The organism is Pseudomonas sp. IT-P74 (assembly GCF_949768175.1).
Lineage (GTDB): Bacteria > Pseudomonadota > Gammaproteobacteria > Pseudomonadales > Pseudomonadaceae > Aquipseudomonas.
In genome coordinates this window covers 172,289-401,152 of record NZ_CATKQD010000022.1, presented here as the reverse complement: position 1 = coordinate 401,152, position 228,864 = coordinate 172,289, and the positions used below count along the sequence as shown (strand labels likewise).

The 228,864-nt window shown below is 60.9% G+C and carries 201 protein-coding genes, 1 tRNA gene and 8 pseudogenes (2 of these 210 only partly in view); 98 read left to right on the top strand and 112 right to left on the bottom strand.

Annotated elements, in window-relative coordinates; all coding sequences use genetic code 11:
• The 3 genes from glcE to ACM6J5_RS15720 all read right to left on the bottom strand — a co-directional run.
• Window positions 1-343, bottom strand: partial view of a glycolate oxidase subunit GlcE gene (glcE, locus tag ACM6J5_RS15730; protein ID WP_414928903.1) — the 5' end (the start) only. It extends 722 nt beyond the left edge of the window; the window shows 343 of its 1,065 coding nt (coding positions 1-343); it begins with the start codon at window positions 341-343; the stop codon falls past the left edge of the window.
• Complete coding sequence (gene glcD, locus ACM6J5_RS15725; RefSeq protein ID WP_414928902.1) at window positions 343-1,842, bottom strand: glycolate oxidase subunit GlcD; 1,500 nt, start codon at window positions 1,840-1,842, stop codon at window positions 343-345. The genes glcE and glcD overlap by 1 nt, the downstream gene beginning before the upstream one ends.
• A 246-nt stretch (window positions 1,843-2,088) precedes the next feature.
• A complete protein-coding gene (locus ACM6J5_RS15720) occupies window positions 2,089-3,852 on the bottom strand; it encodes an L-lactate permease (RefSeq protein WP_095944700.1) in 1,764 nt (587 codons plus the stop codon).
• A gap of 181 nt (window positions 3,853-4,033) precedes the next feature.
• Between ACM6J5_RS15720 and ACM6J5_RS15715 the strand changes: the two genes are divergently transcribed.
• A complete protein-coding gene (locus ACM6J5_RS15715) occupies window positions 4,034-4,270 on the top strand; it encodes a hypothetical protein (protein WP_095944710.1) in 237 nt (78 codons plus the stop codon).
• Between the two features lie 23 nt (window positions 4,271-4,293).
• Here the strand turns inward: ACM6J5_RS15715 and ACM6J5_RS15710 are convergent, their stop codons facing one another.
• Window positions 4,294-4,554: a hypothetical protein gene (locus ACM6J5_RS15710; RefSeq protein WP_095944701.1), complete on the bottom strand. Its 261-nt coding sequence runs from the start codon at window positions 4,552-4,554 to the stop codon at window positions 4,294-4,296.
• 383 nt (window positions 4,555-4,937) lie between these two features.
• Between ACM6J5_RS15710 and ACM6J5_RS15705 the strand changes: the two genes are divergently transcribed.
• Both ACM6J5_RS15705 and ACM6J5_RS15700 read left to right on the top strand, forming a co-directional pair.
• Window positions 4,938-6,002 (top strand): hypothetical protein, encoded by a 1,065-nt coding sequence (locus tag ACM6J5_RS15705; protein WP_095944702.1) that lies wholly within the window; start codon window positions 4,938-4,940, stop codon window positions 6,000-6,002.
• Window positions 6,003-6,019: 17 nt separating this feature from the next.
• On the top strand, window positions 6,020-6,373 hold the full coding sequence (locus tag ACM6J5_RS15700) for a DUF1428 domain-containing protein (RefSeq protein ID WP_095944703.1): 354 nt from the start codon (window positions 6,020-6,022) through the stop codon (window positions 6,371-6,373).
• Between the two features lie 14 nt (window positions 6,374-6,387).
• Here the strand turns inward: ACM6J5_RS15700 and ACM6J5_RS15695 are convergent, their stop codons facing one another.
• On the bottom strand, window positions 6,388-6,582 hold the full coding sequence (locus tag ACM6J5_RS15695) for a hypothetical protein (RefSeq protein ID WP_056727280.1): 195 nt from the start codon (window positions 6,580-6,582) through the stop codon (window positions 6,388-6,390).
• Between the two features lie 176 nt (window positions 6,583-6,758).
• On the opposite strand from ACM6J5_RS15695, the gene thpR reads away from it, so the two are divergent.
• Complete coding sequence (gene thpR / locus ACM6J5_RS15690; RefSeq protein ID WP_095946163.1) at window positions 6,759-7,307, top strand: RNA 2',3'-cyclic phosphodiesterase; 549 nt, start codon at window positions 6,759-6,761, stop codon at window positions 7,305-7,307.
• 251 nt (window positions 7,308-7,558) lie between these two features.
• Here the strand turns inward: thpR and ACM6J5_RS15685 are convergent, their stop codons facing one another.
• From ACM6J5_RS15685 to ACM6J5_RS15665, 5 genes are all read right to left on the bottom strand, one after another.
• The gene (locus ACM6J5_RS15685; RefSeq protein WP_095946162.1) at window positions 7,559-8,656 is read right to left on the bottom strand and encodes a polyamine ABC transporter substrate-binding protein; all 1,098 of its coding nucleotides are present in this window, start codon (window positions 8,654-8,656) and stop codon (window positions 7,559-7,561) included.
• A gap of 176 nt (window positions 8,657-8,832) precedes the next feature.
• Window positions 8,833-9,717, bottom strand: coding sequence for an ABC transporter permease subunit (locus ACM6J5_RS15680; protein ID WP_095946161.1), 885 nt, complete (start codon window positions 9,715-9,717; stop codon window positions 8,833-8,835).
• A complete protein-coding gene (locus tag ACM6J5_RS15675) occupies window positions 9,714-10,628 on the bottom strand; it encodes an ABC transporter permease subunit (protein ID WP_150673293.1) in 915 nt (304 codons plus the stop codon). The genes ACM6J5_RS15680 and ACM6J5_RS15675 overlap by 4 nt, the downstream gene beginning before the upstream one ends.
• Window positions 10,625-11,767: a polyamine ABC transporter ATP-binding protein gene (potA, locus tag ACM6J5_RS15670; protein ID WP_414928901.1), complete on the bottom strand. Its 1,143-nt coding sequence runs from the start codon at window positions 11,765-11,767 to the stop codon at window positions 10,625-10,627. The genes ACM6J5_RS15675 and potA overlap by 4 nt, the downstream gene beginning before the upstream one ends.
• 351 nt (window positions 11,768-12,118) lie before the next feature.
• The gene (locus tag ACM6J5_RS15665; protein ID WP_414928900.1) at window positions 12,119-12,880 is read right to left on the bottom strand and encodes a gamma-glutamyl-gamma-aminobutyrate hydrolase family protein; all 762 of its coding nucleotides are present in this window, start codon (window positions 12,878-12,880) and stop codon (window positions 12,119-12,121) included.
• Between the two features lie 283 nt (window positions 12,881-13,163).
• Here ACM6J5_RS15665 and ACM6J5_RS15660 point away from each other — a divergent pair, with 283 nt between their 5' ends.
• The 4 genes from ACM6J5_RS15660 to ACM6J5_RS15645 all read left to right on the top strand — a co-directional run bounded on the left by ACM6J5_RS15660 (window position 13,164) and on the right by ACM6J5_RS15645 (window position 18,514).
• The gene (locus ACM6J5_RS15660; protein ID WP_095946157.1) at window positions 13,164-14,540 is read left to right on the top strand and encodes a glutamine synthetase family protein; all 1,377 of its coding nucleotides are present in this window, start codon (window positions 13,164-13,166) and stop codon (window positions 14,538-14,540) included.
• 182 nt (window positions 14,541-14,722) lie between these two features.
• The gene (locus ACM6J5_RS15655) at window positions 14,723-16,213 is read left to right on the top strand and encodes an aldehyde dehydrogenase (protein WP_095946156.1); all 1,491 of its coding nucleotides are present in this window, start codon (window positions 14,723-14,725) and stop codon (window positions 16,211-16,213) included.
• Window positions 16,214-16,264: 51 nt separating this feature from the next.
• Complete coding sequence (locus ACM6J5_RS15650; protein WP_414928899.1) at window positions 16,265-17,563, top strand: NAD(P)/FAD-dependent oxidoreductase; 1,299 nt, start codon at window positions 16,265-16,267, stop codon at window positions 17,561-17,563.
• 402 nt (window positions 17,564-17,965) lie between these two features.
• Window positions 17,966-18,514: a cupin domain-containing protein gene (locus ACM6J5_RS15645; RefSeq protein WP_046042404.1), complete on the top strand. Its 549-nt coding sequence runs from the start codon at window positions 17,966-17,968 to the stop codon at window positions 18,512-18,514.
• A gap of 95 nt (window positions 18,515-18,609) precedes the next feature.
• On the opposite strand, the gene ACM6J5_RS15640 is transcribed toward ACM6J5_RS15645, so the two are convergent.
• Complete coding sequence (locus ACM6J5_RS15640) at window positions 18,610-19,317, bottom strand: CatB-related O-acetyltransferase (RefSeq protein ID WP_414928898.1); 708 nt, start codon at window positions 19,315-19,317, stop codon at window positions 18,610-18,612.
• A gap of 456 nt (window positions 19,318-19,773) precedes the next feature.
• Between ACM6J5_RS15640 and ACM6J5_RS15635 the strand changes: the two genes are divergently transcribed.
• Together ACM6J5_RS15635 and ACM6J5_RS15630 are read left to right on the top strand one after the other, a co-directional pair.
• On the top strand, window positions 19,774-20,256 hold the full coding sequence (locus ACM6J5_RS15635; protein WP_414928897.1) for a hypothetical protein: 483 nt from the start codon (window positions 19,774-19,776) through the stop codon (window positions 20,254-20,256).
• Window positions 20,257-20,696: 440 nt separating this feature from the next.
• Window positions 20,697-21,500, top strand: coding sequence for a hypothetical protein (locus ACM6J5_RS15630; protein WP_150673288.1), 804 nt, complete (start codon window positions 20,697-20,699; stop codon window positions 21,498-21,500).
• Between the two features lie 33 nt (window positions 21,501-21,533).
• Here the strand turns inward: ACM6J5_RS15630 and ACM6J5_RS15625 are convergent, their stop codons facing one another.
• Entirely contained in the window at window positions 21,534-22,271 is a 738-nt protein-coding gene (locus ACM6J5_RS15625; protein WP_095946149.1) for a hypothetical protein, read from the bottom strand.
• A 297-nt stretch (window positions 22,272-22,568) separates the two neighbouring features.
• Between ACM6J5_RS15625 and ACM6J5_RS15620 the strand changes: the two genes are divergently transcribed.
• On the top strand, window positions 22,569-23,063 hold the full coding sequence (locus ACM6J5_RS15620) for an anti-virulence regulator CigR family protein (protein WP_095946148.1): 495 nt from the start codon (window positions 22,569-22,571) through the stop codon (window positions 23,061-23,063).
• Window positions 23,064-23,214: 151 nt separating this feature from the next.
• A complete protein-coding gene (locus ACM6J5_RS15615) occupies window positions 23,215-23,712 on the top strand; it encodes a hypothetical protein (RefSeq protein WP_414928896.1) in 498 nt (165 codons plus the stop codon).
• A 62-nt stretch (window positions 23,713-23,774) separates the two neighbouring features.
• Here ACM6J5_RS15615 and ACM6J5_RS15610 read toward each other — a convergent pair.
• Both ACM6J5_RS15610 and ACM6J5_RS15605 read right to left on the bottom strand, forming a co-directional pair.
• Window positions 23,775-23,921: pseudogene (locus ACM6J5_RS15610) on the bottom strand (IS4 family transposase); the annotation flags it as partial.
• A 193-nt stretch (window positions 23,922-24,114) separates the two neighbouring features.
• Entirely contained in the window at window positions 24,115-24,483 is a 369-nt protein-coding gene (locus ACM6J5_RS15605; RefSeq protein WP_414928895.1) for a hypothetical protein, read from the bottom strand.
• A 382-nt stretch (window positions 24,484-24,865) separates the two neighbouring features.
• Here ACM6J5_RS15605 and ACM6J5_RS15600 point away from each other — a divergent pair, with 382 nt between their 5' ends.
• The gene (locus tag ACM6J5_RS15600; RefSeq protein ID WP_414928894.1) at window positions 24,866-26,785 is read left to right on the top strand and encodes a tyrosine-protein phosphatase; all 1,920 of its coding nucleotides are present in this window, start codon (window positions 24,866-24,868) and stop codon (window positions 26,783-26,785) included.
• A gap of 126 nt (window positions 26,786-26,911) precedes the next feature.
• Here the strand turns inward: ACM6J5_RS15600 and ACM6J5_RS15595 are convergent, their stop codons facing one another.
• Window positions 26,912-27,886 carry a helix-turn-helix transcriptional regulator gene (locus ACM6J5_RS15595; RefSeq protein WP_414928893.1) on the bottom strand — a complete coding sequence of 325 codons (975 nt, stop codon included), beginning with the start codon at window positions 27,884-27,886 and terminating at the stop codon, window positions 26,912-26,914.
• 268 nt (window positions 27,887-28,154) lie between these two features.
• A complete protein-coding gene (locus ACM6J5_RS15590; RefSeq protein WP_095945721.1) occupies window positions 28,155-28,607 on the bottom strand; it encodes a hypothetical protein in 453 nt (150 codons plus the stop codon).
• A gap of 322 nt (window positions 28,608-28,929) precedes the next feature.
• Here ACM6J5_RS15590 and ACM6J5_RS15585 point away from each other — a divergent pair, with 322 nt between their 5' ends.
• Window positions 28,930-30,651, top strand: a complete 1,722-nt coding sequence (locus ACM6J5_RS15585) for a SulP family inorganic anion transporter (RefSeq protein ID WP_095945720.1) — start codon at window positions 28,930-28,932, stop codon at window positions 30,649-30,651.
• A gap of 58 nt (window positions 30,652-30,709) precedes the next feature.
• Entirely contained in the window at window positions 30,710-31,528 is an 819-nt protein-coding gene (gene ppk2 / locus ACM6J5_RS15580) for a polyphosphate kinase 2 (RefSeq protein WP_095945719.1), read from the top strand.
• Between the two features lie 50 nt (window positions 31,529-31,578).
• Here ppk2 and speF read toward each other — a convergent pair whose 3' ends face one another.
• Window positions 31,579-33,762, bottom strand: coding sequence for an ornithine decarboxylase SpeF (gene speF, locus ACM6J5_RS15575; protein ID WP_095945718.1), 2,184 nt, complete (start codon window positions 33,760-33,762; stop codon window positions 31,579-31,581).
• 350 nt (window positions 33,763-34,112) lie between these two features.
• On the opposite strand from speF, the pseudogene ACM6J5_RS15570 reads away from it, so the two are divergent.
• Window positions 34,113-34,244, top strand: a pseudogene (locus ACM6J5_RS15570) (DeoR/GlpR transcriptional regulator); the annotation flags it as partial.
• A 305-nt stretch (window positions 34,245-34,549) separates the two neighbouring features.
• Here ACM6J5_RS15570 and ACM6J5_RS15565 read toward each other — a convergent pair.
• The 6 genes and pseudogenes from ACM6J5_RS15565 to ACM6J5_RS15540 form a co-directional block, all read right to left on the bottom strand.
• Window positions 34,550-35,833: an NAD(P)/FAD-dependent oxidoreductase gene (locus ACM6J5_RS15565; RefSeq protein WP_095945717.1), complete on the bottom strand. Its 1,284-nt coding sequence runs from the start codon at window positions 35,831-35,833 to the stop codon at window positions 34,550-34,552.
• A gap of 363 nt (window positions 35,834-36,196) precedes the next feature.
• Window positions 36,197-37,555, bottom strand: a complete 1,359-nt coding sequence (gene chrA / locus ACM6J5_RS15560; protein WP_414928892.1) for a chromate efflux transporter — start codon at window positions 37,553-37,555, stop codon at window positions 36,197-36,199.
• Window positions 37,556-37,668: 113 nt separating this feature from the next.
• Window positions 37,669-37,794: pseudogene (locus ACM6J5_RS15555) on the bottom strand (bestrophin); the annotation flags it as partial.
• 69 nt (window positions 37,795-37,863) lie between these two features.
• Window positions 37,864-38,862 (bottom strand): GTP 3',8-cyclase MoaA, encoded by a 999-nt coding sequence (moaA, locus tag ACM6J5_RS15550; protein WP_414928891.1) that lies wholly within the window; start codon window positions 38,860-38,862, stop codon window positions 37,864-37,866.
• A gap of 260 nt (window positions 38,863-39,122) precedes the next feature.
• The gene (locus ACM6J5_RS15545) at window positions 39,123-39,272 is read right to left on the bottom strand and encodes a hypothetical protein (protein ID WP_414928890.1); all 150 of its coding nucleotides are present in this window, start codon (window positions 39,270-39,272) and stop codon (window positions 39,123-39,125) included.
• 31 nt (window positions 39,273-39,303) lie between these two features.
• Window positions 39,304-40,155, bottom strand: a complete 852-nt coding sequence (locus ACM6J5_RS15540) for a CAP domain-containing protein (RefSeq protein ID WP_095945713.1) — start codon at window positions 40,153-40,155, stop codon at window positions 39,304-39,306.
• Between the two features lie 141 nt (window positions 40,156-40,296).
• On the opposite strand from ACM6J5_RS15540, the gene ACM6J5_RS15535 reads away from it, so the two are divergent.
• From ACM6J5_RS15535 to ACM6J5_RS15515, 5 genes are all read left to right on the top strand, one after another.
• Window positions 40,297-40,917 (top strand): cell wall hydrolase, encoded by a 621-nt coding sequence (locus tag ACM6J5_RS15535; protein WP_095945712.1) that lies wholly within the window; start codon window positions 40,297-40,299, stop codon window positions 40,915-40,917.
• A gap of 198 nt (window positions 40,918-41,115) precedes the next feature.
• Window positions 41,116-42,093, top strand: a complete 978-nt coding sequence (locus ACM6J5_RS15530) for an NAD-dependent epimerase (protein ID WP_414928889.1) — start codon at window positions 41,116-41,118, stop codon at window positions 42,091-42,093.
• A 49-nt stretch (window positions 42,094-42,142) separates the two neighbouring features.
• On the top strand, window positions 42,143-42,883 hold the full coding sequence (locus ACM6J5_RS15525; RefSeq protein WP_095945710.1) for a glycosyltransferase family 2 protein: 741 nt from the start codon (window positions 42,143-42,145) through the stop codon (window positions 42,881-42,883).
• Window positions 42,880-43,158: a lipid-A-disaccharide synthase N-terminal domain-containing protein gene (locus ACM6J5_RS15520; protein WP_095945709.1), complete on the top strand. Its 279-nt coding sequence runs from the start codon at window positions 42,880-42,882 to the stop codon at window positions 43,156-43,158. The genes ACM6J5_RS15525 and ACM6J5_RS15520 overlap by 4 nt, the downstream gene beginning before the upstream one ends.
• Window positions 43,159-43,161: 3 nt before the next feature.
• On the top strand, window positions 43,162-44,712 hold the full coding sequence (locus tag ACM6J5_RS15515; protein ID WP_414928888.1) for an ArnT family glycosyltransferase: 1,551 nt from the start codon (window positions 43,162-43,164) through the stop codon (window positions 44,710-44,712).
• 167 nt (window positions 44,713-44,879) lie between these two features.
• On the opposite strand, the gene ahr is transcribed toward ACM6J5_RS15515, so the two are convergent.
• From ahr to ACM6J5_RS15470, 9 genes are all read right to left on the bottom strand, one after another.
• Window positions 44,880-45,911 (bottom strand): NADPH-dependent aldehyde reductase Ahr, encoded by a 1,032-nt coding sequence (gene ahr / locus ACM6J5_RS15510; protein ID WP_414928887.1) that lies wholly within the window; start codon window positions 45,909-45,911, stop codon window positions 44,880-44,882.
• A gap of 127 nt (window positions 45,912-46,038) precedes the next feature.
• Window positions 46,039-46,806 carry a metallophosphoesterase gene (locus tag ACM6J5_RS15505; protein ID WP_414928886.1) on the bottom strand — a complete coding sequence of 256 codons (768 nt, stop codon included), beginning with the start codon at window positions 46,804-46,806 and terminating at the stop codon, window positions 46,039-46,041.
• A gap of 225 nt (window positions 46,807-47,031) precedes the next feature.
• Window positions 47,032-48,504 carry an aldehyde dehydrogenase family protein gene (locus ACM6J5_RS15500; protein ID WP_414928885.1) on the bottom strand — a complete coding sequence of 491 codons (1,473 nt, stop codon included), beginning with the start codon at window positions 48,502-48,504 and terminating at the stop codon, window positions 47,032-47,034.
• A complete protein-coding gene (locus tag ACM6J5_RS15495; RefSeq protein WP_015095519.1) occupies window positions 48,497-49,324 on the bottom strand; it encodes an ABC transporter permease in 828 nt (275 codons plus the stop codon). The genes ACM6J5_RS15500 and ACM6J5_RS15495 overlap by 8 nt, the downstream gene beginning before the upstream one ends.
• 1 nt (window position 49,325) lies before the next feature.
• On the bottom strand, window positions 49,326-50,243 hold the full coding sequence (locus ACM6J5_RS15490) for an ABC transporter permease (protein ID WP_414928884.1): 918 nt from the start codon (window positions 50,241-50,243) through the stop codon (window positions 49,326-49,328).
• A gap of 31 nt (window positions 50,244-50,274) precedes the next feature.
• Window positions 50,275-51,417 (bottom strand): ABC transporter substrate-binding protein, encoded by a 1,143-nt coding sequence (locus ACM6J5_RS15485; RefSeq protein ID WP_414928883.1) that lies wholly within the window; start codon window positions 51,415-51,417, stop codon window positions 50,275-50,277.
• A gap of 39 nt (window positions 51,418-51,456) precedes the next feature.
• Entirely contained in the window at window positions 51,457-52,572 is a 1,116-nt protein-coding gene (locus ACM6J5_RS15480) for an ABC transporter ATP-binding protein (protein WP_414928882.1), read from the bottom strand.
• A 187-nt stretch (window positions 52,573-52,759) separates the two neighbouring features.
• Window positions 52,760-53,248, bottom strand: coding sequence for an RES family NAD+ phosphorylase (locus tag ACM6J5_RS15475; protein ID WP_095945699.1), 489 nt, complete (start codon window positions 53,246-53,248; stop codon window positions 52,760-52,762).
• On the bottom strand, window positions 53,245-53,721 hold the full coding sequence (locus ACM6J5_RS15470; protein ID WP_095945723.1) for an antitoxin Xre/MbcA/ParS toxin-binding domain-containing protein: 477 nt from the start codon (window positions 53,719-53,721) through the stop codon (window positions 53,245-53,247). The genes ACM6J5_RS15475 and ACM6J5_RS15470 overlap by 4 nt, the downstream gene beginning before the upstream one ends.
• Window positions 53,722-54,342: 621 nt before the next feature.
• On the opposite strand from ACM6J5_RS15470, the gene ACM6J5_RS15465 reads away from it, so the two are divergent.
• On the top strand, window positions 54,343-54,657 hold the full coding sequence (locus ACM6J5_RS15465) for a DUF6124 family protein (protein WP_414928881.1): 315 nt from the start codon (window positions 54,343-54,345) through the stop codon (window positions 54,655-54,657).
• A gap of 141 nt (window positions 54,658-54,798) precedes the next feature.
• On the opposite strand, the gene ACM6J5_RS15460 is transcribed toward ACM6J5_RS15465, so the two are convergent.
• From ACM6J5_RS15460 to ACM6J5_RS15450, 3 genes are all read right to left on the bottom strand, one after another.
• A complete protein-coding gene (locus ACM6J5_RS15460) occupies window positions 54,799-55,623 on the bottom strand; it encodes a response regulator transcription factor (protein ID WP_414928880.1) in 825 nt (274 codons plus the stop codon).
• A 161-nt stretch (window positions 55,624-55,784) separates the two neighbouring features.
• Entirely contained in the window at window positions 55,785-56,180 is a 396-nt protein-coding gene (locus ACM6J5_RS15455; protein ID WP_095945696.1) for a VOC family protein, read from the bottom strand.
• Window positions 56,181-56,202: 22 nt separating this feature from the next.
• Window positions 56,203-57,432 (bottom strand): MFS transporter, encoded by a 1,230-nt coding sequence (locus tag ACM6J5_RS15450; protein WP_095945695.1) that lies wholly within the window; start codon window positions 57,430-57,432, stop codon window positions 56,203-56,205.
• A gap of 123 nt (window positions 57,433-57,555) precedes the next feature.
• On the opposite strand from ACM6J5_RS15450, the gene ACM6J5_RS15445 reads away from it, so the two are divergent.
• Window positions 57,556-58,329, top strand: coding sequence for an AraC family transcriptional regulator (locus tag ACM6J5_RS15445; RefSeq protein ID WP_414928879.1), 774 nt, complete (start codon window positions 57,556-57,558; stop codon window positions 58,327-58,329).
• 41 nt (window positions 58,330-58,370) lie between these two features.
• Here the strand turns inward: ACM6J5_RS15445 and phnX are convergent, their stop codons facing one another.
• From phnX to psrA, 4 genes are all read right to left on the bottom strand, one after another.
• Complete coding sequence (phnX, locus tag ACM6J5_RS15440; RefSeq protein WP_414928878.1) at window positions 58,371-59,198, bottom strand: phosphonoacetaldehyde hydrolase; 828 nt, start codon at window positions 59,196-59,198, stop codon at window positions 58,371-58,373.
• An 86-nt stretch (window positions 59,199-59,284) separates the two neighbouring features.
• Window positions 59,285-60,157, bottom strand: a complete 873-nt coding sequence (locus tag ACM6J5_RS15435) for a LysR substrate-binding domain-containing protein (protein ID WP_150673268.1) — start codon at window positions 60,155-60,157, stop codon at window positions 59,285-59,287.
• Window positions 60,158-60,211: 54 nt separating this feature from the next.
• Complete coding sequence (locus ACM6J5_RS15430) at window positions 60,212-61,507, bottom strand: MFS transporter (RefSeq protein WP_414928877.1); 1,296 nt, start codon at window positions 61,505-61,507, stop codon at window positions 60,212-60,214.
• Between the two features lie 130 nt (window positions 61,508-61,637).
• On the bottom strand, window positions 61,638-62,729 hold the full coding sequence (gene psrA, locus ACM6J5_RS15425; RefSeq protein WP_414928876.1) for an iron-containing alcohol dehydrogenase PsrA: 1,092 nt from the start codon (window positions 62,727-62,729) through the stop codon (window positions 61,638-61,640).
• A 123-nt stretch (window positions 62,730-62,852) separates the two neighbouring features.
• Here psrA and ACM6J5_RS15420 point away from each other — a divergent pair.
• From ACM6J5_RS15420 to ACM6J5_RS15405, 4 genes and pseudogenes are all read left to right on the top strand, one after another.
• Window positions 62,853-63,062: pseudogene (locus tag ACM6J5_RS15420) on the top strand (NIPSNAP family protein); the annotation flags it as partial.
• Window positions 63,063-63,271: 209 nt separating this feature from the next.
• On the top strand, window positions 63,272-63,652 hold the full coding sequence (locus tag ACM6J5_RS15415) for a RidA family protein (RefSeq protein ID WP_095945690.1): 381 nt from the start codon (window positions 63,272-63,274) through the stop codon (window positions 63,650-63,652).
• 66 nt (window positions 63,653-63,718) lie between these two features.
• Window positions 63,719-63,883: a hypothetical protein gene (locus ACM6J5_RS15410; RefSeq protein WP_414928875.1), complete on the top strand. Its 165-nt coding sequence runs from the start codon at window positions 63,719-63,721 to the stop codon at window positions 63,881-63,883.
• 7 nt (window positions 63,884-63,890) lie between these two features.
• Complete coding sequence (locus tag ACM6J5_RS15405; RefSeq protein ID WP_414928874.1) at window positions 63,891-65,879, top strand: peptidase U32 family protein; 1,989 nt, start codon at window positions 63,891-63,893, stop codon at window positions 65,877-65,879.
• Between the two features lie 105 nt (window positions 65,880-65,984).
• On the opposite strand, the gene ACM6J5_RS15400 is transcribed toward ACM6J5_RS15405, so the two are convergent.
• The gene (locus ACM6J5_RS15400) at window positions 65,985-66,413 is read right to left on the bottom strand and encodes a hypothetical protein (protein WP_095945687.1); all 429 of its coding nucleotides are present in this window, start codon (window positions 66,411-66,413) and stop codon (window positions 65,985-65,987) included.
• A 321-nt stretch (window positions 66,414-66,734) separates the two neighbouring features.
• Between ACM6J5_RS15400 and ACM6J5_RS15395 the strand changes: the two genes are divergently transcribed.
• Window positions 66,735-66,809: transfer RNA gene (locus ACM6J5_RS15395), tRNA-Gln, on the top strand.
• A gap of 91 nt (window positions 66,810-66,900) precedes the next feature.
• Here the strand turns inward: ACM6J5_RS15395 and ACM6J5_RS15390 are convergent.
• The 3 genes from ACM6J5_RS15390 to ACM6J5_RS15380 all read right to left on the bottom strand — a co-directional run bounded on the left by ACM6J5_RS15390 (window position 66,901) and on the right by ACM6J5_RS15380 (window position 72,903).
• A complete protein-coding gene (locus ACM6J5_RS15390) occupies window positions 66,901-67,563 on the bottom strand; it encodes a glutathione S-transferase family protein (RefSeq protein WP_414928873.1) in 663 nt (220 codons plus the stop codon).
• A gap of 207 nt (window positions 67,564-67,770) precedes the next feature.
• Window positions 67,771-72,144, bottom strand: a complete 4,374-nt coding sequence (locus ACM6J5_RS15385; protein ID WP_414928872.1) for an RCC1 domain-containing protein — start codon at window positions 72,142-72,144, stop codon at window positions 67,771-67,773.
• Between the two features lie 252 nt (window positions 72,145-72,396).
• Window positions 72,397-72,903, bottom strand: a complete 507-nt coding sequence (locus ACM6J5_RS15380; protein ID WP_414928871.1) for a DoxX family protein — start codon at window positions 72,901-72,903, stop codon at window positions 72,397-72,399.
• A 356-nt stretch (window positions 72,904-73,259) separates the two neighbouring features.
• Here ACM6J5_RS15380 and ACM6J5_RS15375 point away from each other — a divergent pair, with 356 nt between their 5' ends.
• Complete coding sequence (locus ACM6J5_RS15375) at window positions 73,260-74,762, top strand: aldehyde dehydrogenase family protein (protein WP_414928870.1); 1,503 nt, start codon at window positions 73,260-73,262, stop codon at window positions 74,760-74,762.
• 244 nt (window positions 74,763-75,006) lie between these two features.
• On the opposite strand, the gene ACM6J5_RS15370 is transcribed toward ACM6J5_RS15375, so the two are convergent.
• The 3 genes from ACM6J5_RS15370 to ACM6J5_RS15360 form a co-directional block, all read right to left on the bottom strand.
• On the bottom strand, window positions 75,007-75,336 hold the full coding sequence (locus ACM6J5_RS15370; RefSeq protein WP_032829393.1) for a hypothetical protein: 330 nt from the start codon (window positions 75,334-75,336) through the stop codon (window positions 75,007-75,009).
• A gap of 522 nt (window positions 75,337-75,858) precedes the next feature.
• On the bottom strand, window positions 75,859-76,362 hold the full coding sequence (locus ACM6J5_RS15365; protein WP_095944095.1) for a GNAT family N-acetyltransferase: 504 nt from the start codon (window positions 76,360-76,362) through the stop codon (window positions 75,859-75,861).
• A gap of 72 nt (window positions 76,363-76,434) precedes the next feature.
• Window positions 76,435-78,381, bottom strand: a complete 1,947-nt coding sequence (locus tag ACM6J5_RS15360; protein ID WP_414928869.1) for a DNA topoisomerase III — start codon at window positions 78,379-78,381, stop codon at window positions 76,435-76,437.
• Window positions 78,382-78,639: 258 nt separating this feature from the next.
• Between ACM6J5_RS15360 and ACM6J5_RS15355 the strand changes: the two genes are divergently transcribed.
• Window positions 78,640-79,008 (top strand): DUF427 domain-containing protein, encoded by a 369-nt coding sequence (locus tag ACM6J5_RS15355; protein ID WP_095944097.1) that lies wholly within the window; start codon window positions 78,640-78,642, stop codon window positions 79,006-79,008.
• A gap of 53 nt (window positions 79,009-79,061) precedes the next feature.
• Here ACM6J5_RS15355 and ACM6J5_RS15350 read toward each other — a convergent pair whose 3' ends face one another.
• Both ACM6J5_RS15350 and ACM6J5_RS15345 read right to left on the bottom strand, forming a co-directional pair.
• A complete protein-coding gene (locus ACM6J5_RS15350) occupies window positions 79,062-80,684 on the bottom strand; it encodes an MFS transporter (RefSeq protein WP_414928868.1) in 1,623 nt (540 codons plus the stop codon).
• Window positions 80,685-80,839: 155 nt separating this feature from the next.
• Window positions 80,840-82,489, bottom strand: coding sequence for a GMC family oxidoreductase (locus ACM6J5_RS15345; protein WP_414928867.1), 1,650 nt, complete (start codon window positions 82,487-82,489; stop codon window positions 80,840-80,842).
• 132 nt (window positions 82,490-82,621) lie between these two features.
• On the opposite strand from ACM6J5_RS15345, the gene ACM6J5_RS15340 reads away from it, so the two are divergent.
• Entirely contained in the window at window positions 82,622-83,512 is an 891-nt protein-coding gene (locus tag ACM6J5_RS15340; protein WP_095944100.1) for a LysR family transcriptional regulator, read from the top strand.
• 105 nt (window positions 83,513-83,617) lie between these two features.
• Here the strand turns inward: ACM6J5_RS15340 and ACM6J5_RS15335 are convergent, their stop codons facing one another.
• The 3 genes from ACM6J5_RS15335 to ACM6J5_RS15325 all read right to left on the bottom strand — a co-directional run bounded on the left by ACM6J5_RS15335 (window position 83,618) and on the right by ACM6J5_RS15325 (window position 87,961).
• Entirely contained in the window at window positions 83,618-84,715 is a 1,098-nt protein-coding gene (locus ACM6J5_RS15335) for a DNA alkylation repair protein (RefSeq protein WP_414928866.1), read from the bottom strand.
• Window positions 84,716-84,858: 143 nt separating this feature from the next.
• Window positions 84,859-86,667, bottom strand: coding sequence for a monovalent cation:proton antiporter-2 (CPA2) family protein (locus ACM6J5_RS15330; protein WP_095944102.1), 1,809 nt, complete (start codon window positions 86,665-86,667; stop codon window positions 84,859-84,861).
• Window positions 86,668-86,887: 220 nt separating this feature from the next.
• Window positions 86,888-87,961 (bottom strand): diguanylate cyclase domain-containing protein, encoded by a 1,074-nt coding sequence (locus tag ACM6J5_RS15325; protein WP_414928865.1) that lies wholly within the window; start codon window positions 87,959-87,961, stop codon window positions 86,888-86,890.
• A 173-nt stretch (window positions 87,962-88,134) separates the two neighbouring features.
• Here ACM6J5_RS15325 and ACM6J5_RS15320 point away from each other — a divergent pair, with 173 nt between their 5' ends.
• Window positions 88,135-88,473 carry an FKBP-type peptidyl-prolyl cis-trans isomerase gene (locus ACM6J5_RS15320; protein ID WP_095944104.1) on the top strand — a complete coding sequence of 113 codons (339 nt, stop codon included), beginning with the start codon at window positions 88,135-88,137 and terminating at the stop codon, window positions 88,471-88,473.
• Between the two features lie 17 nt (window positions 88,474-88,490).
• Here ACM6J5_RS15320 and ACM6J5_RS15315 read toward each other — a convergent pair whose 3' ends face one another.
• From ACM6J5_RS15315 to ACM6J5_RS15305, 3 genes are all read right to left on the bottom strand, one after another.
• On the bottom strand, window positions 88,491-88,814 hold the full coding sequence (locus tag ACM6J5_RS15315; RefSeq protein WP_414928864.1) for a protealysin inhibitor emfourin: 324 nt from the start codon (window positions 88,812-88,814) through the stop codon (window positions 88,491-88,493).
• A complete protein-coding gene (locus tag ACM6J5_RS15310; RefSeq protein ID WP_414928863.1) occupies window positions 88,811-89,872 on the bottom strand; it encodes a M4 family metallopeptidase in 1,062 nt (353 codons plus the stop codon). The genes ACM6J5_RS15315 and ACM6J5_RS15310 overlap by 4 nt, the downstream gene beginning before the upstream one ends.
• A 112-nt stretch (window positions 89,873-89,984) precedes the next feature.
• Window positions 89,985-91,112 carry a cytochrome P450 gene (locus ACM6J5_RS15305; RefSeq protein WP_414928862.1) on the bottom strand — a complete coding sequence of 376 codons (1,128 nt, stop codon included), beginning with the start codon at window positions 91,110-91,112 and terminating at the stop codon, window positions 89,985-89,987.
• 78 nt (window positions 91,113-91,190) lie between these two features.
• On the opposite strand from ACM6J5_RS15305, the gene ACM6J5_RS15300 reads away from it, so the two are divergent.
• Window positions 91,191-91,955 (top strand): ArsR/SmtB family transcription factor, encoded by a 765-nt coding sequence (locus tag ACM6J5_RS15300; RefSeq protein WP_414928861.1) that lies wholly within the window; start codon window positions 91,191-91,193, stop codon window positions 91,953-91,955.
• Between the two features lie 162 nt (window positions 91,956-92,117).
• Here ACM6J5_RS15300 and ACM6J5_RS15295 read toward each other — a convergent pair whose 3' ends face one another.
• The 5 genes from ACM6J5_RS15295 to ACM6J5_RS15275 all read right to left on the bottom strand — a co-directional run bounded on the left by ACM6J5_RS15295 (window position 92,118) and on the right by ACM6J5_RS15275 (window position 98,323).
• Window positions 92,118-93,137: a branched-chain amino acid aminotransferase gene (locus tag ACM6J5_RS15295; RefSeq protein ID WP_095944109.1), complete on the bottom strand. Its 1,020-nt coding sequence runs from the start codon at window positions 93,135-93,137 to the stop codon at window positions 92,118-92,120.
• A 232-nt stretch (window positions 93,138-93,369) separates the two neighbouring features.
• Window positions 93,370-94,752: a dihydrolipoyl dehydrogenase gene (gene lpdA, locus ACM6J5_RS15290; RefSeq protein ID WP_414928860.1), complete on the bottom strand. Its 1,383-nt coding sequence runs from the start codon at window positions 94,750-94,752 to the stop codon at window positions 93,370-93,372.
• Window positions 94,753-94,755: 3 nt separating this feature from the next.
• Window positions 94,756-96,027, bottom strand: a complete 1,272-nt coding sequence (locus ACM6J5_RS15285; RefSeq protein ID WP_095944111.1) for a dihydrolipoamide acetyltransferase family protein — start codon at window positions 96,025-96,027, stop codon at window positions 94,756-94,758.
• On the bottom strand, window positions 96,028-97,086 hold the full coding sequence (locus ACM6J5_RS15280) for an alpha-ketoacid dehydrogenase subunit beta (protein ID WP_095944112.1): 1,059 nt from the start codon (window positions 97,084-97,086) through the stop codon (window positions 96,028-96,030). It abuts the gene before it with no gap.
• Window position 97,087: 1 nt separating this feature from the next.
• Entirely contained in the window at window positions 97,088-98,323 is a 1,236-nt protein-coding gene (locus tag ACM6J5_RS15275; protein WP_150673250.1) for a 3-methyl-2-oxobutanoate dehydrogenase (2-methylpropanoyl-transferring) subunit alpha, read from the bottom strand.
• 185 nt (window positions 98,324-98,508) lie between these two features.
• Here ACM6J5_RS15275 and bkdR point away from each other — a divergent pair, with 185 nt between their 5' ends.
• Window positions 98,509-98,994, top strand: coding sequence for a Bkd operon transcriptional regulator BkdR (bkdR, locus tag ACM6J5_RS15270; protein WP_095944115.1), 486 nt, complete (start codon window positions 98,509-98,511; stop codon window positions 98,992-98,994).
• Here bkdR and ACM6J5_RS15265 read toward each other — a convergent pair.
• Together ACM6J5_RS15265 and ACM6J5_RS15260 are read right to left on the bottom strand one after the other, a co-directional pair.
• Window positions 98,990-99,076, bottom strand: a pseudogene (locus ACM6J5_RS15265) (outer membrane lipoprotein carrier protein LolA); the annotation flags it as partial. The gene bkdR and the pseudogene ACM6J5_RS15265 overlap by 5 nt on opposite strands.
• Window positions 99,077-99,091: 15 nt before the next feature.
• Window positions 99,092-99,955, bottom strand: a complete 864-nt coding sequence (locus tag ACM6J5_RS15260) for an MBL fold metallo-hydrolase (RefSeq protein ID WP_150673249.1) — start codon at window positions 99,953-99,955, stop codon at window positions 99,092-99,094.
• A 103-nt stretch (window positions 99,956-100,058) separates the two neighbouring features.
• Between ACM6J5_RS15260 and ACM6J5_RS15255 the strand changes: the two genes are divergently transcribed.
• The 6 genes and pseudogenes from ACM6J5_RS15255 to nahK all read left to right on the top strand — a co-directional run bounded on the left by ACM6J5_RS15255 (window position 100,059) and on the right by nahK (window position 106,779).
• The gene (locus ACM6J5_RS15255) at window positions 100,059-100,400 is read left to right on the top strand and encodes an ArsR/SmtB family transcription factor (RefSeq protein WP_008052731.1); all 342 of its coding nucleotides are present in this window, start codon (window positions 100,059-100,061) and stop codon (window positions 100,398-100,400) included.
• A 142-nt stretch (window positions 100,401-100,542) separates the two neighbouring features.
• Window positions 100,543-100,692, top strand: a pseudogene (locus tag ACM6J5_RS15250) (pyridine nucleotide-disulfide oxidoreductase); the annotation flags it as partial.
• Window positions 100,693-100,704: 12 nt separating this feature from the next.
• On the top strand, window positions 100,705-101,511 hold the full coding sequence (locus ACM6J5_RS15245) for a sulfite exporter TauE/SafE family protein (protein WP_095944117.1): 807 nt from the start codon (window positions 100,705-100,707) through the stop codon (window positions 101,509-101,511).
• A gap of 208 nt (window positions 101,512-101,719) precedes the next feature.
• Window positions 101,720-102,904 (top strand): porin, encoded by a 1,185-nt coding sequence (locus ACM6J5_RS15240; protein ID WP_095944118.1) that lies wholly within the window; start codon window positions 101,720-101,722, stop codon window positions 102,902-102,904.
• A 154-nt stretch (window positions 102,905-103,058) separates the two neighbouring features.
• On the top strand, window positions 103,059-104,216 hold the full coding sequence (gene nosP / locus ACM6J5_RS15235) for a nitric oxide-sensing protein NosP (RefSeq protein ID WP_150673247.1): 1,158 nt from the start codon (window positions 103,059-103,061) through the stop codon (window positions 104,214-104,216).
• Complete coding sequence (nahK, locus tag ACM6J5_RS15230) at window positions 104,146-106,779, top strand: hybrid sensor histidine kinase/response regulator NahK/ErcS' (RefSeq protein ID WP_095944120.1); 2,634 nt, start codon at window positions 104,146-104,148, stop codon at window positions 106,777-106,779. Before nosP ends, nahK begins: the two co-directional genes overlap by 71 nt.
• Before the next feature lie 110 nt (window positions 106,780-106,889).
• Here the strand turns inward: nahK and ACM6J5_RS15225 are convergent, their stop codons facing one another.
• From ACM6J5_RS15225 to ACM6J5_RS15200, 6 genes are all read right to left on the bottom strand, one after another.
• On the bottom strand, window positions 106,890-107,555 hold the full coding sequence (locus ACM6J5_RS15225) for a response regulator transcription factor (RefSeq protein ID WP_095944121.1): 666 nt from the start codon (window positions 107,553-107,555) through the stop codon (window positions 106,890-106,892).
• A 56-nt stretch (window positions 107,556-107,611) separates the two neighbouring features.
• Complete coding sequence (locus tag ACM6J5_RS15220; RefSeq protein WP_095944122.1) at window positions 107,612-108,169, bottom strand: PQQ-dependent catabolism-associated CXXCW motif protein; 558 nt, start codon at window positions 108,167-108,169, stop codon at window positions 107,612-107,614.
• Window positions 108,170-108,391: 222 nt separating this feature from the next.
• Window positions 108,392-109,183 (bottom strand): ABC transporter permease, encoded by a 792-nt coding sequence (locus ACM6J5_RS15215; protein WP_414928859.1) that lies wholly within the window; start codon window positions 109,181-109,183, stop codon window positions 108,392-108,394.
• Entirely contained in the window at window positions 109,180-109,911 is a 732-nt protein-coding gene (locus ACM6J5_RS15210) for an ABC transporter ATP-binding protein (protein WP_414928858.1), read from the bottom strand. The genes ACM6J5_RS15215 and ACM6J5_RS15210 overlap by 4 nt, the downstream gene beginning before the upstream one ends.
• Window positions 109,908-110,867, bottom strand: coding sequence for a YVTN family beta-propeller repeat protein (locus tag ACM6J5_RS15205; protein WP_414928857.1), 960 nt, complete (start codon window positions 110,865-110,867; stop codon window positions 109,908-109,910). Before ACM6J5_RS15205 ends, ACM6J5_RS15210 begins: the two co-directional genes overlap by 4 nt.
• Window positions 110,868-110,897: 30 nt before the next feature.
• A complete protein-coding gene (locus ACM6J5_RS15200) occupies window positions 110,898-112,082 on the bottom strand; it encodes an ABC transporter substrate-binding protein (protein ID WP_414928856.1) in 1,185 nt (394 codons plus the stop codon).
• Between the two features lie 210 nt (window positions 112,083-112,292).
• Here ACM6J5_RS15200 and pedF point away from each other — a divergent pair, with 210 nt between their 5' ends.
• The 13 genes from pedF (at window position 112,293) to ACM6J5_RS15135 (ending at window position 125,862) form a co-directional block, all read left to right on the top strand.
• A complete protein-coding gene (gene pedF / locus ACM6J5_RS15195; protein WP_414928855.1) occupies window positions 112,293-112,754 on the top strand; it encodes a cytochrome c-550 PedF in 462 nt (153 codons plus the stop codon).
• A 3-nt stretch (window positions 112,755-112,757) separates the two neighbouring features.
• Window positions 112,758-113,633, top strand: coding sequence for a substrate-binding periplasmic protein (locus ACM6J5_RS15190; RefSeq protein WP_414928854.1), 876 nt, complete (start codon window positions 112,758-112,760; stop codon window positions 113,631-113,633).
• A gap of 10 nt (window positions 113,634-113,643) precedes the next feature.
• Entirely contained in the window at window positions 113,644-114,405 is a 762-nt protein-coding gene (locus ACM6J5_RS15185; protein WP_414928853.1) for a quinoprotein dehydrogenase-associated SoxYZ-like carrier, read from the top strand.
• Between the two features lie 31 nt (window positions 114,406-114,436).
• Window positions 114,437-115,375: a quinoprotein relay system zinc metallohydrolase 1 gene (locus ACM6J5_RS15180; protein ID WP_414928852.1), complete on the top strand. Its 939-nt coding sequence runs from the start codon at window positions 114,437-114,439 to the stop codon at window positions 115,373-115,375.
• A gap of 278 nt (window positions 115,376-115,653) precedes the next feature.
• On the top strand, window positions 115,654-117,429 hold the full coding sequence (locus tag ACM6J5_RS15175) for a PQQ-dependent methanol/ethanol family dehydrogenase (RefSeq protein ID WP_414928851.1): 1,776 nt from the start codon (window positions 115,654-115,656) through the stop codon (window positions 117,427-117,429).
• Window positions 117,430-117,688: 259 nt separating this feature from the next.
• A complete protein-coding gene (locus tag ACM6J5_RS15170) occupies window positions 117,689-119,209 on the top strand; it encodes an aldehyde dehydrogenase family protein (protein WP_046037291.1) in 1,521 nt (506 codons plus the stop codon).
• Window positions 119,210-119,467: 258 nt separating this feature from the next.
• Window positions 119,468-119,539 carry a pyrroloquinoline quinone precursor peptide PqqA gene (gene pqqA, locus ACM6J5_RS15165; RefSeq protein ID WP_003253598.1) on the top strand — a complete coding sequence of 24 codons (72 nt, stop codon included), beginning with the start codon at window positions 119,468-119,470 and terminating at the stop codon, window positions 119,537-119,539.
• A gap of 55 nt (window positions 119,540-119,594) precedes the next feature.
• Window positions 119,595-120,509: a pyrroloquinoline quinone biosynthesis protein PqqB gene (pqqB, locus tag ACM6J5_RS15160; RefSeq protein WP_150673237.1), complete on the top strand. Its 915-nt coding sequence runs from the start codon at window positions 119,595-119,597 to the stop codon at window positions 120,507-120,509.
• A 125-nt stretch (window positions 120,510-120,634) separates the two neighbouring features.
• Window positions 120,635-121,387, top strand: a complete 753-nt coding sequence (gene pqqC / locus ACM6J5_RS15155; protein WP_095944133.1) for a pyrroloquinoline-quinone synthase PqqC — start codon at window positions 120,635-120,637, stop codon at window positions 121,385-121,387.
• The gene (gene pqqD / locus ACM6J5_RS15150; protein WP_103393708.1) at window positions 121,384-121,656 is read left to right on the top strand and encodes a pyrroloquinoline quinone biosynthesis peptide chaperone PqqD; all 273 of its coding nucleotides are present in this window, start codon (window positions 121,384-121,386) and stop codon (window positions 121,654-121,656) included. The genes pqqC and pqqD overlap by 4 nt, the downstream gene beginning before the upstream one ends.
• A complete protein-coding gene (gene pqqE, locus ACM6J5_RS15145; protein WP_414928850.1) occupies window positions 121,634-122,776 on the top strand; it encodes a pyrroloquinoline quinone biosynthesis protein PqqE in 1,143 nt (380 codons plus the stop codon). The genes pqqD and pqqE overlap by 23 nt, the downstream gene beginning before the upstream one ends.
• A gap of 202 nt (window positions 122,777-122,978) precedes the next feature.
• On the top strand, window positions 122,979-124,142 hold the full coding sequence (ercA, locus tag ACM6J5_RS15140) for an alcohol dehydrogenase-like regulatory protein ErcA (RefSeq protein WP_057715188.1): 1,164 nt from the start codon (window positions 122,979-122,981) through the stop codon (window positions 124,140-124,142).
• Window positions 124,126-125,862: a NahK/ErcS family hybrid sensor histidine kinase/response regulator gene (locus ACM6J5_RS15135; protein WP_095944136.1), complete on the top strand. Its 1,737-nt coding sequence runs from the start codon at window positions 124,126-124,128 to the stop codon at window positions 125,860-125,862. Before ercA ends, ACM6J5_RS15135 begins: the two co-directional genes overlap by 17 nt.
• Here the strand turns inward: ACM6J5_RS15135 and ACM6J5_RS15130 are convergent.
• From ACM6J5_RS15130 to ACM6J5_RS15100, 7 genes are all read right to left on the bottom strand, one after another.
• A complete protein-coding gene (locus ACM6J5_RS15130) occupies window positions 125,838-126,728 on the bottom strand; it encodes an aldose 1-epimerase (protein ID WP_414928849.1) in 891 nt (296 codons plus the stop codon). The two genes, ACM6J5_RS15135 and ACM6J5_RS15130, sit on opposite strands and share 25 nt — an antisense overlap.
• Before the next feature lie 59 nt (window positions 126,729-126,787).
• Window positions 126,788-128,068: a TRAP transporter large permease gene (locus ACM6J5_RS15125; protein WP_095944137.1), complete on the bottom strand. Its 1,281-nt coding sequence runs from the start codon at window positions 128,066-128,068 to the stop codon at window positions 126,788-126,790.
• Window positions 128,069-128,596: a TRAP transporter small permease gene (locus ACM6J5_RS15120; RefSeq protein WP_095944138.1), complete on the bottom strand. Its 528-nt coding sequence runs from the start codon at window positions 128,594-128,596 to the stop codon at window positions 128,069-128,071. It lies immediately after the preceding gene.
• A gap of 78 nt (window positions 128,597-128,674) precedes the next feature.
• Window positions 128,675-129,646: a TRAP transporter substrate-binding protein gene (locus ACM6J5_RS15115; RefSeq protein ID WP_150673233.1), complete on the bottom strand. Its 972-nt coding sequence runs from the start codon at window positions 129,644-129,646 to the stop codon at window positions 128,675-128,677.
• A 76-nt stretch (window positions 129,647-129,722) separates the two neighbouring features.
• Complete coding sequence (locus ACM6J5_RS15110; RefSeq protein ID WP_095944140.1) at window positions 129,723-130,610, bottom strand: SMP-30/gluconolactonase/LRE family protein; 888 nt, start codon at window positions 130,608-130,610, stop codon at window positions 129,723-129,725.
• Between the two features lie 52 nt (window positions 130,611-130,662).
• Window positions 130,663-131,487 (bottom strand): NAD-dependent epimerase/dehydratase family protein, encoded by an 825-nt coding sequence (locus tag ACM6J5_RS15105; RefSeq protein ID WP_414928848.1) that lies wholly within the window; start codon window positions 131,485-131,487, stop codon window positions 130,663-130,665.
• 264 nt (window positions 131,488-131,751) lie between these two features.
• The gene (locus ACM6J5_RS15100) at window positions 131,752-133,047 is read right to left on the bottom strand and encodes an OprD family porin (RefSeq protein ID WP_414928847.1); all 1,296 of its coding nucleotides are present in this window, start codon (window positions 133,045-133,047) and stop codon (window positions 131,752-131,754) included.
• A gap of 212 nt (window positions 133,048-133,259) precedes the next feature.
• On the opposite strand from ACM6J5_RS15100, the gene ACM6J5_RS15095 reads away from it, so the two are divergent.
• Window positions 133,260-133,880 (top strand): TetR/AcrR family transcriptional regulator, encoded by a 621-nt coding sequence (locus tag ACM6J5_RS15095; protein ID WP_414928846.1) that lies wholly within the window; start codon window positions 133,260-133,262, stop codon window positions 133,878-133,880.
• Between the two features lie 134 nt (window positions 133,881-134,014).
• Here ACM6J5_RS15095 and preA read toward each other — a convergent pair whose 3' ends face one another.
• The 3 genes from preA to hydA all read right to left on the bottom strand — a co-directional run bounded on the left by preA (window position 134,015) and on the right by hydA (window position 138,252).
• Window positions 134,015-135,289, bottom strand: coding sequence for an NAD-dependent dihydropyrimidine dehydrogenase subunit PreA (gene preA, locus ACM6J5_RS15090; RefSeq protein WP_095944143.1), 1,275 nt, complete (start codon window positions 135,287-135,289; stop codon window positions 134,015-134,017).
• Window positions 135,290-136,657 carry an NAD(P)-dependent oxidoreductase gene (locus ACM6J5_RS15085; RefSeq protein ID WP_414928845.1) on the bottom strand — a complete coding sequence of 456 codons (1,368 nt, stop codon included), beginning with the start codon at window positions 136,655-136,657 and terminating at the stop codon, window positions 135,290-135,292.
• A gap of 155 nt (window positions 136,658-136,812) precedes the next feature.
• Window positions 136,813-138,252, bottom strand: a complete 1,440-nt coding sequence (gene hydA, locus ACM6J5_RS15080) for a dihydropyrimidinase (protein ID WP_095944145.1) — start codon at window positions 138,250-138,252, stop codon at window positions 136,813-136,815.
• Window positions 138,253-138,792: 540 nt separating this feature from the next.
• Between hydA and ACM6J5_RS15075 the strand changes: the two genes are divergently transcribed.
• The 5 genes and pseudogenes from ACM6J5_RS15075 (at window position 138,793) to ACM6J5_RS15055 (ending at window position 142,925) form a co-directional block, all read left to right on the top strand.
• Window positions 138,793-140,277, top strand: coding sequence for an NCS1 family nucleobase:cation symporter-1 (locus ACM6J5_RS15075; RefSeq protein WP_095944146.1), 1,485 nt, complete (start codon window positions 138,793-138,795; stop codon window positions 140,275-140,277).
• 141 nt (window positions 140,278-140,418) lie between these two features.
• Window positions 140,419-141,702, top strand: a complete 1,284-nt coding sequence (locus ACM6J5_RS15070) for a Zn-dependent hydrolase (protein WP_095944147.1) — start codon at window positions 140,419-140,421, stop codon at window positions 141,700-141,702.
• A gap of 139 nt (window positions 141,703-141,841) precedes the next feature.
• Window positions 141,842-142,243 (top strand): annotated as a pseudogene (locus ACM6J5_RS15065) (PAS domain-containing protein); the annotation flags it as partial.
• 21 nt (window positions 142,244-142,264) lie between these two features.
• A pseudogene (locus ACM6J5_RS15060) lies at window positions 142,265-142,483 on the top strand (response regulator transcription factor); the annotation flags it as partial.
• Between the two features lie 220 nt (window positions 142,484-142,703).
• The gene (locus ACM6J5_RS15055) at window positions 142,704-142,925 is read left to right on the top strand and encodes a hypothetical protein (RefSeq protein ID WP_414928844.1); all 222 of its coding nucleotides are present in this window, start codon (window positions 142,704-142,706) and stop codon (window positions 142,923-142,925) included.
• Between the two features lie 128 nt (window positions 142,926-143,053).
• Here the strand turns inward: ACM6J5_RS15055 and ACM6J5_RS15050 are convergent, their stop codons facing one another.
• From ACM6J5_RS15050 to ACM6J5_RS15030, 5 genes are all read right to left on the bottom strand, one after another.
• A complete protein-coding gene (locus tag ACM6J5_RS15050) occupies window positions 143,054-143,821 on the bottom strand; it encodes an SDR family oxidoreductase (RefSeq protein WP_007976320.1) in 768 nt (255 codons plus the stop codon).
• A gap of 37 nt (window positions 143,822-143,858) precedes the next feature.
• The gene (locus tag ACM6J5_RS15045) at window positions 143,859-144,926 is read right to left on the bottom strand and encodes a phosphotransferase family protein (RefSeq protein ID WP_095944149.1); all 1,068 of its coding nucleotides are present in this window, start codon (window positions 144,924-144,926) and stop codon (window positions 143,859-143,861) included.
• Between the two features lie 145 nt (window positions 144,927-145,071).
• On the bottom strand, window positions 145,072-146,037 hold the full coding sequence (locus ACM6J5_RS15040) for a 2-hydroxyacid dehydrogenase (protein WP_095944150.1): 966 nt from the start codon (window positions 146,035-146,037) through the stop codon (window positions 145,072-145,074).
• Window positions 146,028-146,669, bottom strand: a complete 642-nt coding sequence (locus tag ACM6J5_RS15035) for a TetR/AcrR family transcriptional regulator (protein ID WP_414928843.1) — start codon at window positions 146,667-146,669, stop codon at window positions 146,028-146,030. Before ACM6J5_RS15035 ends, ACM6J5_RS15040 begins: the two co-directional genes overlap by 10 nt.
• A 28-nt stretch (window positions 146,670-146,697) precedes the next feature.
• Window positions 146,698-147,081, bottom strand: coding sequence for a tautomerase family protein (locus ACM6J5_RS15030; protein ID WP_414928842.1), 384 nt, complete (start codon window positions 147,079-147,081; stop codon window positions 146,698-146,700).
• A 375-nt stretch (window positions 147,082-147,456) separates the two neighbouring features.
• On the opposite strand from ACM6J5_RS15030, the gene ACM6J5_RS15025 reads away from it, so the two are divergent.
• The 5 genes from ACM6J5_RS15025 to ACM6J5_RS15005 all read left to right on the top strand — a co-directional run bounded on the left by ACM6J5_RS15025 (window position 147,457) and on the right by ACM6J5_RS15005 (window position 154,603).
• A complete protein-coding gene (locus ACM6J5_RS15025; RefSeq protein WP_095944153.1) occupies window positions 147,457-148,737 on the top strand; it encodes a serine/threonine transporter in 1,281 nt (426 codons plus the stop codon).
• Between the two features lie 356 nt (window positions 148,738-149,093).
• Entirely contained in the window at window positions 149,094-149,885 is a 792-nt protein-coding gene (locus ACM6J5_RS15020) for an HpcH/HpaI aldolase family protein (protein WP_414928841.1), read from the top strand.
• A gap of 68 nt (window positions 149,886-149,953) precedes the next feature.
• Window positions 149,954-150,874, top strand: coding sequence for a branched-chain amino acid transaminase (locus ACM6J5_RS15015; protein WP_414928840.1), 921 nt, complete (start codon window positions 149,954-149,956; stop codon window positions 150,872-150,874).
• 128 nt (window positions 150,875-151,002) lie between these two features.
• Window positions 151,003-153,711: an alpha-ketoglutarate dehydrogenase gene (mdeB, locus tag ACM6J5_RS15010; protein ID WP_414928839.1), complete on the top strand. Its 2,709-nt coding sequence runs from the start codon at window positions 151,003-151,005 to the stop codon at window positions 153,709-153,711.
• A gap of 418 nt (window positions 153,712-154,129) precedes the next feature.
• Complete coding sequence (locus ACM6J5_RS15005; protein WP_414928838.1) at window positions 154,130-154,603, top strand: Lrp/AsnC family transcriptional regulator; 474 nt, start codon at window positions 154,130-154,132, stop codon at window positions 154,601-154,603.
• A 137-nt stretch (window positions 154,604-154,740) separates the two neighbouring features.
• On the opposite strand, the gene acnB is transcribed toward ACM6J5_RS15005, so the two are convergent.
• Complete coding sequence (acnB, locus tag ACM6J5_RS15000; RefSeq protein WP_095944158.1) at window positions 154,741-157,341, bottom strand: bifunctional aconitate hydratase 2/2-methylisocitrate dehydratase; 2,601 nt, start codon at window positions 157,339-157,341, stop codon at window positions 154,741-154,743.
• Between the two features lie 458 nt (window positions 157,342-157,799).
• Between acnB and ACM6J5_RS14995 the strand changes: the two genes are divergently transcribed.
• A complete protein-coding gene (locus tag ACM6J5_RS14995; RefSeq protein ID WP_007937731.1) occupies window positions 157,800-158,270 on the top strand; it encodes a DUF1289 domain-containing protein in 471 nt (156 codons plus the stop codon).
• Between the two features lie 103 nt (window positions 158,271-158,373).
• Here the strand turns inward: ACM6J5_RS14995 and ACM6J5_RS14990 are convergent, their stop codons facing one another.
• Window positions 158,374-159,237, bottom strand: a complete 864-nt coding sequence (locus ACM6J5_RS14990) for a universal stress protein (protein ID WP_095944159.1) — start codon at window positions 159,235-159,237, stop codon at window positions 158,374-158,376.
• A 162-nt stretch (window positions 159,238-159,399) separates the two neighbouring features.
• Between ACM6J5_RS14990 and ACM6J5_RS14985 the strand changes: the two genes are divergently transcribed.
• Window positions 159,400-160,008 carry a tRNA-(ms[2]io[6]A)-hydroxylase gene (locus tag ACM6J5_RS14985; RefSeq protein WP_007986374.1) on the top strand — a complete coding sequence of 203 codons (609 nt, stop codon included), beginning with the start codon at window positions 159,400-159,402 and terminating at the stop codon, window positions 160,006-160,008.
• A gap of 66 nt (window positions 160,009-160,074) precedes the next feature.
• Here ACM6J5_RS14985 and ACM6J5_RS14980 read toward each other — a convergent pair whose 3' ends face one another.
• The 7 genes from ACM6J5_RS14980 to ACM6J5_RS14950 form a co-directional block, all read right to left on the bottom strand.
• A complete protein-coding gene (locus ACM6J5_RS14980; protein ID WP_414928837.1) occupies window positions 160,075-160,563 on the bottom strand; it encodes a GFA family protein in 489 nt (162 codons plus the stop codon).
• Window positions 160,564-160,608: 45 nt separating this feature from the next.
• Window positions 160,609-161,013 carry a PaaI family thioesterase gene (locus tag ACM6J5_RS14975; RefSeq protein ID WP_095944161.1) on the bottom strand — a complete coding sequence of 135 codons (405 nt, stop codon included), beginning with the start codon at window positions 161,011-161,013 and terminating at the stop codon, window positions 160,609-160,611.
• 189 nt (window positions 161,014-161,202) lie between these two features.
• Complete coding sequence (locus ACM6J5_RS14970) at window positions 161,203-161,820, bottom strand: DNA-3-methyladenine glycosylase family protein (RefSeq protein ID WP_095946055.1); 618 nt, start codon at window positions 161,818-161,820, stop codon at window positions 161,203-161,205.
• A gap of 4 nt (window positions 161,821-161,824) precedes the next feature.
• Window positions 161,825-162,637, bottom strand: coding sequence for an isocitrate lyase/PEP mutase family protein (locus ACM6J5_RS14965; protein ID WP_095946056.1), 813 nt, complete (start codon window positions 162,635-162,637; stop codon window positions 161,825-161,827).
• A gap of 35 nt (window positions 162,638-162,672) precedes the next feature.
• Window positions 162,673-163,755: a bifunctional transcriptional activator/DNA repair enzyme AdaA gene (locus ACM6J5_RS14960; protein ID WP_095946057.1), complete on the bottom strand. Its 1,083-nt coding sequence runs from the start codon at window positions 163,753-163,755 to the stop codon at window positions 162,673-162,675.
• A 182-nt stretch (window positions 163,756-163,937) separates the two neighbouring features.
• Window positions 163,938-164,558 carry a LysE family translocator gene (locus tag ACM6J5_RS14955; RefSeq protein ID WP_095946058.1) on the bottom strand — a complete coding sequence of 207 codons (621 nt, stop codon included), beginning with the start codon at window positions 164,556-164,558 and terminating at the stop codon, window positions 163,938-163,940.
• A 91-nt stretch (window positions 164,559-164,649) separates the two neighbouring features.
• A complete protein-coding gene (locus tag ACM6J5_RS14950; protein ID WP_095946059.1) occupies window positions 164,650-165,546 on the bottom strand; it encodes a DMT family transporter in 897 nt (298 codons plus the stop codon).
• A gap of 89 nt (window positions 165,547-165,635) precedes the next feature.
• On the opposite strand from ACM6J5_RS14950, the gene ACM6J5_RS14945 reads away from it, so the two are divergent.
• Entirely contained in the window at window positions 165,636-166,967 is a 1,332-nt protein-coding gene (locus tag ACM6J5_RS14945; RefSeq protein ID WP_150672963.1) for a PLP-dependent aminotransferase family protein, read from the top strand.
• 86 nt (window positions 166,968-167,053) lie between these two features.
• Window positions 167,054-167,641, top strand: a complete 588-nt coding sequence (locus ACM6J5_RS14940; protein WP_095946061.1) for a LysE family translocator — start codon at window positions 167,054-167,056, stop codon at window positions 167,639-167,641.
• 17 nt (window positions 167,642-167,658) lie between these two features.
• On the opposite strand, the gene ACM6J5_RS14935 is transcribed toward ACM6J5_RS14940, so the two are convergent.
• Window positions 167,659-168,492 (bottom strand): AraC family transcriptional regulator, encoded by an 834-nt coding sequence (locus tag ACM6J5_RS14935; protein WP_095946062.1) that lies wholly within the window; start codon window positions 168,490-168,492, stop codon window positions 167,659-167,661.
• A 33-nt stretch (window positions 168,493-168,525) separates the two neighbouring features.
• Window positions 168,526-169,029: a VOC family protein gene (locus ACM6J5_RS14930; RefSeq protein ID WP_095946063.1), complete on the bottom strand. Its 504-nt coding sequence runs from the start codon at window positions 169,027-169,029 to the stop codon at window positions 168,526-168,528.
• Window positions 169,030-169,385: 356 nt separating this feature from the next.
• Here ACM6J5_RS14930 and ACM6J5_RS14925 point away from each other — a divergent pair, with 356 nt between their 5' ends.
• The 6 genes from ACM6J5_RS14925 (at window position 169,386) to ACM6J5_RS14900 (ending at window position 176,049) form a co-directional block, all read left to right on the top strand.
• Entirely contained in the window at window positions 169,386-170,540 is a 1,155-nt protein-coding gene (locus ACM6J5_RS14925; RefSeq protein WP_414928836.1) for an NnrS family protein, read from the top strand.
• 172 nt (window positions 170,541-170,712) lie between these two features.
• Entirely contained in the window at window positions 170,713-171,168 is a 456-nt protein-coding gene (locus tag ACM6J5_RS14920) for a (2Fe-2S)-binding protein (protein WP_057715045.1), read from the top strand.
• Window positions 171,169-171,175: 7 nt separating this feature from the next.
• Complete coding sequence (locus ACM6J5_RS14915; RefSeq protein WP_414928835.1) at window positions 171,176-173,344, top strand: molybdopterin cofactor-binding domain-containing protein; 2,169 nt, start codon at window positions 171,176-171,178, stop codon at window positions 173,342-173,344.
• A gap of 1 nt (window position 173,345) precedes the next feature.
• On the top strand, window positions 173,346-173,927 hold the full coding sequence (locus tag ACM6J5_RS14910) for a hypothetical protein (protein WP_414928834.1): 582 nt from the start codon (window positions 173,346-173,348) through the stop codon (window positions 173,925-173,927).
• Window positions 173,928-174,000: 73 nt separating this feature from the next.
• A complete protein-coding gene (locus ACM6J5_RS14905; RefSeq protein ID WP_150672959.1) occupies window positions 174,001-174,582 on the top strand; it encodes a GGDEF domain-containing protein in 582 nt (193 codons plus the stop codon).
• A 225-nt stretch (window positions 174,583-174,807) separates the two neighbouring features.
• Window positions 174,808-176,049, top strand: coding sequence for a hypothetical protein (locus ACM6J5_RS14900; RefSeq protein WP_414928833.1), 1,242 nt, complete (start codon window positions 174,808-174,810; stop codon window positions 176,047-176,049).
• Between the two features lie 208 nt (window positions 176,050-176,257).
• On the opposite strand, the gene ACM6J5_RS14895 is transcribed toward ACM6J5_RS14900, so the two are convergent.
• The gene (locus ACM6J5_RS14895) at window positions 176,258-176,683 is read right to left on the bottom strand and encodes a VOC family protein (protein ID WP_414928832.1); all 426 of its coding nucleotides are present in this window, start codon (window positions 176,681-176,683) and stop codon (window positions 176,258-176,260) included.
• 113 nt (window positions 176,684-176,796) lie between these two features.
• Here ACM6J5_RS14895 and ACM6J5_RS14890 point away from each other — a divergent pair, with 113 nt between their 5' ends.
• A complete protein-coding gene (locus ACM6J5_RS14890; RefSeq protein WP_414928831.1) occupies window positions 176,797-177,657 on the top strand; it encodes a LysR family transcriptional regulator in 861 nt (286 codons plus the stop codon).
• Window positions 177,658-177,837: 180 nt separating this feature from the next.
• Here the strand turns inward: ACM6J5_RS14890 and fabI are convergent, their stop codons facing one another.
• From fabI to gloB, 8 genes are all read right to left on the bottom strand, one after another.
• Window positions 177,838-178,632, bottom strand: coding sequence for an enoyl-ACP reductase FabI (gene fabI / locus ACM6J5_RS14885; RefSeq protein WP_095146575.1), 795 nt, complete (start codon window positions 178,630-178,632; stop codon window positions 177,838-177,840).
• A 19-nt stretch (window positions 178,633-178,651) separates the two neighbouring features.
• On the bottom strand, window positions 178,652-180,262 hold the full coding sequence (locus ACM6J5_RS14880; RefSeq protein WP_414928830.1) for an ABC transporter ATP-binding protein: 1,611 nt from the start codon (window positions 180,260-180,262) through the stop codon (window positions 178,652-178,654).
• 1 nt (window position 180,263) lies between these two features.
• The gene (locus ACM6J5_RS14875; RefSeq protein ID WP_095946071.1) at window positions 180,264-181,283 is read right to left on the bottom strand and encodes an ABC transporter permease; all 1,020 of its coding nucleotides are present in this window, start codon (window positions 181,281-181,283) and stop codon (window positions 180,264-180,266) included.
• Between the two features lies 1 nt (window position 181,284).
• Window positions 181,285-182,358: a microcin C ABC transporter permease YejB gene (locus ACM6J5_RS14870; RefSeq protein WP_414928829.1), complete on the bottom strand. Its 1,074-nt coding sequence runs from the start codon at window positions 182,356-182,358 to the stop codon at window positions 181,285-181,287.
• A gap of 4 nt (window positions 182,359-182,362) precedes the next feature.
• A complete protein-coding gene (locus ACM6J5_RS14865) occupies window positions 182,363-184,204 on the bottom strand; it encodes an extracellular solute-binding protein (RefSeq protein WP_095946073.1) in 1,842 nt (613 codons plus the stop codon).
• Entirely contained in the window at window positions 184,201-186,021 is a 1,821-nt protein-coding gene (locus ACM6J5_RS14860) for an extracellular solute-binding protein (RefSeq protein ID WP_414928946.1), read from the bottom strand. Before ACM6J5_RS14860 ends, ACM6J5_RS14865 begins: the two co-directional genes overlap by 4 nt.
• Before the next feature lie 190 nt (window positions 186,022-186,211).
• Window positions 186,212-187,645: a transglycosylase SLT domain-containing protein gene (locus ACM6J5_RS14855; RefSeq protein WP_095946201.1), complete on the bottom strand. Its 1,434-nt coding sequence runs from the start codon at window positions 187,643-187,645 to the stop codon at window positions 186,212-186,214.
• A gap of 99 nt (window positions 187,646-187,744) precedes the next feature.
• The gene (gloB, locus tag ACM6J5_RS14850) at window positions 187,745-188,512 is read right to left on the bottom strand and encodes a hydroxyacylglutathione hydrolase (protein WP_414928945.1); all 768 of its coding nucleotides are present in this window, start codon (window positions 188,510-188,512) and stop codon (window positions 187,745-187,747) included.
• A gap of 65 nt (window positions 188,513-188,577) precedes the next feature.
• Between gloB and ACM6J5_RS14845 the strand changes: the two genes are divergently transcribed.
• The 5 genes from ACM6J5_RS14845 to ACM6J5_RS14825 all read left to right on the top strand — a co-directional run bounded on the left by ACM6J5_RS14845 (window position 188,578) and on the right by ACM6J5_RS14825 (window position 193,844).
• Complete coding sequence (locus tag ACM6J5_RS14845) at window positions 188,578-189,336, top strand: class I SAM-dependent methyltransferase (protein ID WP_095946203.1); 759 nt, start codon at window positions 188,578-188,580, stop codon at window positions 189,334-189,336.
• A gap of 92 nt (window positions 189,337-189,428) precedes the next feature.
• A complete protein-coding gene (gene rnhA / locus ACM6J5_RS14840; RefSeq protein WP_007979123.1) occupies window positions 189,429-189,881 on the top strand; it encodes a ribonuclease HI in 453 nt (150 codons plus the stop codon).
• A 195-nt stretch (window positions 189,882-190,076) separates the two neighbouring features.
• Window positions 190,077-190,835, top strand: coding sequence for a DNA polymerase III subunit epsilon (gene dnaQ / locus ACM6J5_RS14835; RefSeq protein ID WP_046037200.1), 759 nt, complete (start codon window positions 190,077-190,079; stop codon window positions 190,833-190,835).
• Window positions 190,836-190,959: 124 nt separating this feature from the next.
• Window positions 190,960-193,215 carry an Orn/Lys/Arg decarboxylase N-terminal domain-containing protein gene (locus ACM6J5_RS14830; protein ID WP_414928828.1) on the top strand — a complete coding sequence of 752 codons (2,256 nt, stop codon included), beginning with the start codon at window positions 190,960-190,962 and terminating at the stop codon, window positions 193,213-193,215.
• A 14-nt stretch (window positions 193,216-193,229) separates the two neighbouring features.
• A complete protein-coding gene (locus ACM6J5_RS14825) occupies window positions 193,230-193,844 on the top strand; it encodes a GNAT family N-acetyltransferase (protein WP_095946206.1) in 615 nt (204 codons plus the stop codon).
• Here the strand turns inward: ACM6J5_RS14825 and ACM6J5_RS14820 are convergent.
• Together ACM6J5_RS14820 and ACM6J5_RS14815 are read right to left on the bottom strand one after the other, a co-directional pair.
• Window positions 193,810-194,703: a LysR substrate-binding domain-containing protein gene (locus ACM6J5_RS14820; protein WP_414928827.1), complete on the bottom strand. Its 894-nt coding sequence runs from the start codon at window positions 194,701-194,703 to the stop codon at window positions 193,810-193,812. The genes ACM6J5_RS14825 and ACM6J5_RS14820 overlap by 35 nt on opposite strands.
• An 88-nt stretch (window positions 194,704-194,791) precedes the next feature.
• Complete coding sequence (locus ACM6J5_RS14815; RefSeq protein WP_095946208.1) at window positions 194,792-195,019, bottom strand: hypothetical protein; 228 nt, start codon at window positions 195,017-195,019, stop codon at window positions 194,792-194,794.
• A gap of 175 nt (window positions 195,020-195,194) precedes the next feature.
• Between ACM6J5_RS14815 and ACM6J5_RS14810 the strand changes: the two genes are divergently transcribed.
• Window positions 195,195-195,755 (top strand): NADPH-dependent FMN reductase, encoded by a 561-nt coding sequence (locus tag ACM6J5_RS14810; RefSeq protein ID WP_095946209.1) that lies wholly within the window; start codon window positions 195,195-195,197, stop codon window positions 195,753-195,755.
• 184 nt (window positions 195,756-195,939) lie between these two features.
• Here the strand turns inward: ACM6J5_RS14810 and ACM6J5_RS14805 are convergent, their stop codons facing one another.
• Window positions 195,940-196,890, bottom strand: a complete 951-nt coding sequence (locus tag ACM6J5_RS14805; protein WP_414928826.1) for a DUF1853 family protein — start codon at window positions 196,888-196,890, stop codon at window positions 195,940-195,942.
• 117 nt (window positions 196,891-197,007) lie between these two features.
• Between ACM6J5_RS14805 and ACM6J5_RS14800 the strand changes: the two genes are divergently transcribed.
• The 8 genes from ACM6J5_RS14800 to ACM6J5_RS14765 all read left to right on the top strand — a co-directional run bounded on the left by ACM6J5_RS14800 (window position 197,008) and on the right by ACM6J5_RS14765 (window position 208,289).
• Window positions 197,008-197,898, top strand: a complete 891-nt coding sequence (locus tag ACM6J5_RS14800) for an NAD(+) kinase (RefSeq protein ID WP_057398469.1) — start codon at window positions 197,008-197,010, stop codon at window positions 197,896-197,898.
• Entirely contained in the window at window positions 197,898-198,869 is a 972-nt protein-coding gene (locus tag ACM6J5_RS14795) for a metallophosphoesterase (RefSeq protein WP_095946211.1), read from the top strand. The genes ACM6J5_RS14800 and ACM6J5_RS14795 overlap by 1 nt, the downstream gene beginning before the upstream one ends.
• Entirely contained in the window at window positions 198,866-199,735 is an 870-nt protein-coding gene (locus ACM6J5_RS14790; protein WP_095946212.1) for a rhomboid family intramembrane serine protease, read from the top strand. The genes ACM6J5_RS14795 and ACM6J5_RS14790 overlap by 4 nt, the downstream gene beginning before the upstream one ends.
• A 33-nt stretch (window positions 199,736-199,768) precedes the next feature.
• Window positions 199,769-200,029: a YeaC family protein gene (locus tag ACM6J5_RS14785; RefSeq protein ID WP_056727623.1), complete on the top strand. Its 261-nt coding sequence runs from the start codon at window positions 199,769-199,771 to the stop codon at window positions 200,027-200,029.
• Entirely contained in the window at window positions 200,026-200,856 is an 831-nt protein-coding gene (locus tag ACM6J5_RS14780; protein WP_414928825.1) for a DUF2797 domain-containing protein, read from the top strand. Before ACM6J5_RS14785 ends, ACM6J5_RS14780 begins: the two co-directional genes overlap by 4 nt.
• Window positions 200,857-200,866: 10 nt before the next feature.
• Window positions 200,867-203,524 (top strand): aminopeptidase N, encoded by a 2,658-nt coding sequence (pepN, locus tag ACM6J5_RS14775; RefSeq protein WP_414928824.1) that lies wholly within the window; start codon window positions 200,867-200,869, stop codon window positions 203,522-203,524.
• 1,299 nt (window positions 203,525-204,823) lie between these two features.
• Window positions 204,824-205,876, top strand: coding sequence for a WD40/YVTN/BNR-like repeat-containing protein (locus ACM6J5_RS14770; RefSeq protein WP_095944817.1), 1,053 nt, complete (start codon window positions 204,824-204,826; stop codon window positions 205,874-205,876).
• 28 nt (window positions 205,877-205,904) lie between these two features.
• The gene (locus tag ACM6J5_RS14765) at window positions 205,905-208,289 is read left to right on the top strand and encodes an efflux RND transporter permease subunit (protein ID WP_095944816.1); all 2,385 of its coding nucleotides are present in this window, start codon (window positions 205,905-205,907) and stop codon (window positions 208,287-208,289) included.
• 66 nt (window positions 208,290-208,355) lie between these two features.
• Here the strand turns inward: ACM6J5_RS14765 and ACM6J5_RS14760 are convergent, their stop codons facing one another.
• The 3 genes from ACM6J5_RS14760 to ACM6J5_RS14750 form a co-directional block, all read right to left on the bottom strand.
• Window positions 208,356-213,248, bottom strand: a complete 4,893-nt coding sequence (locus ACM6J5_RS14760) for a dermonecrotic toxin domain-containing protein (protein WP_414928823.1) — start codon at window positions 213,246-213,248, stop codon at window positions 208,356-208,358.
• Window positions 213,249-213,393: 145 nt separating this feature from the next.
• Window positions 213,394-214,113 carry a FadR/GntR family transcriptional regulator gene (locus tag ACM6J5_RS14755; protein ID WP_172435374.1) on the bottom strand — a complete coding sequence of 240 codons (720 nt, stop codon included), beginning with the start codon at window positions 214,111-214,113 and terminating at the stop codon, window positions 213,394-213,396.
• A gap of 188 nt (window positions 214,114-214,301) precedes the next feature.
• Window positions 214,302-216,038 (bottom strand): IlvD/Edd family dehydratase, encoded by a 1,737-nt coding sequence (locus ACM6J5_RS14750; RefSeq protein ID WP_150672946.1) that lies wholly within the window; start codon window positions 216,036-216,038, stop codon window positions 214,302-214,304.
• Between the two features lie 194 nt (window positions 216,039-216,232).
• On the opposite strand from ACM6J5_RS14750, the gene ACM6J5_RS14745 reads away from it, so the two are divergent.
• From ACM6J5_RS14745 to ACM6J5_RS14705, 9 genes are all read left to right on the top strand, one after another.
• The gene (locus ACM6J5_RS14745; RefSeq protein WP_414928822.1) at window positions 216,233-217,540 is read left to right on the top strand and encodes an MFS transporter; all 1,308 of its coding nucleotides are present in this window, start codon (window positions 216,233-216,235) and stop codon (window positions 217,538-217,540) included.
• Between the two features lie 133 nt (window positions 217,541-217,673).
• A complete protein-coding gene (gene araD1, locus ACM6J5_RS14740) occupies window positions 217,674-218,666 on the top strand; it encodes an AraD1 family protein (RefSeq protein WP_414928821.1) in 993 nt (330 codons plus the stop codon).
• Window positions 218,667-218,676: 10 nt separating this feature from the next.
• Window positions 218,677-220,257 carry an aldehyde dehydrogenase (NADP(+)) gene (locus ACM6J5_RS14735; protein ID WP_095944810.1) on the top strand — a complete coding sequence of 527 codons (1,581 nt, stop codon included), beginning with the start codon at window positions 218,677-218,679 and terminating at the stop codon, window positions 220,255-220,257.
• 120 nt (window positions 220,258-220,377) lie between these two features.
• A complete protein-coding gene (locus ACM6J5_RS14730) occupies window positions 220,378-220,716 on the top strand; it encodes a DUF5629 family protein (protein ID WP_095944809.1) in 339 nt (112 codons plus the stop codon).
• Window positions 220,709-221,878, top strand: a complete 1,170-nt coding sequence (locus tag ACM6J5_RS14725; protein WP_095944819.1) for a lactonase family protein — start codon at window positions 220,709-220,711, stop codon at window positions 221,876-221,878. The genes ACM6J5_RS14730 and ACM6J5_RS14725 overlap by 8 nt, the downstream gene beginning before the upstream one ends.
• Window positions 221,879-222,034: 156 nt before the next feature.
• Entirely contained in the window at window positions 222,035-222,214 is a 180-nt protein-coding gene (locus ACM6J5_RS14720; RefSeq protein WP_007979950.1) for a hypothetical protein, read from the top strand.
• A 217-nt stretch (window positions 222,215-222,431) separates the two neighbouring features.
• Complete coding sequence (locus ACM6J5_RS14715) at window positions 222,432-222,557, top strand: hypothetical protein (protein WP_256589114.1); 126 nt, start codon at window positions 222,432-222,434, stop codon at window positions 222,555-222,557.
• A gap of 115 nt (window positions 222,558-222,672) precedes the next feature.
• The gene (locus ACM6J5_RS14710) at window positions 222,673-222,885 is read left to right on the top strand and encodes a hypothetical protein (protein WP_414928820.1); all 213 of its coding nucleotides are present in this window, start codon (window positions 222,673-222,675) and stop codon (window positions 222,883-222,885) included.
• Window positions 222,882-223,139, top strand: a complete 258-nt coding sequence (locus ACM6J5_RS14705; RefSeq protein ID WP_150724057.1) for a hypothetical protein — start codon at window positions 222,882-222,884, stop codon at window positions 223,137-223,139. The genes ACM6J5_RS14710 and ACM6J5_RS14705 overlap by 4 nt, the downstream gene beginning before the upstream one ends.
• A 9-nt stretch (window positions 223,140-223,148) precedes the next feature.
• Here ACM6J5_RS14705 and ACM6J5_RS14700 read toward each other — a convergent pair whose 3' ends face one another.
• The 4 genes in view from ACM6J5_RS14700 to ACM6J5_RS14685 are tightly spaced (at most 54 nt apart) and all read right to left on the bottom strand, a layout consistent with a single transcriptional unit that may run on beyond the window.
• On the bottom strand, window positions 223,149-223,745 hold the full coding sequence (locus ACM6J5_RS14700; protein ID WP_414928819.1) for a glutathione S-transferase: 597 nt from the start codon (window positions 223,743-223,745) through the stop codon (window positions 223,149-223,151).
• Window positions 223,742-227,383, bottom strand: a complete 3,642-nt coding sequence (locus tag ACM6J5_RS14695) for an AAA family ATPase (protein WP_414928818.1) — start codon at window positions 227,381-227,383, stop codon at window positions 223,742-223,744. The genes ACM6J5_RS14700 and ACM6J5_RS14695 overlap by 4 nt, the downstream gene beginning before the upstream one ends.
• Window positions 227,380-228,624 (bottom strand): exonuclease SbcCD subunit D C-terminal domain-containing protein, encoded by a 1,245-nt coding sequence (locus ACM6J5_RS14690; RefSeq protein ID WP_414928817.1) that lies wholly within the window; start codon window positions 228,622-228,624, stop codon window positions 227,380-227,382. The genes ACM6J5_RS14695 and ACM6J5_RS14690 overlap by 4 nt, the downstream gene beginning before the upstream one ends.
• A gap of 54 nt (window positions 228,625-228,678) precedes the next feature.
• A protein-coding gene (locus ACM6J5_RS14685) for a BatD family protein (protein ID WP_414928816.1) crosses the window boundary here: on the bottom strand, window positions 228,679-228,864 show its final stretch. It continues 1,464 nt past the right edge of the window; the window shows 186 of its 1,650 coding nt (coding positions 1,465-1,650); the start codon falls outside the window, past its right edge — the gene reads right to left on this strand; it ends in the stop codon at window positions 228,679-228,681.

Sequence of the window (228,864 nt, the reverse complement as noted above, 5' to 3'; positions counted from 1 at the left end):
ACGGGCGCCGTGGCCCGGACAGTCCGCAGGCGATCATGCCGCCGACGGTGGCGCCGTCGCCGAAGGACGGTGGCTCGCAGGGCAGCATCTGTTGTGCGGCGTCCAGCACCCGCGCCAGTTGCGACAATGGCGTGCCGCAACGGGCGGTGATCACCAGTTCAGTCGGGTCGTAGCTGACGATGCCCCGGTGCGACCGGGTATCGAGAATTTCCCCGGCTGTGGTGCGGCCCAGAAAGGCTTTGCTGTTGGAACCCTGGATGCGCAACGGCGTGGTGTTTTCCAGCGCCCGATTGACCTGCTCCAGCAGTGACTGGCTGTCATCGAAATCTTCAGGGCCGTGCATCAGAAACGCTCCAGCTCAGGGAAGGGCAATTGACCGCCGTGTATGTGCATGGCACCGAATTCGGCGCAGCGGTGCAGGGTCGGAATGTTCTTGCCGGGGTTGAGCAGGCCGCCGGGGTCGAAGGCGGCCTTGACGGCATGGAACAGGGTCAACTCATCGCTGTTGAACTGCGCGCACATCTGGTTGATCTTCTCGCGGCCCACGCCGTGTTCACCGGTGATGCTGCCGCCGACTTTCACGCATAGCTCCAGAATCCTGCCGCCCAAGGCTTCGGCTCGATCGAGTTCACCGGGTTGATTGGCGTCGAACAGGATCAACGGATGCATGTTGCCGTCGCCGGCATGGAACACGTTGGCCACCCGCAGGCCGTATTCGTTAGAGAGCTCGGCGATGGCGTGCAACACACCGGGCAGTTCGCGGCGGGGGATGGTGCCGTCCATGCAGTAGTAGTCCGGGGAGAGGCGGCCCACCGCCGGGAAGGCATTCTTGCGCCCGGCCCAGAAGCGCACGCGCTCGGCTTCGTCTTTGGCCTGGCGCAATTCAGTTGCGCCGGCCTGTTGCAACACCTGGCGCACCCGGGCGCAATCATCAGAGACATCGGCTTCAACACCATCGAGCTCGCACAGCAGAATGGCCTGGGCATCCACCGGATAACCGGCGTGGATGAAGTCCTCGGCGGCGCGGATCGCCAGGTTGTCCATCATTTCCAGGCCACCGGGGATGATGCCGGCGGCAATGATGTCGCCGACCGCGCGCCCGGCTTTTTCCACGGAATCGAACGCCGCCAGCAGCACTTTGGCGGTCTGCGGTTTGGGCAGCAGCTTGACCGTGACCTCGGTGATCACCCCGAGCAGGCCTTCGGAGCCGGTGAACAGCGCCAGCAGGTCGAAACCGGGGGCGTCGAGGGCGTTGGAGCCCAGGCTCAGGTGCTCGCCATCGACGGTGAGGATGTCGACCTTGAGCACGTTGTGCACGGTCAGGCCGTACTTGAGGCAGTGCACGCCACCGGCATTTTCCGCGACGTTGCCGCCGATGGAGCAGGCAATTTGCGAGGACGGATCCGGCGCGTAATACAGGCCAAAGGGCGCCGCCGCCTGGGAGATCGCCAGATTGCGCACGCCGGGCTGAACCCGCGCGGTACGGGCGGCAGGATCGATGTGCAGGATGTTGTTGAAGCGCGCCATCACCAGCAGCACGCCTTTCTCCAGGGGCAGTGCACCACCGGACAAACCGGTGCCGGCGCCACGGGCCACGACGGGGACGCGCAGCTCATGGCAGACCCGCAGCACCCCCTGGACTTCGTCGATGGATCGGGGCAGCACTACCAGCATCGGCGTGGTGCGATAGGCCGACAGCCCGTCGCACTCGTAGGGCTTGAGTTCCTCCCGATGATGCAAGACTTCCAGCTTCGGCAAGCGGGTTTGCAGGGCCTGCAACAGCGCCTGTTTGTCGACGTCGGGCAGGGCGCCGTCAACGCGTTCATCGTAGAGAATGTTCATTGGTTCATGACTCCCGCTGGAGGCCACTGATGTACATCATTGGCCTGAGACGGCCGGCTGTCCATGGGATCTTTGTCTGCTCGACGGACGATTCATTCCATAAACCACCGTCCACCAATGTGGGAGCGAGCTTGCTCGCGATAGCGGTGGCACAGTCGACATCTCTGTCGAATGTGACACGGTCATCGCGAACAAGCTCGCTCCCACAATGGATCAGTTTTAAGCAGAATTACGCGTGTATTCGATTCAATGCCCGCCCACCACCATATGGCTGAACGGCGCGACATAGGCCTGCAATGTCACCAGCCCGCCGACCAGGATCGCCAGCACAATCGAGTGGAAGAACACGTAGCGCAGGATTTCCCCTTCATGGCCGTACCAGCGGGTGGCGGTGGAGGCGACCACGATCGACTGGGCGTCGACCATCTTGCCCATGACCCCGCCGGAACTGTTGGCGGCGGCCATCAACACCGGGCTGATGCCCAGTTGCTCGGACGTCACCCGTTGCAAGCCGCCGAACAGCACGTTGGACGCGGTGTCCGAGCCGGTCAATGCCACGCCGAGCCAGCCGAGCAGGGTGCCGAACATCGGGTAGAAAATGCCCGTCGCGGCGAAGGCCAGGCCCATGGTCGCGTCCAGTCCCGAGTAGCGCGTGAGGAAGCCCAGCGCGAGCATCGCCGCAATGGTGATCAGCGAGTAACGCACCACCCACAGGGTGCGCAGGTACTGGTGTATCAGTTGCGGGATCGAGTACCCCATCAGCAAACCGCCGACAATCGCCGCCAGCAGAATGCCGCTGCCGGTGGCGGTGAACCAGGTGAACTTGTACACCGCTTCTTCGGTTTTCGGCGCGGCCACCACGGGCGGGACTTTCTCGACCTGCAAGTGCAGGGTGGTGAAGGTCACGACCGGCGCAAACACCGGGTTCGCCTCACGCATCGGCTTGCCCTGGGGATCGAGCTTGGCGGCACTGGTTTGCGGGTCGATGGCGGGGCGGGTGTCGAAGGTGTTCTTGAAGCCCTGGGTGCCCCAGATGAACACGAAGACCGTGAGGATCAGCCACGGCATCCACGCCCGCATCACGGCCGGTTTTGCCTCGTTGGCAAAGGTTGCAGTGGGTACAGGTTTTTCGTCGTGCTCGGCGTCGATCTTCGAGTCGTCGACACGGCCGGACAGCGCAGCGGAAGTGTGCACGGTGGCGGGTTTCCACACCTTGAGGAAGCCGGTCAGGCAGGCCATGGAAATCAGCGCGGCGATTACGTCCACCAGCATTGGCCCGTGGTAGTTGGACACCAGGAACTGCGGCACGGCAAAACTGACCCCGGCCACCAGGATCGCCGGCCAGATTTCCACCATCTTGCGCCAGCCGGCAAAAGCCCAGATCAGCCAGAACGGCACCAACACCGAGAAGAAGGGCAACTGCCGGCCGACCATCATCGACAGTTCCATTTCATCCAGCCCGGTGACCTTGGCCAGGGTGATGATCGGCGTACCGAGGGCGCCGAACGCCACGGGGGCGGTGTTGGCGATCAGCGCCAGCCCCGAGGCGGCGAGTGGCGAGAAGCCCAGCCCGATCAGGATCGCTCCGGTCACCGCCACCGGCGTACCGAAACCGGCGGCGCCTTCGAAAAACGCGCCGAAGCAGAAGGCGATCAGCAGCAATTGCAGGCGTCGGTCATCGGTGATGCGCGCCAGGGAGTCTTGCAACACCTTGAACGAGCCGTTCTCGGTGGTCAGGCGGTGCAGGAAGATGATGTTCAACACGATCCAGCCAATTGGCAGCAGGCCGTTGGCCGCACCGAACAACGCCGCCGAACCTGCCATGCCCGCCGGCATGCCGAAGGCGAAGATCGAGATCAGCAAGGCCGAGGCCAGGGCGAGCAACGCCGCCAGGTGCGCCTTGACATGAAAAAACGCGAGGGACGCCAGCATCACCACCACCGGCACAGCCGCCATGAGCGTTGAAAGCACCGGGTTACCGAACGGATCGTAGACTTGCTGCCAGACCATGTTCCACCTCTGCTTTTTATTGTTGAACGTGCAGATCCCCCTGGGGGGAGGTGGTTTTCAGTATAGGTGGCATTGCGCCGCTGTCAGGGCAGGCCCTCCGGTCCAGCGGGTCGGCGCAGTTCCGGGGGCTGAGCTAGCATGGCCAGTAGGGTTTGAATTCAGTCAGGGGAGCAATGCAGTCATGACCGAGCGCCATGTGGAGCACAAGGAAACGCTATCGAACGGATGCAGCATCAAGGTCAAGGCCGAGATATTGAAGGACGGTTCGTTGAGCATGTTCATCGGTGTCTATCGGCCGGACGGCACGGCCATCAATGAAAACCACGACCCACGGCCGCACATGCTGGACATGGAAGCAGCGATGGATTGGGGGATCGATATTGCCAAGGGGATCGGTAATAGCCAGCGATCGTTGTGAGCCCGGACGACCGGCGGTCGCTGTCAGAACCCGAACGAACGGGCCGAGCCTTTTGCCAATTCGACATCCAGCAGATGCTCGACCAGCACATCATTCAAAAAGCGGAACTGATCATTGAGCCCGACCACTTCGTTGCTGAAGTGATGATCGGCTGCCGGCATCAGCAACGCCTCGAACTTCTCGTCGAAGAGCAGAGTCAACTCTTTACATGACTCGAATTCCTGAGCGTAGAAATTGTTGCCGAACACCGGGAAACGTACGGCGAGGGTGACCGTGTGAATCATGACGTTTGCTCCTCGCTCAGGACGTACCAGGCAAACACACTCAATGTGAACGCCGTCAGGGTCAGGCAGGTCAGCAGATGGATCAGCATGAGGTTTCCCTCCGATTCGGGGTTTCGAGTTGGCTTGGGATCGATCCTACGCTGACGGCGTTCAAGCGGAAGGCAATCGCGGCGATGGTGAATATCGACGCCAGTGATGGTGGTTTTTGCGCTGTTGATGCGGGCCCCATCGCGAGCAAGCTCGCTCCCACCCTGATTGGCGGTGAACCTGTGGGAGCGAGCCTGCTCGCGAAGGCGGCCTCACGGACACCGCCACCTATACTTAAACCGAGGGTTTTGGGTGTCGGGCATTCTGCCCGGTGCACACTGCAGGAAGTCGCGATCTTGAGCCTGCGTTCACTGATCATTGCCGTACTGGTGGTGTTGGCAGGGTGCGCCACACCGCCGCGTGCGCCGGTGGAAGTGGCGCCGGTCATCGTTTCAGCGAGCACCTGGCAACAAGTGGACCGGGAAATCGTCGCCGCGTCGCAGTCGGCCACCGAGCAGACCCGAATCTACTCCCGCGGTGCGATGGATTACTGGCGCACCCGGGTCTATGAATTGACCGAACAGAATTTCATTCCGTGGTTCAGCAGTTACTGGACCCAGGAATGGCTGTCGATGAAGGTCAGTTGGTACACCCTCAGCGCCAAGGGCGAGCAGGACGCATCGGAAAAACGTCTGGCGGCCTACCTGCTCGAAGCCTATCAGGAGAAGGTGCTGGCCCCCGTGGCACAGGAAGTCGATCCCGATTCGATTCTCGGCCTGTCAGTGGCGTTCTACGTTGACATCCTCAAGGAGGAACTGCAGAAGATATCCACCCGCCACGGCGTGCCGATGGCCCAGCTCAATGGGCGTATCCAGAAAATCCCGGCCATCGCCCTCGGACCGCCGCCGACGCGGAACGCCTCGTTGTACCAGATCGTGCGCACCGAACCGCTGAACACTCTGCCGGCCTACGCCGCGCTGATCGATAAAGTCCACAAGGCCGGTGGCGACAGGGGCGTGGGTTCAACAGACACCGCGATGGCGCCGGTGGCCAGGCGCGCCAGCCGGCGGATGGAAGCCGAGATGGCCCCGCGCGGGGCCGCCAGCGCCGTGGCCGCGGCAGCCGGGAAACTCGCCGGTGGCTTGATCACGGTAGGGGTGGCGGGCATTCGCGCACTGATTCAGGCCAATGACCGGCCCGACAGCGAGGCGCTGATTCGCAGCAGCCTGGGCAATACCTTCGACAAGGCCTGGCTCAAGCTGGTGCAGAACCCGACCAGCGGCGTCATGGCCGGCACGCTGTACATGGCGGGGCAGATCGAGGGCAGCCTGGCGGACCGCACTGCACCGCCGGTCGGATTGAGCGCCGGGACTGTCGATTTGACGCCATCGCAACCGACTACGCAGCAGAACACCCCATGACCCAAGGAGAAATACTCATGTCTTATGTCGATGGTTTCATCGCTGCCGTACCCACCGCCAACCGTGAGCAATACATCAGGCACGCCAAAATCGCCGCCTTGGTCTTCAAGGAAAACGGTGCCTTGAGCATTGTCGAATGCTGGGGCGAGGATGTCCCGGAAGGCAAGGTCACCTCGTTTCCCATGTCGGTGAAGCTCAAGGAAGGCGAAACCGTTGCCTTTGGCTGGATCATCTGGCCTGACAAGGCCACCCGCAATGCCGGAATGGACAGGATGATGCAGGACCCGCGCATGAAGCCGGACGTTAATCCGATGCCCTTCGATGGCCAGCGCATGGTCTACGGCGGGTTCGAAGTACTCCTCCAGGCCTGACGTCGCACGCGGGATCACTCCGGCGTCGGGGTGATCCTGCAACTCTTGCGCTGGCGGATTTCGTCGTCCGTCGGCCGCTCACGGATGAACTCGAAGCGCGGCTCGCCTTCGCTGTAGTGCACCAGCCAGCCCCATTCCAGCTTGAGTTCATCCTGGCCGGGCTCGGGCGGCCTGGCCCACCATGGTTCCTTGCTGATGATCTGTCGCATGGCCCCCTCCGGTTTTTCGGGATGCTAGGGGACGTTCTCAATTAGTTTCGCGGCGTGAAAACCAATTGAGAACGCCCCCTGGAACTATAACGCGCATGCCCCGTGGCGCCACAAATGCGCTGGCCGGCAATCGGGTGTTGAGTACACTCAGACAATCTTCCCAGGAGGTGCCCGGCATGAACGACGAATCCCGCGAGCCGTTCAAGCGTCTGTTCTTTGCGCTGAACTGCGCCCCGGCCCAGCGCCGGGAGATAGCGCAGTGGCGCAGTGCGCTGCAACTGCGCAACGGACGGCCGGTGCCGGCGGAAAACTTTCACCTGACGCTGAAGTTTCTGGGGGCGGTGGGCGTGGCGCAGATCGCCGAGATCTGCACGGCTGCGGCGTCGATCCGCACACCGGGCGAGCGCTTGACGGTGGTGCTGGACCGGCTGGACGTGTGGCGCAGGGCAGGAGCGCTGGTGCTCGCGCCGCAGCAGGCGCCCCCGGCATTGCTGCGCCTGGTGTATGCCCTGGAACAGGCGATGTTGCCGTTTGGGCTGGAGCAAGCGCCAAGGGAATACCGTCCGCACCTGACCCTGGCGCGGGACTATCGGGCGCCGGTGCCGGAGTCCGCAACGGCGCCGGAGTTCTTCCTGCGTGCCGACCGGTTCACCTTGTTCGAATCCCACAAGGGACGCTATCGGGCGCTGGCCGAATGGCCGCTGCTTGTTGTTGACCGCTCATAAAAAAAGGCGCCCGAGGGCGCCAACATTCACCTGAACCGAGGGAGCCAGGTGAGGCCGTTCTACTTGCAGGAGAGGCAGCGGTGGTAAGGCGCTGCGTGAACGGAAATTGGTAAAGCTGAAATGTGTGCTGGATGTTCTGGCCTCATCGCGAGCAGGCTCGCTCCCACAGGGGGGAGCGTCGTTCACATATCACTGGTTCAACACGGACCAATGTGGGAGCGAGCCTGCTCGCGAAGGCATTTTCGAGTGAATTACTGGCCGAGTTTCACCTTGGTCCAGCCCCGGGTCATGACCCGCTGGACGGCAATCGGCTGGTCCGGCACGGCGTAGAGCGTGGCCATCACCGCTTCTGGCGGGTAGGAACCCGGATCGTTGCGGATCGCTTCATCGACCAGCGGCGTGGCCGCCGCGTTCGCGTTGCTGTAGCCGATGTTGTTGGTGATGTCGGCAATCACCTCGGGGCGCATCAGGAAGTTCATGAACAGGTACGCGTTCTCGACGTTGGCGGCATCGCGGGGGATGGCGAGCATGTCGTAGAAACTGGCGGCGCCTTCTTTCGGGATGCTGTAGTCGATCTTCACCTTGTCCCCGGCTTCCTGGGCGCGGGCCTTGGCCTGCAGCACGTCGCCGGAGTAACCGACGGCCACGCAAATGTTGCCGTTGGCCAGGTCCGAGATGTATTTCGAGGAATGGAAGTACGCCACGTTCGGGCGAATCTTCATGAACAGCGCCTGGGCTTGGGCGATGTGCTGTTTGTCTTGATCGTTCACCGGGTAGCCCAGGTAGTGCAGGGCGGTCGGGATCATTTCAGTCGGTGAATCGAGGAAACTGATGCCGCAGGCTTTGAGCTTCTCGGCGTTTTCCGGTTTGAACAGCAGGTCCCAGGAGTTGGTCGGGGCGTTGGCGCCGAGCACTTCCTTGACCTTCTGCGGGTTGAAGCCGATACCGATCGAGCCCCACATGTACGGAATGGCATGGGCGTTGTCGGGATCGCTGGCGGAGGCGTTTTTCAGCAGCACCGGGTTGAGGTTTTTCCAGTTCGACAGCTTCGATTTGTCCAATTCCTGATAGACACCGGCCTTGATCTGCTTGGCCAGGAAGCTGTTGGACGGCACCACGATGTCGTAGCCGGATTTGCCCGCCAGCAGGCGTGCCTCAAGGGTTTCGTTGCTGTCGAAGACATCGTAGGTCACCTGGATGCCAGTCTCGTCCTCGAACTTCTTGACGGTGTCCGGGCCAATGTAATCCGACCAGTTGTAGACGCGCAGAACCTTGTCATTGGCCTGGGCGCCAGTGGCGATTGCGCCCAATAAGGACAGTGTCAGCAGAGTCCTGCCAAACATTTTCATCGGTACAACTCCATTTCTTTTTTATTCAAAATCACATAGCAAACATTTGTGGCGAGAGCGCTCCATTGTAGGAGCGAGCTTGCTCGCGATGGACCTCAGAGCGATGTGTTCATCCAGACAACACGCGTTATCGTTAACGTCCATCGCGAGCGAGCTCGCTCCTACAAGGGGCGGCACTAGGCCGTCGCTCCCGCCATTTTCTTTTCAGGCTGCTGCCAGGATTCGCTGGCAGTCTGGTCCATGGCTTCCTGGATCGCGCGCTTGCGGGTGGCTTCGGCGCGGCGGCTGAAGTACCAGACCATGAAGGTCACGATGGATACCGCCAGCAGGATGAGGCTGGCCACGGCATTGATCTCGGGCTTGACCCCAAGACGCACCGCCGAGAACACTTCCATCGGCAGGGTCGTGGAACCCGGGCCAGACACGAAGCTCGCCAGCACCAGGTCATCCAGCGACAGGGCAAACGACATCATGCCGCCGGCCGCCAGCGACGGCGCGATCATCGGAATGGTGATCAGGAAAAACACCTTGAACGGTTTCGCCCCCAGATCCATGGCCGCTTCTTCGATGGACAGGTCCAGCTCGCGAAGGCGGGCGGAGACTACCACCGCCACATAGGCGGCACAAAAGGTGGTGTGGGCGATCCAGATCGTGACGATGCCACGCTCCATCGGCCAGCCGATCAACTGCGCCATGGCCACGAACAGCAGCAACAGTGACAGACCGGTGATCACCTCAGGCATCACCAGCGGTGCGGTGACCAGGCCACCGAACAGCGTGCGGCCCTTGAAACGCGTAACGCGGGTCAGGACGAACGCTGCCAGGGTGCCCAGTGCGACTGCCGCGATGGCGGTGTAGCAGGCGATTTCCAGCGAGCGCACCACCGAACCCATCAATTGCGAGTTGTCCAGCAGACCGGCGTACCACTTGATCGACCAGCCACCCCACACCGTCACCAGCTTGGATGCGTTGAACGAGTAGATCACCAGAATCAGCATCGGCAGGTAGATAAACGACAAGCCGAAAATCAGCATGAACTTTGAAAATCCGAAGCGTTTCATCCCCGTGCCTCCATCTCTTTGGCCTGGCTGCGGTTGAACAGCAGAATCGGCACAATCAGGATCAACAGCATCACCACCGCCAGGGCAGACGCCACCGGCCAGTCGCGGTTGTTGAAGAACTCTTGCCACAACACACGGCCGATCATCAGGGTTTCCGGGCCGCCCAGCAGTTCCGGAATCACGAACTCACCGACCACCGGAATGAACACCAGCATGCAGCCTGCGATGATGCCGTTCCTGGCCAACGGCACGGTGATTTTCCAGAAGTTGTTGAAGTTGCTCGAACCCAGGTCCGACGCGGCTTCCAGCAGGCTGCCATCGTGCTTGACCAGGTTGGCGTACAGCGGCAACACCATGAACGGCAGGTAGGCGTAAACGACCCCGATGTAGACGGCGGTGTTGGTGTTGAGGATCTCGATCGGCGCCGAGGTCAGCCCGGTCCACATCAAGAATGCGTTGAGCAAACCGTTGTTGCTGAGGATGCCCATCCACGCGTAAACGCGGATCAGGATCGCGGTCCAGGTCGGCATCATGATCAACAGCAGCAGGACGTTTTGCGCTTCCTTGCTGGCCTTGGTGATCGCGTAGGCCATCGGGAAACCGATCACCAGGCACATCATCGTGCTGAGCAACGCTACTTTCAACGAGCCGAGGTACGCCGAGATGTACAGTTCGTCCTGGGTCAGCAGGCTGTAGTTACCGAGGTTCAACAGCAGCTGAAATTTTTGCTCGGCGAAGGTGTAGATCTCCGAGTACGGCGGAATGGCCAGGGCTGCTTCCGAAAAACTGATCTTCATCACCAGGAAGAACGGCAACATGAAGAACAGGAACAGCCAGATGAATGGAATCCCGATGACGAGCTTGCGCCCGCTGGGGACCAGTCTCAGAAATTGCTGATTGAAGGTTTTCATGCGCGCAGTACCACGCCGCTGTCGTCTTCCCACCACACGTAGACCTGATCGTCCCAGGTCGGACGCGCGCCACGGCGTTCGGCGTTGGCCATGAACGACTGGACGATCTTGCCCCCAGGCAGCTCGACGTAGAACACCGAGTGGCCGCCGAGGTAGGCGATGTCATGCACCTTGCCGGCGGACCAGTTGTAGCGGTTCTCCGGCTTTACGGTGCTGACCAGCAGTTTTTCCGGGCGAATGGCGTAGGTGATCGACTTGTCCTGCACCGACGTGCTGACGCCGTGACCGACGTAGATCTTCTGCTCCAGATCCGGGCTGTGGATGATCGCGTGACCTTCCAGGTCCTCGACAACGGTGCCGTCGAAGGCGTTCACGTTGCCGATGAATTCGCAGACCATGCGGCTGACCGGTGCTTCATAGATGTCGACCGGGCTGCCGATCTGGGCAATCCAGCCCAGGTGCATGATCGCGATGCGCTCGGCCATGGTCATGGCCTCTTCCTGGTCGTGGGTCACCATCACGCAGGTCACGCCGACGCGCTCGATGATCTCGACAAGCTCAAGCTGCATTTGCGAGCGCAGCTTTTTATCCAGTGCGCCCATTGGCTCGTCGAGCAGCAGCAGCTTCGGACGCTTGGCCAGGGAACGGGCCAGGGCCACGCGCTGACGCTGGCCACCGGACAGTTGGTGCGGTTTGCGCTTGGCGTACTGGGTCATGTGCACCAGGCGCAGCATCTCCTGCACCCGGGCTTCGATTTCGGCCGCTGGCAAACGGTCCTGCTTGAGGCCGAAGGCGATGTTCTGCGCCACCGTCATGTGCGGGAACAGCGCGTAGGACTGGAACATCATGTTGATCGGTCGTTCGTACGGCGGCATGTCGGTGATGTCGACGCCGTCGAGCAGAATCCGGCCTTCGGTCGGGCGCTCGAAACCGGCGAGCATGCGCAGCAGGGTCGATTTACCGGAGCCGGAACCACCGAGCAGGGCGAAGATTTCACCCTGGTGGATTTCCAGGGACACATCGTCCACAGCGGTGGTTTCGTCGAACTTCTTGGTGACGCGATCGATTTTCACCAACACCTTTTTCGGTGCCTGGTGACCCTCAAGAGCCTTCCTGTAGATGCTGGAGGCGTTTGCCATGTGAAACTCCCAACAGGTTTCAGTCGCCCGGCCAACACGGCCCGGCTTAATAGTGGATTGCAAACCCGTGAAGCCGGTCCGCGCTGATCCCTTGTAGGAGCGAGCCTGCTCGCGATGGTCGCCGACGATGACGCTGGCAGTCTGAGTGCCCGCGGTGTCCGGACATCCATCGCGAGCAGGCTCGCTCCTACAGGGAATTGCGTTCCCGCCCTGGGTTTATTCGGCGCCGCCATCCTGGCTGCCTGGTCGTACTTGTTGTTATTGCAGTGTGTTGTTTTCGCGAGCGGGGCACGCACAAGCGCCTGCCCGCTCGCGTTGGGCAGTCAATCGTTGAATGCGGGTATCAGGTCGTCAGCTCGAGTGACGCAGTGCCGCCCGTTGCCGGCAGGCTTCGCCGAACGCCTGGAAAATACTCAAGTAAGGAGGGTTATCCAGCACCTGCCATTCCGGGTGCCATTGCACCCCGAGGGCAAACACTTTGCTGTGTTCGACCGAGATCGCCTCGATCAGGCCATCGGGTGCGACGGCTTCGGCGCGCAGGCCGGGCGCGAGTCGGTCGATGCCCTGGCTGTGAATCGAGTTCACCTGGAACACCGCAGGCAGGTCCAGCGCTTCGAACACGCCACCGGGCTGCACGTTCACCGCGTGAGCGGGAGCGTATTGCACGGCCAGGTCCGGGTGGTTGGCTTCACGGTGATCAAGAAAGCCGGGGAGCTCATGGACTTTCTGATGCAGGCTGCCACCGAACGCCACGTTCATTTCCTGGAAGCCACGGCAGATGCCGAGCACCGGCACGCCCGCTGCAATCGCGGCGCGGATCAGGGGAAGGGTGGTGGCATCCCGCGCCGGATCATGATCCGTGCCGGGGGCGCTGTCGGGGCCTTGATAGTGGAAGGGTTCCACGTTCGACGGCGAACCGGTCAGCAACAGACCGTCGAGCTGCGGCAGCAGGTCATCGATTTCGGTCAGTTCAGCCAAAGAAGGAATAACGACAGGCAGCCCCAGCGCCGCAACGCTGACAGCACGCAAGTACTTGTCGCCGCTGATGTGGTAGGGGTGCAGGCCAATCTGTTTGACGCACGCAGTAACGCCGATCAATGGCTTGAGTGCCATTTTTATCACCTCGAAGTTTCACACTTGAACGAGCTTTTCTGGAGCTTAGCCTTGTTGATTTTAATTAACAACTCTCATGTAAAAAATTCTAAACGCCGCACGTCCAATCTTCAGGATTTACACGTGTTTGAGGGCGTATCTGGCACTCTCGTCCTTCTGAGAGGCCCTAAAATAAACGTTGAAAGGCCAGGTGTTCGCTATTGACTTCACTTTGCCGTTCGGGTTGACTGGGCTCGTGAAAGGGTAGTGAACATAATAATTAACAGCTAAAAATAGGTGCATCATGTCGGTCCCTCTGCGTGCCGTTCAACTCAACGAAGCAAACGCATTCCTTAAGAAATATCCTGAGGTTTTGTACGTCGACCTTCTGATTGCGGATATGAACGGTGTGGTGCGCGGTAAGCGCATCGAACGCACCAGTCTTCATAAGGTTTACGAAAAAGGCATTAACCTGCCGGCGTCTCTGTTTGCGCTGGACATCAACGGTTCTACGGTGGAAAGCACCGGCCTGGGTCTGGACATCGGCGATTCAGACCGAATCTGTTTCCCGATCCCCGGCACTCTCAGTATCGAGCCGTGGCAGAAGCGCCCGACCGCGCAACTGCTGATGACCATGCACGAGCTCGAAGGCGAGCCATTCTTCGCCGACCCGCGTGAAGTGCTGGCCAATGTAGTGCGCAAGTTCGACGACATGGGCCTGACCATCTGCGCCGCGTTCGAACTGGAGTTCTACCTGATCGACCAGGACAACGTGAACGGTCGTCCGCAATCGCCGCGTTCGCCGGTGTCCGGCAAGCGTCCGATGTCGACCCAGGTGTACCTGATCGACGACCTCGACGAATACGTCGACTGCCTGCAAGACATCCTCGAAGGCGCGAAAGAGCAGGGCATCCCGGCTGACGCCATCGTCAAGGAAAGCGCCCCGGCGCAGTTCGAAGTCAACCTGCATCACGTGGCTGACCCGATCAAGGCGTGCGACTACGCCGTCCTGCTCAAGCGTCTGGTGAAGAACATTGCCTACGACCACGAGATGGACACCACCTTCATGGCCAAGCCGTATCCAGGCCAGGCGGGCAACGGTCTGCACGTGCACATTTCGATTCTCGACAAAGAAGGCAACAACATCTTTGCCAGCGAGGATCCCGAGCAGAACGCCGCGCTGCGTCACGCGATCGGCGGTGTGCTCGAGACCCTGCCGGCGCAGATGGCGTTCCTCTGCCCGAACGTCAACTCCTACCGTCGTTTCGGCGCGCAATTCTACGTGCCGAACTCGCCGAGCTGGGGCATCGACAACCGCACCGTGGCGGTGCGTGTGCCGACCGGTTCGCCAGACTCGGTGCGCATCGAACACCGCGTAGCGGGCGCCGATGCCAACCCGTACCTGCTGATGGCTTCGGTATTGGCGGGCGTGCATCACGGCCTGACCAACCAGATCGAACCGGGCGCCCCGGTGGAAGGCAACAGCTACGAGCAAAACGAGCAGAGCCTGCCGAACAACCTGCGCGATGCACTGCGCGAGCTGGACGACAGCGAAGTCATGGCCAGGTACATCGACCCGCTGTACATCGACGTGTTCGTGGCGTGCAAGGAAAGCGAGCTGGCCGAGTTCGAGAACTCCATCTCGGATCTTGAGTACAACTGGTACTTGCACACGGTCTAAAGAACCACTCAAATCCCTGTAGGAGTGAGCCTGCTCGCGATAGCGTCATCACATTCAATAGTGATGTTGATTGATCCACCGCTATCGCGAGCAGGCTCACTCCTACAGGGGTCGGATTACCAAGTTTTGATGGATGGGCGTTCGCTCGTCCGTCATCCAATCCCCTGCGTCGAGTCACAACCATGACAAACACTCGCAGCGATTGGGAGCAGCGCTTCCAGTCCCTAACCATCGAAGGTCGCGCATTCATTGACGGCCAATACTGCGCAGCCGCCAGCGGTGCGACGTTCGAATGCATCAGCCCCGTGGACGGTCGTTTCCTGGCGAATGTCGCCAGCACCGACGAAGCCGACGCCAATGCAGCGGTCGCCGTGGCGCGCCGTACCTTCGAATCCGGCGTGTGGGCCAACCTGGCCCCGGCCGAGCGCAAGCGCATCCTGATCCGTTTCGCCGACCTGATCCTGGCCAACCAGGAAGAACTGGCCCTGCTCGAAACCCTCGACATGGGCAAGCCGATCAGCGACTCCATGAGCATCGATATTCCGGCGACCGCCAACGCGATCCGCTGGACCGCCGAAGCCATCGACAAGATCTACGACGAAGTCGCCGCCACCCCCCGGGATCAGCTTGGCCTGGTGACCCGCGAAGCCGTCGGTGTGGTCGCGGCCATCGTGCCGTGGAACTTCCCGCTGATCATGGCCAGCTGGAAATTCGCCCCGGCCCTGGCGATGGGCAACTCGTTCATCCTCAAACCTTCGGAAAAATCCCCGCTGACCGCGATACGCATCGCGCAGTTGGCACTGGATGCCGGCATCCCGAAAGGTGTGTTCAACGTCCTGCCGGGCTACGGCCACACCGTCGGCAAGGCGCTGGCATTGCACATGGACGTCGACGTGCTGGCCTTCACCGGTTCCACGGCGATTGCCAAGCAGCTGATGATCTACGCCGGGCAGAGCAACATGAAACGCGTTTGGGCTGAAGCCGGGGGCAAGAGCCCGAACGTAGTATTCGCCGACGCGCCGGACTTGCGCGCGGCAGCACAGGCAGCGGCCAGTGGCATCGCCTTCAATCAGGGCGAAGTCTGTACCGCCGGTTCTCGCTTGCTGGTGGAGCGTTCGATCCGCGAGCAGTTCATTGCGCTGTTGGTGGAAGCCCTGCAAGCCTGGAAACCAGGCCACGCCCTCGATCCTGCAACCACCGTCGGTGCGGTCGTCGACCAGCGTCAACTGGACAACGTACTGCGCTATATCGGCATCGGCAAAGAGCAGGGCGCCCAACTGATCGCCGGCGGCAGCCGCACCCTCGAAGACACCGGTGGCCAGTACGTGGAACCGACGATTTTCGACGGCGTGACCAACGCCATGACCATCGCTCGGGAAGAAATCTTCGGCCCGGTGCTGTCGGTCATCACCTTCGACACCGCTGAAGAAGCTTTGGCGATTGCCAACGACAGCATCTTCGGCCTGGCCGCCGGCGTATGGACCAGCAACCTGAGCAAGGCCCACACCTTCGCCCGTGGTCTGCGTGCCGGCAGCGTCTGGGTCAACCAGTACGACGGCGGCGACATGACCGCGCCGTTCGGCGGGTTCAAGCAGTCGGGTAATGGTCGGGACAAATCGCTGCACGCGTTCGACAAGTACACCGAACTCAAGGCGACCTGGATCAAGCTCTGATAACAATAAAGCGACGGTCGCCGGCTCTGTCGGCGGCCATCGGAGAAACGTATGAAACAGAACTCTTCAACACAACAGCATGTAAACAGCTACTACGCCGCCACCCGCAACTTCACCGGCGATTTCCCGGTGCTGGAAGGCGCGGTGGACTGCGACGTCTGCGTGATCGGCGCCGGCTACACCGGCCTGTCCTCGGCCCTGTTCCTCGCCGAAGCGGGCTACAGCGTGACCGTGCTCGAAGCGGCCAAAGTCGGCTTCGGCGCCAGCGGTCGCAACGGCGGCCAACTGGTCAACTCCTATAGCCGCGACGTCGATGTCATCGAAGAGCGCTACGGCGACAAGACTGCCGAAGTCCTCGGCAGCATGATCTTCGAAGGCGCCGACATCATCCGTCAGCGCATACAGCACTACGACATCCAGTGCGACTACCGTCCCGGCGGTATCTTCGCGGCGATGAACAAGAAGCAACTCAAGGGTCTGGCCGAACAGAAGAAGAGCTGGGAACGCTACGGCAACAAGAACCTGAAAATGCTCGACGCGGCCGACATCAAGCGCGAAGTCGGTTCCGATGCCTACGTCGGCGGCCTGCTGGACATGCAGGGCGGCCACATTCACCCGCTGAACCTGGCACTCGGCGAGGCTTCGGCCATCATTGGCCTGGGCGGCAAGATCTACGAGCAATCGGCGGCGGTGGACATCACCTACGGCGAGCCCATCACCGTGCGCACCGCCAAAGGTGTGGTCAAGGCCAAGTACCTGTTGATCGCCGGTAACGCCTACCTGCCGCAGGGCCTGGACAACCGCGTGACCAGCAAGAGCATGCCGTGCGGTTCGCAGATCGTCGTCACCGAGCCGTTGTCGGAGCAGCAGGCCCGCAGCCTGATCAAGAACAACTACTGCGTCGAAGACTGCAACTACCTGCTCGACTACTACCGCCTGACCTCCGACAACCGCCTGCTGTACGGCGGTGGCGTGGTCTACGGTGCACGCGAGCCGGACGACATCGAACAACTGATCCGCCCGAAGATCCTCAAGACCTTCCCGCAATTGAAGGACGTGAAGATCGACTACCGCTGGACCGGCAACTTCCTGCTGACCATGTCGCGCATGCCGCAATTCGGCCGTATCGAGAAGAACGCCTACTACATGCAGGGCTACAGTGGCCACGGCGTCACTTGCTCGCACCTGGCCGGCAAGCTGATCTCGGAAATGATCCGTGGCGACGCCGAGCGCTTCGACGCGTTTGCATCCTTGCCGCACATGCCGATGATCGGCGGGCGCACCTTCTCGGCGCCATTGACCGCCCTCGGCGCCGTGTACTACTCGTTGCGTGACCGTTTCGGCATCTAAGCTTTACCTCGCCGGCGGCATCTCCCCAAAGGGTGCCGCCGGCTTTTTACATCAGCAACACCGCTGTCTCCTGTGGGAGCCAGCCTGCTGGCGATGAGGTCATATCAGTCAATATGGATGCTGCCTGACACACCGCCATCGCGAGCAGGCTCGCTCCCACAGGTTCTTTTCCGGCACCGTTTATCGAACCTGCTGAGCATTACGAACAAACGTGATTTAATAGCCGCCTTTCACGTTTCCGGGACCGGAAAACGGCGTGATCCGCGCCTGCACTCCACCCATCCATTATCCCTGTAGGAGCGAGCTTGCTCGCGAAAGCGTTGGTTCAGTCGACATCAATGTTGAAGGTCGGATCGCAATCGCGAGCAAGCTCGCTCCTACGGGTTGGCACATAAGGCTGTCATGGACACGGGCTCACGACTCAAATTAGTACGCGAAAGCTACAAAATGTCCCAGCGCGAGCTGGCCCGGCGTAGCGGCGTCACCAATGCAACCATCTCCCTGATCGAACAGAATCGGGTCAGTCCTTCCGTCAGCTCCCTGAAGAAATTGCTGGAGGGCATCCCCATGTCCCTGGCCGACTTCTTCACCTTCGATCAGCCACCGCGCGAACACCAGTACGTCTTCCGTGCCAACGAACAGCCCGACCTCGGCCGCCACGGCCTGCGCCTGCTGCTGATCGGTGCATCCGTGCCAAGCCGGCAGATGCGCTTGCTGCGCGAGCAATACGCACCGGGCGCCAGCTCCGGCGAAGAGCCGATCGTGCATTCCGAAGGCGAGGAGTGTGGGTTGGTGACACGGGGTACCGTGGAATTGACTGTGGATGGCCAGGTGAGTGTACTCAACGCCGGGGATGGCTATTATTTCCCGACGACCTTGCCGCACCGGTTTCGCAATATCGGGGCGGATGAAGCGGAAATCATCAGCGCCAACACACCGGCGAACTTCTGATAAGCGCTTTGCAGGCGGGGTTCATCAGGAACCCGTCGTCAAAACCCGCAGCTGATGCGGGTTTTTTTATCATTCGAATCGGTCATTCCTGCTGCTCAGGACAAAACACTGCACCCTTTGCGGGTTATCTCTATCTGTTGGTAGTCGGCGCGGTTTTCTTTCTGCAGGGTGGCCAATAGAGACAAAGTGGCTTGCGGATCATTGAGCGGTAATGTCTTGAGTACCTCGACATCGACATCCCACCACTTGCTGTTGATCAGCGCCTCGATCAACTCGGGTGTGTGCCGATACTTGACGACTTTTGCCGGGGTGCCGGCAACAATGGCGTACGGTGGCACGTCATGGGCAACCAGGGCGCGGGTTGCGATGACAGCGCCGGTGCCTATGGTCACGCCTTCCAGGATCATCGCGCTATGGCCGATCCAGACGTCATGCCCAATCGTGATGTCCGCAACCTCCGGGTCGTAAACCAGCGCCGTATCGGTATATTGAAAGGGATGTGAACTGAGCCAGTCCAGCGGATGTGAGCTCTTTTGCTGGCCGATAAAACAGCTGCTGCTGATGGAGCAAAACCTGCCAATGGAGGAGACCGCCGAAAGGAAGCAGTCACTGCGGATATAGGTATGCGCACCGATTTCCAGCTTTTTCGACTCTATGACCACATGCCCAAGCGTCACGCCTTCTTCTATGGTCAGTGCCGTTCTTTTGTGCAGTGACAATACACCGCCTGCCACTTTGCATTTGTGTTTGCGAATCCATCTTTTCCAGTAACTGTTTCGCAAATAACTGATTATTTTTTTCATGAAGAACTGTCTTGGATATCCGTTACAGGGCTTGGCCTGGCCCCATGAGCCAACAGCCGAGTCTAAATGAATCGGCGGGGGAGATGAATTTTTTAGACGTTTTTCAAAAAAGCGCTTTTGTGCGTCTCAGTCGCTGATCAGTCCAGGGCCTGCGCCGAATGCAGGGCGTGGGCAATGAGCTTCGGTCTCGCCAGAGATTTACTGGTGGCTGATGTAGCCATTTAAACCCAGCGGATCTACGTAATTGACTGCGTAGGCGATGCCTCTGTATTCGTCGATTGAAACCGCAAAAAGTATGAAGGAAATGTCTGTTGCTTTGTTGATGTAATTTTAGTTTTGATATAGAGAAATGATATAAAAAACTGTTATTTATGACAGGTGTTGATGGGCTGATATTTGATTATTCTCAGTGAGCTCGTAAAGCTTCGGTGTTTTAATTAATTATAGGTGTCGATCATGAAAACAGTAATAACAGAAAATATTATTTCCGATGGGTTCCCTATGGAGAGTGACTGGCAGGCAAAATTTAAAATTGTACTGACGGATAGTGAATTTCAAAATATTGTCAGTGAGGTTCAGTTCGGTGGCAGATTTACTGCAGAGGGGCAGCGTTATTTTTATGGGTATGACCGCGAAATGCAACCTAACGATTGGGTGCTTCGAGTAAACTTTTCGCATTTTGACTTCGAATTAAATGTTGACTACAAGGTCGGCTCAGGAGGGTTTTCCGCTCTGTTGATTCAAGGTGGAAACGATATGGTAAGTGGAGGGTTCATAGTAGGTGGTACAGTACGGTTTATTGAAATGAACCCTGTTGAAGGGAAAATACATGGTCAATTTACTAACGTATGGACTGAAGGTGGGCGACCTGATGGATCAGACATGGATCCTGCATATGCAAGAGTTATTAGTTTTGCAAGTAATGGCAAAAGGGTTTAAAAACTGAATACTTGTAAACAATATTAGTGACGGTGTTGATGTCGTTTTCGACGTAGTCGGGGAGGCTGGTGCAGGCCATACGGCCCCTGTGGCGAGGGAGCTTGTCGGATCGCCGCACCGTCCCGCTCGGCGGCCCTGCCGCCGTAAAGCCGGGTACTGCGGTGTGTCTGAGGAAATGAGTTGCAAGGGATGAGGGCCGCTTCGCGGCCAAGCGGGAGCAAGCTCCCTTGCCACAAAGGAACAAGTCCTACACATTTTTCAGACGTCAAGATTGAACGTTCGTCGGATGGCGGGTTGCTATCACCGCAATTGCCTGCCGATATCAACACGGCTGCTACGCTTGGTCGTTGCAGTGTCCGAGCCTTATTCCCGCTCACGCTGCAAGGGTTATCACGGAGCGCGACATCCATTCCTGTCGGCAACCTGCACGGAGGCAGGCGATGGTGATCAAGAGCATGGCCGATCCAGCTGCGGCGGGGGTTCCCGAGCCGCCCGATCGGGAAGAAATCGAGCGAGTGCTGGCGCTGTTGCTGGTCAGCCCGTTGTTTGCCAAGTCCAGGCGCATGGGCAGTCTGTTGCGCTTTCTGGTCGAGCACGACCTTCAGGCTTGCAAAACGCCGCTGACCGAACACGCCATTGGCATCGCGGTGTTTCGTCGTGACCCGGCCGTTTATTGCACGGGCGACGATCCGGTGGTGCGAGTGCAGGTGGGGCGCTTGCGACGCAAACTCGCAGCGCATTACGCCGGCAACGGCCAGCAAGACCCGGTGCGTTTGTGCATTCCACCCGGGTGCTATCGCTTGTCCTATCAGCGGCTGCGGCCCAAGGGCGTCGGCACTCGCCATCCTGTGGTCCAGATCCAGCCGTTTACCTGCCTCACCCGCGATGGCGATGACTTTACCCGGGGCTTGTGCGAGGAGTTGAGCTGCCGGCTGTTCGAGTCGTTCGAGCAGGCGCAGACCGGGACCAATCATGTGTTGATGCGGGTGGCACGCAACGTCGAGCCGGTACTGAACTTCAAGCGTGGTGGGCGTTACAGCTATTGCCTGGAGGGCAGCGTGCGGGTCGAGCCTTCGCGGGTGCGAGCGTCATTGCGCCTGGTGGATGTGGCGCAGGGGCGGATTCGCTGGTCGGCGCAGTTCGATCGTGATCGACCCTATGGCATCGCCACCCAGGAGGACCTCGCGCAGTCGATCTGTCGCTCGCTGACGGGCTACTTCGCCACGGCGGGCAAAGAGGAGTGAAGGGGCAACCGCAAGGTTGCCCCGGCATGACGGTTACACGGTTTTCCACTGACCGCCTTCGTAAAGGCGAGCTGCGGTGTTATCGAACGTCAGGTCGATTTCGATCGCCTTGGAGCGTGAGGTACTGAACATGGTGCTGGTCTGTACGTTCTGTTCGAACCACACGAGGATGGTTTCCACCGGCGTCAGTACGGTATTGCCGGTGACGACCTGGTTTACGGCCACGTAGATTGGCGTACTGACCTGATTGCCATCGATGCCGGTGGACAACTGGTTGACCCCCGGATGAATCGGCGCGTAGTTGTTCACGAAAGTCAGGGACATGTCCGGGCCACCGGTAACCGCCGAACTCAACAGACCGTGCTCATCGAGTGTCGAGGTTTGCCCCAGGCCAATGTTGACGATGTTGGTCGAGACTTTGACTTGCACGTTTTCCTTGAACACGTTGGAGGCGAACAGTTGATACTGCGGCGTCCAGCTGAACTCGTTGTTACTCAGGTAAGCGTCATAGGACTGCCAGACCACGTTGTAGTCGGCGTTACCCACCTTCTTGGCAAAGCACAGCTTGTAGCCGGACTTCTTCAGCAGCGACAGGTCGCCGGCGGCGATTTCGATGGTGACGGTTTTTTGCGAAGCCGCCAGGGCCGACCTCAGTACCCGGCCGTAATCCGACGCCTTGAGTTGCGTTGCACCCATGATCGACTTGACGGCTTCTTGCACATCATTGTGAAGCTGCTGGCTCTGTTGGCTGACAGCGATTGATTTGCTCATGGTTTCCCTCTTCCTTGGTGGTGTGTTGGGCAAACAATGGGCTGCCGGCGCTTGGCGCTGCAGTCCATTGACGGCTTCACTCTAGGGGCGAGGGGCAGGGCGGCTAAGTGTCTTGGTGTTACAAGCGGGTATCGGGGTTGTATCAGGGGCTGAGTCAGCGGGGCAGATTTCGGCAAACACCTGCGAGGCTTCGAACGGATCAGCGTAGACGGTTTGACGGTGGGTGACTCGATGGAACCATCTTCGTCTATAACGTCTAAATTTCAGGGAATATTCCCCACCACGAAGGAATGAATCATGTTCAGGACTCGATCATTGATTGCGGCGGTTACTTGTTTGACGCTGGTCTGTGGCTCGGTGACGGCGCTGGCTGATCCCGGTAATGGCCAGGGTAGCGGGAAGGTCACCCATGGCAACCAAGGCAACAAGGGTCAGGGAAGCCAGGGCCAGGGCAACCAGGGCGGCCATGGCAACAAGAGCAAGAGTTCCGGCGGCGGTGGCGGTGGGGACTGGAGCAACGGCCCGAGCATCAACCGTGGCAGCGTGCTCGAGATCATTGGCGTGAACACAGGCTACTGGAGCCCAGGGCCCGATTTGCCACCGGGTATTCAAAAGAACCTTGCCCGGGGCAAACCGCTTCCACCCGGCATCGCCAAAAAACTCGATGGCCGACTGGTCGGCAGGCTGCCCCACTATGACGGCTACGAATGGCAGCAGGTCGGCACGGACCTGATCCTGGTTGCGCTGGCCACCGGGCTTGTCTATGAAATTCTTGACGGTGCGTTTGATTGACAGGGCAATGGCGGCCTTCGTGGCCTCAGTGCCGCTCTGGCCGAGGGCTACAGCGAGTTGAGGGATTTGCAGCCGTTTGTCGTGGTTCTTGAACTGTTGGGGAGATATCGCGTCATACATCACGCGATATCAACCTCCTATGGAAGCAATCATGCTTTTTAAAAACAAGAGTCTCGTTGCTGTAATGTCATGCGCCATGATGCTTGCAGCCGCCCCGTTACTCCCTGATGGCCTGTCGATCATGGGGTCGGCATACGCGAAGGACGGCGGCGGCGGTGGTGGCGGCGGAAACGGCGGCGGTGGCGGCGGTGGAAACGGCGGAGGCAATGGTGGCGGAAACGGTGGAGGCCACGGCGGCGGTATGGGCGGCGGACACGCCGGCACCGGCCACTCTGGCAGTAACGGCCGCGCTAACGGGCTGGACAGCGACCATGCCGGCAAATCCGTGCGCGACCGTGGCCTGAGCGGGAACCACTACGGTAATGAACGCAACGATGACAACGGTCATGGCACCACGACCTCAGGCCTCGCCCACTCCGATACCCGTGGTGTTGCCAAGGCCACGGCTATTTCGGCCTCGACGCCGGGTGAGCACAACACCAAAGGCTTGAGTAAGGCCGGGCTGTCGACTTCGAAAAAAACCCACTGAGTTCGCAGCCGTAGAGATCAGTTTCAGAGAAGCAAAAAACTCGCTGAGAGGCGTAATGCTGTTCACTTAAGGGGAGCAGCCTTACGGTCTACTGGAATTCGGGTCTTTGAAATGTTCACCGTCCTTGGCCTTGACGGCCTTGGGCGGTGATCCAGAAACAACCCACCAACACGTTTACTCAACTCCGCCAACTGTCTGCCTGTCACCGATGCGGGCCAAAAGATGATCAGTCATCCGTTTTTGGACGCAATTGTTCAAACGTCTGGCAACCTCATGAGCGGGCTCACTACGTGCTGGTCGCCCAGCATTGATCGACTGCCGAAAAGCTTTTCCTGCCCCCACTCAACTTCAAGACAAATGCCCTCATTTACTTAAAACAACAACTGGCGGGGCGCTCTGTGCCTATGACAATTTCGCGACGACATAGGGTTGGGTCCGAGAACACAACTCAAGCGTGGGTAGTGTGTAATACAGTTCAACCCTGGAGTCCAAATAAACAATCCCTGTAAACTTCATAACGTTCCAGGTTATTCCATTCAGGACGTTAGTCTCGTCCAAAGTAAAAGACCTGACAAAATGTCCTGTATCTTCAATATATAAATTAGCGATAAGTTCATCCCCCGGCTTCAGGTAGTCAGAGCCCGGGATGACAACGGTACAGCCGTTACTCATAAACCCTTGATCAACCTTCATTGCGAAGGCCTGCTTGATATATGCATAAGGCAACAAGGGTTCACACCGGTACACAATACTCTTGTTGTTGGTCGCCACGATCGATCTCCTTTCAATGTCAGACGGCATCAGTTGCAGGTCAGTTCATACCCGTACAACACGATGCTAATGACGGACGCGCCGTGTATCTACTGTCAGAAATTACAGGTAGGCGTGATTACCGATGAGCGGTCTGCGCAGGTCGGATCACCCATCATTGCGACAGGCATTTGATCGGCGACCACCGCGTATTTCGTTCCCGACCAGCACATCCCCAATAACCTGCCTCCCAGGTTGACCGCACAACAGGCATTACACGGACAGAAAACGAGCCACCCGGACACATCGCGCAGTGATTTGCGTGTGCAGGCGATTTGTCATGTTCAGCGCCATTTCAATGTAGATATTAGTCAGCCCAACGCGATTTCAATGAGGCTGCACTGTGTTCCAACGACTTGTGTGTTCGCTGTCTGTTTTGAGCCTGTCCATCGCTGCCGCCCAGGCGGCCGAGACTGTCCCCCTCAACACCCCACGCCTGAAGAGCATCGATAACTTGCGCGATGTCGCCGGTCTCACCACCGCGTACTCCACCGCCAATGACGGCACGATGCGTGGCGGGGTGTTTTACCGCTCCAACGCGCTGACGCCGTCGGCGGCGGATCTGGCGACCCTCAACGGCCTGGGCATCAAGGCGGTCTACGACCTGCGCACGCCCAGCGAGATCGCCGCCACACCCGACACGATGCCTACGGGCGCGACGTACACCAACATCGACATCATCGGCGGCTCCACGTCGGGCGCGAACATCACCAACATCGCGTTCCACAGCGCCGCCGAAGCCACTGCCATGATGCAGGACACCAACCGTGATTTCGTCCGCAACCCAGGGATGCGCAGCGAGTTCAACCAGCTGTTCAATGAGCTGGCCACGGTCGATGGCGCTGCGCTGTTCCACTGCACCGCCGGCAAGGACCGCACGGGCTGGACCGCCGCTGTGCTGCAAAGCATCGCCGGGGTCGACGATGCCACCATCATGAGCAACTACCTGGCGACCAACGACTACACCGCCGCGCGCATTAAGGCGACCCTGGCGGCGTTGCCACCGAGCCTGGCGACCATCTATGGGCCGCTGATCGGTGTTGAGGCCAGTTACCTGCAAGCCGGCCTGGACGAGGTGACCGCGCAATACGGCACCATGGATAACTACCTCAAGGAAGGCCTGGGCCTGTCCCAGGAAACCATCTACGTGCTGCGCGGCAAGATGGTGTTCTACAACAGCCTGCCGGGCGCGGCGGACCTGGTCGGCAACGCCGCGGCGGGCGCGCAGTTGTTGCAGCAACTGCAGAGCAGCAACCTGTCGGGCACCTACAGCGCCTACAACTACTACCTGCAGTCGGCCATCGATGCCCGCAGCCTCGGGGGCGTGGAGTCCACCGTCGGCGGTCAGGTGCATGCCGACGCCGCCAGCTACCTGCTGCGCCAGGGTGCGATGATCGAAAAGGCTAGCGCGCCGTTCACCAGCGGCATCGACCTCAAGACCGGGCAATATCGCCTGTGGAGCACCGCGCTGGCGGGGTATCTGGGCACCGACGGTTCGTCCCAGGCTTCCAGCAGCAACGAGCATAGCCAGGGCATGATGATCGGCCTGACCCAGCGCTTTTCCGAACAATTCAGCGCCCATGCCGGGTTCGGCTACAGCAGCGGCAATGTCGGTGGCGCAGGTGGCGAGGCCGATACCGACCTGACCTTCTTCAGCGTCGGCGCACGCTTCGCGCCGAACGGCCTGGAGCGCGGCCTGTTTGTGGATGCCGATGCCAGCGCCGGCTACCTCGATTACGAGAGCAAGCGCGAACTCGGCGGCGGTCTGGGCACGGCCAAGGGTGACAGCCATGGCAACCTCACCGGCGCGACCCTGGCGCTCGGTTACCGTGTGCCGGTGAACGGCGTGACCCTCGAGCCGAGCCTCGGCGTGCGGATCAGCCACATCAACCTGTCGGGCTTCCAGGAAAAAGGCAGCGAACTGGCGCTGGACGTCGACGGCATCCACCAGACCCGCAAGAGCGCGGTGGCCAACCTCAACGCATCCTTTGCACCTGTCAGCCTCGGTGCCTGGCAAGTGGTGCCAGGCGTGCAAGTGGGCTACGAGCATGTGTTGGGCGACCCTGAAGTCGACAGCGAAGGGCAACTGCTGGGCCTGGACATCGAACAGCAAGCCGCCTTCGACAACCGTGACCAGTTCAGCGGTGGCGTCAACGTCATGGCCAACCTTGGCCCGTGGAGCGTGGGGGCAGAAATCGGCGCCAGCGGTGGCGGCGACAGTCACGGCTTCAATGGCGGGCTGAAGGCCAGTTATCTGTTCTGACGGAGCACCATTCACTGGAGATCCTTGTGGGAGCGAGCCTGCTCGCGATGGCGGAGTGTCAGTCAACATGGATGTTGGATGTGATGACTTATTCGCGAGCAGGCTCGCTGCCACATTGGCTCATTGCTATACCTGAACCCCCGAGGGTTCAGGTATAGCTGAACTCATTGGCCGCGTTCGCAGGCCCTTTCTCACATCTGCGGGACTGATGCCGTAGGCATTCTGGAAATACTGGCAAAACCGCCCGACATTGCTGAAGCCGTGTTGCAGGGCCACGTCTGTCACCGAAGGCGACACCCCCTGGGACAGCGCGGCAAAGGCGCGCTCCAGGCGTACCTGCCGTTGATAGGCGACGATCGAAGTGCCCATGAAACGCTGAAAACCTTCCTGCAATGCGCGCAGGCTGACGTTGGTCAACTGCGCCAGTTCCGTGCCGCTGGCCAGGTGGTCGGGATGCGCCTGAATGTACTCGACGGCCAGCTTCACATGCCGTGGCGCTATCAGTGGGGAAGGGCGCCGCAGGGCTTCGGTGAAGTTGTGCGGCCAGGCTTCCAGCACCGCATCGACCAGCATTTCGCGAAGGCGCGAAGGCATCAGCGAACCCGTGTTGATCAGCAGGTCGAACTCGGTGCCCGTGGCCAGTTCAATCAACGCACGGATGCCCTGCAAGGCCGCCACATTCAGATCCACCACCGGCTCGAAATGCACCTTTTGCAGGATAGGTTTGCCCAACAGAGCCGACAGGCGCTCGGTGATCAGGCGGCGGCTGATCGAAATCCCGTGTTGTGCGTGGTTGTCGACAAAGCGCGTCGAGCGGACTTCGGCCTTGTCGATCGCCAGGCCTATTTGTGCGAAGCCGACCGACTCGGTGACGTGGTTGAAGATGATCTTGCCGGCGGTGGGAATGACGAAGGTGATTTCATCAAGGGGGGCGGGAAACGCCACCGTGAAATCACCGCGATAGTGCATGCGACGAAAACTGACACCTTCGTGCCGGCCATAGACCCCGCCAATGATGATGTTTTTCGGCGGCGGTGGAGAGTCTGAATAGAGGTTGCCGAACAGGTTCGAGAACAACGCGCCAAAGTCGTCGCAGCTCATGTCGTTGGACCTGATGATGATTTGCTTGCGCGTCGTGCTTGCGTACACCTGAAGTGGCACCTTGAGCGGATGGGCAAAGCCCTGGTACAGGAAACTGGGCGATCGGAGATCGAGCGGAAGCGGTTCGGGAAAGCGTTTGGACGTTATCAGTGAGTAATGACAGGTTTGTTACTGGTTGTTGCCGCGGGTCCCGTTTCCGTTCACCCGACGCCACCGCTCGCACCGGACAACCGGTGGCGCGAGCGGTACTGGCCTGCAAGGGGCGCGGCTATTTCACCGGCTCTGTTGCCTTGATATCCCCGCAAAAGATATCGACGTTGCCATCGGTCGCAGCCGTTCGCACGACCACCGAATACTTGCCGTCAACCAGGGTTTGCAACGGCACAGGCGCGGTTCTGGTAAAAGTCCAGCCGCGTACGGGTTGGGCTTCGGTGTTGACGGTGTCGTTCATCGCGTAGGCGACTGACCCGGGTTGCTCGCAGGTGCCGTTATTGATGAACGAGTAAAGGCGCAGGGGCAGGGTAACCCCCATTGGAGCACCGCTGATGAAGAAACTGAGCCCGGTTTTCTTGTCCCAGTCGGTCAAGGTGACGGTGCCGATCTGACCGGCGTTTTGCCGGGTGGCGGCCAGGTTGACGTTTACGCCGTGGGTCGATGAAGTGGTGCAGCCGAAAAGGCTTGCCGCAACCATGAGTGCTGCCAGTGAGGTTTTGAGCTTCATTGCCAAACTCCTGAGTTGAAGAACTGCAATGGGGAGAATTAGCGGGTATAGCTCATTTATCGCTTTCATGACGTCGTCCATATAAGGCTTTTCATTTTTTAGTGGTGATGGTGGGGTATCTATCTCCTTCGCCAGCCATGTGGCGGCGTAGCCGTGCAAACCCGCTACATTTGTAACTGGTCGAGTCTGCATGGATTGCCTGCCGGCACACGCGCTTCGATGCCAATGAAGGTTTGCAAGGGGGGCGCGTGCAGTTAAAGGATTGTGCGGTCAGTTGAGCCCACTCATCATCTGCGTGGAAGATTTGCCACTGGAGTGACTGATGAACCAACAAGGCGGCCATCCGCAAGAGCGGATTACAGGCACTCCACAGCGGGGAACCTTGCGCAGCCTGTTGATCCCGGAGTGGCTCGACAACTACCGGCCAGACTGGCTGCGCAGCGATGTGGTCGCCGGGCTGACGGCAGCGGCGGTGGTCATTCCCAAGGCGCTGGCGTACGCCACCATTGCCGGCCTGCCGGTGCAAGTCGGGTTGTACACGGCGCTGGTGCCGATGGTGATCTATGCCGTGCTCGGCACGTCGCGCCCGCTTAGTGTCAGCACCACAACCACCCTGGCCATTCTCGCCGGCTCCGCGTTGGGCCAGATCAGCCCTGATGGCGATGCGGCGACCTTGCTCGCCGGCTCCGCCACGCTGGCCCTGATGGTGGGCGCGATCCTGATCGTTGCAGGGTTGCTGCGCCTGGGCTTCGTCGCCAATTTCATTTCCGAACCGGTGCTGGTGGGTTTCAAGGCCGGCATCGGCGTGGTCATCGTGCTCGACCAGTTGCCCAAGCTATTGGGCACGCACATCGACAAAGGCGGCTTCCTGCACAACCTGGTGGCCACGGTCCAGAGCGTCGGCCATGCTTCGCTGCCGACCGTGGCGGTCGGTGTGTTCATGGTCCTGCTGCTGGTGGGCATGAAACGTTTTACGCCAAGGCTGCCCGCACCCTTGATTGCGGTGGCGCTTGGCATCATCGGCATGAGCCTGTTTGGCCTGGAGCGCTTTGGTGTGTCCGCCGTCGGTGTGGTGCCGATCGGATTGCCTGCGCCGACCCTGCCGGTCTGGTCGATGGTCGAGACCCTGTGGTCCTCGGCGATGGGTATCGCGTTGATGAGTTTCACCGAAACCATCGCGGCGGGGCGCGCTTTCGCCCGCAGTGACGAGCCCGCGCCACAACCGAACCGGGAGCTGCTGGCCACGGGCGTCGCCAACATCGGTGGCGCGTTTCTCGGGGCCATGGTCGCCGGTGGCGGGACCACCCAGACAGCGGTGAACCGCCTGGCCGGCGCCCGTTCGCAACTGGCCGCACTGGTCACCGCTGCACTGGCACTGGGTACTTGCCTGCTGCTGGCACCGCTCATTGGCCTGATGCCCAATGCCACGCTCGCCGCCGTGGTGATCGTGTATTCGGTGGGCCTGATCGAACCGGCGGAATTTCGCGAGATCCTGTCGGTTCGCCGTACCGAATTTGCCTGGGCCGTGGTGGCCATGATCGGCGTGATACTGCTGGGCACGCTGCAAGGGATCGTCGTGGCGATCATCGTCTCGTTGCTGGCCCTGGCCTATCAGGTCTCGGACCCGCCCGTGCATGTCCTGGGACGCAAGCCCGGCACCAACGTCTATCGCCCGCAGGCCACCGACCACGCAGACGACGAACACTTTGACGGGCTGCTGTTGCTCAGGCCCGAAGGGCGGGTGTTCTTCGCCAATGCCGAGCGCATCGCCGACAAGATCCGGCCGCTGATTGACGAGGCGAACCCCAAGGTTGTGGTCCTGGACCTGCGCAGTGTGTTCGACCTGGAATACACCGCGTTGAAAATGCTCACCGGGGCGGAGCAGCAACTGCAGGAAAAAGGCATTTCATTGTGGCTGGTGGGCATGAGCCCGAGCGTATGGGAGATGGTCATCAAGGCCCCCCTGGGCCATGCGCTGGGCGAGGCGCGCATGTTCCTGAACCTGGAACTGGCGGTTGAACATTATCAGCGCAGTCGACGCTGAATGAACGCGGCCGGGGGCACTCCGGACGCTATGTGACGCATTGAAGGAGTTAACGGGCATGGCGAAGAAGAAGGCGGCAAGCAAAAGCAAACCGGTTGAAAGCGGCAAGCTCAAGAACAAGGTGTATCTCGAGGAACTGGCGCGGCTGCATGTCGAGATGGTCAAGCTGCAGGAGTGGGTGCAGCACACGGGCGCGAAGGTTTGCATTATCTTCGAGGGCCGTGATGGCGCCGGCAAGGGCGGGACCATCAAGGCGCTGACCGAGCGGGTCAGTCCGCGGCTGTTCCGGGTGGTGGCGTTGCCGGCACCGACCGAGCGGGAAAAAAGCCAGATGTATGTGCAACGCTATCTGCCGCACCTGCCGGCGGCTGGCGAAGTGGTGATCTTCGATCGCAGCTGGTACAACCGCGCCGGTGTGGAGCGGGTCATGGGCTTTTGCAGCGAAGAACAGGTGCGCAATTTTCTCACCTCGGTGCCGCGCGTCGAGCAGGCACTGGTCGAATCGGGAATCATCCTGATCAAGTACTGGCTTGAAGTAAGCCAGGAGGAACAGACCCGACGCCTCAAGGAGCGCATCACTGACGGGCGCAAGATCTGGAAGCTGTCGCCCATGGACCTCAAGTCCTATAACCGCTGGTACGACTACTCCCGTGCCCGGGACGACATGTTCGAGGCCACCGACACCGATTTTGCACCGTGGCGGGTCGCCAACTCGAATGACAAGCGCCGGGCGCGGCTGAACATCATCAGCGATGTGTTGGGCAGTATTCCTTATGAGGAAGTACCGCGGGCAAAAGTGAAACTGCCCAAGCGCCAAAGTCCCGGCAACTATCGGGATCCGAACTATCCGTTCAAGTTCATCGCGGAAAAATTCTAGACCGATGCATCGGGCAGGAGCCGGCCCACGCCAACTCCTGCTGCATGCCATCAGGCCTTGATCACGTACCCATACGCCCGGGTACGACCGCCTTCCTGCTTCAGGTACACCCCCTGCAACTCCGGCGTGAAACCGGGCAAGCGGTTGATGCCTTCTTCCAGCGCCAGGAAGTACTTGAGCACCGCGCCGCCCCAGATTTCCCCCGGTACCACGCACAAGACGCCTGGCGGATAAGGCAGCGCGCCCTCGGCGGCAATGCGCCCGTCGGCCTGCGCCAGCGCCACCAGTTCGACGTTGCCGCGGATGTACTCGATTTGCGCCTGTTGCGGGTTCATGGCCTTTTTCGGGAAGTGTTCCTTGCGGAACATGTCCTTCTGCAGTTGCTGCACGTTGTGGTGGCGATACAGGTCGTGCATTTCCTGGCAGAGCTGGCGAATGGTGTAGTTGCGGTAGCGTTCCTGATGCTGCGCGTAGATCGCCGGTAGCACCCGGCTCATCGGCGCGTCATCGCTGATGAATCGTTCGAAACGGGCGATTTGCGCCGCCAGGTGGGTCATCTTCGCCCAGTCTTCGGCCGGGGTGAGCAGGAACAGGATCGAGTTGAGGTCGCATTTTTCCGGGACGATGCCGTTCTCGCGCAGGAAGTTGGCGAGGATGCCGGCGTGAATGCCGAAGTCGGTGTAGCTGCCGTCCACCGGGTCGATGCCCGGCGTGGTGAACAGCAACTTGCACGGATCGATGAAGTACTGCTTCTCGGCGTAGCCGGCAAAGGCGTGCCAGCGGTCCTTGGGGTGGAACTCGAAGAAGCGGATGTCGTTGGCGATTTCTTCCGTCGGATAGTCTTCCCACGCCCGCCCTTCAATAGCGTGCGGCACGAACGGGCGGACCAGGGTGCAGGCTTCGAGGATCAACTTGCGCGCTTCGATGCCGAACTTCACGCAGTCTTCCCACAGGCGCAGGCCGCTGCGGCCCGAATGAATGCGCGCGTTGACATCCAGCGAGGCGAACAACGGGTAGAACGGGCTGGTGGAGGCCTGGGCCATGAACGCGTTGTTGAGCCGGTGGTGGTTGCAATAGCGCGCCTGGCCTTTGATGTGGCGGTCCTTCTTGTGCACCTGGGAAGCCTGGGAAAAACCGGCCTGCTGCTTGTGCACCGACTGGGTGACGAAGATGCCCGGGTCGTTCTCGTTGAGATCGAGCAGCAGCGGCGAGCAGTCCTTCATCATTGGGATGAACTGCTCGTAGCCGACCCATGCCGAGTCGAACAGGATGTAGTCACACAGCTGGCCGATGCGGTCGACCACTTGCCGGGCGTTGTAGATGGTGCCGTCGTAGGTGCCCAGCTGAATGATCGCCAGGCGGAACGGCCGCGGCTGTTGCGCCTTGTCCGGGGCGACCTCGGCGATGAGTTCGCGCAGGTAGTCTTCTTCAAAACAGTGGGCGTCGATGCCGCCGATGAAGCCGTAGGGGTTGCGCGCGGTTTCCAGGTACACCGGCGTGGCACCGGCCTGCAGCAGCGCGCCCTGGTGGTTGGACTTGTGGTTGTTGCGGTCGAACAGCACCAGGTCGCCGGGGGTCAACAGGGCGTTGGTCACCACCTTGTTCGAAGCCGAGGTGCCGTTGAGCACGAAGTAGGTCTTGTCGGCGTTGAACACTTGCGCGGCGTGTTTCTGCGCCAGCAGCGCCGGGCCTTCGTGGATCAACAGGTCGCCAAGCTTGACGTCGGCGTTGCACATGTCGGCGCGAAACAGCGTCTCGCCGAAGAAGTCGAAAAACTGCCGCCCGGCCGGGTGCTTGCGAAAGAACTGACCGCCCTGGTGGCCTGGGCAGGCGAAGGTGGCGTTGGCGGATTCGGTGTAGTGTTTGAGGGCATCGAAGAACGGTGGCAGCAGGCTTGCTTCGTAGGCCTTGGCGGCGGTCTCCAGTTGGTTGCCGTGGTATTCGATGTTGCTGGGCGACAGGTCGAAGATGCCGTTCACTTGCAGCAGCACGTCGTTGAGGTGTTTGTAGACTTCTCGGGGGTGGGTGCTGGTGCCGGGGGACGCCACCAGGAAGATTGGAATATCAAAACCGGTGCGCTGAATGACGTCGAGGGATCCGGCCAACACATCATTGACCGACACCACGGCCACGGCGACGTCGGTGAAGTCGGTGTGACCGAGCGGGACCACCTCCCGAGCGTTCAGGAAACATTCAGATGCGCCTTCACTGGCGGCGATTTTCAGGGCTTTCATCGGTGGTGTCTCCTGGCGGGCACTCAATTGTCCGCAGCTTTTTTAGAGATCAACTTCCGGGAGAGCCTTCCAGTTCCCCTGCTCGGAAATCGGGTCACCACTGGTTATAGAGCATATTCCTGATCTGTCAGGCTTTTGACCGCGACCTTGCACATCTTGACGTGTGACGCCTCACGCCCTGTCGGTCAGGCGTGTACCAGCGCAATGGTGAACGAGACCACGATCATGCAGGCAAAAGCAAAATTGATATTCATGAGGTTTCCATCCGAAACATGAGTGACGGCGCCATCTTGAACAGGTCACGGGAAAATAAAAAATTCGGCGTAATGATTTGAAAGATCGAAAAAAATGATACTTGGCCGGTTCGTTTCACCCGGATCAGCGAAACCGACGAGGTGAAAACCCATCTGGCGCAACTGGCCGCGCAACGGGTACAGGGCGGTCAGATCGTGGTGTTCGATTCCGGCACCACCACTTTGCAGCCGCGTGCACACGCTGATCACCGAACGGCATGTGGCGTCAGGCAATGTCGAGGACTACCGGGCGCTGGGGGTTGAGGTGGTGCAGGCTTGAGTAGGTCTTTGTGGGAGCGAGCTTGCTCGCGATGACGTACTTTCAGCCGACATCATTACTGAATGACACACCGCTTTCGCGAGCAGGCTCGCTCCTGCAAGGGGTGTTTGCCGGCCTTGATGTTTGAGGTCGACATCGATCCCTGTGGGAGCGAGCCTGCTCGCGAAGAGGCCAGTACAAACAACATCCATGTTGAATGTATTGGCCAGTAACCTCAGCGCAATCGCTCCAGCATCTGGTAGTACCACATGCCCGCGGCGAGCATCGGGTTGCCCAGCAGGTCGCCCATGGGTACGCGGATGTGCTGGCAGGCGGCGAAGGTGTCGAACTGCTGCATTTGTCCTGTGATCGCGCGGCCCATGATTTCACCCATGATGTGGGTGGTGGCGATGCCGTGGCCGGAGTAGCCCTGGCAATACCAGACGTTGTCCGAGAGCTTGCCCAGTTGCGGAATGCGGTTGATCACGATGCCCATCGCGCAGCTCCACTGGTAGTCGATGGCCACGCCCTTGAGCGCCGGGAAGGTTTGCTCGATGCATGGGCGCAGTTCGGCGGCGATGTCGCGTGAATCCTTGCCGCTGTAGTTGGCGCCGCCACCGAACAACAGGCGACCGTCGGCGGTGAGGCGGTAGTAGTCGAGTACGAAACGGCAGTCGTAGACCGCCAGGTCCTCGGGGTTGATCTGTCTGGCCAGATCGCCCAGCGGCGCGGTGGTGACGATGCCGCCCATGGCCGGGAAAATCTTGCCCTTGAGCTTGCCTGGTTCCAGCTTGTGGTAGACGTCGCCGGCCAGCAGTACCTGGTTGGCGTCGATCTGCCCGTGGGCGGTGCGTATACCCGGCATGTCGCCATGGATGATCTCAAGCACCTCGCTGTTCTCGAAGATTAACGCACCCAGGCTCTCGGCTGCGCGGGCCTCGCCGATGCACAGGTTCAACGGATGCAGGTGCATGTTGCGGGTGTTCTTGATCGCGCCGTGGTAGAGGTCGCTTTGCAGCAGGTCACGCACCTGGCTGCGGTCGAGCAGGCTGACCTCGTCGCCCATGCCACGGTGCACCGCCTCTTCGTAATCCTTGCGCAAGCCGACCATGTGCGCGGGTTTGTACGCCGCGTGCAGGTGACCCTGCTTGAGATCGCAGGCGATGCCGTATTTTTCCACGCGCTGCCGGATGATCTGGTGCCCGCGCCAGCGCAGGTTCCAGATGAAATCGTCGACTTCATCCCCGATGCTGCGGCGCATCTGTTTGCGCATGGCTTCGTCGCCCGACAGGCTGCCGGTGACCTGGCCTCCATTGCGCCCGGTGGCGCCCCAACCGATCTTGTGGCTTTCGACGATGGCGACCTTCAGGCCTTTTTCCGCCAGCTCGACGGCGCTGGCCACGCCGGTGAAACCACCGCCGATGATCACCACGTCAACCCGGTGCCGGCCTTGCAGCGTCGGGTAATCGGTGTCCTGGTTGAGGGTGGCGGTGTAATAGGAATTGCAACGTTGAGTCATGTCGGTGTCCACGCAAATTTGGGAGAACCCAATGCCAGCCAGTCGAAGTGCGCAACCTGGAGGAGCGAGCCTGCTCGCGAATGCGGAGTGTCATTCACCGTTGATGTCGAATGACACTCCGCTATCGCGAGCAGGCTCGCTCCCACAGGGATGGCATACGCTGAGCAAACGCAGGGATAGCGAAGGAGGGGGCTCGCCGATCAGGCGAGCAGGGCGCTATCCGGCGGACGTGCGGAGTGACGCAATTTGGAGCGGCGCAGGGCCATGGGCAGATTGACAATACGCTTCATGCGCGTGTTTCCGGCTGCGGACAACGTTGGAGGCCGAAGCCTCCGGGGATGCTGGATAGTAGGGGGTCGCCCTTCAACCTGCAAGGTGAATCCCGAGGCCGATCAACCCGCAGCCGATCAACACCTCGATCACCCCGCGCTTGAACCGAAGCAAGGCAATGCCCGCCACAATCGCGATCAGCAGCGAAGGCCAGTCCAGTGCTCCTTCGAAGCCTTTGGGCCACAGCACGTGGTAACCAAAGAAACAGGCCAGATTGAGAATCACGCCGACCACGGCGGCCGTAATGGCCGTCAGCGGCGCGGTGAACTTGAGTTCGTTGTGCGTCGATTCCACCAATGGCCCGCCGGCGAGGATGAACAGGAACGAAGGCAGGAAGGTGAACCAGGTCACCAGCGTGGCGGCCACGGCACCGGCGACAAACGCTTGATCCGGCCCGAAGACCTGAAGCACGTAGGCGCCGATGAACCCGACGAAGGCGACGACCATGATCAACGGACCCGGGGTGGTTTCACCAAGCGCCAGGCCGTCGATCATCTGCGTCGGCGTCAGCCATCCATAGTGACCGACCGCGCCCTGATAGACATACGGCAGCACCGCGTAGGCGCCGCCAAAGGTCAGCAGCGCGGCCTTGGTGAAGAACCAGGCCATCTGGGTCAGCGTGCCTTCCCAGCCGAACAGTACGGTGAGCATGGCCATGGGCAGTGTCCACAAGATCGCACCGATCACGGCCAGGCGCGCCAGTTTCCAGGCGCTGAAACGGGCGTGTCCGGGGGTTGGGGTGTCATCGTCGATCACGGCCGGACCGAAGGACTTCTTCGCCGCGCTGTGGCCACCGGTCCTGAATTTTTCCGGCGCCAGGCGTCCACCGAAAAAGCCGATGACCGCCGCGCCGAGCACGATCAGCGGAAACGGCATATTGAGCACGAAGATGGCCACGAAGGACGCGGCGGCGATGCCCCATAACCAGCCGTTTTTCAGCGCCCGCGAGCCGATCCGGTGAGCCGCCTGCACCACGATTGCCGTGACCGCGGGCTTGATCCCGTAGAACAGTCCGGCGACCACGGGCACTTCGCCAAACGCGATGTACACCCAGGACAGCGCAATCAGGATGAACAGCGACGGCAACACAAACAGCACGCCAGCGATCACGCCGCCCCAGGTCCGGTGCATCAGCCAGCCGATGTAGGTCGCCAACTGCTGAGCCTCGGGCCCGGGCAGCAACATGCAGTAGTTGAGGGCATGCAGAAAACGCCGCTCGGAGATCCAGCGCCGGCGCTCGACCAGCTCCTGGTGCATGATCGAAATCTGCCCCGCCGGCCCGCCGAAACTGATGAAGCCAAGCTTGAGCCAGAATAGAAAGGCTTCGCGCAGGCTGATGGACCGTGGCTGCGGCACATCCTGTTGGGTAATTGGGGAGGGCGTGGGGCTCAAGCAGAAATTCCTTGTGTAGAGGAGCTTTGAGCCAACGACTGTAGCTATGCCGGAGCGCGTTGCATAGCCGCCTGAGTGGAAGTGCCGGACGGCTGCACCGTGGAAATGGGCGACACCGCTCCGACAGGCTCCAGCTCTGGCGGCAACTCCGTCACGCCCTGCGCAGCCAGCACATCATGCTCGATGTTGCGCACGATGGCATCGGTTGGCAGGTCGTTTTCATCGCGGCCGAAGGGCTCTTCCAGCCCAGGGGTTCAGCCATGGCGAAGGGCAAAAGGATGCAGAACAGGTTCTCACGATCATGGTTTTCAGCCGCCCGTCATGTTCATGAAGCGAACAACCTGGACATCGTCGTTCACTTCGAAGTTGTGTCGATAAGGCTTGAGTTTCATCGCCTCGATAATGGCTGTTTCCAGGCGTTCGGGCTGTCCGGGATGGCTGCGCAGGACAGCCTTGAGATCCACCGAGTGTTCATTGCCCAGGCACAGCAGCAGACGTCCTTCCACGGTCAGCCGCACCCGATTGCAGGTGCCGCAAAAGTTGTGGCTGTGGGGCGAGATGAAGCCCAGGCGAATCTGCGGAGCCTCGGCCAGGCGCCAGTAGCGCGATGGCCCCTGGGTCGACTCGGCGGAATCAATCAAGGTGTAGCGTTCGGCGATGCGTTCGCGGACCTGGCTGCTTGCGAAAAACGATTCGGCGCGGCTGTGTTCATCGATGGTGCCCAGCGGCATTTCCTCGATGAAGGAGATGTCGAGATTGCGGTCGATGGCGAAGTTCACCAGATCATTGATCTCATGGTCGTTGCGGCCCTTCATCACCACGCAGTTGAGCTTGGTATTGCGAAATCCTGCCCGGTTGGCGGCGTCGATGCCCTTGATCACTTGCGCCAGATCACCGGTGCGGGTCAGTTCGCGAAAACGTTGCGGGTCCAGGCAGTCGAGGCTGATGTTGAGGCGCTTGACCCCGGCGTCGAACAACGGCTCGGCCAGTTTTTCCAGCTGCGAACCGTTGGTGGTCATGCACAGTTCACGCAGGCCGGGCAGGGCGGCGATCTTCTCGCACAGCTGCACCACGCCCGGACGGATCAGCGGCTCGCCCCCGGTCAGGCGGATCTTGCGGGTGCCCAGCGCCACGAAGCTTTGTGCCAGTTGATAGATCTCTTCCAGGGTCAGCACCCGTTGGCGCGGCAGAAACTGCATGTCCTCGGCCATGCAATACACGCAACGGAAATCGCAGCGGTCGGTGACCGACATCCGCAGATAATCCACGCGCCGGGAGAAGCCATCGATCAAGACTCGTTCGGACATGATTTTTTCTCTAGGCACCGAAAAATCTGTAGGAGCGAGCCTGCTCGCGATGGTCGTTAACGATTACGCGCGGTTTCTGGTTGAACGCGGTGTCCTTGGGGCCATCGTCGGATCGCCGCCCGGAGCAGGCTCGCTCCTACAGTTACGAATTCCGTTATTTGCGGATTTGTTGAGCGCAGGCTAAGAGTAGCTTCGAGAGGTGTCCAATCACTATTAATAACCGATTGATCGACCGGCTCTATGATGAACTTAATTTGGCTTTAAAAATTGCTTTTGGTTAATTCAAGCTGCTGAAAATAAAGGAAAAACCATGATGGAGCAGATTTTTCCCTGGGCAGGCGGTGTGATTTTCTCCAAAACGGAGCGCCACCGCGCATGCCGACAATCAAACCTATCGGGATGCTTGTCATGTTGTCACCGTAAAGAAACTTGCCAAATTGCTCACTGGGCCCCAAACATCGCCGTCCAGTAGATCCCCGCATCGCTCTTCGGATCATTCGCATAGGCCGCGCCCAATTCGTTGAACTGCGGGTTCATCAGGTTGGCGCAATGACCGGGGCTGGTCAGCCAGCCTTCGACCACTTTGCGTACGCTGTCTTGCCCGGCGGCGATGTTTTCGCCGATCTGCTGGAAGTTGTAGCCGGCCAGTTCCGCGCGGTCGCCCGGGGTGCGGCCGTCGCGGTCCTTGTGGTCGAAGAAGTTGTTGTTGGCCATGGCGCGCGAGTGGGTTTCGGCGGCGGTGGCCAGCGTGGCGTTCCAGGCCAGCGGCGCGGTCGCATTGAAAGACTGGGTGCCGCATTGACGCGGCTTGGCCCGTGCTGCGTTGAGTTCGATGAGCAGCTTCTGGCCCTCGGTCTGCCAGTCGCCCAGGCGTGCGCTCAATAACGGTCGTGCCACGACGATGCGCCACTGATTGTCCTGGCGGCTGACGCCGACGTCGACGAATTGCGGGTCGAGGACGATCTGGCAAAAGCTCTCCTGGATCGCCTTCATCGCCGACGCCGCATCACGAGGCCCGGACAGGCTGATGGCCTGCACATTTTTCATGGGATAACCGGCAGTGGCCATGGCCTGCTGCAGATTACCGATGCTCGGGGCGGTCAGCACCAGGCGCGGGTCGGCCGACAGCGGTGGAAGCTCCGATGAAACCTGGCCTGCACAGCGCTGCAGTTGGCTGCGGTAGACATTGATCGATTCGATCAATTGCGTTTCGTCGGCCGCCACGACGTTGGCGGCGAATACCAGGCCCAGTGACACACCGGCCAAACGCATTGCGGATGAGATGAAACCCATGAATATCCCCTTGAGCAGATTGCGCCCATGATGCGCGAAGTTGGCCCAGCTAAGACAACGGATTTATCCAGAGTGTAGTGGGGTGGGCGAAATCATTTCACTACTAGACTCAATTGAACCACTCACCGAGTGACACCGACCATGCGCCTCGACTGGATCGCCACCTGCTTCGCACTGACGTTGCTTGCTGGCCCGGTATCCGCTACGGATCAAGCGCAAAAGCAGCAAGCGGCCGAGAACAAGGCCGAAGTGCTGGAACAGAAAGCCGCCGAGAGCAACAGCCCCGCACCGGCGCCCAAGGCCGAAGCCATTACCCCGTCCGAAGTCCAGGCCGTCGACCCGGTCGGCACCGCGCCGCTGGACGATGCAATCACCTGCCTGGCCCGGTCCATTTACTGGGAAGCCAAGGGCAAGGACGCCGCCGACATGGAGGCGGTGGCCAATGTGGTCATGAATCGCCTGGGCCACGAAGGTTTTCCGGACACGGTATGCAAAGTGGTCAAACAGGGTTCGCAGACCCAGAGTTGCCAGTTCTCCTGGTGGTGCGACGGCAAATCCGATTCGGTCCAGGAAGAGGTGCCTTACGCGATGGCCAAGGAAATCGCGCGCAAGGCCCTGAACAAGGAACTGCCGGATCGCACCAACGGTGCCCTGTATTTCCATGATCGTACGGTCAAGCCGGATTGGGCCAGGCAATACATCAAGACCGTGGATATCGGTTTGTTCCGGTTTTACAAACCCCATGGCGGATCGGCCAGATAGCCGCGGTGTTTTCGGCCGGATATTTTATTTTTCCGAGGTAGTGCCAGGCGTTATCCAAACTGAAATGTGCCTGTTTTATAAGCTTCATAACGCAACCGTGCGCGAATGAAGCCATAAACAGGGACTACACATGAAGTTGACGAGGGTCCGGATCAGTAACCTCGCGTCGATCGCGGCGCAGTCGCCGGCGCGTTTCCCATGACCGTCCTGGTCACCGGTGCGGCCGGTTTCATCGGCTTTCATACGGTCAAGCGCTTGTGCCGCGAGGGTCAGGAGGTCGTCGGTATCGACAACCTCAACGACTACTACGACGTGGAACTCAAGCACGCACGCCTCAAGGTGCTGGAGACGCTGCCGGGTTTTCGTTTCCGGAAAATGGACATCGTCGACAAAACGGCCCTGATGAGCCTGTTTCAGGAACACGCCTTTACCGAGGTGGTGCACCTGGCCGCCCAGGCCGGAGTGCGCTATTCGCTGGACAACCCGGATATCTATGGGCAATCGAACCTGGTGGGTTTCCTCAATGTGCTCGAAGCCTGTCGGCACCATCGCTCCGAGCACCTGATCTACGCCTCGAGCAGTTCGGTGTACGGCGCCAACAGCAAGCTGCCATTCAGTGTCGAGGACCCTGTCGAACATCCCGTTTCGCTGTATGCCGCCAGCAAGCGTGCCAATGAACTGCTGGCCGAAAGTTACTGCCATTTGTATGGCCTGAAAGCCAGTGGCCTGCGCTTTTTTACCGTCTACGGCCCGTGGGGGCGCCCGGACATGGCGCTGTTCAAGTTTACCGACGCCATTCTCAAAGGCCTGCCCATCGACATTTACAACCAGGGGCAGATGTCCCGCGACTTTACCTGTGTCGACGACATTGTCGAAGGCATCGCCCGACTGCGCCCAAAGCCTCCGGTGCCGGAAGGATCTGCCGCCGGGGTCAACCGGCTGTTCAACATCGGTCGCGGCATGCCGGTGGCGTTGCTGGATTTCGTCGAGTGCCTGGAATCAGCCCTGGACCTGCAAGCCCGGCGCAACTACCTGCCGATGCAGGCCGGAGATGTGGTCAAGACCTGGGCCGATGTCTCGGCGCTGGCCGAGTGGGTGGGCTTCAGCCCGCAGGTGACGCTGGAAACCGGCGTCAGAGCATTTGTGAAGTGGTATCGGCAGTTCTACCGGATTTGAAGCGTTCGCCTCTGATCTCGAAAAAATCAAAAAAGGCGAGAGAGACCCCATGAGCCAAGACATTTTTGTATCCGTACTGATTCCCGCCAGGAACGAAGCGAACAACCTCAAGCCGCTACTGGAGGAAATCCGCGTGGCGCTGGCCGATGAATCCTACGAAATCATCGTGGTCGACGACGGCAGCACCGATTCGACCCTGCAGGAACTGCGGCAGATTCGTCAAAACGGCCTGAACACCTTGCGTATCCTGCATCACGAGCGGTCGCTGGGGCAGAGCACCTCGCTGTATCACGCGGCACGGGAGGCTCGCGGGCAGTGGCTGGCGACCCTCGATGGCGACGGTCAGAACGATCCGGCGGACATTCCCGGCATGCTCGCGCTGGTGCGCGGCGAGCCAGGCAAGGTCGACGTGCAACTGGTGGCCGGGCACCGGGTCAATCGCCGCGACACCGCGAGCAAACGCTACGCCTCGCGGTTCGCCAACAACCTGCGCCGGCGCCTGCTCAAGGACGCCACCCCGGACACCGGTTGCGGCCTGAAGCTGATCGAGCGCGCGGCGTTCTTGCGGCTGCCGTACTTCGACCACATGCATCGCTATATTCCGGCGCTGATCCAGCGCCATAACGGACGCATGATCGTGCACCCGGTCAACCACCGGCCGCGCACGGCCGGGGTGTCGAAATACGGCAATCTCGACCGCGCGCTGGTCGGCATTCTTGACCTGATCGGTGTCTGGTGGCTGATCAAACGCACGCGCCTGAACACCCACGCCCAGGAGCTCGAAGGATGATTTTGACCCGTGAAACCCTGTGGTTGCTGGTCGGCTTTGCCGGGCAGGCTGCCTTTACCGGGCGGTTTGTCTTGCAGTGGTTGTACAGCGAGTACAAGAAACGCAGCGTGATCCCGACCAACTTCTGGTACCTGAGCATCGTCGGCAGCACCTTGTTGCTCGCCTACGCCATATACCGCCAGGACCCGGTGTTCATCGTTGGGCAGGCCTTTGGCTCCCTCGTCTATTTTCGCAACCTGCAATTGATTGCCAAAAGCAGAAGCGCAAAGGAATAAGCCATGCGTAGATCGTTGTCGCCCAGGGTCGAGTGCCTGGGGGTGATGCTGCTTGCCCTGTTGCTGATCGGCGCGGGAATGGGCCTGCGTCAGGCGCAGAATGTGGATGAAGAACGTTTCCTCGGTGTCGCACTGGAGATGTTGCAGAACGGCTCGTGGCTGATCCCGCATCGGGCCGCCGAGATCTACGGCGACAAACCGCCGATTTTCATGTGGGCGGTGGCGTTCTTCACCTGGCTGACCGGTAAGCCCAACATCGCCCTTTATATCCCGGGACTGTTTTCGGCGGTGACGGTCACGGCGATGGTCTATGACCTGGGCCGTCGCCTGTGGACCCAGCGTACCGGGCGCAACGCCGCGTTGTTGTACCTGGCGACGTACCAGACCTACAGCATTCTGCGCACCGGTCAGATCGACAGTTTGTTGATTCTGTTCACCTCCCTGGGCCTGTACGGTCTGGCGCGACACCTGCTACTTGGACCTGCATGGCGCTGGTTTTACGCCGGCTGCGCGGCCATGGGCATTGGCGTGATCACCAAAGGCGTGGGTTTTCTGCCGGCGTTGTTGCTGATTCCTTATGCCTATGGGATGCGCAAGGACTGGCCTGGTGTGGTGGCCATGCCCGGTGAAGCACGCAAGTGGTTGCTCGGGTTAGTAGTGATGCTCGCGGCGATTGCGATCTGGCTGCTGCCCCTGGCCTTGTCCATCATCGTTGATGGCAGCGCAGACGAAGTGGCCTATGCGCGGGAGATCCTCCTGCGTCAGACCGCCGGCCGCTATGCCGCTGCGTGGCATCACCGCGAACCGTTCTGGTATTTCTTCACCAACGTGATTCCGCAGTACTGGCTGCCGTTGGTGCTGGTGTTGCCATGGCTGGTGCCGGCCTGGCGCCGTCAGCTACAAAAACGCGACGGCCGGGTGTTGGTCTTGCTCGGCTGGGTGGTGCTGGTGGTGCTGTTCTTCTGCATCAGCACGGGCAAGCGCAAGTTGTACATCTACCCGGCACTGCCCGGGCTGGTGCTGGTCGCCGCGCCGTTGATCCCGTGGCTGCTCAAGCGCTGGTTCAAACGGCTCCCGGGTTTGCGTCGGGTGTTCCCGGCACTGGCGGCGGCCTGGTTCGTGCTGTGGTTCGCCCGTGGTTTCATCGAACCGCTCAAGGACGGCACCAACGTTGATCAGGTGCTCATGACCCAGGCGGCGACCATGACTCAGGGCGCCGATCTGGTGCTGGTCAACTGGGAGGAGGGGCACTGGTTGTTCGCCCGGCAGCCGATCGTACATTTCGGCATGGACAATTCGACCATCGAAAAGGCCGCGCTGTACCTGCGCGAACACCCCAAGGCCTACGCTTTGGTGCCGGATGACGTACTCAGGCAGTGCTTCAAGCCCGAAGCGGCCCGTGAACTGGGGGAAAACGCCCGGGCGAACTGGTCGATCGTGGGCGCGGATGCCGACAACGGCAAATGCCTGCCGCAAGAGGCCGGTAGAGCCTATCGGTTTACCTGGAATGACCCGCACATGCCATCGGCACCAGTACAGGTAGCCAATCCCTGAGGGGACTTGTAGGAGCCGGCTTGCCGGCGATGGACTCAAATGCGCCGCGTTTATCCAGCTTACGTGCGTTATCGTTAACGACCATCGCTGGCAAGCCAGCTCCTACAAGAGACCGCGTTTGAGTCGAATATGAAGTGACTTCCAAACCAGTCTTCGTTCGTCGCCTGTCACTGACTGGCGTCCAGCACCACGCGGTAGCGCGCCTTGCCACTGCGCAAATGATCGACGGCCTCGTTGATGCGGCTCATGGGAAACATCTCGACCTGCGGCAGGATCTGATGGCGGGCGCAGAACTCCAGCATCATCGCGGTGTTGGCGGGTGAGCCGACCGGTGAGGCGGACAAGACTTTTTGCTGGGGAATCAGATTGAACACATGCACCGGTATGGCATCGGGCACGACGCCGACAAAGTGCAGGCGACCCTTGCCGCGCAGGGTGGCGAGCATGGCGGTCCAGTCGAGGTTGGCGTTGGCGGTGACCAGCAGGAAATCCAGGGTGCCGGCAATGGCATTAAGCGCATCGGTGTCGGTCGAGGCGACCACCTTGTGCGCGCCCAGACGCCTGGCTTCGTCCTGCTTGCTCAGCGATGAGGTGAACGCCGTGACTTCGCAACCCCAGGCGTTGAGGAAACGCAGCGCCAGGTGACCGAGACCGCCGATGCCCACCACGCCGACCCGGTCGGTGGGCTTGATGCCGAACTCCACCAGCGGATTGAACACGGTGGAACCTGCACAGAACAACGGCCCGGCCATTGCCGGATCGAGCCCGGCCGGGATCGGCAGGGCCCAGGCCCAGTGCGAACGAATGCGGTCGGCAAAGCCGCCGTTGCTGCCGATGATGGTCGGTTGCACGGTGCGACACAGGTTATGCGAGCCTTCGATGCACGACGTGCAATGCATGCAACTGCCCTTGTACCAACCGATGCCCACCCGTTGCCCCATTTCCAGACCGCGAACCTGGTCGCCCAGGCGCACGATACGGCCGACCACCTCGTGGCCAGGGATGAACGGGTAGTGGCTGATGCCCCAATCGTTGTCGATCAGCGACTGGTCGGAGTGGCAGACGCCGCAGTATTCCACGGCGACTTCTACCTCATCGTTGCCCAGCGAACCGGGGTCGTAGCTGTAGCGTTCCAGTGGCGCGCCTGCTGCCGTGGCGGCCCAGCCGGTAAAGGTGGTGAGTTCGCTGCTGTCGCTCATGGGATACCTCCAGATCAGAAGTCAGGGGTCTTGGCCGCTACGGTGCAGCGGCGGAGCGAGGAAAGTGTAGCGGGTTGCTGGCGTTGCATCAGGCGCGAGCCTGGAGACTGTTGATTTCGGAGTTGCCTCAGATCTGCAGATTGATCACGAAAGCCTCATTGAAATCAGGATTTTCATTGATGCCATTCTTGGCATAGCCTCGAGGGTTGCAGACCACGCGGGTGTTGCCCACCCGATAATCGAAGCTGCCATGGGTATGGCCATGCAGCCACAGTGCCGGCTGCCAGTCCTTGATCCGCGCTTTGAGGTCCGAGACAAAACTTGAGTTGATCGGCGAACCGGCAAAGGTCGGGCTGATGCTCGACCGTGTCGGGGCGAAATGCGAGACCACCACCGTGGGCGTGCTGCTGTCGCGGCTGAAGCAGTCCTCCAGCCAGGCGACCGTCTGCAGAAACACCCACTGGGAAATGGCTGGTGTGAACAGGTCCGGGAAGTCGGGGGCAATCCTGATGTGGCTGAAGTCACGGATCAGATTGGTCGCCAGATCGATGCCCAGCGCCCGATCATCCGGGCTGTCGAGCAGGCGATAGTCAGACCACAAGGTGCAGCCGAGAAAACGCACGCCGTCGTGGACGTACTCCGAGCGTTCCAGAACGTGGATCTGCGTGCCTTGCGCCAGGCTGTTCAGTTGCTCGTAGGTGGAGATCAGGTCACTACCATAAAACTCGTGATTGCCCGCCACATACAGCAGCGGAACCGGGCACGCCATGGCCCACTCGATGGCCTTGGCCGGCCGGGCGATGTCCCCGGCAAGCACGACGATGTCGGCTTCCACGGCGGGAAACGGGATCGCGTTGACGGACAGGTGCATGTCGGACAGCAAGGCGATGCGCATGGATCAACTCCGGCGTGTCTTGAAGGGCGGGTTATTCAAGTTACGCGTGGATAACCCGTTGTCACAAGCCTGCTCCCACAGTTTGATCTTCAGTGAACGCTAACCCCACGGCCCGCCACAATCCCTGTGGGAGCGAGCCTGCTCGCGAAGAGGCCGGCACATCCAACAGGGATGTTGGCAGACAGACCGCTATCGCGAGCAGGCTCGCTCCTACAGTTGACTTTTTTACTTCAAGTACCACCCCCAAGGCTGGTCACTGATGTACTCAGTCACCTGCTTGACCTCAAGATAATTGTGCAACCCCCATTGCCCCAGTTCCCGGCCGATGCCGCTGTGTTTCATGCCGCCCCAGGGCGCTTCGACGAAGGTCGGTTGCGAGCAGTTGACCCAGACGATGCCGGCGCGCAATTGGTTGGCGACCCGGGCGGTGCGCTGCAAGTCAGCGCTCATCACGGCGGCGGCCAGGCCGAAGCGGCTGGCGTTGGCCATTTGCAGCGCCTGCTCTTCGGTCTTGAAGCGCTTGATGCACAGCACCGGGCCGAACACTTCTTCACGCCACAGAATGCTGCTGTGCCCCGGTTCGTCGAAGATTGCCGGCTCGATGAAATACCCTTCGGCCAGATGCGCCGGACGCCGTCCGCCGGTGAGCAAACGGGCGCCGCTGGCCAGGCCCTGGTCGATGAAGCCGAGCACCTTGTCGTACTGGCCCTGGCTGACCAGCGGCCCGAGCAGCACGCCGGGCTGCATGCCCGGGCCAATGCTGATCTTGCGGGTTTCTTCCACCAGCCGTTCGATCAGGCGCGGGGCGATGGCTTCCTGCACCAGCAGGCGTGAAGTCGCGCTGCATACCTGGCCCTGGTTCCAGAAAATCCCGAACAGAATCCACTCCACGGCGGCGTCGACATCGGCGTCGTCGAACACGATGAACGCAGACTTGCCCCCCAGTTCCAGGCTGATGTTCTTGATGTCCCGCGCCGCCGCCGACATGATTTTCGCCCCGGTGGGCACGCTGCCGGTGAAGGCCAGCTTGTCCACCCCCGGATGCTCGGTGAGCGGGCTGCCGGCATCGGCGCCGAGGCCGGTGACCAGGTTCAACACCCCGGCGGGCAAGCCGATACGATCGGCGGCGGCCGCCAGTTCCAGGGCGGTCAGCGGCGTCAGCTCGGACGGCTTCAACACCACTGTGGCCCCGGCGGCCAAGGCTGGCGCGACCTTCCACGCGGCCATCAGCAGCGGGTAGTTCCAGGGAATGATCTGCCCGGCCACGCCAATCGGCTCGTGGCGCAGGCGACAGCGAAAACGCTCATCCGGCAAGGCCAGCGGTTGGTCCTGTTGCTGGTCCAGATCGCGGGCCAGACCGGCGTAGTAACGCAAGCAACCAATCGCGTCGCCAATGTCCCACTGCGCTTCGGGCAAGGGTTTGCCGTTGTCGCGTACTTCCAGTTCCGCCAGCGCCTGCTGGCCACTTTCCAGTTCATCGGCCAGCGCCTCCAGCCACTGCCCGCGCTCGGCGCCGCTGGTCTGGCCCCAGCCATTGTCGAAGGCGCGCCGGGCCGCACGCACGGCGTGGTCGACGTCTTCTTCGGTGCCTGCCGCCACGCGGTGGAAGGCCTGTTCGGTAGCCGGGTCGATCACATCCAGATAGCCGCCAAGGTCCGGGCTGACCCATTCGCCGTTGATGTAGAGCTGATCACGCATGGTGCGACTCCTGAACGCCGGTACGGCGGTTTTGCAGATGGCGGGAAGTGAACAGCAAAGCCAGCGACACACAGATGATCACCGTGGAGATCGCGTTGATCTCCGGCGTCACGCCGCGGCGGATGGAAGAAAAGATGTAGATCGGCAGCGTCGTTTCCGAGCCGGCGACGAAGAAGGCGATGATGAAATCGTCGAAGCTGAAGGTGAAGGCCAGCAGGAACCCGGCCATGATCGCCGGGCTGATCTGCGGCAGGGTCACGCGCCAGAAGGTGTCCATCGGTGGCGCGTACAGGTCCGCCGACGCTTCCAGCAAGGCCTTGTCCAGCGAATCGACGCGGCTGCGCACGATCACCATCACCAGGGCCATGGTGAACAACGAATGCGCGGCGATCACCGTAAAGAAGCCCATGTTCAGCTTCGGCACAGTCGGCAGCCAGCTCGCCAGCAGCGGGTTGATCAGGTCGAACAGGCTGATGAAGGCGATCAGCGTCGAGATGCCGATGACGATGCCCGGGACGATGATCGCGCAGTAGGTCAGGGCATCGAACAGCAGGCGTACTTTGGCGCCGCAGCGCTGCAGGCCGAACACCGCCAGGGTGCCGAACAGCGTGGCAATCACTGCTGAACTGAAAGCGATCAGCGCGCTGTTGCCCAGGGCTTCCATGATGAACGGGTTGCCGAACGCGGTGCCGAACCATTGCACCGAACAGCACTGGAACGCCAGGCCGCTGCGCCCGGCGTTGAAGCTGAACAGCACGATCAAGGCAATCGGCGCGTAGAGGAACAGGTACAGCGAGGTCGAATAGCTGCGCAGCCACATGTCACAGGCCTCCGTCGGCAGGGCGGCCGCCGTAGCGCGCCACCAGTTTCAGGTACACGCCGATAATCAGCAGCATCATCGCCACCAGCGTCATGGCCAGCGCACTGCCGAATGGCCAGTTGCGCGATTGCAGGAACAGGTCGACCAGCGCGTTGCCGACAAAGAACACCTTGCCGCCACCGAGAATGGCCGGGATCAGGAACTCGCCCATCAACAGGATGAACACTAGCATCACCCCGGTGATGATCCCCGGCGCGGACAACGGCAGGGTGATCCGGCGAAAGCTTTCGAAGGCGCTGGCACCGAGGTCGGCGGACGCTTCGAGCAGGCGCTTGTCGAGTTTTTCCAGGCTGACGTAGATCGGGAACACCATCAGCGGCAGGTAGCCGTAGACGATGCCGATCAGCACCGCCCATGGTGTGTTGATCAGCCGCACATCCTCAAGCCCCAGGCTGGCCAGCAGCGCCGGAATGCCCTTGCCGCTGAGGATGAAAATCCACGCGTAGGTGCGGATCAGGAAGCTGGTCCAGAACGGCACGATCACCAGGGTCAGCAACAGCGAACGGTTCCTCGTGACCTTGACCGCCAGAAAGTACGCCAGCGGATAAGCCGCCACCAGGCACACCAGGGTGCCCAGCGGCGCCAGCATCAGCGTATTGCTGAACGCCGCGCCGCGAGAGCCGAGGTTCAGGTAGTTGGCCAGGGTGAAGCCACCGGCGTACCCGCCCACGGCGCTGCGCTCGCCGAAGCTGAAGACCAGGATGATCACCAGCGGCATCAACAACAGCAGCAGGAACCACAGGGTCGAAGGCAAGAGCATCAGCAGGGTGATGCGCCGGCCGAGGCTGCGCCGTTGGCGAACCTCGACCGGCAGGGCATGGCCCGGCTGCACCGTTTGCGGGTGGGCGGCGGCATTCATGGGTGACTCCTCATTGGCCATGGTCAGGCGATCAGGCGGACTTGAAGCGCGCCATCAGTTCGGCGCGCGCCGGGCTGGTCAGCGTCGCGGCGGCACCGAACTCCAGCGGGCTCAGGGCCTCGGCGGCCGGGTACATGATCGGATCGTCGAGCATCGCCACCGGCAGCAGCGCGTCGACACGTTTGTCGCCACTCGGGTAGCCGTGGCTCAGCACTTCCAGCTTGTTGTGCTGCGGATCGAGCAGGTAGTTGATGAAGGCGTAGGCGGCGTCCTTGTGCTCCGAGCTTTTAGGAATCGCGAAGAAATCACTCCACAACTCGCCACCTTCCTTGCCCAGTTCGAACTGCATTTGCGCGTTGTCGCGGTGCAATTGCGAGGCGTCGCCGGTCCAGGACATCGCCAGCCAGGCATCGCCGCTGCGCATCGATGGCTGGATGTCGGAGCTGATCGCGAACAGGTGCGGCTTGGTCTCGATCAGCAGTTTTTCCGCGTCGGCCAGTTCTTTCGGGTCCAGGGAGTTGAAGCTGTAGCCGAAGCTTTTCAGCGCGTTGCCGATGGCGGTCAACTGGTAGTCGTGAACGATCGTGCGGCCACTGGCCGGGCCTTGGGCGGCGGCCCAGAATTCCTTCCAGCTGGCGGGGCCGCTTTTCAGTTTTCCGGCGTCGTAGAGCATGCCGGTGGTGCCCCAGTTCTTCGGCACCGCATAGACCTTGCCGTCTACCGTGCCCTGGGCCATGAATTTCTGCTGGAAGGCCGACGCGTCGAAGTTGGGAATGCGCGACAGGTCCAGCGGCTCGATCAGGCCCAGGCCGACGTAGGTGCTGATGGTGTAGTTGGTCGGCACCAGCACGTCCCAGCCACTGCCGCCGGCCTGCAGTTTGGCGAGCATTTCTTCGTTGGAACCGAACACGCTCATCGACACCCGGGCGCCAGTGGTCTTGGCGAAAGCGTCGAGGTTTTCCTGGCTGTGGTAGTTCGGCCAGGTCGCCAGCGACAGGCGATCACCCAGCTTGGTTTGCTCGGCAGCCTCGGCGGTGGAGGTCAGCAGGCCGGGCATGTGGGTGGCGACCACGGCGGCGGCGATCCCCAGGCCGGTGCGGCCAAGGAAATCGCGACGACTGATCGAGCCGTTCTGCCAGCTGCGCAGGGTTTTTATAAAAGTCTTCTGGTCCATAGCACGCTCCACATCCGGTTGATGAAACGAATCGATGATTTACAACGCCATGGCCAACCCATTGGCGTGATCCCAGCCGACGCGAACCGCTGCGCCGTGTTCGAATGCATTGGCGCCGTGATCCTGCTGGCGCGGCACCCGCACGCAGACCACGCCGAAGGCCTGGGTGCGCACGCGGTATTCGGTGCAATTGCCCAGGTAGATGCGGTCCTCGACACTGCCTTGCAGCTTCACTTCCCGGGCCATCTCGGCGTTGGCGCCGGCGATGCTGATCAGTTCCGGGCGCACCGCAATGCAACCGGCGGCATTGGCGCTCAGGCCTTTGCCGGTGGGGGTGAGGGGGCTGGTCAGCTCCAGCCCCTGCTCGGTACGCAGCACCACCGAGTTGCCGTTGAGCTGGCGCACGGTGCCGTCGAACAGGTTGGACTCGCCGATAAAGTCGGCCACGTAACGGCTGGCCGGGGCTTCGTAGAGCTGTTCCGGGGTGGCGGTCTGGATGATCGAACCGTTGTGCATCACGCTGATGCTGTCGCTCATCGACAGGGCTTCTTCCTGATCGTGGGTGACCAGCACGAAGGTGATGCCGACCTCCCGTTGCAGACGCAGCAATTCCGACTGCATCTCCTTGCGCAGCTTGCGGTCCAGCGCGGCCAGCGGCTCGTCGAGCAGCAACACTGTCGGCTTGTTGACCAAGGCGCGGGCGAGGGCGACACGCTGTTGCTGGCCGCCGGACAATTCACTCGGCTTGCGCTGGCCAAAGCCGCTCAGACGCACCATCTCCAGCGCTTCATCGGCCATGCGCAGTTGTTGTTTTTTGTCCGGGCGTGGATTGCGATAACGCAGGCCGTAGGCAATGTTCTGCGCCACGGTCAGATGCGGGAACAACGCGTAATGCTGGAACACCATGTTCACCGGCCGCTCGAAGGCCGGCACACCGGCCACGCTCTTGCCGGCCAGACGGACCTCACCGCTGGTGGGCTGCTCGAAGCCGGCGATCATGCGCAGGGTGGTGGTCTTGCCGCAGCCCGAACCGCCGAGAAAGGAATGAAACGAGCCACGCCGCACCGCGAAATCCAGACCGCTGACGGCCTGCACCTCGCCATAGCGTTTGACCACATTGCAGAATTCGATATCGCTTGGCGGGGTGTTGTTCACGAGACGGGCTCCCTTGCAGTGATGAATCAGTGCGTCGGGGGCCAAACTAGCAATCGGGGTTTTGCGGTGTATATATCCCTTCGGGGATAGGAGGGGGGTGGAGCAGGTGTTCAGTAGGTGTGCAGCGTAGAGATCACACGCGACAGGCTGCATTTGAGGTTCTGGTGGGCAAGTTCGACATTCTCATTCATTTCAGTAAGCGGGTATCCAGTCCAAAACGCTCCTGCGAAACAAGCTTGAATTGATCCGCCGCCAAATCACAGCTAACGAGTAGGTTCCAAGAGTGGCGGGTAACTGCGGACGGGATAAGCACGAACGGGTGTTCGGCCAGTAGCTCATCAGCGAAATGCTGTTGATTGGGCGAAAGTTCAGATGGGATTAGCCAGTTAGGGTTCGGTACATCTTCAGGTTGAACAACTTTGATGACATTCGAATCCAGCACTTCGAAACACGTCAGCACATAAGGCACCCTGTCGAGCGTATCGAAGCCTGCGTGGGTGGCGACCTCTAAAATCGCCGTAGCCGGGTCGGCCGAAGCGTAAATAACCCGGCGGCCAGGAGGATTCCATCGGCCGCCGGATTGTTGCGCACCAATGCCGCTATCCCATGAATCCTTGAAAACTGCACGATCCAGACGCCAGGCGTGCCACTTCCCATCCCAAGGCAAAGGATTCATTGATAAACCCCGTGTTCAATTCTGGTCAGGTAGTCCTCTACCACCTGGAAACCCAGCGAGTTGTCGATCAGTTCCAGCGGAATATGACCCTCCAGATACTTGCAGGGTTTCTTCAGCCAGTCCTCAGCCAACGGCTGATCGCCAAACACATTGATGGCGTGCTCAAGTACTTGCGCATATTGAAAGGCGACAGTGCTTTGTTGCTGGTTCAGCCGAACCGGTTGCGTCTCCTTTGCCAAGCGCTGCACGGTTCTGAGGGATTTCCCGGTAATGCGCTGAACAAGGTCGTGCTCCATGTATAGACCGGATATGGAAATCATGTCCCTGACGTCGCTCAGATCAAAGCCTTCCTGTGTGTATCGAATGATCAACATGCGCGTATCGCCACTACGGCCATGTAGCAGCACTTCGGTAGGCTTGCGGGCGACACGCTTTGTCTCCGTTCCTACGACTTCATTTTTGACGGCGGGCATATCGATTACCTCCATGCGACATTTGACGCGATCATAACGCCAAATGTCGCCAGCCGGGTAATTGCCTTTGTCGATCCTTGTCTCGCGCATGTAATCGTTTCACCCTAAATGCCTGAAAGAACGCCTGCATCAGGCGAGAAATCGTTATCCCTGATCAGAGCGGCCAAGTTAAACCTCATGCTTTCGGCCGCCAACCTTAAAAATACGTCAGATATTTCCTCTGCAGTCCTAGGAATTTCAACGTAGGTAGGCCATGTAAACTCAGGGCTGAGATATGTATGTTTAAGCGCTGTCAGCGTTACTTCCAGCAAGCTACAGCACCTTGCGTCGTTGCCTACAGGTACGCCAGAATCCGCCGGCTTGTGCGCCTTGGGGTTGGGTTTTATCGTTGGCCGGTCGCTGGAAAACAACAGTGATCGGGTTTGGTAGCCCGGCTATGTGAGGTGCAAAGCGTCATCATCTGCAGCGTTTTTCTACTCTGCTTTATGGTGGCCATGCACAGGGTGCCTTCGGGCGCGCCGGTCTCCTTGCATCCCGGTCTACCAACCTGCGTATGGCCACCACCCTACGTTTGGTAGCGTGAGAGTGATGGCTCCTTTTTACGATGCGAGGAGTTTCACTATGTTCAAGGTCACACCCAACCCACCGGACACTGATCCGGCATCTCCATACGAAAGCCTCGATCTCAACCTCGACCCCAGCATCATGGCGACGCCGCGCAAGCCCAGTTCCATGTTTATCGTCAATCCTGAACTCAATATCGAAACCTTGCTGGTGCACGCGTGTGAATCGCTGGCGTCGGCCAATGTCATGGCCAACGATCTGGTGGATCATCTGGAGGGGACGAGCCGCAATGCGCTGTTGGGGATTGCGCAGGTGATCATGCTGGGGGAGCTGGCGGTGAACCGGGCGCTGGATCAGCTTGATCCGCCGTGACCATACTCTCCAGAACACCGATAAACCTGTAGGAGTGAGCCTGCTCGCGATGGCGGTGTATCAGAAACAGGGATGTTGGCCGTACTGACGCCATCGCGAGCAGGCTCGCTCCTACAGGGTTTTTCTGTTGACTGACAGGTCTCAGGCTTGCAGCCTGAGGCCGGGGGCCTGCAAGGGATCTTCCGTCAACTCCCGTATAAACAACCCGAGCAATTCCGACTGGCTGCCAATGCCGAGCTTGGCGTAGATGTTCTTGCGGTGAATCTTCACCGTGCCGGGGCTGATGTTCAGTTGTTCGGCCACCGAGGCGCTGGAGTGACCGCGCAGCAACAGTTGAACGATTTCCTGCTCGCGCCCGGTGAGGATGTGCGCGCCGAAGTGGTCGAAAGCTTCGCGGATCTTGAAGTCCAGGTCCTGTGCCGGGCGCGGTTGCTGGGCCTGACGCAAGCGCCAGGCTTCATTGATGACTTGCTCGACCACCGCTTGCGCGCACTCGACCAATTGCATTTCGTCACGGCTGAACGCGCAACTGGCGCTGGATCGCATCAACGACAACACCGCCGTGGCACCGCCACCGAGGTCGACGAAGAACGCCACTTCCTCGGCCAGTCCGGTTTGCTGGTAATAGGTCAGGAAGTACTCGCCGAGGTAGAAGTGGTCGGGGGCGAACTGGCGCAAACGCCACAGCCCGGGCGCCTGCCCGCGTGTGCAGGCCAGGTAGAACGGATCGAGCAGGTAAGGCCCGCACTGATAGTCGTCGACATACACCGCGCGCTTGTCCGCCGAGAACGTATCGAACAACGCCAGTGGCCGGTGATTGCCTTCGTAGACAAACAACACGAAATGATCGACCGGGCAGATTTGCCGGATCCAGTGGCTCAACCCAGACAGCCGTCCATGCCCGGCAGGCAGGTCGAGCAGGTGGGCGACTCCGGTGGTCCAGAGTTTCAGTTCCTTGGGGCGCATGGCGACTACAGGCAGAAGAGGATGGCCTGTGTGGATGCACAAAGTACGCCATGGCAGGTGGCCCCCGTATGGAGCGGGGTGGCGCACGGTATGGCGTTTAAAAGACGCACCGCAGTGGGGCCGGGTGTTACCGAGTGCTACAGGGCGGGTAGCAGAAATGATCAGGCGGTTGAGTGGTGCTGGACAATCTGGATGAGGTTGCCGCAGGTGTCGTCCAGTACCGCCAGGGTGACCGGCCCCATCACCGTCGGCGGGCGGGTGAATTGCACGCCGGCGGCGCTGAGCCGGGCATACTCGGCGTGCACGTCTTCGACACCGAAAAAGGTGCAGGGAATACCGTCCTGCTTGATCGCGCTCTGGAACGTCTTTGCCGCGCTGTGGGCATTGGGCTCCAGCAGCAACTCGACGCCATCGGGATCGCCTGGGGATGTCAGCGTCAGCCAGCGATGTTCGCCCATGGGGATATCGTGCTTGAGTTCAAAACCGAGCACATCCCGGTAGAAAGCAAGCGCCTTGGCCTGATCATCGACGAGCACGCTGGTGACTACGATTTTCATGGGGGTTCCTCCTGATGGCTGTTCACGCTCCCGACGAGCGTTGTCCAGTAGACGGCAACAGTATGGTCAGAATTCCCAACAGCGGAAGGAACGAGCACAAGGTGTAGACGTACTCGATGCCATGGATATCCGCCAGGTGCCCCAGCAGCGCGGCACCGATCCCGCCAAAACCGAACATCAGCCCGAAGAACACCCCGGCGATCATGCCGACGTTGCCGGGCACCAGTTCCTGGGCGAAGACCACGATGGCCGAGAATGCCGAGGCGAGGATGAAGCCGATGATCATGCTCAGCACGCCGGTCCAGAACAGGTCGACGTAGGGCAGGGCGAGGGTGAAGGGCGCGGCGCCGAGGATCGAGAACCAGATCACCTGCTTGCGACCGATCCGGTCACCGATCGGGCCACCAAAGAAGGTGCCCGCCGCGACGGCGCCGAGGAACAGGAACAGGTACAGCTGCGAACTGGCCACCGACAGGTCGAATTTCTCGATCAGGTAGAAGGTGAAGTAACTGGTGAAGCTGGCCATGTAGAAGTATTTGGAGAACACCAGTAACGCCAGCACCACCAGGGCGAAGGTCACCCGCCGTTTGGACAGACCGTGGGTGGCCTTGCCGCCTTGCTTGAGCTTGAACAGGTTCAGGTGATGGCGGTACCAGCGGCTCAGGCCGTATTGCACGAAGATGGCGAACACCGCGAACAGGCCGAACCAGGCGACGTTGCCCTGGCCATAGGGAATGATGATCGCGGCGGCCAGTAATGGGCCGAAGGCGCTACCGGCATTGCCACCGACCTGAAAGGTCGACTGTGCCAGGCCATAGCGACCGCCCGAGGCCAGCCGCGCCACCCGTGAGGTCTCAGGGTGAAAGGTCGACGAGCCAACCCCCACCAGCGCCGAGGCCACGAGAATCGCCGGGAAGCTGGCGACCATCGACAGCATCAGAATCCCGATCAGGGTGCAGACCATGCCGGCCGGCAGCAGCCACGGCTTGGGGTGACGGTCGGTGTAGAAACCGATCCACGGTTGCAGCAGTGAAGCGGTGAGCTGGAAGGTCAGGGTGATCAGCCCGACCTGGGTGAAACTCAAGCCATAACTCGCCTTGAGCATCGGATAGATCGACGGCAGCACGGCCTGGATCAGGTCGTTGATCAGGTGCGCCAGCGCACAGGCGCCAATGACGCGCATAACCAGCGGGCTGGCCTGGCTGGCCACCGAAGCTGTGGGTGAGGGTGAACTGAGGGTGGTGGTCGACATGGGCGATCTTCCGGATAAACGCTAACTGCGAAGCAGTCAATTTCAGGGTTCGGCGTTATCCTATGGGCCTTGAAATCGCCCGTCTCGCGTAGATCGGGCATCGACTATCGCAAAAAGGTCGTCATGATCAAACCACTGGATAAATTTCTCGCGGACATCGACCAAGGCGACTGGGACGTTCGCAGCAGCGCGACCGATTACCCGGAAAACTGGTTTATCCAGCCGCACTCCCACGAGAAGCATCAACTGATCTATGCCATCGAAGGTGTGATGGTGGTGCACGCCGCAAGCAGCCAATGGACCGTACCGCCGAGCCGCGGCATCTGGATGCCAAGTGGAGAAGTGCACTCGATTCGCTGTGTGGGGCCGATCAAGATGCGCAGCGTGTTCGTGCACCCCGACGCGAGCCTGGATCTGCCCACCGAAACCCGGGCCGTGAGTGTGTCCGCATTGTTGAGTGAGCTGATCAAGGTCTCGGTCGATTTCGATTTCTACTGCGATCCGGACTCGCGGGAAGCCCGGGTGCTGCGGCTGATTCTGGATGAACTGACGATCCTGCCGACCTTGCCGTTGAACCTGCCTCAGCCCACCGATCCACGGATCAACCTGATCTGCACTGCGCTGCAGCGTAATCCCGGGGATGGCTCGACCCTGTCGGACTGGAGCGCCCGCTTGAGCCTCGACGCCAAAACCATCCAGCGCAGGTTCCGCAAGGAAACCGGCATGACCTTCGGCCAATGGCGCCAGCAAGCACGACTGCTGCTGGCGCTGGAACGAATCGCCGTGGGGGAGAAGATCATCGACATCGCCGGGGAGCTGGGATACGACAGCCCGAGCGCGTTCACGACCATGTTCAAGAAACAGTTCGGCAAGACGCCGAGTGATTTTTTCAAGTGAGGCGGCCGCCCACGGGACGGCCGCTCGATGCCTGAATCAGCTCAGGACCCTTGCGGCGTTTCACCTCGCGCCAGTCGCGCATTGATGTCTTCGATAACCGCCGGCAGATCGACGATGGTGTCGATCAGGTAGTGCGGGCGGGAGCCTTCGAACATCTTGACGATACGCGCCCGTTCGCTGTCCAGCCGGTCGGAGGGCAGGGCCTTGTATTGCTCGTAGGTCAAGCCCAGGGCATTGCCCGAACAGGTCAGCGCCACCGTCCACATTCCGGCGGCCCGGCCTTCGAGAATGCCGGGCCAGGTGTCGTCGACCTTGACGCAGGCGGCGACGTCGCTGATCCCCAGGGCAATCACGTTGGCCAAGGCCTGGGCCGGGTAGGGGCGGCCGTTCGGCACCTCGTCGGTGGCCACCACATGGTCCGCCACGTAGCCATTGTGTCGCGCCAGTTCGACCACTTTTTCCATGACCACGGTCGGGTAACCGGAACAGGAACCGATTTTCAGGCCTTTGTCGCGCAAGGCTTCGATGGTGTTAAGCGCGCCGGGAATCAGGGCCGAGTGCAGGGCAATTTTCTCGATCTGCAGCGGCATGAACCGTTCGTACAGTGCGGTGACATCGTCATCGGTCGGCAGGCGATCAAACACCGCACGGTAGCGTTCAGCGATCTGCGGTTGATTGCACAGGGTGCGGATGTGATCCCACTTGCCCATGCCCATCGGCCCCCGAGCTTCTTCCAGCGAAACGGCGACGCCGAACTCGGCAAAGGCCTCGACGAAAATCTGCGTGGGGGCGAAGGAGCCGAAATCGACGACGGTGCCGGCCCAGTCCAGGACCACGGCTTGCAGTTGGGTCGGTTGTTGGTAGTTCATGGTATTGCTCCATTTTTTGTTGTGGGCAGGCCGTCCCTCCTGTCGCCAGGAAGTAGACCTATGGATTGCTCAAGGGTGAGGCAAAATCAGGTGGTCGGTGTCGGGCTCGAGTCGAACAGTTCCGCGATCATTGGCCGATTTCGGCGAATGCCCAGGCAGCACAGGTGGTAGTCGATGGAAAACGGGTGATTGACGAAGGTGATCGGTTTGGTACCGGGCGTTTCAGCGTATTCGACCGCCGAGACGAAACCGATGCCGATGCCCTTGGCGATGGCATGCACGATGGCCTCGCGGCTGTTCAACTGCATGACGCAGTTCAGTGCGACGCCCAGGTGCTTGCAGCTTTCCTCCACCAGTTGACGAGTGCGGGAGCTTTTTTCCCGCAGTACCCATTTCTCTTCGCTGATCTGCTCGACATGCACTTCTTTCTGCCGGGCCCATGGATGGTCGTCACGCACCACGGCAATGATCGGGTAGCGTCGGTAAAGCTGCGTGTCAAAACGCTGGTCGAATTCGGACAGGGCCAGGATCGCCACATCGATATCGAAGTTGAACAGGCGATCCAGGGTCTCTTTTTCCGGGGAGAACGAGGTTTCCAGCTCGATGTCGGGATGCCGTTGCATCAGTTCGTAGGTCAGGTTCATGGCAATCGGCGGTGACACCGCGCCCAGGCGCAACATGCCGGTCTTGCGTTGCTTGAAACTTTGCAGCAATTGCACGGCTTCATCCTCCTGGCCGAACAGGCCCTGGGTGATCGCGTAGAGCTGGTGCCCGGCGGCACTCATTTCGATAAAGCGGCCGCGGCGATGGAACAGCTCCACGGAAAACTTCTTTTCCAGGGCATTGACCTGCTCACTGACCGTGGGCTGGCCGACGCTCAAATACTCGGCGGCGAGGGTGAAGCTGCCAGTCTTGGCCACGGCATGAAATGAACGTAGCCACTTGTGGTACTGGTACATAGACGATCCTGTTCCTGAGCCGCTGCCGTTGATTCAATCTGTCCAGCCGGGCCATCAGCGCCTGATGAACAGCGCCACCGACGCGCTGCACAGACAAGCCGCGGTGACCACGATGAAGATCAGCGAGGTGTTGCCGGTACTGTCGAGCATACTGCCGATCAGCGGTTCCGCCAGGCCGGCGAACAGGTAGGACGAGAAGTTCATCACACCGGTCGCGGTGCCGGCGCGTTTGGCGCCGACCAGGTCCGGGCATAGCGCCCAGAAGCTGGAGGCGGGGCCGTACACGAAGAAGCCGCAGAGAAACAACGCCACCAGACCGGTCGCGCTGTGGGGGGCAAGGGTCCACATCCACAAGCTGGTCGCTGCACCGAGGAACATGTAGAGCATGATCGCCAGATAGCGTTTGGAGCCGAACAGTTTGTCCGAGATCCAGCCGTTACTCAGTGCACCTATGGCCATGCCGACGGGAAGGGCCACGGTGATCCACTTCGGATCGATCATGCTGTCGCCGGTCTTCCAGTTGGCGCCCAGGAAGTGCACCGGCACCCAGACGATCAAACCGTAGCGGGCGGCGTTCTGGAAACCCAGGGATACAGCGGCGATGATCAGGCGAAAGTTTTTCAGAACGGCTTTGTAACGCTGCGCGGACGTTTCGACTTCGCCATGGGCCACTTCATGGCCTTTGTCCTCGGCGTTGGCCACGCCCGTGTCGGCAGGCGGTTCGAAACCCATGTCCTGCGGACGCTCGCGGGCCACCAGGTAGAAGATGATGCCGCCGGCCAGCATGAGCAATACGGGCAGGCGGAAGATCCAGCGCCACTCCAGATGCATCACTTCCAGCACGACGATCGAGGTCACGTAGGACAGTACCGACGCGCAGCCGGCCGCGAACACATAAAAGCCGTAGACCTTGCCGCGTTCGCCCGCGCTCCACCAGTTGGAGATCAGCCGGCTGCCCGGTGCCCAGCCCAATGCCTGGAAGTAGCCATTGATGCCCCAGGGCAGGATCAGCCCGGCAAAACCGCTGGCGAAACTGGTCACCCAGTTGGCGCCACAGGACAGCACGGCGCCCAGGGTCATGATGCGTCGACCACCGAACTTGTCGGCGAGGTTGCCGTTGATGGCCTGGCCAATGGCGTAGGCCCAGAGCATGGCGGCCGATGCCCAGCCAAGGTGCTCTTTGGTAAAGCCGAACTCGGCCTGGATACCGGGAATGGCGAAACCGAACGTTTGTCGCCCGGTATAGAAAAACAGATAGCAAAACATGGCTGCCAGCAGCATGCGCCACTGGGCGACGCGAAACGATGCGGTATGTACGGCGAGACCTGGCATGGCTTGGGCACGATTCATGATCTTTTCCTTATTCTTGTTCGGTCCCTGCGAGTTGCATCGCAGGGTGCACTCTTTTTCAGGTGCGGCAGGAAATCGTCGCGGCTCGTTACGCCGCTGGCAGTGTAGTGTCTTTGGGGGCTGGCGAGCCCTAGGCCGCTCGTGCGCCGATGAAGTTCTTGCCGCGTGCGCCCTGCAGGGCGAAATCGATCATGGTCTGGGCCTCTTCGGCCGTCACGCCATAGTCGGCGAACTCGGTTTTCACCTCCAGGCTGTGCAGGAAGGCGCGCAAACGGGCCTGGGCTTTATCCAGATCTGACCCGAAAACCCGTTGCAGGGTCTTGTCGCGCGTTGCGTCGTGGCCCCAGGCAAGGCCCAAAACCAGTGGCAGGGTGAAGGAGCAGGCGATGCCGTGGGGCAGGCCGTAGCGCAAGGTCATCTCATAGGAGATGGAGTGGGCCAGTGCGGTCTTGGTGTTGGAGAACGCCATGCCGGCCTTGAGTGCGGCCAGGGCCATCCGTGAGCGCAGTTCCTGGCTGGACAGGTCACGCCGCAGCAAGGGCAGGCATTCGAGGATGTCCTCGATGGCAGAGATGGCGAAGGTGTCGGAAAGCGGGTTGGCGTTGATGTTCCAGATCGATTCCAGCGCATGGGACAAGGCGTCCAGCCCGGTGGAAACGGTGACGCCGGCCGGCACCGTGAGCATCAGTTGCGGATCGATGATGGCGACACTTGGCCAGGTGCAGTCCAGGTGCAGCGAGTATTTTTTGTGATTGGCCGCGTCCCAGATCGTCGCCCAGGGCGTGACTTCACTGCCGGTGCCTGCCGTGGTCGGGGCTGCGATCAGCTGTTTACTGCGAACCGGAACGAAGGGTTTACCGCTGGCCAGCAAGGCCAGCAGCTCATCGAAGCGACCTGATTCGGTGCCGACAATCAGCGCCTTGGCAGTGTCGATCGCACTGCCGCCACCGACGGCAATCACGGCGTGGCATTCGCCGGCCTCTTGCCAGAAGCGTTCATAGGTCGCGCGAAGTTGCGCGACATCGGGGTTGGGCTGGACATCTTCGATCACGTAGACCAGGCGTTCGCCCAGCAGCGCTTGAAGGCGATCCACCAGCCCCAGGCCACGGGCTTCGGGAAAGGTCACGACGGCAACGTTCTGGTGTTCGGTGATGGCGGCAAGCTCTTGCAGGCTGCCCCAGCCGAAACGGGTATCCACTGGATTGTGAAATCGGGCGGTCATGGCGGGTCCTTGTTTTTGTTGTTGGAAGTGACGCCATGCTCGCGGTCCACGGACGGCTGCACAAATCGATAATTCGCAGGTTTGAATCGGCTGGGCCGATAATGGCCGGTGGGCGGAGTCGTTATGCGTTTATTTGAACGGATCACTTTTACCGTGCGGGTGCGCACAGTGACTGATGCGCTGGTACGCATCGAGGCAGAATGGGCGAAGCCGGAAGTCGGCGGGGTGTTGATGGGCTGCTGGGCCTCGGAAATCGGTCAGTTGAACCAGATTGCCGTGCTGCGTGGCTACGCCGACGAACACCTGAGGCACGCGGAGCGCGAGCGCTACCTGCCCGCGACGTTCTCGCCCTTGCAATGACCCGGGTGTGGCTCGATCGGGGGCCTCAGAAACGATCCAGCCGGTACGGTGCAGTCGTCGGCAGGCCATGAGGCTGGGCCACGAGCAGCCGTCCGGGCTGGATTAGCGACGGACCGCCAATGGCCCTGTAAACTGGCCGCGCACAAGGCGCCAGCCTCATCACTTCAAGCAAGAGAGTCCTCATGGCAAACCACGACCTGACCTTTACCCCCGATCCCGATGCGGATTCGATTTCCTCCGACGTCGTCGGTTTCGGCGGTGTGCTGGTCTCCACCCAGATCCCCACCCGCGCCGACGGCAGCCTGGAACTGGGCGACATCACCCTGCAAAGCGAATGCACCCTGCAAGCACTGAAGGTCGCGCTGGAGCGTGCCGGCAGTTCCATGGACCGCGTGATGCACCTGACCATCTACCTCACCGACATGGCCGACCGCGCTGCGTTCAATGAGGTCTACAAGCGCTACTTCGCCAAGCCATGGCCGGTGCGCGCCGCTGTCGGGGTTGCCGCGTTGGCGGTGGAAGGCATGCGTGTGGAAGTGACCGCGATGGCGGCCAAGGGCTGATAGCCGCGACACACACAATCCTGTAGGAGCGAGCTTGCTCGCGATGAACACAAGGGCGACGCGTGCATGCAGAATGCCCGCGTCATCGTTAACGTCCATCGCGAGCAAGCTCGCTCCTACAAGGATTCAGGCAGGGCAGATCTGCCCAAGGCCACCACCCGGCAGCATACGGGTGCCGGTCAGGCGTTTCACCGCTACAATGCACGCCTCGACCGTGACAAGCCTGACTAAAAAAATTATGTCTTTGCCCAAACATCACCTGGAATTGCTCAGCCCTGCCCGCGATGTCGCCATCGCCCGCGAGGCCATCCTGCATGGCGCCGATGCCATCTACATCGGTGGCCCGAGCTTCGGCGCCCGCCACAACGCTTGCAACGAAGTGAGCGATATCGCCGAACTGGTGGAATTCGCCCGTCGCTACCACGCCCGGGTGTTCACCACCATCAATACCATCCTGCACGACAACGAACTGGAGCCGGCCCGCAAGCTGATCCACCAGTTGTACGACGCCGGCGTCGATGCGCTGATCGTCCAGGACCTGGGTGTGATGGAGCTGGACATTCCGCCGATCGAACTGCACGCCAGTACCCAGACCGACATCCGCACTCTGGAGCGGGCCAAGTTCCTCGATCAGGCCGGCTTCTCGCAACTGGTGCTGGCCCGCGAGCTGAATCTCCAGGAGATCCGCGCCATCGCCGACGAAACCGACGCGGCCATCGAGTTCTTTATCCATGGCGCGTTGTGCGTGGCGTTTTCCGGTCAGTGCAACATTTCCCACGCGCAAACCGGGCGCAGCGCCAACCGTGGCGACTGCTCCCAGGCCTGCCGTCTGCCGTACACCCTCAAGGACGAAAAGGGCGGGGTGATCGCTTACGAAAAGCACCTGCTGTCGATGAAGGACAACAACCAGAGCGCCAACATCCGCGCCTTGGTCGAGGCCGGCGTGCGTTCGTTCAAGATCGAGGGCCGCTACAAGGACATGGGCTATGTGAAAAACATCACCGCCTACTACCGCCAGCGCCTCGACGCCGTGCTCGAAAACCGTCCGGACCTGGCCCGAGCCTCCAGCGGCCGCACCGCGCACTTCTTCCTGCCCGACCCGGAAAAAACCTTCCACCGTGGCAGCACCGATTATTTCGTCACTGACCGCAAGATCGATATCGGCGCCTTTGACTCGCCGACCTTCACCGGTCTGCCGGTGGGGGTGGTCGAGAAAGTCGCCAAGCGTGACATGCAGGTCGTGACGCACGAGCCGCTGTCCAACGGCGACGGCCTCAACGTGCTGGTCAAGCGTGAAGTGGTGGGGTTCCGCGCCAACATCGCCGAACCCAAAGGCGAATTCGAGGAGGACGGCGAGAAGCGTTATCGCTATCGCGTCGAGCCCAACGAGATGCCGGAGGGGATGTACAAGCTGCGCCCCAACCATCCGCTGAATCGCAATCTCGATCACAACTGGCAACAGGCGCTGCAAAAGACCTCCGCCGAGCGTCGCATCGCCCTGAGCTGGGTCGCTCGCCTGCGTGAAGAGCAGCTGGAACTGACCGCTACCAGCGAAGAGGGCATCAGCGCCAGCGTCACCCTGGCCGGCCCGTTTGGCGCCGCCAACAAGCCGGAACAGGCGCTGGAGCAATTGCAGGATCTGCTCGGTCAACTGGGCACAACGCAGTACCACGCCATCGACATCAAGTTGGACGCGCCGCAGGCGTACTTCATTCCGAACTCGCAGCTCAAGGCCTTGCGCCGTGAAGTGATTGAAGCCTTGACCGCAGCGCGGATTGCCGCCCACCCCCGTGGCAGCCGCAAGGCCGAAACCACGCCGCCGCCGGTGTACCCGGAGTCGCACCTGTCGTTCCTGGCCAACGTCTACAACCAGAAGGCCCGGGACTTCTATCACCGCCACGGCGTCAAGCTGATCGACGCGGCCTACGAGGCCCACGAGGAAACCGGCGAGGTGCCGGTGATGATCACCAAGCACTGCCTGCGTTTCTCCTTCAACCTGTGCCCGAAACAGGCCAAGGGCGTGACGGGCGTGCGCACCAAGGTCGCGCCGATGCAATTGATCCACGGCGATGAAGTGCTGACACTGAAGTTCGACTGCAAGCCCTGTGAAATGCACATCATCGGCAAGATGAAAGGCCACATCCTCAACCTGCCGCAACCGGGCAGCGTGGTCGGTCACATCAGCCCCGAAGACCTGCTCAAGACCATCCCGCGCGCACCGCACTGAGTGACTGGTGAGTGCGCCGCAACGGCGCGCTCACCTGTTCCGGCTTGAAACCTGCTTTTGCTGAAGTCTGGACGCTGGCGACCAACCTGGAGCTGGCGGTCGACACTATCCGCAGGTCTCGGCGACGGCCTTTTCAGCGCGTTTGAATTCCTGTTTGACGTCGGTGGGGATGCGCTGCTTTTTCATTTCCTGACCGAGGAAGGGTTGTTCGCCTCGGGACTGGACCTCTGCGTCCTCGGCGGTTATCTGCGCCTCGATGGCAGCGGCGTGCCTGTCGATGACGGCATCGACCTCGGCTTCATTTTTGGCCGTATCGAGCGCTAAAACCAACTGGCCGGCCTCGGCTTTTTCGGCTTCGGCATAGGCTTCGACCGTCAACCCGGAGGCCAACGCTCGCGTCTGGGTTTCCAGGCGATTGAGATGCTCGCGGGCGGCCTTGCAGACCGCTTCCTGTCGCTGGCTCTGGATGTGTTCCCAGGTGTTCAACCCATAAATCGCGGTCCCGAGTACCAGAAGGGTTGCAGCGGCCCCCATTAATTTGCCTTTCACTTTTGGCGCCCTCAAATGGCAAGGGAAGGGTGTTGCACAAACGATTCCCGATTCAATTCGAGTAAAGAAAAGCGTAGCAGAGCTGTTCGGGGTGAATGTGCGCCGATAACTCCCCGAGATTCGGCTCAACACTAAGCACCTGTTTTAATGAACAATTTTTTTTGTTTGGGCTTCCCAGACGAGGAAAATGTTGGTAAATTTGCGCCCACTCTTGCAGCGGCCCTCAGGGAACCAGTCGCGAGAGCAGGCAACAGGTCTTGTTGCCACTCAAGAAAGCGAGTGCCAGGCACTCATCGCAACAGATACAGGGGCGTCGCCAAGCGGTAAGGCAGCAGGTTTTGATCCTGCCATGCGTTGGTTCGAATCCAGCCGCCCCTGCCATTTTTTATTCCTGCCTAATCAGATAACACTCGACCGACGGTTATTATTCGTCGATTCGTTGTTTTTTTGCCTCCCGTTCCCCCGTCTACCACTACCGAAAGCACTCCGGGATGGCCTCGGCAAACGGATACAAGGAAAAATACGGCCGTGCCTCGTCGATCACCCGCTTGACCGAGGGCCTTTGTGTCAACCTGTCAAAATACGCACTCAAGTGGTGGTGATCGGCGGCAAAGGGTACGAGGGTGCTGGCGTAGAACAGCGCCGGGGCGGCGGCGCAATCGGCCATGCTGAATGCGGGGCTGGCTGCCCAGGTGTTGGCGGCCAACTGGCGTTCAAGCATGCCGTACGCCGTTGTCAGCGCGGCGCGTTCGCGGGTCAGGTCGCTGTTTGCGGCATGGATTCGGTCGGCGACGATTTTCTGCATCGGCACCTGGACATGCAGGTCGAAAAAGCGATCCCACAGGCGGACTTCCAGCGCGGTTTCCCAATCGTTCGGAATCAGATGCGCCTGGCCGGGATGGAGCCGGTCCAGGTACTCAATGATCACACTCGACTCCGGCACATTCTTTTGCCGGGCGTGATCGCGCAGCACCGGAAACTTGCCGATCGGCCACAGCGTTTGAAGCTCGGCCCGGTCAGCCTCGTTGCCCAGGTCGATGACCCGTTTTTCAAACTCGATTTCCAGTTCATAGAGCGCGATCAGCGTTTTGTGGCAGAACGACGAGAGCGGATGGAAATAAAGAGTCAGTGACATCCTTCTATTCCTCGGTGAGATGGAAAGCACTTGATTATCGGTCGCCATCGGCCAATGCGCGAGGTGTTCCAGCCTGAGGTCCGGCGCCTGCTGTTTGGGTTAGAGTGCAGGTCTTCTGGCCTGAACTTCAGGCATGGTATCGAGAAGACGCAAGCCTTGTGCTCGCAAATGCGCTCCCGAAGGAGCGCCATGGTGAGGCGCGGAAGATCACCGATCCTGAAGGTGTGGGTTCGCGTTCAGCGCCGCCCGGCAACTGGCTTTGAGTGCCCGCCCCCGTGACGCCGCATTGGCCCGGTAAGAGACGTGGCCGCGCAGACGGTCTTGCACCGCACTGCTGTCGCCACCATCCTCCGGGATGCCCCAGGTCACGACACGCCCGTCGGAGGTGAGGGCAGTAAAACCGCAAATGTTGCTGTAAAGCGCCAGTACGTTGGTCAGTTGGTCGACCACCGTTGAGGTATCGCCTCCGGCGGCGCGCTCCCCCCAAGCTACCACCGTGCCGTTTTTACGCAAGGCGGCGAACGCCGTAAATGTACCGCACACCTGTACAATGTCGTCCAGATCGGCAATGTCGCCAGGTACTGTTCCTCCGAATGATGGGTTCCCCCAGGCTACGACACGGCCATTGCCACGGCGAGCGGCGAATGCCTCCATTGCGGCGCTGACGTCAACGATGTCGATCAGTTCTCCTATCTGGCCAATCCACGGTGTCAGCCCCCAACAGATAAGCTTGCCAGTGGCGCGTCGTGCGGTAAAGGAATGATTGGTGGCGCAACACAGCTCAATGATGTCGGTCATGGCGGCGATGTTGTCCGGCAATTTGCCGCCTCCGCTTTCGTAGCCCCAGGCGACGAGGCTGCCGTTGGCGCGAAGTGCTGCAAATGCACCTACGTTGCCAATGATGGTCTTGATATCGGTGAGCCTGGCAATGTCCTCTGGCAGCGTACCGCCATGATCTGCGCGTCCCCATGCCAGTACATGGCCGGTTGTTCGCTGTGCGACGAAGGCGTCATGGGCGGTGACAACCCTGACAACGTCATTCAGTGCAGCGATTGGCGCAGGAACGGCGCCGCCGCTCCCAGCATTCCCCCAGGCCACCACGTGTCCCGTGGTTTTGAGGCCGGCAAACGCCCTGCCGTTACCGACAACTTCAACAAAGTCCAAGGGCGAGCCAGTCATGTCCCCGCCATCTTCGGCTGATCCCCACGCCACGACCTCGCCATCCGCCCGGCGTGCCGCAAAGGCGCCACCGTTGCCGCTCACCTCAACGATGTCGTCCAGGGTGATGATGGGAGCGGGAATTGTTGCACCGTGGGTATCCCTGCCCCAGGCGACGACATCCCCCGCATCGCGAAGCGCAACAAACGCAGACTGGCCGCCAATGGAGCTACCGTTACCGATGATGTTGGCCGGATTCAGCGTGAGCTGATCATCGCTGGTACGAACCTGCAGCGGCTCCTGCGGCTTGCTATCGCGCCAGGTGGCTGCCGTTGTCCAGTCGCTGTCGCCGGGGTACTTCCATTGCGCCTGCACCGGCTGATCCGTTGTTGTGTTGAAGGCGCTCAATACCTGCGAGGAACGGGACGCACGCCGGGTACTGCGGATGTTCCGCGCACCCATGACCTTCAGATTGCCCGAACCAATCACCCGGCGCACATCGTAAACGCTCGGGTCAGCGGGGCCATCGGTGCCCCCGGCTTTGCGCGCGATGGAATAGCTGAGGCTAATGCTCGAGTCTACGTTGTCGGCGATCACCGAATACGCCACTTTGATGGTCTTCAGCTCCTTGTCGGCCTCCTCTGGCTGGACCTGGTGGGTATAGGTAGTGACGGTTTTACCTTGCACCTCCACGGTGATGAAGTCATCGGTTTTCAGCAGGGCTGTCTGGGCAATCACGACAGTGGCGCCCAGAGGGTACACATCGTCCGGGTTCAGTAGGTCGTTGCCGGCACCGGTGGCTTCCCAGAAGGTGGCCACGGGTAGCTTGAAGGCCTTGATCGTGTAAGTGCGTACGGGAAAAACCACGGCCTCGCTCTCATTCGTGCTCTTGTTGAGCGTCGCTTTACACTCGATGGTCAGGGTACTGCCATCTTTCAAGGTTCGAAGGCTGGCGGCAGTGAGGCCGCGATTTTGAAAGCCATTGTCGATCCACTGCTGAGAGACAGCTGAACCCGGTACGATACTGTAGTAATAGTGGCTGTTGTCAGCGTAGGTACCGCTCAGAATCATCCAGGCACGCTGACCAGCGCTGATCAACGGCCAGACGCCAATGCGAGAGGCGGTATTGGCGGTCAGGTTACCCACATTGAATTCGGGGCCTTCGCCATCGTTGTCGGCAGCCAGGATCAGGGGCTTGGGCAATTCGCTTTGCGGCAGATTCTGTACCGCCAGGCTCAACGGCAATGACGTAACAGGTTTGCCGTCCCGGGTAACGGTAAACGTCACAGTCACCGTTTTGCCCAGGTTGAACGCCAGCACCGTGACCGGCAGTTCAATGTTCAGGCTCGTCTCACTGATCGGCCTGGCTGCGGTGGTGTGGGAACCCTCGGCATGGCTGCCGGGCGCCGCGGCCCAGGTCACGCTCAGCAGGTCAGTCTGTAGCAACCCGGCGGGCGGCACCTCGGCCGTCAGCGCTTCCACGGCGTTCATCGGGAGCAAGGTTTTGCCGTCCGGTTCGGCCTGGCGGATTTTCGGCGGGGCGAGTTCCAGGGCGGTGCCGACGAGGAACGTCAACGGATTCGAATAACTGGTATTCCCCGTCTCCTTGCGCAGGATGCGATAGCTGGCCGTCACCTTCTGCCCGCGATTGGGCTCGATGTGGGTGGCGACGAACGTGGCATTGAGGGTGAAGTTCACATCCTTGTCGGCGGTCAGGGCATTGAGGGTGATCGAGTCTTCGGTTCGGCCGCTGACTTCGCCCATCCAGGTGTAGGTCACGATATCCCCGCTTTTGCTCGGGTTTTCCGTGGGTCTGGGGGCGGTCAATCGGCTGGCGCCGTTGGGCAGGTCGCCAGGCTCCAGGGCGCCATCGGTTTCACCGAGGACGATGGGCTTGACCAGTTCGAGTTGCGGCTCGCCGACCTTCAGTTTGGCGGCGTGCTCTGAGCCACGACGGACGACAGTGCCGTCTTCATCAGTGAGCAGGTTGTACGACAGGTCCAGATTGCCACCCTCGAGCGTCTTGAGGTGTTTGCCGTCGACGGTGATGAAAAAGCCCTTCGGGTCGTCGGCTTCATCTTCGTCCGGAAAGAACCACTCCAGCTCCGGATCATAGGTACTGCCATTGGGGCGGGTGCCGAACCATTTGGGCTCGATCGCCGTCCCGACCACGATCAGTGGATTAAACGGAATCCGGATGCGGGTGCTGGGCAGGTCGGGGTCGAGGCTGCCCTGTTGTTCATCTTCGGCAATCGGCGCGTCCAGGCGGTCGACCTCGCCCACGACCTGGACAAACCGCCCTTTGGAACGCAGAGGGTCGGGGCTGCCGGCCCGTCGCACTTCATAAGAGAAAATGACCTGGGTCTTCACCAGCTTGCGGACATCTTCGCTAGACAGCGAAATTTCGTAAGTGTGAGGCAGGTTGTCGATGAATTTTTCTGGCGCTGTGATTTCGACCGGGTCACCGTCCAGGGTGGTGCCGCGCATCTTCACGACGATGACATCGTTCAGCTCGAACGACGGCGGGGTGGCCCACACTTGAGCCGTGACCGGCTTATCACCCAGGGCATCGAGGTCAAGGACATTGTTCAGCGTCTCCTTGACGATAGGGGCGAGCAGCAGACTGGTGCCGATGGAAACGACGATCCGGGTTTCCTTGCACCAATCCTCCGAGTAGTTGCCGACCTTGTCGCGGACGATGAAGGTCACGGCCAACCCGGCGCTGTCGGTGTCACCGGCCTGCTCAATGGTGTCTTTGGTGATCAGCACCTCGATCGGGTGATTGACCGGGTCGCTGATCTGCTGCGCCGTCAGTGGCGCTGATTGCTGGAGCACGCCCCCCCAACTGACGAAGATGACATCACCCTCGGCGGCGTCGGGGTACGGGATGCCGGTGCCGGAGGCGGCACGAATCACAATGGGCACCCCTAGTTCGGCGATGTCCTTGTCCACGCCGCCTTGGACGATGTCCGGGGGGATGAACATGAACAGGTTGGAGTGGCCGAAATCCGGGTCGGTGTCCTGGCCGCCGGGGATTTCCAGTTTGACGTAGAGCTCGAGGGGCGGGGCGTAGGTTTCGGGTGCCTGGTTGAGCCGGGTGACCCGGTAGGCCAGGGTGTATGAACCCGTCGGCAATCGAGCCGGCGCGACCCACAAGGTTGTACGCTGGCCGATTTCGGCCGGGTCGCCAAGGGTGTGTTGGTCGACCGGGTTGTTGTTGAGCAACAGCTCGACCTTGTCGCCCAAGCCTTGGGTCGACCACACGTGAAGCTGCACTTTCAGCCCCTGTTCCGGAAAGTTGCCCTGGGCCGCGGCACGGTTGATGCCCCATTCGCCGGAAGGCAGTGGCGGTTCGGTGCGCCCGGGAATGTCCGGGTCGAGCAGGGCCAGGGGATTGAGGTTTTTCACGGGTTGAACGAGCATGACAAGGACTCCTGTCGCGAACGGAAGAGGGGCGCGGTGGAGGGATTTAAAGCCTGAAGGGGTGGGGCTGCCTACTGTCAGATCTGACAGGTCGGGAGGGGTTTCCGATGAGTGGTAGGGCGTTGCAGGCAATCGCGCAAGACTCTTCTGGTGGGGTGCTACCACTACCGAACAAACGGTATGGCGCATCGAGCAAAAAACAGGGGACTTCATGGAAGTCCCCTTTTGTTTGTCCGCGTTGCAGCTTTCGTTTCAGCGACGCCAGAACAAACGAGCCAGCAGCGCATCGATGCTGAACTTGCCGGCACCCGACAGCAGCAGGGGCGTGAGGGCCACAAGGTAGATCAGAGGCAGTTTGAAGTTGCCGTAACCCTTGTTGCTGATGGCATAGCCTTGGGCGAGTTCACTCAGGGTGTGCCAGTCGGCGGGCCAATGCACCGCAGCGGTTGCGACGAGGGTCACCACCATCAGGCTTAACGCCGAAAAACGTGTGCCCAGGCCCACCAGCAAGGTCAAGGCGAAGATCAGTTCGGCCCACATCGACAGTTCCCAGTTCAGTGTCGCTGGAAGGTGGTCGAACGGAAACGGGAAGCGCGTCTGGATATCGGTAAACCAGTTCTGGCCGTTGAATTTTTCAAGACCGGACTCGAAGAATTCCCAGGCGAGGAATACCCGCAGCGCCAGGGGGGCAACCCAGTCGCCGGCACGGTCGAGGTTCAGGTGCAGGCCTTTGACGGCCGAAGAAATGGAGGTGCTCATGGACGTTGCTCTCTTTCAGGTTCAGGGCGGCGGGGCAACGGCATGCCCCGTGAGTTGAGCGCTTTGATCGGCGTGGCCAATCGACAGGCGTATTTCATCAATGGGGTGTATCTGCGGTGTGTCGCTGTGGCGGGGTTTTGCGTGCGGGGTGTGTCGGGGGTGGGGCTGTATACATTGAGATACGTAAGCGGCCACCGCTGTCCCCCGTAGGAGCGAGCTTGCTCGCGATGGTCGTTAACGAAAACGCGTGCCTGCTGGATAAACGCGGTGTTCCGGAGTCCATCGCGAGCAGGCTCGCTCCCACAGGGGAATTGCTATACATTTTCAGGCCGCCCATTGCATGGTGATACCGCTTCATGTCCCTCGCGCTCGAACGTCTAGTCGCTGGCACGCCGATCCCTTTCGCCGGTAATCGTGTCACTGTCGTCAGCCCCGAACTGGCGCAACGCTTCCAGCCCGGTGACCACCTGCTGGTGGAGCAGGTCAATGGCGAGCTGCTGCTGATCCCCGTGGCGGACCAGCAAGCGGCCAACATCGCGATCGAGCGCGCCCAGGCGGCTTTTACCGCGCTGTCGACAGTGTCCGATCAAGCGATCAGCACGTTTTTCGACCTGTTTGCCCAACGCCTGGAAACCCCGGAATGCTGGGCCTTGATCGAATCCGCCAACCTGGCCGACATCGAACGGGCCAAGGCACGCGGTCGCTCGACCACCCGCTTGCTGGCCGATGAGCGCATGCGTCGCGACATGATCGCCGGCCTGCGCGCCTGGCGTGATGCAGCGGCCAGCCGTGGCAAGGTGATCAGTTGCGTCGAGCACGATGGCTGGAAAGTCGAGCAAGTGGTCTCGCCCCTGGGCATTGTCGCGTTCGTCTTCGAAGGCCGGCCGAATGTGTTTGCCGACGCGGCCGGTGTATTGCGCACCGGCAATACCGCCGTGTTGCGCATCGGCAGTGATGCGTTGGGCACCGCCCAGGCGATCGTCACCCATGCACTGAATCGCGCACTGAGCGACGCCGGCCTGCCGGTCGGTGCCGTATCGCTGGTGGAAAGTGTCAACCACGCCGCCGGTTGGGCGATGTTCGCTGACCGGCGCCTGTCATTGGCGGTGGCCCGTGGTTCGGGTCGTGCCGTCAGCCAGTTGGGCAGCATCGCCCAGCAGGCCGGCACGGCGGTCAGCCTGCACGGCACCGGTGGCGCGTGGCTGATTGCCAACGCCGATGCCGATGCCTCGCGCTTTGCCGCCGTGGTGCGCAACTCCCTGGACCGCAAGGTCTGCAACACACTGAACGTCTGCCTGATTCACCGCGACCGCGCCGCTGAACTGGTGCCGCTGTTCCTCGACGCACTCAAGCAGGCCGGCACCGCAAGGGGCCAGGGATGCAAGCTGCACATCGTCGAAGGCAGCGAGTCGCACCTGCCGCAGGACTGGCTGGCTGCAACGGTCCAGGTGTACCGCGCCGAAGGCTATCAGAGCGAGGCACAGGCCGAGCCGTTGCCGGAAGATCAATTGGGCCGTGAGTGGGAGTGGGAAGAAACCCCGGAAGTCAGCCTGAAGATCGTCGACGACCTGGACAGTGCCATTGACTTGTTCAATCGCTACAGCCCGCAATTCACGGTGTCGCTGATCAGTGAAAGTGCCGAGGCCCAGGAGCGTTTCTACAACGCGGTCAACGCGCCTTTTGTCGGCAATGGCATCACTCGTTGGGTCGACGGTCAGTACGCGCTGAACAAGCCGGAACTGGGGCTTTCGAACTGGGAGAGCGGGCGCCTGTTTGCTCGCAGTGCGATTCTCTCCGGTGATGGCGTGTTCACCATTCGCAGCCGCATGACCCAGGTCGATCTGGGTGTCAAACGCTGAGATGGCCCAGCCTGTGACCGTTGCAAGGGCGGTCACTTTTTGAATGGACGACGGTTCTGATCACTACAAAACCCTGCGGGCTTGCTCGCGAATACGGTGTATCAGTTGACATAGTGTTATCTGACACACCGCATTCGCGAGCAGGCTCGCTCCCACTGTTGATCTTCGTTCAGGCATAAAAAAGGCCTGCTCCTTATCGGGAGCAGGCCTTGTTTATCAATAAGTCAGTCATGACTCATTTCAATTAGTAGAACCGGTCAATCACCCGAACTTCGTTCTGATTCTGCATCGAGGCCCAGGCCTGTTTCAGGGTTTGCAGAACATTACCGATGAAGTCCTTGTCGGCGGCGGCTTTCTTGCCGACATAACCCTGGCCGCGACGGTACATCTTCAGTCGGGCCAGCAGGTTCTGGTTGTTCTGGTCGAACTCTGCTTCATGGGCGTGCGGCGACAGGCAGTCGATATGAACCTGGCCACACTTGCTGATCCAGAGAATATGGTTGTCGTGGCTGTCTTTCTTTGCAGCGAAGATACGAGCCAGTTCATCGATAGTTGGTTGATTGTTCAAATTCATCATAAAGCCCCTTGACCAATTGGTGATCTTTCAAAGTTGATTCGCTAATACAGGTAGCCCATCGGTTAGTTGATCCCTGGCACCGAAACCAGGACGTCAGCGTTCGACCGCCTTATCGGGCGGGGTCCTGCGTCTGTTGCATGTAGTCGTGTTGAATAACTGCTACGCAATAGCGTCACAACGAAGAGAAGCGGCGAAAACCTTAAGGCCACTGCCGACGTTTTCAGGGTCGGCCACAAGCTTCATGAGGATTGCTCGCCAAGACTTCTCGCCCTTGTACTGGACGTTCAGGCCAGGTCAGCTTCTTCAATCTGCCTTGTGGGCAGCGTGTATCCGGGAAAAACAGCTCGGCGGTCAGACGAGCTTGCTCAAACGTGTTGCCTGTACTCCCGATCGGGGAGACGTCTGCATCATGCAAGGGCAAATCGGAGGCGTCAACGGTTTTGTAGTGAATATTTTCAGTCACTACATATTGTCGGACAAAGCTGTTGGGAATTAGCGCGGGGGGCGAGGTCGTGTCGGTCAGGACGACAAAGGCGGACACTCAAAGCGGTAAAAAGTGCAGGGATGACCGTCAACTACCTGCTGATGCAAGGTGAACCCGCCAACGTTGAGCCCCGGCATTACGGCGGCCCAGAACAGGCGCGCCGGCTGGTTCGCCTTGATGTGGAAAATCTGCCATTGACCGGGGAAGCGGCTCAAGAGGGTGGAAACGACAAATCGCGCGACACCCTGGCCACGGAAGCGTCGGCTGACAAACAGATAGCCGATGTTGTAGTCGGCACCAGGTAGATGGACCTGGTTATCCACGGTCACGAAGCCGGCCAGTTCACTGTCGACCTTGATCAGGAAGGGCCGGGTGGCCGGGTTTCGCCAGTAGTCGGGCATGGGAAGGATGTTGAACAAACCGTATTCGCCCAGTTTCAGCGGCAACCATTCGCTGAAGTCGTAGGTGTAGAACTGCATCAGGTTCTCGATGGTTTCCAGTTCATCGCGTTCGGCGGCGTGCAGTTCTATCGAAGGCATGCGGGTTGGCTCCAGTTACGCCGGGGCAGGGACACCGTTCATTATGGTTGCCCACAGGGTTCGGTGCCGGGTTCAGGTTTTGCTTGCCGGCTTTGCCCTGCGCCTGGTGCCGCTTGCTGGTTTGCGTGGGGTGCTCTTGCGTTTTTTCTTCCAGGGGGCCGCGGCGGAGCCACCGGGCGGTGGGCCGCTGATGGTCAGGTTCAGCCCGGCACAGCGACTGACCTGTTTGCTCATCCACGCCGCCTGTTTGGTGACGAATTCTTCCAGGCTCATTTCCCCGCTTTGCACCATGTCCAGGGCCTGTTCCCAGATCGCCGTGGTGCCCGGATCGGCGATGGCCCGCGGTACTGCGTCGATCAGGCTGAACGCGGCCGGCGTGGCGGCCAGGGCCTTGCCGTTCTTGATCAGGTAACCACGGTCGAGCAGGCCCTGGATGATCGACGCGCGAGTCGCTTCGGTGCCGATGCCGGTGGTGTCCTTGAGTTTTTGCTTGAGCAGCGGGTCTTCCACCAGTTTGGCGACATTCTTCATGGCCTTGATCAGGTCGCCTTCCGTGAACGGCTTTGGCGGTTGCGTCCAGAGGTCCTTGAATTGCACGCCGGCCACTGCGCAATCGATGCCTTCGGCCAGGTTGGGCAGTGTCTGCGGCGCCGGGGCTTCGCGCCCCTTGGCCGGAGCCAGTGCTTCGGGCAGGGCACGTTTCCAGCCAGGCTCGATGATCTGCTTGCCGACAGCCCGCAAGGCCTCGCCGGCGCAATCGAAGTTGGCCTGGGTGCGATCGTATTCGTGATTGGGCAGGAACTGCGCCAGGTATCGCGCGCGGATCAGGGTGTAGACCGCACGCTGTTTACCCGCCAGCTTGTCGAGATTCTTCGCCGCCGCCGTGGGGATGATGCCGTGGTGCGCGCTGACCTTGGCATCGTTCCAGGCCCGTGAGCGCCGTTGCGGATCCAGGTGATCGTGCAAGGCGTTCAACGCAGGATCGGCCTGGCGCAACGCCGCCAGAATGGCCGGTGCCTCGCTGTGCTGGCTGAGGGGCAAGTAGCCGCAATCACTGCGCGGATAGGTAATGACTTTGTAGGTTTCGTAGAGTGCCTGGGCGATATCGAGGGTTTCCTGGGCGCCGAGGCCGAGCTTCTTCGAGCAGACCTCCTGCAGGGTGCCCAGGTCGAACGGCAGCGGGGCCACTTCGCGCATCCGTTCGGTGCGCAACTTGATCACCCGCGCACTGACCGCGCCGCGCATGGCGGCTGCCGCCTGTTGGGCCAGCGCCTGGTTCAGGCAGCGGTCCTGATCGTCGCACAGCTCCGATGCCGCGCGCCATTGCGCCGTGAACGTGGTCCCGTTGTGCAGCAATTGCACGTCGATGGCCCAATAGGGGACGGGCACAAAGTCGGCGATGCTGCGATCGCGATCCACCACCAGGCGCAAGGTCGGCGTTTGCACCCGGCCGACCGGCAACACGCCTTGATAGCCGGACTGGCGCCCCAACAGGGTGAACAATCGACTCATGTTCATGCCGATCAGCCAGTCGGCCCGGGACCGCCCCAGGGCCGAGTGATAGAGGCTGAAGGTTTCGTTGCCCGGTTTGAGGGCCGCGAGGGCCTTGCGGATGGACGCATCGTCCAGCGCCGATAGCCAGAGGCGGCGGATCGGCCCGCGATAACGGCAATGCTCCACCAGTTCCCGAGCGATCATCTCGCCCTCGCGGTCGGCGTCCGTGGCGATGATCAGTTCGGACGCTTCACCGAGCAGGCGCTTGACCGCCTTGTACTGGCTGGCGGTGCGTGGCTTGACGGTCATTTTCCACTTTTCGGGAATGATTGGCAGGTCCGCCAGTACCCAGCGCTTGTAGCGCGCGTCGTAAGCATCCGGCGGTGCGGTTTCCAGCAGGTGGCCGATGCACCAGGTCACCGTGACGTCCGTTCCCAGCCAGCAGCCATCGCCCCGGCGCCGGGCGCCGAGGACAGCCGCAATGTCTTTGGCCTGGGAAGGTTTTTCACAGAGGTACAGCCGCATAACCACCATCGTCGATCAATGTGCCAAGGGTGCACAGAATGGCGCTTGATGGACGATGGAGCAATCTTTATCTGTATGGATGTACAGCTTGGTGTGTCACTTCCGTTCGGCTGCGAAGCAGTCGTGAGGGTAAAACTTGGGTTATACCTGATAAATCGAGGTTTCAGGTTTTGGGGCCGCTGCGCAGCCCATCGCGGGCAAGCCACGCTCCCGCATCATCGATTTGCAGGTCCATCACCGTCATGAGGAACGCATTCCATGAAAAGCTCCGGTCCTAGCCCTGTCATCACCATCGCCGAGCAGCCTGGCTGTCTGCTGGTGAGATTTCACGGTATTCAAGTGGCTGCCTCGGCGCGGGCCCTGGTGTTGCTGGAGGCCAATTACCCGCCGGTGTACTACGTGCCGCGCGAGGATATCGACGAGAAGTATTTCGCCCGCACCGACCACACCAGTTATTGCCCGTACAAGGGCGATGCCAGTTATTTCAGTTTGCAGGTGCCAGGGCATGAAGCTGCCAACGCGGTGTGGAGTTACGAGAACCCCAAGGTGTCTGTCGAACAGATCCGTGAGTATGTGGCGTTCTATCCGGATCAAGTGAAGTTCGAACTGCTCGATGCCGAGGTTTGATTGGGGCTGGTTACCGCGACGAGGGAGGCGCTCCCTCGTCGCGAACAATGACCTCAGTTCTTGTCGAGATCGACGTTGCGCGTCTCACGCAGGCAAATCATCCCCACCACCAGGCTTACCCCGGTGATCACCACCGGGTACCACAGCCCGTAGAAGATGTCCCCGGTGTACACCACCAACGCGAACGACACGGTCGGCAGGAAGCCGCCGAACCAGCCGTTGCCGATGTGGTAGGGCAGGGACATCGAGGTGTAGCGGATGCGGGTCGGGAACAGTTCGACCATCAACGCCGCCAGCGGGCCGTAGCACATCGCGGAGATGATGATCAGGGCAACGATCAGTGCCACGATCATCGGCTTGTTGATCTGCTGCATGTCTGCCTTTTGCGGGTAACCGGCCAGGGTCACGGCACCGCGCAGGGCGGCTTCGTCGAAACCATCGATCTTCACGTCACCGACGCTGACCTGCACGCCGCTGCCGGCCGGGGCCGCTGCGCTCTGGTACGGCAGGCCCTGCTTGACCAGGAAGGTCTTGACCTTGTCGCACGGGCTGTCGAATTTCGCCTTGCCCACCGGGTCGAACTGGAAGGTGCAGGTGGCCGGGTCGGCCATCACGGTGATCGGTGCCTGGCGGCTGGCCTGGTCGATGGCCGGGTTGGCGTAGTGGGCCAGGGTCTTGAAGATCGGGAAGTACAACGCGGTGGCCAGCAGCAGGCCGATCATCAGCACCGGTTTGCGCCCGACCTTGTCCGACAGCCAGCCAAAGAAAATGAAGAAAGGGGCGCCAATGGTCACGCTGACAATCAGCAGGCCGTTGGCCACGGCCGGGTCCATTTTCAGGAACTGGGTGAGGAAGAACAGCACGTAGAATTGCGCGGCGTAGAAGGTCACCGCTTGCCCGGCATTGATGCTGAACAGGGCGATCAACACCACCTTGAGGTTTTCCCATTTGCCGAAGGAATCGCGAATCGGCTGTTTGCACAGCTTGCCTTCTTCTTTCATTTTCACGAAGGCTGGCGACTCGTGCAGGCTCATGCGAATCCAGGTCGAGATGCCCAGCAGCACGATGGAAAACAGGAACGGAATGCGCCAGCCCCAGACTTCGAACTGGTCACCGGTAAAGTAGCGGCAACCCAGCACGACCAGCAGCGACAGCAGCAGGCCCAGGGTCGCGGTGGACTGAATCCAGCTGGTGTGGAAGCCACGCTTGCCGATGGGCGCGTGCTCGGCGACGTAGGTTGCGGCGCCGCCGTATTCACCGCCCAGGGCCAGGCCCTGGAGCATGCGCAGCACCACCAGAATGATCGGCGCGGCGATGCCGATGCTGGCGTAGGTCGGCAGCAATCCGACGCAGAACGTCGCCAGGCCCATGAGGACGATGGTGGCGAGGAAGGTGTACTTGCGCCCGATCATGTCCCCCAATCGCCCGAACACCAGCGCGCCGAACGGCCGGACGATGAAGCCGGCGGCGAAGGCCATCAGGGCAAAGATAAACGCCGTGGTGTCGTTGACCCCGGCGAAGAACTGCTTGCTGATCACCGCCGCGAGGGCGCCATAGAGGAAAAAGTCATACCACTCGAAGACCGTCCCGAGGGACGAGGCGAAGATGACTTTCTGGGTTTCCTGGCTGGTGCCCGCGCTGCGCACGGCTTCCAGGGTTTGAACGTTTTCCGACATTCCGGTATCCCTCACAGTGATTGTTTTTGTTGTTCCACTGGTGCTGCGTGTTCCATTTCAGGGGTAATGCTCGATGTCCGTGAACATGATGTGGGTCCTTGTAGGAGCGAGCCTGCTCGCGATGGCGGTGGGTCAAACAACGAAGATGTTGACTGTCATTCCGTCATCGCGAGCAGGCTCGCTCCTACAGGGATTGTGTGTGCAGCGGAGTCGAGGATCATCCGCGCCGCCTTCTCGGCAATCATCAGCGTCGGCGAGCAGGTGTTGCCCGAGGTGATGCGCGGCATGATCGAGGCATCGGCGATGCGCAGGCCGGGGATGCCATGGACCTTGAGCTGCGCATCGACCACGGCGTCGGCGTCGTTGCCCATGCGGCAGGTGCCCACCGGATGGAAAATCGTGGTGCCGATCCGCGCGGCGGCTTCGTGCAGTTGCTCCTCGCTTTGCAGGCTGTCGCCGGGCAGGTATTCCACCGGATTGAAGGCGCGCAGGGCCGGAGCGGCCACGATGCGCCGGGTCAGGCGAATGGCGTCGGCGGCGACCCGCAGGTCCTGCGGATGACTCAGGTAATTGGGTTGGATCAGCGGGGCTTCTTGCGGATCGGCGGAGCGAATTTCCACCCGGCCACGGCTTTGCGGACGCAGATCGCAGACCGACGCGGTGAACGCCGGGAAGGCATGCAGTGGTTCGCCAAAGCGCTCCAGCGACAGCGGTTGCACGTGGTATTCGAGGTTGGCTGACGTCTGCTCCGGCCCCGAGCGGGCAAAGGCGCCCAACTGGCTCGGCGCCATGGACAGCGGACCACTGCGGTCATACAGGTAGCGCAGGCCCATGCCCATCTTGCCCCACAGGCTGCCGGCAATCTGGTTCAGGGTGCGGGCGTTTTCCAGCTTATAGATCAGCCGCAGTTGCAGGTGATCCTGCAAGTTACCGCCGACACCGGGCAGCTCATGGGTGACGCCGATGCCCAGCCGCTCAAGCAATGGTCGCGGGCCGATGCCGGAACGTTGCAGGATGCTGGGCGAACCGACCGAGCCGGCACACAGGACGATTTCCTTGCGCGCCTTGAAGGTTTTCGCCTGGCCTTGCCAGCGGGCGCTGATCGCCGAGGCGCGGCCATTGTCCAGCAGCACGCGGTCGACTTCGACACCGGTCAGCACGGTGAGATTGGGACGCTGGCGAATGGGTTTGAGAAAGGCCTTGGACGCGTTCCAGCGGATGCCGGCCTTCTGATTGACCTGGAAGTAACCGCAACCTTCGTTGTCGCCCTGGTTGAAGTCATCGATGCTGGCGATGCCGCTTTGTTCGGCGGCGCTGCGGAAGGCATCGAGAATCGGCCAAGACAGGCGCTGGCGTTCGACTCGCCATTCGCCCGCGGCACCGTGAAATTCGGCGGCGCCGGCAAAGTGGTTTTCACTCTGCTTGAACAGCGGCAACACCTCTTGCCAGCTCCAGCCAGGGTTGCCGTCGGCGGCCCAGCGGTCGTAGTCGCCGGCCTGGCCGCGCATGTAGATCATGCCGTTGATCGAGGAGCAGCCGCCCAGTACCTTGCCGCGCGGGTAGCTCAGGGCGCGACCTTGCAGGCCCGGTTGTGCTTCGGTCTTGAAGCACCAGTCGGTGCGCGGGTTGCCGATGCAGAACAGGTAGCCCACGGGGATGTGAATCCACGCGTAGTTATCGCGGCCACCGGCCTCGAGCAGCAACACGCGATGTTGCGCATCGGCCGACAGTCGATTGGCCAGCAGACACCCGGCCGGCCCGGCCCCGACCACGATGTAATCGTATTCATCCAGGGGAGTCTGCATCCCTGACCTCGTTTTGTTGTTCTTGTTGTCTGTCATCCTAGTTGTTAGCTTTCGTCAAAAGAATGTTAGTTTTTGCGCAGCCGCTGTGCGTTTTTAAACAGCATCCCGAACGGCAAAGAACAAGGACGCTTCATGTTCGACTGGAATGACCTGCGGTTTTTTCTCGAATTGCAGCGCAGCGGGCGTTTGCTTACGGCTGCCCGTCGCTTGAATACCACCCACGCCACCGTGGCGCGGCATATCGAGGCCATCGAAAAAAGCCTCGGTACGGCGTTGTTCGTCCAGCATGCCCAGGGTTACGAGATGACCCCGGCAGGCGAGGCGTTGCTTAAACACGCTGAGGCGATGGAGAACGTGGCACTGCTGGCCCAGGAGGAAATTACCCAGTCCACCGCGCCGCTGGGCAAGATCCGCGTCGGGGTGACGGAAGGGCTGGGCATCATGTTCCTGGCCAGTCGCATGAACGGCTTGTTCGAGCGCTATCCGGGGCTGGAGGTGGAACTGGTGGCGGTGCCGCGCTTTGTCAGCATCCTCAACCGCGAGGCGGAAATCAGCATCCACCTTGAGCGTCCGGCTGCCGACATGTTGGTCACCCGCAAACTCACCGATTATCGCCTGGCGCTCTATGCCAGCCAGGACTACCTCGACCGCTCACCGCCGTTGCGCAGTCGTGAGGACCTGGGGCGTCATGCGTGGATCGGCTATGTCGACGACCTGCTGTTCAGTCAGGAACTGATGTTCCTCAACAGCTTCTGCCGCAATCCGCGGGTGGTGTTTCACAGCACCAGCGTGATTGCCCAGCAACAGGCGGCCCGCTCAGGCCTGGGGATTGCCGTGTTGCCGTGCTACATGGCCAGTGCTGATCCGGGGCTAGTGCCGTTGTTGCCGGATGAAAGCATCCAGCGCAGCTACTGGATCAGTACCCGCCGGGAGCTGCACAAGTCGGTGCGGTTGCGGGTGTTGTGGGATTATGTGGTGCAGATGTGTGAGCGGGAGCAAGGGTTGTTGTTGGGCGGTGCCTGAGCTGGCGCCATTGCGAGCAGGCTCGCTCCTACAGGGGACCGCATTCCAATGTGGGAGCGAGCTTGCTCGCGATGGCGGCGGCACATACAGAATTGATCTTATGGTTTAACCGAGAATCTCGAACGCCGTGCTGGCCAGCCGCTCCCCATTGACCATGATATGCACCGCATGGCGCCCCGCATAATGCCGGCGGGTGGTGAGTTCCTTGATCTGCTGACCACGGCTGACGGCTTCGACGGCGTTGCCCGGCAGCGTCAATGCCTTGAGCTTGAACACCTTCGCCGACGTACTGCCGTTGGCCTTGACGTAATCGATGGCGTAGTCGATCACCAGGCGCTGGCTGCTTTGGACGGTGGATTTGACGGCAAACGACAGGGTGATCTTTTCTCCCAGGCCAATCACCGGCGGTTCGACTTTCACATCAACGATCTCGACTTCAGGCTTGCCGCCCGCGCCGATGATCGCCAGTGCCCGCCGGTTGCCCTGTTTGATCAGGCTGCGCAGGGCGTGTTTGGCGATCCATGCGGTGTGCCGGTTGTCCAGCGACCAGCTTTCGATCAGGTCCAGCACCCAGTCGGGATGATCCTTGGTGATGTCATTGAGGTGGTTGGCCACGGACTTGCGCACGTACAGGCTGCTGTCGGCCTTGAGGTTGTCGAGGATGTTCGCGGCCAGTGTCGGATCGGCCTGGACGGGTTCCAGGCGGAATGACCAGGGCAGGCGTGGCCGGCACCCTTCGCTGGCCAGGCGCCGTACATGCTCGTTGTCGTCCAGGGACCAGGCGTGCATCAGCTTGAGTGAGCGCTCGAGGTCACTGCGCAGGAAGTGACGGATTGCGAATTCCGAAGAGCCAAAAGTGGTGAAGTACTTCAGCGCGTCCATCGACTGATCGAACGCATGGGCGCCGTAGCTGGCGACATAGTGCGGCAGGCACATGCTGACGAAGCCGCTGTTCAGGCGCGGGGCAAGGGCGCGCAGCACCTGCAGCGACGCTTCAAAGTCCAGCGGCAACACCGCATGCAGGCACTCGCTGACCCGGGCCATGCGTTGCATGACGCTGAGGTCTGCCAGGCCGGATTGGGCCAGCTTCAGGAAGCGCCTGGCCTCGAATGACGGATAGACCGCGGTCATTTCGCTCGCGATGTGCTGGAGGCGCTCGGGGTTGAAAATTTCCTTGAGGGCCGGAGAGGGTTTGTCAGCCATGATGGCTCCTTGGCAATTGTTGTTGATCCATCACACCGCGTTATCGTTCATCGCGAGCAGGCTCGCTCCTACAGAAGAGCGTATAAGCGACAAAGATCCAGTGTAGGAGCGAGCCTGCTCGCGATGAGGCGCTCAAATTCACCTCAATTCTTGCCCGCTTGCTCCTGCAGTTGATCCGACTCGAACAACCGGCCCAGTTCGACCCGCGCTTCCTGCGCCGTCTGCATCACTTTCACCGCGTCGTCGTACACCGCATGCTGGGCTTCAAGCACCTCTTCGTCGTGCTGCTTGAAACGCTTGATCCGCGCATCCGCCTGGGCCTGGGTCAATCCCAGACCGATCAGGGTTTGGCGGCTCATTTCCAGGCTCGAATGGAAGGTTTCGCGCACGGCGTGAGCGCCGACGTCCATTAGTCGGTGCACATGCTGACGGTTACGGGCACGGGCGATGATTTTCATGTGCGGGTAGAGCTTGCGCACAAGTTCCGCGGTCTTGATGTTGGTGTCCGGGTCGTCGGTGGCGATCACGAAATACTCGGCTTCCCCGACCTTGGCCGCGTTGAGGATTTCCGGGCGCATCGGGTCGCCATAGAACACCGGCACGCCACCAAAACTGCGGGACAGTTCGATGGTTTCCACCGAAGTGTCGAGGGCCACGAACTTGATGTTCTGTGCGCGCAGAATCCGCGCAATGATCTGGCCCATGCGACCCATGCCGGCGATCACCACCCGTGGCGCATCGGTGTCGATTTCGCGGAACTTCTCCGGCACTTCCACCGGTTGCACTTTCGGGCTGACCAACCGCGCGCAAACCAGCAGCAACAGCGGCGTCACGGCCATGGACAGGGTGATGGTCAGCACCAGCAAGTCATACAGTTCGGTGGCGAACAGCCCGTGGTCGCGCCCGATCTTGAACACCACAAAGGCAAATTCACCACCGGCCGCCAACACGATGCCCAGGCGGATCGCACTGACTTTTTTCAAGCCCCCGGCCAGGCGACCGACCAGGAACAGCAGCGGCAGTTTGATCGCGATCAGCAGCAGGGTCAGGCCCAGCACCGCCACCGGCATGCTCAGCAACAGGCTCAGGTTCGCACCCATGCCGACGCTGATGAAAAACAGCCCGAGCAACAGGCCCTTGAACGGCTCGATCTGGGCTTCCAGTTCATGGCGATACTCGGAGTCCGCCAGCAAAAGGCCGGCGAGGAAGGCGCCCAGGGCCATGGAAATGCCGACCAGCTCCATCAGCCATGCCGTACCGATCACCACCAGCAACGCCGTGGCGGTGGAGACTTCTGGCAACGCGGTCTTGGTCACCACGCGAAACACCGGCCGCAGCAGATAACGCCCGCCGATCACCACCACGGCGATGCTGGCCAGCACTTGCAGGCCGTGGTTCAGGTTTTCGCTGGCGGTGGTGCTGTGGTCGCCACCGGCCAGCAACGGCACCATGGCGATCAAGGGGATCGCGGCGATGTCCTGAAACAACAGGATCGCGAACGCCAGCCGCCCGTGGGGGCTGGTCAGTTCCTTGCGTTCAGCCAGGCTTTGCAGGCCGAACGCCGTGGACGACAGCGCCAGGCCCAGGCCCAGGACGATCGCGGTGTTCAACGGTTGGCCAAACAGCCACAGCGCGACCACGCCAATCACCGTGCCAGTGAACAACACTTGCGCCAGACCCACGCCGAACACTGATTTGCGCATCACCCACAGGCGTCGCGGCGACAGCTCCAGGCCGATGATGAACAGCAGCAACACCACGCCGAGTTCGGAAATGTTCGCGACGCTTTGCGGATTGTCGATCAGGCCCAGCACCGACGGGCCGATGATCACTCCGGCAAACAGATAGCCCAGAACCGCCCCCAGTTGCAGGCGCTTGGCCAAGGGAACGATGAGCACGGCCGCCATCAGAAACACGACAGCGGCTTGTAGCAGGTTGCCTTCATGGGGCATGGGTGAAACTCCAGAACTCGACACAGCGGGGGCGTCAAGGATAAAGGCTGGGCTCGCCGAAGATCTACCGTGGGTTGTCAGTTAGATCTTTACAGTCGGGCCGCGGCCTTCGCGAGCAGGCTCGCTCCCACAATGTTTCCTGGTCGTACGCAAATTCTGTGTACGGCACAAATCACTGTGGGAGCGAGCTTGCTCGCGATAGGCTCCCGTCGACGAAGCGCTATTCGCTATGCGCCCGCACCACGCTCTCGGTGCCCAGCCGATACTGATTGTTCCCGCTGCGCTTGGCCTCATACATCGCCAGGTCGGCAATGTGCAGCAAGCGGTCGATGCTCGGCGCATGATCGGGGAACACGGCGACGCCGAGGCTGGTGCCGATATGGCGCTGGTCGTTGCCGATGGTCACGGGCGGGGAGAGTTCGACGAAGATTTTCTGGCAAATGGTGCGCGCTTCGTCTTGCAGGCTTTTGCCCTGGGGCAGGCCCTGGAGGATGACCACGAATTCGTCGCCACCGATCCGGGCGACGGTGTCGGTGCCACGCAGAATGCGCTTGAGCCGGGTGGCGGTCGTGACCAGCACGCGGTCGCCGGCCGCATGACCATAGCGGTCGTTGATGGCCTTGAATCCATTGAGATCGACAAACACCAGCGCCACCCGCGTGGCACTGGTGCGCGCCAGCTCCAGGGCTTCGGACAGGCGCTCTTCGAGCACCAGACGATTGGGCAGGCCGGTCAACGGGTCGTAATGGGCCAGGTGCTTGAGGTAGTTGGCCGAGGCCTTTTCTTCTGTGATGTCGCGAACCACGCCCATCATCTTGATCGTATCGTCGTGGTCATTCTTGACCACGTTGCCGGTTTCCCGCAGCCAGCGGATCGTTCCGTCGGGCCAGACCACACGGTATTCCTCGTCATGGTTTTCGCCGGTTTCCAGGCAACGCAGTTCGCCGGCCCGTACCCTGAGGCGGTCGTCCGGATGCACGCAGGAGCAGAACAGGGCGTAAGAGGGCGTCACTTCGCCGATCTTGAAGCCGAACATGCCGAAAATCGCATCCGACCAATACAACCGGTCGGTGTCGACATCCCAGTCCCAGGTGCCGATGCGGGCAAAGTACTGGCTGCGTTTGAAGCGCTCTGCGTCACTATCCTGGTGGATGTTCCGGCTTTCGGCCAGGCTGTTGATGATCGCGCGATACTCCGCCAGTCGCTTTTGCAACGAGCGCCCGCGCCAGACCAGCGCGACGATCAGGCTGAGCGTCGTTGAACCTAGGATGAGACTGGTCCAGAGCAGGATCATTCGGGGATGGCCATCAGGGCGGTGAACCGTACGGGTAATTGTTGATTATTTTAGTTCAGTAAACAGCTTTAAACGCTGCGCGCAGAGGCGGCAATGGTTGCCAATCGAGGGTAAATCTGGGAAAACGGCGCCCATCCGGCCCTTGAGGGCGAGAGAGCATACGAGTGAATTCAATGAATGACGAGCTTCAGGTAATCGATCTTCAGGTGGGTGACGGAAAAGCCGCCGTAAAAGGCGCGCTCATCACCACCCAGTACCGTGGCTGGCTGGAGGACGGCACCGAATTCGATTCTTCCTACAGCCGTGGCAAACCCTTCCAGTGCGTGATCGGCACAGGGCGGGTCATCAAGGGCTGGGACCTGGGCATCATGGGCATGCAGGTCGGCGGCAAGCGCAAGTTGCTGGTGCCGGCGCACCTGGCCTATGGCGAGCGCACCATGGGCAAGATCACGCCGAATTCGGACCTGATTTTCGAGATCGAGTTGCTGGAAGTGCTGACGCGGGATGATTGACCGCGGGCAGGGGGGATCTACAGCAACTCCCCCGTATCCCAAAGATGTACCAGTTCTCCCGGCGCCCGGTCCTCCGGCACTTTAAGCACCATCCGGTCTTCCCGCTCGCCTAGCCGATAGTTCACCTCTATCTGGTAAAAGCGCTGGTCGCCACGCCCGGGTACCGAACTGTCCAGGGTCAGGCAACCCTCCAGTACCGAGCAGATGCGGGTGCGCTGGCTGATGTCGCATTGCGCAAATTCAATCTCCCGAGGGCGGCTCAAGGCGTGAATCGCCGCGAAACCACCCTGGCGGGAGAGGCGAACCCGGGCGTCGTCGCCCAATGCAGGCAGGGTTTTCATAGGGTCTCCGTGATTTCGATGCCCGTTTGAGCCCACCCCTGGCGCACGGCCTCGACTTCTCGCGCACCGAAGCGTTGGCCGGCATGGTGGACGGTCAGTCGGGCGAAGGCATCGAAGCTGGCGTCCGGATCCAGGCGTTTGTCGCACAGGGCGTCGTACCAGATTACTCCGGCTTTCTTCCAGGCGAACCCGCCAAGCGCTCTGGCCACCAGATAAAACGCGCGATTGGGGATGCCGGAATTGATGTGCACACCGCCATTGTCCTCCTGGGTGATGACGAATTCACGCATGTGATCCGGTTGCGGATCCTTGCCCAACAGCGGGTCGTCGTAGGCCGTGCCCGGATGGGACATCGAGCGCAGGCCTCTGCCGTTGATCCTTGCGCTCAACAAGTCAGCGCCGATCAACCAGTCCGCCTGCTCGGCGGTGTGGCCGAGGACGAATTGCTTGGTGAGGATACCGAACACATCCGACAGCGACTCGTTCAAGGCTCCTGACTGGTTGGCGTAGATCAGCCCGGCCGCGCTTTCGGTCACGCCATGGGCCAGTTCATGGGCGACTACATCCAGCGAGCGGGTAAAACGCTGGAAAATTTCCCCGTCACCGTCGCCGAAGACCATTTGCGCACCATTCCAAAAGGCGTTTTCGTATCCCTGGCCATAATGCACGCTGCCGACCAAGGCAAATCCGTTGTTATCGATCGAGTCACGGCCGAACACCTTCCAGAAGAAATCATAGCTGGCACCCAGTGCGTCGTAAGCTTCATCGACGGCCGCATCGCCTGTGGCCGGCTGACCTTCCAGGCGCACCGGCATACCTGGCAGCAGCATGTTGTTCTGGGCGTCGTGCACGCTGCGCTGGGCGACGCCCGGCTTGCCGCGCGGCGGCAGAATCGCCCGCTCCGGCGGCCGCGAAGGTGGCCCGGGATTGGGCAGCAGGCTTTGCACATGATGCAGGGTGATCATCGCCGCCGTGCGCTGCGGCTCTGAGCCGTGGGCGATGATGCGGTTGAGAATGTAGGGCGGGATAAAACTGCGCAGTGCTCGTGAGTCGGTCATCAGTGCATCCCTGGCGTGATAGCGGGCGATACTGATGTGATCCGGGCACCGCGCGTTCGGTTCCGTGCCGCGTACTGGCGAGTGTGATGTGCAGGGCAATCGGCAACGATTATCAGGCTGCCGGCAGATCCTTGAAGAGGGGCACCCTCCCGTTCAGTGAGGGGCGGTACTGCCAATCCAGGTGATCCAGCTCAGGGTTCACCGCCAGTATCTGCCTGATTGAGGCGATGGCGATGCTCAGAGCCAGCGCCTGCCCCGGACAGTGATGACGCCCCGCCCCGAACGTGAAGCTGCGGCGCTGCGCGCGGTCGAGGCATAAGTTGTCGGCTCGGTCATTGAGCTGTGGATCTCGATTGGCCGAGGCCAGCAGCACCAGAATCACATCGCCAGGATTGAGGCTCACACCCTCTATTTCGCAAGGCGTTGCGACGAAGCGCCGGGTGTTTTGTACCGAGGGATCGAAGCGTTGGACTTCGGCGATCAGGTCACCGATATGCATCGCATCGTGCCGCAACGACGGGTTTTGCATCAGGGCCAGAACGGCATTGCCGATCAATCCGGCCGTGGCGTCGTATGTCTGGGACAGCAGACCGATCAGGTTGGCGATCAGCACTTCGGATGGCGCGGATGTCGAGGCAAAGCGCTGGCGGATGCCGGCGAGCAGGAGGCTTTGATCGGCCTGTTCATCCAGCAACTCGACAAAGTAGCCGCTCAGTTGCTCGGCGGCAGCGTCGGCGACGACCAGTTGTGCCGGGGTGCTGAGTGGTGACAGGCAGGCGACGAAATCTGCAGTCAACTCGGCGATGATGCGGCCCTGTGCCGGTGAAAAACCCAGCAGCGTTGCAACTACACAGACCGGGCCGCGGAACATGGCGGCCTGTATCCCGTCCGCGCCCGGCGTGATCAGGCGCGCTGTAACCAATGTCTCGACTGCCTGCGCATCGATCAATTGCAGCCCAGGCTGGATTGCCGAACGGGGGCAATGCTGGCGTTCGCCTTCATTCATCCGCATCAATTGGCCAAACACCTTGCCGGCCATGCCGTCGGCAATGGCCTTGGGCACGGGTTCGGAGGCCGGACGAACGTGGCAGTCAGGATGCGCCAGCACAGCCGCCACAGCGTGGGCACTGCTGGCGACCCACAGGTTCAGGCTCTGGTGAAAAACCAGCCCACCCTCGGCGCGCCATTGCGCATAGCAAGGATAAGGATCGGTGTGAGTCGCAGCGGTGATCGGGTCCATGGTCGCAGCCTTTTGTTGTCGGGAAGTGTTGCTACTATCTCCAGTCCGAACAGGCGATGATTCGTCCGGGAGCGAAATATGAACGTAGAACAACATGACATCGGTGTTTCTCAAGTGGCGGCGGCCATCGCTGAGCCGGCGCGGACGAAAATCCTCTGTTCGCTGATGGACGGCCACGCCCGCACCAGCACCGAACTGGCGGCGGTGGCCGAAGTCAGTGCATCGACCGCCAGCGCCCACCTGGCCAGACTCAAGGAGCTGGCGCTGGTGCGGTTGCACGTTCAGGGCCGTCATCGCTATTACAGCCTGGCGGACAAGCGTGTGGCCCGGGCGTTGGAGGCATTGATGGTGATTGGCCAAAACGCTGCGCCGGCCTTTAACTCGCGCACCCCGGACCGCCTGCAGTTTGCCCGCACCTGCTACGACCACATGGCCGGCACCCTGGCCGTGCTGCTGCATGACCGGATGCTTGAAGCGGGCTGGCTTGAGGAAACCGACGAACAGGCCTATCGCTTGAGCGACAGCGGTACGGCAATGTTTCAAAGGCTCGGGATCGAGGTACAGGACTTGAGCACCTTGCGCCGCCGCTTTGCCTGCCCGTGCCTGGACTGGAGCATGCGTCGGCCACATCTGGGCGGGTCGCTGGGCGCGGCGGTGTTGCAAACGGCGCTCAAGCGCAAGTGGGTGACTCAGGATCTGGACAGTCGGGCGTTGGCGTTGACGGCGTTGGGGCGCAAGGAGTTTGGAAGGCGGTTTGGAATCGGGTTGCCGTTGGTGGTTGAGGGTAATGTCAAAGTTTCGAAAACTGCAGCAGAATCGGTGGAGTTCGGGAATATTCGCTGACTGACGATACGTGTATTCCAGTTGTCTTTATGTTGAATGAAATGCCGTCATCGCGAGCAGGCTCGCTCCCACAGGGGGCGGGGTGGGTTTGTCAGTACAATGCAAACAAAAAAGCCCCCCATCGGTCACCCGATGGGGGGCTTTTGTGCGTGTGGCGTCAGGTCAAACCTTGACGATCCAGCCCGCTGGCGCTTCGATGTCGCCGGTTTGCACGCCGGTCAGCTCTTTGTAGAGCTTCTGGGTGACCGGGCCGACTTCGGTTTCGCTGTGGAACACGTGCAGGTGGTCGTTGTAGTCGATGCCGCCGATTGGCGTGATCACCGCCGCGGTACCGCAAGCACCGGCTTCCTTGAAGTCGGAGAGCTTGTCGATGAACACATCGCCTTCAACCACTTCCAGGCCCAGACGGGTCTTGGCCAGCTCAATCAGCGACAGACGGGTGATGCCCGGCAGTACCGACGGCGAGTTCGGGGTCACGAACTTGTTGTCGTGGGTGATCCCGAAGAAGTTGGCCGAACCGACTTCCTCGATCTTGGTGTGGGTCATCGGATCCAGGTAGATGGCGTCGGCGAAGTGGGCTTTCTTGGCCTTGGAACCCGGCATCAGGCTGGCGGCGTAGTTGCCACCGACCTTGGCGGCACCGGTGCCTTGTGGCGCGGCGCGGTCGTAGCTGGAGATCTGGAAGTTGTGCGGGGTCAGGCCGCCCTTGAAGTAGGCGCCGACCGGGATGCAGAAGATCGAGAAGATGAACTCGGGGGCGGTACGCACGCCGATGTTGTCACCCACGCCGATCACGAACGGGCGCAGGTACAGCGCGCCGCCGGTGCCGTACGGCGGGATGAAACGCTCGTTGGCGCGGACCACGGCCTTGCAGGCTTCGATGAACTGCTCGGTGTCGACTGTCGGCATCAGCAGACGGGCGCAGCTGCGCTGCATGCGCAGAGCGTTCTGGTCCGGGCGGAACAGGTTGATCGAGCCGTCCTTGCAACGATAGGCCTTCATGCCTTCGAAGCACTGCTGGCCATAGTGAAGGGCGGTGGAGCCTTCGCTGATGTGCAGCACGTTATCTTCGGTCAGGGTGCCTTTGTCCCACTCGCCATTGCGGAAATACGACAGATAGCGCTTGTCGGTCTTGATGTAGTCAAAACCCAGCTTGTCCCAATTTATGCTTTCGTTACCCATGACACCCTCTATCACTGAACAACCGTCGAAACGGTTCAAGGCTTCTGACGTTTTTTGGATGGGGACAACAATACTTCATTCCGGGCCTGTTTCGCAGCCCGGACTATCGGATGGCAGGCAGATAATTCGCGCTGGCCTCAAGAAATCGCTAGCAGGCTAGCTCCCACAGGAGAACGCATTCCAACTGTGGGAGCCAGCCTGCTGGCGATGGGGCCATCCCTGCCACCCTCAGTTACAGGTGCAACGCATGTCCCAACGCCCGCAACGCCGCTTCCTGCACCGCCTCACCCAGCGTCGGGTGCGCATGGATGGTGCCGCCGATGTCTTCCAGCCGCGCGCCCATCTCCAGGCTTTGCGCAAACGCCGTGGACAATTCCGACACGCCAACGCCCACCGCCTGCCAGCCGACAATTACATGATTGTCGCGGCGGGCGACCACCCGCACGAAGCCGCTTTTCGATTCCAGGGTCATCGCCCGGCCATTGGCGGCGAACGGGAAGCTCGACACGATGCAGTCCCAACCTGCGGCCTTGGCCTCGTCCGGGGTCTTGCCGACCACCACCAGTTCCGGGTCGGTGAAGCACACGGCGGCGATGGCGGTCGGGTTGAACTCGCGGGACTTACCGCTGATCAGCTCGGCGACCATCTCGCCCTGGGCCATGGCCCGGTGGGCGAGCATCGGTTCGCCGCTCAGGTCACCGATGGCATACACGTTGCGCATGCTGGTCTGGCAGCGGTGGTCGATCTTGATCGACGAACCGTTCATGTCCAGGTTCAGCGCTTCGAGGTTCCAGCCCTGGGTGTTCGGCTTGCGACCGACGGCCACCAGCACCTGATCGGTTTCCAGGTTCAGGGTCGCGCCGTTCGGGGCCAATACTTGCAAAGTATTTTCTTGTGAATCAAAACCTTGCACGCTGTGTTTCAAGTAAAGCTTCACACCGAGTTTTCTCAGTTCGTCGTGCACCGGCTGGGTCAGTTCGGCGTCGTAGGCCGGCAGGATGCGTTCCTGCGCTTCCACCACGCTGACCTCGGCGCCGAGCTTGCGATAGGCAATGCCCAGCTCCAGACCGATGTAGCCACCACCGACCACGATCAAGCGCTTGGGCACGGACGTCGGCGCCAGGGCTTCGGTGGACGAGATGATCGGCCCGCCAATCGGCAATATCGGCAGGTTCACGCTTGTCGAACCGGTGGCCAGCACCAGGTGCTCGCACTGGATGCGCGTGTCGCCGACGTCGACGGTTTTACCGTCAACCACTTTGGCCCAGCCTTGAACGATCTGGACCTTGTTCTTTTTCAGCAGCGCCGCAACGCCGGTGGTCAGGCGATCGACGATGCCATCCTTCCACTCGACGCTCTTGGTGATATCGAGGGTCGGCGCCGAAACGCTGATGCCCAGGGACGAAAGCTGATGGTGGTGCTGCGTCTGATGAAACTGCTCGGCAACGTGAATCAGTGCCTTGGACGGAATGCAGCCGATGTTCAGGCAGGTGCCGCCCAGGGATTGGCCTTCAACCAGGATGGTCGGGATGCCCAACTGGCCGGCACGGATCGCCGTCACATAACCGCCGGGGCCGCCGCCGATGATCAGCAGCGTGGTGTTCAAAGTTTGCATTCGTTACTCCACAAACAGGGTAGCGGGTTGTTCGAGCAAGCCACGGATGGCCTGGATGAATTGCGCCGCGTCCATGCCGTCGACCACGCGGTGATCGAAGGAGCTGGAGAGGTTCATCATCTTGCGGATCACGATCTGGCCTTTGATCACCATTGGCCGTTCGACGATCTTGTTGACACCGACAATCGCCACTTCCGGCAGGTTCAGCACCGGCGTGCTGACGATGCCGCCCAAGGCGCCAAGGCTGGTCAGGGTGATAGTCGAGCCGGACAGTTCGTCGCGGCTGGCCTTGCCGTTGCGCGCGGCAGTGGCCAGGCGAGCGATTTCCGCTGCGCTGTCCCACAGGCTGCGGGCTTCGGCGTGACGCACCACCGGCACCATCAGGCCGACGTCGCTCTGGGTCGCGACGCCCACATGCACCGCACCGAGGCGGGTGATGACCTGGGCTTCGTCGTCGTAGCGGGCATTCATCTGCGGGAAGTCGCGCAGGGCGACGACCATGGCGCGGACCAGGAATGGCAGCAACGTCAGCTTGCCGCGGGCCGCGCCGTGTTTTTCATTGAGGTGCGCGCGCAGCTCTTCCACGGCGGTGACGTCGATTTCTTCGACATAACTGAAGTGGGCGGCACGCTGGGTGGCATCCTGCATGCGCTGGGCGATCTTGCGGCGCATGCCGATCACCGGGATCTGCTGTTCATCGGTACGCTGGATGTAAGCGCTGCTGACCGTCGAGGCATTCGACTGACCCTGGGCCAGGTAGGCGTCGAGGTCTTCATGCAGTACGCGACCGGCCGGGCCGCTGCCACGTACCAGGCGCAATTGAATGCCGAGGTCCAGTGCATGCTTGCGCACGGCCGGAGAGGCCAACGGACGCTCATCGGCCTGGCGAGCAACCATCGGGCCCTGGCAGACGGCAACTTTCGGTGCCGGGGCAACAACCGGTTTGCTTTCAGCCACGGCTTCAACTTTAGGTGCAGCCACAGGCGCTTCTTTAACAGGTGCCGGCTGCGCCGATTCCTTAACGTTGCCCGCGCCTTCGACTTCAATGCTGATCAGCACGCTGCCGACCGCCATGACTTCGCCCGGCTGGCCGCCAAGGGCGATGACCTTGCCATGCACTGGCGACGGAATATCCACCATCGCTTTATCGGTCATGACATCGGCCAGCACCTGATCTTCGACGACCATGTCGCCGACCTTGACGTGCCATACCGACAATTCAACTTCTGCAATGCCTTCACCAATGTCCGGCATTTTAATGACGTGCGTGCCCATTCAGACCTCCATGACCCGTTTCAATGCCGCGCCCACTCGGGACGGGCCTGGGAAATACGCCCACTCTTGCGCGTGCGGGTAAGGGGTGTCCCAACCGGTGACGCGTTCGATCGGCGCTTCCAGGTGGTGGAAGCAATGTTCTTGCACCAGCGACACCAGTTCGGCACCGAAACCGCAGGTTCGGGTGGCTTCGTGCACCACCACGCAACGGCCGGTCTTTTTCACCGATTTGACGATGGTTTCCAGGTCCAGTGGCCAAAGGCTGCGCAGGTCGATGACTTCGGCGTCGACGCCGCTTTCTTCAGCAGCGACTTGCGACACGTACACGGTGGTGCCGTAGGTCAGCACGGTCACGTCCTTGCCCGGACGGGTGATCGCAGCGACGTCCAGCGGCACGGTGTAGTAACCGTCCGGCACTTGCGCGGCGGGGTGCTTCGACCACGGGGTTACCGGGCGGTCGTGGTGACCGTCGAACGGGCCGTTGTACAGGCGTTTCGGCTCGAGGAAGATCACCGGGTCATCGTTTTCGATGGAGGCGATCAACAGGCCCTTGGCGTCGTACGGGTTGGACGGCATCACCGTGCGCAAGCCGCAGACCTGGGTGAACATCGCCTCGATGCTCTGGCTGTGGGTCTGGCCGCCGTAGATGCCGCCGCCGCAAGGCATGCGCAGGGTCATCGGTGCGGTGAACTCGCCGGCCGAGCGGTAACGCAGGCGGGCCGCTTCGGAAATGATCTGGTCGGAGGCCGGGTACACGTAGTCGGCGAACTGGATTTCAGCGACCGGTCGCAGACCGTAGGCGCCCATGCCCACGGCGACACCGACGATGCCGCTTTCGGAAATCGGTGCGTCGAACACCCGGGAGGTGCCGTACTTGGTCTGCAGGCCTTCGGTGCAGCGGAACACGCCGCCGAAGTAGCCCACGTCCTGGCCGAAGACCACGACGTTGTCGTCACGTTCAAGCATCACATCCATGGCCGAGCGCAGGGCCTGGATCATGGTCATGGTGGTCGTGGTCATGGCGGTTTCCAGCTCGATATTGTTGTTGTGATCGTTCATGTCAGATCCCCAACTCTTGACGCTGGCGCTTCAAGTGCTCCGGCATCTCTTTGTAGACGTCCTCGAACATGGTCGCGGCGCTCGGAATCTGGCCACCGGCGAGGGTGCCGTACTGTTCGGCTTCTTTCTGTGCGGCGATCACTTCGGCTTCCAGCTCGGCGCTGACGGCGGCGTGTTCCTCTTCGGACCACTGGCCGATCTTGATCAGGTGCTGCTTGAGGCGCGCAATCGGATCACCCAGCGGGAAGTGGCTCCAGTCATCGGCGGGACGGTATTTGGAAGGATCATCAGACGTCGAGTGCGGGCCGGCGCGGTAGGTGACCCATTCGATCATGGTTGGGCCCAGACCGCGGCGCGCACGTTCGGCGGCCCAGGCGGAAGCTGCGTAGACCGCGTAGAAATCGTTGCCATCGACCCGTAGGGAGGCAATACCGCAACCGACGCCACGACCGGCGAAGGTGGTGGCTTCACCGCCGGCAATCGCCTGGAAGGTCGAAATAGCCCACTGGTTGTTGACCACGTTGAGAATCACCGGCGCGCGGTACACGTGGGCGAACGTCAGGGCGGTGTGGAAGTCCGACTCGGCGGTGGCGCCGTCGCCGATCCACGCCGAGGCGATTTTGGTGTCGCCCTTGATCGCCGAAGCCATGCCCCAGCCCACACCCTGAATGAACTGGGTGGCGAGGTTGCCGGAGATGGTGAAGAAACCGGACTCCTTGACCGAGTACATGATCGGCAACTGACGGCCCTTGAGCGGATCGCGCTCGTTGGACAGCAGCTGGCAGATCAGGTCGACCAGCGGCACGTCGCGGGCCATCAGGATGCTTTGCTGGCGGTAGGTCGGGAAACACATGTCGTCGATGTTCAGGGCCAGGGCCTGGGCGCTGCCGATGGCTTCTTCGCCAAGGCTCTGCATGTAGAACGACATTTTTTTCTGACGCTGGGCGACCACCATGCGGTTGTCGTAGATCCGCGTCTTGAGCATGGCGCGCATGCCCTTGCGCAGTATCGCCACCGGCACGTCTTCAGCCCAGGGGCCGTGAGCGTTGCCCTGGTCGTCGAGCACGCGGATCAGGCCGCGGGCCAGGTCAGCGGTGTCAGCCGGTTCAACATCGATTTGGGGTTTGCGCACCGTGCCGGCATCGGTCAGATGCAGGTAGGAGAAGTCGGTTTTGCATCCTGGACGGCCCGAGGGTTCGGGGACGTGCAGGCGCAGCGGTTCATACGCTTGGGTCATGGCTTCTACGCTCGATCTTGTGAATTTCTTGTAGTGAGCTGACAGATTTCGTTCGGTAGAAGAAATCTTGTCCTACAACAATCATAGGCCCGGCCAAGAAGAATATTTCTCTCTGTTTCATTGCCTTGAAGCTCATTTGCAGATAAAAAACCTGCATAAACATAAAAAACAGGTGGTTTTATCTCATGCGCAAACTGGACCGTACCGACATCGGCATTCTCAACAGCCTTCAGGAGAACGCACGCATCACCAACGCCGACCTGGCGCGTTCGGTGAACCTGTCGCCGACCCCGTGTTTCAACCGGGTCAAGGCCATGGAAGAACTGGGGGTGATTCGCGAGCAAGTGACGTTGCTGGATGCCGACCTGCTGGGGCTGCATGTGAACGTGTTCATTCACGTCAGCCTGGAGAAACAGGTGGAGGAGGCGTTGCAGCATTTCGAAGAGGCGATTTCCGATCGCCCCGAGGTGATGGAGTGCTACCTGATGGCCGGTGACCCGGACTATCTGATCCGGGTGCTGGTGCCGACCATCCAGTCGCTGGAGCGCTTCATGATGGACTTTCTGACCAAGGTGCCGGGGGTGGCGAACATCCGTTCGAGCTTTGCGCTCAAGCAGGTGCGCTATAAAACAGCGCTGCCGTTGCCGGCGAATGGGTTGACGTTGCCGTAGGAGCGAGCTTGCTCGCGAAAAACCTGAGGGCACCGCGGGGCGTCAGGTTTGCCGCGTTATCGTTGACGTTTTTCGCGAGCAAGCTCGCTCCTACAGGTCAGAGTTTGTTCAAGGGGATTTTCAGGTAGGTCACGCCATTGTCTTCGGCTGGCGGCAAATTCCCCGCCCGCACATTCACCTGGATCGCCGGCAGCAACAGCGTCGGCATTCCCAACCCCTCATCACGCCGGGTGCGCATGGCAACGAAGGCGGTTACATCAATGCCGTCGCGCACGTGGATGTTGTTCTTGCGCTGGTCGCCAACGGTGGTCATGCACTCCGGTGCGCGGCCTTCGGGCGGGTAGTCGTGGCACACGTAGAGGCGCACGCTGGCGGGGAAGGCCAGCAGTTTCTGGATCGAGGCAAACATCTGGTTGGCATTGCCGCCGGGAAAGTCGCAGCGCGCGGTGCCCACGTCCGGCATGAACAGTGTATCGCCGACCAGGATCACATCGTTGCCGATCAGGTAGGCCATGTCCGCCGGGGTATGGCCGGGCACATGCAGGGCGGTCGCCTTGAGGTTGCCGATCATGAACGATTCGTCGGGGGTGAACAGGTGATCGAACTGCGAACCGTCGATGCGAAAGGATGGCTCCAGATTGAACAGCGCCTTGAACACGTCCTGGACCTTGCTGATCGACTCGCCAATGGCAATTTTGCCGCCAAGCACCCTGCGCAGATACGGCGCTGCGGACAGGTGATCGGCATGGGCGTGGGTTTCCAGTAACCATTGCACTTGCAGATTGTGGGTGCGGACGAAGGCGATGATTTTCTCGGCCTGGGTGGTTGCGGTACGCCCGGCGGCACCGTCGTAGTCGAGCACGGGGTCGACAATCGCACACTGCCCGCCATCGGCCTCGTAGACCACGTAGCTGTAGGTCGAGGAGGCGGGGTCGAGGAAAGCTTCAATCAGCGCGGGCATGGACACGAACCTGTGCAGGGGGAGAAAAGTCAGTCATGGGTTGCAACACTTTATGTAAAGACATAATGTTCGCAGCTTAAGTGACGTTGAAGGCATCCTGCAAATGCAATCCAGTCTGAACGAATGTGAAGTCGCCCAATTGCGCGCCTCGGCCTCCAAGGCGTGTGCGCTGCTCAAGGCCCTGGCCAATGAGGATCGCCTGCTGATCCTGTGCCAGTTGACCCAGGGCGAACGCAATGTGGGCGAGCTGGAAAAAATGACCGGCGTGCGTCAACCGACCCTGTCCCAGCAATTGGGGATCCTGCGCGATGAAGGACTGGTCGCCACCCGTCGTGAAGGCAAGTACATTTTTTACGGTCTCGCCAGTCACGAAGTGATCCAGGTGATGAAAACCCTCTCCGGGCTTTATTGCGGGGCGGTGCTTAAAAGCTGGGTTCAACCCTGATCCTGTTCAACACACCGAACCTGTGGGAGCGAGCCTGCTCGCGATGGACGTAATGGCACCGCGTTTATACAGATAACACGCGTGATCGTTAGCGACCATCGCGAGCAGGCTCGCTCCTACAGTGCAGCAAAAGGAACAAGCAATGAACGATCAACACTGGGGCCCATCCATCAGTGCAGATATCGTGGTCATCGACGGCGGCGGTACGGCGGGTATCGGCTTTTTCGCCAGCCTGCTCAAGCGTAGTCCGCATCTGAACATCACCGTGATCGAACCCGACTCCCGGCACTACTGAGAATTCCTTATGTTGCTGGCAAGTCTGTTTGGTGTAGTGATGGGGTTGGTGCTCGGCTTGACGGGCGCCGGCGGCGGTATCCTTGCGGTCCCGGCGCTGGTGTTGGGGTTGGGCTGGAGCATGACCCAGGCCGCTCCGGTGGCGTTGTTCGCGGTGGGCAGTGCGGCCGCGGTCGGTGCCATCGACGGTTTGCGCCATGGTCTGGTGCGTTATCGCGCGGCGCTGCTGATCGCCGCGCTGGGCGCAGTGTTTTCGCCGCTGGGCATCTACTTTGCCCACCGGTTGCCGGAAAAAATCCTGATGATCCTGTTCAGTCTGCTGATGGTCGTGGTGGCCGGGCGGATGTTGCGCCGCGAGCGCAAGGACCAGGGCCCCAGCGACCACGGCCAGGCCAACTGGGGCCAGAAGAACTGCATGCTCGATCAACAGACCGGGCGCTTTTCCTGGACCGCCAAATGCACCGCGACCCTTGCCGCGCTCGGGGCGGTGACCGGCGTGGTCTCGGGATTACTGGGGGTGGGCGGCGGCTTTCTGATTGTCCCGGCCTTCAAGCAACTGACCGACGTGCAGATGCGCGGGATCATCGCCACTTCGCTGATGGTGATCAGCCTGATTTCGGCTATCGGCGTGATCGGCGCGTTCAATGCCGGGGTGCGCATCGATGGCTTGGGCATTGCCTTCATCGTCTCCAGCATCGTTGGCATGATCATCGGCCGCAAGCTCTGCGCCCGGGTGCCGGCGCGGGCGTTGCAGCTCGGGTTTGCCAGCATCTGCATCGTGGTCGCCGGCTACATGCTGTTCAGGGCCAACGCCTGATCGGTAGCGGTTCCTGTGGACGCCAGTGGGGTCCACAGGCCTACGCCCTAAGTGGCGAGCCTCGCCGACCAGCGGTCTTACACCATAGTGGTCACGCACCGCCGGCCCATCCAAAGCACCTGCAAACCAGCCCCAAGGCAGCGTATGGCACCGCTCGTCAGGTTTCGATAATCGCCTCCGACACTCAGTCCCCGTTTCGGAGCGCGCCATGCACAACAATAAGAACGTCACGCATCGTTTTCTGCCGGCCTTCATCGCCAGCCTGTCTGCTCTCGGCCTGAGCCAGATGGCCGAGGCGGATATCATGCTGTACGACAAGGACCAGACCACGTTCTCCACCGACGGCTACATCAACGCCTTCTACGTGAACAGCGATGTCGACCGCGCCGGCGATCAGTTCGACCGTCGACAGTCGCGGGTCAAAATGGGCTTTTTGCCCAACTACCTGGGGTTCAACATGGGCAAGCAGGTTGACGATCTCAAGCTCGGTGCCCGCGCCTCGTTCTGGGTCACCATCAACGACAGCCAGACCAACGGCACCGACACCGCCATCGATGTGCGGCAGTTCTTCGGCACCGTGGCCAACCCGGAGTGGGGCGAAGTGCTGATCGGCAAAGACTTCGGGCTGTTCGCCCGTTCCAACATCCTGCTCGACGAAATGCTCGCCGGTTACGGTCAGGTCAGCGATACGCTGGGGCTAGTGGATGGCGGCGGGGTGTCGTTCGGCAACATCGGCACCGGCTACCCGTATCCGTTCCCGACCTCGCAGATCACCTATCGCACCCCGGTGATGGACGGTCTGCGCGTGGCGGTCGGCATCATGGACCCGGTGGACACCAACGACAGCAGCCCGACGGGCAAGGCCTACCAGGAAAACCCGCGTACCGAGAGCGAGGTCACCTATCAGTTCGACCTGGCCGGGGCCAAGATCTACAGCTGGGTCAACGGCAGCTACCAGACCTCGGACAACACCGATTCCACGGTCGAGACCGTCACCTCCAAGGGTGTCGGGTACGGCGTGCAGGCGAAGATGGGCGGCTTGTCCCTCACCGGGTCCGGTTTCCAGGCCAAGGGCATCAACCCGTTTTTCACCAACAATGCCGGCGAGCCGACCCTGCGCAACGTCGACAGCGACGGCTACCTGATGCAGGGCTCCTACAAACTGGGCAAGAACCGCCTGGCCTTGTCCTACGGCAAGACCAATGACGATGGCAACGGCGTGGTCGGCAGCGGCGCGGACTACGAGACCCGCGGCATCGCGTTGTTCCATGACGTCAACGACAACCTCAAGCTGGTGGCCGAGTACAACCAGTTCGAAATCAACGGCCACGACACCGACGAGCAGAACGAAGACACCGACACCTTTGCCGTGGGCGCGGTGCTGACCTGGTAACCCCGGGAGGTGGCCCTGGCCGTGCGCATCGCGGCGAGGGTCGCCAACCGTCTCATCCCATCGAAGCGGCTACCCGCTACCCAAGTAGCATTCGTCGCACCCCACAGACTTCGTACACTCGTGCCTCATACACACGCACCTGCGGGAGGTAAGGATGCAGCAGAGCGAAGGCGTCGTCAGTGCAATGTCCCAGGCCACCGATGCCCGGCAGGTCGCGCAGGAACTGGCACGCCAGTTGTTGCATCCGCACCTGGGGTTCGTGCTGTTCTTCTGTTCCGCCGAGTACGACTTGCAGGCGCTGGGCCAGGCCTTGCAGCAAAGCTTCGGCGGCATCCGCCTGGCGGGCTGCACCAGTGCCGGGGAAATCACCCCGCTGGGCTACGGGCGCAATTGCGTGACAGCGGTGGGTTTCGATCACCGGCACTTTTCCATCGCGATCGAGCTGATCGACCAGATGGAGCACTTCAGCCTGATCGACGCCCAGCAAATGGTCGAGCGCCTGGTCAGTGGCTGTCGCAGCAACACCCTGGCCCCGATCAAGGGCAACAGCTTTGCCCTGACCCTGCTCGATGGCCTGTCCAGCCGCGAAGAAATGGTCCTGGCGGCCTTGAGCGCGGCATTGGGCGATATTCCGCATTTCGGCGGCTCGGCCGGCGACGACAACTACCTGACCCATACCCATGTGTACTTCGATGGCGAGTTCCACAGCGGCGCGGCCGTGGTGGTGCTGGTCAATACCTGGCTGGATTTCGAAGTGTTCACCACCCACCACGTGTTGCCCCGCGCCGAGAAGCTGGTGGTCACCGGGGCCGACAGCGCCTTGCGCCGGGTCTTCGAACTCAATGCCGAGCCGGCCGCCGAGGAGTACGCCCGGCACATCGGCGTGCCGGTGGCGCAGCTCGATCACCGGATCTTCGCCGCGCACCCGTTGGCGGTGCGGATCAACCAGCAGTACTACGTGCGGGCCATCCAGCAGGTGCATCCGGACCTGAGCCTGAGTTTCTACTGCGCCGTGGAAAACGGCATCGTCCTCACCGCCATGACCCCTGGGCCGATGCTGCCAAACCTGCAGAGCCTGTTCGAAGGGTTGCAGGAACGCCTGGGGGATTTGCTGCTGACCATCGGTTGCGACTGTTTCCTGCGGCGTCTGGAACTCGAAGACGACGGCAGTCTCGATCAGATCGGCACGTTTTTGCGCGAGCAACGGGTGATGGGGTTCAACACCTATGGAGAACAGTTCAATGGCATGCACATCAACCAGACCTTCACCGGCGTTGCCATTGCCCGTGGCCGTGCCCCAGGACATCGCTGAGCTGCAGGCCGAACTGGCCAGGCTGCGCCTGGAAAACCATAAACTGCAGCGCATCAATGGTGCGCTGATCGAACGGGTCGAGTCCGGGGGGACCCGCGGCAACGATCCGTACGCGGCTTTCCAGCATTCGGTGGTGCTGGCCGAGCAAGTGCGCGAACGCACCGATGCCTTGAACCAGGCCATGGCCGAACTCAAGGCCGGTAATCATTTGCTCAGCGAAGCCCGCCTGCGCGCGGAAACGGCGCATCAACACCTGATCGATGCCATCGAAAGCATTTCCGACGCCTTCGTGCTGTTCGACGCCGAGCAGCGCATCGTGCTGTTCAACAGTCGCTTCAAGGCGTTCTGGAGCAACAGCCGGGTGCGGATCAACGCCGGCATGCGCCTGACCGAGGTCAAGCGGTTGATAATGAACAACGGCCTGTTCACCGAAGAGCCTCGGGGGCATGCCGACGAAAACCCGCTTTACCGCCTGCAGAACGGGCGCTGGCTGCAAGTCAGCGAACGGCCGACCCAGGAAGGCGGGCGGGTGATTCTGTTCACCGACATTACCGACGTCAAACTCAGCGAAACCATGCGCCGTGAGCAGGCGGTGGCGCAGAAATCGCACCTGTTGCAGCGGGCGGTCGACAACCTGTCCCAAGGGGTGGCGATGGTCAGCGCCGAGGGCATCCTGGAGTTGTGGAACCGGCGTTTCCTGGAGCTGAGCGGCCTGGCGCCGGTGGCGGCCCATCGCCCGTTTGCCGAAGTGATCGCCGACAGCGAGTTGAAACTGCTGACCCCGGCCAGTCGCGATGGCAACGGACGACCGGTGCGCGAATGCGAGCAGCGCCTGTACGATGGCCGGGTCCTGGAGATCCGCACCCATCCGTTGCCCACCGGCGGTTTCGTCAACACGTTCACCGACATCACCGAACGCTACCAGCACGCCGAGGCGCTGAGCGAAAGCGAACACTGGATTCGCCTGATCACCGATCACGTACCCGCATTGATTGCCTACCTCAATGCCGACCTGGTCTACGAGTTCACCAACAAGGTTTACGAGGAGTGGTACTGCTGGCCCCGGGGCGTGATGCTCGGCCAGAGCCTGCGCGAGGTGCACAGCGAACAGCATTACCAGCGACTGGAGTCCTACGTGACCAGGGCGCTGGCCGGCGAGAGCGTGACCTTCGAGTTCGCCGAAACCAACGTCAACAACCAGGAGCGCTACATGCTGCGCTCCTATGTGCCCAACCGTCTGGCCAGTGGTGAGGTGGTGGGGATCTTCGTGCTGATCCGCGACATCACCGAACGCCGCCGCACTGCCGAGGCGCTGCATCAGGCGTATCAGAACCTGGAACTGCGGGTACGCGAGCGCACGGCGGAATTGACCACCCTCAACGACCAGCTGCTGCGCGAGATCGATGAGCGACGCCTGGTCGAGTCACGCTTGCGCGAGGCCAAGCAGGAAGCCGAGCAGGCCAACCTGTCGAAGACCAAGTTCCTCGCCGCCGTCAGCCACGACCTGCTGCAACCGTTGAATGCCGCGCGCCTGTTTACCAGTGCCTTGCTGGAACGGCGCGAGCCGATGTCCAGCGAGATTCTGGTGCGCAACGTGAGCAATTCCCTGGAAGACGTGGAGAACCTGCTCGGCACCCTGGTGGACATTTCCAAGCTCGATGCGGGGGTGATCAAGGCCGACATCGCGCCGTTCGCCCTCAGTGAACTGCTGGACAACCTGGCCGCCGAATACACCCAGGTGGCGCGCAGTGAAGGCCTGCAACTGCACTTCATCGGCTGTTCGGCACTGGTGCGCAGCGACATCCAGCTGCTCGCGCGGATTCTGCGCAATCTGCTGAGCAATGCGATTCGCTATACCTACAGCGGTCGCGTGGTGCTCGGTTGCCGGCGGCATCATCAGTGCCTGACGATCGAAGTCTGGGACAGCGGCATGGGCATTGCCGAGCATCGCCTGGAGGAGATTTTCCAGGAGTTCAAGCGCGGTGATGTGCAGCGACCCGATCAGGATCGCGGCCTAGGCCTGGGCCTGGCGATTGTCGAGAAGATTGCCGGCATCCTCGGGCATCCCATTCATGTGCGCTCATGGCCGGGCCGGGGTTCGATGTTCTCGGTCGAAGTGCCGTTAAGCGCCACCGCGCCGAAGCCGCCGCCGACGTTGCAGATGAGCGAACCGATGCTTGAGCGCCTGCGCGGCGCGCGGATATGGGTGCTGGACAACGACGCGACCATCTGTGAAGGCATGCGCACCTTGCTGGAGGGGTGGGGGTGTCGGGTGGTGACGGCGCTGTCGGAGGAAGACCTGGCGCGGCAAGTGGACAATTATCATGCCGAGGTCGACCTGCTGATTGCCGATTACCACCTGGACAACGATCAGAACGGTGTCGATGCGGTGGCCCGGATCAATGCCCGGCGCGCGTCACCGATTCCGGCGATGATGATCACGGCCAACTACAGCAATGAACTCAAGCAGCAGATCCGCGAACTGGGCCACACCCTGATGCACAAGCCGGTACGGCCGATGAAGCTGAAGACGGCGATGAGTCATCTACTTGGCAGGCCTTGATATCTCGGTGTTTTCACCACCGCTATCGCGAGCAGGCTCACTCCTACAGGTACATCGCAATCCTGTAGGAGCGAGCTTGCTCGCGATAAGAGCGACGCGGTCTTGCCGACTCAACGCCGCAGATATGACCCGAAATCAATATCCCCGGCACTCAGGATCGCCTGCACCCGGTTGTGCACGTTGAGCTTGCGCAGGATCGCCGAGACGTGGGCCTTGACCGTGGTCTCGGCGATTTCCAGGGTGTAGGCGATCTGCTTGTTCGACTCGCCCTTGGTCATGCGTTCCAGCACCTGCAGTTGCTTGCGGGTCAGGGCCTGGAGCAGTTCGGGCGGGAAGCTCGGGGTGTCGTTCATCCGCCGGTGGGTGCTGCTTTTGGCGGTGCGGATGATGTCCGGGGGCAGGTAGACGTTGCCATTGAGAATCTGCTGGATGGCATCGGTCATCTGGGTGCGGGGTGACGACTTGGTGATGAAACCCACCGCGCCGTAGGTGATGGCTTGCAGCACGATCTGTTTGTCCTGCTCGGCGGAGACGATCACCACCGGAATGGTCGGTGCTTCGTTACGCAGGTTGATCAGGCCATTGAGCCCGTGCATGCCGGGCATGTTCAGGTCGAGCAGGATCAGGTCCAGGTCGTCGTGTTCCTGGGTCAGGGCCAGGGCGCTGTCCAGGTCGGCGGTTTCCATCACTTCGCTGCCGACAAAACCGTCGCTGATGACGTTGTGAATGGCTTCGCGAAACAGCGGGTGATCGTCGGCAATCAGGATTTTGTACATGGCCTTTCACCTCATTATTTTGATTATGGTGTGGCAACAACACGCACGCGTAAAGCTCAGGGAAAGGGTTCGGGCCTGGCTGGCGAAACCGGCAGGTTGGCCGCTTGCCAGGCGTCCAGGCCATCGCGATACCAATACAGAGTTTTATAGCCCATGGTGGCGGCGCGCTTGACCGCATTCCAGCTCAACCAGCAGTCGGAGCGGCAGTAGAAGACCAGCGGTCGCGTCGGGTCGCCGGCGGTCAGCTTTTTCAGGTTGGCGGCGAAATAGTCCTGCCATTGCGGCGTCAAGTCGCCGTCCCCGGTATTGGCCAGCCAATGGCTGCCGGGCAGGTTTTCATGGGGCTGGTCTTCGATGAATTGCCCTTGCAGCCACTGACGGCGGTAGACGTCGATCAGCACCGGGCGCGGGGTTTGGCCGAGCAGGGTTTGCAGGGCGGGGGTGTCGACGATGGTTGCGCCTTGCAATTGGTCGGGCGTCGGGCTGCGGTACAGGCCGATGCGATAGCCGTCGGCGGAGAACAGCACTGTGTCGGCCTGCGCGGTGCTCAGCAGCAGGCTCAGGGACAGGGCGGTGAGAGCAGGGCGCAACAGGCAACGTCGGGCACGTGGCATGGGGTCGGTCCTTATAGTTATGGACCTATTACATGCCAGTCGGGGGGCGTTGGGAATGCGACGATAGACAGGGAAACCAGTACTAAAGTAGTAATTTCACCCTGTTCAATCAAAATCCCTCTGTAGGAGCGAGCCTGCTCGCGAAAGCGTTGTGTCAGTCAACTCATTTATTGAATGTGCCACCTTCGCGAGCAGGCTCGCTCCTACAGGGGGATTGTGTTGTCAGTTGGCTTTGCGCAAGGCCGCATGCTGCGGGTTGAAGCTCAGTACGGCGAGCAAGGCAAACAGCAGCGTCAGCCCGGTGCACACCGCCAGTGCCAACGGATTGAAGCGTTCATACAGGGCAAAACGCACCAGCTCCACCGCATGGGTAAACGGATTCACCGCGCACAGCCAGTACAGCCACTCGTTGGCCTCGCGCATCTTCCACAACGGATACAGCGCCGATGACAGGAAAAACAGCGGGAAGATCACGAAATTCATCACCCCGGCAAAGTTCTCCAGTTGGCGGATTGCGTTCGACAGCAACAGGCCCAGGGCGCTGAGCATCAACGCCACCAGCAGCAGCGCGGGCAACGCCAGTAACAGGCCCATGGCCGGTGGCCGCACGCCATAGACCCAGGCAATCGTCAGGAACGCATACACCTGCAACAGCGAAATCAGTGAGGTGGCCAGCAGCTTGCTGCACAGCAGAAAGGTGCGGGGCAGGGGGCTGGTCAGCAGCACGCGCATGCTGCCCATCTCGCGGTCGTAGACCATCGACAGTGAGCCCTGCATGCCGTTGAACAGCAGGATCATGCAGGCCAGGCCGGGGGTGATGTAGACCTCATAGGGGATGTAGGTGTCATAGGGCTCGATGATCGCGATCCCCAGCGCTGCGCGAAAACCGGCGGCGAACACCAGCAGCCACAGCAACGGCCGCACCAGGGCACTGAGAAAACGCGTGCGTTGCAACACAAAGCGCAGCCATTCGCGCAGCACGATACCGCTAAAGCATTGCCAGTAAGCGTTCATTGGGCAGCTCCCGATGTTGTCAGGCGGGTGAAGGCCGAACCGAGATCGCCACCGTGTTCAAGGCTCAGGGCATCGGCCTGTCCGCTGGCCACCAGCCGGCCTTGATGCAGGATCAGCAAGTCATCGCTGGGCTGTACTTCGTCGAGCAGGTGGGTGGTCCAGAGCACGCTGATGCGCTCCTCGCGACACAGACTGCGGATGTGCTGGTTGAGCGCCAGGCGACTCGCCGGGTCGAGGCCGACACTGGCTTCGTCGAGCAGCAACAGACGCGGCTCATGCAACAGAGCGCGGGCAATTTCCACCCGACGACGATGGCCGCCATTGAGTTCACGCACCCGTTCACGGCGGCGTTCGGTCAGGGCCTGGCGAGCCAGTTCGGCGTCGACCCGAAGGTCGGTCTGGCGCCGGGACAAGCCATGCAATGCAGCGTGATAACGCAGGTTCTGCTCCACGCTGAGGTCCAGGTCCAGAGTGCTTTGCTGGAACACCACACCCAACTGCCTGAGTGCCGGGCGTGCGGCGCTGCGCAATGAGCAGCCACCGATGCGGATCTCGCCTTGCTGCAGATCATAGAGCCGGGTCAGCAGGGCAATCAGGGTCGACTTGCCCGCGCCGTTGGGGCCCAGCAGCGCGGCGAAACGCCCCGGCTCCAGGCTGAAACTCACCTTGCGCAAGGCCTCTCGAGCGCCGTAGGCGAAGCTCAGGTCGCTGACTTCAAGGGCGTTCATGGCGTCACCACCACGCCCCAGGGATAGCGCCCGACCTTCACCGACTTGCTGACCTTGAGGCTGTCGACATCGATCACCGAGACATCGCCGCTGACGCCGTTGGTAGCCAGCAGTTGCTTCTGATCCGGGGTGAATGCCATCTGCCAAACCCGTCGACCCACCAGCAGGTAGTCGAGAATCTCGAAGGTCTTGGCGTCGATCACCGCCACATGGTTGGCCGGGCCCAGTGCGACGAAGCCGTACTTGCCATCGGCGCTGAGCTTGATGCCGACGGGCTGCACCTTGTCCGGATGCACGCCCTTGATCTGGAAGTTCAGGGTCTTGAGCACGGTGCGACCGGCGACATCGAGAATGGTCACGGTGCCGCCGATTTCCGCCGAGGCCCAGAGCTGTGCACCATCGGGGGAGAACTCGACGAAGCGCGGGCGCTGGTCCACCAGGGTGCTGTCGGCCAGGGTCTGGGTGCCGGTGTCGATCCAGTGCAGCATGTTGGTGGTTTCGCTGGTGTTGACCGCCCACTTGCCGTCGGGGCTGACGGCCATGCCTTCAGGTTCGACGCCGACGTTGATCTGGCCGAGCACCTTTGAGGTCTCGGTGTCGATCACCGTGACCAGCGCATCGTCCTCGTTGGAGACGTACAACCAGCGGTTGTTGGGGTGCAGGGCGAATTGTTCAGGGTCTTTGCCCGAGGGCAGTTCCTTGATGATCTTGCGCGTGGCCACGTCCATCACCTGGACCCGGTCCGAATCGCTGGCGCAGATGTACAGCAGCTTGTTGTCATGGGACAGCAGCAGACCGCGGGGGCGCTGGCCGACGGGCAGGGTGTCGGTGACTTGCAGGGTCTGCAGGTCGATCAGGCTGAGACTGTTGTCCTTTTCGTTGGAGACCCAGGCAGTGCTGGCAACGGCATGGCCAGCGGCGAGCAGCAAGGTGCAAGAGAGCAGGGTGCGGCGCATGGCGGATTCCTTGTTGTTGTGATGTTCGGATCAGGGAAAACGGCAACTGACCTCGGGTTTGTCGTAGCCCAGGCTGTCCATTTCGTTGAAGGGGTGCAGAAAGCCGTCCTGGGGAGAGGTGCTGACCAGCGCCCGGGGCTGGACGATGGGAATCGGCTGGCGCAACTGACCGTTCCACGACCGGTAGCTGAGCTTGCGGCCCTTGAAACCGTCGAGGGGCAACTGGTCGCCGACTTCCAGCGTACGGATCGCCATCGGCTCGGCCTGGCGCAGTTTGCTTACGGCGCTGGCGATACTGCGCACGGCCATCCATGCCGCGAAATCGCGGTCGTTCATCCAGCGCCCGGTCAGGGCTTCGAAGCGTTTTTGCAGCTGCGCGGCGCCGTAGGTTTCCACGGTCTTGTGCCAGCCCACCGGGGTCAGGCCCTGGGTGCCGGCGACCGGGCGCGGATACCAGGTCTGGTAGGGCACGTATTCACCGAAGTCGCCGCGCTCGTCGGCCACCAGCACCACGTCGTACTCGGCGGTCTGGGTGAACAGCGGCATGTCGGCCTGGGCGCTGCGGCGTTGGTCGTTATCGAAGCTCCAGGGTTTTTCCGCCACCAGTTGCAAGCCGAAGCGCTTGGCGGCGCGGCGCAGGGCGGCGGCATAGGCTTGATCGTCCGGGGTCGGGCCGACAATCAGCAGCGCCCGCTGCCACTTGCGCAGCACCAGAAACTGCGCCAGCGCATCGGCGAGCATCGCCCGGCTCGGCAAGGTGTGCAGCACGTTCGACAGGCAGTCGGTGGTGCGCAGGCTGTCATCGGCACTGCCGGCGTTGAACAGCAAACTGTCGGGCAGTGCCGCACTCAGTTGGCGCAGGCTGGCAGCAGGTGCGTTCACCACAAACAGACGCAGGCCTTGTTCGTGCTGAGCCTTTGCCGCCTCGAGCAAGGCCTCGGGGCTGTCGACACTGGCGCTGACCAGGCTGTAGCCGTGGTTGAGAAAACGCCCGGTGCTGTTGCTGTCGGTGATCGCCAGTTCGGCGCCGCGCAGCCCGGTATCACTGGGCTCGGGGATGACGTTGGACAGCAGCGGGCCGGGGTCGAGGCGATAACCCAGGTAGCCGATCCGCACCTGCAAGGGCGCATCGCCGGCCTGGCTCTGGGTAGCCAGGCCGGCGGCGCAGGCAATCGCCAGCAGGTAGATCAGGGCGTAAGGGATGAGCTGGCGCATGGGGCACTCCATTACAGGTAGCGCCAGCTTAGGTAGCCCGTGAAGCTGAGGAAATATGCAGAAAGTACCGGTGGTGTCCATCCAGCGCCTTACTACCAAGGGACTAGGTGGCGACCACCAAAGCAGCATGGGGCGAGTGCAATGCCGTTTCTAAGATAGCTGCCATAGCCTCTGCCAAGAGGTTTTGCGTGCAATCCAGAGGGCATAACAATGACAACAAAACGCAACGCCTTGCTCGTGACCGGGCTATTGGCCGGTCTTATCAGCGCAGGCTCCGTGTGGGCCCACGGCGACGTGGTCCCGCAAGCCGTGGCCACCCCGGGACTGACCCCGATCAAGGACGCCGGCGTGCAACTCGATGCCGATGGCTGGGCCGCGGTGAACCCGTATCGCACTGCCCCGGAACACGACAAGGCAGTGGAAATCGGCTCCTCGGCCTATACCCAGAACTGCGCGGCCTGTCATGGCCTGGAAGCCAAGTCCGGCGGTATCGCTCCCGACTTGCGCATGCTCGATGTCGGTGAGGCGGGTGATGAATGGTTCGCCGAACGGGTGCGCCATGGCGCGGTGCGCGACGGCCGGGTGTACATGCCGAAGATGGCCGACTACCTGAGCCAGGAAGCTCTGTGGGCGGTGCGCACTTATCTGGACACTGTGCACGTCGAGGAGTGACCCATGCGCCTGCTCGCGGTGCTGATCAGCGCTCTGTGGCTGTGCTGCCAGGCGGCGCAGGCGCAGGTTCGCAACTTCGATGAAATGATCGCCGCCGGGGAACTGAAGGTGGCGGTCTACAAGGACTTCGCCCCCTACAGCTTTGAACGCGCCGGAAAGCCCCAGGGTGTCGATGTCGAACTCGCCGAGGCCCTGGCCAAGGCACTCGGCGTGCGCCTGACGCTGATCTGGGCGCCGGCCGGGGAAAAGCTCGACGACGACCTGCGCGACTACATCTGGCGTGCCAGTGCCTTGCACAACCAGCAATTGGCCGACCTGATGATGCGCGTGCCCTACGACCGTGATTACGCGCAGAAGCGTAACGAGTTCGGCGAACTGGTCAACGGCCAGGTAGTGATGTTCGGTCCGTACCAGAACGAACAATGGCAGGTGGCCTATGACCGCCGAAGGCTGGACAAGGTCGCCAGCGTCGCGGTGTTCGAGCATCACCCGATTGGTGTCGAAGTTGACAGCGTGCCGTCTTTCTACCTGACCTCGGTGTTCAACGGCATGCTCGCTGGCAAGACCCATCACTATCCGGGCGTACCCCAGGCGTTTGCCGCGATGAAGGCCGGTGAGGTCGACGCGGTGATGGCCATGCGTGGCGAGATCGACTGGCAAGTTCACGAAGCGGCCGACCCGCAAGTGGCGCTGGCAGAAAATGCCTACCCGAACATGGGCAAACAGCTCTGGGAAATTGGCATGGCGGTGCACGAAAGCAACCGGCAACTGGCCTATGCCGTGGAAGAGGCGCTGGAAAGCCTGATCCGCGAGGGTTCGGTGAAGACCATCTACGGCCATTACGGCCTGCGTTACGACGTGCCCGAGATGTATCAATAAGGAGCAGGCGATGAAATGGCGAGGGAGTTGTCTGTTGGCCTGCTGGTTAAGCCTGACGGCACAGGCTGGCGCTATCGATCCCGGTAAAGACCCGGTGCCATCGGTGATGTGGGCCTTCTATCAGCAGCAGTTTCTGGGCAATGCGCCGTTCGTTTTCGATGAGCGGGTCAAGTTGCTGGCGCCGCCGTTTGCCGAAGATGCCCGGCAGGTGCCGCTGGAAATCGACGCCCGGGCGTTCAAGGGCGAGGTGGTGAAAATCCTCGCCTGGGCAGAACTGAACCCGTTGCCGAAAATCGTCGACTTCCAGCCGCTGAATTCGGTTTTGCCCTGGCTGTCGTTGCGCATTCGCATCGAACAGGCCACACCCTTGCGCGCGGCGGTGTTGACCCGCGACGGTGTGTGGCATGTCGGTTCGACCCTGATCGACGCAGCGGGTGGTGGTTGCACCGCGCCAAGCGTGGTGCGGACTCAACCGGGCTGGGAGGAGCATATCGGCGAAGTACTCGGCGGGCGTTATCCCCGGGGCGAATTCAGCCGTTTGCGTTTGCAGGTGGCCCATCCCATGGACAACGGCATGGTCAGCGGCATCCCGGAATTCTTCATCAACCATGCCGAGCTGCGCGACCACAACGAGCAAGTGCTGGCCCGGCTGGAGCTGTTTCCGGCGGTCAGCGAAAACCCCAACCTGGCCTTCGACATCGAAGGAACAGGGCAAACGCGCCTGTTAATACGGGACAACAGCGGCAATGAGTTCAATGCGTCGATTCTCTGATCCCAAGAAGCGTGACCCCAAGGAGCGTGGCATGCGCTGGATCCTGTTGATGGTGTTAAGCGTCAGTCTGCCGGCCCTGGCCGATCTCGACTACTCACTCAAGCCCCGGCAGATCGCCCAGGACACCTGGCTGCTGGAAGGCAGCACCGATAATTTTGCCAAGGCCAACGGCGGCAACATCGTCAACACCGCGTTCATCGTCACCGAACGCGGTGTGGTGGTGATCGACACCGGGCCGTCCAGGCGTTACGGCGAAGCGATGCGCAAGGCCATTGCCGCCATTACCGACAAGCCGGTGGTCGAGGTCATGCTGACCCATCACCATCCGGACCATGTACTGGGCAATCAGGCCTTCAGCGACGTGCCGATCGGCGCCCTGGCCGGCACCACTGAATTGCTGCACCGGCAAGGCGATGCCATGGCCGAGAACATGTACCGGATGGTCGGCGACTGGATGCGTGGCACCGAAGTGGTGCTGCCGACCCAGACGCTGACAGCCGGCGTGAAAAGTTTTGGGAATCACGATCTGCGTCTGCTGAGCCTGGGTGGGCATACGGGCGCGGATCTGGCTATTCTCGACCAGCGAACCGGCGTGCTGTTTGCCGGGGACCTGGTGTTTTATCAACGGGCACTGACCACGCCCAATAGCCCGGGCCTGGCCGTATGGCTGGCGGACATCGCGACCCTGCAAGGCTTGCCCTGGACGCAGGTGGTGCCCGGCCACGGCCCGGTGGCCAGTGACCCGCAGCCCTTCGAGCAGATGCGCGATTACCTGACCTGGCTCGATCGGCTGATGCGCGACGGCGCCGCGAATGGCAGCGACATGGCCGAGATGATCCGCAGCCCCATCCCCGAACGCTTCGCCGGGATCAGCCTGAGCCGCTACGAACTGATCCGTAGCGTCAGTCATTTGTACCCGCGATACGAGCGGGAACGGATGACGCGGGTGGATTCCGCCGCCGGAAAATGATGCTTTTCTGTAGGAGCGAGCCTGCTCGCGATGGACGTTAACGAAAACGCAAGCTGCCTGGATGAACGCGGTGGTCTGACGTTTTTCGCGAGCAGGCTCGCTCCTACAGGGGGCCGGTGCCGTTCACAAAATCTCGTGTCCATCTCCTCCGAACCTGTACCAAGGAACTAGCAATCTCCTCATTGCGGGCAATTGTTGCCAGGGCGGCGGCGCTCAAGAATCTGCACCAGACCGGGAAAATTTTCCGGACATAACAAAAATCCGCAGAGGAAGCCGTCATGACCCAACCCGCACGTCGCCAGCCCTTCGTCTTGAGCCTGCTGCTCACTGCCATGCTGTTGTCCGGCCAGGCATTGGCCGGGGTTTCCGACCAGGACATTCTCCAGGACCCGAAGAACCCGGAACAGGTCGTGACCAATGGCCTCGGCGTTCAAGGGCAGCGCTACAGCCCGCTGGATATTCTCAACGTCGACAACGTCAAGGAGCTGCGCCCGGCGTGGGCGTTTTCCTTCGGCGGTGAAAAACAGCGGGGCCAGCAAGCGCAGCCGATGGTCAAGGACGGTGTGATGTACATAACCGGTTCCTACTCCCGGGTGTTCGCCGTGGATGCCCGCACCGGCAAGAAACTCTGGCAGTACGATGCGCGCCTGCCCGATGACATCCGTCCTTGCTGTGACGTGATCAACCGTGGCGTCGCGCTGTATGGCGACCTGGTGATTTTCGGTACCCTCGACGCCAAGCTCGTGGCGCTGAACAAGGACACTGGCAAGGTGGTGTGGAGCAAGAAAGTCGCCGACCACAAGGAAGGCTACTCGATCAGCGCCGCGCCGCTGGTGATCAACGGCAAGCTGATTACCGGCGTGGCCGGTGGCGAGTTCGGCGTGGTGGGCAAGATCGAGGCCTACGACCCGAAAAACGGTGACCTGCTGTGGACCCGGCCGACGGTCGAAGGCCATATGGGCTACGTCTACAAGGACGGCAAAGCGGTGGAGAACGGCATCTCCGGCGGCGAGGCGGGCAAGACCTGGCCGGGCGATCTCTGGAAAACCGGCGGCGCGGCCCCTTGGCTTGGCGGCTATTATGACCCGGAAACCAACCTGCTGCTGTTCGGTACCGGCAACCCGGCACCGTGGAACTCGCACCTGCGCCCTGGCGACAACCTCTACTCGTCATCGCGCCTGGCGCTCAACCCGGACGACGGCACCATCAAGTGGCACTTCCAGAGCACGCCCCACGACGGTTGGGACTACGACGGTGTGAACGAGCTGGTGTCGTTCAACTACAGCGAAGGCGGCAAGGAAATCAAGGCGGCAGCCACTGCCGACCGTAACGGTTTCTTCTACGTGCTGGACCGCACCAACGGCAAATTCATCCGTGGCTTCCCGTTCGTGGACAAGATCACCTGGGCCACCGGCCTGGATAAGAACGGCCGGCCGATCTACAACGAAGCCAGCCGTCCCGGTGCCCCGGGTTCCGAAGCCAAGGGCAGCTCGGTGTTCGTGGCGCCGGCGTTCCTCGGCGCGAAAAACTGGATGCCGATGGCTTACAACAAGGACACCGGGCTGTTCTATGTGCCGTCCAACGAATGGGGCATGGACATCTGGAACGAAGGCATCGCCTACAAGAAAGGCGCGGCGTTCCTCGGCGCCGGCTTCACCATCAAGCCGTTGAACGAAGACTACATCGGCGTACTGCGGGCCATCGATCCGAAAACCGGCAAGGAAGTGTGGCGCCACAAGAACTACGCGCCGCTGTGGGGCGGGGTGCTGACCACCAAGGGCAACCTGGTGTTCACCGGCACGCCTGAAGGTTTCCTGCAGGCGTTCAACGCCAAGACCGGCGAAAAGGTCTGGGAATTCCAGACGGGCTCCGGCGTGCTCGGCTCCCCCGTGACCTGGGAAATGGACGGCGAACAGTACGTCTCGGTGCTCTCCGGCTGGGGCGGCGCGGTACCGCTGTGGGGCGGCGAAGTGGCCAAACGGGTGAAGGACTTCAACCAGGGCGGCATGCTCTGGACCTTCAAGCTGCCCAAGGATCTGGTGGCCAGGCACTGATCCAAAAATCACCGCATTCCCCCTGTAGGAGCGAGCCTGCTCGCGATGAACCTGAGAACACCGAGGGGTGTCAGGTGCCCAGCGTCATCGTTGACGACCATCGCGAGCAGGCTCGCTCCTACAGTCATCTGTGTGAAATCTACGACCAAATAACGAGAGCCCCTCCTGCCAACGATGCATTCGTCTGGCACGCGGGGCTCTCTAGTATCGGCTCATCGCCTGTCAGTACGACAGGCATCGACCCAGACAGAGGCCCACCATGATCTACGCACAACCCGGAACCCCAGGCGCCGTCATTACCTTCAAACCGCGCTACGGCAACTTCATCGGTGGCGAGTTTGTCGCTCCAATCAATGGCGAGTACTTCACCAACACCTCGCCGGTCAACGGTGAAGTGATCGCCGAGTTCCCGCGCTCCAGCGCCGCCGACATCGACAAGGCTCTCGACGCCGCCCATGCCGCTGCCGATGCCTGGGGCAAGACCTCGGCCCAGGACCGCTCCCTGGTGCTGCTGAAAATCGCCGATCGCATCGAGCAGAACCTTGAGGTGCTGGCCGTCACCGAAACCTGGGACAACGGCAAGGCCGTGCGCGAAACCCTGAACGCCGACGTCCCCTTGGCTGCCGACCACTTCCGTTACTTCGCCGGTTGCATCCGCGCCCAGGAAGGCGGGGCTGCGGAGATCAACGAGCTGACCACGGCCTATCACTTCCATGAGCCCCTGGGCGTGGTCGGGCAGATCATTCCGTGGAACTTCCCGCTGCTGATGGCCGCCTGGAAACTCGCCCCGGCCCTGGCCGCAGGCAACTGCATCGTGCTCAAGCCGGCCGAGCAAACGCCGCTGTCGATCATGGTATTCGCTGAGCTGATCGCCGACCTGCTGCCGGCCGGCGTGCTGAACATCGTCCAGGGCTTCGGTCGCGAAGCCGGCGAGGCCCTGGCCACCAGCAAGCGCATCGCCAAGATCGCCTTCACCGGCTCGACCCCGGTGGGCGCGCACATCATGCATTGCGCCGCCGAGAACATCATCCCGAGCACCGTCGAACTGGGCGGCAAGTCGCCGAACATCTTCTTCGAAGACATCATGAACGCGGAACCGGCGTTCATCGAAAAAGCCGCTGAAGGCCTGGTGCTGGCGTTCTTCAACCAGGGCGAAGTCTGCACCTGCCCGTCCCGGGCGCTGGTGCAGGAATCGATCTACGAGCCGTTCATGGCCGAGGTGATGAAGAAGATCGTCAAGATCAAGCGCGGCAACCCGCTGGACACCGAAACCATGGTCGGCGCCCAGGCGTCCGAGCAGCAATACGACAAGATCCTCTCGTACCTGACCATTGCCCAGGAGGAGGGCGCAGAGCTGCTCACCGGCGGTGCGGCCGAGCGACTGGAGGGCGACCTGTCCAGCGGTTACTACATCCAGCCGACACTGCTCAAGGGTCATAACAAGATGCGTGTGTTCCAGGAAGAAATCTTCGGCCCGGTGGTGGGTATCACCACCTTCAAGGACGAAGCCGAAGCCCTGGCGATTGCCAACGACAGCGAATTTGGCCTCGGTGCCGGCCTGTGGACCCGCGACATCAACCGCGCCTACCGCATGGGCCGGGCGATCAAGGCCGGGCGCGTGTGGACCAACTGTTACCACCTGTACCCGGCGCACGCCGCGTTCGGTGGCTACAAGAAGTCCGGCGTCGGTCGGGAAAACCACAAGATGATGCTCGATCATTACCAGCAGACCAAAAACCTGCTGGTGAGCTATGACATCAATCCGCTGGGGTTCTTCTGATTCCTTGAACACGACGCAAAACCTGTAGGAGCGAGCCTGCTCGCGATAGCGGTCCGACAGTCAACATTAATGTTGAATGTGCTGACCTCATCGCGAGCAGGCTCACTCCTGCATGGGGTTTGTGTGATGCCAGTGACCGCGCAACACCCCCTACCAAATCACCCCGCCAACTCCTTCGAAAGTAGCATTCGGGCCCTCATCGCCCCGTGCATTAATGGCTCTACCGGAATCACCCGGGCACAAGAAGAGGAATGACCCATGTGGACTAAACCCGCGTTTACCGATCTGCGCATTGGCTTCGAAGTGACGATGTATTTCGCCAACCGTTGATTGATCACCCGGCCAGCCGATGCGTTGGCCGGGCCTGCCTTCTGGAGCATCCGCCATGCACATCCGCGTTCTCGGTTCCGCCGCCGGCGGTGGTTTCCCGCAGTGGAACTGCAACTGCCGCCAGTGCGCCGGTGTGCGCAATGGCAGCGTGCGGGCACAGCGCCGTACGCAGTCGTCGATTGCCCTGAGTGACGACGGCGTGGAGTGGGTGCTGTGCAACGCGTCACCGGACATTCGCGCGCAACTCGAGAGTTTTGCGCCACTGCAACCGGCGCGGCGCCTGCGTGACAGCGCCATCGCCGGCATCGTGCTGCTCGACAGCCAGATCGACCATTGCACCGGCTTGCTCAGCCTGCGTGAAGGCTGCCCGCATGACGTTTGGTGCACCGAGCGCGTGCACCAGGACCTGAGCAGCGGTTTCCCGTTGTTCAACATGCTCGGACACTGGAACGGCGGGTTGCACTGGCAACCGGTCGGCCTCGATCGTCAGCCGTTCAGCATCCCGGCCTGCGGGCATTTGCAATTTCGCGCGATTCCCCTGGTGAGCAACGCGCCGCCGTATTCGCCCAATCGCGGCAACCCGCAACCGGGCGACACCATTGGCTTGTTCATTGAAGACCTGCGCAACGGCGCTTCGCTGTTCTATGCGCCGGGCCTTGGCCGAATCGACGAAGAAGTGCTGGGCTGGATGCAGCGTGCCGATTGCCTGCTGCTGGACGGCACCCTGTGGCGCGACGACGAGATGCGTATCTGCGAAGTCGGCCAGAGCCTGGGCAGCGAAATGGGGCACCTCCCACAAAGCGGCCCCGGCGGGATGCTGGAAGTGCTGGAGGGTTTCAACCGCCAGCGCAAGGTGCTGATCCATATCAACAACACCAATCCCATTCTCGATGAAGACTCGGCCGAGCGGGCGTTGCTGGAGCGGCGGGGTATTGAAGTGGCTTATGACGGCATGAGTATTGAGCTGTAGCCGCTGGCCCCATCGCGAGCAGGCTCGCTCCCACAGGGATCTGCGGCAAACACCAAACCCTGTAGGAGCGAGCCTGCTCGCGATGAGGCCAGTGCAGACGCCGCAGAACTTCCCGGAGAACCGCAATGACTGACAACGCAATGACCCCCACAGAATTCGAAACCGCCCTGCGCGCCAAGGGCGCCTACTACCACATCCATCATCCCTTCCACCAAGCCATGTACGCCGGCCGCGCCAGCCGCGAGCAGATCCAGGGCTGGGTCGCCAACCGCTTCTACTATCAGATCAACATTCCGCTGAAGGACGCCGCGATTCTCGCCAACTGCCCGGACCGCGACGTGCGCCGGGAATGGCTGCAACGGATTCTCGACCACGACGGCGTCCCCGGCAGCGAGGGCGGAATCGAAGCCTGGCTGCGCCTGGGCGAAGCGGTGGGGCTCGATCGCGAGCAGATCCTCTCCCAGGAACTGGTGCTGCCCGGGGTGCGTTTTGCGGTGGACGCCTACGTCAATTTCGCCCGTCGCGCCTGCTGGCAGGAAGCGGCCAGCAGTTCGCTGACCGAACTCTTCGCGCCACAGATCCATCAGTCGCGACTCGATGCCTGGCCGACCCATTACCCGTGGATCGACGTCGCCGGCTACGACTATTTCCGCACGCGCCTGAGCCAGGCACGGCGCGATGTCGAGCATGGCTTGCGCATCACCCTGGCGCACTACGTGACGGCCGAGGGGCAACAACGCATGCTGCAGATCCTGCAATTCAAGCTCGACGTGCTGTGGAGCATGCTCGATGCCATGAGCATGGCCTACGAGCTTGGTCGCCCGCCGTATCACACGGTCACGGGCGACAACGTCTGGCACCGGGGGATCGTCCTGTGAGCCTGATCGATCGCCAGCAGTCACCGGCCTTGCGTCGCGGGTTTCGTCTGCAATGGGAGCCCCGTCAGGACTGCCATGTACTGCTGTACCCCGAAGGCATGATCAAGCTCAACGCCAGTGCCGGGCAGATTCTCGACCTGGTCGATGGCCAGCGCAGCGTGGCGGCGATCATTGATCGATTGAGCGCGAATTTCCCCGGAGTACCCGGGATCGACGAAGACGTGCTGGCGTTTCTGGAGGTGGCCCATGCGCAATTCTGGATCGAGTGAGGCGCTGCCCGGACCGCCGTTGTGGCTGCTCGCCGAGCTGACCTACCGCTGCCCGCTGCAATGCCCCTATTGCTCCAACCCGTTGGACTTTGCCCGGCACGACGAAGAACTGAGCACGGAAGAATGGATTCGCGTATTCCGTGAAGCGCGGGACATGGGCGCCGCGCAATTGGGCTTTTCCGGCGGCGAGCCATTGGTGCGCCAGGACCTCGCCGAACTGATCAAGGCCGCCCGGGACATGGGCTACTACACCAACCTGATCACCTCCGGCATTGGCCTGACCGAGCAGAAGGTGCGCGACTTCAAGGTGGCCGGGCTGGACCATATCCAGATCAGCTTCCAGGCCGCCGACGAGGCGGTGAACAACATGCTCGCCGGCTCGCGCAAGGCCTTTGCCCAGAAACTCGCCATGGCCCGTGCGGTGAAAGCCCAGGGCTATCCGATGGTGCTGAACTTCGTCACCCATCGGCACAACATCGACCGGATCGCGCAGATCATCGAGTTGTGCCTGGAGCTGGAGGCGGACTTCGTCGAATTGGCCACCTGCCAATTCTACGGCTGGGCCGAACTGAATCGCGTCGGGCTGTTGCCCACCCGCGAGCAATTGCAGCGTGCCGAGCGCATCACTAACGAGTACCGCGAGCGCCTGGAAGCCCAGGGCCACCCGTGCAAGTTGATCTTCGTCACCCCGGATTACTACGAGGAGCGTCCCAAGACCTGCATGAACGGCTGGGCCAACCTGTTTCTCGACATCACCCCCGACGGTACGGCCTTGCCTTGCCACAGCGCCCGGCAGTTGCCGGTGCAGTTTCCCAACGTGCGCGAGCACAGCCTCTCGCACATCTGGAACGACTCGTTCGGCTTCAATCGTTTTCGCGGCGATGACTGGATGAAGGAGCCGTGCCGCTCCTGCGACGAAAAACACAAGGACCTGGGCGGGTGCCGTTGCCAGGCGTTCATGCTGACGGGTGATGCCGGCAATGCCGACCCGGTGTGCAGCAAGTCTCCGCACCACGGGGTGATCCTCAAGGCCCGCGAAGAAGCCGAGGCGTCGGGGTTGGGGATGGAACACCTGACATTGCGCAACGAGAAGGCTTCGCAACTGATCTACCGCGGCTAGCCAAGCGACACAAATCCCCTGTAGGAGCGAGCCTGCTCGCGATGGCGGAGTGTCAGCCAACAAACATGTTGAATGTTGAACCGCTATCGCGAGCAGGCTCACTCCTACAAGGGCGGCGCTTTGATCTTTGGTCTGATTGCATTCACAGCTGGATGGTTTAGTGTGGTTTCTACCTTCCAAAACAATAAAAACAGGCTTTCCAATGAGCCAGAGTCTCAACCAGCTGCGTAAGTTCGTTTCACCTGAAATCATCTTCGGTGCCGGTAGTCGGCACAGTGTCGGCAATTACGCCAAGACCTTTGGCGCGCGCAAGGTCCTGGTGGTCAGCGATCCCGGCGTGATTGCCGCCGGTTGGGTCGCCGATGTCGAAGCCAGCCTGCAGGCCCTGGGCATCGAATACTGCCTCTACAGTGATGTCTCGCCCAACCCTCGGGTCGAAGAGGTGATGCTCGGCGCCGAGATGTACCGGGAAAACCACTGTGACGTGATCGTCGCCGTCGGTGGCGGCAGCCCGATGGACTGTGGCAAAGGCATCGGCATCGTCGTCGCCCATGGTCGCAGCATTCTCGATTTCGAGGGCGTGGACACCATCCGCGTACCCAGCCCGCCGCTGATCCTGATCCCGACCACCGCCGGCACCTCGGCCGACGTCTCGCAATTCGTGATCATTTCCAACCAGCAGGAACGCATGAAGTTCTCCATCGTCAGCAAGGCCGTGGTGCCGGACGTTTCGCTGATCGACCCGGAAACCACCCTGAGCATGGACCCGTTCCTGTCGGCCTGTACCGGCATCGACGCGTTGGTGCATGCCATCGAAGCCTTTGTGTCCACCGGTCACGGGCCGCTGACCGACCCCCACGCGCTGGAGGCGATGCGCCTGATCAATGGCAACCTGGTGCAAATGATCGCCAACCCGACCGACATCGCCCTGCGCGAGAAGATCATGCTCGGCAGCATGCAGGCCGGGCTTGCGTTTTCCAACGCCATCCTCGGTGCGGTGCATGCCATGTCCCACAGCCTCGGCGGCTTTCTCGATCTGCCCCATGGCCTGTGCAACGCGGTGCTCGTCGAGCACGTGGTGGCCTTCAACTACAACTCGGCGCCGGAGCGCTTCAAGGTGATCGCCGAGACCTTCGGCATCGACTGCCGAGGCCTGAATCACCGGCAGATCTGCGGGCGCCTGGTCGAACACCTGATCGCCCTCAAGCACGCCATCGGCTTTCACGAAACCCTCGGTTTGCATGGCGTGCGGACCTCGGACATTCCGTTCCTGTCGCAGCATGCGATGCACGATCCGTGCATCCTGACCAACCCGCGCGAATCCAGCCAGCGTGATGTCGAGGTCGTCTATGGCGAAGCCCTCTGACGAGCAGCAACGGGCTCTGGCCGGGCTGCTGGGGCTGGGCAGCCATTCGGCGCGCAAGAGTCATTACCCGGAACTGGCCGCGCGCCTGGATGATCTGGAAGCCGAGCGTAACCGCTACAAGTGGCTGTTCGAGAACGCGGTTCACGGGATCTTCCAGGCCAGCCTGCACGACGGCATGCGCGCCGCCAACCCGGCGCTGGCACGCATGCTCGGTTACCAGGACCCGCAGGAGGTGCTGTTCTCCCTGACCGACCTGGCCAGCACCCTGTTCGTCGACGGCGCGCAGGAGCTGGAAACCATCGGCGAAATCCTCCGGCACCAGCGCAGCCTGCACGGCTATGAAACCCGTTTGCGGCGCAAGGACGGCAGTCACCTGGATGTATTGATGAACCTGTTGCTCAAGCCCGGTCAGGAAGGGCTGGTGGAAGGGTTCGTCTCCGATATCACCGAGCGCAAGCTGGCCCAGCGACGCCTGCAGCAACTCAATGACGAACTGGAGCAGCGCGTGGTCGCGCGCACCGATGAATTGCTCGAGGCCAACCGTAACCTTCAGCAGCAGATCACCCAGCGTAAACAGATCGCCAAGGCCTTGCGCGACGCCCGCGATGCCGCCGAGGCCGCCAATCACAGCAAGGACAAATACCTCGCCGCCGCCAGCCACGACCTGTTGCAACCGCTGAACGCCGCGCGGTTGCTGATTTCGACCTTGCGCGAACGCACGTTGCCGGAAGCCGAACAGGTGCTGGTGGAACGCACTCACCAGGCCCTGGAAGGGGCCGAAGACCTGCTGACGGATCTGCTCGACATTTCCCGGCTCGATCAGGCCGCGGTCAAGCCGGACATTGCGTCGTACCGCCTCGACGAACTGCTCGGGCCGCTGGTCTCGGAGTTTCAGTCCGTCGCCCAGGCGGCCGGCTTGAACCTGCGGGTGCGCATGGTCGATTACGCCATCAGCACGGACTTGCGCCTGATGACGCGGATCCTGCGCAACTTCCTCAGCAATGCCTGCCGCTACACCGATGAAGGCAGCATCCTGCTGGCGGCAAGGCGTCGGGGCAAGATGCTGCGCCTGGAGGTCTGGGACACCGGGCGTGGTATCGCCGACGACCGGCTCGATTCGATCTTCCTCGAGTTCAACCAGCTGGACGTCGGTCGGGCCGCCGACCGCAAGGGCGTGGGCCTGGGGCTGGCGATTGTCGAGCGCATCGCCAAGATCCTTGGCTATAGAATCGGCGTGTACTCGTTGCCGGGGCGGGGTTCGATGTTCAGCATCGAGGTGCCGATATCCGACGAGGTTCCGCTGCCCGTGAGCCAGGCGGTGCCACAACCGGGTACCGGCAATCCGCTGCCGGGCCGCCGTTTACTGGTGATCGACAACGAAGTGAGCATTCTCGACAGCATGGGCGCTTTGCTCGGACAGTGGGGCTGCGACGTTCTGGTCGCCACCGATGAAGCGGCTGCGCTGGCGGCGCTGCGCGGGCAGGCGCCGGAACTGATTCTCGCGGACTATCACCTCGATCACGGGGTGGTCGGCTGTGATGTGGTGCGACATTTGCGCGAGCATTTCCACCAGGACATTCCTGCGGTGATCATTACCGCCGACCGCACCGACCATTGTCGGCGTGCGTTGCAGCGACTCAACGCCCCCTTGCTGAACAAACCGGTGAAGCCCGGCAAGTTGCGAGCGGTGTTGAGTCAACTGTTGGGGGCATCTGCCTGAAGCGGCCGGTACTGCAGGGTGAAGCCCAGTTCGGTGGCTTGGCCTTGCTCCAGCAAACGCAACCCCGGCCGACCGGGCAGGTGGTGCGCGTTGACCGGGTGGCTCACCGGTTCGATGCAGAAAAACTCCAGGTCCACGGGGCAATAGAGCAGGAAGTAATCGCTGCCGGTGGCCTGGCAGTCGAGTTCATAGCCGAGGTCGGGCTGGCGGATCAGGCAGTGACCGTCCCATTCACAGAAACCGTTGTCCACCAGCGCTTCGGGCAATGCCTTCAGTTGCTGAAAATCCCACTCGACCGGCAATGGGCTGAGTTCTGTCGGCAGTTTTGCCCCGTCGCACAACCACACGTGTCGGGCGGGTGCCTGTAGTCGGGTGTTCGCGGTGCGCGGCAGATACGGATGCAATCCCAGGCCATGCCATGCAGCGTGTTCAGCCAGGTGCGTGACGTGCAGTTCGACGCTCAGTTTGCCCGCGCTCAAATGGAAACGTTGCCGGGCGCGATAAGCGAAGGGGGTTGTGCTGTCGAGTTGCAGGACCACTTCATTTTTCGATTGTGAAACCACCTCCCAAGGCTGCTGCCAGGCGCTGCCGTGAATCGGCAGGGGATCAGTGCGACTGTTGGGCGCCAATGCCAGCCAGCCATCGGGGCAATCGAAACCGCCATTGGCGATGCGGTTGGACCAGGGAACCAAGGGAAAGCAGCCGAGCTTGCCGGGCAGGCCGGTGTTCAAGGCGTCTCCATCGGTGTGTCGCAACAAGGGCTGGCCGGTGCTGTGCACGGTCCAGTTGACGATGCTCGCCCCGAGTTCCGGGGCGAGGGTGAGGTGGGTGAGTTCGTCTTCGAGTTCGATCAGTGTTAGCGACATGTTGACCTGCTTCAAAAAGGGTGGTGGCAAGGGAGGATGCGCCTCCCTTGTCTTGAACTTCACAACACCAGATGCGGCAACCACAGTGAGATTGCCGGAATGTAGGTCACGGCCAACAGCACCAGGAACAGCACGCCATAGAACGGCAGCAGGGCCTTCACGGTGGATTCGATACTGACCTTGCCCACCGCCGACCCCACGAACAGTACCGCACCCACGGGTGGTGTGATCAGGCCGATGCCCAGGTTCACCAGCATGATCATGCCGAACTGCACCGGGTCCACGCCAATGCCGAGGATCACCGGCATCAGGATCGGCGTGAGGATCAGGATCAGCGGCGCCATGTCCATCACGGTGCCGAGCAACAGCAGCATGACGTTGATGCACATCAGGATCACGTAGCGGTTGTCCGACAGGGTCAGGAACAGCGTGGTGATCTTCGCCGGGATCTGCATCAGGGTCATGATGTAGCCGAAGCTGGCGGCGAAACCGATCAGGATCATCACGATCGAGATCGTGCGCACGGTGCGGTGCATCAGTTTTGGCAGCTCGCTCCATTTGTAGTCGCGGTAGATGAACATGGTCACGAAGAACGACCACAGCACCGCAATCGCCGCCGACTCGGTCGCGGTGAAAATACCCGACAGGATGCCGCCGAGGATGATCACCATCGCCATCAGGCCCCACAGCGCTTCGCCGCAGATTTTCAGCGCCTCGCGCATCGGGATGACTTCACCCTTGGGGTAGTCACGCTTTTTCGCGAAGATCAGGCACAGCACCATCAGGCACGCGCTCATCAACAGGCCCGGCACCACGCCGGCCATGAACAGCGAGGCAATCGACACCGTGCCACCGGCGGCCAGGGAGTAGAGCACCGAGTTGTGGCTGGGCGGTGTCAGCAGCGCTTGCACCGAACCGCTGACGGTCACCGCCGTGGCGAATTCCCGGGGATAGCCACGGCGCTCCATTTCCGGGATCAGCACCGAACCGACCGAGGCGGTGTCCGCCACCGAGGAACCGGAGATCGCGCCAAAGAAGGTCGAGGCCATGATGTTGACCAGCGACAAGCCGCCACGCACGAAGCCCACCAGCACCCCGGCGAACGCCACCAGGCGCCGGGACATGCCACCCTCGGCCATGATCGCGCCGGCCAGGACGAAGAACGGGATGGCCAACAGGGAGAACTTGTTCACGCCCCCGGCCACCTGAATCATCAGGGCCTGGAACGGGATGTCGATCCACCACGCGCCGATCAGTGCGGCAAACCCCAGGGCGTAGGCGACCGGCATGCCGATCAGGATCAACGCGATAAAACTGCCCAACAGAATAAAAGCGTCCATTCAGGCAGCCCCTTCGTTTTCTTCAACGAGGTCGAAACGCACGACCCGACGGTTGCTCTGGTCGCCGAGCAGGAGTTTTTCCAGGACAAACACCAGCGTCAGCACGCCGCCCACCGGAATCGGCATGTAGGTGATGCCCACCCGCAGGGTCGGCAGGGCGCTCATGAACTGGTTCCAGGTGGACAGGCACAGCTTGCTGCCCCAGATGGCCATGAACAGGCAGATCGTTGCCATCAGCAATTGCGAAAGCACACTCATGGTTTTGCGCAAATGCGCCGGCATGCGGTCGGTGAGCATCGCCACTGCCATGTGCGAGCCGGAGCGGTAGCTGGCGGCGGCGCCGATGAAGGTGAACACCATCATCAGCAGGATTGCCGTGGGCTCCGGCCAACTGGAACCGGTGCCGAGGACGTAGCGGGCGAACACGCCCCAGGGAATGATTAACGCAATGGCCAGAACGGAGAGCCCGGCGACCCAGATACAGGTCATGTAGAGCTTGTCATTGATGCCTAGCAGCAGATTCTTCATCGGGTTCCACCGTAACCGGGCGCGCGCTGACGTACACCAACTTCAGCGGCGCCGGGCCTTTCTTGAATGCAGGGAGGGTTACTGAACGGCTTCGATGCGTTTGATCAGGTCGGCGTAGGGCGCGCCGTATTTTTCGCGGATCGAGGCGGTCGCTTCGTAGAAAGGTTTCTTGTCGACGGTGATGAACTCGACGCCGGCGGCCTTGAGTTTTTCCTCGCTGCTGGCCGATTTCGCGTCCCACAGGGTGCGTTCCTGGGCCTGGGCCGCCTTGGCGGCTTTCTTCACCAGGGCTTGCTGCTCGGGGGTGAGCTTTTCCCAGGTGATTTTCGACATCACGATCGGCTCTGGCAGGATCAGGTGGCCGGTCAGGCTGTAGAACCTGGCGTTCTGGTAGTGGTTGTGTTCGAGCAGGGTCGGCGGGTTGTTTTCCGCGCCGTCGATCACGCCGGTCTGCAGGGCGCTGAAGATTTCGCCGGTGTCCATCGCGATGCCATTGCCGCCCATGGCATTGATGGTTTCGATGAACATCGGGTTGCCTTGCACGCGGATCTTCATGCCCTTGAGGTCTTCCAGGCTGCGCACCGGTTTCTTGGTGTAGAGGTTGCGCGTGCCGCCGTCCATCCAGGCCAGGGCGACCAGGTTGAATTCGGAGTGGGTGATCTTGTCGAGGATTTCGTCGCCGACCGCGCCGTCGATGACTTTGCGCATATGGGCCTGGTCACGGAACACGAAGGGCATGTTGAACACGTTCACGTCCGGCACCACCGGCCCGACGATGCCGAGACTGACCCGGGCCATCTGCACGGCGCCGACCTGGGCCTGTTCGACCACTTCCTTTTCCGAGCCGAGCACGCCACCGGCGAACATCTTGAAGGTCAGCGCGCCGTTGCTGTCGGCCACCAGGGTTTTGCCCAGTTGCTCTTCAGCCACCACGGTCGGGTAACCGGCGGGGTGGATGTCGGCGAATTTTATTTCCAGTGCCTGGGCGGCACTGCTGAGGGAGAAGGCTAATGGAAGTGCAGCGGCGAGCAAGGTGCGTTTGAAGTCCATGGGGGTGTCTCCAGTTTTGTTGTTGTTTTTATTCAAGGCACAGCGATCCGGCAGGAGCGCTTTTCTTTCGAGAAAGTCAGTCGTTGAACAGGGTTTCGGGTAAACCTTTGACGCCGGGGTCGAGGGCGAACACGCCACCGGCCAGTGATTGCGGGTCATGGTCGTCGCCAGGGCGGATCGAGGTCACGAACAGCGTGTCCAGTCGAGGGCCACCGAAGGCGCACATGGTGGGTTTTTTCACAGGTACCGCGAGGGAACGGTCGAGTCGGCCGTCGGGGGTAAAGCGGTGGATGAGCCCGGCGTCGTTGGCGCAAATCCAGTAGCAGCCATCGGCGTCGACCGCCGCGCCGTCGGGGCGACCTTCGTATTGGTTCATATCCACGAACAGGCGGCGATTCGAAGGCGTACCGGTGTCGATGTCGTAGTCGAAGGCCCAGATCTGCTGGACCTGCGGGTGGGAGTCGGACAGGTACATCGTGCGCCCGTCCGGACTGAAGCCCAGGCCGTTGGGCACGATGAAGCCGCTCAGTCGGGTCTCGAGCGACCCGCTATGACCGGCGCTGTAGCGATACAAGGTTCCGTTGGCGGCGTTGGCGCCCATGTTCAACACCATGCTGCCGGCCCAGAAACGCCCCTGACGGTCGCAACGGCCGTCGTTCAGGCGCATGTCGTCGCGGGCGTGATCGACGTGGGCCAACAGATTTGTATCGAGGCTGCCGTCATTGCGCGGATGCAGGCGGAAAAACCCGCTTTCCATTCCCGCGACCCAGCCACCGTCACGGTGACGGGCGATGCAAGCGAGCATCTGCGGGGTTGTCCAGGCATCCACTTGCCCGGTGTCGGCACTCCAGCGTTGTAAAGCGCCAGCGGGAATATCGACCCAGTACAGGGCGTTTTCCTGAGGTACCCAGACCGGGCTTTCACCGACCGCGTTGCGGGCGTCGACAATCAATTCGGCAAGCATGGCAACTCATTCCCTTGGTTTTTGTTGTGGGGATCAAGCGACGCGTGAAGGTTCAGTCGCCGAACGGGCCGGCTGCGCAGAAGGCGCCGCCCTGATACAGCCGCGCCGGGTCATCGGCGGCCGGCATCGGCTGGGCTTCGATTTTTTCGCGGAACACTTCGGAGCTGTCCCGCGGGGCAAAACCCAGGGCTGTGGCATAGCGGTTATCCCACCAGATGTCCTTGTTGTCGGACATGCCATAGACCACGGTGTGGCCGACGTTCGGGGTGCACAAGGCACGCTCGAGCAGTTGGGTCAGGTCGCCGAAGCTCAGCCAGGTGCTCATCATCCGGCGGTTGTGCGGTTCCGGGAACGACGAGCCGATGCGCACGCTGACGGTTTCGATGCCATAGCGGTCAAAGTAGAAGGTGGCCATGTCTTCGCCGTAGGACTTGGACAAACCGTAGTAACTGTCCGGGCGGCGAGGGGAGTGGGCATCGATCACTTCGTCCTGCCTGTAGAAGCCGATCACATGGTTGGAGCTGGCGAAGATCACCCGCTTCACCCCGTGGCGGCGCGCAGCTTCGTAGATGTGGAACACGCCGCAGATGTTGGCGCCGAGGATCTCTTCGAACGAGCGCTCGGTCGACACGCCGCCGAAGTGCAGGATCGCGTCCACGCCTTCGACCAGTTGATGCACCGCTTGCTTGTCGGCCAGATCGCAGGGCACGACTTCTTCGCGATCATCGATGGCAGGTGCGATATCGGCGATGTCCGACAGGCGAATCACATTGGCGTAAGGGCGCAGGCTTTCGCGCAGGACTTTCCCGAGGCCACCGGCGGCGCCGGTCAGCAGCAGGCGATTGAAAGGGGTGCGGGCGGTTGCAGTGGTCGTCATGGGAATCCTGGGCGCTTGGTTATTATTTTTAGATTCGTTGTAGGTTGTCGTACGACTGTGGCGAAGTATCGTTAGGGTTTCCGGCTCTTGTCAACGCGACTTTGGTTGAAAGGGACGGAGGGTCATTTTCCTGTTTTCCTGTAGGAGCGAGCCTGCTCGCGAAGAACTCATGAACACCGCGGGGTGCCAGGCAGCCAGCGTTATCGTTGGCGACCATCGCGAGCAGGCTCGCTCCTACAGGGGGGAGGACGTGTTCACACCGGATTACAACAACGAAATCGGATAGCTGATGAAAATCCGGTTCTCATCAAACTCGTTGGTGCTGAAGCTCTTGCGAATAGTTGCATTACGCCATTTCACGTTGAGGTTTTTCAGCGCACCACTCTGCACGGTGTAGGCCAGCTCCGATTCGCGACCCCATTCTTCACCGTCGGTAATTTTCCCGGTGTGCACATTGTCGCCGCTGATGTAGCGGTTCATCAGGGTCAGGCCCGGAACACCCAGGGCGGCGAAGTTGTAGTCGTGGCGCACCTGCCAGGATTTCTCCCGGGCGTTGTCATAGCTGGAGTTGTAGCTGTCGTTGGCCAGGGTGCCGCCGCTGGTGCCGTTGACCCGCATCCAGACGTCGTCGCCGGTGAGTTTTTGCAGGCCGACGTAGAAGGTGTTGCCGCCGTACTTGGCCGAGAGCAGGGCGAATGCGGTCTTGTTGTCGAGGTCACCGGCCTTGGCGCTGCCGTCTTCCTTGCCGATGAAGTAGCCGAGGTTGGCGCCCAGGGTCCAGTCGCCGAGCGGCTGGCTGTGGGTCAGGTTGAAGTATTGCTGCTGGTAGATGTCACTGAGTTCCGAGTACCAGACGCCGACCTGCGTGCGCTTTTCGTTGAAGGCATATTCACCGCCGCCGAAGTTGAAACGGTCCGAGGTGAACGCCGCTTTGCCGTTCATGAACATGTCTTCCATGCTCGCGTCGTTACGCGGGCTGTTTTTCTGGAATTGACCGCCATAGAGCGTCAGGCCACTGATTTCGGTGGAGGTCACCTGAGCGCCCTGGAAGGTCTGCGGCAGCGAGCGGCCATCGTCGGAACGCAGGATCGGCAGCACCGGCATCCATTCACCGACCTTCAATTCGGTTTTCGAGATCTTGCCTTTGAGCGCCACGCCGAGCCGGCCGAAATTGTCGGCGGGGCGGCCGTCGTCGTGGATCGGCAACAGCTGCGTGCCACCAGTGCCTTTGCCGCCATCGAGCTTCTGCGAGTACAGGCCCAGTACATCGACACCAAAACCCACGGTGCCCTGGGTGAACCCGGAGCGGGCATCGAGAATGAAGTTCTGCGTCCACTCTTCAGCCTTGCCCTGGGGGTAGGCCGGGTTGGTGTAGTTGCGGTTGATGTAGGCGTTGCGCAGATTCAGCGTGGCCTTGGCGTCGTCGGTGAAACCTTCGGCCTGGCAGGTGACGGGCAGGACGAGGGCCAGGCCGCTGCAGCCGATCAGGCTCAGTGAATGGCGACGGGTGAGGATAGGCCGTGAACGACGGATGGACGAATTGCGGGCGAGCTTGCTCACTGTGACGCTCCCTTTCTTTTTTGTTTTTATTGTTTGTCATACGTCGTCGTACAACATTGGCGGCGATTATTTACAGGCCGTTTCAGTGTTGTCAATCGGAAGTTATACGATGACCTGTCCGGGAGGCGGGGGAGTGAAATGTTTGGTTTGACCCTGTCGCCGCGAGCTAGAGCGGATGCTAGTCTTGCTCAACGTTGTTGTCGGGGATCCGCATGGGCAATCACAAGATCGAGATTCGTCGCAGTAACGTCGAAAAAATCCTGCTGGGGGCGGAAAAGGTCTTCGCTGAAAAGGGCTTCGGCGGCACCGCCATGGCCGACATCGCCGCCGAGGTGCAACTGCCGCGTTCCAACCTGCACTATTACTTCAGCACCAAGACCGAGTTGTACAGCGCCGTGCTGTTCGACTTGCTGGAAGTCTGGAAGCAGGACGCCCTGTGCTTCGAGATGTTCGATGACCCGCGTGTGGTGCTCAGCAGCTACATCCGCGCCAAGATGAACCATTCCCGCAGCCGGCCGTATGGCTCGAAAGTCTGGGCCAACGAAATCATCCATGGCGCGCCGACCCTCGGCGCAGCGCTGGACGCGAGCCTGTACGACTGGGCCAAGATGAAGGAAGCGAAAATCCGCCAGTGGGTGGAGGACAAACGCATCCTGCCGGTGGAGCCCTCGAGCCTGCTGTACATGATCTGGGCCTCGACCCAGCACTATGCCGACTTCGATCACCAGGTGAACATTCTCAATGATCATCAGCCACTGTCGGACATGCAGTTCGAGAAAGCGGTGCAGACGGTGACCAGTGTGATTTTGCGGGGGATTGGGCTGGAGCCTTGAGATTTTTGTTGTTGCTTGAGATTTTTGTTGTTGCTGCGGGCCTCATCGCGAGCAGGCTCGCTCCTACAGGGGAATGCATTCCAAGTGTAGGAGCGAGCCTGCTCGCGATGGCGTCAGTTCAGGCGCTGCTGACCTCAAGGGCTGACGTGATACGGATTCCTCGGATCATGATTCCAGTCCAGGAACGGCTTGCCGGTCTCCACCGGCACCATCTCGATACAGTCCTGCACCGGACAGGTGATCTGGCACAGGTTGCAGCCCACGCATTCCTCATCGATCACTTGATACGTGTGAGTGCCGTCCGCTTGCTTGAGGCTGGCCACGGCCTGGTGCGAGGTGTCCTCACAGGCGATATGGCAACGACCGCAACCGATGCACGCCTCCTGATCAATCTTCGCGATCACCTGGTAGTTGATGTCCAGGTACTTCCAGTCCGTGGTGTTGCCCACCGCGCGGCCGGTAAACTGCGAAATGCTGGCGTAGCCCTGACTGTCCATCCAGCGTGACAAACCGTCCTTCATGTCTTCGACAATCCGGAAGCCATGCAGCATCGCCGCCGTGCACACCTGTACAGAGCCACTGCCCAGGGCGATGAATTCAGCGGCGTCGCGCCAGTTGCCGATGCCACCGATGCCGCTGATCGGCAGGCCCTGGGTCTGCGGGTCGCGGGCGATTTCGGCGACCATGTTCAAGGCAATCGGCTTGACCGCCGAGCCGCAGTAACCACCGTGGGTGCTTTGGCTGCCGACCATGGGGTTGGCGACCATGCGTTCGAGGTTGACGCTGGTGATCGAGTTGATGGTGTTGATCAACGACACCGCATCGGCACCGCCACGGTGGGCGGCGCGGGCGGCGACGCGGATGTCGGTGATGTTCGGCGTGAGCTTGACGATCACCGGCAACGAGCAATATGTCTTGCACCAGCGGGTGACCTGTTCCACGTATTCCGGCACCTGGCCGACCGCCGCGCCCATGCCGCGCTCCGGCATGCCGTGGGGGCAACCGAAGTTCAGCTCGATGCCGTCGGCGCCAGTGGCTTCCACCAGCGGCAGGATGTGTTTCCAGGATTCTTCGACGCAGGGCACCATCAAGGACACGATCAGCGCACGGTCCGGCCAGTCCTTTTTGACCTGGGTGATTTCCCGCAGATTGATCTCCAGCGAGCGGTCGGTGATCAGCTCGATGTTGTTGAAGCCCAGTACCTCCCGGTTAGCCCCGAAGTGCGCCGAGTAACGCGACGACACGTTCACCGCTGCCGGGTCTTCCCCCAGGGTTTTCCAGACCACGCCACCCCAGCCGGCCTCGAAGGCGCGGACCACGTTGTAGGCCTTGTCGGTCGGCGGCGCGGAGGCCAGCCAGAATGGGTTGGGTGCTTTGATGCCGGCGAAGACAATCGACAGATCGGCCATTTACGCAGCCTCCACGTTGAGCATCAGTTGAGCATTGATCGCCTCGGCGGCGCGCTTGCCATGCTGCACGGCTTGCACGGTGAGGTCTTGATCGAGGCTGGTGCAGTCGCCGCCGGCATACACGCCGGGGATGCTGGTGCGCAGGTTTTCATCGACTTCAATCCGTTCGCCTTGGCGCTTGAGCTCACGGGCCAGCGGATCGCTGAGGGCGCTGCTGTCGAAGGCCTGGCCGATGGCCTTGAAGATCGCATCGGCGGCCAGTTCGAAGGTTTCACCAGTGGTTTGCAGGCGACCTTCCACCAGACGGGTGCGGGCGAAACGCATGCCGCGCACACGGCCTTGGTCATCGAGCAGCACTTCTTCGGGTTGAGCCCAGGTCATCAGCCGCACCTGATTGGCCTTGGCAATCTCCTGCTCGTGATGGGTGGCGCCCATGTCCTCGATGCCACGGCGGTACACCAGATTCACATCACGGGCGCCGAGGCGGGCCATTTGCACCGCCATGTCGATGGCGGTGTTGCCTGCGCCGAGGACAATGCAGTGATCGGCCAGGGGCAGTTGGCTCAGGTCATCGGCCTGGCGCAGTTCGCGGATGTAGTCGGTGGCGGCCAGCAGGCCCGGTGCGTCTTCGTGGGCCAGGCCCAGCTGTTTGCTGGCATTGAGCCCGAGACCGAGGAATACCGCATCGAACTGTTGATGCAATTCGCTGAGGGTCAGGTTCTCCCCGAGCTTGTGCCCATGGCGGATTTCGATGCCGCCGATTTCCAGCAGGAAGTCGAGTTCCTTTTGCGCATAGTCATCCACCAGTTTGTATTTGGCGATCCCGTACTCGTTAAGGCCGCCAGCCTTTTCCCGCGCCTCGAAGATCACCACGTCATGCCCGTGCATGGCGCTGCGGTGGGCGCAGGACAAACCTGCCGGACCGGCACCCACCACGGCGATGCGTTTGCCGGTGGCGGCAGCACGCTGGAAGGGGTGAGTGCTGAAGTGGGCGTTGTCCACGGCGTAGCGTTGCAACAGGCCGATCATCACCGGCGCACATTCGTGAGCGTTGTTGCGCACGCAGGCTTGCTGGCAAAGGATTTCCGTCGGGCAAACCCGTGCGCAACTGCCGCCGAGGATGTTGGCCGAGAGGATTTTCTGCGCGGCGCCTTGCACATTGTCCTGTGAAATGTTGCGGATGAACGAGGGAATGTCGATCTCGCTCGGACAGGCATTCACACAGGGCGCATCGTAGCAATACAGGCAGCGCGAGGCTTCCAGGTGCGCCTGGCGCTCGTTGAGCGGTGGCGCCAGATCGGTGAAGTGGCTGGCGAGGGCGGCCGCATTCTCTTGGGGATGCGGGAGGTGGTCCAGGGTCTTGATCACGGTTTTGGCCTCACGGTTATTTGAGGTGCTGCCTCTGAATGGGCATTGTTTTTTTGTTGTGTGGACGGGCCTCTTCGCGAGCAGGCTCGCTCCCACAGGGGAGTGCATTTCAAATGTGGGAGCGAGCCTGCTCGCGATGGCCGTAGGCCTCGATTTCAGCGTTTTACAGCAACCGGCTGATTCAACTCAGCCCGCTTGCTCAGCAAATCAAACACCGCCGGGTACGCCGGCCGTTCGATGTAGCGCCCGGCGCCGCGTTCGGCCCGCAGGTCGCCGTCGGCCCAGACCACATGGCCCTGGCTGATGGTGTGGCTGGGCACGCCGCGCACGGTCTTGCCTTCGAAGATGTTGAAGTCCACCTGCTGATGGTGGGTCTTGGCGGAAATGGTCCGCGTGCCTTGCGGGTCCCACAGCACCAGGTCGGCATCGGCGCCCACACGGATCGCACCTTTGCGTGGGTAGAGGTTGAAGATCTTCGCCGTGTTGGTGGAGGTCAGCGCGACGAATTGCTGCATCGAAAAGCGTCCGCTGTTCACCCCTTCATCCCACAACACCGCCATGCGGTCTTCGATGCCGGCGGTGCCGTTGGGGATCTTGCTGAAGTCGTCGCGCCCCGCGGCCTTCTGCTCGGAGCAGAAGCAACAGTGGTCAGTGGCGGTGGTGTGCAGGTTGCCCGATTGCAGGCCATGCCAGAGCGCCTCTTGATGGCCGCGAGGTCGGAACGGCGGGCTCATCACATAACCAGCGGCGGTCTGCCAGTCCGGATCGCGGTAGACGCTGTCGTCCAGCAGCAGGTGCCCGGCCAGCACTTCGCCGTAGACCGGCTGGCCCTTGCCCCGGGCGTAGGTGATTTCGTCCAGCGCTTCCTTGGTCGAGACGTGGACCAGGTACAGCGGCGTGCCCAGGGTTTCGGCGATGCGGATCGCCCGGCTCGCGGCCTCGCCTTCAACCTGGGAAGGGCGCGACAGGGGATGCGCTTCCGGCCCGGTGATGCCCTGGGCCATCAACTTGCGTTGCAGGTGATACACCAGTTCACCGTTTTCCGCGTGAACGGTCGGCACCGCGCCCAGTTCCAGGCAACGTTCGAAACTTGCCACCAGGGTGTCGTCGGCGGCCATGATCGCGTTCTTGTAGGCCATGAAATGCTTGAAGCTGTTGACGCCGTGCTGGCTGACCAGCTCGGCCATTTCCTCGCGGACCTGTTCGCTCCACCAGGTGATGGCGACGTGAAAGCCATAGTCCGACGCCGACTTCTCGGCCCAGCCGCGCCACTGATGGAAGGCTTCGAGCAAGGATTGCTGCGGATTGGGAATCACGAAGTCGATGATCGAGGTGGTGCCGCCGGCCAGTCCCGCCGCCGTGCCGCTGAAAAAGTCTTCGCTGGCCACGGTGCCCATGAAGGGCAGTTGCATGTGGGTGTGCGGGTCGATGCCGCCGGGCATCAGGTATTGGCCGCTGCCGTCGAGCACTTCGGCGCCAGCAGGAACATCGAGATTTTCGCCGATGGCCTTGATCACGCCGTCTGCGCAATACACATCGGCGCGATAACTTTCATCATGGGTAATAACGGTGGCGCCACGGATCAACAGAGACATTCCGAGTTCCTCGCAGGCAATGACCGGCTTATGCCGGTTCTAGATGTTCTATATAAAAACAGTCCGGACAGATTGATTCCTGTCAGCGCTGTCAGGATTAAACGCTAGCTGCAGTTATCCGAATCGGCAAGAATATTTTTTATAAGCTTATACAGTTATCAACTAATTGATATTTAACGATTAAATTCAAGAATCACCAAAATGGTGAGGCCGCTCACCATTTTGACGCACTTGACAGGATCGAAAAATAGTCAAGATTTCCTATGTGAAATCAGCTGTTTGAGTATGGTCTATGGTTGATGCGCAGCCATTGAAAAAAGATCAACGCACCAGTTTGAGTCCTGACTGTTTCGACAACTTGCCTGGCATTCGGCCTGAGTGGCCTGACAAATAGTCGAGTCAGCGAATAAAACTGATAAACATCAGTGGGTTGCAATGTGTTTATGGAACTGCCCGATGCTTGATCGGGGTACACGGCACGTTTATTGATGTCGCCAGACCCTGATGAGCAACAATAATCAAAAGAACAGTGGAGCGGCCATGCAACAGATCAGATCGCAAGTGACCGAGCGCGACGGCTTGTTCGAGCTCGAAGCCGGCAGCGATGTCCTTGACAGTCCCCGTTACAACCACGACATCGCACCGACCAAGGTGCACGAACGCACCTGGAACAAATGGCACATCACCGCGCTGTGGGTGGGCATGGCGATCTGCGTGCCGACCTACACCCTCGGCGGGGTACTGACCGCGTACTTCGGCCTGACCGTCGGTGAAGCGCTGCTGGCGATTCTGTTCGCCAACATCATCGTGCTGATTCCCCTGACCCTGAACGCTTTTCCCGGCACCAAGTACGGCATTCCCTTTCCGGTGTTGCTGCGCTCGTCCTTCGGCGTGCTCGGCTCCAACATTCCGTGCCTGATCCGTGCCCTGGTGGCGTGTGGCTGGTTCGGCATCCAGACCATGTTCGGCGGGCTGGCGATTCACCTGTTCCTCGGCTCGGTGTTCGAGGGCTGGAAATCCCTGGGCGGCACCGGTGAGGTCATCGGCTTCATGGTGTTCTGGGCGCTGAACCTGTGGGTGGTGATTCGCGGCGCCGAGTCGATCAAATGGCTGGAAACCCTGTCTGCTCCGCTGTTGGTGCTGGTGGGCGCAGGCCTGCTGGTCTGGGCCATGCCCAACGTGTCGATGAACGAATTGCTGGCAATTCCGGCCAAGCGCCCCGAAGGCGCCGGCGTGGCCAGCTACTTCGCCGCCGGGCTGACGGCGATGGTCGGCTTTTGGGCCACGCTGTCACTGAACATTCCGGACTTCAGTCGCTACGCAAAAAGCCAGAAAGACCAGATTGTCGGGCAGATCATTGGCCTGCCGTTGACCATGTTCCTGTTTGCCTCCCTCGGCGTGGTGATGACCGCGGCCTCGGTGAAACTGGTGGGGGTGACGGTGTCCGATCCGGTGACCCTGATCGGTCATATCCAGAGCCCGGTGTGGGTCGCACTGGCCATGGCGCTGATCATCATCGCCACGCTGTCGACCAATACCGCGGCCAACATCGTGTCGCCAACCAATGACTTCCAGAACATCGCGCCCAAGGCGATCAACCGCACCAAAGCGGTGATCCTGACCGGGCTGGTGGGGTTGGGGTTGATGGCCCATGAACTGCTGAAAAAACTGGGCCTGATCGTCTCGGACGTCAGTCTCGAAACTGTCTATTCCAACTGGTTGCTCGGTTATTCCAGCCTGCTGGGGCCGATTGCCGGGATCATGGTGGTGGACTATTTCCTGATCAAGAAACAGCAACTGGACCTTGCCGGCCTGTACCGCGATGACGTGTATCCGGCGTGGAACTGGAGCGGGTTCATCGCGTTTGGCGTGCCGGTGGTGCTGACGTTGTTATCCCTGGGCAGCGATGCATTCAGCTGGTTCTACAGTTATGGCTGGTTCACCGGCTCGGCGCTGGGTGGGGTTATTTATTATGGGTTGAGTGTGATGCGGCCCAGCCCGTCTGTTGCGAAATCTGCGGTGTGATGACTGGCCCCATCGCGAGCAGGCTCGCTCCTACAGGGGAATGCATTCCAAATGCAGGAGCGAGCCTGCTCGCGATGAGGGCTTCAAAATCACCAAAAATCCGCCTGAAGAAACACACAAGAACAGCCTGAGGAGATCATTATGAACGCGGCCGTAGACGTTCTGCAGTCCAGCCATCAGCACATCAACCGCGACCGCCTGTGGCAATCGCTCATGGAACTGGCCAGGCTCGGCGCCACGGTCAAGGGCGGCGTGTGTCGCCTGGCCCTGACCGATCTCGATCGCCAGGCCCGGGACATCTTCGTCAAGTGGTGTATCGATGCCGGCTGCACCGTCAGCATCGACGCCGTCGGCAATATTTTCGCCCGGCGTCCCGGGCGCAATCCTGACCTGCCACCGGTGATGACCGGCAGCCACATCGACACCCAGCCCACTGGCGGAAAGTTCGATGGCTGCTTCGGTGTGCTGGCGGGCGTCGAAGTGCTGCGCACCCTCAATGACCTCGACATCGAGACCGAAGCGCCGCTGGAAGTGGTGGTGTGGACCAACGAAGAAGGCTCGCGCTTCGCCCCGTGCATGATGGGTTCGGGCGTGTTCGCGGAAAAATTCACCCTGGAGGAAACCCTGGCCAAGGTCGATGCCGAGGGCGTGACCGTAGGGCAAGCGTTGAACGCCATCGGTTACGCCGGTCCGCGTCAGGTTACCGGCCACAAAGTCGGTGCCTACTTTGAAGCCCACATCGAGCAAGGCCCGATCCTGGAAGACGAACGCAAGACCATCGGCGTGGTCATGGGCGCCCTCGGGCAGAAATGGTTCGACCTCAAGCTGCGCGGCGTCGAAGCCCACGCCGGCCCGACCCCGATGCACCTGCGCAAGGACGCCCTGGTCGGCGCCGCGGTGATCGTCGGTGCGCTCAACCGCGCCGCCCTCAGCCATCAACCCCATGCCTGCGGCACCGTCGGCTGCCTGCAAGCCTATCCCGGCTCGCGCAACGTCATCCCTGGCGAAGTGCGCATGACCCTGGACTTCCGGCACCTGGAACCGGCGCGCCTGGATTCGATGATCGCCGAAGTGCGCGAGGTCATCGAAACCACCTGCGAAGAACACGGCCTGACCTTTGAACTCACGCCAACGGCCGACTTCCCGCCGCTGTACTTCGACAAAGGCTGCGTCGAAGCCGTGCGCGGGGCCGCCCAAGGCCTGGGCCTGTCGCACATGGACATTGTCAGCGGCGCAGGCCACGACGCGATCTTCCTCGCCGAGCTCGGCCCGGCCGGGATGATCTTCGTACCGTGTGAAGGCGGCATCAGCCACAACGAAATCGAAAACGCCGCGCCGGATGACCTGGCGGCCGGGTGTGCGGTGCTGTTGCGGGCGATGCTGGCGGCTTCGGCGGCGGTGGCGAAGGGCGAACTGGCGGCCTGAGCCGAGGGACGTGCGCTAAAATTTTCAGCGCACGTCACAACGCACCCTGAAAACGATGGAGATTCCACAAGGCTCGTTGCACTAACCAAAACTCCGGCGGTCGTACTCTTCACAGGGTCACCCTACGTGTGGAGACGCTATGAGCCAGGACGTCCCGACCACGCAAGCCAATCGCCGCCAGTTGCAGCCGATCATCGCCAACCTGTCCGACGGAGTGATTTTGCTGGCCCCCGATCAGCGCATCCTGTGGGCCAATGACGCAGCGCTGGTCATGCACGGTGCAGCGCACATCAGCGATCTGGGCAGCAACGCCAAGGCCTATGTCAAACGCTTCGCCCTGCGTTATCGCAACAATCACCTAGTGTCGGCCGACAGCTACCCGATCAATCGGGTGGCCCGTGGCGAGACGTTCAGCGATGTGCTGGTGGAGGTGACATCGGCGCGGGACAAAGAGCGTAGCTGGGTCCATCGCGTGCGCAGCCTGGTATTGGTTGACAGTCGTGGCAAGCCGGAATCGCTGGTGTTGATCATGGACGATGTCACCGACCGGGCCAGCAGCGGGCAACTGACCGCCCGTGAGCTCGATGTGCTGGGCCTGATCTGCGAAGGTCTGGCTGACAAAGATATCGCCGCGCGCCTGAAACTGGCGCCGAACACGGTGCGCAACCATGTGGCGACGGTGTATTCCAAGCTCGATGTGCACAGTCGCAGCGGGGCGATTGTGTGGGCGCGGGAGCGGGGACTGTTTTCCAGTGAATGGCGGCCCAAGGGGCAGTGTTAAGGTGCAGGTGCACTGGATCGAAGATCAGCGTTACGAACTGGGCGGCAATTCCCGGCAACGGCCTGATCCGGCGATGTAAGAACTGTCAGCTTTTACGGGTGCTGCCACGGATTGGGCTATAAGTGATTCGCAGATATTTATTTTTTTGACAGGTGCATGGACTTTGCACGCCGGTTTTGTTGTCACAAAAAATGTGTCTATCACTATCGCGGGTCAACCTATGAAAACTCTTGGGAAACGCGTTATCTCACCCTTGTCGCTGGCATTGTGCGTGGCGATCCTCGGCGGCTGTGCCAGTCCGCCGCCACCTCCAGCGATCACTCCCCCGTCTCCTGAACGCACCTGCCAGGCCATGGATAAAACCGATGTCCTGGGCGATGTGCGGGGCGAAGAAGGGCAGGTGACCCGCGTCACCACCACGACGCGTTGCGTCACGCAGTAAATCCGGGGCATCACTCTGTGGGAGCGAGCCTGCTCGCGATGACGGCGTCACATTCAACATCAATGTCGACTGATACACCGCTTTCGCGAGCAGGCTCGCTCCCACAGGGACTTGTGCTGTTCAGACGATCAGGACAGGAACCCGCCATCCACATTCAGCGAAACGCCGGTGGTGTAGCTCGAAGCATCGCTGGCCAGGTACAACACTGCGCCGGCCATTTCGCTCGGGTCAGCCACGCGCTTGAGCGGGATCTGTTGCAACGCGGTGTTCAGGATGGCTTCGTTTTTCACCAGTGCCGAGGCGAACTTGGTGTCGGTCAGGCCCGGCAGCAAGGCATTGCAGCGAATCCCGAACTGCGCGCATTCCTTGGCGAAGACTTTGGTCATGTTGATCACCGCCGCCTTGGTCACCGAGTAGATGCCCTGGAAGATGCCCGGCGAAACACCGTTGATCGAGGCCACGTTGATGATGCTGCCGCCGCCGTTTTCGCGCATCAGCTTGCCGGCTTCGACCGACATGAAGAAGTAGCCGCGGATGTTCACGTCGACGGTTTTCTGGAAGGCGCTGAGGTCGGTGTCCAGTACGTTGCAGAACTGCGGGTTGGTCGCGGCGTTGTTGACCAGGATGTCCAGGCGGCCGAACTGTTCCTTGATGCCGGCGAAGACCTGGCTGATCTGTTCCATTTCACCGATGTGGCAGGCAATGGCGGTGGCCTTGCCGCCGGCGGCGATGATGGCGTCGGCGACGTGCTGGCAGCCTTCGAGCTTGCGGCTCGACACGATCACATGGGCGCCTTGCTGGGCCAGCAGTTTGGCGATGGCTTCACCGATGCCACGGCTGGCGCCGGAGACGAAAGCGATCTTGCCGTCGAGGTCGAACAACTGAGTCTTGGACATGGGATTCCCTTGTTATGAAGCCTTGTGATGACGCTGATCAGAGGCTGGATTTCGAAATGACCTGCAAGCTCATCTGCTCCAGCAGCTTGTTCATGTGAATGAACTGCGCGAAGCGTTTGTCCTGGGTCTGGCCATGGTAGAAGCGGTAGTAGATCTGCTGCACGATACCGGCCAGGCGGAACAGGCCGTAGGTGTAGTAGAAGTCGAAATTATCGATGCGGATGCCCGAGCGTTCGGCGTAGTAATCGACGAACTCGCGGCGGGTCAGCATGCCCGGCGCATGGCTCGGCTGGCGGCGCATCATCTGCACCGGCGCCGGATCATCGGCTTCGATCCAGTAGGCGAGGGTGTTGCCCAGGTCCATCAACGGGTCGCCGAGGGTGGTCAGTTCCCAGTCGAGCACGCCGATGATCTGCATCGGGTTGTTCGGGTCGAGGATCACGTTGTCGAAGCGGTAGTCGTTGTGCACGATGCTGGAGGTCGGATGGTCGGCCGGCATCTTGTCGTTGAGCCAGGCCTTGACCACGTCCCATTGCGGCGCATCGGGGGTCAGGGCCTTTTCGTAGCGATCGCTCCAGCCTTTGATTTGCCGCGCCACGTAGCCTTCGGGTTTGCCGAGGTCACCCAGGCCGTAGGCGTTGTAGTCGACGCGGTGCAGTTCCACGAACTTGTCGATGAAGCTCTTGCACAGGGCTTCGGTTTTCGCCGAATCCAGGCCCAGTTCCGGCGGCAGGTCCGAGCGCAGGATGATGCCGTTGACCCGTTCCATGACATAGAACTCGGCACCGATCACCGATTCGTCGGTGCAGTGCACGTAGGCTTTCGGGCAGTAAGGAAAGCCGTCGCGCAGTTGATTGAGGATGCGGAATTCACGGCCCATGTCGTGGGCCGACTTGGCCCTGTGGCCGAAGGGCGGACGACGCAGGACGAATTCCTGTTCGGGGTATTCCAGCAAGTAGGTGAGGTTTGAAGCACCGCCCGGAAACTGGCTGATCCGTGGCAAGCCGCTGAGCCCCGGAATGTGCGCCTTGAGGTACGGATCGATCAGGCTGGCATCGAGCTCTTCGCCGGTGCGAATACGGGTGGACTGGTCGTTAAGCGCCATGCTTATCCCTTCTGCTTATTCTGGAGGCCTTGAACTATTGGCTAATCTAATGCGCACACGGCGCCCCCACAACCGCAAACGGCTCTTATAGGTGAGCGTGTTGCCGGCCAATCATTGTTTTTGATACAGCTGTTTGAATCGCCGCTCAATGGGCGAGCTGGCTCTCGGCCGACGGCAGTTCGATGGGCGTCAACACCGGTTGGCCGGAGAAAAACGCCACGAGGTTCTTGCCTACCAGTTCGACGGTGCCCTGGGTCGCTTCCGGGGACAGCCCGGCGACATGGGGGGTGAGGATCACGTTGCTCAGGGTCTTGAGTGCATCCGGCACCTTCGGTTCGGCGTCGAACACATCCAGTGCTGCACCGGCGATCCGGCGTTGCTCCAGGGCGCTGATCAGGTCTGCAGTGGCGATCACGCTGGCCCGGGCGATATTGACGATAAACCCCTTGGGGCCCAACGCGTCGAGCACCTGGCGATTGATCAGTTGCCGGGTGGCCGGGCCGCCGGGCGTGGCGACGATCAGGAAGTCCGAGGCCCGCGCCAGTTCCGTCGGCGTCGAGCAGAAGGTGTAGGACACATCGCTGCGACGCTGGCGATTGTGGTAGCAAATGTCCATGTCGAAACCGGCGCCGGCGCGTTTGGCGATGGCCATGCCGACCGCGCCGAGGCCGAGGATGCCCAGGCGTTTGCCGGCCAGGGAAGGGCGCATGATCTTCGGCCACTCGCCGCGTCGTACGGCGGCATCACAGCGAGGTATGTCGCGCACCAGCGACAGCAGCAGTGCCATGGCATGGTCGGCGACGGACGAGGCGTTGACTCCGGCGCCATTGGTGACGGTGATGCCCCGGTTGGCGGCGGCCTGCAGGTCGACGTGTTCATAGCCGGCGCCGATCACGCAGATGATCTTGAGGTTGGGCAGCGCGGCGATTTCATCGGCATACAGCCCCAACGGGCCACGGGTGAGGACGGCGTCGATCTGCCCGGTGTGGCGGGCGATGGCTTCGGCGCGCTCGGCGGGCGTCGGGGCCAGGATCAGGTGAAAACCCTGATGCTCGAGAATAGGCAGGTAATCATTGATGGTTTCAACCAGTACCAGAACGGTTACAGGCATGCTGGGCTCCCTGTGGGTATCGAAAATTCGGCTCGAACGTCGCTTTGTTTCGACGGCGTGAGGACGGCCCGGGCAGCTTCGAGGATTTCATCCGACAGCGGATCGCCGCGGGTGGCCCGGGACAGCATCAGCGCTCCGAACATCAGTGAGTATTGCACCAGCGCCTGCTGCCGTTTGCCGGCTTCGTCCTCTGCGTCCAGCAGCGAGCCGAGGGAATCGAGCAGGTTGTTCAGGCCCAGCAGATAGGTTTGGCGCAAGCCGCTCTCGGCGGCCTCATGGCACATGTCCCCGGCAAAGGCGACCACCGGGCAGCTGTCGCCCGGATTGTCCCGGCTTTCGCTGGACAGGTAGGTTTCGACCACGGCACGGCGGGCGGCGTCCTTGCTGTCTTGCTCGGCCACCCGCCCCAGCCAGCGTTGCGCGGCCTGCTCGAAAGCCCGGCCGCTGGCCTCTTGCGCCAGGGCCTCCCTGGATTCGAAGTGCCCGTAGAAACCGCCGTGAGTCAGGCCCGCGGCAGCCATCACATCGACCACACTGATCCCGTGCAAGCCGTGCTCGCGAAACAGCCGGGTGGCGGCATCGACGATAGTTTCGCGGTTGAGGTCGGCTTGTTTACGGGAAACTCGGGGCATGGGTCATTCTCGGTTTGCAGGTTGAATATCAGAGGGCGTATTGGGCAATCCCGTTGCCGAACGACCAGTTCTCTTTTTTCACTTCCACCAGATTGATGAAAACGTCCTCCAGGCGCACGGCCAGCTCTGCGTTAAGGCTTTCGGCGATGGTTTTGTAGAGGAGTTTTTTCTGCTCTACGGTCCTGCCTTCGCTCATGGTGATCTGGATCACTACCAACTGGTCCGTGCGGTTGATGCCCAGGTAACCGGGATCAAAGATGAAATGCTGCTCATCGTGTTCGGCGAGGATCTGGAAATTATCGTTCTCCGGCACGCCGATGGTGCCGCGCATGGCGGCATAGATCAGTTGCCCGATGCGTTTGGCGTGGGTGGGGTCCCGGTGTTTTTTGATGTCGACGCGAACCAGTGGCATGGGCAGACTCCAGAAGGAATGCGGGTTGGTTAAAAATACATGATGGTAGACCTTTATCAAGCGCGCATTGCGCTTTGGCGATGAAGCGCAGGTGCCGTAAATAACGAAATCACCGCAGTTCCCTGTGGGAGCGAGCCTGCTCGCGAAAGCGGTGTGTCAGTCAAACAAATGGTGGATGTACCGCACCCATCGCGAGCAGGCTCGCTCCCACAGGGGACTTTCGTCTATCTGGTACCGCCGTTCCTCACCTAAGTCTTTGCTTCTGCTCACTAATCCTCCAGAATCGCGCCCCTGTTTCGGCCGGACGCCGCCTGTCGGGTATTCCGACGCGTCCTGGCCGGGTGGCAAGTGACCGGAATGTGGAGATCCCACCGGATGAATGATCAGGCCAATAGCGTTAACGAACGCTATGTAGAAGCGACACCCGCGACGCTGTCGAGCTGGAATCGCCAGGACACCACCTGGATGCTGGGCCTGTTTGGCACGGCGATTGGTGCCGGAACCCTGTTTTTGCCGATCAACGCAGGCCTGGGCGGTTTCTGGCCGCTGCTGATCCTGGCATTGCTGGCGTTCCCGATGACGTTCTACGCACACCGCGGGCTGACCCGTTTCGTGCTGTCCGGTCGCGAAGGCGCCGACATCACTGAAGTGGTGGAAGAGCATTTCGGCATCAAGGCCGGCGCACTGATTACCTTGCTGTATTTCTTCGCGATTTTCCCGATCCTGCTGATCTACAGCGTGGCCCTGACCAACACGGTCGGCAGCTTCATGGAGCATCAACTGCACATCACGCCGCCGCCGCGCGCCGTGCTGTCGCTGGTGCTGATCCTCGGCCTGCTGGCGGTGGTGCGTTGCGGTGAGCAACTGATCGTCAAGGCCATGAGCCTGATGGTCTACCCGTTCATCGTCGCACTGCTGTTTCTGGCGGTGTACCTGGTTCCCCACTGGAACGGCGGCATCCTCGCCACCGCGAGCAGCGTGCCGGCGCCATCGGCGCTGTTGCATACCCTGTGGCTGGCGATTCCGGTGATGGTGTTCTCGTTCAACCACTCGCCGATCATCTCGGCGTTCGCCGTGGACCAGAAGCGTCGCTACGGTGAGCATGCCGAGGAGCGCAGCTCACAGATCCTGTCCCGCGCCCACCTGCTGATGGTGGTGATGGTGCTGTTCTTCGTCTTCAGTTGCGTGTTGACCCTGTCACCAGCGCAACTGGCCGAAGCCAAGGCGCAGAATCTGTCGATCCTGTCGTACCTGGCCAACCACTTCAGCAATCCGACCATCGCCTTCGCGGCACCGTTGATTGCTTTCGTGGCCATTTCCAAGTCGTTCCTGGGGCACTACATCGGCGCCAGCGAAGGCCTCAAGGGGCTGATCGTCAAGAGCGGCAAGCGTCCGTCCGCCAAGGCCCTGGACCGCATGACCGCCGCCTTCATGCTGGTGGTGTGCTGGATCGTCGCCACGCTGAACCCGAGCATCCTCGGCATGATCGAAACCCTCGGCGGCCCGGTGATCGCGGCGATCCTGTTCCTGATGCCGATGTACGCCATCCGCAAGGTGCCAGCGATGGCACGCTATCGCGGTCAGGCGTCCAACGTCTTCGTGACGGCGGTGGGCCTGGTGGCGATCACGGCGTTGATCTACTCGTTACTGGCCTGAGTTTCCCTGTGAAGGGGTGAACAGGCTTTCGCGAGCCGGGTTCCTCCCATAAAAAAAACGCCGCTCTTGCGACCAGGAGCGGCGTTTTTTTATGGCCAATACAACGTTCAATTGAACTCATTGGGCGTGTCGGGGAATTGAAAGCCTCTTGGCGCGTATCAGCGGACGATCCAGTCGGCGTACATCTCACCAACATCTTTTGATATCAGCATGAAGATTTTGAGGCAACGAAAAAAACGGAATGAATGTTCTGCTACACATCGTTCCTGATAACGAAAATGCGCAAAAAATACCCCTGACATCTGCCTAACATGAACCATCCGTTAGCGCCGCATCACGATGTCAGGAGGCCTGCCGTGCACCTCGTAAATCCAATCAAGCAGCGTTTAAAAAGCGCTACACCGACCGTAGGTTGCTGGCTGACGCTCGCAAGCCCAGCCGTCGCCGAACTGATTGCCCATTGCGGTTTTGATTGGGTGGTCATTGACGCTGAGCACGGCCCCAGCGATACCCAGGATCTTGCGGCTCAACTGAGAGCCATTGACGCGGCCGCCTTTAAAGGGGCAAGAGCGGCCGGTGCCGTGCGAGTCACCGCCAACGATCCATCTCTGGTCAAGCGCGCTATGGATTGTGGGGCGCAGACCATCGTCTTCCCGAACGTCAACAGTGCGGCTGACGCGCGAGCCGCCGTGGCATCGATGTTATTCCCGCTACACGATGAAGGGGGTGTCAGAGGCGTCGCTGGAATGGTCAGGGCGGGGGCGTATGGAATGGACAGCCACTATGTCAAATCCGCAAACAACCAGGCGTGCGCCATTGTCCTGATTGAGTCAGTGGAAGGGGTGGCGAACGTCGACGCTATCGCTCAAGTCGAGGGTGTCGACTGTCTGTTCATCGGCACGGCGGATTTGTCGGCAAGCATGGGGCTACTGGGGCAAACCAGGCATGACAAGGTCAAGGCCGCAGTCGAGAAGGTGTTGATGGGGGCGCGCATGCACTCCAAGGCCGTAGGCATCTTTGCAACGTCGGTGGAAGAGGCACGCCAATACCGGGAGAAAGGTGTGACCTTCATCGCGCTGCACTCTGATGTTGGGTGGCTGACCAAGGGCGCGATGGACGCCTTGGACGCACTTGATCCAAAAAAATAATACCCGCCTGATCATCGAAAAGTTTCGATGAATAGCGCGATTTTTATTATTTAGACTGGAGGTTGTAAATGTCGATGTCAGACCGTGACGGGAAAATCTGGAAAGACGGAGAGTTAGTTGAGTGGCGTGAAGCCAATACCCATATTTTGACTCACACACTTCATTACGGCATGGGGGTGTTCGAGGGCATGCGTGCCTATGAAACCACGCGCGGACCTGCAGTCTTTCGCCTGAAAGAGCATATTCGTCGACTGTTCAATTCGGCGAAGATCTTTCAGTTGGATATTCCGTTTGATGAAGAAACTATTCGTCACTCGTGCATGGACGTCATCCGGGCAAATAACTACCGGTCATGTTATCTGCGGCCTTTGGTTTGGATCGGTTCAGACTTTCTGAGTATCGCGGCAAAAAACAACACCATTCATGTCGCGACAGCAGCATGGCCCATGGGCTCTTACCTGGGGGAAGAGGGCATGGAAAAGGGGATTCGGGTAAAAACGTCATCGTTTACCCGCCATCACGTTAACGTATCCATGGTGCGTGCCAAAGCGTGTGGCTATTACATCAACTCCATCCTGGCTAATCGAGAGGTGACTTCGCTCGGCTTTGATGAAGCGCTACTGCTGGACACTGAAGGTTATGTCAGTGAAGGCGCGGGCGAGAATGTTTTCATGGTTCGAGATGGCGTTATTTATACGCCCGACCTGGCCTCTTGCCTGGATGGCATCACCCGTGATTCGGTGATGGTTATTGCTCGAGACCTGGGCTTCGAAATTAGAGAGAAGCGTATTACACGCGATGAATTGTACTGCTGTGACGAGGCCTTCTTTACAGGCACTGCGGCTGAAGTTACACCCATTCGTGAACTCGATGGTCGGACCCTCGGTACCGGCTCGCGAGGCCCGATCACTCAGCAACTTCAAGAGGTCTACTTTTCTGCGGTGCATGGCACGAATGAAAGGTACGCCCATTGGTTGACCTGGGTTTGATAGTCGACTCACCGATTGTATAAAAATTGTGTATCCAGGTGGATAACCAATAATGAACATCAACGCTCAAAGGAATTTTTAAACGTTCCTGGCAGTGGCTGGAATTCTTGGTGTGAGGTGAAGCAAGCATGGACAGGTCCCTGCACGGTACTCCTGAAAATCCCGAGTTCTGCGCCGATGAAAACGACACGCAAGAGTCCGCAGAATGGCGTGATGCACTCCTTTCATTGATTGCCAATAGCGGCCCCGAGAGGGCTCGCCACATCATCGATGAACTGGTCAGTCTTGTTCGCGATCCCAACATCGGTTGGAAACCTTCGTTGGTTACGCCCTACATCAACACTATCTCCGTAGCAAAGCAGCCCGCATTCCCGGGCGATCTGGCAATCGAGGAACGTCTCTCATCGATCATTCGGTGGAATGCGCTCGCGATGGTCGTGCGTGCCAACCAGGCCTATGGTGATTTGGGGGGGCACATCGCCAGTTACGCGAGTGCGGCGGATTTGTTCGAGGTCGGTTTTAACCATTTTTTCAGAGCAAGGAGCGAGTCTTTTGGAGGCGACCTGGTCTTCTATCAACCTCACTCGGCTCCAGGTGTTTATGCGCGCGCCTTCCTTGAGGGGCGATTGGAAGAAACGAACCTCGTGCACTACCGGCAGGAAATCACCGCGGCCGGGCAAGGGGTGCAGGGTTTGTCCAGCTATCCACACCCTTGGTTAATGCCGGACTTCTGGCAATTTCCGACAGGGTCGATGGGTATCGGCCCAATCAGTTCGATCTTCCAGGCCCGTTTCATGCGCTACCTTCACAACCGTGACCTGCTAAACACCTCTGAGCGAAAAGTGTGGGGCGTTTTCGGTGACGGTGAGATGGATGAGCCGGAAAGCATGTCTGCCCTTACTTTGGCCGCAAGGGAGGGGCTGGATAATCTGATCTGGGTCGTCAATTGCAATCTGCAGCGATTAGACGGGCCGGTGCGAGGCAACGGGCGAATCATCGACGAGTTGGAAGCACTGTTTGTCGGGGCAGGCTGGAATGTCATAAAACTGGTTTGGGGGTCTGATTGGGACGGGCTTTTCGCCCGCGATACGGATGGAAGTCTGGTGCGCGCCCTTTCGCAAACCGTTGATGGGCAGTTCCAGACGTTTGCCGCGAAAGACGGGCGCTACAACAGGGACCATTTCTTTGGTCAAAACGAAGCATTGGCAAAGCTTGCCCAAGGTCTCACAGACGAACAGATCGATCGGCTGAAACGAGGCGGCCACGATATGGTGAAGATCTACGCCGCCTACCAAGCGGCGGCTGTTCATAAGGGGCAGCCTACGGTCATTCTTGCCCAGACCAAAAAAGGTTACGGGATGGGTGAAGCCGGCCAGGGAAGAATGACGACTCATCAGCAGAAGAAGCTGGATCGTGAAGCGCTTATCGGCTTTAGAAATCGATTCAATCTGCCCCTGACCGATGAGCAGGTTGAGACGCTCTCTTTCTACAAACCTGGCGCTGATAGTCGTGAAATGCGCTATCTGCTTGAGCGTCGCCAAAGCCTTGGGGGGTTCACGCCCGGTCGGCAAACGGATGTCCCTGTGGTCGCCGTGCCGGGGCTGGAGGTGTATGGAAGCTTTGCCACTCACGCGCAAGGCAAGGAAATGTCTACCACGATGGCGTTTGTGAGGATGCTCGGCAACTTGCTGAAAGATCCTCTCCTGGGGCGACGGGTAGTTCCCATCGTGGCTGACGAGGCCCGGACGTTCGGGATGGCGAATCTGTTCAGGCAAATTGGTATCTATTCCAGTGTCGGCCAGCATTATGAGCCAGAGGACATCGGCTCCATCCTGAGCTACCGAGAGGCGCTGGATGGACAAATACTTGAAGAGGGCATCAGCGAGGCCAGTGCCATCAGCTCCTGGGTGGCGGCGGCGACCAGCTACGCCACCCATGGCCTGCCCATGCTGCCGTTCTACATCTATTACTCAATGTTCGGATTTCAGCGAGTAGGTGATCTTATTTGGGCGGCGGCTGACCAAAGGGCCAGAGGCTTTCTGCTTGGCGCCACAGCAGGCCGTACAACCCTGGGAGGGGAAGGTCTGCAGCATCAAGATGGCAGCAGCCATTTGATGGCTGCTCTGGTACCAAACTGCAGAGCGTACGACCCGGCATTCGCGGGTGAGTTTGCGGTAATTCTTGATCATGGCATGCGCCAGATGCTGGAGAAACAGGTTGACGAGTTTTACTACGTCACCCTGATGAACGAAAACTACGCCCAGCCCAATCTTCCTGCTGATGTCGAGCAAGGCATCATCAAAGGTATGTACCTCTTCTGCGAACACGCGTGCGGAGCGGGATTGAACAGAGTGCGGCTGCTCGGATCAGGCACTGTCTTGCGCGAAGTGATGGCTGCGGCAGAACTCCTGAGCGCAGATTGGGAGGTCGGCTCTCAGGTGTGGAGTGTCACCAGTTTCACAGAAGTTGCGAGGGACGCCAGAGGTGTAGAGCGTTGGAACCGACATCATCCTGAAGGCGAACAGAAAACGAGCCACGTCAGTGAGTGCTTGCCGAAGGGGAGTCCAATCATTGCCGCGACCGATTATGTGCGCGCGCTACCGCAACTGATTGGCTCCTATGTTGAAGATCACTATGTTGTCCTGGGTACGGACGGCTTTGGTCGCAGCGATACGCGCACAGTTCTGCGCAAGTTTTTTGAAATAGACCGTCATCAGATCGTGCTGAGTGCGCTATGGGGTTTGGTGCATGAAGGAAAACTCAGTGCCGATGTCTGCTCTCGTGCCATTGAAAAGTACGACATCAAGTTTAACGAAACAGCCCCTTGGGAATGTTGATTCGAGTTTGTTAAGTGAGGGCTGGTGCTACGGTATGTCGCCGGTAGTGTCAGGGATGCATTAATCGAAAGTGTGAGAGCTTTTGGGGTGGGCATGAAAGAGTCTCGTCATCACTGCGTTACAATGCTACTGACCAAACTGAAGGTGTTTCGTTTGGATTTGTCCAAGGCTAACTTAGATAAAGTACTGGTTAATTCGCCGCTATTATTGCTTATGTTGATTTTTATTGTGCGATCCTGTGAGCGTTGACACCAGTGTCGATTTTCACCACAAGCAGCCTATTATCAGTGTGCTTCAAGTATCGAATAGGCAAGCAGAAGATACTACGACTTTCTTGCAACTTAATTATACTAAAATCCCCTTGACTATAGATAATATATGGTGTGTATGTTTTGTGTTTTTTGGGGGTGAAGTGGTTATGCCAAAGGTAAAGATCGATGCTACGGATCGCCGAATATTGGCGGCGCTACAGCGGGATGCCAGGCTTTCGAGTGCAGAACTTGCTGAGTTGGTGTCACTGAGCGCATCTCCTTGTTGGCGACGGGTCAAAAGGCTCGAAGAGCTCGGTCTGGTGCGTGGTTACCACGCCAGTATCAATACCGAAATGCTTGGCTACGCTATCACTGCCTTTGTCCAGGTGGCGCTGGATCAAAAAGATACTGACCATATGAAAGCATTCGAGGAGTCGATTACTGCCTTCGAACAGGTGATCGGCTGTCACTGTATTTCTGGGGTCTACGATTACCAGTTAACGATCCTGGCGACCGATCTGGCTGAGTTCAGTGAGTTCGCCAGAAAAAATATAAACGGTTTCCCAGGTGTCAAAGACGTGTGCACGTCCTTTGTCGTAAAAGAAGTCAAGGCGCCAGTAAACTTGATGGTCAGTCGATAAGGATGTAGCAAACAGAGCGCTATCGTCGGAACGCCGCCCGGAGCAAGCTCGCTCCCACGGGGATAGTGTTCAAATTGAAGGCATAAAAAAACGCCGCTCATCTCACGATGGGCGGCGTTTTTCATTGCGTTGCAACGTTAGGCTTGAACGACCGGGATGTTGGCGTTCGCAGCAGCTTCACGGAACTCGGCGATCTGGTCGAAGGACAGGTAGCGGTAGACATCGGCCGCCATGCTGTCGATCTTGCCAGCGTATTCCATGTACTCCTCGACGGTCGGCAGGCGACCCAGGATGGAAGCCACGGACGCCAGCTCGGCCGAAGCCAGGTAGACGTTCGCGCCGTCACCCAGACGGTTCGGGAAGTTACGGGTCGAAGTCGACACAACGGTCGAGTTCGGCTCTACACGTGCCTGGTTACCCATGCACAGCGAGCAGCCCGGCATTTCCATGCGCGCGCCGGCCTTGCCGTAGATGCCGTAGTAGCCTTCTTCGGTCAGCTGGTGAGCGTCCATCTTGGTCGGCGGCGACAGCCACAGACGGGTTGGCAGCTGACCCTTGACCTGTTCCAGCAGTTTACCGGCAGCGCGGAAGTGACCGATGTTGGTCATGCACGAACCGATGAACACTTCGTCGATCTTCTCGCCAGCAACGCTGGAGAGCAGGCGAGCGTCGTCCGGGTCGTTCGGCGCGCAGAGCACAGGTTCCTTGATGTCGGCCAGGTCGATCTCGATGACTTCGGCGTATTCAGCGTCCTTGTCCGCTTGCAGCAACTCAGGGTTGGCCAGCCAGGCTTCCATCGCTTGAGCGCGACGTTCCAGAGTACGTGCATCGCCGTAGCCTTCGCCGATCATCCAGCGCAGCAGGGTGATGTTGGACTGCAGGTATTCGGCAATCGACTCTTTGGACAGCTGGATGGTGCAACCGGCAGCCGAACGTTCAGCCGAGGCGTCAGACAGTTCGAACGCTTGCTCGACGGTCAGCTTAGGCAGACCTTCGATCTCCAGGATGCGACCGGAGAAGGCGTTCTTCTTGCCTTTCTTCTCTACGGTCAGCAGGCCAGCCTGGATCGCGTAGTAAGGAATGGCGTGAACCAGGTCACGCAGGGTGACGCCTGGCTGCAGTTCGCCTTTGAAGCGAACCAGGATCGACTCAGGCATGTCCAGCGGCATGACGCCGGTGGCTGCGGCGAACGCGACCAGACCGGAACCGGCCGGGAACGAGATGCCGATCGGGAAACGGGTGTGGGAGTCACCACCGGTACCGACGGTGTCCGGCAGCAGCATGCGGTTCAGCCACGAGTGGATGATGCCGTCGCCCGGACGCAGGGAAACGCCGCCGCGGGTCATGATGAAGTCAGGCAGGGTGTGGTGGGTGGTCACGTCGATCGGCTTTGGATAAGCCGCGGTGTGGCAGAAGGACTGCATCACCAGATCGGTCGAGAAGCCCAGGCACGCCAGGTCTTTCAGTTCGTCACGGGTCATCGGACCGGTGGTGTCCTGGGAGCCGACGGTGGTCATCTTCGGTTCGCAGTAGGTGCCCGGACGAACGCCGGTCACGCCGCAAGCCTTGCCGACCATTTTCTGCGCCAGGGTGAAACCCTTGGTGCTTTCAGCCGGTGCTTCAGGCTTCTTGAACAGGGTCGAAGGTGGCAGACCCAGCTCGGTGCGAGCCTTCTCGGTCAGGCCACGGCCGATGATCAGCGGAATACGGCCGCCGGCGCGAACTTCGTCCAACAGGACCGGGGTCTTCATTTCGAAGGTGGTCAGGACTTCGTCGGTGCCGTGCTTGCAGACTTTGCCAGCATGCGGGTACAGGTCGATCACGTCGCCCATGTGCATGTTGGATACGTCGAATTCGATTGGCAGTGCGCCAGCATCTTCCATGGTGTTGTAGAAGATCGGAGCGATCTTGCTGCCGAAGCAGAAACCGCCGGCACGCTTGTTCGGTACGTAAGGAACGTCGTCGCCGAAGAACCACAGTACGGAGTTGGTTGCCGATTTACGCGAAGAACCGGTACCGACCACATCACCGACGTAGGCGATAGGGAAGCCGGCGTTGCGCATTTCTTCGATCTGTTTCATCGGACCGGTGACGCCTTGTGCGTCAGGCACGATGCCGTCGCGAGCCATTTTCAGCATGGCCAGGGCGTGCAGCGGGATGTCTGGACGGGACCAGGCATCAGGCGCAGGGGACAGGTCGTCGGTGTTGGTTTCGCCGGTGACCTTGAACACGCGCAGGCTGATCTTGTCGGCCAGGGTCGGGCGCTTCACGAACCACTCGCCGTCAGCCCAGGATTGCAGCACGCCTTGGGCGTGAACGTTACCGTTCTTGGCTTTTTCAGCGACGTCGTGGAAGGCGTCGAACATCAGCAGGGTGTGCTTGAGTTCTTCGGCCGCTACTGGAGCCAGTTCGGCGTCGTCCAGCAGGTTAACCAGAGTCACGATGTTGTAGCCGCCCTGCATGGTGCCGAGCAGTTCAACAGCGCGCTTCTTGTCGATCAGAGGGGATTTGGCTTCGCCTTTGGCGATGGCGGACAGGAAGCCGGCCTTGACATAGGCTGCTTCGTCCACTCCTGGCGGAACGCGATTGGTGATCAGGTCAACGAGGAATGCTTCTTCGCCAGCCGGGGGATTTTTCAGCAGCTCGACCAGGCCTGCAGTTTGTTCGGCGTTTAGCGGCTGGGGAACGATACCCAGTGCTGCGCGCTCTTCGATATGTTTGCGGTAGGCTTCAAGCACAGTTATTACCCTCATCAGTGGTCCCAAATGGGTGTCCGGGACGCTCATCCCGAAATTGCCGTACTCATGCGCAGCATGGCGTTGTGAGCCACTTAGCCAGAATTACCGACAATTCCTTACAGAAGCTGCTTTCAAAGTTTTACGCCTGCAGAACGGGAGCTGATGAGGGTTGGCGTTGGGTTTTTCCCCGCTGGAAAAACCCCTCGCCAACACCGCTCTGAAGGAACGACTGTGCTCGTGACGCTTTGAAAACAGCTTCTAACGGACATTGGCGCCTAAAAAGGCAGGCTGATTCTACGGCAAAAAAAAATTAAAGGTAAGTCAGTGTTTATTGGACTTTGGTGGTGGCGCTCACTGGAGCCCCATTCTCCATGGGCCCTGAACTTTGAGGGGTGATCAATGGCCGACAAAGGGCTAACATGCCGGCCTGTTCTGCTTTTTCGCGTTTATGCCTATCTATGCCCAATCAGACCATCAAGACACCCTGCGTCGGCCTCTGCTCCACTGTTTACGGTGACCTGGTGTGCCGTGGCTGCAAGCGTTTCCACCACGAAGTGATCCACTGGAACGGTTACAACGAGGAAGAAAAACGCGCGGTATGGCTGCGTCTTGAGCAGTTGCTGTCGCAAGTGATGGCCGCCAAGGTGGAAATTTTCGATCCGGCGCTGCTGAGAATGCAGCTGGAACAGCGCAAGATCCGCTTCGTGCCCCATCAGTCGGAATATTGCTGGGCCTACCAGTTGATCGCCCGCGGCGCCCGGGTGATCAACAACCTGGAAGCCTACGGGATGGTGCTGTTGCCGGAGTTTCGCGATTGGAACCTGCCGGAACTGCGCGATGCCATTGATCGGGAGTTTTTCCTGCTCTCCGAAGCCCATTACCAGCGCTACATTGCGCCAGGGTTCCTGAAAGACGCCTTTGGCGGCTAAGAGCATCGCGAGCAGGCTCGCCCCACACTGGACCTGTGTCGTTCACAAATCCCCTGTGGGAGCGAGCTTGCTCGCGATGGCGTTCGACCCGACAGCAAAAATCTCAATGCTTGTCGGCAATTTCATCCAGATGATCCTCGATCTCTTGCGGCTTGAGCACCAGCACATCGCTCTCCAGCTTATCCAGCACCACTTCCGCCGTGTTGCCGATCAATGCCCCTGACAACCCGCTACGCGCCACGGTGCCGATCACCGTCACCGCTGCCTGCAGCTTGTGCGCCATGAATGGAATCAACACGTCCGCCGGGCCTTCCTCGATGTGCAGGTGATCATCGTCAATGTCGAACTCCGCCTGGAACGCCCTGCACTGTTCGCGATAACGCGCCTGGATGGTTTCGCTGAGTTGAAACGTCGGGTCGGCCGCCGACAGCATCGGCGACGGGTGGGCGCTGATCACATGCAGATGGGCCTTGGCCAGGCCGGCGATGTCATAGCCATGATCGATGATGGTGTTGTGCAGATGGCGATGCTCGCCGTCGGCGTTGCCCACGTCGATGGCCGCCAGAATTACTTTGTCTTGCCAGGAGCCGGAGGTCTTGACCAGCAGTACCGGCGCCGGACAACTGCGCAGCAGTTTCCAGTCATCCGGGGTCAGCAGGGCCTTTTTCAGCGCGCTGTCGGGAAAGTGCTGCTTGACCACCAGCCCACATCCCTCGGCCTGCTGCACATCGACGATGGTGTCATGCAGAGTGTCGCGCCACGCCTGCTCGGTGGTGACGCTGTAGCCGACTTCCAGTAGCTCTTCCTTGAGCGCCCTGAGGTGTTCGGAGTGATCATGCTTCTTGTCACAGACCAACAGGTGCAAGTGCGCCTGGGTCTTGCAGGCGATCAATTTGGCGCGGGCCAGGGCCAGGCTCTCATCCGGTGAAGGTTCGATGACCACCAGAATGCTGCGAACGGCTTGCATGTGCGGGATCTCCTGAAAATAAAAAAGCACGGCGTTGCACAACTATAGTTGCTGTCTGCGATTCGGGGACTTGATGCATATCAACGGTTGGCGACTGGTGGTCTGCGGGCAGGCCGGTATAATCGGCGCCCTTCGTTTTGAACCTATTTTTCCGTGAGCCCCATGATCCTTCCCGAAATTCACGAGTTCCTTGGCTGCCGCACCCCCGACGGCTGGATCCAGGCCGCGCTGGCCGATCAGGAAACCCTGCTGATCGACCACAAGAACTGCGAATTCAAGGCCGCGAGCACTGCGTTGAGCCTGATCGCCAAGTATCACTCCCACGTCGATCTGATCAACATGATGTCGCGTCTGGCCCGGGAAGAACTGGTGCACCACGAACAGGTCATGCGCTTGATGAAACGGCGCAAGATCGAGTTGCGCCAGCTGTCCGCCGGGCGCTATGCGTCGGGGCTGCGCAAGGTGGTGCGCAGTCACGAGCCGGTGAAACTGGTGGACACCCTGGTGGTGGGGGCCTTCATCGAGGCCCGCAGTTGCGAGCGTTTCGAAGCCCTGGTGCCGCATCTGGACGAAGAGCTGGGCAAGTTCTATTTCGGCCTGCTCAAGAGCGAGGCCCGGCATTTCCAGGGTTACCTGAAACTGGCTTACCAGTACGGCGATGCCAAGGACATCGCCCAGGTGATCGACAAGGTCCGCGCCGCCGAGCAGGAACTGATCGAGTCACCGGATGTGGAATTCCGTTTTCATAGTGGTGTGCCGGCTGCGGCCTGAACGCACCGCCGCTCCCACATTGGAATGTATTTCCCTGTGGGAGCGAGCCTGCTCGCGAAGGGGCCATCAGCAACACAGACCCAGCCGTTCATGCCATTGCGCGATGGACTCTTTGGGGTACAGATCGAACTGTAGATCTGCAGGCTGCGCCTCCACTTCCGCCCATGATGCCTTTGAACCCAGCATCAGGTGCGTGTGCTCCGGCGGCACCGGCAGCGGGGTGTCGATGGCCGAGGCGAACGGGTGGATCAACTCCGGCCACTCCGGGCTAAACAGCCATAATCCCGAGCCACAAACCGAGCAGAAATGCCGCTCGGCGGTACTGCTGTGGGCGCGTTTGTCGCCTTCTTCCTTGAGTCGCGCATGGTAAATCGCGATGTGCTTGCGCCCGCGAACCTTGAGGCTGGCGGCATCGCCACCGAGGTTGATCGCAAAACCGCCACCGCCCTGGGTCTTGCGGCAGATCGAACAGTAGCAACGCTGATAAGGGTAGGGGTGGGCGCTGGTCAGGCTGAACGACACCGCGCCGCAATGGCAGGAACCTTCGAGTTGCATGGGAACCTCCGGCTGGATTGAGCGTACTCAGGACAGCCTAGACCGTCAGGTCGACTCGACAGGCACCAGGATCGCGTCGCCGGTAGCCACCAGTTTCAGTTGATCACCGTTTTGCGCGAACAACTCGGCGCGAGCGAACACCTGTTTCTTGCCGGCTTTCACCACCCGGCCCCGGGCGATGAACACTTCACCGATGGCAGGCGCCAGGCAGTTGACTGAAAAGTGCGAGGCCAGCACGTTGCCCGCCACGGTGCCGGCGGCAAAACCGCAGACGGTGTCGAGCATCGCGCCAATCAGGCCGGCATGCAGGAAACCGGCGTATTGCGCCATGTCGGTCTCGCGAAAAGCCATGGTGAGCTCGGCTTCGCCGCTTTCGGCGCGGGTGACTTCGAAGCCGGCCCAGCGGTTGAAGGCTGATGTCGAGTTGATGTGCTTGAGTGTGTTGAGCATGGCGAATCCCTCCGCTTGAGGGTTCAACATGCGCCGGGTTTGGGTGGATGTCATGGTCCATAAGGGAAGGTGATGGGCTGGTGGGTTGGTGGTGAATGGGCTGGCCTCATCGCGAGCAGGCTCGCTCCCACAGGGGATCGCGTTCCAAAATGTGGGAGCTGGCTTGCCTGCGATGAACGATAACGCGGTCTACCGCCCGGGCACCCGCCACAAATACCAGGAGGCCACCGTCCGGTAAGGGCTCCACGCCAACCCGATCTCGATCATCTGCTTGCGCGTCGGCTGCACCTCCAGGCCCTTGAGCCGTCGATAACCGTCACGCACGCCAAAGTCATCGGCTGGCAAAATGTCCGGCCGCTCCAGGCTGTAGATCAGCAGCATCTCCACGGTCCAGCGACCCACGCCGCGCAACGCGATCAACCGTTCGATCAGCGCTTCATCGTCCATGGCCAGCGCCGTGGCGTAATCCGGCACCACGCCGTCCAGCGACGCCTGGGCGATGCCTTGAATGGTCGCGATTTTGTTCGCGGAAAATCCGCAACTGCGCAGTCGGTCGAAATCCGTGGCGACGATCTGTTCAGGCCGGGGAAACGAAGCCGAACCGAACAGCGCCAGCAGCCGGCCGACAATCGCGTCGCCGGCCTTGGCGTGCAGTTGCTGATAGGCAATCGCCCGCACCAGCGACTCATACGGGTCACGGGCCGCATGGGGCTGGTGCAGGCACGGGCCGATGGCGTCGATGTGGCGGCGCCAGTCGTCATCGATGGCGGCCAGGAAGGCACTGGCCACCTGATAGGCGTCAGCCATGGGCTCAGGCATTCCCGGACGGTTTCAACAGGGCGTTCACTTCGCCATAGGTCAAGGCCTTCAGGTCGTGGGTATCGAACCGGCCGGTTTGCAGAAAGCTTTTGGAGATGCCGGCCATGGCGCCGTAGAGGAATTCGGCGATGCCTGAACCCGCGGTCAGGCGGCGTACGCCGAGTGCTTCAAGCGCTTCGGGCGACGGCAAGCCCGGGAACCCCAGCACATTCAGTGGCAGCGAGGTGCCCTGGCACAGCGCCTTGATCTCGTACTCGGCGGTAACGCCGGCGGCAAACAGGCCATTGGCACCGGCTGCCTGATACAGTGCGGCGCGCTTGAGGGTTTCGGCGACGCGATCTTCGGCGGGCACCAGGCCCCGCAGGTAGACATCGGTGCGCGCATTGATAAACAGGTTCACGTTGCGTCGGTCGGCCACCTGACGGGCGACTTCAATCTTGCGTACCAGCAATTCCGGCGGTGAGGAACCGTCTTCGATGTTGATCCCGACCGCACCGGCGGCGATCACCGCGCCAACCACCTGGGCCACCCGCTCCAGGTCATCGGAATAACCGGCCTCGATGTCCACGGTCAGCGGCACGGAAATGACCCGGGCAATCGACTCGACCGTCGAAACCAGACGCTCAAGGGGCAGGGTGTTGCCGTCCGGATAACCATGCACCCAGGCCACCGCCGCGCTGCTGGTGGCCACGGCCTTGTTGCCCAGTTGCTCCACCAGCCGCGCACCGGCGGCATCGGCGACGTTGGTGAGAATCAGCAAACCCTCTTGATGCAGGTGGTGCAGTTGATTGTCGAGCCTGTCCATCGAGTTTCCTTCCTTATGAAAAACCTGTGGGGGGATCAGAACGCCAGTTGCTCTGTGAGCTGCACCGCGGCGTTTTCCAGCCTGAGCAGAAACGCTTTGCGCGGCTGGCCTCCAGCGTAGCCGGTCAACGAGCCGTCGGCGCCGATCACCCGGTGGCACGGCACGACAATCGATAAGCGGTTATGCCCATTGGCCAGGCCCACCGCGCGGCTGGCGCCGGGCTTGCCCAGCCTCGCCGCTATGGCGCCGTAGGTGGTGGTCCGGCCGTAGGGGATCTTCGCCAGTTCGGCCCAGACCTGGCGGGAGAACTCGCTGCCGGGCATGTGCAAGGCCACGCTGAACTCTGTGAGCGTGCCGGCGAAGTACGCGGACAACTGCTCTTCGATCTGCTGCAAATGCGCGTTGTGCCCCGGCGCCACGGCATAACCGAAACGGCTTTGCAGCGCTTCGACCGCAGGGCTCAGCGATGCCTGATCGAGAAACTCCAGCAGCACCAGTCCACGCCGTTCGGCCATGGCGATCATCGGCCCCAGCGGCGTGGTCAGGCGGGTGAACAGCAGCGGCTCGCTGTTGGCCGCGCGGCCCGGGGTGATGTGAAACGATTTCTGAAAGGCATCGCGAAATCCGCTCAGGGACTCGTAGCCCGAATCGAAGGCGACGTCATCGATGGAGCCGCCTTGTTTGATTCCGCCCAACGCCATGCCCAGGCGCCGGGCGCGCAGCCAGGCGTGGAAGGTCATGCCGAAGTGCTGCTTGAACCAGCGGCGCAGTTTCAGCGGTTCGATGCCTTCGGCCACTAGCTGGGCGTCGGTCCAGCGCTGTTCCGGGTCGGCGTCCACCGATTTGAACAGTGCTCGCACCCAGTCCGGCGCACTGGCGGCGGTGTCCAGTGGTTTGCAGCGCAGGCAGGCGCGATAGCCCGCCGCCTGGCATTGTTCGGCGCTGGCAAAGAACTCGACATTCTCAGGCTTCGGGCTGCGGGCGGTGCAACCGGGGCGGCAGAAAATGCCTGTGGTCTTGACCGCCGTGAAGAACACTCCCTCGTAGGAAGTGTCTCGCTCGAGCATGGCGCGCACCATCTCGGCACGGGGCGGAAGCAGCGTTTTTTGTAGGTTCATGGGCGCAGCATAGATCGCGGCATGGGCGACCTCCACCGGAGAATCGACAGTGAATTTCGTTGATTGCAGGCAGTACCCTGTGGGAGCGAGCCTGCTCGCGAAGGCGGCGTGTCAGTCACCTCGATATTGGATGACACTCCGCTTTCGCGAGCAGGCGCGCTCCCACACGGATTACCAACATTTCAGGCACGTCTGGCCATCAGCAATACCGACGCCGCAGCCGACAACAACCCGGCGCAGCAACGGTTGAACATCCGCTTGCCCGACGGTCTGGCGAACCAGCGGCGCATGTGCAGGCCCATGTAGGCGTAAGCGCCGATGGCAATCCATTCCAGCACCAGAAACAGCGCGCCCAACACCACGAACTGCGGCCCGATGGCGTGGGTCGAGTCGACGAACTGCGGCAGGAACGCGGTGAAAATCAGGATGGCCTTGGGGTTGCCGGCCGCGACCAGGAATTCCTGCCGGGCCAGTGCCAGCGTGCCCACAGGCGCTGAGGTCACCACGTTCTCTACACCCGGATCGGCGCGCCACAATTGCCAGGCGAGGTAGAACAGGTAGGCCGCGCCGAGGATCTTGATCGCGTAGAACAGCAGCTCGGAGGTTTGCAACACCACCGCCAGCCCCGCCGAGGCCAGGGCAATCATCCCGGCGAACGCTAGCAACCGGCCGATGCCGGCCACGCACGCGGTGCGGTAGCCATAGCGGGTCGAATTGCTGACCGACAGCAGGTTGTTGGGGCCGGGTGCCATGTTGAGTGCAAAGCAGGCCGGCAGGAACAGGGTGAGGGTGGCGAGGTCCATGGTGGGCTCCTGTAGCAAGAGCGCTATTTTTATCACGGCTCACCCTTGGCCAGACCCATACAGTCATGGGCGCAAACCACCGTACACAGGGCTATCTGGCGAACTTTTTCGCCCCGGCGACGCACAGGATCACGGCGACGGTGACACCCAGCATGCCTACGCTGACCTGTTCATGCAGCAGGGTGGCGGCCAGGGTCAGCCCGAAAAATGGCTGAAGCAGCTGCAATTGCCCGACGGCGGCGATGCCCCCTTGGGCGAGCCCGCGATACCAGAACACGAAACCGATCAGCATGCTGAACAGCGAAACGTAAGCCAGGCTGAACCAGGCCGGCGTACTGATGCCGGTGAACGAAGCCGGCATGCGCATCCAGCTGAGCACCGCCACGACCGGCAGCGACAGCACCAGCGCCCAGCTGATCACCTGCCAGCCACCCAGTGTGCGCGACAGCTTTGCGCCTTCGGCATAACCCAGACCGCAGGCGAGGATGGCCAGCAGCATCAGGATATCGCCCTGGGGGGAGGCGGTCAGCCCCTGGGACAGGGCAAACCCGACCACCAGCAGGCTGCCCAGCACCGAGAAAATCCAGAATGCCGCCCGTGGCCGCTCGCCGCCGCGCAGGACGCCGAACACCGCTGTCGCCAGGGGCAGCAGGCCGACGAAGACGATGGAGTGCGCGGACGTCACGTATTGCAGGGCTAGCGCGGTCAACAGGGGAAAACCGATGACCACGCCCAGGGCGACGATGATCAGCGGTATCAGTTGCTGGCGCGCCGGGCGTTTTTCCTTGAATAACCACAGCAGACACAGCGCCAGGACCGCCGCGATGGTCGCGCGCGCGACCGTCAGGAACACCGGATCGAACTCCAGCACCGCCACCCGTGTCGCCGGTAGCGAGCCGCTGAAGATCACCACGCCGATCAGGCCGTTGATCCAGCCGCTGGTGCTGTTTTCCAGCGTCCGGTGTTGCAGGTCCGAGGTCCGTTCCATTTGGCTCACGCTCATTGTCTGATTGCACGAAACTCATCCTATGAGCGACTATCGATACAATCAAAAAATTGTCATGGATACATCTCGACATGCCCAGATCCCGCTACAAGACCCTGGTGGATGCCTTTGCCGCCGACATCCGCTCCGGGCGTCTGCCGCCCGGCACGCGCCTGCCGACTCACCGGCAACTGGCCACGGAGCACGGTCTGGCGCTGGTCACCGCCAGCCGGGTGTATGCCGAGCTGGAGGGCATGGGCCTGGTCAGCGGCGAAACCGGACGCGGGACTTTTGTCAGGGAAACCTCGCTGCCGCCGGGGCAGGGCATCTCGCAGCACGTGGTGGCGGCGGGGATGATCGACCTGAATTTCAACTACCCGTCATTGCCCGGTCAGGCCGACCTGTTGCGCACGGCGTTGCGTCAACTGGCCTTGTCCGGTGACCTGGAATCGCTCCTGCGTTATCAGCCCCACGCGGGACGCCTGCATGAGCGAGCTTCGGTCGCGCGTCATCTGCTTGATCGCGGGCTGAGCGTGCCGGCCGAACAGGTGTTGATCGTCAGCGGCGCCCAACATGGCCTGGCGGTGGCGATGATGACGATGCTCAAGCCCGGTGATGTGATCGCCGCCGATGCGCTGACCTATCCCGGTTTCAAGACCCTGGCCGAAACCCTGCATCTGGAAATCTTGCCGATTCCGGCCACCGATACCGGGCCTGATCTGCCTGCCCTGGAAAAGCTCTGCCGCAGCCGATCGGTACGGGCCGTCTACTCGATGCCGACCTTGCACAACCCTTTGGGCTGGGTGATGGACCTCGATCAGCGCGAGCAGTTGGTGGCGATTGCGCGCCGGCATGACTTGACGATCATCGAGGACGCCGCCTATGCGTTCCTGGCCGAAAACGTCCCGCCACCGCTGGCCGAGCTGGCGCCTGAGAGGACGGTGTACGTGTCCGGCCTGTCGAAGAATGTTGCCACCGGGTTGCGTGTCGGTTTCATCGCTGCGCCCGCGCAATGGGTCGCCGCCTTCGAGCGCACGATCATGGCGACCACCTGGAACACCCCCGGCGTGATGACCGCCATCGTCACGGCCTGGCTCGACGATGGCACCGTCAGCCAACTGGAGGCGCAAAAACGCGCGGACGCCCGAGCCCGGCAGGCCTTGGCCCGCGAGGTGCTGGCGGGGCTCAGAACCATCAGTCACCCGAATTCCTACTTCATCTGGCTGCCGTTGGCGGAAGACGCCCGGGCCGACCAGATCGCCATGGCGCTGATGCGCGAGCAGGTGTCGGTGTCGCCCGCCGAGCCCTTTGCGATTTCGGCTCATGTGCCGCACGCGATACGCCTGGCGTTGGGGTCGGTGGACATGGATTCGCTGCGCCTGGCCTTGGCCAAAGTGAAAAGTGTCGTGGGTTACTACTCATAGCTAGACAGGGGCGTTTTGTTCAATACGCGAGCCGGCGGGCTCATTACCTTGGGGACCTTGTTCAACTCGATGGAAGAAGGTGTGCAATGAGTCTGATGATATCCATGGCGGCGTTTGCGTTGGTCGCGTCCATCACGCCGGGGCCGGTGAATATCGTGGCGTTGAGCTCCGGCGCGCGCTTTGGCTTCAGGGCCAGCCAGCGTCACGTGGCCGGAGCCACGCTGGGGTTTGTCTTGCTGTTGGTGCTGATGGGATTGGGCCTGCATGAGCTGTTGCAACAGTGGCCGGCACTGACGCAGGTGGTGCAATGGGCGGGTGTCGCCTTCCTGTTGTACATGGCGTTCAAGCTGGCGGCTGACAATGGGCAGGTGCAGGCCAGTGAGTCGGCCCAGGCACCGTCGATGCTGTATGGCGCCATCATGCAATGGCTCAACCCGAAGGCCTGGCTGGCCTGCGTGGCCGGCATGGGCGCGTTCGTCGCCGATGGCGAGGCGCGCCTGGTCTGGCAGTTCGCCGCGATTTATCTGGTGATCTGTTATGTGTCGGTCGGTTGCTGGGCCTATGCCGGGACGTTTTTGCGGGGGTTTTTGAACAACCCGGCGGGGATGCGCCTGTTCAATCGCGCCATGGCGTTGTTGCTGGTGGTGAGTGCGGTGTATCTGGTGTTGCCGTAACGGCAATCTCGGCGGATTCAGCCCCGATACTGCCCCGGCGTTGCCGCCAAATGCTGTTTGAACGCCCGTTGAAAATGCGCCTGATCGGCGAACCCCGCCTCCAGTGCCACGTCCGCGATCAGCTTGCCGCTGCGCAATTGATCCTGGGCGAACTGGATGCGCCGGTTCACCAGGAACGCGTGGGGCGTCATGCCGTAATGCTGTTTGAAGGCGCGGATCAGGTAGGACGGCGACAATTGTGCCGCCTCGCATATGTCTTCGAGCCTGAGGGTTTGCGTGCAGTGGTCACGGATGTAGTCGGCCGCGCGCTCCAGCTTGAAGTTGGGTTCGCGCAGCGGCGGGTTGGCCGGGTTGAGTCGCAGCTGAACCTCGGTAAAGAACTCCACGGCCACGCTGTGTTTGCGCAGCACATCTTGCTGTGGATCGACCAGCACCTCATACAAACCCGCGAGGCCGGTAAACAGATGGGCGTCGCGGGTATGGGTCAGGGAAAAGCGGCGAAACGCCGCGTCATCGCTGAACCCGAGCTGATGCTGCAAATCGGTCAGCCACGGTGTATCGACGTACAGCATAAGGTACGACCAGGGTTGGTCTTCGATCGGGTTGCAGGCGTGGACGTCGCCGGGGTTCATCAGCACCACCGTGCCGACGCTGACCTCGAATGCCGACTGCTCATGCAGATAAGTGCTGCGCCCGGCGGTGATCGCCCCGATGGAAAAGTGCTCGTGGGCGTGCCGGGTGTAGCAGACTTCGCGCCCGTCGGCGATGGAGCGGGCTTCGATGAAGGGCAGGGCATCATCGCGCCAGAAGCGCGGGGCCTGGTCGGCGTTCTTGGCAACGGCGTGCTTCATGCTCACTCCTCGGCAGGTCGATGCCCGAGTGTATTAGCTCTCGCCGTCAAAGGCTCGTTGCAGCGTGGCGATATCGAGTTTTTTCATCTGCATCATCGCCTGCATGGCCCGTTGCGATTTTTTCGTGTCGGGGTCTTTGATCATGTCCATCATCGCCACGGGGACGATCTGCCACGACAGCCCGAACTTGTCCTTGAGCCAGCCGCATTGCTGGGCTTCGGGCGCGCCACCGGCCGACAGGTTGCCCCAGTAATGATCGACTTCATCCTGTGTCAGGCAATTGACCTGAAACGAAACCGCTTCGCTGAACTTGAATAAAGGCCCGCCGTTGAGGCCGGTGAAACTCTGCCCGTCGAGCTCGAAGCTGACGGTCATGACCGAACCCTCGGGCCGGCCGTGGAACTCGAATCCGGCGTGGCCGTAATGGGTGATGGCAGTGATTTTCGAGTGGTCGAAGATCGAGCAATAGAACTTCGCCGCCTCTTCGGCCTGATCGTCGAACCACAGGCAGGGCGTGAGTTTTTGTACGCGTAGCATGGTGCCAGCTCCTCTGCAGGTAACGCATGTTCCGGACTTTTAGCGTAGTCAGCCTCTGGTCGTCTGGCCGTACCGTAGATCGAGAAAATTGCCGCAGGGTAGCATGGTGGTAGTCAAAATGACTTTTAGTGGAGTCAAACAGACTATCTTGGCTATGGGTCATTATGACTCGTATATGCGCAAGTGTCTGGATCTAAAGGGGCAAAAAGCTGGCACGGGACTTGATGAGGTAAAGCACCTTCAGGAGTACGCACAATGTTCAACTTCTTCAGCAACCCTCGGAACGTTCTTCAATGGTCGAGCCGTATGCTCGGCGCGTATCGCCTGAGCCGTTTCCCGGCCCGAGTGGTGGCTTGATGCGCCGGCTAGCCGTTGCACCGGTCTTCAGCCTGGGCTTTCGACCCTTCTTTCTGGCCGGGGCCGGGTTCGCGGCCCTCGCCATCGCGATCTGGGCCTTGTGGCTGTACGGCCGCTTGCCCGGAGCGCAACCGGTGGGCGGCATGCTCGCCTGGCATCGCCATGAAATGCCTTTCGGATTTACCACGGCCATCATTGCCGGGTTCCTGCTCACGGAGGTGCCCAACTGGACTGGTCGGCCTGGGCTCAAGGGCTGGCCGCTGATCGGCCTGGTGCTTATGTGGCTGCTGGGGCGACTGGCCTGGTGCCTGCCGATACCGGCACCCTTGCTGCTGGCCTTGCAGGTTCCGTTTCTGCCGCTGTTGGCGTGGGTGTTGGGGCGCGATCTGCTGGCTGCGGGCAAACGCGAGAATTATCCGATTCTGGTGATGGTGATGCTGCTGGCCGGGTGTCAGGCGTTGACGTTGTTGGGGTTCGCCGTTGATGACGCCAATCTGCAACGCCATGGCGTGCTGGCCGCCTTGTGGCTGGCGGGCGCGCTGATGAGCGTGATCGGCGGGCGGGTGATTCCGTTCTTTATCCAGCGCGGCTTGAACCGTCCCGCAACGCCTGCTGCCCATCCGTTGCCGGGCAAGGTGTTGCTGATCGGCGCCATGCTGGCGGCGCTGTCTTTTGCCGTCGGTTTGAATGACGTCCCACGGGTGTGGCTGGCGCTGTTGTTTGCGCTGATCAGCGGTTTGCATCTGCTGCGGTTGTGGCGCTGGCATGATCACGGTCTGTGGCGCGTACCGCTGCTGTGGTCGCTGTATCTGGCTTATGCCTGGCTCGCGGTGGCAACGCTGGCCATGGCGCTGTGGCACCTGGGCTGGACGCTGCAACAAAGCCTGGCCACCCATTCGCTGGCCGTCGGCGGTATCGGCGGGTTGGTTCTGGCGATGATCGCGCGGGTCAGCCTGGGGCATACCGGGCGTTTGTTGCAGCCGTCCAAGGCGGTCGTTGCTGGGTTTGCCCTGTTGTTGCTGGCGGGTGCGTGTCGAGTGTGGCTGGTGCCTTTTTCCGGTCAGGGTCTGGCGCTGTCGGCGTTGCTGTGGTGTAGCGCTTTTGGTGTTTTTGTCTGGCGCTACACCGGCATTTTATTGGGGCCGAGGCTCTAGCGAAGACCTTCAGGGCCGCCCTTCGAGGCGGCTTTTTCATGACCGGTGGTCGATGCACCAAGGCCTGCCGGCAAATTTGCGCTTAGCTGAAGGGGTAACCCGAGGCGCGCGCAGGTTCTACAAGGCCGCAGCGACGCCCCTTCAGATCACCCTGAGTCTGAGGAACTGCGCCATGCTGACCCTGAACATCAATGGCCAGGATCAGGAGCTGGATGTCCCCGCCGACATGCCGCTGCTCTGGGTCTTGCGTGATGTCGCCCACCTCACCGGCACCAAATTCGGCTGTGGCATAGCCCAATGCGGCGCCTGCACCGTACACGTCGATGGCGCACCGCTGCGCTCGTGCATCACACCGGCCACGGCCGTGGCCCATGGGCAAAAGATTCTCACCATCGAAGGCCTTTCCGCAGACGGTTCGCACCCGGTGCAACAGGCCTGGGCGGAACTTGATGTGGTTCAGTGTGGCTACTGCCAGTCCGGGCAGATCATGTCGGCGGCGGCGTTGCTGGCGAAGATTCCAAAACCGACCGACAGCGACATCGATCAGGCGCTGTCCGGCAACATCTGCCGTTGCGGCACTTACCCGCGAATTCGCGCGGCGGTCAAACGCGCCGCCGAGCTGGGTTGAGGTGGCCATGAACAGCATCAATACGTTATCGCGTCGTGGTTTTCTCAAGGGCAGTGCCATGCTGGGCGGCGGGCTGGTGGTAGCGTTTGCCATGCCCGCCGCCCACCGTTTCGCCATGGGCGCGGAGAACCAGGGCAACGTGTTTGCGCCTAATGCCTTCCTGCGCATTGGCAACGACAACAGCGTCACCGTGTTGCTCGGCCACTCGGAAATGGGCCAGGGCATCTGGACCGGCCTGACCATGCTGATCGCCGAAGAACTGGACGCCGACTGGACGAAGATCCGTGTCGAGCATGCCCCGGCTTCGGCCGCCGATTACGGCCTGCCTGGCTTTGGCGGAATGCAGATCACCGGCGGCTCGACCTCGACCTGGATGGAGTTCGACCGCTATCGCCAGGCCGGCGCGGCGGCGCGCTTGATGTTGATCGACGCAGCGGCCAAGCGTTTCAACGTTGCGCCATCCGAGATCCGTACCGAATCGGGGGTGGTCATTGCCGGTGAGCACCGTGCCACCTATGGCGAATTGGCCGATGACGCCGGGCAATTGCCACGGCCGGACCCGGCCTCGATCACACTCAAGGACGCGAAAGACTGGCGGCTGATCGGCAAACCCACCAAGCGTATGGACACGCCGGAAAAAATCACCGGCCGGGCGAAATTCGGCATGGACGTGCAGTTTGACGGGCTGATGACTGCGATGGTCGCCCGTTCGCCCACCTTCGGCGGCAGCGTCAAATCCTTTGAAGGTGCCGAGGCGCTGGCGATTCCGGGCGTGCACAAAGTGGTGCAAGTGCCGACCGGCATCGCGGTGATTGCCGATCATTTCTGGGCGGCGAAGCTGGGGCGCGATGCGCTGAAAATCGAGTGGAATCCGGGGCCGAACGCCGGGCTCGACAGCCAGGCGCTGTTGGAAAACTTCCGCAAACTCGCCACCACCCCCGGCATCAATGCCGGTCAGGCGGGGGATACCCAGGCGGCGCTGGCGAAAGCGACCAGGAAGATCGACGTTGAATACAGTGTGCCTTATCTGGCCCACGCGCCGATGGAACCGCTGAACTGCACAGTGAGCATCACCCAGGACAAATGCGACATCTGGACCGGCACCCAGTTCCAGACCCTGGACCAGATGGTCGCCGGGAAAATCACCGGGCTCAAACCCGAACAGGTCGAGATCCATACCGAGTTTCTCGGCGGCGGCTTCGGGCGCCGGGCCAATCCGACGTCGGATTTCGTCAGCGAAGCGGTGTACGTCGCCAAGGCCGCCGGTGCACCGGTGAAAACCGTGTGGGCGCGGGAGGATGATATCCGCGGCGGCTATTACCGCTCGGCGTTCCTGCACCATGCGCGTATCGGGCTGGGTGCTGACGGGCTGCCGCTGGCCTGGAAGCATGTGATGGTCGGGCAGTCGATCATGGCCGGGACCTCGCTTGAAGCGACCATGGTCAAGGACGGCATCGACAAAACCTCCGTCGAAGGCGTGGCCGACAGCCCTTACTTCGAAGGCTTGGCCAATCACCAGATCGAACTGCACTCCCCGAAAACCGGTATCAGCGTGTTGTGGCTGCGTTCGGTGGGGCACACCCACACCGCGTTTGTCATGGAGTCGTTGATCGATGAGCTGGCCACGGCGGCCGGCAAGGATCCGGTGGAATACCGGCGCACCTTGCTCAAGGACCATCCGCGTCACCTCGGTGTGCTGAACCTCGCGGTGGAGAAGGCCAACTGGACGGCGCCGCTGCCGGACGGCCACGCCCTGGGTGTGGCGGTGCATGAATCGTTCGGCAGCTACGTGGCGCAGGTGGCCGAGGTGTCCCAGGACAACCTCGCCATCCGCGTGCACCGGGTGGTGTGTGCGGTGGACTGTGGCATTGCGGTGAACCCACAGAGCATCGCCGCGCAGATGGAGTCGGGCATCGCTTTTGGCCTGAGTTTCGCCTTGCACAGCAAACTGACGCTCAAGGACGGGCAGGTGGTGCAGTCCAACTATCATGACTATCAGGTGCTGCGGCTCAACGAAATGCCGGTGGTCGAAGTGCATATCATGCCCAGCAGCGACAAACCCGGCGGTATCGGCGAAACCGGTGTACCACCCACGGCGCCGGCGGTGGCCAACGCGGTGTTTGCCTTGACCGGACAGCGCCTGCGGGAGCTGCCGTTGCAGCTGTCGGGGGTGTGAGATGAAACGACATCACTGGTTGCTTGGGGCGTTGATCCTGATCGTTCTCGTCGCCTACGCATCCCGTGTGTTCGCCGATGACCGCGAGGCCTTGCAGGCGTTCGACACTGTACAGAAGGTCTTCCAGAGTCCCCGTTGCCAGAACTGCCACATTCCCGGGGATTCGCCGCTGCAGTTCGATGCCGGCGTACCCCACGCCATGAATGTCGTGCGGGGCATGGACGGCAAGGGCTCGGCCGGGTTGCCCTGTGCGACGTGCCATGCGCAAAGCAATCCGCCGGCCAGTTACGGTCCCCACGCGCCACCCGGGGCGCCACACTGGAGCCTGCCACCGGCAGCGCAACGGATGGCCTGGATCGGCCTGCCCGCCGATCGGCTGTGCGCGATGATCAAGGATCGCTCCAGCAACGGCGATCGGGATTTCGCCGCGCTGATCAAGCACGTCAGCGACGACAAGCTGGTGCTGTGGGGCTGGAACCCCGGCGGCAATCGCGCGCCGGTGCCGGTGCCCCACGATATCTTCGTCGCCCGGTTCAAAACCTGGGCCGATGCAGGAGGGCCGTGCCCGGTGGCGGGTAGCTGACCAGCGGCGCGCTTGAAGGGAGTCAATGCGGGTGTGGGCGACTCTAACGTACATACCTGCCAAGGAGTGAACGATGTTGATCTCAGGCAAAACGGGCAAATCGGGCCGATCAGCCAACCCGTTGCTCACGCCACAGCAAGAACGCGAACGGCTGCGCGAACTGGCTCTCCAGGCCGAGCGAGAACTGGCCGGCGTGCAGATGGCGAGCATGGACGAGCTGACGCTACTGTCCAATCGCCATGGTTTCACCGAGCTGGCCCGGCTCGGGCTGGACGCCTGTCGGGAACTGGGGACGTCGGCGACGCTGCTGTACTTCACCCTCGATGAATTCAAACTCATCTGCTATCTGTACGGTCGGGCCAAAGGTGACGATGCGCTCAGGACGTTCGCCGATGTCCTGCGGATCGGCTTTCGTGAAAACGATGTGATCGGACGTCTCGAAGGCGACCGGTTCGTGGCGCTGCTGACCGGTTCCAGCGCCGTGGAGATTGCGGCGATCAAGGTACGGCTCAATGAGATGCTCGATGAGCGCAATGCCACGGCGCATCGCAGTTATGACATTCGCTTCAGTGTTACCCAGGTCGAATATGACCCCGTTGTTCATGACTCAGTCGAGGAGCTACTGGGGGAGGCCGAGCGGCTGATGAGCCGTTAGGGCTGCGTTGTATTGGCGGGCCTGCTCGCGAAGGCGTCAGTCCGGACAACGCCCTTGGGTTGCGTGCTGCTTGCATCGGTGCGCTGACACGCTATGTGCCAGCAGGACAGTTTTTTGGCTCGTGAAGACGGTTGAACTGTCATTTATGTCAGTAGTTATCGTTTCCCCATTACCTCAAAGTGATTTGTCACCAGATAAAAATCTGACATTTCAGAGGATGGGAACATGACTGCACAAGCTAAAAAAACACCAAAAAAGGCGGGTGAGCTGGATGAGAGCTTTGCCGAAAAGGGTTTGATCAATATTCCAAGCGAGAGCCATGGCTCGACTCGATGTGTTGTTGAAACGCGGCAAGGGAAACTGGTTTACGTCGTCTACCAGGGTCGTGCTTGTTGGTTGCGTCGAGCGATGGCTGATGGCTCAGACGATCCTGGGTTCGGCCAACAGGAAGGCGTTACAAAATGGCAATTTGAAGTAAACACAGAAGCCAGACCCACACAACTATTGGCTCAAGCCGATGGCAAGCTCCTGTTGATCGGCTCAACGGGCAGCGACCCATTCATGAGGCGTGTCGCTGTAACGCGATTCAATGAAAACGGCACCCCGGATTTGATCTTCGGCACAAAGATTCTCCCGTTTCCGGTTGATCCCGTACCCCCGGAGCATGCCCTGACCACTCCAGCTCCGGTGGGATGCATCAGTGCTGATGGTCAACTTCTGCTGGCTTCCGGTTATTTGTTGAGTTCCTTGACTGGCTCATTTCGAGAGGAGGTGGGATTGCTGCATCGATTTGATGCGTCGGGCGAGCCCGACCTGGATTTTGGAACACGCAAAGTGCGATTCAACGGCGAAAATTCGACGATCCAGAGTGTCGATATCTTGTCTGACAATCGCATTGTGGTATTCGGAAGTCTTGATCGTCCGGATCAAGGCCAGTCCAACCCAAGGTCTGCGTTAGCTTGCTATACACCCAAAGGCGAGCTGGATCGGACGTTTGCGACGGATGGGTATTGGGAAGCAGGCGACTCCAGTCGTCAAGGCCAGATGCAGGTGTATGAAGACAAAGTGATTTTTTCATCGAGCAGAACGATCGATGATGTGGATAACCTTGTAGTGAACCGCCTGCTGGCGGATGGCTCCGTAGATCTGTCGTTTAACGGTGGAGTAGCGGTATTGATCGATCTAAAGGTACCTTCCGTTTTTCCCATGTCCATTGCTGTGCAGTCAGACAGGAAAATCGTGGTTGCCGGTATTACTTTTGATGGTCAGCAAGTGTTGTTCTGGCTGCGTATTAGCGAAGCGGGTGTAGTCGATAAGGGCTTCGCAGATCAAGGAGTGTCCAGATATGCCGAAGGCTATTTGAGTGACGGCATTGTTCAGCGTGAAAGTGGCCGAATCATCTTTGCCGCTGATCTGGGGCCGTACCTTGGAGAGAAGCACCCTAAAGTCATAGGGGTTCAAAGTTGATGTTGATCACATGGTTTTGGTAAAAAAGCCGCCTTGATAGGCGGGTTTTCTAGCTGACCGAAGATTACTCTTCGATGGTGACGTTGCGGGCTACGGCGCATCATGGTTATGACATTCGGTTCAGTGTTACCCAGGTCGAATATGTCTGGTCACTACAAAACCCTGTGGGGGCTTGCCCGGGAAGAGACCCGAACAGGCATCACAACTTTCACTTGGCAAACAACTGCCCGATATCCTTGAACGCCTTGAACTCCAGCGCATTACCGCAAGGATCAAACAGAAACATCGTCGCCTGTTCCCCTACCAGCCCCTGAAAGCGAATCCCCGGCTCGATCACGAAGCGTGTTTCCAGTGACTTCAGCCGCTCGGCCAGAGCCTCCCATTCCGCCATCCCGAGCACCACGCCAAAATGCGGCACCGGCACATCGTGACCATCGACGGCATTGGTGTGTGCGGCTTCTTGTGAAGGACTTTTCGGTGCCAGGTGAATCACCAGTTGATGGCCGAAAAAATTGAAATCCACCCAGTGGTCGCTGGAGCGGCCTTCCTCCAGGCCAAATACCTCACCGTAAAAGTGCCGAGCGGCAGACAAGTCGTAGACCGGAATGGCCAGGTGAAAAGGGGACAGTTGCATCGGGCGTACCTCGGTGGTGGGTGGGCGTGTGTTGAGTTTATCTCTGTGCTTTTTGATTGAAAGACGATAATTTTTGCAGCGAGCTCAAATTATTTCGATCAATCGAGGTCGCCATGCTGCGAGAACTGAAAACCTTTATCGCCGTGGCGCGTTACGGCACCTTCGCCGCGGCCGGCATGCACATCGGCCTGACGCAATCGGCGGTCAGCGCGCAGATTCGCAACCTGGAACAGGCCCTGGGCATCCGTCTGTTCGACCGCACCGGTCGTCAGGCACTGCTCAATGCGGCGGGGCAGCGAGCGTTGCCGATGGCCAGGGAAATGCTCGAAACCTTCAGCCGCATGGCCGTCAGTGACGATGTCACCGAGTACCGTGGCGAACTGAAAATCGGCGCGGTGGCGACCGCCCAGACCGGGCTGCTGCCCCAGGCATTGTTGAAATTGCGCCAACAGGCGCCCTTGCTGGAGCCCAAGCTGGTGCCCGGTGTGTCATTGAACCTGCTGAGTCAGGTGGACACGGGAGAAGTGGACCTGGCGATCCTGATCAAGCCACCGTTTGAGTTGCCCAAGGAATTGTCCGCGCAGGTGGTTCGCCGAGAGCCGTTCGTGCTGATCGTACCGACGGATCTGGACGGTGATGATCCGCTACAGCTGATTGCGGAGTACCCGCATGTGCGCTACGACCGCAATTCGTTCGGCGGGCGGCTGGTGACGCGGTTTCTGCGCGAACAGAAGATCGAGGTGCAGGTGGCGCTGGAGCTGGATGAGCTGGAGGCGATTGTGAAAATGGTCGAGTGTGGCTTGGGGATTTCTCTGCTGCCCGAGGCGGGGTTGTGGCTTGAGCATGGGGCCAGGGTGCGAGTCATCCCCTTGGGCGAGTTGACGTTCTATCGGGAGATTGTGTTGTTGCAGCGGTACAGCCAGCGAATGCAGCCGATTCAGCAGTTGTTTGCGCAATGCCTGACACAACACTAACCCTGTAGGAGCGAGCTTGCTCGCGAAGGTCGTCAACGATAACGCGCGCAGTCTGGATGAGCGCGGCGTGCCCGGGTTTTTCGCGAGCAAGCTCGCTCCTACAGGAGGACGGCATCGGCCGGAAATCGCAGGCATAAAAAACCCGCCAAAACAGGCGGGTTTTTTTTGGCTGACCGAAGATTACTCTTCGATGCTGCCCATGGCCGTGGTGTTGAAGCCACCGTCCACGTACATGATTTCACCGCTGATGCCGGACGCCAGGTCCGAGCACAGGAAGGCGCCGGCGTTGCCGACTTCGTCGATGGTGACGTTGCGGCGCAGCGGGGTTTGCGCTTCGTTGGCAGCCAGCATCTTGCGGAAGTTCTTGATGCCGGAAGCGGCGAGGGTGCGGATCGGGCCTGCCGATACGCAGTTGACGCGAGTACCGTCCGGGCCCAGGGAGCCGGCCAGGTAACGTACGCCGGCTTCCAGGGAAGCCTTGGCCATGCCCATCACGTTGTAGTTCGGCATGGTGCGCTCGGCGCCCAGGTACGACAGGGTCAGCAGGCTGCCGTTGCGGCCTTTCATCATTTCGCGGCCGGCCTTGGCCAGGGCCACGAAGCTGTAGGCGCTGATGTCGTGAGCGATGCGGAAACCTTCACGGGTGGTGGCTTCGGTGAAGTCGCCGTCCAGTTGGTCGCCCGGGGCGAAGCCCACGGAGTGCACGATGCAGTCCAGGCCGTCCCACTTCTTGCTCAGCGCTTCGAAGACCTTGGCGATTTCTTCATCGCTGGCCACGTCGCACGGGAAGCACAGCTCAGGACTCGAACCCCAGCCTTGTGCGAACTCTTCGACACGACCCTTGAGTTTGTCGTTCTGATAAGTGAAGGCAAGCTCAGCGCCCTCGCGATGCATGGCGGCAGCGATGCCGGATGCGATGGACAGCTTGCTGGCGACACCGACGATCAGTACGCGCTTACCGGCGAGAAAACCCATGTGTTGCTCCTCTTTCAGGTTATTGCGCAGTGGCCGGAGCCAAAAAAGCGGCTTCCAGCAACTGCTGTGTATACGGATGTTGGGGGGCGGCAAAAATGCTTTGCGCGTCTCCCTGTTCGACCACTTGGCCATGCTTGACCACCATCAACTGGTGGCTCAGCGCTTTCACCACAGCCAGGTCATGGCTGATAAACAGATACGTCAGGTTGTACTTGCTTTGCAGTGAACGCAAAAGCTCCACTACCTGGCGTTGTACCGTGCGGTCGAGGGCCGAAGTCGGCTCGTCCAGCAAAATCAACGCCGGTTTTAACACCAATGCCCGGGCAATGGCGATTCTCTGCCGTTGCCCGCCGGAAAATTCGTGGGGGTAGCGGTGCCGGGTTTCCGGATCCAGACCTACCTCCCTGAGTGCCGCAATGATCGCTTGTTCCTGTTCCGCCGCGGTGCCCATCTTGTGGATTCGCAGGCCTTCGCCCACGATGTCGTTCACGCACATCCGCGGGCTCAGGCTGCCGAACGGGTCCTGAAACACCACTTGCATCTCCCGCCGCAGCGGCCTGACCTGTTGTTGCGTCAGACAGTCCAGCGGCTGGCCTTCAAAGCGAATGGCGCCTTTGCTGGCGATCAACCGCAAAATCGCCAGGCCCAGGGTCGATTTGCCGGAACCGCTTTCTCCCACGATCCCCAGGGTCTGGCCCTGGGGCAGGCTGAAATTAATGCCGTCGACCGCCTTGACGTAATCCACCGTGCGCTTGAGCAGGCCTTTCTTGATCGGAAACCAGACTTTCAGGTCCTCGACCGCCAGCAAGGGCGGGCCGATCACGTTGCTTGCAGGCTTGCCACCAGGCTCCGCTGCCAGCAGTTCCCGAGTGTACGGATGCTGCGGCGCGCGGAACAGTTCTTCGCACGATGCCTGTTCGACGATGCAACCTTGCTGCATGACACATACGCGATGCGCAATTCTTCGCACAAGGTTCAAATCGTGGCTGATCAGCAACAACGCCATGCCCAAACGAGCCTGAAGTTCCTTGAGCAGTTCGAGGATTTTCAGCTGAACGGTCACGTCCAGCGCGGTGGTCGGCTCGTCGGCGATCAGCAGCTCCGGCTCGTTGGCCAGGGCCATGGCGATCATCACCCGCTGGCGCTGGCCGCCGGACAACTCGTGGGGCAGGGCCTTGAGGCGCTTGTGCGGCTCGGGGATGCCGACCATCTCCAGCAACTCCAGGGTGCGCTTGGTCGCGACCTTGCCGGTCAGGCCCTTGTGGATGCCCAGCACCTCATTGATCTGCTTCTCGATCGAGTGCAAGGGATTGAGCGAGGTCATCGGCTCCTGGAAGATCATCGCAATCCGGTTGCCGCGAATGTGGCGGATGGTTTTTTCTTTCAGGTCCAGCAGATTCTGCCCGGAATATACGATGGTGCCGGACGGGTGCCGGGCCAGCGGGTAGGGCAGCAGGCGCAGGATCGAATGTGCGGTGACCGATTTACCGGAACCGCTCTCACCGACCAACGCCAGGGTTTCACCGCGCTTGATGTCGAAGCTGACGCCTTCGACCGCCCGCTGGCAGCGGTTGCCGATGACAAAGTCGACGGACAGGTCGCGCACTTCGATCAGATTGTTCTGATTCATTTCACTTCCTCGGGTCGAAGGCATCGCGAGCGGACTCGCCGATGAACACCAGCAGACTCAACATCAAGGCCAGCACGGCGAAGGCGCTGATGCCCAGCCACGGCGCCTGCAGGTTCGATTTGCCCTGGGCCACCAGTTCACCCAGGGACGGACTGCCCGCCGGCAGGCCGAAGCCGAGGAAGTCCAGGGCGGTCAGCGTACCGATGGCGCCGGTGAGGATGAACGGCATGAAGGTCATGGTCGAGACCATCGCGTTGGGCAGGATATGGCGGAACATGATCGCACCGTTCTGCATGCCCAGGGCGCGGGCGGCGCGTACGTATTCCAGATTGCGCCCGCGCAGGAATTCGGCGCGCACCACGTCCACCAGGCTCATCCATGAGAACAGCAGCATGATCCCCAGCAACCACCAGAAGTTGGGTTGCACGAAACTGGCCAGGATGATCAGAAGGTACAGCACCGGCAGTCCGGACCATATCTCCAGGAACCGCTGCCCGGCCAGATCCACCCAGCCGCCGTAGAAACCCTGCAAGGCGCCGGCGATCACGCCGATGATCGAGCTCAGCACGGTCAGGGTCAGGGCGAACAGCACCGAAATGCGGAAGCCGTAGATCACCCGGGCCAAAACGTCGCGGCCCTGATCGTCGGTGCCCAGCAGGTTGTCCGTCGAGGGCGGGGCTGGAGCGGGGACTTTCAGGTCGTAGTTGATGCTCTGGTAGCTGTAGGGAATCGGCGCCCACAGCACCCAGGCGTCCTTGGCCTTGAGCAGTTCGCGGATGTACGGGCTCTTGTAGTTGGCCTCCAGCGGAAACTCGCCGCCGAAGGTGGTTTCCGGGTAGCGTTTGAGTGCCGGGAAGTACCAGTTGTTGTCGTAGTGCACCGCCAGCGGCTTGTCGTTGGCGATCAGCTCGGCGCCCAGGCTTGCGCCGAACAGGATCAGGAACAGCCACAGCGACCACCAGCCACGCTTGTTGGTCTTGAACAGTTCGAAGCGTCGGCGATTGAGAGGGGACAGGTTCATCTCAATGCTCCCGGCTTTCGAAGTCGATGCGCGGATCGACAAAGGTGTAGGTGAGGTCGCCGATCAGTTTCACCACCAGTCCCAGCAGGGTGAAGATGAACAGCGTGCCGAACACCACCGGGTAATCGCGGTTGATCGCCGCCTCGAAACTCATCAGCCCGAGGCCGTCGAGGGAGAAGATCACCTCCACCAGCAACGAGCCGGTGAAGAAGATGCCGATGAGGGCCGCGGGGAAGCCGGCGATCACCAGCAACATGGCGTTGCGGAACACATGGCCGTAAAGCACGCGGTGGTTGGTCAGGCCCTTGGCCCTGGCGGTGATCACGTACTGTTTGTTGATCTCGTCGAGGAAGCTGTTCTTGGTCAGCAGGGTCATGGTCGCGAAGTTGCCGATCACCAGCGCTGTCACCGGCAGCGCCAGGTGCCAGAAGTAGTCGAGGATCTTGCCGCCCATGCTCAGTTCATCGAAGTTGTTCGAGGTCAGCCCGCGCAAGGGGAACCAGTCCAGGTAACTGCCGCCGGCGAACACCACGATCAACAGGATGGCGAACAGGAACGCCGGGATCGCATAACCGACGATGATCGCCGAACTGGTCCAGACGTCGAAGTGGCTGCCGTGCCGCTTGGCCTTGGCGATCCCCAGCGGGATCGACACCAGGTACATGATCAGCGTGCTCCACAGCCCGAGGGAGATCGACACCGGCATCTTTTCCTTGATCAGGTCGATGACCTTGGCGTCGCGGAAGAAGCTGTCGCCGAAATCCAGGGATGCATAGTTCTTGACCATGATCCACAGGCGTTCCGGCGCCGATTTGTCGAAGCCGTACATGTGCTCGATTTCCTTGATCAGCGCCGGGTCCAGGCCCTGGGCGCCGCGATAGGCGGAGCCTGCCACCGAGACTTCGGCACCGCCGCCGGCGATGCGGCTGGTGGCGCCTTCGAAGCCTTCGAGCTTGGCGATCATCTGTTCCACCGGCCCGCCCGGGGCAGCCTGGATGATCACGAAGTTGATCAGCAGGATGCCGAACAGGGTCGGAATGATCAGCAACAGTCGCCGAAAAATGTACGCCAGCATCTGATTACTCCGTGCCCGCAGGATCGGCCTGCAGTGTGGTTTCGACTTCTATTGCCGGCTTGATATCGGGCTTGACCCACCAGGTGGCCGTGCCGATGTCGTACTTGGGCGAGACCTTGGGATGGCCGATGTGGTTCCAGTACGCCACGCGCCAGGTCTTGATGTGCCAGTTGGGTATTACGTAATAGCCCCATTGCAGCACCCGGTCCAGCGCCCGGGCGTGGGCTACCAGGTTGTTGCGCGAATCGGCGTTGATCAGTTGCTCGACCAGTTGATCGACCACCGGATCTTTCAGGCCCATGGAGTTGCGGCTGCCGGGCTTGTCGGCGGCATCCGACATCCAGAATTCCCGCTGTTCGTTACCCGGCGAGTTGGACTGCGGGAAGCTGCCGACGATCATGTCGAAGTCCCGGGAACGCACACGGTTGATGTACTGCGAGACGTCGACCCGGCGAATCACCAGGTCGATACCCAGGTCGCTCAGGTTGCGCTTGAACGGCAGCAGCACCCGTTCGAATTCGGTCTGGGCCAACAGGAACTCGATGACCACCGGCTTGCCGGCGGCGTCGACCATCTTGTCATCGACGATGCGCCAGCCGGCCTCCTGCAGCAGTTGATAGGCTTGCCGTTGCTGGGCGCGGATCATGCCGCTGCCGTCGGTGGTCGGGTTCTGGAAGGCTTCGCTGAATACCTGCGGCGGCAGCTTGGCGCGGAATGGTTCGAGGATCGCCACCTGATCGGCGTCAGGCAGGCCGGTGGCGGCCATTTCCGAGTTCTCGAAATAACTGCGGGTACGTGCGTAGGCACCGTTGAACAGTTGCTTGTTGGTCCATTCGAAATCCAGCAACAGCGACAAGGCCTGGCGCACGCGCACATCCTGGAACACCGGGCGGCGCAGATTGAACACGAAGCCTTGCATGCCGGTGGGATTGCCGTTGGGAATCTGTTCCTTGACCAGTCGACCTTCGGTGACCGCCGGCGTGTTGTAGGCGTTGGCCCAGTTCTTCGCGGTCATTTCCAGCCAGTAGTCGAACTGCCCGGCCTTGAGCGCTTCCAGAGCCACGGTGTTGTCGCGGTAGTAATCGGTGGTCATCACGTCGAAGTTGTAGAAGCCGCGATTGACCGGCAAGTCCTTGCCCCAGTAGTCCTTGACCCGCTCGTAACGCACCGAGCGTCCGGCCTTCACTTCACTGACCTTGTACGGGCCGCTGCCCAGCGGGATTTCCAGGTTGCCCTTGTTGAAGTCGCGGTCGGCCCACCAGTGCTTGGGCAGCACCGGCAACTGGCCGAGGATCAGCGGCAGTTCGCGGTTGTTGGTGTGCTTGAACTTGAACAGCACGGTGAGCGGGTCTTCGGCGATCACTTCGGCCACGTCGTTGTAGTAACCGCGGTACATCGGCGCGCCGTCCCTGGTCAGCATCTGGAAGCTGAACACCACGTCCTCGGCGCGTACGGGATGGCCGTCATGGAAGCGTGCTTCGGGGCGCAGGTAGAAGCGCACCCAGGCGTTGTCCGGGGCTTTTTCGATCAGTCGGGCGATCAAGCCGTACTCGGTGAACGGCTCGTCCAGGCCTTGCTTGGCCAGGGTGTCGTAGATGTTGCCGATATCGTCCGCCGGCACGCCTTTGCTGATGAAGGGGTTGAGGCTGTCGAAGCCGCCGAAACCGGCCTGACGGAAAATCCCGCCCTTGGGCGCATCCGGGTTGACGTAGTCGAAGTGTTTGAAATCGGCCGGGTATTTCGGCGGTTCGTTGTACAGGGTCACGGCATGTTGCGGGGCGGCGCAGGCCAGCCCGGCGAACAGCAGACCGCTGGCCTGCAGGAGCAGGGCACGGATGGGTTTCATCGATCTTTCTCCGAAGATTTCAGCCACCACGCGTTCAGGCCCAGGGTGTAGGGCGGCGTGGTGACGAAGGCGAGCCGGTTGCGGTACGCCAGACGGTGATTATTGAGGTACCAGTTGGGCACGATGTAGTGCTGCCACAGCAGCACGCGGTCGAGGGCCTTGCCGGCGGCGACCTGTTCATCGCGGGTCTGGGCGGCCAGCAACTGCTCGAGCAAATGGTCGACCACCGGGTTGGCAATGCCGGCGTAGTTCTTGCTGCCCTTGACCCCGGCCTGGCTGGAGTGAAAGTACTGCCATTGTTCCAGGCCCGGGCTGAGCGTCTGGTTGAGGGTCATCAGAATCATGTCGAAATCGAACTGGTCGAGGCGCTGCTTGTATTGCGCGCGATCGACCGTGCGCAGCCGCGCATCGATGCCGATGCTGGCCAGGGTCTCGACGTAAGGCTGGAGGATGCGTTCCAGGTTCGGGTTGACCAGCAGCAGCTCCAGTCGCAAGGGCTGTCCGGCGGCGTTCTGCAGGCGCTGGCCATTGAGCTTCCAGCCGGCCTCGCCGAGCAGGCCGAGGGCTTTGCGCAAGGTTTCCCGGGGGATGCCGCGGCCATCGGTCTGCGGCAGGCTGAACGGCTCGGTAAAGAGCCTGGCCGGCAGTTGCTCGCGATAGGGCTTGAGCAACAGCCATTCATGCCCGACCGGCAAACCGCTGGCCGAGAATTCGCTGTTGGGGTAATAGCTCATGGCGCGTTGGTAGGCGCCGCCGAACAGGGTGCGGTTGGTCCATTCAAAGTTGAACATCAGCCCCAGGGCTTCACGGACCCTGGTGTCCGAGAACGCCGGACGGCGGCTGTTCATGAACAGGCCTTGGGTCTGGGTCGGGATCTGATGGGGAATCTGTGCCTTGATCACCTCGCCGCGGCGTATGGCGGGGAAGTTGTAGCCGGTGTCCCAGTTCTTCGCCTGATGCTCGATATAGATATCGAATTCACCGGCCTTGAACGCCTCGAACGCCACGTCGCTGTCGCGGTAGAACTCGACCTCCATGCGGTCGAAGTTGTACTTGCCACGATTGACCGGCAGGTCCTTGCCCCAGTAATCCTTGACCCGTTCGAAGACGATCTGCCGCCCCGGTGTGGCCGAGGTGATGCGATACGGCCCGCTGCCCAGCGGCGGCTCGAAAGTGGTGGCCTTGAAGTCGCGGCCTTTCCAGTAGTGTTGCGCCAGCACCGGCATTTCACCCAGGCGCAGGATCAACAACGGATTGCCCGTACGCTTGAACACGAAACGAATCCGCCGGGGGTTGAGGATATCGACCCGCGACACTTCCTGAAGGCTGGTGCGGTACAGCGGATGGCCTTCCTTGAGCAACACGCGATAGGAGAACGCGACGTCGTAGGCGGTGATCGGCGTGCCGTCATGGAAGCGTGCTTCGGGACGCAGGTTGAACACCACCCAGCTGCGGTTCTCGTTGTACTCCACCGACTGGGCGATCAGGCCATAACTGGATGCGGGCTCGTCACCCGAGGGTGCGTATTGCCCCGTGCCGACCATCAGCGGTTCGTTGAGTTCGTTGATGCCGTATTGCAGGAAGCTCGGTGTGGTGACCGGGCTGGTGCCCTTGAAGGTATAGGGGTTGAGTGTATCGAAGGTGCCAAACGCCATGACCCGCAACGTACCGCCCTTGGGCGCTTGCGGGTTGACCCAGTCGAAGTGGGTAAATCGGGCCGGGTACTTGAGCGTGCCGAATTGCGCATAACCATGGCTTTCGCTGATCGTCGCGCTTGCGGTGGAACTCAAGGCCAGGCTGATCAGGAACAGGGGCAGGGGACGCTTCAAATAAGGGATCCGGTCCGGGCGGCTTGGGCATTGTGCACCGTACAGTAACAGCTTGTATGGACAGGAAAAAGAAGGGAGATTAATGCGCGGTATCGGCCAAGCAACAATCCCACAGGTTTTTGTGCTGCCCACAAAACTGTGAAGGCATAAAAAAGCCCCTGGATTCAGGGGCTGTTTTTTAATGCGGATTGGCCACCGTCAACATCTGGCCAGGCTTGAGCGCCTGGCCGACACGCGGGTTCCAGCGCTTGAGGTGCTGCATCTCAACGTTGAAGCGCTTGGCCACGATGTACAGCGAGTCGCCTTGCTGGACCTTGTACTTGGTCTGCTGCTTCTTCGCATTGGCTGCGATTACGGTGTTGACGCGCCCGGAACTGCGTTTGCCGGTGTCCTGCATGACCAGGGTCTGACCGGCCTTGAGATTCTTGCCGCTCAGTTTGTTCCAGCGTTGCAGGTCCTTCACGTCGACGTTGTTGGCCTTGGCGATGGAACCGAGGTTGTCGCCCCGCTTGACCCGGTAGGCGCGCTTGACGCTGGCGACCTGGGTGTCGTCGGCACCTTCGAAGACCGGCTTGAGCGATTTCTTGCTGATCAGTTCTTCAGGACGCATGGTCTGCAGGCTGCTGGTGAGCAGTTGCGCCTTGGAGGTCGGAACCAGCAGGTGCTGCGGGCCATCAAGGGTGGTGGTGCGCTGCTTGAAAGCCGGGTTGAGCTGGAACAGTTCGTCTTCGTCGATGTTGGCGACTTCAGCAACCTTGGACAGGTCCATGCGCTGATTGATTTCGACGACCTGGAAATACGGTTCGTTGGCGATCGGGTTGAGGTTCACGCCGTAGGCTTCCGGCGCCATTACCACCTGCGACAGTGCCAGCAACTTTGGCACGTAGGCCTGGGTTTCGGAGGGCAGCGGCAGGTTCCAGTAATCGGTCGGCAGGCCGAGGCGTTCGTTGCGCTCGATGGCCCGGCTGACGGTGCCTTCGCCGGCGTTGTAGGCCGCCAGGGCCAGCATCCAGTCGCCGTTGAACATGTCGTGCAGGCGGGTCAGGTAATCCAGCGCGGCGGTGGTCGACGCGGTGATGTCGCGGCGGCCATCATAGAAACGGGTTTGACGCAGGTTGAAGTAACGCCCGGTGGACGGGATGAACTGCCAAAGACCCACCGCGTTGGCCCGGGAATAGGCCATCGGGTTGTAGGCACTTTCAATCACTGGCAGCAGGGCCAGTTCCAGCGGCATGTTGCGTTCTTCAAGGCGCTCGACGATGTAGTGAATGTAGAGGCTGCCACGTTCGCCGGCGTTTTCGAGGAAAGATGGATTGCTGGCGAACCACAGGCGCTGTTGCTCGATGCGCGGGTTGACGCCCAGCCCGTCCTGCAGCTGGAAGCCCTGGCGCATGCGCTCCCAGACGTCCTGGGGGATTTGCGGGCTGGGTTTTTCGCTGAGCCAGATCGGCTTCTGCTTGGCGCGCGCGGCGATGTTCTGCGCGTGCGCCGCATCGGTCTGCGGCGCATGGCTGGAACAGCCCGCCAGGGTGGCGGACACAGCCACCGCTATGGCTTGAGCCAAGCGGGTCAATGCGTCTGAACTGATGGCTTTGCGAATAGGTGACGACATTGGCTGGAAGTAAGTTCCGGGCAAAAATGTCGGGCGATTCTAGAAAGCGCACCCTGCGCGGTCAACCTTTCAGAATTGTTGCAATCTTGAGAGACCCCTTTAGAACCTGTCTTTCCACGCTCGAAGCGCAGCAAAAACCATATCGGGCGCCGAGTTATCGGTGCCGGTCCGTTCGTCCGCTTTTTCTTTAACGGATGTTTCACCGGAGCGCAAAAACGGGTTTGTGAGCTTTTCCAGCGCCAGTGTCGAGGGCAGCGTCATGATCCCGGAATCCCGTTGGCGGGTGACTTTGGCCAAGCGTTCGGCGGTGTCCGGGTTGTTCGGTTCGACGGCCGCGGCGAACTTCAGGTTGCTGAGGGTGTACTCGTGGGTGCAGTACACCAGCGTGTCATCCGGCAAGCCGGCCAGGCGTGTCAGCGAGCTGTACATTTGCTGTGGGGTGCCTTCGAACAAGCGTCCGCAGCCGGCGGCAAACAGTGTGTCACCGCAGAACAGCAAGCCGTGATGGTAGTAGGCGATGTGCCCCAAGGTGTGACCCGGGACCGCGATGACGTCGAAATCCCAGCCGAGCACGCTGACCTTGTCGTTGTCCTTGAGCGCAACGTCCCGCCTCGGGATCGTTTCGCTGGCCGGACCATAGACTTTCGCGTCCGTCGCTTTTTTCAGCTGTTCGACGCCGCCGACGTGGTCATGATGGTGATGAGTGATCAAAATATCACTCAGTACCCAGCCCGGATTGGCACCGAGCCAGGCTTGCACGGGGGCGGCATCACCCGGGTCGACGACCGTGCAGCGCTTGCTGCCGTGATCTTGTAATAACCAGATGTAGTTGTCGGTGAAGGCGGGCAGGGCAGTGATCTGTATCATCGTCGGATTCGCCAAGCGGAAAACATTGGCGCATCTTAGAACTTCCTGGCGCGTTGGAGAATGCAATGACTGATAAAGCGTTCGCACAAGCCGATCCTGACTGGCTGGCGTTGATCAGCGCCGCCCGCGAGTGGCTGGCCGGTCCCATCGGGCAATTTTTGCTGGACGAAGAGCGGCGCATGCTCGAAGACGAGCTCGGACGGTTCTTTGGTGGCTATCTGGTGCATTACGGCCCCTCGGCCCAGACCCCGCCGTCGGCTCCCCAGGTACAGCGCAATGTGCGCCTTGGCGCGCCGTTGCCGGGGGTCGAGATCGTTTGCGAGGAGCAGGCCTGGCCGCTGAGCGAACATGCCGCCGATGTGGTGGTGCTGCAGCATGGCCTGGATTTCTGTCTGTCACCCCACGGTCTGCTTCGCGAGGCGGCCAGCAGCGTACGTCCTGGCGGGCATTTGCTGATCATCGGCATCAACCCCTGGAGCAGTTGGGGCCTGCGGCATGTGTTTGCCCAGGATGCACTGCGCAAGGCGCGCTGTATTTCGCCGTCACGGGTCGCGGACTGGCTTAACCTGCTGGGCTTCGCGCTGGAGAAACGCCGCTTCGGGTGCTATCGTCCGCCGCTTGCGTCACCGGCGTGGCAGACCCGCCTGGCCGGTTGGGAGCGCAAGGCCGGAGACTGGCAATTGTCGGGCGGCGGCTTCTATTTATTGGTGGCGCGCAAGATCGTGGTGGGCTTGCGTCCGCTTCGCCAGGAGCGGCGCGAACCGATGGGCAAGCTGATCCCGTTGCCGATGGCCAAGGTCAACCGGCGCAACATCGAACCGTAATACACACTTTTCATTTGCGGCCGGGCCTGTCCCGGCTTCGGGCGTCGTCGGTCAGCGATCGGCGGGCCAACGCATTTTCTGGATAGATTGGCATGAGCGATAGCGTAGAACTGTTCACCGACGGCGCCTGCAAAGGCAACCCTGGCCCTGGCGGCTGGGGCGCACTGCTGGTGTGCAAGGGCGTCGAAAAGGAACTGTGGGGCGGCGAGGCCAATACCACCAACAACCGCATGGAACTGATGGGCGCGATCCGTGGCCTGGAAGAGCTCAAGCGTCCCTGCGAGGTGCTGCTGGTGACCGACTCCCAGTACGTGATGAAAGGCATCAACGAGTGGATGGACAACTGGAAGAAGCGCGGCTGGAAAACCGCGGCGAAGGAGCCGGTGAAAAACGCTGACCTGTGGAAGCTGCTCGACGAGCAGGTCAACCGCCACAAGGTCACCTGGAAATGGGTGCGCGGACACATTGGCCATCACGGCAACGAACGGGCCGACCAGTTGGCCAACCGTGGCGTGGATGAAGTGCGCGGGTACAAGCAGGGCTGATTCCGTTCGACCGATACACCGAGTCGCGGCCCATCGCGAGCAGGCTCGCTCCCACAAGGGATCTTCGGCATATGGAGATCAACTGTTGGAGCGAGCCTGCTCGCGATGGACGTCACACGGTCTGACTGAAAGACCCCGGCGAGCGTGTTAACATCGCCGCTTTTGCACGATTGACCGATTGAGAGCTGAGCACTGATGGCCACCAGATCCGTTGTACTCGACACCGAAACCACCGGCATGCCGGTGACCGACGGCCACCGGATTATCGAAATCGGTTGTGTCGAGTTGATCGGCCGACGCCTGACGGGCCGGCACTTTCACGTGTACCTGCAACCCGATCGCGAAAGTGACGAGGGCGCCATCGGCGTCCACGGCATCACCAACGAATTCCTCGTGGGCAAGCCGCGTTTTGCCGAGGTGGCCGAAGAGTTCTTCGAGTTCATCAAGGGCGCGCAGCTGATCATCCATAACGCGGCGTTCGACGTTGGCTTCATCAACAACGAATTCGCCCTGATGGGCCAGCAGGACCGCGCGGACATCACGCAGCACTGCTCGATCCTCGACACCCTGATGATGGCCCGGGAACGTCACCCGGGGCAGCGCAACAGCCTCGATGCCCTGTGCAAACGCTATGGCGTCGACAACTCCGGCCGTGAGCTGCACGGCGCCTTGCTCGACTCCGAGATTCTCGCCGACGTTTACCTGACCATGACCGGCGGCCAGACCAGCCTGTCCCTGGCCGGCAACGCCTCCGATGGTAACGGTTCCGGGGAAGGGGCGGACAACTCGGCCACCGAGATTCGCCGTTTGCCGGCGGACCGCCAGCCGACGCGCATCATCCGCGCAAGCGAAGACGACCTGGCCCGCCACGCGGCGCGCCTGGAAATCATCGGCAAATCCGCGGGTGCTCCGGCGTTGTGGGTGCAGTTGGCCGAGGCTGAAGCGCAGGCTTGACCCTTTCAAAAAAAGGGACACCTTGTGACCCATTTCAGGGCATCCCGCTCGCCACATCCGCTGCAACACTCTACCCTGAGGTGATTGGCAGGCTCTGGTCTGCCGCCTCGGGACACTGAGCCTCATGTACAAAGACTTGAAATTCCCGGTCCTGATTGTCCATCGCGACATCAAGGCCGACAGCGTCGCCGGCGACCGCGTGCGGGGAATTGCCCGGGAGCTGGAGCAGGAAGGGTTCAGCGTGGTCTCGGCGGTGGACTACACCGAAGGACGTCTGGTGGCGTCGACTTACCATGGCTTGTCCTGCATGTTGATTGCCTCTGAAGACGCCAGCTCCCATTCCCATCTTTTACAAAACATGGCCGAGTTGATCGGTCTGGCGCGGGTGCGTGCGCCGGATCTGCCGATCTTCGCCCTGGGCGAAAAAGTGACACTGGAAAACGCGCCGGCCGACGCCATGGCCGAGCTCAATCAGTTGCGCGGCATTCTTTACCTGTTCGAGGACACCGTGCCTTTTCTCGCCCGGCAGGTGGCCCGTGCCGCGCGCAAATACCTTGATGGCCTGTTGCCGCCGTTTTTCAAGGCCCTGGTACAACACACGGCGGATTCCAACTACTCCTGGCACACCCCCGGTCACGGCGGTGGCGTGGCGTATCACAAAAGTCCGGTCGGGCAGGCGTTTCACCAGTTTTTCGGGGAAAACACCCTGCGCTCGGATCTTTCGGTGTCGGTGCCCGAGCTCGGCTCCTTGCTCGATCACACCGGCCCCCTGGCTGAAGCGGAGGCCCGCGCGGCACGCAATTTCGGCGCCGATCACACCTTTTTCGTGATCAATGGCACCTCCACGGCCAACAAGATTGTCTGGCACTCGGTGGTTGCCCGCGATGACCTGGTGCTGGTGGATCGCAATTGCCACAAGTCGGTGCTGCACTCGATCATCATGACCGGCGCGATCCCGCTGTACCTGTGTCCGGAGCGTAATGAGCTGGGGATCATCGGCCCGATTCCCCTGAGTGAGTTCAGCCGCGAATCGATCCAGGCCAAGATCGACGCCAGTCCGCTGACCAAGGGCCGCTCACCGAAGGTCAAGCTCGCGGTGGTGACCAATTCGACCTATGACGGCCTCTGCTACAACGCCGAGCTGATCAGGCAGCAACTGGGCAATAGCGTTGAGGTATTGCACTTCGACGAGGCCTGGTACGCCTATGCGGCGTTTCATGAGTTCTTTGCCGGGCGCTACGGCATGGGCACGTCCCGTGATGAAGACAGCCCGTTGGTGTTCACCACCCATTCGACCCACAAGTTGCTGGCGGCCTTCAGCCAGGCATCGATGATTCACGTGCGCGATGGCGGTGCGCGGCAACTGGACCGGGATCGCTTCAACGAAGCGTTCATGATGCACATCTCGACCTCGCCGCAGTACGGCATCATCGCCTCGCTGGATGTGGCGTCGGCGATGATGGAAGGGCCAGCCGGGCGTTCGCTGTTGCAGGAAATGTTCGACGAGGCCCTGAGTTTTCGCCGGGCGCTGGCCAATTTGCGCCAACACATTGCCGCCGATGACTGGTGGTTTTCGATCTGGCAGCCACCGTCGGCAGAAGGCATCGAGCGGGTCGTCACCGAGGACTGGTTGCTGCAACCCAATGCCGACTGGCACGGCTTTGGCGGCGTGACCGACGATTATGTGCTGCTCGACCCGATCAAGGTCACGCTGGTGATGCCGGGATTGACGGCCGGTGGCGCCCTCAGCGAGCGCGGGATCCCGGCGGCGGTGGTCAGCAAGTTCCTTTGGGAGCGCGGCCTGGTGGTCGAGAAGACCGGGCTGTATTCGTTCCTGGTGTTGTTCTCCATGGGCATCACCAAGGGCAAGTGGAGCACGCTGCTCACCGAGTTGCTGGAGTTCAAGCGCAGTTACGACGCCAACGTCGGTCTGGCCAGTTGCCTGCCCTGCGTGGCCCAAGAGAATGTTGCGCGCTATCAGGGCATGGGTCTGCGTGATCTGTGCGATCAGTTGCATGCCTGTTATCGCAGCAATGCCACCGCCAGGCACCTCAAACGCATGTACACCGTACTGCCGGAAGTCGCGATGAAGCCGGCGGACGCCTATGATCAATTGGTGCGAGGTGAAGTCGAGGCCGTGTCGATCGATGCGCTGGACGGGCGGATCGCCGCGGTGATGCTGGTGCCGTATCCACCCGGCATTCCGCTGATCATGCCGGGCGAGCGTTTTACCGAGTCGACTCGCTCGATCATTGATTACCTGGCCTTTGCCCGCACGTTCGATAGCAGTTTTCCGGGGTTCGTTGCTGATGTGCACGGATTGCAACATGAAGATCAGGGCAGTGGGCGGTGCTACACCGTCGATTGCATCAAGGAATGAGGACCTTTCCCAGTATGCAGCCGGTTATAAATCCGAATTTCCCAGGGTTGTCGGTACGGGTTGCCGACGAGGGTTTTGCCGCCTACATCTGGGGCAGTGATTTCAGTTTCGAGGTCGCGGCCTACGGAGCGGCGGAAATAGGCAAGCCAGTGGCACAATGGCCGGTCACTCCGATCACGCCCTATCGCAAGTGCTACGGCATCGATCCCGAAGAGTTCAGCAGCTTTCGCGATGCCGCCGACAGTGCGATTTTCATGGCGTATCTGGATGACCAGCCTGTGGGGCACCTGGTAGTCAGTACCAACTGGAACGGCTTTGCCCATATCGACGAGCTGGCGGTGCACGCACCTGGCCGGCGACATGGCGTGGCCAAGTCCCTGCTGGATGTGGCACATTTCTGGAGCCGCAAGAAAAAGCTTCCGGGCATCATGCTCGAAACCCAGAACAACAACCTGGGGGCCTGCCGGCTCTATGAACGCTGCGGTTACGTGCTTGGCGGGATCGACCACCTGCGCTATCGCGGCATCGATCCGAACACCGCCGAAGTGGCGCTGTTCTGGTATCGACTGTTTGAAAACCCGTTGGAAAACCCGTTCAGTTCGTCAGCATCGCCGCGGCTTGTTCCGTGACGATGGCCAACAGTGCCTGAATCGCCGCAGAGGGTTCGGCGTTTTTCAGGGTCAGGGCGTAAAGGCTGATCGGGACCGCTGGTGCCAGTGGGCAGGCGTCCAGGCCCGAGGCTTTGGCGCCGAGGGCGGTGAAGGGGTCGACGATGGCCAGCCCTTCGCCGGCCTCGACCATGCTGCGCATCATCTGATGCGTCTGGACCCGGGTCTGAATCACCGGGGCAGGGTGCAAGCCGTGCAATTTGTTTTCCAGCGCCGGGCTCAACGGATCGTGCCCCTCCAGGCCGATCATCGATTGGCCGGCCAGATCCTGCAGTGAAATGTATTTCTGTTTCGGTTGCAGCCAGCCATGGGGCGCGAGCAACTGGAGTTTGCCCTGGGCAATCACCTGGCAGTCGAGGTCGGCGTGATCGGGGTCATGCAGGCTCAGGCCCAGATCGCTTTCACGCAGCAGCAGGCTTCTGACGATGTCGCGGGTGGGCTGGCTCAGCAGTGTGCAAGGCGCATCGGGCAGGCGCCGGCGCAGGGCCGCGATGCTGTGTGGCAACAATTGGTTGGCCAGAGGCGGGGTGCAGATGATGCGCAGCGGCGGCGCCAGGTATTGCCTGAGGCTGTTGGCCAGACGCTGCACCGGTTCGAGCGCATCGTAGACCCGGGCAATTTCCACCTGCAAGTCCCGCGCTTCGCGGGTAGCCTGCAATCGTCCGCGCACGCTGGCGAACAGCATGAAACCCAACTGATCCTCGGCGTCGCGCAGCAAGTGCTCGACTTCGGCCACCGGCAACTGCAGCCATTCGGCGGCGGTGCCCAGGTGACCGGTCTGCAAGAGCGCCTGGATCACTTCGATATGGCGTAAGCGCATGCGTGAAGTCCATGTTCAGCAGGTGGAGGAGTCAGTGGCTGAATCCTACCCCAAGTCCGCGCATATGACTTCTGCTCATAACGACGGGTTATGAAACGCTGGCGGTTTGCGGTTCGCGGGTAATGGTCACGCCGGTTTGCACCAGCATGAATTCATTGTCGTCGACCTTGTTGACACGGTCGCCAATAGCCAGCTTGTAGGTGGTGACAGGGCCTGAGCCGTCTACCGCCGGGGTGGAGTCCTGGAACTCGTGCACCGAATAAATACGGCCTTGCGCATCTCTTGCATGGAACTGACCGACGAGTACTGCTGCCATCTGTTTAGAACCTCTGGAGATAAATCACTCAATTTGCGGCACTGTAGACCGTGCATGGGCGAGGTAAGTTTTCCTACGGGAAAAAAATAGTCAGGGACGGTGTTTTCGGTCGCCCGCTGCTTGAATCGTCATCTATAACTACAAGCTCTTCCTATCGGACAGTCGAGAAACTCTTATGAGCAACGTCTATACGATCGCCGTCGTGGTCGGCAGCTTGAGAAAGGAATCGATCAACCGCAAGGTCGCACGGGCCCTGATAGAACTGGCGCCGGCCAATCTCAAGCTCGACATCGTCGAAATTGGCGATCTGCCGCTCTATAACGAAGACATCGATGGCGCTTCACCGCCGGCAGCCTACAGCACTTTCCGACAACAGGTGAGCTCATCCGACGCGGTGTTGTTCGTGACCCCGGAATACAACCGATCGGTGCCGGCACCGTTGAAAAATGCGATTGACGTCGGTTCTCGCCCTTATGGCAAGAGTTCGTGGAATGGCAAGCCCGGCGCCGTTATCAGTGTTTCGCCGGGGGCCGTCGGCGGGTTCGGTGCCAATCACAACCTGCGTCAATCCATGGTGTTTCTGAATGTGCCGATGATGCAGCAGCCGGAGGCCTATCTGGGGAACGCCGGTTCGGCATTCGACGAGGCGGGCAAGCTTTCTGAGTCGGTCAAGCCGTTCCTGCAAAATTTCATCAATGCCTATGGGCAATGGGTTGAGCAGCACAAGAAGGTTTGATGGTCATTGATCAGCGTATTGTCCTGCCAGGCGCTGGGCGGTTATCTCTTTAGGCCGGGCTGGCCCCTTCGCGAGCAGGCTCGCTCCCACAGGGATCTTCAGTGGATACAAGATTTGTGTTCGGCTGGGACCCATTGTGGGAGCGAGCCTGCTCGCGATGAGGCCGGCTCAGACACAGCAGAACTCAGGCATTACCCGGCACATTGGGCCAAAGGTCCGACACCAGAAACAATCGCTCGGCCTCTTCCCAGTCGCCATTGGCATTTTCCGTCAGGCGCACCAGCAGTTGTGCCGGCGCCAATGGGTCCAGGTCATCCAGCCATGCCTGCATCTGTCCGGGGTTCCAGGTGTGCTCGGCCGAATAATGCGCCGGCGCCAGCCAGGCGTGGCGGGGCAGGGGTTGCCAGCGGCCGGGCGGGCTCTGGGCCAACAACGCCGGCCAATCCTTTTGATGCAACCAGCGACCGCGCAAATGTTGCGGATGGGCACCCGATGGCGGGGCGGCTTGTCCGGGCCATGGGTACAGCAAGTATCCCCCCAGCCATAAATGGGCGCTGAACGCCTGGATATCCAGCGCCGCCAGCACTTCACGGCTCTCGGCGCGAGCTGAAATCGGCAATTGATGCTGGCTCAGATGCGCCAGTTTGCGGTCGAGTCGGTCGTGGCAGCCGGGGCCCAGCCACTGGGAGGTGTCGTGTCCGTCGCCGGATTGCGGGCCGAGGTAGAGCTTGATCGCCAGTTCCAGGTGATGCACGCCGTCGCGGTCGCGCAGCAGCATGTCCAGTTCACCCAGGGTGTGCCCCTCGCGGCGAATCGGCATGTTGGCGGCAATCAGCTCAATGCCCGGCGCATGCTGCACGGCGAATTGCCAGAGGCGTTCGTAGTACAAACCCAGGCGCCGGGTCCGGGCCTGGGCCAGCCAGTGCAGCAGACCATAACTGTCCCGATCCAGTTGCCGCAACCAGTGCTCCAGGCGATCCGGTGCCTGCACCCAGTCGCTGCCGGCCAGCGGGTGGCGCTGCGGCCACGGGGTATCGTCCAGCATGGGCGGCGCGAGGATGACCCACGCCAGGTCACGCACTTCGGGATGGCGTAACTGATGGGGCAGGTGGAGCAAATCGGGAAATAGCATCATCTTGCGAGCATAGCCCGAAACCCGGGCACACCCTTGAAGCTGAAAGGATTTTGTCTACGGGCGGCTTTCGCCCATAATCGTGGTTTTCGCCGCCACGCAGATCCCCGCAGGAGCCCCATGGAGCAATTTCGCAATATCGGCATCATCGGTCGCCTGGGCAGTTCCCAGGTGCTGGATACCGTCCGCCGACTGAAACGGTTTCTGCTCGATCGTCACCTGCACGTGATCCTCGAAGACACCATCGCCGAAGTGCTGCCAGGGCACGGCTTGCAAACCTCGTCGCGCAAGATGCTTGGCGAAGTGTGCGACATGGTCATCGTGGTCGGTGGTGACGGCAGCCTGCTCGGTGCCGCCCGGGCATTGGCCAGGCACAATATTCCGGTGCTCGGCATCAACCGCGGCAGCCTGGGTTTCCTCACCGACATCCGTCCCGATGAGCTGGAAACCAAGGTCGCCGAAGTGCTGGACGGCCACTATCTGGTGGAAAACCGCTTCCTGTTGCAGGCCGAAGTCCGTCGCCACGGCGAGGCCATCGGCCAGGGCGACGCACTGAACGATGTGGTGCTGCACCCCGGCAAATCCACGCGAATGATCGAGTTCGAGCTGTACATCGACGGCCAGTTCGTCTGCAGCCAAAAGGCCGACGGCCTGATCGTCGCGACGCCGACCGGTTCCACCGCCTACGCGCTGTCCGCTGGCGGACCGATCATGCATCCAAAGCTCGACGCTATTGTGATTGTGCCGATGTACCCCCATACCTTGTCGGGTAGACCCATCGTGGTCGATGGCAACAGTGAGCTGAAAATCGTCGTGTCCAAGGATATGCAGATTTACCCGCAAGTCTCGTGCGACGGGCAGAACCACTTTACCTGCGCGCCGGGGGACACCATTACCGTCAGCAAGAAAGCCCAGAAACTGCGGCTGATCCATCCGCTTGACCACAACTACTATGAAGTCTGCCGGACCAAGCTCGGCTGGGGCAGCAAGTTGGGGGGTGGAGGCGACTGATGCTCGATCCCGCGCGTAGCTACGACCTGATCGGTGACGTGCACGGTTGCGCCTTGACCCTGGAGCACTTGCTCGACCGACTCGGTTATCACAAGCAGGGAGGTGTCTGGCGGCATGCCTCGCGCATGGCGGTGTTCGTCGGCGATATCATCGACCGCGGCCCGCGGATTCGCGAGGCACTGCATATCGTCCACGACATGGTCGAGGCCGGTCAGGCGCTGTGCATCATGGGCAACCATGAATTCAACGCACTGGGCTGGAGCACGCCGGCGCTGCCCGGCAGCGGCAAGCAGTTCGTGCGCGAGCACACGCCGCGCCATGCCCGCCTGCTGCACGAAACCCTGACCCAGTTCGAACACCATCCGGGTGACTGGCACGACTTCCAGCAATGGTTCTACGAGCTGCCGTTGTTCGTCGATGCCGGGCGTTTTCGCGTGGTCCACGCCTGCTGGGACGCCGGCCTGATCGAGCCGCTGCGGGCGTTGTTCCCCAACGGCTGCGTCGACGAGCATTTTGTCCAGGCGTCGGCGCAGGCGGGCTCCTTTGCCTGCACCGTATTCGACCGGCTGCTGCGTGGCACGGACATGCGCTTGCCCCATGGCCTGACCATGACCAGCGGCGATGGCCTGGTGCGTTCGTTCTTCCGGACCAAGTTCTGGGAAGACGATCCGAAAACCTACGGCGATATCGTGTTCCAGCCGGATGCACTGCCCGAACCCGTGGCCCGGACGCCGCTGACGTCCACCGAAAAGAACAGTTTGCTGCGCTACGGCATCGATGAGCCGCTGTTGTTCGTCGGCCATTACTGGCGCAGCGGCAAGCCGGCGCCGATCCGGCCGAACCTGGCCTGTCTGGATTACAGCGCGGTGCTGTACGGCAAACTGGTTGCCTACCGACTGGATCAGGAAACCCGCCTGGATCCGCAAAAATTCGTCTGGGTCGATGTCGAGCGGCCGGAGGTGCTGCAATGAGTGCTGTAGCGGTATTGCGTCTGCCCCTGGCGGTGGACTTGAGCGGGTTCGTCACTTTGCTCAAGCGCATGCAAGTGCCCCATCGGGTCAGCGAAGAAGCTGGCGAGCAGGTGCTGTGGGTGCCGGACAACATCAGCGAAGACGTGCGTGCGCTGTACGAACGTTTTCCGGCGGGTGACCCCGACCGGCAACTGGACATTCCGCTGGCGCAAACCATCAAGCGTCCGGGGTTCGTCGAGCAGTTGAAATACGCCAGGGCTACCGCGCTGGTATTGCTGCTGAGCATGATCGTCGGCGCGGTCACCTTGCTGGGCGACAACCTTGAAACGATGCGCTGGCTGACCTTCCTCGAATTCCGCGTGGTCGGCGAATACATCCACTTCACGCCACTGGCCGACAGCCTGGCGGCGGGGCAGTGGTGGCGCCTGGTCACGCCGATGCTGATCCACTTCGGCATCCTGCACCTGGCGATGAACGGCATGTGGTACTGGGAACTGGGGCGGCGCATCGAGTCGCGCCAGGGCAGTATCAACCTGATCGGCCTGACCTTGCTGTTCAGCCTGGTGTCCAACTTCGCCCAGTATCTGTTCAGCGGGCCGACCCTGTTCGGCGGTTTGTCCGGCGTGCTGTACGGCCTGCTCGGGCATTGCTGGATCTTCCAGCTGCTGGCGCCGAACCCGGCTTATCGCCTGCCGCGCGGCGTGCTGGTGATGATGCTGGTGTGGTTGCTGCTGTGCCTGTCCGGGCTGGTCTCGATGATCGGCTTCGGCGAGATCGCCAACGCGGCCCACGTCAGCGGGTTACTCATCGGATGCTTCACCGGTTTGTTGGGCGGTTTGTACAACCGCCGTAAACTGGCCGCCTAATTTAAGAACATGCAATAAAGAGACGGAGACCCAATGTCCTCTTTTAACGAAATGATCAACAACATCACCCCCGATATCTACGAGAGCCTGAAACTGGCCGTGGAAATCGGCAAATGGTCCGACGGTGGCAAGCTCACCGCCGAACAACGCGAGCTGTCGCTGCAGGCGATGATCGCCTGGGAAATCCAGAACCTGCCCGAGGACCAGCGCACCGGTTACATGGGCCCGCAGGAATGCAGCTCGAAGTCGATTCAAGTGCCCAATATCCTGTTCAAGTCGGATGCCATCCATTGATCGAGATTGGTCGCGGTGCAATCAGCAAAATGTCGGCGCGCCTGGACGGGCCGAATGTGCAATACGCATTTCGTCTGGGCGAAACCGAGGTCCCGGTCAATCCGTTGATCGGTACCACGGTGCGCCTGGAATACCTGGGGGCGATCCACTGCACCCATTGCGGGCGCAAGACCAAGACCAGTTTCAGCCAGGGTTACTGCTACCCGTGCATGACCAGACTGGCCCAGTGCGACGTGTGCATCATGAGCCCGGAGCGCTGCCACTTCGAGGCCGGAACCTGCCGGGAACCCGAGTGGGGCGAGAAGTTCTGCATGACCGATCACGTGGTGTACCTGGCCAACTCGTCGGGGGTGAAAGTCGGGATTACCCGCGCCACCCAGTTACCGACCCGCTGGCTCGACCAGGGTGCGAGCCAGGCGTTGCCGATCATGCGCGTCTCGACCCGCCAGCAGTCCGGTTTCGTTGAAGACCTGTTCCGCAGTCAGGTGGCCGACAAGACCAACTGGCGTGCTTTACTCAAGGGCGATGCAGCGGCGGTGAACCTGGCCGAAGTCCGCGATCGACTGTTCGACAGCTGCGCCGAAGGCTTGCTCGGGTTGCAGCAGCGATTTGGCTTGCAGGCGATCCAGCCGGTGACCGACGTCGAACCGCTGGAAATCCGCTACCCGGTCGAGCAGTACCCGGCGAAGATCGTCAGCTTCAACCTGGACAAGAACCCGATTGCCGAAGGCACGCTGATGGGGGTCAAGGGCCAATACCTGATCTTCGATACCGGCGTGATCAACATTCGTAAATACACGGCTTACCAGCTCGCCGTGCATCAGTAAGGACTCCAGCATGCGCACCGAACAACCGAAGATGATCTACCTCAAGGACTATCAGGCACCCGAGTACCTGATCGACGAAACACACCTGACCTTCGAGTTGTACGAGGACCACAGCCTGGTCCATGCGCAACTGGTGATGCGCCGCAACCCCGAGCGTGGCCCGGGCCTGCCGCCGCTGGTGCTGGACGGCCAGCAGCTGGAACTGCTGTCGGTCACTTTGGCCGACCGTGAGCTGAGCGCCGCCGACTATCAGTTGAGCGAGAATCACCTGACCCTGCATCCGGCCAGCACCACCTTCACGGTCGATACCAGTGTCCGGATCCACCCGGAAACCAACACCGCGCTGGAAGGCCTGTACAAGTCCGGCACGATGTTCTGCACCCAGTGCGAGGCCGAAGGCTTTCGCAAGATCACCTATTACCTCGACCGCCCGGACGTGATGAGCACCTTCACCACCACGGTCGTCGCCGAACAACACAGCTATCCGGTGCTGCTGTCCAATGGCAACCCGATCGCCTCCGGTCCCGGTGAAGAGGGCCGGCACTGGGCGACCTGGGAAGACCCGTTCAAGAAACCGGCGTACCTGTTCGCGCTGGTGGCCGGGGACCTGTGGTGCGTCGAAGACAGCTTCACCACCATGAGCGAGCGCAACGTGGCGCTGCGCATTTACGTCGAGCCGGAAAACATCGACAAGTGCCAGCACGCCATGAACAGCCTGAAGAAGTCCATGCGCTGGGACGAAGAGGTCTACGGTCGCGAGTACGATCTGGACATCTTCATGATCGTCGCCGTGAATGACTTCAACATGGGTGCCATGGAGAACAAGGGCCTTAACATCTTCAACTCCAGCGCCGTGCTCGCCAAGGCGGAAACCGCCACCGACGCCGCGCACCAGCGTGTCGAGGCGATCGTCGCCCACGAATACTTCCACAACTGGTCGGGCAACCGCGTGACCTGCCGCGACTGGTTCCAGCTGTCGCTCAAGGAAGGCTTCACCGTGTTCCGCGATGCCGGTTTCTCCTCGGACATGAACTCGGCCACGGTCAAGCGCATCCAGGACGTGGCCTACCTGCGCACCCACCAGTTCGCCGAGGACGCCGGCCCCATGGCCCACGCCGTGCGCCCGGACAGCTTCATCGAGATTTCCAACTTCTACACCCTGACCGTGTATGAAAAGGGCTCGGAAGTGGTCGGCATGATCCACACTTTGCTCGGCGCCGACGGCTTCCGCAAAGGCAGCGACCTGTACTTCGAACGCCACGACGGCCAGGCCGTGACCTGCGATGACTTCATCAAGGCCATGGAAGATGCCAACAGTGTCGACCTGACCCAGTTCAAGCGCTGGTACAGCCAGGCCGGTACACCGCGTCTGGCGGTAAGCGAGTCCTACGATGCAGCCGCGAAAACCTACAGCCTGACCTTCCGCCAGAGCTGCCCGGAAACCCCGGACAAGGTGAAAAAACTGCCGTTCGTGATCCCGGTCGAACTGGGCCTGCTGGACCGCAAGGGTGGCGAGATTGCCTTGCGTCTTGCCGGTGAAGCCGCCGCCCAAGGCACGACCCGCGTGATCTCGGTAACCGAGGCCGAGCAGACCTTCACCTTCGTCGACATTGCCGAACAACCGCTGCCATCGTTGCTGCGTGGCTTCTCGGCGCCGGTGAAGCTGAGCTTCCCGTACAACCGTGATCAGCTGATGTTCCTGATGCAGCACGACAGCGACGGCTTCAACCGCTGGGATGCCGGCCAGCAACTGTCGGTGCAGGTGCTGCAAGAGCTGATTTCCCAGCAGCAGAAGGGCGAAGCGCTGGTACTCGATCAGCGTCTGGTGTCGGCGCTGCGCACGGTGCTCTCGGATGAGTCGCTGGATCAGGCCATGGTCGCCGAAATGCTGTCGCTGCCGAGCGAGGCGTACCTGACCGAGATCAGCGAAGTGGCAGATGTCGAAGCGATTCACACGGCGCGGGAGTTTGCCCGCAAGCAACTGGCTGACGCATTGTTCGAAGGCCTGTGGCTGCGTTATCAGGCCAACCGCGATTTGTCGAAGCAGACGCCGTACGTGGCCGAAGCCGAGCACTTTGCCCGTCGTGCCTTGCAGAACATCGCGCTGTCCTACCTGATGCTCAGCGGCAAGCCAGAAGTATTGGCGGCGACCCTGGAGCAGTTCGACGCGTGCGACAACATGACCGAGCGCCTGACTGCACTCGCCGTGTTGGTCAATTCGCCCTTCGAAGCCGAGAAGGCCAAGGCGCTGGCCAGCTTCGCCGAGCACTTCAAGGACAACCCGCTGGTCATGGACCAGTGGTTCAGCGTCCAGGCCGGCAGCGTGCTGCCCGGTGGCTTGGCACGGACCAAAGCGTTGATGCAGCACCCGGCGTTCAACATCAAGAACCCGAACAAGGTGCGGGCGCTGGTCGGTGCGTTCGCCGGGCAGAACCTGATCAACTTCCATGCCGCCGACGGTTCCGGGTATCGCTTCCTGGCGGATCTGGTGATCGAGTTGAATGGCTTTAACCCGCAGATTGCTTCTCGGCAGTTGGCGCCTTTGACTCGCTGGCGCAAGTACGACAGCGCTCGTCAGGCTTTGATGAAGGGGGAGCTGGAGCGGATTCGGGCTTCGGGGCAGTTGTCCAGTGATGTGTTTGAAGTGGTCAGCAAGAGTTTGGCTTGATCTTGGCTTTTGAACTTGGCGGCCTTCGGGCCGACCAGGTTCGTGGGTTGATTGAGTACATATCCGTTGCTGCGGTAACGGCGGCTTATGGTTTCGCCCTTACGGCGACTCACTTTTTTACAAGCGCCTAAAAAAGTAAGCAAAAAACGCTCGCCCCTTACGTACGGCCCCTCGCTTAGGCTCGGCGTTCCTTCGCTCCGGCATTCATCCGGGGGCATCGCCCTCCGGTTGGCTTCGCTGGCACCTACATGCGATGAGTTCGACTGCGTCGAACGGCGCTGCGCGCCAATCCCCGGATGAACACCTCCACTCAGCCTGCCGATGGGGCGGGTGGATCAAGATCAAGAGCTGCAGGCGAGCTAACGCTCGGCCTGATGAGTGGTGAGAAGCGTGGTGTACGCCGCTCTGTTTTTGCTCTTCTGTGGGAGCGAGCCTGCTCGCGATGGCGGTATGACAGTCGACCGAGTCCCATCTGCTTGTACCCGGTTTTTCAGAGATCCATAGCTGCTTTGGCTTTGGCTTTGGCTTTGGCTTTGGCTTTGGCTTTGGCTTTTGATCTTGATCTTGATCTGGCTTTTGATCTTTTGCCCCTTCGGCAGGCCGAGCGTAGGTGTTCATCAGGGGGTTAGGCGCGCAGCGCCGTTCGACGAAGTCGAACACATCGAGAGGAGGTCGTCGCGAAGCAGACCGGAGGCGATGCCCCCTGATGGACACCGTAGCGAGGGAACACCGAGCCTTGGCGAGGTGCCGTACGTCGGGGCAAAGCCTTTTGCTTACTTTTCGGCGTTTGGAAAAGTGAGTCGCTGTAAGAGCGAAACCGTCAGCAGCCGTTACCGCAGCAACGGATATGTACACCGACTGGATAAGCAGCCGTTACCGCAGCAACGGATATGTACACCGACTGGATAAGCAGCCGTTACCGCAGCAACGGATATGTACACCGACTGGATAAGCAGCCGTTACCGCAGCAACGGATATGTACACCGATTGGATAAGTAGCCGTTACGACAGCAACGGATATGTACTCCGAACACCGAACACCGAACACCGAACACCAAAACCGCAATCACCCCACCTGATACCCAACCATTCAGAACAACCCCCATCCCCCCCGGTTAACAAAACATAACGTGGCGTCGATTGTCAGGCATTAAAAAACACCGATAGGATAAGCCAGCTTCCGAAGGGGCTCTGGATTGCGGGTTTCAGGACTATGCTCTGAAACAGCCGGTCCAGACACGCACCCTTGCGGCGCCCAGAAAGGTTGAACGACCTAACAATAATAATGGGAGAAGGTCTATGAGTGAGCCTGTCATGGGTGTGGGTATCTGCCGCCCGCCGGCACTACGCAAAATCGCGTTGCTGGCCACAGCGCTCTCGCTGTTGGGCTCTGCCATGCTGTCGGCGCCTGCGCTGGCCGCGGCGGCGCCTGCATCCGATGTTGTTTATTCCATTGAATCCGCCAAGGCTGCCAAAAGCCTGATGCTCGATGTCGTCCACGCCGGCAAGCGCCTGGTGGCGGTCGGGGACCGTGGGCACATCCTGTATTCCGATGACCAGGGCGCGACCTGGACCCAGGCCAAGGTCCCGACCCGGGCCCTGCTGACGTCGGTGTTTTTCGTCGATGACAAGCACGGCTGGGCCGTCGGCCATGATGCGCAGATCCTCGCCAGCGATGATGGTGGCGCGACCTGGACCAAGCAGTTCGAAGACCTGACGCGCGAATCGCCGCTGCTCGATGTCTGGTTCAAGGACGTCGACAGTGGCTTTGCCGTGGGCGCCTACGGCTCGCTGATGGAAACCACCGACGGTGGCAAACATTGGGAAAACGCCAGCGACCGCCTCGACAATGAAGACCAGTACCACCTGAACGCGATCGCCGCGGTCAAGGACGCCGGGCTGTTCATTGTCGGCGAGCAGGGCAGTATGTTCCGTTCCGCGGACTGGGGCCAGACCTGGGAGAAACTCGAAGGTCCGTACGAAGGCTCGCTGTTCGGCGTGATCGGCACGGCGCAGCCCAATACGCTGCTGGCCTACGGACTGCGCGGCAACCTTTACCGTTCCACGGACTTCGGCAGCAACTGGGAGCAGGTCGAGCTCAAAGCTGAACGTGGCGACCTGGAGTTCGGGCTATCCGGTGGCACGCTGCTCGACGACGGTTCCATCGTGATCGTCGGCAATGGCGGTTCGGTGATTCGCAGCAGTGACAATGGCGAGACCTTCAAGGTGGTCAACCGTTCGGACCGTATTTCGGTCTCGGCAGTGACTGCGGCAGGCAATGGCAATCTGGTTCTGGCCGGGCAGGGCGGCGTTCGCGTCACTTCGCCAAACGGTACCGAGTCGGGTAAATGAGCCGGGTTAATAATAAGAAGGCGGAGCTATGACTTCCTTGAGTACTCATCACCAGGACAAGGCGACGTTCCTCGAGCGCCTGATCTTCAACAACCGCCCGGCAGTGATCACGATCTGCCTGCTGGTCAGTATTTTCCTGTTCTGGCAGGCGACGCTGATCCGTCCGTCCACCAGTTTCGAAAAAATGATCCCGCTGGAGCATCCCTTCATCCAGAAGATGATGGAGCACCGCAACGATCTGGCGAATCTGGGCAACACCGTGCGGATCTCGGTGGAAGCCACCGATGGCGACATCTTCTCCAAGGAGTACATGGAGACCCTGCGTCAGATCAACGACGAGGTGTTCTACATCTCCGGCGTCGACCGTTCCGGCCTCAAGTCGCTGTGGAGCCCAAGCGTTCGCTGGACCGAAGTGACCGAAGAGGGCTTCGCCGGCGGTGAAGTGATTCCGCAGAGTTACAACGGCTCCCAGGCCAGCCTCGACTTGCTGCGCAACAACGTGCTCAAGTCCGGTCAGGTCGGGCGATTGGTGTCCAACGATTTCAAGTCGAGCATCGTCGACATTCCGTTGCTGGAGTCCTACCCGGACCCGCAGGACCAGGGCAAGCTGCTGGCGCTGGACTATCGCCAGTTCTCCCACGAGCTTGAAGACAAGATCCGCACCAAGTTCGAAACACAAAATCCGAACGTGAAGATCCACATCGTCGGTTTCGCCAAGAAAGTCGGTGACCTGATCGATGGCCTGGTGATGGTGGTGATGTTCTTCGGCGTCGCCTTCGTCATCACTCTGATCCTCCTGCTGTGGTTCACCAACTGCCTGCGCAGTACCGTCGCTGTGTTGAGCACGACGCTGGTGGCGGTGGTCTGGCAACTGGGTTTGATGCACTTCTTCGGCTTCGGGCTCGACCCCTATTCGATGCTGGTACCGTTCCTGATCTTCGCCATCGGTATTTCCCACGGCGTGCAGAAGATCAACGGGATCGCCCTGCAATCGAGTGAAGCGGACAACGCCCTGACGGCGGCGCGCCGCACCTTCCGTCAATTGTTCCTGCCGGGGATGATCGCGATCCTCGCCGATGCTGTGGGTTTCATCACGCTGCTGATCATCGATATCGGTGTGATTCGTGAGCTGGCCATCGGCGCATCCATTGGTGTGGCGGTGATCGTGTTCACCAACCTGATCCTGCTGCCGGTGGCGATTTCCTATGTCGGCATCAGCAAGCGTGCCGTCGAGCGCAGCAAGAAAGACGCGGTGCGCGAACACCCGTTCTGGCGCCTGCTGTCGAACTTTGCCAGCGCGAAAGTGGCCCCGGTTTCCATTTTGCTGGCGCTGATCGCCTTTGGTGGCGGCCTGTGGTACAGCCAGAACCTGAAAATCGGCGACCTCGACCAGGGTGCCCCGGAGTTGCGCCCGGACTCGCGCTACAACAAGGACAACAACTTCATCATCAACAACTACTCCACCAGTTCCGACGTGTTGGTGGTGATGGTCAAGACCAAGTCCGAAGGGTGCTCGCGCTACGAAGCCATGGCGCCGATCGACGAACTGATGTGGAAGATGCAGAACACCGAGGGCGTGCAGTCGGCGATTTCCCTGGTGACCGTGTCCAAGCAAATGATCAAGGGCATGAACGAGGGCAACCTGAAATGGGAAACCCTGTCGCGTAACCCGGATGTGCTGAACAACTCCATCGCCCGTGCTGACGGCCTGTACAACAACAGCTGTTCCCTGGCGCCGGTGCTGGTGTTCCTCAACGATCACAAGGCCGAGACCCTGGATCGCGCGGTGCATGCGGTGCAAGAGTTCGCCAGGGAAAACAACAAGGAAGGTCTGGAGTTCATCCTCGCTGCCGGTAATGCCGGGATCGAGGCGGCCACCAACGAGGTGATCAAGAAGTCCGAGCTGATCATCCTGATCCTGGTGTACATCTGTGTGGCGGTCATGTGCATGATCACCTTCCGTTCCTGGGCGGCGACCTTGTGCATCGTGCTGCCGCTAGTGCTGACCTCGGTACTGGGCAACGCCCTGATGGCCTTCATGGGCATCGGCGTGAAAGTCGCGACCCTGCCGGTCGTGGCGCTCGGGGTGGGGATTGGCGTGGACTACGGCATTTACATCTACAGCCGCCTGGAAAGCTTCCTGCGTGCCGGCCTGCCGCTGCAAGAGGCGTACTACCAGACGCTCAAGTCCACCGGCAAGGCGGTGCTGTTCACCGGTCTGTGCCTGGCGATCGGCGTGTGCACCTGGATCTTCTCGGCCATCAAGTTCCAGGCCGACATGGGCCTGATGCTGACCTTCATGCTGCTGTGGAACATGTTCGGTGCGCTGTGGCTGTTGCCGGCACTGGCACGGTTCCTGATCAAACCGGAGAAACTGGCGGGGCAGAAGGGCAATTCGTTGTTCGCCCACTGATTGCGTGGTTGTGCCGACACCGAAAGCCGCTGCCTCGAAAAGGCGCGGCTTTCGGCGTTTCAGACGTTATTGATCAGGCACCAGATCCAGAAACAGCCTTTGATCCCGTGGCGGGGTAATGGGGCTGTAGAGGTCGCGGATGATCAATTGGTTGTCAGACCCGGCCTGGGCGATCAGATCCTTGAGGGTCACGAAGCGATGTTCGGGACGCTTGAGGTGGGCAATCGTGTAAGTCGAAGGCGCGCTGTTCGACTGGGCGTAGTGGAAATGGGCGTACCACAGCACCTTCACCGAATTCTTCTCCCGAATGGCGAACTCCGTCAGGTAGTCCTTGGCTGCCGTGCGTTTGAGCGCCTGCACAAGGCCGATGTCTACCGCCTGGCGGTCGCGAAGGTACTCGATGCTTTCCTGCCGGGGGCGCTGCGCCTTGTATCCCTCGATGCAATGTTGCTGGCCTTTGAGCCGGGTGGCGGCAGACGTGTTACGCAGTGATTCAAGTACCGCACTGATGCCGGGGTTGGCAGGGTGGGCCTGTTCCAGTTCGCTGGCCAACGTTTCGATCCGTTCGGCCTGGTGTTCCAGCATATCGCTCCAGTCACGGGGGTTGAGTTCATCGCGCCGTTGCGGATCACTGAGCTTTCTTTTCTGAAATTCGATCGAGCGCTCAATGGCCGGGATTTCGTCGATCAGCCGCTGCCCCTCCGTGCGCAGCGCGGCAAACGAACGCGGTTGCGGTGTCGGAGTCGGTCGCACAGGCGCGGCGTCGACAATCTCGACCCATCCCTCATTGGGGTGCTCCATGAACCGACCACTGACTTGAAGGGTGAGCGGGTTTCGGGTGACGATTGTCGCAAACGGCATGCCGGTGGTCGCCGGTTCCAGCTCTCCGACCAGGTCGCCGTTATCCCGCGACTTGAACACCCGTTTGGTCTGCGACGGTGCTTTGACGGGTTTGAAGGCGACGGGCAAAACCGGCAAAAATTCGTCCTCGCGCAACAGGTCGGCCAGTTCGGTCTCGGCATTGTCCCGTACGATTTCAAGACGCTCCATCAGCAGCGACATGTAGCGGGGGCGGATCAACGGGGACTCAAGCTCCAGCAGTGAGGTGTTGATTTGCAGGCGCCTTTTGTAGTGCCTGATCAGGTTGATCAGGACGTCCTTGCGCTCCTGAGCGGTAAAGCCATCCGTGCTCAGCAGGTCCAGGTGGGAGTCTTCGAGCGCTGACATGGCGCCCAGACGGTCTTCATGAACTTTGAGAAAGTACTGTTCCTGCGGCGTTTTCGCCTCGACGGTGGTGTCAATGCTCAAGGTGTTCAGTACGTCGAGCGATTCGAGGAGGGCGGTCACTCGGTTGGAGAACCTGCGGTCAGGGTGGCCTTTGAGGTATTTCAGGCGTTGCGCCGGCCCGGTCTTGAAGTTTTGCGCCAGCTCGGTAAGCGCTTCATCCAGTGCGATGATTGCCTGTGCATGTCGCTCGGAGGCGGCGAAGTTGGTTTCCAGAAGGTCGTACATGCGCTGGGCGCCTTCGATGTCATTGATGTTGTATTGCAACTCAATCAGCGACTCGCCCTGTTCGGAAATGAAGCTGGCCAGGTAAAGGGACGCCAGTCGGTAGATCCTCAGTTCATGATGCATCAGGATCGCGCCGTACTCGTCGGTGGCTTTCTGCTCGTAGTCGAAGCGGCTGTCAACGTCCTTGAGTTGGCGATAGGCCTGGATCAAGTCGCGACGGGCCTGGATCAACTGGTCGACGATGACTTGATCTCTTTCCTGCAATATCTGGAAGTTCAGCCGGTTGCGTGAACGCGCAATGACCTTGAGCCGGTGAGCATCGAGCAGAGCCTGGTCCTCGGGCGATGCACGAAGACGCACACGAGCGGCTCCCAGTTCGTTGTGGGCGCTTTCGTACTGCTTTTTTGCCGCATCCAGTTGCTGGTCCATATCCTTTGCCTGTGTTGCCAGCGTCGATATGATCCCACCGATTCGGCTGACCTCAATGTTGGCTTGATCACGTTTCTTGTCTATTTCCGCGAGTTTGGCTTTGAGTCGGTTTTTAGGTCCACCGCCCTGTAGCTTCAAGCCTGGGTCCAGCGACCATCTTCCTTGTCCGTCAGTCTTGAGCTTGAACCCGGGATGGAGCGGCTTTTGGGGATGAATGATGTAAACGTCGCCGACTCCCGCCACGACATTGACCTTGAACAGCAGCCCTCCCACGGAGGCATGCCATTGGTTGTCGATACGGTACAAGCCTTTGAGCGTTCCGGTTTCGGCGGGGGCGGGAACCGGAACCGGCCAAGCGACATTCAGTTCGAGCAATGCATTCAACAGACGTCGGCCGGAGGAGTCCCTGGCGGTGGAGTGGATGAAATCGACCTGTGTTTTGTCGGCGGCCGGAGGTTCGGCCGGCAAGCCGATCATGCCTTGCTCGATGACAGTCGTGAGTGGGGTGGCATCGAGGAGCGGTCGGCGCAGGTCGGCGAGTTTGAGCGGCGGCTCTACGGGGTGGAGTCTGGGCGCCGACGGATCGGAAGGGTGGGCCCGGGACGGAGCGTGCAACAGGATCAAACCAATGTTGAGCAGCAGATCGACCCAGGCCAGTTCCCTGGCTGTCGGGTCATTACTGTGCAGCGCAGTCACATCGTTTTCCAGGCTGGCGGCCATTTGCAGCATCCAGCCGGCTACCATCGCAGGTCCACGTAGCAGAGGCAAAAGCACGGCGTTGAACAGTAACCAGCCGCCCTCGCGCAGGATGGCCCAACGGCTTTCGGCGTTGGAAACGGACTCTCTGTCAGACAAGTCGATGAGGGCTCGGGCGTTTCTGCCGTAGAGATACTGCGTCAGGTTTCCGTTGGTCAGTGCCTGTGCCAGCGAACCCGGTACTGCGTCGGTGTCAGAGTCTTGCCCCAACTGTGCCGGCTCCGGTTTTTCCCAGCGGACGGTGTCGTCCCCCAGGCCAAAACGCAGGATATGAGGGCTGTTGAATCCGTCATGGCTGTAGATCGGCCGGGCCTTGTCCGGCAACCAGTTCAGCACGCTGTCTTGCAGCGCACCGGGTTGTGCAATGGCATTGAACAGCGCTTCACGGCTCGCGAACTGCCGCAATGAGTCCTGGTACACCGGTCGATACAGGATATGCGGCCCGATGGCGATGTCCCGCGGTTCAATGATGAACATGTTGTCGACCACATCGGCGGCGGCGCCCGGCTTGCGGATGAAGGACAGTGCGCGAACGACGATGTCGTTGCCGTCGACGACGCGTTCGGGCGCGTGGGTGTGCATGACGGCCTTGACGTAACGGTAGCCCAGGGCGCTCACACCGTGCTCGCCCCGGATTTTGTGCTCCAGGGCCTGGAGCGGCAGGTGTACCTTCAAGGCCTGGCCAAACCGCATCTCGCGGCGTTGTGATTCGCTGTTGTCATCGAGCAGCAGCTTTTTGAGGGTTTGTGGATAGCGTTCCCCGATGTTCACCCGGCTGATCAGTCCCTCGGTGCTGCTCAGCAGACCTTTTTCACCCAGAATGTAGTCAGGGGTCAGCCACTGCGGGACGGCTTTGCCGGTCTTGTCCGTGATGGTCATGCTGCCGGAGGGGGCAGCGCTGAGATTCTGGATGGCCAGTTCGATCAACGTCATGGGGACGCGGGTTATGAAACCGCTGCCCAGATCGCCTGCCGCCACCTGGAAATTCAGCAACAGATCGTCCGGTTCACAATCGGCGTCGGGATGATCCTTGCGTAACTGATCACGCAAGGCGTTGGCGGTGAAATCATGCAGGTTTTCGATGCCGTCGAGGAACGTCTTACCCGCGGTTTGTCGTTGCAATCGCGCTTGCTCGACCAGCCATTGGCGATATTCGGCGCGATCGTTGGCGCTGGCGTCCTTGAGCCACTGGGGCAGGGTCGAGCGAATTTTTTCCGCAGCTTGTTGGCCCGGCACCGGGGCAAGGCTGAAGTAAGGGGTCGGGTCGGTGCTGGCGGCGAAAAGGTCTTCCAATGGGCGAACACCCTGGTCGGCCGGAAGCCGAATGGCGTCCAGGTTCTCCAACTGACACTCAAGCAGCAACGCGGCCTGGATATCGAAGATGTTGCCATCGGGTTCAGAACGCTTGATGACGACTTTGTCGGCGATGAACTGGCGCTCCACCTCGCGGCCCCAGGCCTGGTTGAACGCTTCCATGGTCGGGTGTGACTCCAGACGGCCTGAAGCCCGGTACAAAAAGATCTGGTTTCCTTGCACCACGAGCAGGTCCGGCGTCATGAAAGACCTGCTTTCGCCGTTGCGGATCAAGCAGGTTTCCAGGCAATAGGCATGTACAAAACCGTCAGGGTGGGGGATGGCCTGACGCTCCCGGCGGTCAGGATGACGAGCCAGCTCGTAGAGTGCAGCCCTGCACTGTTTTTGCGCCGCCGGAAGAAGGCTGGCCGCGCTGTTCAGACCGGTCGCCAACAGGTCACCCAGCCATTTCCAGCGGGTTGCACCTGTTTCGTCAGCCTGGTTCCAGTAGGCCGTCAGTGCTTCCTGAAAGTGGGTGCCCAGGGTCAACGCCAGAGCCTGGATTTTTTCCTGGATAACCCCCATGTCGGGGCGTTTAGGCCCTTGCGCTTCATAGGTCAGGCGCGAGGGAACCCGGTTGGTGAGGAAGTGTGTGCGACCGTCAATTTCTTCCGTGAGATTCAGGCGGGTGTCGTTGCCCAGATAATCCAGGGCCACATCGATCAACAGTTTGAGATCCCATCCCCCGGTCTGATTCGGTATGGCCAGCCGGGTGATATCCAGATCCACGGCAAGAGGCGGGTAGTGTTCCAGAATGCTGGCTTGAAGGACTTGCCGGGCGACCTGGCGCAGAGTCGGTCGGCTGGCGAATCCAAGGGCGACCGCTTGAGCAGGGGCGTTGCCGGTATCGAGACTTGAGGGAGGGGGCGAGACCGCGCCTGGCGGAGTAATGGCGGATTGATTTTGCATGTCGGATTCCAGTCTGTAGCGAAAAAGATAGGGTTTTCGCTGCCAGAATGGCGAGTTCGTCGGTGGGCTGTGCGGTATCCCGCTACCACCTGACCACTCGAAAAATGTGCCCGGTCGCACGCTCGGCGAGCGGGCGATGTGCGGCTCAGGAAAGCTCGGAGCCGAGCACCACGTTCAATGCACTGCGCGCATCATCGAGTTGTACCAGCGTCGCATGCCGCGCGCCGAGGGCATCACGATTCTCGATGGCGGTGAGGATTGCCTTGTGCCGGGGCAGCGCCAGTTCATGCAGGTTCGGCCGCTGGTTGGAATGCTTCAAGGCTTCGGCGATGGCCACCGAGAGCATGTTGCACAGGTTGGCCAGCAAGTCGTTGTGGGTGGCATCGGCGATTCGGCTGTGGAAGTCCAGGTCCGGCTGCAGCAGCGCCTCCGGCGTCGGTGCGGCTTCCATACGCTGGTAGGCCTCACCGATGGACGCGATGTCTGCTTGCGTGGCGAATTGCGCGGCGAGGGCGGCGGCGGCCGGTTCGATGATGCTGCGCACGCTGGTCAACAGATCGAAAAACTGATTCTGCGGACTGCTCTGCATCAACCAGTGCAGCACGTCCGGATCGAGCATGTGCCAGTCCTTGCGCGGCTTGACCACGGTGCCGACACGCGGGCGGGAATACACCAGGCCCTTGGCAACCAACACCCGGGTGGCTTCACGCAGCACCGGCCGGCTGACCGCATATTCTTCGCACAACAGCGCCTCGGCGGGCAGTTTGTCGTCCGGCAGGAAACGTCCCGAGACGATCTGCATGCCCAGTTCCTGGACGATGCGCGAGTGCATGCTTTTGCGGTCGGAGGGTTTGCGGTAATCCATGGGGAGCGGCGCGGTCCTGTGCGAATAGGTGTCGCGCATGATAGCAGGCGCGGTACAAACTTGAGGTGGGTACACAAACCAAATGTGGGAGCTAGCCCTGCTGGCGATAGCGGAGTGTCAGTCAACATTAATATCAACTGATGGACCGAAATCGCTAGCAGGCTAGCTCCCACAGGGGATTTGTGGTGTCAGTGGGAGTGACGCGGCACTTCAGCCCCGCGGCAACCGACCAGGAAGTCGAAGTCGCAACCCTGGTCCGCTTGCAGCACGTGGTCGATGTACAGCTGACGATAGCCACCGACGATCAGGTTCTGTGGCGGTTGCAGATCGGCCATGCGCGCGGTCAGTTCGGCGTCCGGAATATCCAGGTGCAAACGGCCGCTGGCGCAATCGAGTTCGATCCAGTCGCCTTCTTTCACTGCGGCCAGCGGGCCGCCGGCTGCGGCTTCAGGGGCGACGTGCAGGACAACCGTGCCATACGCGGTGCCGCTCATGCGCGCATCGGAAATACGCACCATGTCGGTCACACCCTGGGCCAGCAACTTGGCCGGCAGGCCCATGTTGCCCACTTCGGCCATGCCCGGATAACCCTTCGGCCCGCAGTTTTTCATCACCAGGATCGAGTTGGCATCCACGTCCAGTTCCGGATCGTTGATCCGCGCCTTGTACATGTCGAAGTTCTCGAACACCACCGCGCGGCCGCGATGCTGCATCAGTTCGGGCGTGGCGGCGGACGGTTTGAGCACGGCGCCCAGAGGTGCCAGGTTGCCGCGCAAGACACAGATGCCGCCGTCGGCGCGGATCGGGTTGTCGAGGGTGCGGATCACTTCGTCCTCGCCATAGATCGGCGCGTCCCTGGTGTTCTCGCCGATGGACTTGCCATTGACGGTCAAGGCATTCGGGTTCGGGATCAGGTTGGCTTCGCCAAGACGACGCAGCACGGCTGGCAAGCCACCGGCGTAATAGAACTCTTCCATCAGGAAGCGCCCGGACGGTTGCAGGTCGACGATGGTCGGCATACCGCGACCGATACGGGTCCAGTCATCCAGGTCCAGCTCCACGCCAATGCGCCCGGCGATGGCTTTCAGGTGGATCACCGCGTTGGTCGAACCGCCGATGGCGGCATTGACGCGAATGGCGTTTTCGAAGGCTTCCCTGGTCAGGATCTTCGACAGCTTCAAGTCTTCACGCACCATCTCCACGGCACGCATGCCGGACATGTGCGCCAACACGTAACGGCGCGCATCCACCGCCGGGATCGCCGCGTTGTGGGGCAGGGAAGTGCCCAGTGCTTCAGCCATGCAGGCCATGGTCGAGGCCGTGCCCATGGTGTTGCAGGTGCCCGCCGAGCGGGACATACCGCCCTCGGCCGCGAGGAAATCGTCGATGCTGATGGTGCCGGCCTTGACCTGTTCGCTGAGCTGCCAGACCACGGTGCCGGAGCCGATGTCCTTGCCCTTGTGTTTACCGTTGAGCATCGGCCCGCCGGTGACGACGATGGCCGGTACGTCGCAACTGGCGGCGCCCATCAGCAAGGCCGGGGTGGTTTTGTCGCAACCGGTCAGCAGCACCACGCCATCGATCGGGTTACCGCGAATGGCTTCTTCGACATCCATGCTCGCCAGGTTGCGGGTGAGCATGGCGGTCGGGCGCAGGTTCGATTCGCCGTTGGAAAACACCGGAAACTCCACCGGGAAGCCCCCGGCCTCGATCACCCCGCGTTTGACGTGCTCGGCAATCTGGCGGAAATGCGCGTTGCACGGGGTCAGTTCCGACCAGGTGTTGCAGATGCCGATGATCGGCTTGCCATGGAACTGGTGGTCGGCGATGCCCTGATTCTTCATCCAGCTGCGGTACATGAAGCCGTTCTTGTCGGCGGTGCCAAACCATTGGGCGGAGCGCAGGGTGGGTTTCTTATCAGACATGATCGGTTCTCTTATTGTATGACTATATTGTTCGAGCTGAGGCGTAACATAAGCGCAAATTCTGCGCTTTGGAAGTGTTGTTGAGTAAATAGTATTACTATATAGTCCGCTCAAACGGAGGGATGGCCCTGGCGAATTTTTCGCGAGAGGCGTCCCCCGAGGTTCTATAACAACAACAATCGGAGACCGATCTCATGAGCCAGGAACTGCGGCTTATCCGTCGCATCACGCTGAAACTGATTCCCTTCCTGATCCTGCTGTACCTGATCGCCTATGTGGACCGCTCCGCGGTGGGCTTCGCCAAACTGCACATGGGCGCCGACATTGGCCTGGGCGATGCCGCCTACGGTCTGGGCGCCGGGCTGTTCTTCATCGGCTACTTCCTGCTGGAAATTCCCAGCAACCTGATGCTCGACCGCTTCGGCGCACGGCGCTGGTTCGCGCGGATAATGGTCACCTGGGGCGCCATCACCATCGGCATGGCCTTCGTCCAGGGGCCGAACAGCTTCTATGTGATGCGCTTTCTGCTCGGCGCCGCCGAGGCCGGGTTCTTTCCGGGCGTTCTGTACTACATCACCCAATGGTTCCCGGTGCGCCATCGCGGCAAGATCCTCGGGTTGTTCATCCTGTCGCAGCCCATCGCGATGATGATCACCGGCCCGCTGTCCGGTGGCTTGCTGGGCATGGACGGCGTGTTGGGACTGCACGGCTGGCAGTGGCTGTTCATCGTCATCGGCTGTCCGGCGATCCTGCTGACCTGGCCGGTGCTGCGCTGGTTGCCGGACGGCCCGCAGCAAGTGAAGTGGATGGACCAGGCGGAAAAGGACTGGCTGAGCGGTGAGCTGAAAAAGGATCTGGATGCCTACGGCCAGACCCGTCACGGCAACCCGTTGCACGCCCTCAAGGACAAGCGCGTCCTGCTGCTGGCGCTGTTCTACCTGCCGGTGACCCTGAGCATCTATGGCCTGGGTCTGTGGCTGCCGACCTTGATCAAGCAGTTCGGCGGCAGCGACCTGGTGACCGGTTTTGTTTCCGCGGTGCCGTATATCTTCGGGATCGTCGGCCTGCTGATCATTCCGCGCAGTTCCGACCGCTTGAACGACCGCTACGGCCACCTCGCCGTGCTTTACGTGCTGGGTGCGATTGGCTTGTTCCTCAGCGCCTGGTTGTCGGTGCCGGTGCTGCAACTGGCGGCGCTGTGCCTGGTGGCGTTCGCATTGTTCTCCTGCACGGCGGTGTTCTGGACCTTGCCGGGCCGCTTCTTCGCCGGCGCCAGTGCGGCAGCGGGGATCGCCTTGATCAACTCGGTGGGTAACCTCGGCGGCTATCTCGGTCCATTCGTGATCGGCGCACTCAAGGAATACACCGGCAATCTTGCGTCCGGCTTGTATTTCCTCTCCGGGGTGATGGTGTTCGGCCTGATTCTGACTGGCGTTGTCTATCGCCTGCTGGAACGCAAACACGTCCTGCCAGCCGATCAATTTGCAGCAAGTGCACGCTAATCCAATGTAGGAGTGAGCCTGCTCGCGATAGCGTCGGCACAGCCAATGTTGTCGGCGACTGATACATCGCTATCGCGAGCAGGCTCACTCCTACAGAGATCTGCGGTGTTTTTGAAGGAATAGGAGAAATTTCATGCGTTTGGTTCAGTTCGAATTGAGTAACGGCGAACGCCGTGTCGGCGTGATCGACAACGGTCTGGTCCGCGAAGTGCAGGACGCGTGCAGCGTTCGCGATCTGGCATTGGCGGCGATCGAGGCGGGCGCAAGCCTTGAACAACAGGTGCAAGGCCTGGGGCTGGGCATCAGCCATGACTATGCCGAACTGCTGACGCAACGGCGCATCCTGCCGCCGCTGGACCATGCGGACCCGGCGCACATGCTGGTCAGCGGCACGGGCCTGACCCATCTGGGCAGTGCGTCGGCCCGGGACAAGATGCACCAGCAAAGTGGCGACGAAACGGCGATGACCGACACCATGCGCATCTTCAAATGGGGCGTGGAGGGCGGTAAGCCGGCGGCGGATGAAGCCGGTGTGCAACCGGAATGGTTCTACAAAGGCGATGGCAGCATCGTCGTCAGGCCGGGCCAGCCGTTTCCCCTGCCGCCGTTTGCCGAAGATGCCGGCGAAGAGCCGGAGATCGCCGGCCTGTACGTGATCGGTCACGACGGCAAGCCGTATCGCCTGGGTTTTGCCGTGGGCAACGAGTTCTCCGACCACGTCATGGAACGCAAGAACTACCTGTATCTGGCCCATTCGAAACTGCGCAGCTGCAGCTATGGCCCGGAACTGCGGGTCGGCGAACTGCCGCAGCATCTGGCGGGCACCAGCCGCATCCTGCGCGACGGCGAGGTGCTATGGCAGAACGAGTTTCTCAGCGGCGAGGCCAACATGTGCCACAGCCTCGCCAACCTCGAATTCCACCATTTCAAATACAGCCAGTTCCTGCGCCCGGGGGATGTGCACATTCACTTCTTCGGTACGGCGACCTTGTCTTTTGCCGACGGCATTCGCTCGCAACCGGGTGACGTGTTCGAGATCACTCAGGCCGAATTCGGCGCGCCATTGATCAACGGTATCGCACCGGTTGCAGCGGCTTTCGCGCCCGGCACCGTCGGCACACTTTGAGGACTGACCCATGACCCGGATTCTTGGTCACAACTACATCGGCGGCCAACGCAGCGCTGCTGGCAGCGTCAAATTGCAGAGTGTCGATGCCACCACCGGTGAGGCATTGCCCGACGATTTTTATCAGGCGACCCCGCAGGAAGTCGATGCAGCGGCCAGCGCGGCGGCGACCGCGTACCCGGCCTATCGCAGCCTGAGCGCGGAGCGGCGGGCGCAGTTTCTCGAGGCCATTGCCGATGAACTGGATGCCCTCGGTGATGATTTTGTCGCGGTGGTCTGCCGCGAGACGGCGTTGCCGGCGGGACGGATTCAAGGCGAGCGTGGACGTACCAGCGGGCAGATGCGCCTGTTTGCCAAAGTCTTGCGTCGCGGTGATTTCTACGGCGCACGAATCGACCGGGCATTGCCGGAGCGCCAACCGTTGCCGCGTCCGGACCTGCGTCAATACCGTATCGGCCTGGGACCTGTGGCCGTGTTCGGTGCCAGCAACTTTCCGTTGGCGTTCTCCACCGCTGGCGGCGACACGGCATCGGCGCTGGCGGCTGGCTGCCCGGTAGTGTTCAAGGCCCACAGCGGCCACATGGCCACGGCTGAATGGGTGGCTGACGCGATCATTCGCGCCGCCGAGAAAACCGGCATGCCGGCCGGCGTGTTCAACATGATCTACGGCGGTGGCGTCGGTGAGGCGTTGGTCAAGCATCCGGCGATTCAGGCTGTAGGCTTCACCGGTTCGCTCAAGGGCGGTCGAGCCTTGTGCGACATGGCGGCGGCCCGTGCGCAACCGATTCCGGTGTTCGCCGAGATGTCGAGCATCAACCCGGTGATCGTGTTGCCACAGGCGTTGCAGGCGCGGGCTGATACCGTCGCCCGGGACCTCACGGCGTCGGTGGTTCAGGGTTGTGGCCAGTTCTGCACCAATCCCGGTCTGGTGATCGGCATTCGCTCGGCGTCATTCGCTGCGTTTGTGCAGCAAGTGGCCGGGTTGATGGGTGACCAGCCGGCGCAAACCATGCTCAATGCCGGAACCCTGAGCAGCTACGGCCAAGGCTTGCAAAAACTGCTCGCGCATCCGGGGATCGAGCACCTGGCCGGCAATCCGCAACAGGGCAATCAGGCACAGCCACAGCTGTTCAAGGCCGATGTCAGCCTGCTGCTCGATGGCGATGAAGTGTTGCAGGAGGAAGTGTTCGGTCCGACCACGGTAGTGGTTGAAGTGGCAGACCATGGGCAACTGATGGCCGCCTTGAACGGCCTGCACGGCCAGTTGACCGCCACCGTCATTGGCGAGCCGGAAGACTTCGAACAGTTCGCCGGGCTGACGGCATTGCTGGAGCAGAAGGTCGGACGCATCCTGCTCAATGGCTATCCGACGGGCGTGGAAGTCTGCGATTCGATGGTTCACGGTGGGCCTTATCCGGCAACGTCCGATGCCCGCGGTACGTCGGTGGGCACCCTGGCCATCGATCGTTTCCTGCGCCCGGTGTGTTTCCAGAACTACCCGGACAGCTTGCTGCCGGATGCGCTGAAGAACGGCAATCCGCTGCGCATCCAGCGACTGGTGGATGGGCAATCGACCCGCGAGGCGTTGTAGCGGCTGACCACAATCCCTGTAGGAGCGAGCCTGCTCGCGATAGCGGAACATCAGTCAACATTTAAATCGACTGGACTGCCGCCATCGCGAGCAGGCTCGCTCCTACAGGGGAGGTGGTGCATGAGCTATCATTGCGTTTTTCTCATTCAAAGACTGATTGCCATGACTTCCCCAACCGACACCTTGCTCAATGCCCTCGAACACTGCGGAATGGTTGAGATCGACGGCCTGCATGCCTTCGAATTCGCCCTCGACGAGTTCGATAATCTGCACATTGAATGCATGGATGGCCGTGCGGCCAAACACTGGGAGTTCACCCCCGCGCAGGTCCAGGCCGCGACCTTCGATGCCCCGCTGCAAAGCTGGTTGATCACCGGTGACTCGGGTGAACACCGTTTGGTGTGCCTGGGCGATGTCGTCAGCGGTGACAACGAAGATGACGACCAAGGCGATGCGTAACCTCTGGCCACTGTTGATGGCTGGCAGTATCGGTGCGATGGGGATTCAGGCTGCATCCGCCGACGACTATCAACTGCTGGTGGGCTCCTACACCGCCGGTCAAAGCCAGGGCATCTACCGCCTGGCTTTCGACAGCAGCACCGGGCAGATCGATGCCAGCCCTCTGCAAGTGATCAAAAGCGAAAACCCGTCGTGGCTGACCCTGTCGAAGGACCAGCGACACCTGTTCGTGGTCAACGAAAACGGTCCGGGCCAGACCGATCCGGTAGGGCGCGTCAGCAGTTACGCGATCGATCCCAAAAGCCATGCGCTGAGCCTGATCAGCCAGGTACAAAGCCTGGGCAACGAGCCGACCCATTCCCGCCTCAGCACCGATGGCAGCCATTTGTTTGTCAGCAATTACTCGGTGGCCGAGGACCCGGGCGGCACCCTCGCGGTGATGCCGGTGGCGGCCGATGGCACGCTCAAACCGGTGGTGCAGATGAGCAGCCACCCGGCGAGCCGGGTCAACCCCGAGCGTCAGGCCTCGGCTCACGTGCATTCGGCCATCCCGTCACCGGATGGCCAATACGTGTTCGCCAATGACCTGGGCGCCGACAAGGTGTTTGCCTACCGCTTCGACCCCAAGGCCAACCCGGAGCTGCCGTTGACCCCGGCCACCCCGGCATTCGTGCAGCTGCCGCCGGGCAGCGGGCCGCGTCACTTGCTGTTCAGCGCCGGTGGTAAACACGCTTGGCTGACCCTGGAAATGAGCGCGCAAGTGGCGGTGTTCGATTACCACGACGGCCAACTCAAACAGACGCAGATCGTCGATCTGGCTGCCGGGCAACCGGTCTCGGACAAGGCTGCGGCGGCGTTGCATGCCTCGGCTGACGGCAGGTTCCTCTACGTCAGCAACCGTGGCACGGCCAATCAACTGTTGGTGTTTGCCATCGACCCGGCCACCGGCCACCTCCGTGAGCTGCAACGCCGGGCGGTGGAGGGCGATCATCCGCGGGAATTCAGCCTCGATCCGAGTGGCAAATTCCTGTTGATCGCCAATCAGAAGAGCAACCAGATTGTCGTCGTCGAACGCGACGCCAAGACCGGTCTGCTGGGCAAGACCGTGCAAAAGCTGCCAATGGACGCCCCGAGCGACCTCAGGTTTCTGCTGCGTCAATAAGCCGCAGGCCCCGGTTGATGGGGCCTGTCCGCTTTTATCAATGACGCTGATATCTGGTACTGCTACAAAGCATTTCAAGGCACGAACCCTCGAGGGTTAAGTTTGCTTCACGGCCCCACCGGGCAAGCAAGCCAACTGAATCCGAGGAATACCGCCATGAACTTCAACATCTTCTCTGTCATCGCCGCTTCCGCCATTTCCGCCACCGTTGCGCTGCCAGCCAGTGCCAACGTTGAAATCAGCGACAAAAAAGCCCACACCCAGAGCTACACCCAGAAGTACCTGCAACAGAGCGCCAACTTCTACGCCGCGCTGGATCACAAAACCCAGGCCTGAATGCCCATCCCTGCCTTTATGCAGGAGCGAAGTCACTGATGATCGAAGACCCTGATGTTGAAACACGGGTGTTGAAAACGATCAGAGTGATGTCGCTCCTGCATAACGCATTTGCGACAGCATCATTTTGCCATCAATGTCACGCTTGATATCACATTGCCATGCGTTTAAATTGACGCTGATTTTTTGACTCCTCCTCACGGCAAGGATCGGCAGCATGGTGACGCGTCTGGCATTGGTAGTTCTTTTTCTCTACTCAACCCCCATTCTGTCGGCGGTCGACCCTGTTCCGAGTGAACCGGACGCTGCCCGCGAACGCTTGATGAGTTTTATTGAAGACTGAAATAGATTGGCTTAATGATCAATGAAGCTGATGGTCACTATGGATAACCCTGAGTGGTTACCCAGGCTTTTTTGATCGATTCTGTGGGTATTGAAACATGCCTGCGGAGAACATCATGGCCAGCGCAATTCTCACTTCTGCCAAACACGGCGCCTATGTGGCGATCGGTCTTTACCTTGCCATGGTGCTGGTGGTCAGTCTTTCAGCCCAGTCGCAAGTCACCTTCGAAGCACCGATCCAGGTCGCTCATCCCGGCATTCAGTTTGAATACCGTGCGCAAAACGCCGGCGTTGATCAGTCTGAACTCGCGGGAGTCGTCGGCGCATGAAAGGGCACAGACTCTGGGTCATCGCCTTCCTGGCGTTCATGACCAACGGATCCTCCCTGTTGGGGATCGGCCAAGGTTCGGCGGGCTCGGTGGCACGCGCCATCGAAGCCAACCACAACATCGCCCGCAACATCGAAAACGCCAGTGCCCAGGGGATGTTGGCCGGCAATCCGCCGGTCAGGACTGAAGGGGTGGTTTTCGGGCCGTTCCAGGTGGATTGCTCGGCGATCGGGATGTGTGGGGTGTTGGCGTAAGTGCCTGGCCTATTTCTTCATGATTGAGGTAAAGAGTTCCGACTCCAGAAACCGCTGCAACCAATCCTGCAACCGTCGATACGGTGTCTGCGCGAACCATTCGCGGTCGACGTGGGCGAACTGGCGCACGAAGGGCATCAACGCTACATCGGCCAGGCTTGGATGATCGGCCAGCAAGTAGTCGCGTCCCTCCAGCAAATCATCCAGCCTTTGCAAAAACACCTCACCCTCGCCGCGATAAACCTCCATCGGCTGCTCGGGATAACGCTCGGCGTACTTGTAGCGATTCAAGTGCACTTTGAACACCTGATCGTTGTGTTCGATCAGGGAGGCGATTTGTGCCGCAGCAGCAGGATCAGCCTTGAGCAACCAGTCCTGCGGATCGTTCTGTGCCAGGGCCCAGCGCATGATGTCGAGGCTTTCGTCGATCACCCTGTCATCGGCGCTGAGCACCGGCACCGTGCCTTTGCCCGACAGCGCGAGCATTTCGGAGGGCTTGGCTTTCAGGCTGACTTCGACGATGTCCACGGCCACGCCCGAATAACGCAGGGCCATGCGTGCGCGCATGGCGTATGGGCAGCGGCGGAAGGAATACAGGGTGTTCATTTCACCTCCAGGGTACTCAGGCCGTTGCCCTGACGTTGGACCTGAATCTGCACCGGAATCCGTTCATGCATTTCCTGTACGTGGGAAATCACCGCGACCTTGCGCCCTTGGGCCTGCAAACCGTCGAGGGCGTCCATGGCCAGTTGCAGGGATTCCGGATCGAGGCTGCCGAAGCCTTCGTCGATGAACAGCGACTCGATTTTCAACGTGCTCGACGCCATCGACGCCAAGCCCAGGGCCAGCGCCAGCGAGACCAGGAAGGTCTCGCCGCCGGACAGCGAATGCACCGAACGCAGTTCGTCGCCCATTTCGGTGTCCATCACCAGCAAGCCGAGCATGCTGCCGCCGCGCTTGAGGCGATAGCGGCGCACCAGTTGGCGCAATTGCACGTTGGCGTGATGCACCAGCAGGTCGAGGTTGTAGGCTTGGGCGATCTTGCGGAAGGTGTCGCCGGTGGCGGAGCCGATCAACGCGTTCAGGCGTGCCCAGCGTTGGTACTCGTTGTAGGCATCGGCAATCTGCTGCGCCAGGGCCTGATTGGCGTTTTGCCGGCGCTGATCCTCGGCCTGCTCGGCGCGCAGTTCGGCGCAGTGTTGCTCGCTGGTGGCGGCGAGGTTTTGCAGGTCGACCAGCGCACTGGCCAGTTGCTCGGCATCGAGGTTGCCGTTGTGTTGCGCCTGGTGATCGAGCAAACGCTTGTCGCGCTCCTGCACCAGCACATTGGCCTGTTCGATGGCTTTTTCGCTGTGCTGCAAGCGCTGGCGCAGTTCGCTGACCTGGGCATCGTCGACGCGCAGCAAGTCTTCGAGGCCGCCGTCATCCAGTTCGGGATGGCGAGCCCGCCAGTCGCCGATCTTGCCGGCGAGCTCACGTTCTTCGCCTTGCAGTGCGTGCAAGCGCTCCTGCTGGGCCTTGAGCTCGGCGGCGATTTGCACTGATTGCGTGTGGACGTTTTGCAGGGCCTGGCCGGTCGTGGTTTCGGCGCTGCGTGCCTGTTCCACGGCCTGTTCCAGTTGCTGCTGCCAGTGCTCGGCGCTGCTGTGCTCGCCGAGCAATTGCCCGAGTGTGTGCTGGCTCGCCTGTTGCTGCTCGGCCAGCTCGGTGAACTGCTGTTCGGCGGTCTGCAATTGCTGCACGCGGCTTTGCTGGCGGTCCTGTTCCTTCTCCAGGTTTTGCTGGCGCTGTTGCTGCTCGGCCAGTTCTTCCTTTTGTTGCTCGAGTTGCGCCAGGCGCTCGGCGATCTGCCGGTCGAGTTGCATGAAGGTCGCGGCCGGTTCGACGCGCAGTGCTTGCAGGGTGTCGGCCGGCAGCAGGCTGGCGAATGCCTTGAGTTCTTCGTCCAGGCGCTGGCGGTCGTTGTCCAGTTCGCGCTGTTGATTGCTCAGGTGCTGGGCCGCTTGCTGGTGTGCGGTTTCGGCATGGCGCAGTTGCTGGGTCAGGCGTGCGGCATCCTGTTGCAGGGTGAGCAGCGCGCTCTGCCGTTGCTCGTCCTGGCTGATGCTCTGGTTGAGCTGGCTGTTTTGCTGGATAAGCCAGGCGTCGCGTTTGGCGGCATCCTGGTTCAGCAGTTGGGCCGCCAGTGGGTGAGCTTCCAGGCTCGGGGCGAGGGCCTGCTGCTGGGTCGCCAGTTGCTCCTGCTGTTGCAGCAGTTCCTTTTGCTGGGCGATCAGCCCGCCGACTTCGGCGCGCAGGTCGGTGAGCTTTTCCTTGAGCAGGTCGACGGCCTTTTGCGCGTTGGCCTGTTCGCTTTCATCAAAACGACCGAGGCTTTGCAGCAGGGCTTCGGGCTGATGATAGGGATGCTCGTTGCTGCCGCAGACCGGGCAAGGCTGGTCATCCTGCAACTGCGCGCGCAGCTCTTCGACACTGGCACTGCGCGCCAGACGCTGACGCTCCAGCAGTTCGCGCGTGACGTTGAGGGTCTGCTCGGCAACACTCAGATCAGCCTTGGCCTTGACCCCGTCCTGGGTCAGGCGTTCACGTTCCTGCTGCGCGGTGAGCTGGCGTTGTTGCAGCTCGGCACCGCGTTTGTCCAGGTCCTGCTGGCTGGCCCACAGGCGCGCAAGGTCTTCGACGGCGCGCAGTTGCTTGCGGTTATCCTGCAACAGGCTGCCCAGGATGCCGATCTGCTCGGCGACGGCATCCGGTTCGGCGCCGGCCTCCTTGAACAGCACCTCCAGTTGTTGCTTCTGCGCGGTCAGCGCTTGTTCGGTGCTCGCGGCGTTGTGTTCGAGGCTGGCCAGTTCGGTCTGGCCCTGATTCATCCGGTTGCCGATCAACATCAACTGTTGCAGGCGATCACGGTAGGCATTCCAGGCATCGCTCAACGGTGCCAGATGAGTGCTTTGCTCCAGGCCGGTGGCGATGCGCTGCAAGTCCGCGGCGCCACGGGCTTGCTGATCGAGCAAGGTCTGGATCGTGCCCAGGCCCTGGGTGCAGGCCTGTTGCGCCTGTTGCCTGGCTTCGGCGCTGAGGGCGGTGTCCTTGGCGAGGCGGGCGAGGGTGCTTTGCGCTTCGAAGGCCTGACGCAGCAACGGCGTGCTGTCGGTTTGTCGCTGTTGGGTTTCGCTCAAGGCGATCCGGGCGCTGCTTAGTTGCTGCTCAAGCTGCGTCTGGCGCTCGCCGAGTTCGCCGTGCTGCTGCGTGTGCAGGGCAATGTGCGTTGCCAAGGGTGTCAGCAGCGCATCGACCTCGGCTTTACGGGCGAACTGGTGCCGTTGCGGGGCCAGTTGTTCGAGGCGAGTGAGCCTCAAGCGCTCACTGAAAAGGGCTTCCCAGTGGGTCTGTGCCGATTGCAGCTGTTCAGTCGCAGCCAGATGTTCGTCCTGCAAGCGACGCAGGTCCTTGAGCCAGGTGTCCTGCAGTTCAAGCTGTTTGAGTTGCGCCTGCCGGGCCTTGAGCTGCTGCTGTGCTTCGTTGAAGCGTGCATCCAGTTCCGCACGGGCTTCGGGTGACAGCGGCGTCACACCACTGGCCTGATCCTGCAGCAGCTTGTGCGCCTCGCGGGCTTCCTTGGTCTTGTCGAAGGCGCGACGACCCAGGCGCGTGTAGAGCGCCGTGTCGGTGAGTTTTTCCAGCAGTTCGCTGCGGTCGTTGTCGTCAGCCTTGAGGAACGCGCTGAACTCGCTTTGCGCCAACATCACCGCGCGGGTGAACTGTTCGAAATTCAGGCCTAGCGCGGCTTCGAGCTGAGTCTTGTATTCGCCTTTCTGGCTGGCGAGCAATTGATCCTGATCGATGTCGCGCAAACTCTGGCGGCTGGCCTGTAGCTTGCCGGCGGCCTTTTCCCGGGCACGATTGGCCTCCCAGCGGGCGCGATAACGACGGCCGTCGACACCGACGAAATCCACTTCCGCATAGCCTTCACCCGTGCCGCGACGCAGCAGGGTGCGCGGGTCGCCGGTAGCGATTTCGCCGTCGGCGTCCGGCACCTTGGCGTCGCGGCCGGTGTTGTTCAGGCGCGGTACGGCGCCAAACAGTGCCAGGCACAGGGCATCGAGCAGGGTGCTTTTGCCGGCGCCGGTGGGGCCGGTGATGGCGAACAGTCCGGCACTGGCCAGGGGTTCGGCGGTGAAGTCGATTTCAAATGGCCCGGCCAGCGAGGCGAGGTTTTTCAGGCGGATCGCGAGGATTTTCATGGTTGTTCGCTCTCCATCTGCACGTCCTGCAGCAGCTCGGCAAAGTCCTTGAGGGTCTGCTCGTCCACCTCGCTGCCGTAGTTGTCCTGCCAGGCGCGGCTGAACAGTTCTTGAGGCGTGAGCTGGTCCAGTTCGATCAGCGTGCTGCCTTTGTCGGCACCGTCACGGCCGCCGTTGCCGGCGTACTCGGCGGCGATGCGCACCAGACGCACGGCCTTGCCTTGCAGGGCGGTTTCCACTTGATTGCGCAGGTCGGGCTGCGGTTCGTCGAGGCGCACCCGCACCTCCAGCCAAGGCTGGCGCTGGATCTCGGCCAACAGGTCGATGTTCGGCAGGTCCGCCAGTTGCAGCAGGATCTCGCTCAATGGCGCCGGGCCGATGCGCTGCAGGTTGACCGCGCGGGGGATCAGTTTCGGTTCGACGCTAACCAGGGTTTCGCCGTCGAGCTTGATGTCGAGAATCTGGTGCTGATAGCTGATCTCGGAGAATGACAACGGGATCGGCGAGCCGCTGTAGCGGATGCGTTCTTCGCCATTGACCTTCTGCGGCTTGTGCAAGTGACCGAGGGCGACGTAGCTGATGCTCGGCCCGAACAGGCTGGCGGGCAGGGCTTCGGCATTGCCGATGATCAGGCTGCGCTCGGAGTCTTCCGACACCGAGCCGCCGGCCATGTGTGCGTGGCTGATGGCGATCAGTGCCTGGCCCGGCTGGCGTTTGGCATTGGCCGCTTCGATCAGCCATTCGTGAACCTGACCGATCCCGCGCAGGTAGTTGTCGCCCAAATGCGCGCCGGTGACTTCCGCCGGGCGCAGGAACGGCAGCGCCAGGCACCAGCCGGCGACTTCACCATTGGCGTCGGGTAAGGGCAGTAGCAAGCGCTCGGCATCCAGTTGCCCGTCGTCCAGCCACAGCACACGACCGAGCGCATGAGTGCGTAAGCGCCGCATCAAGGGTGCGGGCAGTTCGATCCGCGAGCCGGAATCGTGGTTGCCGGCGATCATCACGATGGTCAGCAACGGCTGCTGTTCGTGGGCGCTGACGATGAAGTCGTAGAGGCGTTCCTGGGCTTTGACTGGCGGATTGACCGTGTCGAAGATATCGCCGGCGATCAACAGTACGTCCGGTTGATCCAGTTTCAGCAGGCGCAACAGCCACTCGAGAAAACAGCCGTGTTCGAAATCGCGATCCTGGCCGTGCAGGTTCTGCCCGAGGTGCCAGTCGGAGGTGTGAAACAGACGCATGAGCAATTCCATACAGAAGCAGCGCCAGAGTCAGTTACTGACGCTGCTTTTAGATTATTTGGGATAAAGCGGCGGCAACCCACTGTCACCGACCGGGTCCTGCACCCGTTCGGCCATCGGGATCGCCTTGATCGCCCGCCACAACTCGTCACCTTGCCAGTACTGGCCGGTTTCGCTGTACAGCGCGCCGTTCAGGCCGTCGAGGGCGTTGGACAGTGGCACGAAGCGGGCGGCCATGTC

Bases quoted from the DNA above. Each gene is read 5' to 3' on its own strand.
- ACM6J5_RS15185 (WP_414928853.1), top strand. From the start codon at position 113,644: ATGAAATGGCGAGGGAGTTGTCTGTTGGCCTGCTGGTTAAGCCTGACG.
- ACM6J5_RS15495 (WP_015095519.1), bottom strand. From the start codon at position 49,324: ATGTGGCTGCGCAGCTATTCGACCTCGCTGTACCTGTTCCTCTACGCG.
- ACM6J5_RS14970 (WP_095946055.1), bottom strand. From the start codon at position 161,820: ATGGCTGACGCCTATCAGGTGGCCAGTGCCTTCCTGGCCGCCATCGAT.
- ACM6J5_RS15475 (WP_095945699.1), bottom strand. From the start codon at position 53,248: ATGAATCCTTTGCCTTGGGATGGGAAGTGGCACGCCTGGCGTCTGGAT.
- ACM6J5_RS14870 (WP_414928829.1), bottom strand. From the start codon at position 182,358: ATGCTGGCGTACATTTTTCGGCGACTGTTGCTGATCATTCCGACCCTG.
- nosP (WP_150673247.1), top strand. From the start codon at position 103,059: ATGCAGCAGAGCGAAGGCGTCGTCAGTGCAATGTCCCAGGCCACCGAT.
- pedF (WP_414928855.1), top strand. From the start codon at position 112,293: ATGACAACAAAACGCAACGCCTTGCTCGTGACCGGGCTATTGGCCGGT.
- ACM6J5_RS15450 (WP_095945695.1), bottom strand. From the start codon at position 57,432: ATGTCGACCACCACCCTCAGTTCACCCTCACCCACAGCTTCGGTGGCC.
- ACM6J5_RS14785 (WP_056727623.1), top strand. From the start codon at position 199,769: ATGTCCTCTTTTAACGAAATGATCAACAACATCACCCCCGATATCTAC.
- ACM6J5_RS14800 (WP_057398469.1), top strand. From the start codon at position 197,008: ATGGAGCAATTTCGCAATATCGGCATCATCGGTCGCCTGGGCAGTTCC.
- ACM6J5_RS14960 (WP_095946057.1), bottom strand. From the start codon at position 163,755: ATGAACCTACAAAAAACGCTGCTTCCGCCCCGTGCCGAGATGGTGCGC.
- ACM6J5_RS14865 (WP_095946073.1), bottom strand. From the start codon at position 184,204: ATGAAACCCATCCGTGCCCTGCTCCTGCAGGCCAGCGGTCTGCTGTTC.
- ACM6J5_RS14745 (WP_414928822.1), top strand. From the start codon at position 216,233: ATGAGCCAGGAACTGCGGCTTATCCGTCGCATCACGCTGAAACTGATT.
- fabI (WP_095146575.1), bottom strand. From the start codon at position 178,632: ATGGGTTTTCTCGCCGGTAAGCGCGTACTGATCGTCGGTGTCGCCAGC.
- ACM6J5_RS15650 (WP_414928899.1), top strand. From the start codon at position 16,265: ATGAAACAGAACTCTTCAACACAACAGCATGTAAACAGCTACTACGCC.
- ACM6J5_RS15310 (WP_414928863.1), bottom strand. From the start codon at position 89,872: ATGACCGACTCACGAGCACTGCGCAGTTTTATCCCGCCCTACATTCTC.
- ACM6J5_RS14725 (WP_095944819.1), top strand. From the start codon at position 220,709: ATGCGTAACCTCTGGCCACTGTTGATGGCTGGCAGTATCGGTGCGATG.
- ACM6J5_RS14735 (WP_095944810.1), top strand. From the start codon at position 218,677: ATGACCCGGATTCTTGGTCACAACTACATCGGCGGCCAACGCAGCGCT.
- ACM6J5_RS15110 (WP_095944140.1), bottom strand. From the start codon at position 130,610: ATGCTTGCCGAATTGATTGTCGACGCCCGCAACGCGGTCGGTGAAAGC.
- ACM6J5_RS15640 (WP_414928898.1), bottom strand. From the start codon at position 19,317: ATGAAAAAAATAATCAGTTATTTGCGAAACAGTTACTGGAAAAGATGG.
- ACM6J5_RS15565 (WP_095945717.1), bottom strand. From the start codon at position 35,833: ATGACTCAACGTTGCAATTCCTATTACACCGCCACCCTCAACCAGGAC.
- ACM6J5_RS15430 (WP_414928877.1), bottom strand. From the start codon at position 61,507: ATGAATCGTGCCCAAGCCATGCCAGGTCTCGCCGTACATACCGCATCG.
- ACM6J5_RS14765 (WP_095944816.1), top strand. From the start codon at position 205,905: ATGACTTCCTTGAGTACTCATCACCAGGACAAGGCGACGTTCCTCGAG.
- ACM6J5_RS14955 (WP_095946058.1), bottom strand. From the start codon at position 164,558: ATGGACCTCGCCACCCTCACCCTGTTCCTGCCGGCCTGCTTTGCACTC.
- ACM6J5_RS15320 (WP_095944104.1), top strand. From the start codon at position 88,135: ATGAATGACGAGCTTCAGGTAATCGATCTTCAGGTGGGTGACGGAAAA.
- pqqB (WP_150673237.1), top strand. From the start codon at position 119,595: ATGCACATCCGCGTTCTCGGTTCCGCCGCCGGCGGTGGTTTCCCGCAG.
- ACM6J5_RS15660 (WP_095946157.1), top strand. From the start codon at position 13,164: ATGTCGGTCCCTCTGCGTGCCGTTCAACTCAACGAAGCAAACGCATTC.
- ACM6J5_RS15030 (WP_414928842.1), bottom strand. From the start codon at position 147,081: ATGCCACTGGTTCGCGTCGACATCAAAAAACACCGGGACCCCACCCAC.
- lpdA (WP_414928860.1), bottom strand. From the start codon at position 94,752: ATGCAAACTTTGAACACCACGCTGCTGATCATCGGCGGCGGCCCCGGC.
- ACM6J5_RS14770 (WP_095944817.1), top strand. From the start codon at position 204,824: ATGAGTGAGCCTGTCATGGGTGTGGGTATCTGCCGCCCGCCGGCACTA.
- ACM6J5_RS15200 (WP_414928856.1), bottom strand. From the start codon at position 112,082: ATGCGCCAGCTCATCCCTTACGCCCTGATCTACCTGCTGGCGATTGCC.
- ACM6J5_RS14760 (WP_414928823.1), bottom strand. From the start codon at position 213,248: ATGCAAAATCAATCCGCCATTACTCCGCCAGGCGCGGTCTCGCCCCCT.
- ACM6J5_RS15655 (WP_095946156.1), top strand. From the start codon at position 14,723: ATGACAAACACTCGCAGCGATTGGGAGCAGCGCTTCCAGTCCCTAACC.
- ACM6J5_RS14900 (WP_414928833.1), top strand. From the start codon at position 174,808: ATGACTGCACAAGCTAAAAAAACACCAAAAAAGGCGGGTGAGCTGGAT.
- ACM6J5_RS15460 (WP_414928880.1), bottom strand. From the start codon at position 55,623: ATGCGCCCCAAGGAACTGAAACTCTGGACCACCGGAGTCGCCCACCTG.
- ACM6J5_RS15485 (WP_414928883.1), bottom strand. From the start codon at position 51,417: ATGGACCAGAAGACTTTTATAAAAACCCTGCGCAGCTGGCAGAACGGC.
- ACM6J5_RS14895 (WP_414928832.1), bottom strand. From the start codon at position 176,683: ATGCAACTGTCCCCTTTTCACCTGGCCATTCCGGTCTACGACTTGTCT.
- ACM6J5_RS14710 (WP_414928820.1), top strand. From the start codon at position 222,673: ATGGCCAGCGCAATTCTCACTTCTGCCAAACACGGCGCCTATGTGGCG.
- gloB (WP_414928945.1), bottom strand. From the start codon at position 188,512: ATGATACAGATCACTGCCCTGCCCGCCTTCACCGACAACTACATCTGG.
- ACM6J5_RS14820 (WP_414928827.1), bottom strand. From the start codon at position 194,703: ATGCGCTTACGCCATATCGAAGTGATCCAGGCGCTCTTGCAGACCGGT.
- ACM6J5_RS14925 (WP_414928836.1), top strand. From the start codon at position 169,386: ATGCGCCGGCTAGCCGTTGCACCGGTCTTCAGCCTGGGCTTTCGACCC.
- ACM6J5_RS15520 (WP_095945709.1), top strand. From the start codon at position 42,880: ATGATTTTGACCCGTGAAACCCTGTGGTTGCTGGTCGGCTTTGCCGGG.
- ACM6J5_RS15325 (WP_414928865.1), bottom strand. From the start codon at position 87,961: ATGATCCTGCTCTGGACCAGTCTCATCCTAGGTTCAACGACGCTCAGC.
- ACM6J5_RS15625 (WP_095946149.1), bottom strand. From the start codon at position 22,271: ATGAGCAAATCAATCGCTGTCAGCCAACAGAGCCAGCAGCTTCACAAT.
- ACM6J5_RS15410 (WP_414928875.1), top strand. From the start codon at position 63,719: ATGCAGAATGCCCGCGTCATCGTTAACGTCCATCGCGAGCAAGCTCGC.
- ACM6J5_RS15365 (WP_095944095.1), bottom strand. From the start codon at position 76,362: ATGCCTTCGATAGAACTGCACGCCGCCGAACGCGATGAACTGGAAACC.
- ACM6J5_RS15255 (WP_008052731.1), top strand. From the start codon at position 100,059: ATGCAATCCAGTCTGAACGAATGTGAAGTCGCCCAATTGCGCGCCTCG.
- ACM6J5_RS15500 (WP_414928885.1), bottom strand. From the start codon at position 48,504: ATGCGTGATCAGCTCTACATCAACGGCGAATGGGTCAGCCCGGACCTT.
- ACM6J5_RS14690 (WP_414928817.1), bottom strand. From the start codon at position 228,624: ATGCGTCTGTTTCACACCTCCGACTGGCACCTCGGGCAGAACCTGCAC.
- ACM6J5_RS15210 (WP_414928858.1), bottom strand. From the start codon at position 109,911: ATGAACGCCCTTGAAGTCAGCGACCTGAGCTTCGCCTACGGCGCTCGA.
- ACM6J5_RS15240 (WP_095944118.1), top strand. From the start codon at position 101,720: ATGCACAACAATAAGAACGTCACGCATCGTTTTCTGCCGGCCTTCATC.
- ACM6J5_RS14890 (WP_414928831.1), top strand. From the start codon at position 176,797: ATGCTGCGAGAACTGAAAACCTTTATCGCCGTGGCGCGTTACGGCACC.
- ACM6J5_RS15465 (WP_414928881.1), top strand. From the start codon at position 54,343: ATGTTCAAGGTCACACCCAACCCACCGGACACTGATCCGGCATCTCCA.
- mdeB (WP_414928839.1), top strand. From the start codon at position 151,003: ATGGACAGGTCCCTGCACGGTACTCCTGAAAATCCCGAGTTCTGCGCC.
- ACM6J5_RS15455 (WP_095945696.1), bottom strand. From the start codon at position 56,180: ATGAAAATCGTAGTCACCAGCGTGCTCGTCGATGATCAGGCCAAGGCG.
- ACM6J5_RS14875 (WP_095946071.1), bottom strand. From the start codon at position 181,283: ATGAACCTGTCCCCTCTCAATCGCCGACGCTTCGAACTGTTCAAGACC.
- ACM6J5_RS15180 (WP_414928852.1), top strand. From the start codon at position 114,437: ATGCGCTGGATCCTGTTGATGGTGTTAAGCGTCAGTCTGCCGGCCCTG.
- ACM6J5_RS15585 (WP_095945720.1), top strand. From the start codon at position 28,930: ATGAACCAACAAGGCGGCCATCCGCAAGAGCGGATTACAGGCACTCCA.
- ACM6J5_RS15415 (WP_095945690.1), top strand. From the start codon at position 63,272: ATGGCAAACCACGACCTGACCTTTACCCCCGATCCCGATGCGGATTCG.
- ACM6J5_RS15330 (WP_095944102.1), bottom strand. From the start codon at position 86,667: ATGCCCCATGAAGGCAACCTGCTACAAGCCGCTGTCGTGTTTCTGATG.
- ACM6J5_RS14705 (WP_150724057.1), top strand. From the start codon at position 222,882: ATGAAAGGGCACAGACTCTGGGTCATCGCCTTCCTGGCGTTCATGACC.
- ACM6J5_RS14750 (WP_150672946.1), bottom strand. From the start codon at position 216,038: ATGTCTGATAAGAAACCCACCCTGCGCTCCGCCCAATGGTTTGGCACC.
- nahK (WP_095944120.1), top strand. From the start codon at position 104,146: ATGGCATGCACATCAACCAGACCTTCACCGGCGTTGCCATTGCCCGTG.
- ACM6J5_RS15305 (WP_414928862.1), bottom strand. From the start codon at position 91,112: ATGGACCCGATCACCGCTGCGACTCACACCGATCCTTATCCTTGCTAT.
- rnhA (WP_007979123.1), top strand. From the start codon at position 189,429: ATGAGCGATAGCGTAGAACTGTTCACCGACGGCGCCTGCAAAGGCAAC.
- ACM6J5_RS14845 (WP_095946203.1), top strand. From the start codon at position 188,578: ATGACTGATAAAGCGTTCGCACAAGCCGATCCTGACTGGCTGGCGTTG.
- ACM6J5_RS15685 (WP_095946162.1), bottom strand. From the start codon at position 8,656: ATGAAAATGTTTGGCAGGACTCTGCTGACACTGTCCTTATTGGGCGCA.
- ACM6J5_RS15315 (WP_414928864.1), bottom strand. From the start codon at position 88,814: ATGAAAACCCTGCCTGCATTGGGCGACGACGCCCGGGTTCGCCTCTCC.
- ACM6J5_RS14700 (WP_414928819.1), bottom strand. From the start codon at position 223,745: ATGAACACCCTGTATTCCTTCCGCCGCTGCCCATACGCCATGCGCGCA.
- ACM6J5_RS15375 (WP_414928870.1), top strand. From the start codon at position 73,260: ATGTCCCTCGCGCTCGAACGTCTAGTCGCTGGCACGCCGATCCCTTTC.
- ACM6J5_RS15170 (WP_046037291.1), top strand. From the start codon at position 117,689: ATGATCTACGCACAACCCGGAACCCCAGGCGCCGTCATTACCTTCAAA.
- ACM6J5_RS14730 (WP_095944809.1), top strand. From the start codon at position 220,378: ATGAGCTATCATTGCGTTTTTCTCATTCAAAGACTGATTGCCATGACT.
- ACM6J5_RS15590 (WP_095945721.1), bottom strand. From the start codon at position 28,607: ATGAAGCTCAAAACCTCACTGGCAGCACTCATGGTTGCGGCAAGCCTT.
- ACM6J5_RS15345 (WP_414928867.1), bottom strand. From the start codon at position 82,489: ATGCAGACTCCCCTGGATGAATACGATTACATCGTGGTCGGGGCCGGG.
- ACM6J5_RS15220 (WP_095944122.1), bottom strand. From the start codon at position 108,169: ATGCCACGTGCCCGACGTTGCCTGTTGCGCCCTGCTCTCACCGCCCTG.
- ACM6J5_RS15695 (WP_056727280.1), bottom strand. From the start codon at position 6,582: ATGCGACAGATCATCAGCAAGGAACCATGGTGGGCCAGGCCGCCCGAG.
- ACM6J5_RS15710 (WP_095944701.1), bottom strand. From the start codon at position 4,554: ATGATTCACACGGTCACCCTCGCCGTACGTTTCCCGGTGTTCGGCAAC.
- ACM6J5_RS15130 (WP_414928849.1), bottom strand. From the start codon at position 126,728: ATGTCGCTAACACTGATCGAACTCGAAGACGAACTCACCCACCTCACC.
- ACM6J5_RS15350 (WP_414928868.1), bottom strand. From the start codon at position 80,684: ATGTCGGAAAACGTTCAAACCCTGGAAGCCGTGCGCAGCGCGGGCACC.
- ercA (WP_057715188.1), top strand. From the start codon at position 122,979: ATGAGCCAGAGTCTCAACCAGCTGCGTAAGTTCGTTTCACCTGAAATC.
- ACM6J5_RS15360 (WP_414928869.1), bottom strand. From the start codon at position 78,381: ATGCGGCTGTACCTCTGTGAAAAACCTTCCCAGGCCAAAGACATTGCG.
- ACM6J5_RS14920 (WP_057715045.1), top strand. From the start codon at position 170,713: ATGCTGACCCTGAACATCAATGGCCAGGATCAGGAGCTGGATGTCCCC.
- ACM6J5_RS14910 (WP_414928834.1), top strand. From the start codon at position 173,346: ATGAAACGACATCACTGGTTGCTTGGGGCGTTGATCCTGATCGTTCTC.
- pepN (WP_414928824.1), top strand. From the start codon at position 200,867: ATGCGCACCGAACAACCGAAGATGATCTACCTCAAGGACTATCAGGCA.
- ACM6J5_RS14715 (WP_256589114.1), top strand. From the start codon at position 222,432: ATGGTGACGCGTCTGGCATTGGTAGTTCTTTTTCTCTACTCAACCCCC.
- ACM6J5_RS14980 (WP_414928837.1), bottom strand. From the start codon at position 160,563: ATGCAACTCGAAGGTTCCTGCCATTGCGGCGCGGTGTCGTTCAGCCTG.
- ACM6J5_RS14945 (WP_150672963.1), top strand. From the start codon at position 165,636: ATGCCCAGATCCCGCTACAAGACCCTGGTGGATGCCTTTGCCGCCGAC.
- ACM6J5_RS14825 (WP_095946206.1), top strand. From the start codon at position 193,230: ATGCAGCCGGTTATAAATCCGAATTTCCCAGGGTTGTCGGTACGGGTT.
- araD1 (WP_414928821.1), top strand. From the start codon at position 217,674: ATGCGTTTGGTTCAGTTCGAATTGAGTAACGGCGAACGCCGTGTCGGC.
- ACM6J5_RS15070 (WP_095944147.1), top strand. From the start codon at position 140,419: ATGAACGCGGCCGTAGACGTTCTGCAGTCCAGCCATCAGCACATCAAC.
- potA (WP_414928901.1), bottom strand. From the start codon at position 11,767: ATGGCAAACGCCTCCAGCATCTACAGGAAGGCTCTTGAGGGTCACCAG.
- ACM6J5_RS14720 (WP_007979950.1), top strand. From the start codon at position 222,035: ATGAACTTCAACATCTTCTCTGTCATCGCCGCTTCCGCCATTTCCGCC.
- ACM6J5_RS15470 (WP_095945723.1), bottom strand. From the start codon at position 53,721: ATGCCCGCCGTCAAAAATGAAGTCGTAGGAACGGAGACAAAGCGTGTC.
- ACM6J5_RS15435 (WP_150673268.1), bottom strand. From the start codon at position 60,157: ATGTACCAGTACCACAAGTGGCTACGTTCATTTCATGCCGTGGCCAAG.
- ACM6J5_RS14935 (WP_095946062.1), bottom strand. From the start codon at position 168,492: ATGAAGCACGCCGTTGCCAAGAACGCCGACCAGGCCCCGCGCTTCTGG.
- ACM6J5_RS15035 (WP_414928843.1), bottom strand. From the start codon at position 146,669: ATGCCCCGAGTTTCCCGTAAACAAGCCGACCTCAACCGCGAAACTATC.
- ACM6J5_RS15215 (WP_414928859.1), bottom strand. From the start codon at position 109,183: ATGAACGCTTACTGGCAATGCTTTAGCGGTATCGTGCTGCGCGAATGG.
- ACM6J5_RS14950 (WP_095946059.1), bottom strand. From the start codon at position 165,546: ATGGAACGGACCTCGGACCTGCAACACCGGACGCTGGAAAACAGCACC.
- ACM6J5_RS14810 (WP_095946209.1), top strand. From the start codon at position 195,195: ATGAGCAACGTCTATACGATCGCCGTCGTGGTCGGCAGCTTGAGAAAG.
- dnaQ (WP_046037200.1), top strand. From the start codon at position 190,077: ATGGCCACCAGATCCGTTGTACTCGACACCGAAACCACCGGCATGCCG.
- ACM6J5_RS14855 (WP_095946201.1), bottom strand. From the start codon at position 187,645: ATGTCGTCACCTATTCGCAAAGCCATCAGTTCAGACGCATTGACCCGC.
- ACM6J5_RS15405 (WP_414928874.1), top strand. From the start codon at position 63,891: ATGTCTTTGCCCAAACATCACCTGGAATTGCTCAGCCCTGCCCGCGAT.
- ACM6J5_RS15385 (WP_414928872.1), bottom strand. From the start codon at position 72,144: ATGCTCGTTCAACCCGTGAAAAACCTCAATCCCCTGGCCCTGCTCGAC.
- ACM6J5_RS15125 (WP_095944137.1), bottom strand. From the start codon at position 128,068: ATGGACGCTTTTATTCTGTTGGGCAGTTTTATCGCGTTGATCCTGATC.
- ACM6J5_RS15490 (WP_414928884.1), bottom strand. From the start codon at position 50,243: ATGAATGCCGCCGCCCACCCGCAAACGGTGCAGCCGGGCCATGCCCTG.
- ACM6J5_RS15005 (WP_414928838.1), top strand. From the start codon at position 154,130: ATGCCAAAGGTAAAGATCGATGCTACGGATCGCCGAATATTGGCGGCG.
- pqqE (WP_414928850.1), top strand. From the start codon at position 121,634: ATGCGCAATTCTGGATCGAGTGAGGCGCTGCCCGGACCGCCGTTGTGG.
- ACM6J5_RS14830 (WP_414928828.1), top strand. From the start codon at position 190,960: ATGTACAAAGACTTGAAATTCCCGGTCCTGATTGTCCATCGCGACATC.
- ACM6J5_RS15540 (WP_095945713.1), bottom strand. From the start codon at position 40,155: ATGGGTTTCATCTCATCCGCAATGCGTTTGGCCGGTGTGTCACTGGGC.
- hydA (WP_095944145.1), bottom strand. From the start codon at position 138,252: ATGTCTCTGTTGATCCGTGGCGCCACCGTTATTACCCATGATGAAAGT.
- ACM6J5_RS15120 (WP_095944138.1), bottom strand. From the start codon at position 128,596: ATGAAGAATCTGCTGCTAGGCATCAATGACAAGCTCTACATGACCTGT.
- ACM6J5_RS15535 (WP_095945712.1), top strand. From the start codon at position 40,297: ATGCGCCTCGACTGGATCGCCACCTGCTTCGCACTGACGTTGCTTGCT.
- speF (WP_095945718.1), bottom strand. From the start codon at position 33,762: ATGAAAGCCCTGAAAATCGCCGCCAGTGAAGGCGCATCTGAATGTTTC.
- ACM6J5_RS14915 (WP_414928835.1), top strand. From the start codon at position 171,176: ATGAACAGCATCAATACGTTATCGCGTCGTGGTTTTCTCAAGGGCAGT.
- ACM6J5_RS15285 (WP_095944111.1), bottom strand. From the start codon at position 96,027: ATGGGCACGCACGTCATTAAAATGCCGGACATTGGTGAAGGCATTGCA.
- ACM6J5_RS15720 (WP_095944700.1), bottom strand. From the start codon at position 3,852: ATGGTCTGGCAGCAAGTCTACGATCCGTTCGGTAACCCGGTGCTTTCA.
- phnX (WP_414928878.1), bottom strand. From the start codon at position 59,198: ATGAACTACCAACAACCGACCCAACTGCAAGCCGTGGTCCTGGACTGG.
- ACM6J5_RS15505 (WP_414928886.1), bottom strand. From the start codon at position 46,806: ATGCGCATCGCCTTGCTGTCCGACATGCACCTGTCCGTCAACGCGATC.
- ppk2 (WP_095945719.1), top strand. From the start codon at position 30,710: ATGGCGAAGAAGAAGGCGGCAAGCAAAAGCAAACCGGTTGAAAGCGGC.
- ACM6J5_RS14940 (WP_095946061.1), top strand. From the start codon at position 167,054: ATGAGTCTGATGATATCCATGGCGGCGTTTGCGTTGGTCGCGTCCATC.
- ACM6J5_RS15050 (WP_007976320.1), bottom strand. From the start codon at position 143,821: ATGTCCAAGACTCAGTTGTTCGACCTCGACGGCAAGATCGCTTTCGTC.
- ACM6J5_RS15045 (WP_095944149.1), bottom strand. From the start codon at position 144,926: ATGGCGCTTAACGACCAGTCCACCCGTATTCGCACCGGCGAAGAGCTC.
- preA (WP_095944143.1), bottom strand. From the start codon at position 135,289: ATGGCCGATCTGTCGATTGTCTTCGCCGGCATCAAAGCACCCAACCCA.
- ACM6J5_RS15355 (WP_095944097.1), top strand. From the start codon at position 78,640: ATGAAAAGCTCCGGTCCTAGCCCTGTCATCACCATCGCCGAGCAGCCT.
- ACM6J5_RS15205 (WP_414928857.1), bottom strand. From the start codon at position 110,867: ATGCGCCGCACCCTGCTCTCTTGCACCTTGCTGCTCGCCGCTGGCCAT.
- ACM6J5_RS14790 (WP_095946212.1), top strand. From the start codon at position 198,866: ATGAGTGCTGTAGCGGTATTGCGTCTGCCCCTGGCGGTGGACTTGAGC.
- ACM6J5_RS14695 (WP_414928818.1), bottom strand. From the start codon at position 227,383: ATGAAAATCCTCGCGATCCGCCTGAAAAACCTCGCCTCGCTGGCCGGG.
- ACM6J5_RS14965 (WP_095946056.1), bottom strand. From the start codon at position 162,637: ATGGACAGGCTCGACAATCAACTGCACCACCTGCATCAAGAGGGTTTG.
- ACM6J5_RS15545 (WP_414928890.1), bottom strand. From the start codon at position 39,272: ATGACAAGCATCCCGATAGGTTTGATTGTCGGCATGCGCGGTGGCGCT.
- ACM6J5_RS14805 (WP_414928826.1), bottom strand. From the start codon at position 196,890: ATGATGCTATTTCCCGATTTGCTCCACCTGCCCCATCAGTTACGCCAT.
- ACM6J5_RS15595 (WP_414928893.1), bottom strand. From the start codon at position 27,886: ATGAGCTGCGACGACTTTGGCGCGTTGTTCTCGAACCTGTTCGGCAAC.
- pqqC (WP_095944133.1), top strand. From the start codon at position 120,635: ATGACTGACAACGCAATGACCCCCACAGAATTCGAAACCGCCCTGCGC.
- ACM6J5_RS14990 (WP_095944159.1), bottom strand. From the start codon at position 159,237: ATGCAAGCCGTTCGCAGCATTCTGGTGGTCATCGAACCTTCACCGGAT.
- ACM6J5_RS15055 (WP_414928844.1), top strand. From the start codon at position 142,704: ATGAAAACTCTTGGGAAACGCGTTATCTCACCCTTGTCGCTGGCATTG.
- ACM6J5_RS15245 (WP_095944117.1), top strand. From the start codon at position 100,705: ATGTTGCTGGCAAGTCTGTTTGGTGTAGTGATGGGGTTGGTGCTCGGC.
- ACM6J5_RS14975 (WP_095944161.1), bottom strand. From the start codon at position 161,013: ATGCTCAACACACTCAAGCACATCAACTCGACATCAGCCTTCAACCGC.
- ACM6J5_RS15105 (WP_414928848.1), bottom strand. From the start codon at position 131,487: ATGACGACCACTGCAACCGCCCGCACCCCTTTCAATCGCCTGCTGCTG.
- ACM6J5_RS15135 (WP_095944136.1), top strand. From the start codon at position 124,126: ATGGCGAAGCCCTCTGACGAGCAGCAACGGGCTCTGGCCGGGCTGCTG.
- ACM6J5_RS14995 (WP_007937731.1), top strand. From the start codon at position 157,800: ATGCCCAATCAGACCATCAAGACACCCTGCGTCGGCCTCTGCTCCACT.
- ahr (WP_414928887.1), bottom strand. From the start codon at position 45,911: ATGAGCGACAGCAGCGAACTCACCACCTTTACCGGCTGGGCCGCCACG.
- ACM6J5_RS15630 (WP_150673288.1), top strand. From the start codon at position 20,697: ATGGTGATCAAGAGCATGGCCGATCCAGCTGCGGCGGGGGTTCCCGAG.
- ACM6J5_RS14795 (WP_095946211.1), top strand. From the start codon at position 197,898: ATGCTCGATCCCGCGCGTAGCTACGACCTGATCGGTGACGTGCACGGT.
- ACM6J5_RS15665 (WP_414928900.1), bottom strand. From the start codon at position 12,880: ATGGCACTCAAGCCATTGATCGGCGTTACTGCGTGCGTCAAACAGATT.
- ACM6J5_RS15280 (WP_095944112.1), bottom strand. From the start codon at position 97,086: ATGAACGATCACAACAACAATATCGAGCTGGAAACCGCCATGACCACG.
- ACM6J5_RS15370 (WP_032829393.1), bottom strand. From the start codon at position 75,336: ATGAATTTGAACAATCAACCAACTATCGATGAACTGGCTCGTATCTTC.
- ACM6J5_RS15295 (WP_095944109.1), bottom strand. From the start codon at position 93,137: ATGGGTAACGAAAGCATAAATTGGGACAAGCTGGGTTTTGACTACATC.
- ACM6J5_RS15445 (WP_414928879.1), top strand. From the start codon at position 57,556: ATGATCAAACCACTGGATAAATTTCTCGCGGACATCGACCAAGGCGAC.
- ACM6J5_RS15225 (WP_095944121.1), bottom strand. From the start codon at position 107,555: ATGTACAAAATCCTGATTGCCGACGATCACCCGCTGTTTCGCGAAGCC.
- ACM6J5_RS15715 (WP_095944710.1), top strand. From the start codon at position 4,034: ATGACCGAGCGCCATGTGGAGCACAAGGAAACGCTATCGAACGGATGC.
- ACM6J5_RS15335 (WP_414928866.1), bottom strand. From the start codon at position 84,715: ATGGCTGACAAACCCTCTCCGGCCCTCAAGGAAATTTTCAACCCCGAG.
- ACM6J5_RS15095 (WP_414928846.1), top strand. From the start codon at position 133,260: ATGGGCAATCACAAGATCGAGATTCGTCGCAGTAACGTCGAAAAAATC.
- ACM6J5_RS14930 (WP_095946063.1), bottom strand. From the start codon at position 169,029: ATGCTACGCGTACAAAAACTCACGCCCTGCCTGTGGTTCGACGATCAG.
- ACM6J5_RS15115 (WP_150673233.1), bottom strand. From the start codon at position 129,646: ATGGACTTCAAACGCACCTTGCTCGCCGCTGCACTTCCATTAGCCTTC.
- ACM6J5_RS14905 (WP_150672959.1), top strand. From the start codon at position 174,001: ATGTTGATCTCAGGCAAAACGGGCAAATCGGGCCGATCAGCCAACCCG.
- ACM6J5_RS15700 (WP_095944703.1), top strand. From the start codon at position 6,020: ATGTCTTATGTCGATGGTTTCATCGCTGCCGTACCCACCGCCAACCGT.
- ACM6J5_RS15400 (WP_095945687.1), bottom strand. From the start codon at position 66,413: ATGGGGGCCGCTGCAACCCTTCTGGTACTCGGGACCGCGATTTATGGG.
- ACM6J5_RS15620 (WP_095946148.1), top strand. From the start codon at position 22,569: ATGTTCAGGACTCGATCATTGATTGCGGCGGTTACTTGTTTGACGCTG.
- ACM6J5_RS15680 (WP_095946161.1), bottom strand. From the start codon at position 9,717: ATGAAACGCTTCGGATTTTCAAAGTTCATGCTGATTTTCGGCTTGTCG.
- ACM6J5_RS15175 (WP_414928851.1), top strand. From the start codon at position 115,654: ATGACCCAACCCGCACGTCGCCAGCCCTTCGTCTTGAGCCTGCTGCTC.
- ACM6J5_RS15015 (WP_414928840.1), top strand. From the start codon at position 149,954: ATGTCGATGTCAGACCGTGACGGGAAAATCTGGAAAGACGGAGAGTTA.
- ACM6J5_RS14815 (WP_095946208.1), bottom strand. From the start codon at position 195,019: ATGGCAGCAGTACTCGTCGGTCAGTTCCATGCAAGAGATGCGCAAGGC.
- ACM6J5_RS15300 (WP_414928861.1), top strand. From the start codon at position 91,191: ATGAACGTAGAACAACATGACATCGGTGTTTCTCAAGTGGCGGCGGCC.
- thpR (WP_095946163.1), top strand. From the start codon at position 6,759: ATGAACGACGAATCCCGCGAGCCGTTCAAGCGTCTGTTCTTTGCGCTG.
- ACM6J5_RS15390 (WP_414928873.1), bottom strand. From the start codon at position 67,563: ATGTCACTGACTCTTTATTTCCATCCGCTCTCGTCGTTCTGCCACAAA.
- ACM6J5_RS14755 (WP_172435374.1), bottom strand. From the start codon at position 214,113: ATGGATTACCGCAAACCCTCCGACCGCAAAAGCATGCACTCGCGCATC.
- ACM6J5_RS15040 (WP_095944150.1), bottom strand. From the start codon at position 146,037: ATGCCTGTAACCGTTCTGGTACTGGTTGAAACCATCAATGATTACCTG.
- bkdR (WP_095944115.1), top strand. From the start codon at position 98,509: ATGCGCAAACTGGACCGTACCGACATCGGCATTCTCAACAGCCTTCAG.
- ACM6J5_RS15615 (WP_414928896.1), top strand. From the start codon at position 23,215: ATGCTTTTTAAAAACAAGAGTCTCGTTGCTGTAATGTCATGCGCCATG.
- ACM6J5_RS15635 (WP_414928897.1), top strand. From the start codon at position 19,774: ATGAAAACAGTAATAACAGAAAATATTATTTCCGATGGGTTCCCTATG.
- ACM6J5_RS15525 (WP_095945710.1), top strand. From the start codon at position 42,143: ATGAGCCAAGACATTTTTGTATCCGTACTGATTCCCGCCAGGAACGAA.
- ACM6J5_RS15530 (WP_414928889.1), top strand. From the start codon at position 41,116: ATGACCGTCCTGGTCACCGGTGCGGCCGGTTTCATCGGCTTTCATACG.
- ACM6J5_RS15515 (WP_414928888.1), top strand. From the start codon at position 43,162: ATGCGTAGATCGTTGTCGCCCAGGGTCGAGTGCCTGGGGGTGATGCTG.
- moaA (WP_414928891.1), bottom strand. From the start codon at position 38,862: ATGTCCGAACGAGTCTTGATCGATGGCTTCTCCCGGCGCGTGGATTAT.
- ACM6J5_RS15380 (WP_414928871.1), bottom strand. From the start codon at position 72,903: ATGAGCACCTCCATTTCTTCGGCCGTCAAAGGCCTGCACCTGAACCTC.
- ACM6J5_RS14985 (WP_007986374.1), top strand. From the start codon at position 159,400: ATGATCCTTCCCGAAATTCACGAGTTCCTTGGCTGCCGCACCCCCGAC.
- ACM6J5_RS14880 (WP_414928830.1), bottom strand. From the start codon at position 180,262: ATGAATCAGAACAATCTGATCGAAGTGCGCGACCTGTCCGTCGACTTT.
- ACM6J5_RS15645 (WP_046042404.1), top strand. From the start codon at position 17,966: ATGGACACGGGCTCACGACTCAAATTAGTACGCGAAAGCTACAAAATG.
- ACM6J5_RS15025 (WP_095944153.1), top strand. From the start codon at position 147,457: ATGAATGATCAGGCCAATAGCGTTAACGAACGCTATGTAGAAGCGACA.
- ACM6J5_RS15275 (WP_150673250.1), bottom strand. From the start codon at position 98,323: ATGACCCAAGCGTATGAACCGCTGCGCCTGCACGTCCCCGAACCCTCG.
- ACM6J5_RS15675 (WP_150673293.1), bottom strand. From the start codon at position 10,628: ATGAAAACCTTCAATCAGCAATTTCTGAGACTGGTCCCCAGCGGGCGC.
- ACM6J5_RS15260 (WP_150673249.1), bottom strand. From the start codon at position 99,955: ATGCCCGCGCTGATTGAAGCTTTCCTCGACCCCGCCTCCTCGACCTAC.
- ACM6J5_RS15340 (WP_095944100.1), top strand. From the start codon at position 82,622: ATGTTCGACTGGAATGACCTGCGGTTTTTTCTCGAATTGCAGCGCAGC.
- ACM6J5_RS15075 (WP_095944146.1), top strand. From the start codon at position 138,793: ATGCAACAGATCAGATCGCAAGTGACCGAGCGCGACGGCTTGTTCGAG.
- ACM6J5_RS15190 (WP_414928854.1), top strand. From the start codon at position 112,758: ATGCGCCTGCTCGCGGTGCTGATCAGCGCTCTGTGGCTGTGCTGCCAG.
- psrA (WP_414928876.1), bottom strand. From the start codon at position 62,729: ATGACCGCCCGATTTCACAATCCAGTGGATACCCGTTTCGGCTGGGGC.
- glcD (WP_414928902.1), bottom strand. From the start codon at position 1,842: ATGAACATTCTCTACGATGAACGCGTTGACGGCGCCCTGCCCGACGTC.